The sequence below is a fragment of the Bacillus sp. DE0042 genome (genome assembly GCF_007680225.1).
Classification (GTDB): domain Bacteria; phylum Bacillota; class Bacilli; order Bacillales; family Bacillaceae_G; genus Bacillus_A; species Bacillus_A wiedmannii.
Genome location: NZ_VEJP01000001.1, coordinates 1149375 through 1380060, shown reverse-complemented (window position 1 = coordinate 1380060; position 230686 = coordinate 1149375). Strand labels below are relative to the sequence as shown.

238 protein-coding genes, 3 other RNA genes, 3 pseudogenes, 6 riboswitches and 2 other annotated features (1 of these 252 running past the window's edge) are annotated in these 230686 nt (G+C 35.2%); of the genes and pseudogenes, 195 read left to right on the top strand and 49 right to left on the bottom strand.

Annotated features, from left to right (window positions below):
- From lysA to FS802_RS06760, 11 genes are all read left to right on the top strand, one after another.
- A protein-coding gene (lysA, locus tag FS802_RS06815; protein WP_098707592.1) for a diaminopimelate decarboxylase crosses the window boundary here: on the top strand, positions 1-100 show its end. The gene continues 1217 nt to the left of window position 1, outside the view; the window shows 100 of its 1317 coding nt (coding positions 1218-1317); the start codon falls outside the window, past its left edge; the stop codon is at positions 98-100.
- Positions 101-216: 116 nt separating this feature from the next.
- A riboswitch (SAM riboswitch) is annotated at positions 217-325 on the top strand.
- Positions 326-397: 72 nt separating this feature from the next.
- Entirely contained in the window at positions 398-541 is a 144-nt protein-coding gene (locus tag FS802_RS06810; protein ID WP_000116163.1) for a YezD family protein, read from the top strand.
- A gap of 86 nt (positions 542-627) precedes the next feature.
- The gene (locus tag FS802_RS06805; protein ID WP_000959000.1) at positions 628-1332 is read left to right on the top strand and encodes a phosphoadenylyl-sulfate reductase; all 705 of its coding nucleotides are present in this window, start codon (positions 628-630) and stop codon (positions 1330-1332) included.
- 38 nt (positions 1333-1370) lie between these two features.
- Positions 1371-2507, top strand: coding sequence for a sulfate adenylyltransferase (gene sat, locus FS802_RS06800; RefSeq protein ID WP_144524937.1), 1137 nt, complete (start codon positions 1371-1373; stop codon positions 2505-2507).
- Between the two features lie 12 nt (positions 2508-2519).
- Complete coding sequence (gene cysC / locus FS802_RS06795) at positions 2520-3131, top strand: adenylyl-sulfate kinase (RefSeq protein WP_000380517.1); 612 nt, start codon at positions 2520-2522, stop codon at positions 3129-3131.
- A gap of 146 nt (positions 3132-3277) precedes the next feature.
- On the top strand, positions 3278-4900 hold the full coding sequence (locus FS802_RS06790) for a nitrite/sulfite reductase (RefSeq protein ID WP_098707590.1): 1623 nt from the start codon (positions 3278-3280) through the stop codon (positions 4898-4900).
- Positions 4901-4910: 10 nt separating this feature from the next.
- Positions 4911-5111, top strand: coding sequence for a DUF3906 family protein (locus FS802_RS06785; protein WP_000366917.1), 201 nt, complete (start codon positions 4911-4913; stop codon positions 5109-5111).
- A gap of 85 nt (positions 5112-5196) precedes the next feature.
- On the top strand, positions 5197-5973 hold the full coding sequence (gene cobA, locus FS802_RS06780; protein ID WP_000521275.1) for a uroporphyrinogen-III C-methyltransferase: 777 nt from the start codon (positions 5197-5199) through the stop codon (positions 5971-5973).
- A 1-nt stretch (position 5974) separates the two neighbouring features.
- Complete coding sequence (locus tag FS802_RS06775; RefSeq protein ID WP_144524935.1) at positions 5975-6730, top strand: sirohydrochlorin chelatase; 756 nt, start codon at positions 5975-5977, stop codon at positions 6728-6730.
- Positions 6705-7322, top strand: a complete 618-nt coding sequence (locus FS802_RS06770; RefSeq protein ID WP_000283334.1) for an NAD(P)-binding protein — start codon at positions 6705-6707, stop codon at positions 7320-7322. The genes FS802_RS06775 and FS802_RS06770 overlap by 26 nt, the downstream gene beginning before the upstream one ends.
- Before the next feature lie 61 nt (positions 7323-7383).
- Positions 7384-7631: a binding site (T-box leader), on the top strand.
- 111 nt (positions 7632-7742) lie between these two features.
- Positions 7743-9098, top strand: a complete 1356-nt coding sequence (locus FS802_RS06760; protein ID WP_141545920.1) for a sodium-dependent transporter — start codon at positions 7743-7745, stop codon at positions 9096-9098.
- A gap of 30 nt (positions 9099-9128) precedes the next feature.
- Here the strand turns inward: FS802_RS06760 and FS802_RS30970 are convergent, their stop codons facing one another.
- Together FS802_RS30970 and FS802_RS06755 are read right to left on the bottom strand one after the other, a co-directional pair.
- Complete coding sequence (locus FS802_RS30970; protein ID WP_001096003.1) at positions 9129-9290, bottom strand: hypothetical protein; 162 nt, start codon at positions 9288-9290, stop codon at positions 9129-9131.
- A gap of 102 nt (positions 9291-9392) precedes the next feature.
- Positions 9393-10664, bottom strand: a complete 1272-nt coding sequence (locus FS802_RS06755; RefSeq protein WP_000726100.1) for a murein hydrolase activator EnvC family protein — start codon at positions 10662-10664, stop codon at positions 9393-9395.
- 493 nt (positions 10665-11157) lie between these two features.
- Between FS802_RS06755 and gltP the strand changes: the two genes are divergently transcribed.
- The 9 genes from gltP (at position 11158) to FS802_RS06710 (ending at position 18873) form a co-directional block, all read left to right on the top strand.
- On the top strand, positions 11158-12429 hold the full coding sequence (gene gltP, locus FS802_RS06750) for a glutamate/aspartate:proton symporter GltP (RefSeq protein WP_000821129.1): 1272 nt from the start codon (positions 11158-11160) through the stop codon (positions 12427-12429).
- Between the two features lie 66 nt (positions 12430-12495).
- Positions 12496-13014 carry a ribonuclease FAU-1 family protein gene (locus tag FS802_RS06745; protein WP_098653882.1) on the top strand — a complete coding sequence of 173 codons (519 nt, stop codon included), beginning with the start codon at positions 12496-12498 and terminating at the stop codon, positions 13012-13014.
- Between the two features lie 120 nt (positions 13015-13134).
- A riboswitch (SAM riboswitch) is annotated at positions 13135-13240 on the top strand.
- Positions 13241-13334: 94 nt separating this feature from the next.
- Positions 13335-14651, top strand: coding sequence for a Na+/H+ antiporter NhaC family protein (locus tag FS802_RS06740; RefSeq protein ID WP_000665483.1), 1317 nt, complete (start codon positions 13335-13337; stop codon positions 14649-14651).
- Positions 14652-14880: 229 nt separating this feature from the next.
- Entirely contained in the window at positions 14881-15237 is a 357-nt protein-coding gene (locus tag FS802_RS06735) for a lmo0954 family membrane protein (protein WP_000808634.1), read from the top strand.
- A 46-nt stretch (positions 15238-15283) separates the two neighbouring features.
- A complete protein-coding gene (locus FS802_RS06730; protein ID WP_098707588.1) occupies positions 15284-15946 on the top strand; it encodes a PspA/IM30 family protein in 663 nt (220 codons plus the stop codon).
- A gap of 106 nt (positions 15947-16052) precedes the next feature.
- Positions 16053-16793: a cell wall-active antibiotics response protein LiaF gene (gene liaF / locus FS802_RS06725; RefSeq protein WP_075308724.1), complete on the top strand. Its 741-nt coding sequence runs from the start codon at positions 16053-16055 to the stop codon at positions 16791-16793.
- Positions 16793-17848: a sensor histidine kinase gene (locus FS802_RS06720; protein ID WP_000744324.1), complete on the top strand. Its 1056-nt coding sequence runs from the start codon at positions 16793-16795 to the stop codon at positions 17846-17848. The genes liaF and FS802_RS06720 overlap by 1 nt, the downstream gene beginning before the upstream one ends.
- Positions 17845-18477 (top strand): response regulator, encoded by a 633-nt coding sequence (locus FS802_RS06715; RefSeq protein WP_000598709.1) that lies wholly within the window; start codon positions 17845-17847, stop codon positions 18475-18477. Before FS802_RS06720 ends, FS802_RS06715 begins: the two co-directional genes overlap by 4 nt.
- Positions 18478-18576: 99 nt before the next feature.
- Positions 18577-18873: a DUF3922 domain-containing protein gene (locus FS802_RS06710; RefSeq protein WP_116329309.1), complete on the top strand. Its 297-nt coding sequence runs from the start codon at positions 18577-18579 to the stop codon at positions 18871-18873.
- A gap of 22 nt (positions 18874-18895) precedes the next feature.
- On the opposite strand, the gene brnQ3 is transcribed toward FS802_RS06710, so the two are convergent.
- Positions 18896-20251 (bottom strand): branched-chain amino acid transport system II carrier protein BrnQ3, encoded by a 1356-nt coding sequence (brnQ3, locus tag FS802_RS06705; protein WP_144524933.1) that lies wholly within the window; start codon positions 20249-20251, stop codon positions 18896-18898.
- Between the two features lie 56 nt (positions 20252-20307).
- Positions 20308-20566: a binding site (T-box leader), on the bottom strand.
- Positions 20567-20837: 271 nt separating this feature from the next.
- Between brnQ3 and FS802_RS06700 the strand changes: the two genes are divergently transcribed.
- Positions 20838-21047, top strand: a complete 210-nt coding sequence (locus FS802_RS06700) for a hypothetical protein (protein WP_098653878.1) — start codon at positions 20838-20840, stop codon at positions 21045-21047.
- 39 nt (positions 21048-21086) lie between these two features.
- Here FS802_RS06700 and FS802_RS06695 read toward each other — a convergent pair whose 3' ends face one another.
- Positions 21087-21863, bottom strand: a complete 777-nt coding sequence (locus FS802_RS06695) for a class I SAM-dependent methyltransferase (protein WP_144524931.1) — start codon at positions 21861-21863, stop codon at positions 21087-21089.
- Between the two features lie 108 nt (positions 21864-21971).
- Here FS802_RS06695 and FS802_RS06690 point away from each other — a divergent pair, with 108 nt between their 5' ends.
- A complete protein-coding gene (locus FS802_RS06690; RefSeq protein ID WP_098653877.1) occupies positions 21972-22823 on the top strand; it encodes a YhfM domain-containing protein in 852 nt (283 codons plus the stop codon).
- Positions 22824-22923: 100 nt separating this feature from the next.
- Here FS802_RS06690 and FS802_RS06685 read toward each other — a convergent pair whose 3' ends face one another.
- On the bottom strand, positions 22924-23121 hold the full coding sequence (locus tag FS802_RS06685) for a hypothetical protein (RefSeq protein WP_001053356.1): 198 nt from the start codon (positions 23119-23121) through the stop codon (positions 22924-22926).
- A gap of 150 nt (positions 23122-23271) precedes the next feature.
- Between FS802_RS06685 and FS802_RS06680 the strand changes: the two genes are divergently transcribed.
- The 4 genes from FS802_RS06680 to hmpA all read left to right on the top strand — a co-directional run bounded on the left by FS802_RS06680 (position 23272) and on the right by hmpA (position 28342).
- Complete coding sequence (locus FS802_RS06680) at positions 23272-24369, top strand: site-2 protease family protein (RefSeq protein WP_070168580.1); 1098 nt, start codon at positions 23272-23274, stop codon at positions 24367-24369.
- A 371-nt stretch (positions 24370-24740) separates the two neighbouring features.
- Positions 24741-26096, top strand: coding sequence for an RNA-guided endonuclease TnpB family protein (locus FS802_RS06670; RefSeq protein ID WP_098653876.1), 1356 nt, complete (start codon positions 24741-24743; stop codon positions 26094-26096).
- A 359-nt stretch (positions 26097-26455) separates the two neighbouring features.
- Positions 26456-26974 (top strand): hypothetical protein, encoded by a 519-nt coding sequence (locus FS802_RS06660; RefSeq protein ID WP_144524929.1) that lies wholly within the window; start codon positions 26456-26458, stop codon positions 26972-26974.
- Positions 26975-27133: 159 nt separating this feature from the next.
- Positions 27134-28342: an NO-inducible flavohemoprotein gene (gene hmpA, locus FS802_RS06655; protein ID WP_078183659.1), complete on the top strand. Its 1209-nt coding sequence runs from the start codon at positions 27134-27136 to the stop codon at positions 28340-28342.
- A 31-nt stretch (positions 28343-28373) separates the two neighbouring features.
- Here the strand turns inward: hmpA and FS802_RS06650 are convergent, their stop codons facing one another.
- Positions 28374-28886 (bottom strand): Crp/Fnr family transcriptional regulator, encoded by a 513-nt coding sequence (locus tag FS802_RS06650; protein ID WP_000600574.1) that lies wholly within the window; start codon positions 28884-28886, stop codon positions 28374-28376.
- A 170-nt stretch (positions 28887-29056) separates the two neighbouring features.
- Between FS802_RS06650 and FS802_RS06645 the strand changes: the two genes are divergently transcribed.
- Positions 29057-29284, top strand: coding sequence for a hypothetical protein (locus FS802_RS06645; protein WP_000882907.1), 228 nt, complete (start codon positions 29057-29059; stop codon positions 29282-29284).
- Positions 29285-29577: 293 nt separating this feature from the next.
- Here the strand turns inward: FS802_RS06645 and FS802_RS06640 are convergent, their stop codons facing one another.
- The 3 genes from FS802_RS06640 to FS802_RS06630 all read right to left on the bottom strand — a co-directional run bounded on the left by FS802_RS06640 (position 29578) and on the right by FS802_RS06630 (position 32126).
- Positions 29578-30378, bottom strand: coding sequence for a sulfite exporter TauE/SafE family protein (locus tag FS802_RS06640; protein WP_000455764.1), 801 nt, complete (start codon positions 30376-30378; stop codon positions 29578-29580).
- Positions 30379-30495: 117 nt separating this feature from the next.
- Positions 30496-31494: an inorganic phosphate transporter gene (locus tag FS802_RS06635; protein ID WP_000380274.1), complete on the bottom strand. Its 999-nt coding sequence runs from the start codon at positions 31492-31494 to the stop codon at positions 30496-30498.
- Positions 31495-31505: 11 nt separating this feature from the next.
- Positions 31506-32126 (bottom strand): DUF47 domain-containing protein, encoded by a 621-nt coding sequence (locus FS802_RS06630; RefSeq protein ID WP_000231452.1) that lies wholly within the window; start codon positions 32124-32126, stop codon positions 31506-31508.
- A gap of 312 nt (positions 32127-32438) precedes the next feature.
- Here FS802_RS06630 and FS802_RS06625 point away from each other — a divergent pair, with 312 nt between their 5' ends.
- Positions 32439-34481 carry a transglycosylase domain-containing protein gene (locus FS802_RS06625; RefSeq protein WP_000769285.1) on the top strand — a complete coding sequence of 681 codons (2043 nt, stop codon included), beginning with the start codon at positions 32439-32441 and terminating at the stop codon, positions 34479-34481.
- Positions 34482-34607: 126 nt separating this feature from the next.
- On the opposite strand, the gene FS802_RS06620 is transcribed toward FS802_RS06625, so the two are convergent.
- From FS802_RS06620 to FS802_RS06610, 3 genes are all read right to left on the bottom strand, one after another.
- A complete protein-coding gene (locus tag FS802_RS06620) occupies positions 34608-35036 on the bottom strand; it encodes a hypothetical protein (protein WP_144524927.1) in 429 nt (142 codons plus the stop codon).
- Between the two features lie 195 nt (positions 35037-35231).
- Positions 35232-36413: a Gly-Xaa-Xaa repeat protein gene (locus FS802_RS06615; RefSeq protein ID WP_144524925.1), complete on the bottom strand. Its 1182-nt coding sequence runs from the start codon at positions 36411-36413 to the stop codon at positions 35232-35234.
- 243 nt (positions 36414-36656) lie between these two features.
- Positions 36657-37928, bottom strand: coding sequence for an ATP-binding protein (locus FS802_RS06610; RefSeq protein WP_000937263.1), 1272 nt, complete (start codon positions 37926-37928; stop codon positions 36657-36659).
- A gap of 160 nt (positions 37929-38088) precedes the next feature.
- On the opposite strand from FS802_RS06610, the gene FS802_RS06605 reads away from it, so the two are divergent.
- Positions 38089-38934: a DUF72 domain-containing protein gene (locus tag FS802_RS06605; RefSeq protein ID WP_000897339.1), complete on the top strand. Its 846-nt coding sequence runs from the start codon at positions 38089-38091 to the stop codon at positions 38932-38934.
- A 297-nt stretch (positions 38935-39231) separates the two neighbouring features.
- Here FS802_RS06605 and FS802_RS06600 read toward each other — a convergent pair whose 3' ends face one another.
- The 4 genes from FS802_RS06600 to deoD form a co-directional block, all read right to left on the bottom strand.
- Positions 39232-39426 carry a DUF3924 domain-containing protein gene (locus FS802_RS06600; RefSeq protein WP_001094861.1) on the bottom strand — a complete coding sequence of 65 codons (195 nt, stop codon included), beginning with the start codon at positions 39424-39426 and terminating at the stop codon, positions 39232-39234.
- A gap of 119 nt (positions 39427-39545) precedes the next feature.
- The gene (locus tag FS802_RS06595; RefSeq protein ID WP_000806236.1) at positions 39546-40076 is read right to left on the bottom strand and encodes a tyrosine-type recombinase/integrase; all 531 of its coding nucleotides are present in this window, start codon (positions 40074-40076) and stop codon (positions 39546-39548) included.
- A gap of 107 nt (positions 40077-40183) precedes the next feature.
- Positions 40184-41995: a sensor histidine kinase gene (locus FS802_RS06590; protein ID WP_098653872.1), complete on the bottom strand. Its 1812-nt coding sequence runs from the start codon at positions 41993-41995 to the stop codon at positions 40184-40186.
- Positions 41996-42151: 156 nt separating this feature from the next.
- A complete protein-coding gene (gene deoD, locus FS802_RS06585; protein WP_000110707.1) occupies positions 42152-42859 on the bottom strand; it encodes a purine-nucleoside phosphorylase in 708 nt (235 codons plus the stop codon).
- A 175-nt stretch (positions 42860-43034) separates the two neighbouring features.
- Here deoD and FS802_RS06580 point away from each other — a divergent pair, with 175 nt between their 5' ends.
- A complete protein-coding gene (locus FS802_RS06580; protein ID WP_000232617.1) occupies positions 43035-43823 on the top strand; it encodes a hypothetical protein in 789 nt (262 codons plus the stop codon).
- A 4-nt stretch (positions 43824-43827) separates the two neighbouring features.
- On the opposite strand, the gene mprF is transcribed toward FS802_RS06580, so the two are convergent.
- Positions 43828-46416 carry a bifunctional lysylphosphatidylglycerol flippase/synthetase MprF gene (gene mprF, locus FS802_RS06575; protein ID WP_000010855.1) on the bottom strand — a complete coding sequence of 863 codons (2589 nt, stop codon included), beginning with the start codon at positions 46414-46416 and terminating at the stop codon, positions 43828-43830.
- 186 nt (positions 46417-46602) lie between these two features.
- Here mprF and FS802_RS06570 point away from each other — a divergent pair, with 186 nt between their 5' ends.
- From FS802_RS06570 to FS802_RS06505, 14 genes are all read left to right on the top strand, one after another.
- On the top strand, positions 46603-46992 hold the full coding sequence (locus FS802_RS06570; RefSeq protein WP_000583792.1) for a hypothetical protein: 390 nt from the start codon (positions 46603-46605) through the stop codon (positions 46990-46992).
- Positions 46993-47014: 22 nt separating this feature from the next.
- Positions 47015-47506 (top strand): YpuI family protein, encoded by a 492-nt coding sequence (locus FS802_RS06565; protein WP_000067573.1) that lies wholly within the window; start codon positions 47015-47017, stop codon positions 47504-47506.
- A 105-nt stretch (positions 47507-47611) separates the two neighbouring features.
- Positions 47612-48526, top strand: coding sequence for a superoxide dismutase (locus FS802_RS06560; protein ID WP_098720225.1), 915 nt, complete (start codon positions 47612-47614; stop codon positions 48524-48526).
- 111 nt (positions 48527-48637) lie between these two features.
- Positions 48638-49762: a D-alanyl-D-alanine carboxypeptidase DacB gene (gene dacB / locus FS802_RS06555; protein WP_141545919.1), complete on the top strand. Its 1125-nt coding sequence runs from the start codon at positions 48638-48640 to the stop codon at positions 49760-49762.
- Positions 49755-50351, top strand: coding sequence for a spore maturation protein SpmA (spmA, locus tag FS802_RS06550; RefSeq protein ID WP_000247806.1), 597 nt, complete (start codon positions 49755-49757; stop codon positions 50349-50351). Before dacB ends, spmA begins: the two co-directional genes overlap by 8 nt.
- Positions 50348-50878 carry a spore maturation protein SpmB gene (gene spmB / locus FS802_RS06545; RefSeq protein ID WP_000029511.1) on the top strand — a complete coding sequence of 177 codons (531 nt, stop codon included), beginning with the start codon at positions 50348-50350 and terminating at the stop codon, positions 50876-50878. Before spmA ends, spmB begins: the two co-directional genes overlap by 4 nt.
- 292 nt (positions 50879-51170) lie before the next feature.
- Positions 51171-51899 carry a 23S rRNA pseudouridine(2605) synthase RluB gene (gene rluB / locus FS802_RS06540; protein WP_000440552.1) on the top strand — a complete coding sequence of 243 codons (729 nt, stop codon included), beginning with the start codon at positions 51171-51173 and terminating at the stop codon, positions 51897-51899.
- Between the two features lie 94 nt (positions 51900-51993).
- Positions 51994-52515, top strand: a complete 522-nt coding sequence (resA, locus tag FS802_RS06535; protein ID WP_000742206.1) for a thiol-disulfide oxidoreductase ResA — start codon at positions 51994-51996, stop codon at positions 52513-52515.
- Positions 52516-52636: 121 nt separating this feature from the next.
- Complete coding sequence (resB, locus tag FS802_RS06530) at positions 52637-54262, top strand: cytochrome c biogenesis protein ResB (protein ID WP_144525007.1); 1626 nt, start codon at positions 52637-52639, stop codon at positions 54260-54262.
- Positions 54263-54276: 14 nt separating this feature from the next.
- Entirely contained in the window at positions 54277-55434 is a 1158-nt protein-coding gene (gene resC / locus FS802_RS06525) for a cytochrome c biogenesis protein ResC (RefSeq protein WP_000250072.1), read from the top strand.
- A gap of 302 nt (positions 55435-55736) precedes the next feature.
- Entirely contained in the window at positions 55737-56453 is a 717-nt protein-coding gene (gene resD / locus FS802_RS06520) for a DNA-binding response regulator ResD (RefSeq protein WP_000426862.1), read from the top strand.
- On the top strand, positions 56453-58228 hold the full coding sequence (gene resE, locus FS802_RS06515) for a sensor histidine kinase ResE (protein WP_000964664.1): 1776 nt from the start codon (positions 56453-56455) through the stop codon (positions 58226-58228). Before resD ends, resE begins: the two co-directional genes overlap by 1 nt.
- A gap of 137 nt (positions 58229-58365) precedes the next feature.
- On the top strand, positions 58366-58947 hold the full coding sequence (locus FS802_RS06510; RefSeq protein WP_098653870.1) for a cob(I)yrinic acid a,c-diamide adenosyltransferase: 582 nt from the start codon (positions 58366-58368) through the stop codon (positions 58945-58947).
- Between the two features lie 85 nt (positions 58948-59032).
- Complete coding sequence (locus FS802_RS06505) at positions 59033-59647, top strand: peptidoglycan DD-metalloendopeptidase family protein (protein WP_098653869.1); 615 nt, start codon at positions 59033-59035, stop codon at positions 59645-59647.
- A 31-nt stretch (positions 59648-59678) separates the two neighbouring features.
- Here FS802_RS06505 and FS802_RS06500 read toward each other — a convergent pair whose 3' ends face one another.
- Complete coding sequence (locus tag FS802_RS06500; RefSeq protein ID WP_000711800.1) at positions 59679-60365, bottom strand: hypothetical protein; 687 nt, start codon at positions 60363-60365, stop codon at positions 59679-59681.
- 245 nt (positions 60366-60610) lie between these two features.
- Positions 60611-60750: riboswitch (FMN riboswitch) on the top strand.
- A gap of 162 nt (positions 60751-60912) precedes the next feature.
- Here FS802_RS06500 and FS802_RS06495 point away from each other — a divergent pair.
- The gene (locus FS802_RS06495; protein ID WP_000810851.1) at positions 60913-61491 is read left to right on the top strand and encodes an ECF transporter S component; all 579 of its coding nucleotides are present in this window, start codon (positions 60913-60915) and stop codon (positions 61489-61491) included.
- A 123-nt stretch (positions 61492-61614) separates the two neighbouring features.
- Here the strand turns inward: FS802_RS06495 and FS802_RS06490 are convergent, their stop codons facing one another.
- Positions 61615-61863: a ferredoxin gene (locus tag FS802_RS06490; RefSeq protein WP_001151994.1), complete on the bottom strand. Its 249-nt coding sequence runs from the start codon at positions 61861-61863 to the stop codon at positions 61615-61617.
- Between the two features lie 298 nt (positions 61864-62161).
- Between FS802_RS06490 and FS802_RS06485 the strand changes: the two genes are divergently transcribed.
- The 12 genes from FS802_RS06485 (at position 62162) to FS802_RS06430 (ending at position 72154) form a co-directional block, all read left to right on the top strand.
- Positions 62162-63223, top strand: a complete 1062-nt coding sequence (locus tag FS802_RS06485; RefSeq protein ID WP_098653868.1) for a YpbB family protein — start codon at positions 62162-62164, stop codon at positions 63221-63223.
- Positions 63213-64742 carry a RecQ family ATP-dependent DNA helicase gene (locus FS802_RS06480; protein ID WP_000763006.1) on the top strand — a complete coding sequence of 510 codons (1530 nt, stop codon included), beginning with the start codon at positions 63213-63215 and terminating at the stop codon, positions 64740-64742. The genes FS802_RS06485 and FS802_RS06480 overlap by 11 nt, the downstream gene beginning before the upstream one ends.
- A complete protein-coding gene (locus FS802_RS06475; protein WP_001025763.1) occupies positions 64742-65305 on the top strand; it encodes a CPBP family intramembrane glutamic endopeptidase in 564 nt (187 codons plus the stop codon). The genes FS802_RS06480 and FS802_RS06475 overlap by 1 nt, the downstream gene beginning before the upstream one ends.
- A 22-nt stretch (positions 65306-65327) precedes the next feature.
- A complete protein-coding gene (locus FS802_RS06470; protein WP_001231546.1) occupies positions 65328-65807 on the top strand; it encodes a LysM peptidoglycan-binding domain-containing protein in 480 nt (159 codons plus the stop codon).
- Between the two features lie 58 nt (positions 65808-65865).
- A complete protein-coding gene (locus FS802_RS06465) occupies positions 65866-66642 on the top strand; it encodes a metallophosphoesterase (protein WP_000637807.1) in 777 nt (258 codons plus the stop codon).
- Positions 66642-67517 carry a MerR family transcriptional regulator gene (locus FS802_RS06460; RefSeq protein WP_001142645.1) on the top strand — a complete coding sequence of 292 codons (876 nt, stop codon included), beginning with the start codon at positions 66642-66644 and terminating at the stop codon, positions 67515-67517. The genes FS802_RS06465 and FS802_RS06460 overlap by 1 nt, the downstream gene beginning before the upstream one ends.
- Positions 67518-67594: 77 nt before the next feature.
- Positions 67595-68203 carry a genetic competence negative regulator gene (locus FS802_RS06455; RefSeq protein WP_001235391.1) on the top strand — a complete coding sequence of 203 codons (609 nt, stop codon included), beginning with the start codon at positions 67595-67597 and terminating at the stop codon, positions 68201-68203.
- Positions 68204-68554: 351 nt separating this feature from the next.
- On the top strand, positions 68555-69841 hold the full coding sequence (gene gudB / locus FS802_RS06450; RefSeq protein ID WP_000225171.1) for an NAD-specific glutamate dehydrogenase: 1287 nt from the start codon (positions 68555-68557) through the stop codon (positions 69839-69841).
- Between the two features lie 78 nt (positions 69842-69919).
- Positions 69920-70129, top strand: a complete 210-nt coding sequence (locus FS802_RS06445; protein WP_088057694.1) for a hypothetical protein — start codon at positions 69920-69922, stop codon at positions 70127-70129.
- A gap of 88 nt (positions 70130-70217) precedes the next feature.
- The gene (locus tag FS802_RS06440; RefSeq protein WP_001983018.1) at positions 70218-70454 is read left to right on the top strand and encodes a DUF3961 domain-containing protein; all 237 of its coding nucleotides are present in this window, start codon (positions 70218-70220) and stop codon (positions 70452-70454) included.
- Positions 70455-70533: 79 nt separating this feature from the next.
- A complete protein-coding gene (locus FS802_RS06435) occupies positions 70534-71064 on the top strand; it encodes a peptidoglycan recognition protein family protein (RefSeq protein ID WP_144524923.1) in 531 nt (176 codons plus the stop codon).
- A gap of 109 nt (positions 71065-71173) precedes the next feature.
- Entirely contained in the window at positions 71174-72154 is a 981-nt protein-coding gene (locus FS802_RS06430) for a YpdA family putative bacillithiol disulfide reductase (RefSeq protein ID WP_001168481.1), read from the top strand.
- Positions 72155-72190: 36 nt separating this feature from the next.
- Here the strand turns inward: FS802_RS06430 and ansA are convergent, their stop codons facing one another.
- Positions 72191-73165, bottom strand: coding sequence for an asparaginase (gene ansA, locus FS802_RS06425; RefSeq protein WP_081339349.1), 975 nt, complete (start codon positions 73163-73165; stop codon positions 72191-72193).
- 180 nt (positions 73166-73345) lie between these two features.
- Here ansA and FS802_RS30965 point away from each other — a divergent pair, with 180 nt between their 5' ends.
- The 4 genes from FS802_RS30965 (at position 73346) to FS802_RS06410 (ending at position 76869) form a co-directional block, all read left to right on the top strand.
- Positions 73346-73519 carry a YpfB family protein gene (locus tag FS802_RS30965; protein WP_000738044.1) on the top strand — a complete coding sequence of 58 codons (174 nt, stop codon included), beginning with the start codon at positions 73346-73348 and terminating at the stop codon, positions 73517-73519.
- A 128-nt stretch (positions 73520-73647) separates the two neighbouring features.
- The gene (gene cmk, locus FS802_RS06420; RefSeq protein ID WP_000361267.1) at positions 73648-74325 is read left to right on the top strand and encodes a (d)CMP kinase; all 678 of its coding nucleotides are present in this window, start codon (positions 73648-73650) and stop codon (positions 74323-74325) included.
- Positions 74326-74658: 333 nt separating this feature from the next.
- Positions 74659-75807, top strand: coding sequence for a 30S ribosomal protein S1 (gene rpsA / locus FS802_RS06415; protein ID WP_098653866.1), 1149 nt, complete (start codon positions 74659-74661; stop codon positions 75805-75807).
- 12 nt (positions 75808-75819) lie between these two features.
- A complete protein-coding gene (locus FS802_RS06410) occupies positions 75820-76869 on the top strand; it encodes a type 2 isopentenyl-diphosphate Delta-isomerase (protein WP_098653865.1) in 1050 nt (349 codons plus the stop codon).
- A 331-nt stretch (positions 76870-77200) separates the two neighbouring features.
- Here the strand turns inward: FS802_RS06410 and FS802_RS06405 are convergent, their stop codons facing one another.
- The gene (locus tag FS802_RS06405; protein ID WP_000513900.1) at positions 77201-77335 is read right to left on the bottom strand and encodes a YpzI family protein; all 135 of its coding nucleotides are present in this window, start codon (positions 77333-77335) and stop codon (positions 77201-77203) included.
- Positions 77336-77451: 116 nt separating this feature from the next.
- Here FS802_RS06405 and FS802_RS06400 point away from each other — a divergent pair, with 116 nt between their 5' ends.
- From FS802_RS06400 to FS802_RS06260, 29 genes are all read left to right on the top strand, one after another.
- A complete protein-coding gene (locus FS802_RS06400; RefSeq protein ID WP_000399216.1) occupies positions 77452-78063 on the top strand; it encodes a YphA family membrane protein in 612 nt (203 codons plus the stop codon).
- Complete coding sequence (locus FS802_RS06395; protein WP_098720223.1) at positions 78056-78949, top strand: YIEGIA family protein; 894 nt, start codon at positions 78056-78058, stop codon at positions 78947-78949. Before FS802_RS06400 ends, FS802_RS06395 begins: the two co-directional genes overlap by 8 nt.
- The gene (locus tag FS802_RS06390; RefSeq protein WP_000979052.1) at positions 78946-79131 is read left to right on the top strand and encodes a capping complex subunit for YIEGIA; all 186 of its coding nucleotides are present in this window, start codon (positions 78946-78948) and stop codon (positions 79129-79131) included. The genes FS802_RS06395 and FS802_RS06390 overlap by 4 nt, the downstream gene beginning before the upstream one ends.
- 124 nt (positions 79132-79255) lie before the next feature.
- Positions 79256-80566: a ribosome biogenesis GTPase Der gene (gene der / locus FS802_RS06385; protein ID WP_001125888.1), complete on the top strand. Its 1311-nt coding sequence runs from the start codon at positions 79256-79258 to the stop codon at positions 80564-80566.
- 18 nt (positions 80567-80584) lie between these two features.
- Positions 80585-81607 carry an NAD(P)H-dependent glycerol-3-phosphate dehydrogenase gene (locus FS802_RS06380; protein ID WP_098653863.1) on the top strand — a complete coding sequence of 341 codons (1023 nt, stop codon included), beginning with the start codon at positions 80585-80587 and terminating at the stop codon, positions 81605-81607.
- A 115-nt stretch (positions 81608-81722) separates the two neighbouring features.
- Positions 81723-81974, top strand: a complete 252-nt coding sequence (locus tag FS802_RS06375) for a stage VI sporulation protein F (protein ID WP_000369753.1) — start codon at positions 81723-81725, stop codon at positions 81972-81974.
- 267 nt (positions 81975-82241) lie between these two features.
- On the top strand, positions 82242-82445 hold the full coding sequence (locus FS802_RS06370) for a DUF2768 domain-containing protein (protein ID WP_001288995.1): 204 nt from the start codon (positions 82242-82244) through the stop codon (positions 82443-82445).
- A 64-nt stretch (positions 82446-82509) separates the two neighbouring features.
- Positions 82510-83223, top strand: a complete 714-nt coding sequence (locus FS802_RS06365; RefSeq protein WP_000755477.1) for a hypothetical protein — start codon at positions 82510-82512, stop codon at positions 83221-83223.
- Positions 83224-83465: 242 nt separating this feature from the next.
- A complete protein-coding gene (spoIVA, locus tag FS802_RS06360) occupies positions 83466-84944 on the top strand; it encodes a stage IV sporulation protein A (protein WP_000416519.1) in 1479 nt (492 codons plus the stop codon).
- 299 nt (positions 84945-85243) lie between these two features.
- Positions 85244-85516 carry an HU family DNA-binding protein gene (locus FS802_RS06355; protein ID WP_001043860.1) on the top strand — a complete coding sequence of 91 codons (273 nt, stop codon included), beginning with the start codon at positions 85244-85246 and terminating at the stop codon, positions 85514-85516.
- Positions 85517-85636: 120 nt separating this feature from the next.
- Positions 85637-86206 carry a GTP cyclohydrolase I FolE gene (gene folE / locus FS802_RS06350; RefSeq protein WP_001151478.1) on the top strand — a complete coding sequence of 190 codons (570 nt, stop codon included), beginning with the start codon at positions 85637-85639 and terminating at the stop codon, positions 86204-86206.
- 212 nt (positions 86207-86418) lie between these two features.
- Positions 86419-87168 carry a heptaprenyl diphosphate synthase component 1 gene (locus FS802_RS06345; RefSeq protein ID WP_002096763.1) on the top strand — a complete coding sequence of 250 codons (750 nt, stop codon included), beginning with the start codon at positions 86419-86421 and terminating at the stop codon, positions 87166-87168.
- A 29-nt stretch (positions 87169-87197) separates the two neighbouring features.
- On the top strand, positions 87198-87911 hold the full coding sequence (menG, locus tag FS802_RS06340; RefSeq protein ID WP_001187666.1) for a 2-heptaprenyl-1,4-naphthoquinone methyltransferase: 714 nt from the start codon (positions 87198-87200) through the stop codon (positions 87909-87911).
- Between the two features lie 39 nt (positions 87912-87950).
- Complete coding sequence (gene hepT / locus FS802_RS06335; RefSeq protein ID WP_048561342.1) at positions 87951-88913, top strand: heptaprenyl diphosphate synthase component II; 963 nt, start codon at positions 87951-87953, stop codon at positions 88911-88913.
- A gap of 124 nt (positions 88914-89037) precedes the next feature.
- Positions 89038-89484 (top strand): nucleoside-diphosphate kinase, encoded by a 447-nt coding sequence (gene ndk / locus FS802_RS06330; RefSeq protein WP_000415885.1) that lies wholly within the window; start codon positions 89038-89040, stop codon positions 89482-89484.
- Positions 89485-89757: 273 nt separating this feature from the next.
- Positions 89758-90930: a chorismate synthase gene (gene aroC, locus FS802_RS06325; protein ID WP_098707584.1), complete on the top strand. Its 1173-nt coding sequence runs from the start codon at positions 89758-89760 to the stop codon at positions 90928-90930.
- Positions 90930-92015 (top strand): 3-dehydroquinate synthase, encoded by a 1086-nt coding sequence (gene aroB / locus FS802_RS06320; protein WP_098720222.1) that lies wholly within the window; start codon positions 90930-90932, stop codon positions 92013-92015. Before aroC ends, aroB begins: the two co-directional genes overlap by 1 nt.
- A 115-nt stretch (positions 92016-92130) precedes the next feature.
- The gene (hisC, locus tag FS802_RS06315; protein WP_001264044.1) at positions 92131-93243 is read left to right on the top strand and encodes a histidinol-phosphate transaminase; all 1113 of its coding nucleotides are present in this window, start codon (positions 92131-92133) and stop codon (positions 93241-93243) included.
- 350 nt (positions 93244-93593) lie between these two features.
- On the top strand, positions 93594-94844 hold the full coding sequence (locus FS802_RS06310) for a tetratricopeptide repeat protein (RefSeq protein ID WP_098653862.1): 1251 nt from the start codon (positions 93594-93596) through the stop codon (positions 94842-94844).
- A gap of 85 nt (positions 94845-94929) precedes the next feature.
- A complete protein-coding gene (locus tag FS802_RS06305; RefSeq protein WP_001095922.1) occupies positions 94930-95466 on the top strand; it encodes a ReoY family proteolytic degradation factor in 537 nt (178 codons plus the stop codon).
- A 154-nt stretch (positions 95467-95620) separates the two neighbouring features.
- Positions 95621-96076: a YpiF family protein gene (locus tag FS802_RS06300; RefSeq protein ID WP_098720221.1), complete on the top strand. Its 456-nt coding sequence runs from the start codon at positions 95621-95623 to the stop codon at positions 96074-96076.
- A gap of 143 nt (positions 96077-96219) precedes the next feature.
- Complete coding sequence (qcrA, locus tag FS802_RS06295; RefSeq protein WP_001290419.1) at positions 96220-96732, top strand: menaquinol-cytochrome c reductase iron-sulfur subunit; 513 nt, start codon at positions 96220-96222, stop codon at positions 96730-96732.
- Positions 96733-97407 (top strand): menaquinol-cytochrome c reductase cytochrome b subunit, encoded by a 675-nt coding sequence (gene qcrB, locus FS802_RS06290; protein WP_000932700.1) that lies wholly within the window; start codon positions 96733-96735, stop codon positions 97405-97407. It begins immediately after the preceding gene.
- Between the two features lie 43 nt (positions 97408-97450).
- A complete protein-coding gene (gene qcrC, locus FS802_RS06285; RefSeq protein ID WP_000554600.1) occupies positions 97451-98218 on the top strand; it encodes a menaquinol-cytochrome c reductase cytochrome b/c subunit in 768 nt (255 codons plus the stop codon).
- Positions 98219-98338: 120 nt separating this feature from the next.
- Positions 98339-98929 (top strand): lipoprotein heptaprenylglyceryl N-acetyltransferase LhaT, encoded by a 591-nt coding sequence (gene lhaT, locus FS802_RS06280; RefSeq protein ID WP_000262812.1) that lies wholly within the window; start codon positions 98339-98341, stop codon positions 98927-98929.
- A gap of 25 nt (positions 98930-98954) precedes the next feature.
- On the top strand, positions 98955-99641 hold the full coding sequence (lit, locus tag FS802_RS06275) for a lipoprotein intramolecular transacylase Lit (protein ID WP_098707583.1): 687 nt from the start codon (positions 98955-98957) through the stop codon (positions 99639-99641).
- 107 nt (positions 99642-99748) lie between these two features.
- Positions 99749-100537 carry a sporulation protein YpjB gene (ypjB, locus tag FS802_RS06270; RefSeq protein ID WP_000831598.1) on the top strand — a complete coding sequence of 263 codons (789 nt, stop codon included), beginning with the start codon at positions 99749-99751 and terminating at the stop codon, positions 100535-100537.
- A gap of 112 nt (positions 100538-100649) precedes the next feature.
- Entirely contained in the window at positions 100650-101330 is a 681-nt protein-coding gene (locus FS802_RS06265; protein WP_002096760.1) for a zinc metallopeptidase, read from the top strand.
- 110 nt (positions 101331-101440) lie between these two features.
- Positions 101441-102082 (top strand): uracil-DNA glycosylase, encoded by a 642-nt coding sequence (locus FS802_RS06260; RefSeq protein WP_000876950.1) that lies wholly within the window; start codon positions 101441-101443, stop codon positions 102080-102082.
- Positions 102083-102110: 28 nt separating this feature from the next.
- Here FS802_RS06260 and FS802_RS06255 read toward each other — a convergent pair whose 3' ends face one another.
- Positions 102111-102992, bottom strand: coding sequence for a YitT family protein (locus tag FS802_RS06255; protein WP_098720220.1), 882 nt, complete (start codon positions 102990-102992; stop codon positions 102111-102113).
- A 270-nt stretch (positions 102993-103262) separates the two neighbouring features.
- On the opposite strand from FS802_RS06255, the gene FS802_RS06250 reads away from it, so the two are divergent.
- Genes FS802_RS06250 through FS802_RS06220 form a run of 7 tightly spaced genes read left to right on the top strand, consistent with a single transcriptional unit; the run spans position 103263 to position 108817 of the window.
- A complete protein-coding gene (locus FS802_RS06250; protein ID WP_001992677.1) occupies positions 103263-103604 on the top strand; it encodes a nucleotide pyrophosphohydrolase in 342 nt (113 codons plus the stop codon).
- Positions 103604-104404 carry a dihydrodipicolinate reductase gene (gene dapB, locus FS802_RS06245; RefSeq protein WP_000658814.1) on the top strand — a complete coding sequence of 267 codons (801 nt, stop codon included), beginning with the start codon at positions 103604-103606 and terminating at the stop codon, positions 104402-104404. The genes FS802_RS06250 and dapB overlap by 1 nt, the downstream gene beginning before the upstream one ends.
- 14 nt (positions 104405-104418) lie before the next feature.
- On the top strand, positions 104419-104814 hold the full coding sequence (gene mgsA / locus FS802_RS06240; protein WP_098653859.1) for a methylglyoxal synthase: 396 nt from the start codon (positions 104419-104421) through the stop codon (positions 104812-104814).
- An 11-nt stretch (positions 104815-104825) separates the two neighbouring features.
- Positions 104826-105530 carry a bacillithiol biosynthesis deacetylase BshB1 gene (bshB1, locus tag FS802_RS06235; RefSeq protein WP_098720219.1) on the top strand — a complete coding sequence of 235 codons (705 nt, stop codon included), beginning with the start codon at positions 104826-104828 and terminating at the stop codon, positions 105528-105530.
- Positions 105527-106672 (top strand): N-acetyl-alpha-D-glucosaminyl L-malate synthase BshA, encoded by a 1146-nt coding sequence (bshA, locus tag FS802_RS06230; protein WP_098653858.1) that lies wholly within the window; start codon positions 105527-105529, stop codon positions 106670-106672. Before bshB1 ends, bshA begins: the two co-directional genes overlap by 4 nt.
- On the top strand, positions 106659-107852 hold the full coding sequence (locus FS802_RS06225; protein WP_098720218.1) for a CCA tRNA nucleotidyltransferase: 1194 nt from the start codon (positions 106659-106661) through the stop codon (positions 107850-107852). Before bshA ends, FS802_RS06225 begins: the two co-directional genes overlap by 14 nt.
- Positions 107837-108817: a biotin--[acetyl-CoA-carboxylase] ligase gene (locus FS802_RS06220; protein ID WP_048561334.1), complete on the top strand. Its 981-nt coding sequence runs from the start codon at positions 107837-107839 to the stop codon at positions 108815-108817. The genes FS802_RS06225 and FS802_RS06220 overlap by 16 nt, the downstream gene beginning before the upstream one ends.
- Positions 108818-108843: 26 nt before the next feature.
- Here the strand turns inward: FS802_RS06220 and FS802_RS06215 are convergent, their stop codons facing one another.
- On the bottom strand, positions 108844-109233 hold the full coding sequence (locus FS802_RS06215; protein ID WP_078183454.1) for a cupredoxin domain-containing protein: 390 nt from the start codon (positions 109231-109233) through the stop codon (positions 108844-108846).
- Positions 109234-109638: 405 nt separating this feature from the next.
- On the opposite strand from FS802_RS06215, the gene panB reads away from it, so the two are divergent.
- The 10 genes from panB to FS802_RS06165 all read left to right on the top strand — a co-directional run bounded on the left by panB (position 109639) and on the right by FS802_RS06165 (position 118805).
- Positions 109639-110475 (top strand): 3-methyl-2-oxobutanoate hydroxymethyltransferase, encoded by an 837-nt coding sequence (gene panB, locus FS802_RS06210; protein WP_000853116.1) that lies wholly within the window; start codon positions 109639-109641, stop codon positions 110473-110475.
- Entirely contained in the window at positions 110475-111323 is an 849-nt protein-coding gene (panC, locus tag FS802_RS06205) for a pantoate--beta-alanine ligase (RefSeq protein WP_070168593.1), read from the top strand. Before panB ends, panC begins: the two co-directional genes overlap by 1 nt.
- 12 nt (positions 111324-111335) lie before the next feature.
- Positions 111336-111719 carry an aspartate 1-decarboxylase gene (panD, locus tag FS802_RS06200; protein ID WP_000490178.1) on the top strand — a complete coding sequence of 128 codons (384 nt, stop codon included), beginning with the start codon at positions 111336-111338 and terminating at the stop codon, positions 111717-111719.
- Positions 111720-111847: 128 nt separating this feature from the next.
- The gene (dinG, locus tag FS802_RS06195; protein WP_098653856.1) at positions 111848-114652 is read left to right on the top strand and encodes an ATP-dependent DNA helicase DinG; all 2805 of its coding nucleotides are present in this window, start codon (positions 111848-111850) and stop codon (positions 114650-114652) included.
- Between the two features lie 250 nt (positions 114653-114902).
- Complete coding sequence (locus tag FS802_RS06190; RefSeq protein ID WP_000358354.1) at positions 114903-115073, top strand: YpmA family protein; 171 nt, start codon at positions 114903-114905, stop codon at positions 115071-115073.
- A gap of 7 nt (positions 115074-115080) precedes the next feature.
- Positions 115081-115584 carry a cell wall elongation regulator TseB-like domain-containing protein gene (locus tag FS802_RS06185; protein ID WP_000758745.1) on the top strand — a complete coding sequence of 168 codons (504 nt, stop codon included), beginning with the start codon at positions 115081-115083 and terminating at the stop codon, positions 115582-115584.
- Positions 115585-115602: 18 nt separating this feature from the next.
- Positions 115603-116790, top strand: coding sequence for an aspartate transaminase AspB (gene aspB, locus FS802_RS06180; RefSeq protein WP_000761544.1), 1188 nt, complete (start codon positions 115603-115605; stop codon positions 116788-116790).
- 122 nt (positions 116791-116912) lie between these two features.
- Positions 116913-117620 (top strand): DNA replication protein DnaD, encoded by a 708-nt coding sequence (dnaD, locus tag FS802_RS06175; protein ID WP_000728534.1) that lies wholly within the window; start codon positions 116913-116915, stop codon positions 117618-117620.
- Between the two features lie 15 nt (positions 117621-117635).
- Positions 117636-118283 carry an endonuclease III gene (nth, locus tag FS802_RS06170; RefSeq protein ID WP_000933019.1) on the top strand — a complete coding sequence of 216 codons (648 nt, stop codon included), beginning with the start codon at positions 117636-117638 and terminating at the stop codon, positions 118281-118283.
- 3 nt (positions 118284-118286) lie between these two features.
- The gene (locus FS802_RS06165; protein WP_098653855.1) at positions 118287-118805 is read left to right on the top strand and encodes a YpoC family protein; all 519 of its coding nucleotides are present in this window, start codon (positions 118287-118289) and stop codon (positions 118803-118805) included.
- A gap of 22 nt (positions 118806-118827) precedes the next feature.
- On the opposite strand, the gene FS802_RS06160 is transcribed toward FS802_RS06165, so the two are convergent.
- Positions 118828-121506 carry a penicillin-binding protein 1A gene (locus tag FS802_RS06160; RefSeq protein ID WP_098653854.1) on the bottom strand — a complete coding sequence of 893 codons (2679 nt, stop codon included), beginning with the start codon at positions 121504-121506 and terminating at the stop codon, positions 118828-118830.
- A gap of 65 nt (positions 121507-121571) precedes the next feature.
- The gene (gene recU / locus FS802_RS06155; protein WP_000155591.1) at positions 121572-122174 is read right to left on the bottom strand and encodes a Holliday junction resolvase RecU; all 603 of its coding nucleotides are present in this window, start codon (positions 122172-122174) and stop codon (positions 121572-121574) included.
- Positions 122175-122277: 103 nt separating this feature from the next.
- Between recU and FS802_RS06150 the strand changes: the two genes are divergently transcribed.
- The gene (locus FS802_RS06150; RefSeq protein ID WP_002096758.1) at positions 122278-123303 is read left to right on the top strand and encodes a DUF2515 domain-containing protein; all 1026 of its coding nucleotides are present in this window, start codon (positions 122278-122280) and stop codon (positions 123301-123303) included.
- 308 nt (positions 123304-123611) lie between these two features.
- Here FS802_RS06150 and FS802_RS30960 read toward each other — a convergent pair whose 3' ends face one another.
- Positions 123612-123788 (bottom strand): hypothetical protein, encoded by a 177-nt coding sequence (locus FS802_RS30960; protein ID WP_001982922.1) that lies wholly within the window; start codon positions 123786-123788, stop codon positions 123612-123614.
- Positions 123789-123873: 85 nt separating this feature from the next.
- Here FS802_RS30960 and FS802_RS06145 point away from each other — a divergent pair, with 85 nt between their 5' ends.
- A complete protein-coding gene (locus FS802_RS06145) occupies positions 123874-124116 on the top strand; it encodes a hypothetical protein (RefSeq protein ID WP_001252042.1) in 243 nt (80 codons plus the stop codon).
- Between the two features lie 15 nt (positions 124117-124131).
- Complete coding sequence (locus FS802_RS06140; RefSeq protein ID WP_000872967.1) at positions 124132-124476, top strand: YppE family protein; 345 nt, start codon at positions 124132-124134, stop codon at positions 124474-124476.
- 25 nt (positions 124477-124501) lie between these two features.
- Here the strand turns inward: FS802_RS06140 and FS802_RS06135 are convergent, their stop codons facing one another.
- On the bottom strand, positions 124502-124693 hold the full coding sequence (locus FS802_RS06135; protein WP_000242661.1) for a YppF family protein: 192 nt from the start codon (positions 124691-124693) through the stop codon (positions 124502-124504).
- A gap of 177 nt (positions 124694-124870) precedes the next feature.
- Between FS802_RS06135 and FS802_RS06130 the strand changes: the two genes are divergently transcribed.
- From FS802_RS06130 to FS802_RS06065, 14 genes are all read left to right on the top strand, one after another.
- Positions 124871-125395 (top strand): YppG family protein, encoded by a 525-nt coding sequence (locus tag FS802_RS06130; protein WP_098707580.1) that lies wholly within the window; start codon positions 124871-124873, stop codon positions 125393-125395.
- A gap of 156 nt (positions 125396-125551) precedes the next feature.
- On the top strand, positions 125552-125968 hold the full coding sequence (locus FS802_RS06125; protein ID WP_098649924.1) for a CotD family spore coat protein: 417 nt from the start codon (positions 125552-125554) through the stop codon (positions 125966-125968).
- Positions 125969-126024: 56 nt separating this feature from the next.
- Positions 126025-126579: an SLOG family protein gene (locus tag FS802_RS06120; protein WP_000862919.1), complete on the top strand. Its 555-nt coding sequence runs from the start codon at positions 126025-126027 to the stop codon at positions 126577-126579.
- 97 nt (positions 126580-126676) lie between these two features.
- Entirely contained in the window at positions 126677-127015 is a 339-nt protein-coding gene (gene gpsB / locus FS802_RS06115; protein ID WP_000622425.1) for a cell division regulator GpsB, read from the top strand.
- 87 nt (positions 127016-127102) lie between these two features.
- Positions 127103-127493, top strand: an RNA gene (rnpB, locus tag FS802_RS06110) — RNase P RNA component class B.
- A gap of 180 nt (positions 127494-127673) precedes the next feature.
- Entirely contained in the window at positions 127674-128813 is a 1140-nt protein-coding gene (locus tag FS802_RS06105; RefSeq protein ID WP_098653850.1) for a THUMP domain-containing class I SAM-dependent RNA methyltransferase, read from the top strand.
- 61 nt (positions 128814-128874) lie between these two features.
- On the top strand, positions 128875-129057 hold the full coding sequence (locus tag FS802_RS06100; protein ID WP_000376887.1) for a DUF3921 domain-containing protein: 183 nt from the start codon (positions 128875-128877) through the stop codon (positions 129055-129057).
- A 138-nt stretch (positions 129058-129195) separates the two neighbouring features.
- On the top strand, positions 129196-131133 hold the full coding sequence (locus tag FS802_RS06095; protein ID WP_000493718.1) for an ATP-dependent DNA helicase: 1938 nt from the start codon (positions 129196-129198) through the stop codon (positions 131131-131133).
- Between the two features lie 101 nt (positions 131134-131234).
- Positions 131235-132752 carry a carboxypeptidase gene (ypwA, locus tag FS802_RS06090; protein ID WP_048543483.1) on the top strand — a complete coding sequence of 506 codons (1518 nt, stop codon included), beginning with the start codon at positions 131235-131237 and terminating at the stop codon, positions 132750-132752.
- Between the two features lie 46 nt (positions 132753-132798).
- On the top strand, positions 132799-133272 hold the full coding sequence (locus tag FS802_RS06085) for a GNAT family N-acetyltransferase (RefSeq protein WP_098707579.1): 474 nt from the start codon (positions 132799-132801) through the stop codon (positions 133270-133272).
- A gap of 154 nt (positions 133273-133426) precedes the next feature.
- A complete protein-coding gene (locus FS802_RS06080) occupies positions 133427-134173 on the top strand; it encodes a type I methionyl aminopeptidase (protein ID WP_000628435.1) in 747 nt (248 codons plus the stop codon).
- Between the two features lie 116 nt (positions 134174-134289).
- Positions 134290-134391: riboswitch (purine riboswitch) on the top strand.
- A 106-nt stretch (positions 134392-134497) separates the two neighbouring features.
- The gene (locus FS802_RS06075; protein ID WP_098653847.1) at positions 134498-135091 is read left to right on the top strand and encodes a xanthine phosphoribosyltransferase; all 594 of its coding nucleotides are present in this window, start codon (positions 134498-134500) and stop codon (positions 135089-135091) included.
- Positions 135092-135094: 3 nt separating this feature from the next.
- Positions 135095-136417 (top strand): xanthine permease PbuX, encoded by a 1323-nt coding sequence (gene pbuX / locus FS802_RS06070; RefSeq protein ID WP_000809222.1) that lies wholly within the window; start codon positions 135095-135097, stop codon positions 136415-136417.
- Positions 136418-136841: 424 nt separating this feature from the next.
- Entirely contained in the window at positions 136842-137540 is a 699-nt protein-coding gene (locus tag FS802_RS06065) for a DUF1963 domain-containing protein (protein WP_000401865.1), read from the top strand.
- 183 nt (positions 137541-137723) lie between these two features.
- Here the strand turns inward: FS802_RS06065 and FS802_RS06060 are convergent, their stop codons facing one another.
- A complete protein-coding gene (locus FS802_RS06060; RefSeq protein WP_098707577.1) occupies positions 137724-138887 on the bottom strand; it encodes a DUF418 domain-containing protein in 1164 nt (387 codons plus the stop codon).
- Between the two features lie 550 nt (positions 138888-139437).
- Here FS802_RS06060 and FS802_RS06055 point away from each other — a divergent pair.
- Positions 139438-143097, top strand: a complete 3660-nt coding sequence (locus FS802_RS06055; protein ID WP_098653844.1) for a dynamin family protein — start codon at positions 139438-139440, stop codon at positions 143095-143097.
- A 3-nt stretch (positions 143098-143100) separates the two neighbouring features.
- On the opposite strand, the gene FS802_RS06050 is transcribed toward FS802_RS06055, so the two are convergent.
- The gene (locus tag FS802_RS06050; RefSeq protein ID WP_098653843.1) at positions 143101-143355 is read right to left on the bottom strand and encodes a DUF3931 domain-containing protein; all 255 of its coding nucleotides are present in this window, start codon (positions 143353-143355) and stop codon (positions 143101-143103) included.
- A gap of 72 nt (positions 143356-143427) precedes the next feature.
- Between FS802_RS06050 and FS802_RS06045 the strand changes: the two genes are divergently transcribed.
- The 5 genes from FS802_RS06045 to ssrS (FS802_RS06025) all read left to right on the top strand — a co-directional run bounded on the left by FS802_RS06045 (position 143428) and on the right by ssrS (FS802_RS06025) (position 145529).
- Positions 143428-143895, top strand: a complete 468-nt coding sequence (locus FS802_RS06045; RefSeq protein ID WP_048561317.1) for a GNAT family N-acetyltransferase — start codon at positions 143428-143430, stop codon at positions 143893-143895.
- Positions 143896-143916: 21 nt separating this feature from the next.
- On the top strand, positions 143917-144189 hold the full coding sequence (locus FS802_RS06040; protein WP_000451806.1) for a YpbS family protein: 273 nt from the start codon (positions 143917-143919) through the stop codon (positions 144187-144189).
- A 2-nt stretch (positions 144190-144191) separates the two neighbouring features.
- Positions 144192-145025 carry a sulfurtransferase gene (locus FS802_RS06035; protein WP_098823024.1) on the top strand — a complete coding sequence of 278 codons (834 nt, stop codon included), beginning with the start codon at positions 144192-144194 and terminating at the stop codon, positions 145023-145025.
- Positions 145026-145141: 116 nt separating this feature from the next.
- Positions 145142-145324: non-coding RNA, 6S RNA (ssrS, locus tag FS802_RS06030), on the top strand.
- Positions 145325-145345: 21 nt separating this feature from the next.
- A non-coding RNA gene (gene ssrS / locus FS802_RS06025) (6S RNA) lies at positions 145346-145529 on the top strand.
- A gap of 54 nt (positions 145530-145583) precedes the next feature.
- On the opposite strand, the gene FS802_RS06020 is transcribed toward ssrS (FS802_RS06025), so the two are convergent.
- Complete coding sequence (locus FS802_RS06020) at positions 145584-146033, bottom strand: hypothetical protein (protein WP_001235541.1); 450 nt, start codon at positions 146031-146033, stop codon at positions 145584-145586.
- Positions 146034-146116: 83 nt separating this feature from the next.
- Between FS802_RS06020 and FS802_RS06015 the strand changes: the two genes are divergently transcribed.
- From FS802_RS06015 to FS802_RS05945, 15 genes are all read left to right on the top strand, one after another.
- Positions 146117-146428 (top strand): hypothetical protein, encoded by a 312-nt coding sequence (locus FS802_RS06015; protein ID WP_000169026.1) that lies wholly within the window; start codon positions 146117-146119, stop codon positions 146426-146428.
- 3 nt (positions 146429-146431) lie between these two features.
- Entirely contained in the window at positions 146432-147667 is a 1236-nt protein-coding gene (locus tag FS802_RS06010) for a glutathionylspermidine synthase family protein (protein ID WP_098823025.1), read from the top strand.
- Positions 147664-148050: a DUF350 domain-containing protein gene (locus tag FS802_RS06005; RefSeq protein WP_098273491.1), complete on the top strand. Its 387-nt coding sequence runs from the start codon at positions 147664-147666 to the stop codon at positions 148048-148050. The genes FS802_RS06010 and FS802_RS06005 overlap by 4 nt, the downstream gene beginning before the upstream one ends.
- A gap of 125 nt (positions 148051-148175) precedes the next feature.
- A riboswitch (M-box (ykoK) riboswitch) is annotated at positions 148176-148341 on the top strand.
- 342 nt (positions 148342-148683) lie between these two features.
- A complete protein-coding gene (locus tag FS802_RS06000) occupies positions 148684-149409 on the top strand; it encodes a P-type ATPase actuator domain-containing protein (RefSeq protein WP_098653841.1) in 726 nt (241 codons plus the stop codon).
- Between the two features lie 130 nt (positions 149410-149539).
- Positions 149540-150406: a 5'-3' exonuclease gene (locus FS802_RS05995; protein ID WP_064476586.1), complete on the top strand. Its 867-nt coding sequence runs from the start codon at positions 149540-149542 to the stop codon at positions 150404-150406.
- A 360-nt stretch (positions 150407-150766) separates the two neighbouring features.
- The gene (locus tag FS802_RS05990; protein WP_098089068.1) at positions 150767-150907 is read left to right on the top strand and encodes an FbpB family small basic protein; all 141 of its coding nucleotides are present in this window, start codon (positions 150767-150769) and stop codon (positions 150905-150907) included.
- Between the two features lie 329 nt (positions 150908-151236).
- The gene (locus FS802_RS05985) at positions 151237-152430 is read left to right on the top strand and encodes an acyltransferase family protein (RefSeq protein ID WP_098089069.1); all 1194 of its coding nucleotides are present in this window, start codon (positions 151237-151239) and stop codon (positions 152428-152430) included.
- Positions 152431-153174: a YveK family protein gene (locus FS802_RS05980; protein WP_098823026.1), complete on the top strand. Its 744-nt coding sequence runs from the start codon at positions 152431-152433 to the stop codon at positions 153172-153174. It begins immediately after the preceding gene.
- Positions 153161-153781 carry a CpsD/CapB family tyrosine-protein kinase gene (locus tag FS802_RS05975; protein ID WP_142346841.1) on the top strand — a complete coding sequence of 207 codons (621 nt, stop codon included), beginning with the start codon at positions 153161-153163 and terminating at the stop codon, positions 153779-153781. Before FS802_RS05980 ends, FS802_RS05975 begins: the two co-directional genes overlap by 14 nt.
- 18 nt (positions 153782-153799) lie before the next feature.
- Entirely contained in the window at positions 153800-154438 is a 639-nt protein-coding gene (locus FS802_RS05970; protein WP_098115419.1) for a sugar transferase, read from the top strand.
- A 37-nt stretch (positions 154439-154475) separates the two neighbouring features.
- A complete protein-coding gene (locus FS802_RS05965) occupies positions 154476-155912 on the top strand; it encodes an oligosaccharide flippase family protein (protein ID WP_142346842.1) in 1437 nt (478 codons plus the stop codon).
- A 3-nt stretch (positions 155913-155915) separates the two neighbouring features.
- Positions 155916-157130: an O-antigen ligase family protein gene (locus FS802_RS05960; protein WP_000429854.1), complete on the top strand. Its 1215-nt coding sequence runs from the start codon at positions 155916-155918 to the stop codon at positions 157128-157130.
- Positions 157105-157905 (top strand): glycosyltransferase family 2 protein, encoded by an 801-nt coding sequence (locus tag FS802_RS05955; RefSeq protein WP_000237689.1) that lies wholly within the window; start codon positions 157105-157107, stop codon positions 157903-157905. Before FS802_RS05960 ends, FS802_RS05955 begins: the two co-directional genes overlap by 26 nt.
- Positions 157902-158954, top strand: coding sequence for a glycosyltransferase family 4 protein (locus FS802_RS05950; protein WP_098653834.1), 1053 nt, complete (start codon positions 157902-157904; stop codon positions 158952-158954). The genes FS802_RS05955 and FS802_RS05950 overlap by 4 nt, the downstream gene beginning before the upstream one ends.
- A 92-nt stretch (positions 158955-159046) precedes the next feature.
- A complete protein-coding gene (locus tag FS802_RS05945) occupies positions 159047-160594 on the top strand; it encodes a glycoside hydrolase family protein (RefSeq protein ID WP_141545916.1) in 1548 nt (515 codons plus the stop codon).
- A 111-nt stretch (positions 160595-160705) separates the two neighbouring features.
- Here FS802_RS05945 and FS802_RS05940 read toward each other — a convergent pair whose 3' ends face one another.
- On the bottom strand, positions 160706-175738 hold the full coding sequence (locus FS802_RS05940; RefSeq protein WP_098823028.1) for a DUF11 domain-containing protein: 15033 nt from the start codon (positions 175736-175738) through the stop codon (positions 160706-160708).
- Positions 175739-175860: 122 nt separating this feature from the next.
- Here FS802_RS05940 and FS802_RS05935 point away from each other — a divergent pair, with 122 nt between their 5' ends.
- Positions 175861-176721 (top strand): GNAT family N-acetyltransferase, encoded by an 861-nt coding sequence (locus FS802_RS05935; protein ID WP_098823029.1) that lies wholly within the window; start codon positions 175861-175863, stop codon positions 176719-176721.
- Between the two features lie 34 nt (positions 176722-176755).
- Here FS802_RS05935 and FS802_RS05930 read toward each other — a convergent pair whose 3' ends face one another.
- A complete protein-coding gene (locus tag FS802_RS05930; RefSeq protein WP_098823030.1) occupies positions 176756-177316 on the bottom strand; it encodes a cysteine hydrolase family protein in 561 nt (186 codons plus the stop codon).
- A gap of 182 nt (positions 177317-177498) precedes the next feature.
- Between FS802_RS05930 and FS802_RS05925 the strand changes: the two genes are divergently transcribed.
- The gene (locus tag FS802_RS05925) at positions 177499-177759 is read left to right on the top strand and encodes a DUF6123 family protein (RefSeq protein ID WP_001195212.1); all 261 of its coding nucleotides are present in this window, start codon (positions 177499-177501) and stop codon (positions 177757-177759) included.
- A 2-nt stretch (positions 177760-177761) separates the two neighbouring features.
- Here FS802_RS05925 and FS802_RS05920 read toward each other — a convergent pair whose 3' ends face one another.
- The 3 genes from FS802_RS05920 to FS802_RS05910 all read right to left on the bottom strand — a co-directional run bounded on the left by FS802_RS05920 (position 177762) and on the right by FS802_RS05910 (position 180010).
- Positions 177762-178667 (bottom strand): DMT family transporter, encoded by a 906-nt coding sequence (locus FS802_RS05920; RefSeq protein ID WP_048561299.1) that lies wholly within the window; start codon positions 178665-178667, stop codon positions 177762-177764.
- 13 nt (positions 178668-178680) lie between these two features.
- Positions 178681-179067, bottom strand: coding sequence for a reverse transcriptase-like protein (locus FS802_RS05915; protein WP_048543450.1), 387 nt, complete (start codon positions 179065-179067; stop codon positions 178681-178683).
- A 70-nt stretch (positions 179068-179137) separates the two neighbouring features.
- Positions 179138-180010 carry an aldose 1-epimerase family protein gene (locus FS802_RS05910; RefSeq protein WP_098653831.1) on the bottom strand — a complete coding sequence of 291 codons (873 nt, stop codon included), beginning with the start codon at positions 180008-180010 and terminating at the stop codon, positions 179138-179140.
- 132 nt (positions 180011-180142) lie between these two features.
- Positions 180143-180187: riboswitch (PreQ1 riboswitch) on the top strand.
- 6 nt (positions 180188-180193) lie between these two features.
- Between FS802_RS05910 and FS802_RS05905 the strand changes: the two genes are divergently transcribed.
- The 3 genes from FS802_RS05905 to FS802_RS05895 all read left to right on the top strand — a co-directional run bounded on the left by FS802_RS05905 (position 180194) and on the right by FS802_RS05895 (position 181679).
- Positions 180194-180682, top strand: a complete 489-nt coding sequence (locus FS802_RS05905) for a QueT transporter family protein (protein ID WP_001026468.1) — start codon at positions 180194-180196, stop codon at positions 180680-180682.
- Positions 180683-180830: 148 nt separating this feature from the next.
- Complete coding sequence (locus FS802_RS05900; protein WP_000875563.1) at positions 180831-181490, top strand: ribonuclease H family protein; 660 nt, start codon at positions 180831-180833, stop codon at positions 181488-181490.
- 12 nt (positions 181491-181502) lie between these two features.
- Entirely contained in the window at positions 181503-181679 is a 177-nt protein-coding gene (locus FS802_RS05895) for a zinc-finger domain-containing protein (protein ID WP_000358801.1), read from the top strand.
- A 33-nt stretch (positions 181680-181712) separates the two neighbouring features.
- Here FS802_RS05895 and FS802_RS05890 read toward each other — a convergent pair whose 3' ends face one another.
- On the bottom strand, positions 181713-181961 hold the full coding sequence (locus FS802_RS05890; RefSeq protein WP_000534395.1) for a DUF2564 family protein: 249 nt from the start codon (positions 181959-181961) through the stop codon (positions 181713-181715).
- 119 nt (positions 181962-182080) lie between these two features.
- Complete coding sequence (gene cspB / locus FS802_RS05885; RefSeq protein WP_001161731.1) at positions 182081-182278, bottom strand: cold shock-like protein CspB; 198 nt, start codon at positions 182276-182278, stop codon at positions 182081-182083.
- 266 nt (positions 182279-182544) lie between these two features.
- Here cspB and FS802_RS05880 point away from each other — a divergent pair, with 266 nt between their 5' ends.
- The 8 genes from FS802_RS05880 (at position 182545) to FS802_RS05845 (ending at position 189100) form a co-directional block, all read left to right on the top strand.
- On the top strand, positions 182545-183273 hold the full coding sequence (locus FS802_RS05880; protein ID WP_098653830.1) for a YqcI/YcgG family protein: 729 nt from the start codon (positions 182545-182547) through the stop codon (positions 183271-183273).
- A gap of 138 nt (positions 183274-183411) precedes the next feature.
- A complete protein-coding gene (locus tag FS802_RS05875; RefSeq protein ID WP_098093034.1) occupies positions 183412-184044 on the top strand; it encodes a LysE family transporter in 633 nt (210 codons plus the stop codon).
- 19 nt (positions 184045-184063) lie between these two features.
- A complete protein-coding gene (locus FS802_RS05870) occupies positions 184064-184357 on the top strand; it encodes a hypothetical protein (protein ID WP_064476567.1) in 294 nt (97 codons plus the stop codon).
- Positions 184358-184439: 82 nt separating this feature from the next.
- The gene (locus tag FS802_RS05865; RefSeq protein ID WP_098093036.1) at positions 184440-185069 is read left to right on the top strand and encodes a sterol desaturase family protein; all 630 of its coding nucleotides are present in this window, start codon (positions 184440-184442) and stop codon (positions 185067-185069) included.
- Positions 185070-185316: 247 nt separating this feature from the next.
- Complete coding sequence (locus tag FS802_RS05860; RefSeq protein ID WP_098130868.1) at positions 185317-185658, top strand: DUF485 domain-containing protein; 342 nt, start codon at positions 185317-185319, stop codon at positions 185656-185658.
- A 2-nt stretch (positions 185659-185660) separates the two neighbouring features.
- Positions 185661-187211 (top strand): solute symporter family protein, encoded by a 1551-nt coding sequence (locus tag FS802_RS05855; protein WP_001027731.1) that lies wholly within the window; start codon positions 185661-185663, stop codon positions 187209-187211.
- A gap of 180 nt (positions 187212-187391) precedes the next feature.
- Entirely contained in the window at positions 187392-188741 is a 1350-nt protein-coding gene (locus FS802_RS05850) for an aspartate aminotransferase family protein (RefSeq protein WP_141521295.1), read from the top strand.
- A gap of 80 nt (positions 188742-188821) precedes the next feature.
- Complete coding sequence (locus tag FS802_RS05845; protein WP_141545914.1) at positions 188822-189100, top strand: DUF3986 family protein; 279 nt, start codon at positions 188822-188824, stop codon at positions 189098-189100.
- 63 nt (positions 189101-189163) lie between these two features.
- Here the strand turns inward: FS802_RS05845 and FS802_RS05840 are convergent, their stop codons facing one another.
- Positions 189164-190327, bottom strand: coding sequence for a cation:proton antiporter (locus FS802_RS05840; RefSeq protein WP_000344995.1), 1164 nt, complete (start codon positions 190325-190327; stop codon positions 189164-189166).
- Positions 190328-190595: 268 nt separating this feature from the next.
- Between FS802_RS05840 and FS802_RS05835 the strand changes: the two genes are divergently transcribed.
- Together FS802_RS05835 and FS802_RS05830 are read left to right on the top strand one after the other, a co-directional pair.
- Positions 190596-191426, top strand: coding sequence for a MerR family transcriptional regulator (locus FS802_RS05835; protein ID WP_000925912.1), 831 nt, complete (start codon positions 190596-190598; stop codon positions 191424-191426).
- A 144-nt stretch (positions 191427-191570) separates the two neighbouring features.
- A complete protein-coding gene (locus FS802_RS05830) occupies positions 191571-192926 on the top strand; it encodes an MATE family efflux transporter (RefSeq protein ID WP_098653965.1) in 1356 nt (451 codons plus the stop codon).
- Positions 192927-192962: 36 nt separating this feature from the next.
- Here FS802_RS05830 and FS802_RS05825 read toward each other — a convergent pair whose 3' ends face one another.
- Entirely contained in the window at positions 192963-193628 is a 666-nt protein-coding gene (locus FS802_RS05825) for a DUF421 domain-containing protein (RefSeq protein WP_000923940.1), read from the bottom strand.
- Positions 193629-193788: 160 nt separating this feature from the next.
- On the opposite strand from FS802_RS05825, the gene FS802_RS05820 reads away from it, so the two are divergent.
- From FS802_RS05820 to FS802_RS05805, 4 genes are all read left to right on the top strand, one after another.
- Positions 193789-194367, top strand: a complete 579-nt coding sequence (locus tag FS802_RS05820) for a YdcF family protein (protein ID WP_070168617.1) — start codon at positions 193789-193791, stop codon at positions 194365-194367.
- Positions 194368-194515: 148 nt separating this feature from the next.
- Positions 194516-194833, top strand: a complete 318-nt coding sequence (locus FS802_RS05815; protein ID WP_070168618.1) for a magnetosome magnetite crystal formation protein family — start codon at positions 194516-194518, stop codon at positions 194831-194833.
- Between the two features lie 212 nt (positions 194834-195045).
- Positions 195046-195780 (top strand): oxygen-insensitive NADPH nitroreductase, encoded by a 735-nt coding sequence (nfsA, locus tag FS802_RS05810; protein ID WP_098653828.1) that lies wholly within the window; start codon positions 195046-195048, stop codon positions 195778-195780.
- An 86-nt stretch (positions 195781-195866) separates the two neighbouring features.
- On the top strand, positions 195867-196451 hold the full coding sequence (locus tag FS802_RS05805; protein ID WP_098653827.1) for a DJ-1/PfpI family protein: 585 nt from the start codon (positions 195867-195869) through the stop codon (positions 196449-196451).
- A gap of 94 nt (positions 196452-196545) precedes the next feature.
- On the opposite strand, the gene FS802_RS05800 is transcribed toward FS802_RS05805, so the two are convergent.
- From FS802_RS05800 to FS802_RS05770, 7 genes and pseudogenes are all read right to left on the bottom strand, one after another.
- Positions 196546-197271, bottom strand: coding sequence for a sulfite exporter TauE/SafE family protein (locus FS802_RS05800; RefSeq protein ID WP_098653826.1), 726 nt, complete (start codon positions 197269-197271; stop codon positions 196546-196548).
- A 125-nt stretch (positions 197272-197396) separates the two neighbouring features.
- Positions 197397-198617, bottom strand: a complete 1221-nt coding sequence (locus FS802_RS05795) for an MFS transporter (RefSeq protein ID WP_098653825.1) — start codon at positions 198615-198617, stop codon at positions 197397-197399.
- 19 nt (positions 198618-198636) lie between these two features.
- Positions 198637-199086 carry an ArsR/SmtB family transcription factor gene (locus tag FS802_RS05790; RefSeq protein ID WP_098653824.1) on the bottom strand — a complete coding sequence of 150 codons (450 nt, stop codon included), beginning with the start codon at positions 199084-199086 and terminating at the stop codon, positions 198637-198639.
- A 128-nt stretch (positions 199087-199214) separates the two neighbouring features.
- Positions 199215-200270 (bottom strand): annotated as a pseudogene (locus tag FS802_RS05785) (MFS transporter); the annotation flags it as partial.
- Positions 200271-200421: 151 nt separating this feature from the next.
- Positions 200422-200580 (bottom strand): annotated as a pseudogene (locus FS802_RS05780) (MFS transporter); the annotation flags it as partial.
- Positions 200581-200585: 5 nt separating this feature from the next.
- Positions 200586-201053 (bottom strand): VOC family protein, encoded by a 468-nt coding sequence (locus FS802_RS05775; RefSeq protein ID WP_098653823.1) that lies wholly within the window; start codon positions 201051-201053, stop codon positions 200586-200588.
- Between the two features lie 165 nt (positions 201054-201218).
- Complete coding sequence (locus FS802_RS05770; RefSeq protein WP_000120179.1) at positions 201219-201338, bottom strand: YjcZ family sporulation protein; 120 nt, start codon at positions 201336-201338, stop codon at positions 201219-201221.
- Positions 201339-201577: 239 nt separating this feature from the next.
- On the opposite strand from FS802_RS05770, the gene FS802_RS05765 reads away from it, so the two are divergent.
- Positions 201578-201796, top strand: coding sequence for an aspartyl-phosphate phosphatase Spo0E family protein (locus tag FS802_RS05765; protein WP_033656016.1), 219 nt, complete (start codon positions 201578-201580; stop codon positions 201794-201796).
- Positions 201797-201846: 50 nt separating this feature from the next.
- Positions 201847-202035 (top strand): RNA chaperone Hfq, encoded by a 189-nt coding sequence (hfq, locus tag FS802_RS05760; RefSeq protein ID WP_098653822.1) that lies wholly within the window; start codon positions 201847-201849, stop codon positions 202033-202035.
- Between the two features lie 25 nt (positions 202036-202060).
- Here the strand turns inward: hfq and FS802_RS05755 are convergent, their stop codons facing one another.
- Complete coding sequence (locus FS802_RS05755; protein WP_000400773.1) at positions 202061-202663, bottom strand: HD domain-containing protein; 603 nt, start codon at positions 202661-202663, stop codon at positions 202061-202063.
- A 172-nt stretch (positions 202664-202835) separates the two neighbouring features.
- Between FS802_RS05755 and FS802_RS05750 the strand changes: the two genes are divergently transcribed.
- The 7 genes from FS802_RS05750 (at position 202836) to FS802_RS05720 (ending at position 210952) form a co-directional block, all read left to right on the top strand.
- Positions 202836-203669, top strand: coding sequence for a flagellar motor protein MotP (locus FS802_RS05750; RefSeq protein WP_098653821.1), 834 nt, complete (start codon positions 202836-202838; stop codon positions 203667-203669).
- A 22-nt stretch (positions 203670-203691) separates the two neighbouring features.
- Positions 203692-204369: an OmpA family protein gene (locus FS802_RS05745; protein WP_098653820.1), complete on the top strand. Its 678-nt coding sequence runs from the start codon at positions 203692-203694 to the stop codon at positions 204367-204369.
- Positions 204370-204519: 150 nt separating this feature from the next.
- Positions 204520-204888, top strand: coding sequence for a response regulator (locus FS802_RS05740; RefSeq protein ID WP_000940570.1), 369 nt, complete (start codon positions 204520-204522; stop codon positions 204886-204888).
- Positions 204889-205017: 129 nt separating this feature from the next.
- A complete protein-coding gene (locus FS802_RS05735) occupies positions 205018-207021 on the top strand; it encodes a chemotaxis protein CheA (protein ID WP_098653819.1) in 2004 nt (667 codons plus the stop codon).
- A gap of 173 nt (positions 207022-207194) precedes the next feature.
- On the top strand, positions 207195-208838 hold the full coding sequence (locus FS802_RS05730; RefSeq protein ID WP_098653818.1) for a flagellar motor switch protein: 1644 nt from the start codon (positions 207195-207197) through the stop codon (positions 208836-208838).
- 29 nt (positions 208839-208867) lie between these two features.
- Complete coding sequence (locus FS802_RS05725) at positions 208868-210208, top strand: transglycosylase (RefSeq protein ID WP_098653817.1); 1341 nt, start codon at positions 208868-208870, stop codon at positions 210206-210208.
- A 27-nt stretch (positions 210209-210235) separates the two neighbouring features.
- A complete protein-coding gene (locus FS802_RS05720) occupies positions 210236-210952 on the top strand; it encodes a hypothetical protein (protein WP_000403983.1) in 717 nt (238 codons plus the stop codon).
- Positions 210953-210985: 33 nt separating this feature from the next.
- On the opposite strand, the gene cheR is transcribed toward FS802_RS05720, so the two are convergent.
- Positions 210986-211768, bottom strand: coding sequence for a protein-glutamate O-methyltransferase CheR (gene cheR, locus FS802_RS05715; protein ID WP_070168628.1), 783 nt, complete (start codon positions 211766-211768; stop codon positions 210986-210988).
- Positions 211769-211807: 39 nt separating this feature from the next.
- Positions 211808-212305 carry a hypothetical protein gene (locus tag FS802_RS05710; protein WP_001020117.1) on the bottom strand — a complete coding sequence of 166 codons (498 nt, stop codon included), beginning with the start codon at positions 212303-212305 and terminating at the stop codon, positions 211808-211810.
- A gap of 143 nt (positions 212306-212448) precedes the next feature.
- Here FS802_RS05710 and FS802_RS05705 point away from each other — a divergent pair, with 143 nt between their 5' ends.
- From FS802_RS05705 to FS802_RS05600, 22 genes and pseudogenes are all read left to right on the top strand, one after another.
- A complete protein-coding gene (locus tag FS802_RS05705; RefSeq protein WP_000946323.1) occupies positions 212449-212913 on the top strand; it encodes a YaaR family protein in 465 nt (154 codons plus the stop codon).
- Between the two features lie 16 nt (positions 212914-212929).
- Positions 212930-213382 carry a hypothetical protein gene (locus tag FS802_RS05700; RefSeq protein ID WP_098653816.1) on the top strand — a complete coding sequence of 151 codons (453 nt, stop codon included), beginning with the start codon at positions 212930-212932 and terminating at the stop codon, positions 213380-213382.
- Between the two features lie 17 nt (positions 213383-213399).
- A complete protein-coding gene (flgK, locus tag FS802_RS05695) occupies positions 213400-214698 on the top strand; it encodes a flagellar hook-associated protein FlgK (RefSeq protein WP_098653815.1) in 1299 nt (432 codons plus the stop codon).
- Positions 214699-214739: 41 nt separating this feature from the next.
- Positions 214740-215603 carry a flagellar hook-associated protein 3 gene (locus tag FS802_RS05690; protein WP_098653814.1) on the top strand — a complete coding sequence of 288 codons (864 nt, stop codon included), beginning with the start codon at positions 214740-214742 and terminating at the stop codon, positions 215601-215603.
- A 19-nt stretch (positions 215604-215622) separates the two neighbouring features.
- Complete coding sequence (locus tag FS802_RS05685; RefSeq protein WP_098653813.1) at positions 215623-216999, top strand: flagellar hook-associated protein 2; 1377 nt, start codon at positions 215623-215625, stop codon at positions 216997-216999.
- 22 nt (positions 217000-217021) lie between these two features.
- A complete protein-coding gene (locus FS802_RS05680; protein WP_098653812.1) occupies positions 217022-217390 on the top strand; it encodes a flagellar export chaperone FliS in 369 nt (122 codons plus the stop codon).
- Positions 217380-217652 (top strand): hypothetical protein, encoded by a 273-nt coding sequence (locus FS802_RS05675; RefSeq protein ID WP_001058080.1) that lies wholly within the window; start codon positions 217380-217382, stop codon positions 217650-217652. The genes FS802_RS05680 and FS802_RS05675 overlap by 11 nt, the downstream gene beginning before the upstream one ends.
- Before the next feature lie 370 nt (positions 217653-218022).
- Complete coding sequence (gene flgB / locus FS802_RS05670; protein ID WP_098653964.1) at positions 218023-218430, top strand: flagellar basal body rod protein FlgB; 408 nt, start codon at positions 218023-218025, stop codon at positions 218428-218430.
- Between the two features lie 20 nt (positions 218431-218450).
- Positions 218451-218864 carry a flagellar basal body rod protein FlgC gene (gene flgC, locus FS802_RS05665; protein WP_000484673.1) on the top strand — a complete coding sequence of 138 codons (414 nt, stop codon included), beginning with the start codon at positions 218451-218453 and terminating at the stop codon, positions 218862-218864.
- Positions 218865-218880: 16 nt separating this feature from the next.
- A complete protein-coding gene (fliE, locus tag FS802_RS05660; RefSeq protein ID WP_000701682.1) occupies positions 218881-219180 on the top strand; it encodes a flagellar hook-basal body complex protein FliE in 300 nt (99 codons plus the stop codon).
- Between the two features lie 22 nt (positions 219181-219202).
- A complete protein-coding gene (locus FS802_RS05655; protein WP_098653811.1) occupies positions 219203-220777 on the top strand; it encodes a flagellar M-ring protein FliF C-terminal domain-containing protein in 1575 nt (524 codons plus the stop codon).
- Between the two features lie 13 nt (positions 220778-220790).
- Entirely contained in the window at positions 220791-221795 is a 1005-nt protein-coding gene (locus tag FS802_RS05650; protein WP_064449884.1) for a flagellar motor switch protein FliG, read from the top strand.
- The gene (locus FS802_RS05645; protein WP_098653810.1) at positions 221782-222471 is read left to right on the top strand and encodes a FliH/SctL family protein; all 690 of its coding nucleotides are present in this window, start codon (positions 221782-221784) and stop codon (positions 222469-222471) included. The genes FS802_RS05650 and FS802_RS05645 overlap by 14 nt, the downstream gene beginning before the upstream one ends.
- Complete coding sequence (gene fliI, locus FS802_RS05640; protein ID WP_098653809.1) at positions 222468-223772, top strand: flagellar protein export ATPase FliI; 1305 nt, start codon at positions 222468-222470, stop codon at positions 223770-223772. Before FS802_RS05645 ends, fliI begins: the two co-directional genes overlap by 4 nt.
- Positions 223773-223888: 116 nt before the next feature.
- On the top strand, positions 223889-224299 hold the full coding sequence (locus FS802_RS05635) for a hypothetical protein (RefSeq protein WP_029440761.1): 411 nt from the start codon (positions 223889-223891) through the stop codon (positions 224297-224299).
- Between the two features lie 10 nt (positions 224300-224309).
- Complete coding sequence (locus FS802_RS05630; protein ID WP_142346843.1) at positions 224310-225425, top strand: flagellar hook-length control protein FliK; 1116 nt, start codon at positions 224310-224312, stop codon at positions 225423-225425.
- Positions 225426-225428: 3 nt separating this feature from the next.
- On the top strand, positions 225429-226001 hold the full coding sequence (locus tag FS802_RS05625; RefSeq protein ID WP_098653807.1) for a flagellar hook assembly protein FlgD: 573 nt from the start codon (positions 225429-225431) through the stop codon (positions 225999-226001).
- Positions 226002-226022: 21 nt separating this feature from the next.
- The gene (flgE, locus tag FS802_RS05620) at positions 226023-227336 is read left to right on the top strand and encodes a flagellar hook protein FlgE (protein WP_098653806.1); all 1314 of its coding nucleotides are present in this window, start codon (positions 226023-226025) and stop codon (positions 227334-227336) included.
- Positions 227337-227385: 49 nt separating this feature from the next.
- Positions 227386-227724, top strand: coding sequence for a DUF3964 family protein (locus tag FS802_RS05615; protein ID WP_098653805.1), 339 nt, complete (start codon positions 227386-227388; stop codon positions 227722-227724).
- A gap of 235 nt (positions 227725-227959) precedes the next feature.
- Entirely contained in the window at positions 227960-228445 is a 486-nt protein-coding gene (locus tag FS802_RS05610) for a LysR family transcriptional regulator (RefSeq protein WP_098720213.1), read from the top strand.
- Positions 228446-228564: 119 nt separating this feature from the next.
- Entirely contained in the window at positions 228565-229473 is a 909-nt protein-coding gene (locus tag FS802_RS05605) for a chemotaxis protein (protein ID WP_064459934.1), read from the top strand.
- Positions 229474-229724: 251 nt separating this feature from the next.
- Positions 229725-230686 (top strand): annotated as a pseudogene (locus tag FS802_RS05600) (hypothetical protein); the annotation flags it as partial.

Genomic DNA, 230686 nt, shown 5'->3' with positions numbered 1-230686 from the left:
CGTCTTCGCGAAAGGCGGCACATCACAAATTGTTGTAGAACGCGAAACATATGAAAATATTATTGGGAACGATCGCATACGTATTAAAGAACTTGTTTAAATAGAGAAAAGGAGTTGTTCGGATGGGCAATTCCTTTTTTGTAAAATAAAATAATTAAAATATATCGGAAAACTAGGATTGAAAAAAATCAGAATTGTGATAAAATACAAATACAAAGCTTATCAAGAGAAGCGGAGGGAACTGGCCCGAAGAAGCTCGGCAACCTGCTTATAGAAAGCAAGGTGCTAAATCCAGCAAAATGGAATCCATTTTGAAAGATAAGGTAAAATATATTACCGAACAGTCTTTTCGAAATGGGAAAGATTTTTTTTATGAATAAAAAGGGGGGCTGTTCGCGTGAGTGTACGGGAACATTTTGAGGAAGTATCTGAGAAAATTCAAGCGATGCTTGCTGATATGAAATATGGTTCAATTACAATTGTTGTGCAAGATGGGAAAGTCATTCAATTAGAGAAAAGTGAAAAGGTACGTTTAAAGTAAAAAGCGCTGACTAGAAAAACTAGAGGCGGTTTTAACCTATTATATTAGGTTAAAACCGTCTTTTTGCTTTTACAGGGGGAAAAAACATGTTGACGTATGAAACGTGGGAAGAAAATAATGTTCCATTTTCAGAAGAAGATGAAACGAAAGGCGCGCTATCAGTATTAAGTTGGGCTTATAAAGAATATAAAAGTGAAATTGTATATGCATGTAGCTTCGGAGTGGAAGGGATGGTATTACTGCATCTTATAAACCAAGTAAATCCATCTGCTAAAGTTGTATTTTTAGATACAAATGTTCATTTTCGAGAAACGTATGAATTAATTCAAAAAGTGCGGGAACGATTTCCTTCATTAAATATTATAGAAAAACAGCCGGAACTTGCACTTGATGAACAAGCGAAGTTGCATGGTGAGAAATTATGGGAAAGTAATCCGAACCTTTGTTGTAAAATTAGAAAAATTTTACCGTTAGAAAAATCATTAGCAGCGGAAAAAGCGTGGATTTCGGGCTTAAGGAGGGAACAATCAGAAACACGTAAGCATACAAAGTTTATAAATCAAGATCATCGTTTTCAATCGATTAAAGTTTGTCCACTCATTCATTGGACGTGGAAAGAAGTGTGGCGATATGTATACAAACATAGCTTGCCGTATAACCCGCTGCATGATGTTGGATATCCAAGTATTGGTTGTGAGAAGTGTACGTTACCTGTAGGTGAGGGTGGAGATTCGAGAGATGGTAGGTGGTCTGGAAAAGTGAAAACAGAATGTGGTCTTCATTACCAATAAGATGAATTTGAAAATAAAGCTAAGAGAGGAAATAGAAAATGAGTACAAGAAACGAATTAATAAATCGTATAGACGAGACTTACGACGTATCACAAATCGAAAAAGAAATTGAACTAGACAACATTGCGTTAAGTGATTTAGAGCTATTAGCGACAGGGGGATATAGCCCACTTACTGGTTTTTTAGGAAAGAAAGATTATGATTCGGTCGTAGAAACACTTCGCTTAGCAAACGGGAGTGTATGGAGTATACCGATTACATTACCAGTAACAGAAGAAGTAGCAGAGAGTCTGAAAGCTGGAGAGGAAGTAAAACTTGTTAACGCTGAAAATGTATATGGTGTCATTCAAATAGAAGATATTTTTGTGCCTGACAAGGAAAAAGAAGCGTTACTTGTGTATAAAACGACGGATGAGGCTCATCCAGGAGTGAAAAAATTATATGAACGACCGAACTTTTATGTCGGGGGAGCTATTATTCTTACAAAACGCTTTGAAAATAATCCGTTTCCTTCTTATCATTTAGATCCAATTGAAACGAGAGAAGAATTTAAAAAGCGTGGTTGGAAAACAGTGGTTGGATTTCAAACGAGAAATCCGGTACATCGTGCCCATGAATACATTCAAAAATCTGCCCTGGAAATTGTAGATGGTCTCTTTTTAAATCCGCTCGTTGGGGAAACGAAGTCGGACGATATTCCTGCTGATGTAAGGATGGAAAGCTATGAAGTATTACTTCAAAACTATTATCCGAAAGATCGTGTCTTTTTAGGTGTATTTCCTGCAGCAATGCGTTACGCAGGACCGAGGGAAGCGATATTCCATGCATTAGTCAGAAAGAATTTTGGATGCACTCACTTTATCGTAGGGCGCGATCATGCAGGAGTAGGAGATTATTACGGGACTGATGAAGCACAAGAAATTTTTACAAACTTTACAGTGGAAGAGTTAGGGATTACACCGTTATTTTTTGAACATAGTTTTTACTGCACGAAATGTGAAGCGATGGCTTCGACGAAAACATGCCCACACGGAAAAGAGGATCATGTCATTTTATCAGGTACGAAAGTAAGAGAACTATTAAGAAACGGTGAGGTTCCGCCGAGTACATTTAGTCGTAAAGAAGTAGTGGAAGTGCTAATTAAAGGTTTGAAAAAAGAAGTAGTAACCGAATAGGGAGAGAATGACATGGATACGAATATTACTTGGCATACAGCATCTGTTTCAAAAGATGAGAGAAGAGTAAGAAATGGGCATCATAGTTTTGTAGTTTGGTTTACTGGTCTATCAGCTTCAGGTAAATCTACGGTGGCGAACGCGGTTGCTCGTAAACTATTTGAAAAGAATATTGGAAACTATGTACTAGATGGAGATAATGTACGCCACGGTTTAAATAAAGACTTAGGTTTTTCTGAAAGTGATCGTATGGAAAATATAAGACGGATTGGTGAAGTGGCGAAGCTATTTGTAGATCAAGGTACTGTTGTTCTTACAGCGTTTATTTCACCGTTTCGAGTAGACCGAAAACAAGTTAGAGATCTATTAGCGGCAGATGAGTTTATAGAAGTGTTTGTAAAATGTCCAATTGAAGAGTGTGAAAAACGTGATCCAAAAGGGTTATACAAAAAGGCAAGACAGGGTGATATTAAAGAGTTTACTGGTGTTGATTCACCGTATGAAGAGCCAGAGAAGGCAGAGTTAATTGTAGAAACGCACAAGTATTCTATTGAAGAATGTGCAGAACAAATCGTGAAGTACTTACAAGAGCGTGGTTTTACCCCGCTATTTGCCGGGCAGTAAAACTCCCATCTCGAAATTTGGCTAGGGCAAAGAAGTTAGGTGGGAGATGAACTGCCCGTAAATGCCCGATTGGTTCAACTAATAATCAGTGGGGGATGAACACTTCCCACTGATTAAAGTTTCACTTTATATAGGGGGATTAAAAAATGAGTTATGAAAAAGTATGGGCTAACAATGAAAAATTAAATCAGACTGAGAAAAATAAATTAAAAAAAGATGGATTGGAAATTTTTAATGATATTCCTTACTATGCGGAGAATGGATTCGAATCTATTCCGAAAGAAGAGTGGGACGCATTCAAATGGGCAGGGTTGTATTTACAACGTCCCAAAGAAGCTGGTTATTTTATGATGCGTGTAAATATTCCATCAGGGATTATTACGAACGCGCAGGCAGAAGTGCTTGCTTCTATCGCTGAAGATTATGGGCGTGACGTAATAGATATTACGACAAGACAGGCGATTCAGTTTCATTGGTTAGAAATTCATCAAATTCCAGATATTTTTAAAAGATTAGCAAGAGTTGGGTTATCTTCAGCTGGGGCTTGTGGTGATATAACGCGTAATATTACAGGGAATCCACTTGCTGGCATTGATGCAAATGAACTGTTTGATACAACTGGTATTGTGAAAGAGGTATATGACTATTTCCAACATAATGAAGAGTTTTCTAACTTACCACGTAAATTTAAAATGTCTATTAGTTCTAACATCTATAACTCAGCAAACGCAGAGATTAACTGTGTTGCATTTACACCTGCTACGAAAGAAATAGAAGGCGAGAAAAAAGTTGGTTTTCATATAAAAGTAGGTGGTGGATTATCAGCTCGTCCATATTTAGCTGATGAATTAGATGTATTCGTTTTACCAGAAGAAGTGAAGGGGGTAGCGATTGCAATTGCTACGATATTCCGTGATTTTGGATACCGCGAAAAACGTCATTTAGCTCGTTTGAAATTTCTAGTTGCAGACTGGGGAGCAGAGAAATTTAAAGAGAAACTAATAGAGTATATAGGACCATTGCAAAGTAAAGGAGAAAGTGCTCTCAAAGGATGGAATGCGGGATACTTTTATGGTGTTCAAGATCAAAAACAAGATGGACTAAAATATGTAGGTTTTAATGTGCCGGTAGGACGTCTACATGCAGAAGAAATGTTTGAGATTGCAAGAATTGCTAAGCAGTATGGAAATGGACAGATTCGTACATGTAATTCGCAAAACTTCATTATTCCGAATGTTCCGCCAAAAAATGTAACAGGTTTACTAAATGAGCCGTTGTTTGAAGCGATATCAGCAAGTCCGAAATCATTTATTGGTCATGCGGTTTCTTGTACCGGTATTGAATATTGCAATCTTGCTTTAGTAGAAACGAAAGAAAGATTACGCAAAATCGCAGAGTACTTAGATACACAAATTGCACTCGATGTTCCAGTTCGTATTCATATGGTAGGATGCCCGAATTCATGTGGACAACGTCAAATTGCTGACATTGGATTACAAGGGGTGAAAATGAAAACGAAGGAAAAAGGAATTGTTGAAGCATTTGAAATATACGTAGGTGGAACGTTGTTAGATGGCGGTGCTTACAATCAAAAGTTAAAAGGGAAAATAGATGGCGAGGATCTACCTGAAGTACTTGCATCATTTATAAGTTATTTCAAAGAGAATAAATTACCAGCTGAAACGTTTTATGATTTTGTCGGTCGTGTTGGTATAGAGACATTACAAATAGCGTTAAATACCGTGTTAGAAGAAGTAATAGCGTCTTAGGAGGGACAATATGGATTTATATCGATTTGAAGCTGTGTTAGTAAATAGTATTGTTCCGATTGTTGTCGTTGCTCAAAGTGAAGAACAGGCATTTAAGCTTGCGGAGATGGAGCTTGAAAAGCATTTTTTACCGTTACCAGAAGTAAAGGAGATTTCCCTATTTGAAAAAAAGAAGATTCGAAAAGGTGCGGCATTTGTTATTCATGAGTAGGGAAAAGGTAATACGAAATAATGAAAACTTCCATTCGTATATAAGGATGGAAGTTTCACTTTAATAGTAGAAATGAGGAGAGATGATGGGGAAGGTTTATATCGTTGGTGCAGGTCCTGGTGATCCAGATTTAATTACTGTGAAAGGGTTGAAATGTATTGAGAAGGCAGACGTTATTTTATACGACCGTCTCGTGAATAAAGAGTTACTTTCATACGCAAAGCCTGAAGCTGATTTAATTTATTGCGGAAAACTACCAAATTATCACACGATGAAGCAAGAGACGATTAACACGTTTCTTATTAAATATGCGAAAAAGGGAAAAGTTGTAACGAGGCTTAAGGGCGGCGATCCATTTGTATTTGGTAGAGGAGGAGAAGAAGCTGAAGCGTTAGCAAAGCAAGGTGTACCATTTGAAATCGTTCCTGGTATTTCAGCTGGAATAGCTGCTCCTGCTTATGCTGGCATTCCAGTGACACATCGTGATGCAAGTGCAAGTTTTGCTATTGTGACAGGGCATAGGAAAGAAGGTGTTGAAGAAGAAGTGAAGTGGGAACATTTAGCGAAAGGTGTAGAGACTTTAGCTGTATATATGGGGGTTAGCAATTTACCCTACATATGTGAACAACTGATGAAGCATGGAAAAGACAAAAGTACATCTGCGGCTATTATTGAGCGGGGAACGACATCAATGCAGCGCACAGTTGTTGGGACGTTAGGAACAATTGTAGATGTTGCGAAAAAAGAACAAATTCAAAATCCGAGCATGATTGTAATTGGAGAAGTGGTCCGTTTTAGAGAAAAAATCCATTGGTTTGAGAAACAGACAGAAAGTACGTATCAAGTAAGCGGAGTGTTATAAAATGAAAGCCATCTTATATATATGTCATGGAAGTCGTTTGAAAGCAGCTAAAGAAGAAGCGGTTGCATTTATTACGTCATGCATGAACCGTGTAGAGGCAAGTATTCAAGAAGTTTGTTTTTTAGATTTAGCGAGTCCAACGATTGATGAAGGGTTCCGTACATGTGTGAAGCGTGGTGCTACAGAGATTATTGTTATTCCAGTTTTTTTATTAGCGGCAGGTCATGTGAAAAAAGATATACCGTTTGAATTGGAAAAGTTAAATAATCAATTTTCGAATGTTAAAGTGACCTACGGTAACCCGTTTGGTGTATCAGAAACACTTGTTAAATCGGTGTATAGCGGAAGTGGCATTGAACAGGAAGATAAGGATGAAGTAACGCTACTTCTCGTTGCAAGAGGGAGTAGTGATCCTGACGTATTAAGAGATATAAACTGGATCGCTTCTTTATTTCAACATGAAGAGAAAATTAAAAAAGTAGAGGTTTGTTATTTAGCGGCTGCCGAGCCAAAATTTGAGGAGAAGTTAAAGGAAGTTGTTGAACGAAAAGAAAAGAATATCGTTGTATTGCCTTACTTATTATTTACAGGTTTACTTATGAAACATATTGAAAAAGAAGTGCGCCAATATGAGTCGGATGAGATAAAAATAAGTCCGTATTTAGGAAAAAATGAAGCGTTTCAATATATGTTAATTCAGAAAACGAAGAAATTATTGAAGGGAGATCAATATGTATCCACTTACAGTGCGAGTTGAGAAGAAACGTGTTGTTGTCATTGGTGGAGGAAAAGTCGCGGGATTTAAAATTATTCCTTTACTAAAACAAGGTGCGGATATAATTGTGATAAGTCCTGAATTGGATGCGAATTTAGTGAAACTAGTGGAAGAAAAGCAAATTCGTTGGTATCAAAGGGAGTATGAAAAAAGTGATATTCAAGGTGCTTTTTTAGTTGTTGCAGCGAGTAGTGATGCCGTATTAAATGAACAAATTGCTGAAGATAGCACAGAGAATCAATTAGTAAATGTTATTACGAACCCGGAAAGTGGCAATGTTCATTTTCCGGCGGCGATTCATCGTGGATTACTGAATGTGGCTGTTTCTACTGGAGGAGCAAGTCCGAAACTGGCAAAAAAAATCCGTGATGATATCGCAAATAAATATGATGAGGCGTATGAATCGTATCTTGATTTTTTATACGAAGTTAGAATAAAAGTGAAAGAATTACAAATAGAGAAAAGAGAGAGAAATACATTGTTGCAAGAAGTATTAAAGTCGATATATGTTCAAAATGAACAAAAAAGAAAATTGTTTTTACAAGAATTAGAGAGAAGAGTTCAAATAGGATAATGAATAAATTGTACTTTACAACTATAAAAATATAATTTATAATCACAAGTAACTTCAATAAATGAAATCGATGAGCAAGAAGAGTATGTATATTTGATACGTTCAGAGAGCTGGGGTAAGGTGGGAGCCCGGTACGATAAAATATACAGAATGGGCTTGCGAGAGGTATGTTGAACATTGTAGTAGGCAACCCGGGTTCCGCCGTTAAAAGGATAGAGTATCGGAGTTTTCCTGTACTTGAACAAGTGGGATTTATCAATCCAATTGAGGTGGTACCACGGTATTTACATTACATATATCGTCCTCTACATGCATATTTGCGTGTAGGGGACTTTTTTATTTTCTAAAGGAGGTGTGCGAGTATGAAATGAAAGTGTATAATAAGTAAAAGTTTAAATATTCAGAAAAGGAGAATTTATGATGAAAGAAACACAGCAATGGACGTCGAAAATAGGCTTTGTACTCGCAGCAGCCGGAGCCGCAGTAGGTCTTGGTGCCATATGGAAATTTCCATATGTTGCAGGTAATGGCGGGGGAGGCGCATTCTTCCTTGTATTTTTACTATTAACTTTATTTATAGGTATGCCTTTACTATTAGCGGAGTTTGTTATTGGACGTAGCACTCAAAAAGAGGCGGTTACAGCTTATAAAGTACTAGTACCAAATAGTAAAGTATATCCTTGGATTGGTCGTATGGGAGTTGTAACTTGTTTTAGTGTACTCTCTTTCTATAGTGTTGTAGGTGGATGGATTTTACTGTATTTATACTATAGTGTTACAGGAAGCTTCTGGAATGGTGTTGTTGATTATGGAAAATTATTTGGTGAAACGATTTCAAATCCAGTAAGTGCGATTGGAGCGCAATTTATCTTTATGCTTTGTACTATTTTTGTAGTAAGTAAAGGTGTAGAGAAGGGAATAGAAAAGGCAAGTAAGTATATGATGCCGCTATTATTTATTTTGTTTATTGCAATCATAGTTCGTGCTTTAACACTTGATGGTGCTTTTGCTGGGGTAGAGTTCTTCTTGAAACCAGATTTTTCAAAGCTGACAGCAGATACGATTTTATACGCGATGGGACAATCGTTCTTCTCACTAACAGTAGGTGCCTCAGTAATGGTCACATATAGTTCGTACTTGAAGAAAGAAGAACATTTAGCTAAATCAGCAACATCTATTGTAAGTTTAACGGTTTTTGTTACAGTACTTGCAGGATTAGCAATTTTCCCGGCGATTTTCGCATTAGGCGTTAAGCCGACTGAAGGACCAGGACTACTGTTTATCGTCCTTCCGGCAGTATTTGCGAAAATACCATTGGGACAATTTTTCTTCATTATGTTTTTAGTTTTATTCTTCTTTGCAACGTTAACATCTGCTATTTCCATGCTTGAAATTGTAGTAGCATCTGTTGCGAAAGATAATGAGAAAAAGCGTCCGTCAGCATCATTATTAATTGGTATTCTTATTTTTGCAGTTGGAATCCCGTCAGCATTATCGTTTGGAATTATGAGTGATGTGAAAATATTTGGTAAGACATTCTTTGATTTCGTCGATTTTTCGGTAAGTAATGTATTGCTGCCACTCGGAGTACTAGCCATTTCGCTATTCGTACCAAGTAAAATGAGTAAAGAGATGTTAATGAAAGAATTAGAAGTTACGGAAACGAAAGGGAAAACATTATTTAATATTTGGTTCTTCTTGCTTCGTTATGTTATTCCAGTAACTGTAATTATTGTATTTTTAAATGCGATAGGCGTATTTAAAATGTTTGCATAATAAAAAGACGGAGATTTCTCCGTCTTTTTATTATGTTGTAGGTGTATTTAATAAACGATTATATGCTTTATAGGCTGTGACGACTGCGATAAATGATCCGATTAAAAATAATGCTGAGCCGCCAAATGTAAATAGCCGGCCGATGTAAGTTTCTCTAGCCTCTTCTATTTTTTGTTGTAATTGTGTATTCATATGATTCACCCCGTAAAATATAGGCATTTAGTTGTAGTCTATGTGGAATGCCTATAGTGTGTGAAGGGTATAGAAAAAACTCGGTATGCACCGAGTTTTTTTCTATAATCCGATATAAGGAGATGGATCAACTGCATTTGTCTTGCCGACATTCCATTCTCCAAGGTGAAGTTCGAAGTGTAAATGTTGTCCGTATGATTGGCCAGTGTTCCCCATAAATCCAAGTTGAGTGCCTTGTTTTACGGTTTGTCCATTTGATACAGAACGGCTACTCATATGAGCATATACTGTCGTATATGTTTTTCCGTTTATACGGTGAGATAAATACACAACGTTTCCGTAACTAGATGATAATTCCGAGCGGATAACAACGCCATCAGCAGCGGCAATAATTGGAACGGTTCCTGAAGCTGCGATATCGATTCCTTTATGGTTATCTATAGAGCGCACGCCAAACCCAGAAGTTTTTGATCCAGCTGCTGGCTTAATAAACCCGCCAATATTTGTATCGTGTGGTGTTGGAGCTGCTTGAGCTGTTTGAGCAGATGTAGTAGCTTGTTTACGAGCTTCTTCTGCCTTGCGAGCTTCTTCTGCTTTACGAGCCTCTTCGGCACGTTTTTCTTCTTCAATTGCTTTTTGAACAGCTTGACGCTGATTTTCTAAAATGCCTTTAGATTCTTCTAATCCTTCAATCTCTGAATCTACTTTTGCTACTTTCGTATGTAGATCGCTAATAAAGGTTTGCTGCTGTTGCTGATTCGTTTGCAACTCTTGTTGTTTTTGAACTAATTTCTGTTCGGATTCTTTTAATTGTTGCTCTTTTTTCTCAACAGCCTCTTTTTCAGTTGCTACAGCATTTTGGTCAGTTGTTTGCTTTTTCACAATATCTGTATCATTGTTTAAAATTAAACTTACAGAGTACATATTATCAACAAGATCAGCAATATTTGTAGAATTTGTTAATACCTCTGTAATGATATTTGTACGAGGTTTTTCTTGCATAGATTGTAAACGTTGCTTAATAACTTCCTGACGCGTATCTATGTTTGTTTGTAATTGCTCTATATGTTTCTTTTTTTCAGCGATTACTTGTTGTGTTTTACTAATTTCTTTTTTTGTATCGTTTAATTCAGCTTCGTTTTTATTAATAGAAGTAGTTAGGTCGTCGATTTTCTTTTGTAATTCTTGAATTTCCTTTTCTATTTGTTCTTTCTCGGCTGATTTATTTTGTAAGTCATTTTGTTTTCCTTCTAATTCAGATTGAATATTAGATAATTTATCTTGATTCGTTTCAGCGTATACGGGTGAAAGTAGTGGAGAAACAAAAATCGTTCCTGCTGCTAAAACACTAAACGCTGCAAATTTCTTTTTCATGGTTGTCTGGCTCCTTTCCCTATGAATGTTATATATCATAAGAAGAAGAGTGTCTATCGTTGTAACCATAATGTAAAGAAAATTTTATAAAATTGCTAAGTTTTGTCGGAATTTATCATTTTTTTAATGATAATTGTCATGTTGGATGCGCTTTTTATTCGTTCAACAAGGATGTATTTTTTGGATTTTATTGTAAAATAAAGGAAAAATATATTTGTTTTATATAGTAAAATAGTAGATAGGAATCCAATAAAACACTGATAAGGAATCGTTCTCATGTGAGGTTTTCTGACATGGGTTTTGTTTTTGTCAAGAAAATTATTTGCATTCGGGCAAACTTATTTTGTTGTCAGATTTTAAATTTTGATTTATGATTTTTAACAGGGACAAAATGTAGTGAATTGTCGAATAATATGTAATACTCTTAATTTCAAGTTTTATAAATATAGAATGAGAGATAGAGTGACACATCGAAGAGGGGGTTACAACAAATATGAAAAGAATAGGACTTGCATGGCAAATATTAATAGGACTTGCGCTTGGTATTGCAGTTGGGGCGATTTTCTTTGATAATCCAGCGGTTGTGAAATATTTACAACCAATTGGTGATATTTTCATCCGATTAATTAAAATGATCGTTGTACCAATTGTTGTAGCAAGTATTGTTGTTGGGGTTGCTGGTGTTGGTGATGTAAAAAAACTGGGCCGACTAGGCGGAAAAACAATTCTTTATTTTGAAATTATTACAACAATTGCAATTATTGTCGGTCTATTAATTGCGAATATTTTCCAACCAGGAAAAGGCGTAAATATGGATCAGTTAACGAAGACAGATATTTCGAAATATACACATACGACAGAGCAAGTGCAAAGTCATTCATTTGCAGATACATTTGTAAATATTGTTCCAACAAACATTATGAAGTCATTAGCTGACGGAGATATGCTTGCTATTATCTTCTTCTCTGTATTATTTGGTTTAGGTGTAGCAGCAATTGGTGAAAGAGGAAGACCGGTTCTTCAATTTTTCCAAGGTGTAGCTGATGCAATGTTTTATGTAACAAACCAAGTTATGAAATTTGCACCATTTGGTGTGTTTGCACTAATTGGTGTTACAGTTTCTACATTCGGTCTAGCTTCATTAATTCCATTAGGGAAATTACTAATTGTCGTATATGGAGCAATGATCTTCTTCGTCGTAGTTGTCTTAGGACTTACAGCGAAAATATTTGGAATTAACATTTTCCAATTCTTTAAGATTTTAAAAGACGAGCTGATCTTAGCATATTCTACAGCGAGTTCAGAAACAGTTTTACCGAAAATCATGGAGAAAATGGAGAAGTTCGGTTGTCCGAAAGCAATTACATCTTTCGTTATTCCGACAGGTTATTCATTTAACTTAGATGGATCAACTTTATATCAAGCAATTGCGGCTATTTTCCTAGCACAAATGTACGGTATTGATTTATCTATTACACAACAAATTACATTATTACTTGTATTAATGGTTACATCAAAAGGTATCGCAGGTGTACCAGGCGTATCATTCGTTGTATTATTAGCGACACTTGGTACAGTAGGTATTCCACCTGAAGGTTTAGCATTCATCGCTGGTATTGACCGTATTTTAGATATGGCTCGTACAGCAGTTAACGTTGTAGGTAACTCTTTAGCAGCTGTAGTTATGTCTAAGTGGGAAGGTCAGTATGACGCTGAAAAAGGACAAGCTTATTTGAAAGAAATTTCTAATAAGCAAGCAGCTTAATTATAATTTGAACAAGCTCTCACATAATATGTGGGGGCTTTTCTATATAGAAGGGAAGCGGACGTAATGAAACGTAAATATGGTGACGGTTCTTCGTGGAAGCGACTAATAGAGAAGGATTATACGGTTAAGCAAGTAGAAGAAGGAATGCTAGGAATATTAGACATAAAAAAGGTAAGAGAACCTAGTTGTAAAGAATATGATGGTAAAAAACTTTTTATCGCAGAGAATCAATATACGTGGATTCAATATTTCATAGACGGGAAAAACTTTGCGATTACAGCTATGTTAGATGATCAGAAAAAATTAGTGCAATATTACATCGATGTGGCGAAAGAATATAAAATTGATGACCGTGGTTTACCGTATTTTGATGATTTATATTTAGATGTAGTGTTATTACCGAACGGTAAGATGTATGTACTAGATGAAGATGAGCTAGAGGATGCCTATAAAAGTGGCGATGTTACAAAAGAAGAGTACGAGTTAGCTTGGTACACTACGAAATGGATAATAGATGCAATAAAAAATAGTGAATTTTATTGGATTTCAATATTGGAAGAAGAAATCAAAAAGTTAAAATGATTGTTGTATTCAAATTTTTTCATAATTACCAAAAAAATCTATACAAAAAATAATTGACTTTTGTTTTGTAAGCGAGTAAAGTTAGGGAAGAAATTATTATTAAAAAATAAATATGAAACCTTCTTATAAAGAGAGGCGGAGGGACTGGCCCTACGATGCCTCGGCAGCGGACTCGATTTCAGAGTGCTGTGCCAAATCCAGCAAGCATGTGCTTGAAAGATGAGAAGAGTGTTTCTTATAGATGTATAAGACCTCTTCTCATTGGAAGAGGTCTTTTGTTATTCATTAGAAAAAGGTTGAAACTAGGGAGAGATGGTACTTTGAAAGAAACGAGAGGAAATGGTTTGGCTTTATTACCACTTGGGATATTTTTGGCGCTATTTATTGGTTCTGGAATTATTACAGGTGATTTCTATAAATTGCCGATACTTGTAGCAATTTCAATTGCTGTAGGAGTCGCTTTAGCAATGAATCGTAAAGAAAGCTTTAATGTAAAAGTAGAACGATTCGCTAAAGGTGCAGGGAACCCGGATATTATGATTATGGTTCTGATTTTTGTACTTGCAGGAGCGTTTTCTGAAACAGCAAAAGGGATGGGTGGCGTTGATTCTACAGTTAATTTAGCGTTATCCATTTTACCGCAAGGATTTATTGTAGCTGGAATTTTTGTTATAGGGGCATTTATTTCATTAGCGATGGGAACTTCAATGGGAACAATTGCTGCATTAGCACCAATTGCTGTAGGTATTAGTGGGCAAACTGACATCTCAATTGCACTTACGATGGCTACTGTTGTTGGCGGGGCGATGTTTGGTGATAATTTATCATTTATTTCAGATACAACAATCGCAGCTGTACGTTCACAAGGAACGGAAATGAAAGATAAGTTTAAAACGAACTTTTTAATTGTATTACCAGCAGCTATTATTACAATTGTACTATTAGTAATCGTTACTTTAGGAAGCGACACGCAGATTAAAGCGCATAGCTTTGACTGGATAAAGATTTTACCGTATGCAGGAGTACTTATTACAGCATTGCTTGGTTGGAATGTACTTATTGTGTTAACTGGTGGAACTGTACTATCTGGCGTTATCGGTCTTTTAGATGGGAGTTACACATTAGAGAGTTTCTTTAAAAGTGTAACGGCTGGAATGGGCGGTATGATGGAGTTAGTATTACTTGCTATTTTAATTGGCGGTATGGTCGAACTGATTCAATATAATGGTGGCATTCAATATTTAATGAATCTTTTAACGCGTAACATTCGTTCAAAAAAAGGAGCAGAGTTCGGTATTGCTGGCTTAGTGAGTATGACGAATATGTGTACAGCGAATAATACGATTTCTATTATCTTTACAGGTCCGCTTGCGAAAAATATTGCAGATCAATATGAAATTGACCCTCGTAAATCAGCGAGTGTATTAGATCTTTTCTCATGCTGTGTGCAAGGATTAATTCCGTATGGTGCGCAAATGTTAACGGCAGCAGGATTTGCGGCGTTATCTCCGATTGAATTGTTACCATATGCGTTTTATCCGATTTTAGTTGGAGTATGTGGAATTATTTCTATATTAATTGGTTTCCCGAAGTTTTCTAAAGTAGCGGGAAAGAAAGAGTATCACAAAACAGCATAATTTAAAATGAAGTTTATGAATAGTAACGAAAGCCGTACAGAGAATGTTCTCTGTACGGCTTTTTATTTGCGATAAAAGAGTGAATCATCCTATCCTACCGCATATTTTTACAAAAGGCTGAATGCAACTCAGTCTTAAGTCTGAGTCGAAAACGGTTCTTAAGCTCGTTATGGAAAAGTGAAAAAATAGTTAAGATAAGAGTATCAAATCGAAGGGAGGCAAGCACAAGATGAAACAATTTCTAGCGTTTATCGCGGCTGGTATTTTAGCTTTAATTGCTCTTGGCAGTCTTGCTGGTATTATAGGATTCGCAATTGGAGCAGGAGTTGTGTACTGGAGCTATAAATCATTTGTGCGAGCACAATCATTTTTTGGAAAGTTAGCTTGGGGTATTGTTGGTTTGATCGGCTTGTCCATCGCCCTTTCTCATTCCCCAGCATTAATCGGTATCGCAGCATTAGTAGTTTTATACTACGGATACCGTGAGTGGAAAAAAGAAAAAAATGTAGTTGTTGATTCTGCACCAGAAAGTTCTAAACCATATAGCAACTTTGAAGATGAGTGGAACAAGTTAATGAAAAACTAATAAAAAATTAAATCAAATTTATAAAGTAGAAGAGAGGAAGATTATAATGAAACAATCTTTATTCGGACGTGTACGCGATGCAATTTTAGCAGATTTTCATAATGTGTTAGATGAGAAAGAAAGAAAAAATCCAATGGCGATGTTAAACCAATATTTACGCGATAGTGAGCGTGAAATAACAAAAATTGAGAAGTTAATTGAGCGCCATAAAACATTAAAATCTAATTTCGCTCGTGAGCTTGAGCAAGCACGTTATTTCGTTAATAAAAGATCAAAGCAAGCGATCGTCGCTCAAGAAGCAGGCGAATTACAACTACATGAGCGTGCGTTAGAAGAAGTAGCGTATTATGAAGGGCAAGTAACTCGATTAGAAGAAATGTATGCAGGTGTTGTAGAGCAAATTGATGAGTTAGAGCGTCGTCTTACTGAGATGAAAAATAAATTAAAAGAAATGCACGCAAAACGTATGGAATTAATGGCACGTGAAAATATGGCACATGCAAATCGTCGTATGAATACAGCGATGCATAAAATGGATGAAAATAATCCGTTCTTACGCTTTGAAGAAATTGAAAATCATATTTGCGAATTAGAATCTCGTATAAATGAGGACCATGAACGTGACACATTTGATATGAAAATTGCAAAGCTTGAGCGTGAAATGAAAGAGAAGAATGATGTATCGTTAACGAAAGAGTTAACAAAATAATAGTAGTATATTATAAAACAGGCTTATGATATAGTGATAGGAGAAAAGGTGTTGGAAAGCAATGCCTTTTCTTCTATGTATATGTGACAAGAAGGGGGGAGCTGAAATGAAGAAACAATTTTCAAAAACACAATTAATGGGGATGCTCCTCATCATATTTGGATTCGGTCTTTTTCTTGATATGATACTTGGACATTTTGAACCAGGTGGTCTCATTTTTGCATTTATTATGCTTATGTTTGGAAGGCATTATCGTAAGAAGAATCGTTACGTACGGGGAAATGTATTTTTATTTGTTGGTGGTATAGTATTTTTATTCTTCTTATTTTCATCAGCAGCATTTGTTCTTGTCGTATTTGCTTGTTTAGCTTTAATTGGTTATCAACTGATTCAACAAGGACATCAGCAAAAAGCAATGAAGGTTGAAATTAAAGAAAAAGGGATTATAGACGAAGAGAAGCAAATATATCGTACAGAACCATATTTAAAAAATATGTTTGTAGGGAATATACGAATGATGGATCATATTTATGAACTTGAGGATATTAATGTTCAATATGGTGCTTGTGATGTGGAAATAGATTTAACAACTGCTATGATTCCAGAAGGAGAAACGGTAATTGTTATCCGAGGTGTAGTTGGTAATATTCGTTTATATGTGCCATATGATATTGAACTGTCTTTAAATCATTCTGTTATTGTCGGACGTGTGCTCCTGCCAGGACATGAAGAGACAGGATTTAATCGCAATGTTACATTTAGAACAGAGCAGTATAAAGAAGCTCCTCGTCGTATTAAAATTATTTCTTCGCTTGTCGTAGGCGATACGGAAGTGAGGAAAGTATAATGAAGAAACAAAAAAATATTTCGTGGATGTATATTCGTTATTCTATGTTGTCTTCTGTTAGTATTGCACTCATTTGTACAATTGTATATGTATGGAAAAGTGAGCAACAAGTGTACGATTTATTATGGAAGGAATCCATCGCTTCTGTTCCAATTGGCTTGTTTATTATGACTACAAGTTTACTTATCGGGGGAATTGTAGGATATGCAATCGGTTACTATATAGAGCAGCGTATACAAGGATTAAATACTTTTCTATTTGAAGTGGAGCGAGGGAATTTTCCGAGCGATGTTTCGTTTACTGCAGATGATGAATTTCATGAAGTAGAACGAAAAGTAATAGGCCTTGCTCGTCGATTAGAGGAGCAAGCTGGACTCTTTCAAAAAGTAACGAATGAACGAGCTCATTGGAATGAAGAGATGAGACAAGAAGCGATATCCCAAGAAAGGCATCGATTGGCGAGAGAGCTGCATGATTCTGTAAGTCAGCAGCTTTTTGCAATGTCGATGATGATGTCGGCTATAAATGAACAAGTGGCTGAAATTCCAGAAACGACGCAAAAGCAGTTGCAGCTCGTTGAAAATATGGTTGTAAATGCACAATCAGAAATGAGAGCATTGCTTCTTCATTTACGGCCTGTACAATTAGAAGGTAAGAAACTGACACAAGGTATAGAGGAATTATTAACGGAATTATCGCGAAAGCAACATATGAAAATTGAATGGCTAATCGAGCCAATAGAATTGAAAAAAGGTGTAGAAGACCATTTATTTCGTATTGTGCAAGAAGCTTTATCCAATACTTTACGACATGCGAAAGCGAAGAAAACGGAAGTGCGTCTTCGGAAAATTGATCAATATGCAATTCTAAAAATTATTGATGATGGCGTTGGATTTGAAGTCGGAGTGAATAAGGCTGGTTCATATGGTTTAAGATCAATGCAAGAGCGTGTTCATGAAATTGGTGGGACATTAAAAGTACTTAGTTTCCCGGCTAAAGGGACGCAAATAGAAGTAAAAGTACCGATTATGATTGAGAGAGGGGGAGAATCATGATAAAAGTGTTACTTGTTGATGATCATGAAATGGTTCGAATGGGTGTATCAGCATATTTATCAACGCAGCCAGATATCGAAGTAGTTGGAGAAGCTGAAAATGGAAGAAAAGGTTCAGAGTTAGCACTGCAATTAAGACCAGATATTATTTTGATGGATCTTGTCATGGACGAGATGGATGGGGTTGAAGCAACACGTGCTATTATTCAGGAATGGCCAGAAGCGAAAATTGTAGTTGTAACGAGCTTTTTAGATGATGAGAAATTGTATCCTGTTATTGAGGCTGGAGCGACAAGCTATTTATTAAAAACATCAAGAGCAAGTGATATAGCAGACGCTGTACGAGCTACTTATGATGGAGAAACGGTATTAGAGCCAAAAGTTACTGGTAAAATGATGTCTCGTATGCGTCAGAAGAAAGAACAACCTTTGCACGAGGAGTTAACAGAAAGAGAGTCTGAAATTTTGTTATTAATTGCAGAGGGGAAAAGTAATCAAGAGATTGCAGATGAATTGTTTATTGCCCTCAAAACAGTAAAGACACATGTGAGTAATATTTTAAATAAGCTAAATGTCAGTGACCGGACACAGGCGGTTATTTATGCGTTTAGACATCAATTGACGAAATGATAAAGTGAAACTTTAATCAGTGGGGGGGCTATCCCACTGATTATTAGTTTACGCCAAATCTTTTTATTGACGTTAATAAATGTAAGCGTTATCATTAAGTTGTTAACAGTACATACAAAGGGGAGAGAGTGTATGTTAGTTCAAACGATATTTGGCATGGATAAGTCTAAAAAATTAGGGGATTATGTGAACGCATTACAAGCGCTTTGTGAACAATATAATGTTGAAACAGATAAAATTGCAATTGTTGAGGCGACAGAAGAGTACTATTTATTTTTAGTAAAGCAAGAAGATTGCTACGATGTTGTCAAAGTAGAAACAGTGGATACAAATATCGAATATTATACGAAAGCGTATAAAATAAGCAGTTTTAATCATACTGCTTATCAAAAGTAAAAAACTCCCTTCCGGGAGTTTTTTAGGATGCTTTTACTTCGCGGGAATCGGTTATTAAGGGAACTTTTTTCGCACCGCTTAACTTAGCGATTGTAAGCCCGATAATAGCCCCGGCTAATGCTGGTATTAGCCAGCCAATTCCTTCATTATATAAAGGGATAAATTCAAAATATGTTGTGATAAATGAAACTGAAATGCCACCTTGTTTTAATCCGTCAAATACGCTTACGATTGCAGCTCCAATTAAAGCACCTACATAAACAGAGCGATATCCACCGAAATATTTATGAAGTAACGATAGTAGAACGAGTACAATTGCAACTGGATATACAACAAGTAGAATTGGAACAGAGATGGCAATAATTTTCGTTAAACCTAAGTTGGCAACTAATAATCCTAACGCACAAATGATAATCGCGAACATTTTGTATGAAAATTTAGTCAATAATGTTGAGAAATATTGACTACACGCAGATACAAGTCCAACACAAGTCGTTAGACAAGCGAGTGTAACGATTAGAGATAATAGAAGTAAACCGTATGGACCGAATAATTGCTGTACGATAACAGTAAGTAATTGTCCGCCATTTTGTGCATATCCGAGCGAGACGCTAGTTGCACCGAGCCAGCCAAGTGCGCCATATACAAGTACGAGACCAGTAGCGGCAATAAGTCCTGCTTTCGCTGTTGCGATAGGAATGGATTTACGATCACTCACACCTTTAGAGCGAATGGCATTTACAACGATAATTCCAAATGCAAGCGCAGAAATGGTATCCATCGTTAAGTATCCTTCCATAAAGCCTTTGAAGATTGGAGAAGTTTGATAATCTTGCATTGCTGGTCCTGATTGCCCGAGTGGTGTAAATACACTTTTAACAAATAGTAAGAAAATAGAGAGTAATAAAATAGGTGTTAAAATATTTCCGATGCGATCGACAAGTTTAGATGGATTTAAACTAAGCCAAAATACGATAGCGAAGAAGATGACCGTGTATAAAAATAGAGCTAGGTTACTAGAGCGAATTGTTTCCGGTAAGAAAGAACTAACACCCATTTCATAAGCGACATTTGCAACGCGTGGAATTCCCATAGAAGGACCGATTGCGATGTATACAACTACAGTAAAGAAAATTCCGAATAATGGGTGAACATGACTTGCGAGTTGTTGCATGCCGTTTCCTGATAAAGAAATTGCAATAACAGTTAATAATGGTAAACCGACTCCTGTTAGTAAAAATCCAATCATTGCCGGCCAAAAGTTTTCACCTGCATTTTGTCCAAGCATGGGAGGGAAAATTAAATTACCTGCCCCAAAAAATAAAGAAAATAGCATAAGACCCGTGAAAAAAATATGTTTTTTTGATACAGTGTTCATTGTTTTTCCTCCTTTTTTAAATTCATTTGTAAGAACACAAAAAACTCGTCCCTAAAGAAAGGGACGAGTTATATTTACCCGCGATACCACCCTAATTTATACATGTAGAAATTAGTCTATATGTATACGGCTTTACAACGTACAACATGATACGTGTTCCTTGTAACGGGGGACAGCCGGTAAGAACTTACTGTAACATTCGGTTCTACTTCTCGGAGATGATTTTCGGCTACGCACTGAACGTTGGCTTTCAGCAAATCGCCAACTCTCTGGGGGACAGTCCTATAACGTACTCGTTCTCGTCAATGAATTTTTATTCAAGTATTCTGACAGTATTGTCACATGTTTTTTTTTGAAAGTCAACATTTTTTTGAAAGGTATATTTATATATGGAAATATCGAATGTGATATTCGTTGTTGTAAAGGGAATGGTGAATTGTAAAACGGGAGTAAAAATTTGTAGAGAATTGTAAAACTTATAGAGAAAGTTGATATTTATAGGAGTAAAGAAGGTATTGTTTGAATTTACAGAGAATAATACAACAATCCACTTGCTGGAAAGAACAAACCAAAAGAGGTGACTGGAATGCTTGCGATGGGAGTATTATTTGGCATTATTGCTATAATTGGTTTTATGTGGTTATATTATTCGCGTTCGTTTAAACAAGCAGAAGTTTTACTCTTTCAAAAAGGTAGTTTGTTGACAAATCAGTCTAGATATTTAGTATGTCCGAAGTGTGGAAGTGCACAGGCCAAAAGTGGAGGATATCAAGAGTGTTGCAAAATTAGATTATGAAAGAAGGAAGCCTCACATTATGTTGTGAGGCTTCCTTCCTTACAATTTCATGGCGCTCCAAATTGTCCACCGATCTCTTTCGATAATAGGAGAGATGCTTTGTAATGCGGTCTGGACCTGTTGTAGAAGTTGAGAAAGTTCATGATCTGTTAATTCATATAGAATGGATCGACCTGTTCGAGGTGATAAATCTTGTAGCAATGCTTCTACAGAATCATGTATTTTTCGTACTTCCCATTGTGTTTGAGAGGGGAACACATGAAGAAAATGTTTTTGTAATTCTTGCTGTATCGTGGTGGTTTTTGGCCGCCTTTTTGATTCTATTTCAATGAGTTTTGGAAAGGTAGAGAAAAAATATCCACGAATGTGTTCGGTGCTTCCAGGAATTGTACAATCTTCAATAGTTCGGTCTTGTACAATAAGTACACCGTTTTTCTTTAATATACGAGAAGCTTCACGTAGAAATGTAGGAATGTCTTGTAAATGATGAATCACTGCGCGCGAAATAACAATGTCAAATGTATCATTAGGATATGGGACGCTATGTGCATCACCTTGAATGAATGAAATATTTGGAAATCCGTTACAATTTTCTTTTGCAGCTTGTAATATTTCTTTTGAAAAATCAAGTCCAATGACATTTTTGGCCCCCATAAGAGCAAGTTCTTTCGTATAAATCCCGCCACCACAGCCGATATCAATTATTTGCTTGTTTTGTATATTTGTAATACTTTTTATCATTTCTCCCCAAGAAATATGGGCGTTTCGCTGTGCGTATGTGTATTTATTATTTGCATCGTGAAAATTAATGGACATGAAAAAGACCTCCTTTCAATACTTAGTATAGCGTATTTGATAGTGTGTCACGTTTTTGTTTTTTATATGAAGAGTATAAGAATTTCTTATTGTAAAAGGAGGATTAAGTTGAAAAGGAAATATGTATTGTTGTTATTTGCTATGTTACTAGCATCTTGTGGTCAAGTAGAGCAAAAAAAAGAAACAAAAAAAGTGGAAGAGGCGGTGAATGAAGTGAAAGAAACAGTAGGGGTAACCGTTATACAAAAAAAACATAAAGAGAAAAAGTTACAGGAATCAGAAGCTACGTTAGTAATAGACATTATAGATAAAGCGGAAAAACAAGAAGTAACAGGTAGTTTTGGTGAACCGGAATATGAAATACAAATTAATAGGGATGGAAAAAAAGAAACATATTATGCATGGCTAAGAGGAGAAGACAGACGAGGATGGGTACAATATAAGAAAGCTATGTATATGCTGAATAAAAAAGATACGGAAAAGCTTTTGGCTATATTTCCAAATGTTTCAGAACAAAAAGAAGATGAGATGCAGGTAGGTCCTTTAACGGAAGTAACAAAAAAAGATTTGCAGATTACTGCGTTTCATATTAAAGCAGGCGATCAAAAAGTGAATTATATGGTGCGGTATACGATTTCACAATCATTATACAACAAGTTAGAGAAGGAACAAGAATATTATTTACAAGTCGTTTTCCCAGAAAAAGTTCAAAAATTAATTGGAGCAAAAGAAAGTGAAAAAATTTCAGGTGAAAAGGTAAAGGAAGGGTATAAACAGTATGAATTACAGGCTACTGTGCAGGTAAAAGATGCTTCAGAATCACAATTAAAGTCATTAGAGACATATTATGAAAATTATGATTTGAAAATATTAAATAGTAAAAAAGAAAAAATAGGTGTTTTTCAAAATATCATTCAAATTGTTAAAGAGTATGGTGAAAAAATGAATTTACAAAGATAAAGTGAAACTTTAATTAGTCCTTACGGATCGGGATGAATGTAAAGTCTATATGACCTTTCCTAGGAAATGATAATAGAGAGGGGGAAAATCCCCCTCTCTATTACTTTGCTTTTGCAGATGGCTCATTCATTGATTTTCGTGTAATAAGAAAAGAAATCATAAGAGCGGAAAGGATGACAAGGGCAATAAATACGTGATTGGGCAACAAATCTAATAATAATACGTAACTAACGGTATAAAAAATAAGAGTTGAAGCTAAAAACGATAGAGCACCTATTATGAGAGATTGTAAATTCATTTGCAAACACCTCCTTATATTTATATTTTTGGCTAAAAATGGATTAAATAAACATTATTTCTAACGACAGAAAAAAATATGTCATAATAGAGAAAAAAATAGTTTTGATGAATGAATAGGATTCATTAATGAGAGATAAAGGAGAGGAATATGAAAAATAATAAAAAAGGATTATGGGGAATTATTGTTGCAATAGGGCTATTTTTACTTTCTAAGTTAAAGTGGGTATTTGCAATTTTTAAACTAGCAAAGTTTTCAACGGTATTTAGTATGTTTCTATCACTTGGTGCATACGCGGTTATATATGGTTGGAAATTTGGGGTAGCGCTCATTTATTTATTGTTTATTCATGAAATGGGCCATTTATGGGCTGCGAAAAGAAAAGGTATACCAACATCGCCAGCAATATTTATTCCGTTTATGGGTGCTCTTATTGGGATGAAAGAGATGCCAAAAAATGCAAAAGATGAAGCTTATATCGCCTATATGGGACCTCTTTTCGGATTGTTGTCATTTTTACCTGCGATTCCACTTTATATAATGACGAAAGAGCCATTTTGGGCATTAATTATTTTACTTGGAAGTATGATTAACTTCTTTAACTTGATTCCGGTTTCTCCATTAGATGGTGGACGAATTATCTCAGTTGTAAGTACAAAGATTTGGGGAGCGGGCCTTATTGTATTGCTCGGTTATTCCATTTACTTTAAAAGTATTTTGGGAGGATTTATTTTTATTATCGGCTGTATGGAATTATATAGAGTAATAAAGAGAGATGAGCCAATTAAGGAATTAGGATATAGAATTGATGGAATGAAAGAATATGTTGCAAGGCTTGAAGAGGAGTTAAAAGAAACAGGTGCGGTGCATCGAAATATATATATGATGCAACATGAAATAAATATATTAAGGCAAAAAGAAAGAGAGAAAGAATTAAAAGTAGGAGAACTTCAAAAGATTGAAGTGTTAGAGCATCTTTTACCAAAGTTTGAGCCGCTTGATTACGTTCCATATGAAGATGAAAAAGAAACACATACAATTCATATAAGAGAAGCATTTGAAATGTCAGAAAGAAAATTACAGGAATGGGAGACAGAAAAGAGACAACAGGAAAACTATTATAAAGTTGATATGAAAACGAAATGGACAGTCTTTGCTTGTTATATCGGATTAATGGCTATACTCGGTTACACAGCTTATGAAGGATACATTGTTTTACAAGAACATTTACCAACGAGAAATGTATAGAAAAATATTGTCGAAATGATAGGAAGGGTTTATCCCTTTCGGCAAGAAGACTTCATCTGATTTGTGTTACGAGTGAAACCCAACAATACAGGTGGAGATGAATTGCCGTCAGAAGGTAGACCAAACACTTTTGTTTGGTTCATAACAATTTTCCCGGGGCGAATATTTGTTTCTTTTTGTCTTACAATATAATGTGCCCTTAGATAAGGAGGGAATATATCGTAAGACAACGAAATTGGATAATAATAATCATTTGGTTATTTGATTCAAAAGTAATTAACAATTACAAAAAATATTCCTTTCCTAAGATAAAACATGATCTTAGGAAAGGAATAATTTTAATGAACTCTCTAAGAAAGGTGGTGAAAACAGTGGCTAGAAAGAAAGCAGTGAAAGTATTGCGCAAACAAAAGAAAAGAGAAAACATGCAACGATTCACGCAGAAACAGAATATCGGACGAGCGTGCCTTACTGCAAAAGAATTTCGCTTACTGCAACGCATTTCACATAGTTCAAAAGCATTGCGAAATGTTGGATTGTACACGATGAAACAAAGTTACTTGAACAATAACAAAATGGCTACTGTAAAAGAAGTGGACACTGCCATGCAAGCCGATATGAACTACTCGGGCATGCAATCAAACTCTGTTCAAGCGATTCGTAGAGCCTTATTTACAGAAGTGAAGAGCTTTTTTAAAGCATGGGAACAGTGGAAGAAAAATCCTGAGAAGTTCACAGGTCGTCCTAAGTTTCCGAATTATTCTCGTTCAACTGACAAACGAAGCATTGAAATCTATCAAGTTCCAAAAGTGGATGATAACGGGTTTTGGATGATTCCGATGAATGTAGCATTCAGAAAAAAATTCGGTTCCATTAAAATACGTATGCCTAAAAACTTAAGAAATAAAAAAATTTCCTACATTGAGATTGTACCAAAGCAAAAAGGTCGGTTCCTTGAGGTGCATTACACATATGAAATGCACGTTTCTCAAATGAAGAAGCCATCCACGACTACTAGTAACGCTTTGAGTTGCGATTTAGGTGTAGACAGATTAGTAAGTTGTGTAACAAATACAGGTAATACATTCTTAATTGATGGAAAAAAATTAAAATCCATTAACCAGTACTTCAATAAAATGATACGTAATCTACAACAGAAAAATATGGACAATGGAATTTCAAAACGTATTGTAACAAATCAAATGGCGGCACTTTGGCATAAAAGAGAAAGACAAATAAATGGTTACATTTCACAAACTGTAGGCTTGTTGTTCAAAAAAGTGAAAGCATGTAACATAGATACGGTTGTCGTAGGGTATAACGCTGGTTGGAAACAAAAATCAGATATGGGAAAAAAGAATAATCAAACATTTGTTCAAATCCCATTTCATAAACTGATGGCAGCGATTGAGAATAAGTGTGTAAAAGAAGGTATACGATTTTTAAAACAAGAAGAAAGCTATACTTCAAAAGCTAGTTTTCTTGATAAAGATCCGGTTCCAGTTTGGTCTGAGGATGATAGGATTCATTATCGCTTTAGTGGCAAACGAATCACTCGTGGTCTGTATCAAAGTAAAGCAGGAACATGTATCCATGCTGATATTAATGGTGCGCTGAATACATTGCAAAAATCAAGAGTTGTACAATTGGATGACACTCTCAAAGTGAAAACGCCGATTCTATTAGAAGTGCAAAAACGTAAGGCTGTTGCTTCGCGCATAGCTTAGTGGGTGCGTCAACCATCCGTGTGTACTCGACTTGTCGGGGCTTGTAGCACACGCCGGATTCATCTGAGTGGTGGCTTCTTTCACAAGGAAGAACTGCTCTTTTTCGAAAGGGTGGTGCAAGTGGGAAAACAATAGTTCATTGCCAGTACCAACCAAAAACATACTTGGGGTGTTACCGTAGGGTGACATGAATGCTAGAGCGTCAAACTGTCTGAAAAGACCTAGATTTCTAACTCAAGCCCCCACTGAAACGTGTCAACTCAGTGGGGGTAGTTGACACAGGAATTATACTTCTACGAGAGAATGTTACAAGTATAGTCATACATTGTAATATCTTTAGTAGAGAAGGAGTTCTGTATATGAAGAAATTGTTAATTGTATTCGGGATTATTATCGTAATGATCATTGCGAGCTATAGTCTTATGAAATTGCTATTACATTATGCGAATAAGCCTGCTGAGGTAAGTACAATAGCTCAAATAGAAGATGTGCAAGAAGAGACAAAAGTGCTAGATTTTATTCGTATAACGCATGAAAGTTATAATAATTTCTTAAATTACGGTAAAGCAGAGAATTATACAGAAGGGGACTGGAACCAATTTAAACAATGGTTTCAACAACAAGAATCGTCTTTAAAAAATATACATACAGAAATAAAGAATGAAAAAATAAAACGTGATGTAAATAGAAGCTATGAAATTGTAAAAAAAGGTGTGGAACTTCAAAATATTGAGTATGTAGTTTATGCACATCGTATATACCATGACTTAGATATTATTGTAAATAAATATAGAGGTGAAACGAACATCTGGGGGTATACAGAGTTTGGAGATGGGAAAGATATAAGGGTAATTGAACAAGCTATACAGTCCAAATAATAAGTTAGCTAGAATTCTAGTTGGCTTATTTTCTTTTGTAAGTGCAATGTTCATATATTATTCACAAAAACACCGTGTTAATAGTGATTAAAATCACAATATGTACTATACAATTCAGTTAAACTAAAAACAGTTAAGGAAATAGAGGAGTGGGATACAATGTTAAGTGCAAAAACAATTGAAATCGTAAAGTCAACAGTACCATTATTACAAGAAAAAGGCGTTGAAATTACAACGAGATTTTATCAAATTTTATTTTCGGAACATCCGGAGTTATTGAATATTTTCAACCATACAAATCAGAAAAAGGGAAGACAACAACAAGCGCTAGCGAATGCTGTTTATGCAGCTGCAACGTATATTGATAATTTAGAAGCTATTATTCCAGTTGTAAAACAAATTGGTCATAAGCATAGAAGTTTAGGTATTAAAGCAGAGCATTACCCAATTGTAGGTACATGTTTACTACGTGCAATTAAAGAGGTCGCAGGTGCACCTGATGAAGTTTTAAATGCATGGGGAGAAGCTTATGGTGTCATTGCTGATGCATTCATTAGCATTGAAGCAGAGATGTATGAAGAAGCGGCACATAAAGAAGGTGGATGGAAAGATTTCCGTAACTTTGTGGTTGTTAAAAAAGTGAAGGAAAGCGACGTTATTACATCATTTTATTTAAAACCTGAGGATGGAGGGCAAGTTTCTTCATTCATCCCAGGACAATATGTAACGATTCAAATAAACATAGAAGGTGAAACGTATACACATAATCGTCAATATAGTTTATCAGATGCTCCTGGAAAAGAATATTATCGTATTAGTGTAAAGAAAGAAAAAGGTGTAGATACACCGGACGGTAAAGTATCTAACTACTTACACGATCATGTAGAAGAAGGGGATATGTTACCAGTAAGTGCACCAGCAGGAGATTTCGTATTAAATATGGATTCAACATTACCAGTTGTGCTAATTAGTGGTGGAGTAGGTATTACACCAATGATGAGTATGCTAAATACGTTAATTGAAAAAAACTCAAAACGTAATGTATGTTTTGTTCATGCAGCGATAAATAGTAATACACATGCAATGAAAGAACACGTTGAGGCAGTAGATAATGAATACGAACAAGTTAAAGCGTACACTTGCTATTCTGCACCAACTGAAAAAGACTTGGAAATGAAGAACTTTGATAAAGAAGGTTTCATTGAAGCTGAATGGTTACAAACTATCATTCCGACAACGGAAGCAGAATTTTATTTCTGTGGTCCAGTACCATTTATGAAACATATAAATGCTGCACTAACTGATTTAGGTGTGAAACAAGAGCATATTCATTATGAATTTTTCGGTCCAGCAGCAAGCTTACAATAGAATGGATTTGAATAAGCGAAAAAACGAGGTATTATTTTACCTCGTTTTTTATTTGTTCTCTTAACAGCCGATTTACTGTTTCACGGCGTATACCTATGAGTTGACCGATTTCAGTTTGTGTTAATATTTCATATATAGGAATGTCACCTAAATATAGTGTGAACCATTCTTGTAAACGATGTAGACGTTCTTTCGGAGAGACGGTTGTTAATTGATCGATACGCTGTTGCATCATTCTTAATTTTGATTGTAGTTGCATAGCGATATTTGCATATGATGCAGGATTTGCCTGAAGTTGATCGTACCATTCATTACTAATTATAGGTTCAACTTCTGTTTTCATTAAAGCGATTGCTGTACCGTGATATTCCTTCGGTGAAATTAAAGAATGGTGAGGTATCGTTTCACCTGGAACGATAATGTTGAATAGAAATGGTGTTCCATCTTCTTCTATCCGTACTACTTTTAATAAACCTGTTTTTATAAAATATAAAGGACCGTCCTCGCCTTGACGGAATAGTACATCTCCTTTGTGTAGAATCAATGTTAGCCCCCCATTTAAACATTTCTATTTCTTCTATTTTAGCGTATATGTATAAAGACAATATGCTATTTAAACAGCAATTTCATTGACGAAATATATGCTATTACAGTAGTATACTATTTAGTGTGTAATAGTACTAGCAATGAATACGCTGTAGGGGGTTTAGTATATTGTTAGATGCGATAAAAATGACGGATATGAGAATTCCGGCGAATGCTATCATTCATGTAGAAGAGATGAAAGGTGGAGTCGTGTTATCCGTTGAAGTAGACGGCCAAATTATTTATACGATGGCTTATGATGAAGAAACAGATAGTTATGCTGAATTATATGATCGAAACGATAAGAGGGCGTGCCAAGTACATGAGGATTTTATGGGATGGTCACTTCTTCACTAAAAAAGATGTCAATATGACATCTTTTTTTATTAAAACGATAGAATATACAAAGAAATGAAATATAAGGATAAAATTTGTAATAAATGATTTTGCATTGTTAGCACTTTGTAACTGCAAGTGAATTATTTTTTCGCTATCATAAAGATAACAGTCGCAGTTATAGGAGTGGTCAACTTGAAGAAAGTACATATTTCCAATTATATGTTATTATGTGTTTGTTTAATTTTATTTGTTCTCTTAGGAGGATTTTTATATTCATGTGTATAAGAAAAACGCATTCTAAAAAGAACGCGTTATAAAAAAGAAGTGATGATTAATCTAGTTCCGAGAATAATTAATGTGATACGTAATAAATTAATTACGGCATTACCACTTAATTTTGTATTAATATAAGCCCCGATTTTTCCGCCAATCCATGCACCAGGAATAAGAATTAATGCGTAAACCCAGCTGACATTTCCAAGGGAGATGTGAGTTGCAGAACTTACAATTGCTGATAAAAATACGATAAACATCGAAGTTGCTACAGCAATATGTGCTGGGAATGCAAAAAGTAGCATCATTGCTGGAACAAGTAAGGCACCGCCGCCAATTCCAAATAACCCAGATATAAAACCAACTATAAAGGCGATAAAGATAGCGAGAAGCGGTGGAAATTGATAGTGTACAGTGTTTCCTTCGTTATCTGTAAAAGAACGCTTAATTACCGTCATATTTGATAAAGAAAGGGGGTTTAATTTGTCTCGTAACATAAGAAGAATGGAGACAAAAATAAGGAAAATCCCAAAATATAAAGAAAATGTATCTTGGTTTAAAAATTTGTTTGCCCATGAGCCGATGATACCACCAGGGCCACTCCCGATAAATAAAATAAGTCCACTTTTGTAATCTACTCGTTTATGCTTCATATAAGTAAGGGTGGAAGATAGTCCTGTAAAAACGACTGTTACCATTGAAGTTCCTACTGCAAGTTGTGGTGATAGACTGTGTAATCCGATTAATAACGGAACAATAATAATTCCGCCACCAAGCCCGACTAGACTCCCGACTGTCCCGGCGATTAATCCGATGAAAAGTAACATGATGTATTCCAAAATTTCCAACTCCTCTATATAACTTATCCACCAATTATTATACACGCTTTTTAATAAGAAAAAGGTTTGTTCACAAAAAAGTCGTCTTCCTAGAAAAATAAGGAAGACGACTTTTAATTAAAAGATTAAGTGTAATAAAGCGTAAAATAATGCAGCTAACGAAGCTGAAATAGGAAGTGTAATAACCCATGTAATTAACATACGTTTTGCAGTTCCCCATTTTACACCTTTCACACGATGTGAAGCACCAACCCCTAAAATAGAAGAAGAGATAACGTGCGTTGTACTAACCGGTAAGTGAATGAATGTTGCGCCGAAAATAACAAGTGATGATGATAAATCAGCAGCTACCCCATTTACAGGACGAATTTTCATAATTTGTCCACCGACAGTTTTAATAATTTTCCATCCGCCGACTGAAGTACCAAGACCCATTGCGATTGCACAACATAATTGTACCCAGAACGGGATGTCGTCAGAAGTATGATAGTTATTGGCCATAAGAGCCATCGTAATGATTCCCATTGCTTTTTGTGCATCATTCGTACCATGTGTATAAGCTTGTAATGCTGCAGTGAAGATCTGGAATATACGGAAGTTTTTGTTCGTTTTCGTTAAATTAAAGTTTTTAAAGACCACTTTAAAAATACTGTATACGATATAACCAATAACAAAAGCGATAATCGGTGAAATGATTAAAGCTTCAAGAATTTTTATGAACCCTTTAAGATTTAATGAGCTAATACCGGCAGCAGCGATAGCTGCACCTGCGATTGAGCCGATAATTGCATGCGAAGAACTACTTGGAATACCGTAGTACCAAGTAATTAAATTCCAAGCTATTGCCGCAAGCAAAGCAGCTAAAATTACAAGAGAACCATTTTGCAAGGCAAATGGATCAACGATATCTTTTGTAATCGTTTTTGCTACACCTGTAAATGTCATCGCACCTAAAAAGTTCATAATAGCTGCCATAATAATTGCATGTCTAGGCTTTAGAGCTTTCGTTGAAACAGCCGTTGCAATAGCGTTTGCTGTATCGTGAAATCCATTGATAAAGTCAAAAGCTAAAGCGCAAATGACTACTAAAACGGTCAGTATCAAGAGTGTATCCATGATCAAACTCCTTACGCGTTCTTCATAATAATTGTTTCTAATACGTTTGCAACGCTTTGGCAGCTATCCGCTACTTCTTCAAGCTCTTCGTAAATCTCTTTGTATTGAATAATCTTAATCGGATCTTTCTCACGAGAGAATAAGTGCTTAATCGCATGACGGCGAATATCATCACATTGTGATTCGTAATCCTTAATCTTAATTGCGTTCGTACGAATGTCGACTAACTTCTTTTTAGACAGTAGTTCAACAGAATTTGCAATCTCAATCGCACATTGATTAATTGCTTCAACGAATTTAATCATGTATTCATCAGCTTCTGTAATAGAATACATTTCGAATAGACCAGCACTATGATCTAATCCGTCTAATACATCATCCATACTCATTGCAAGTTGTAGGATGTCCTCACGTTCAATTGGAGTAATAAACGCTTTGTTTAGCTCCATAATGATTTCGTGAATAAATGTGTCACCTTTTGACTCATACTCTTTCATGCGCATAGAAAACTCTTTTAAATCGCTAGCATTTTTAATTTTATACTCCACGAAAAACTGCGCGCCTTCTTTTAAATTTTCGGAAACATTCATTAACATTTCAGAAAATTTATCTTTTTTTGATTTAAATACCATTATTAGTTACCCCCACAAAAGTAATATATGTAAAATATATTGGCTAGTCAATTCTAACAAAAAACTGTCGTTTTTTAAAACATTTTATCGAAAAGTTTACAAAAACTTAACATAACTCTCATTGTTGTATTAATAATATTAATAATCAATAGTGAATATCTTACTTGTAGAATGTCCTTTTCTTGCAAAAAGTATGAATGTGAAAGAAAAGCTTTACACTATAGGAACGACTACGTTATTATAATAAATTTAAAAGGAGGTATATTCTTCCTTTTGAAAAGAAGAGTGTAAACAAATGAAGGAAGTGAACGAATGAAATTGAAGAACACTCACTTGAAAAAAATGCAGGAGTGGTTCAACAAGAGGAAGAAACTTCGTAATTCATTAATTGTATTAGGGAGTTTACTCGCTACTCTATTTATTGCTATAAATATAATAATTTCCATTCAAGACATATCTGAATTAAAACAAGCTGTTCCGCAACCGACCTTAATTTATGATGCAAATAATGAAGTTGCGACTAAATTAGCTTCTTCTAAAACAGAAGGTGTTAAAAGGAAAGATATTCCTGACATTATGGTTCAGGCAATTGTTGCAGTAGAAGATAAGGAGTTTTTTAACCATCACGGTATTTACTATAGTGGAATTATAAGTGCAGTTTTTAAAAATATTACAGCAGGAGAAGTTGTAGCAGGGGGAAGTACAATTACACAACAACTTGCGAAAAATGTATTTCTGACACAAGACCGCACATACTCTCGAAAAATAAAGGAATATTTTTTAACAAAAAAAATAGAGCGTACGTATACGAAAGATGAAATTATTGAAATGTATATGAACCAAATTTATTTTGGTGAAGGGGCTTGGGGTATAAAAAGGGCAGCTAAATCTTATTTTGATAAAGATGTAAAAGATTTAACGGTTTCAGAGGCTGCAACGATTGCTGGCTTGATTAAAGCACCGTCTGCGTATTCGCCCTATAAAAACTTTAATAAGTCAATCGAACGACGTAATGTTGTATTAAGTTTAATGAAAGAGCAAGGATATATTTCTGACGAACAGTATAATAAAGAAAAAGAGAGCGGTCTTGTGTTAAAACGTGGTGTGGATGATAAATACAAGGGGAAATACTCTCAATATGTAGATTATATTGTTAGGGAAGCTATGGACAAGTACGAATTAACACAAAATGAAATTTTAGCAGGTGGTTATCGTATTTATACAGAGCTTGATCCGAAAAGACAACAGGCTGTAGAAGACGTTGTGAATAATGAGAGTTATTTCAAAGATAATGGCTCAGACCAGCTTATGCAAACGGGTGTAGTTCTTATGAATCCAAAAACAGGTGGTGTACCAGCTTTAGTTGGGGGTAGAGGACCGTATCAGTTTTTACAGTTTAACCATGCAACCCAATTAAAAAGACAACCTGGATCAACGTTAAAGCCTCTGGCTGTATATGTACCAGCGTTAGAGCAAGGGTATGAAGTATATGATATATTAAAAGATGAACCATTTAATATTAAAGAATATAAACCGCAAAATAGTGATCATACTTTTCACGGTGATGTGACAATGTATGAAGCTGTGGCAAAGTCGTACAATGTTTCGGCTGTTTGGCTATTGGAACAAATTGGATTGGATAAAGGATTGAAATCTTTAGAGCGATTTGGTATTCCATTAGTGCCAGAAGATCGTACGTATCCAATTGCTTTAGGCGGGATGCATGTTGGGACCTCTCCATTTGTAATGGCTCAAGCATACAGTACATTTGCAAATGACGGTGTTCAAGTGGAAGCTCATGCGATTAGAGAGATACAAAATGCTGAAGGCGAAACAATTGGAAAGTGGTATAAGAAAGAGACACGAGTGACGAGCGAGAAAATTGCACAAAAGATGACATATTTATTAAAAGGTGTTGTCGAAAAGGGCACGGGCGAAAAGGCGAAAGTTAATAATGTTGATACGGCCGGTAAGACAGGAACTACTCAAATTGTAAATGGACCAAGCGCCGGTGCAAAGGATTCATGGTTTGTTGGATACACACCAGATTTAGTAGGTGCGATTTGGGTAGGATATGATAAAACAGATAGTGATCATTATGTTCCGGGGGGAAGTCAAATTACGACGACAATGTTCCGGGATATTATGAAAAAAGCGAATGCCAATCCAGCTCAAAAAGCATTCCAGTTATCGCTCATATCTGAGGCTGATTATAAAAAACAATTGAATACAATAGAAGAGGAAAAACGAAGAAAAGAAGAAGAGAAGAGAAGAAAAGAAGAGGAACAACAAAGAAAAAAAGAGCAACAAGAGTGGATTGATAAAGTGAAAGAATGGATTCCTTCATTTTGGTAAAAGAAAGAGGCGAATAACGAAATTCGCCTCTTTTTCGTATGAGAAATTAAGTGAACTTTTAATCGGTGGGAGGAGCTGTATCTATCTCTACGAGTTGTTAGCCCATATCAATTGGGATAAATAGTATTACTCGTTAAGTGTAACATTTGTACTGCCAAAGGATTGAGAATCGTATGTGACGATTATTTTTCCTTTACTAATAGGCTCGTAAAGTAATTCTTCTTCGTAATTACCATTATTTTCATTGTGGATAGAAAGTGTGATTTCATCGATTTTTTTATTTGTATACTGATCTTTAATCGTTTCAGCAATTTGAAGTAACGCTTCGGAACTAGAAGCTTTCGTAATAAGCATTCCTTTTATAACCTTTTTTTCATTCTTTGTGGTATTGGAATAAGGGATGTTGCTTTGTTTTGTATACAAAAGTTTGTATGGAACAGTTTTTCTCTCTGCTTTTGATATAGTGGAATATTTTAGAGTTAAAAAAAATCCTACACATAAAATAATGCATACCATAAGAGTAAACCAAATGCGTATTAGTGACATAACTCTCATTTTCATCCCTCTTTCATATCTTTGACTTCACTATTTATCATACAAAATGAGGATTAAGACAGAGTAAATTTGAGGTAAAGAAACGTAAAGAAGGAGCACTTATCCTCCCAAATAAGTGCTCCTTTCTATATAAAGAGAGATTTAATGCACGGTTAAACGATACATATTATTATAAATATACTTATTGATTGAAAATTAGTAAATTCGGAATACGGATAGTGTTGCAGTTGTATCACCTGTGTTAGGAATAGAAATAGTATTTGCTGTAGGCTGTACAGCAATCGTTGTACCAGCTTGTAAAGTAACGATTGTAGAGAAAGAAACAGCACTACCGATAACGTTAGTTGAGAAGTTACGATTAGGTGGTTGGCCATTGAATGAAATACCGAATCCAAATGGTGAAGATCCTGGGAAAGTTGTAGACGCTGAGAAACTAATATCATATACGCCTGTTTCTAAAATTGTTAAAGTATCTGAAGTATCGTTGAAAGAGATATTAGTTAATTCAAAAACTTGATTGAATTGGATGTTTGTTCCAGGGGATATAGTTTGTGGATTTGAGTTTCCGATAGCTGCGATAGTTACAGGAATTGGAGTACCCGCTGCACCTGTTGCGCCAGCCGGACCTTGAGCACCAGTAGCACCTTGAGCGCCAGCCGGACCTTGAGCACCAGTAGCACCTTGAGCGCCGGCTGGACCTTGAGCACCCGCTGGACCTTGAGCACCAGTAGCACCTTGAGCGCCAGCTGGACCTTGAGCACCAGTAGCACCTTGAGCACCCGCTGGTCCCTGAGCACCAGTAGCACCTTGAGCACCCGCTGGTCCTTGAATACCTTGAGCACCCTGAGGTCCAGTAGCACCTTGAACACCCGCCGGTCCTTGAGGTCCAGTAGCACCAGTAGCTCCTGTTGCTCCTCCTCCAAGGCAACCTGATCCGTACTGAACTAGGATAGTTTGGATCTCTGTTATGAGTTTAACTAGTTTGTCGATAGTGTAGCAATCTACTTGGAATAATTTAGCGATATACAATAAATAATTAAGCAGGCTTTGTAGCTCAACATATAATGCTCCGCATGAGAAAGGTTTTGTTTTTAAAATAGTTAATAGATTAGCGATAATAGAATTTCCAATTTGTTTTTGTGCTGGAGATAAATCTAAGCAATTGAGGAATTTTTGTAGGTTATTTAGGGCAGCAATCAAGTTATCGATATTATTTTGAGAAGGGTTTTGAAAGACAGCTTGAATAGCTTGGCCAAGAGCTTGAAGAAGTCTAACGAATTCTGTAAGTTCGGACTTAGAAATGTTAATATAACTACAGGCTCTGACTTCGCAACAATCATTACCATAAAATACTTTTCCTTTATTTTTATTGTTCATCTTTTCATTCCTTTCTTTCATAGAATCAATAGTCGTTACTATATATTAAAATGAAATTTATACTAAATTCGTGATGGACAAACTACCGTTTCTAAAAAAAATAAGACATTGGCCCTCTTAGCAAAAATAAGTAAGATAAAGAGAAGGTTTATATAATGTAAAGACGAAAAATTCAACATAAAAAACTGCATGCCAATTGTTGTAGGTATTTAACAATTGGCATGCAGTTTGTGGAGGAGTACCTCATTTGTAGTCATTTAATCTTTCAAGGGTTGTTTTAGGTAAAATTGGAATTGAAATAGTGAAAGTTGTACCATCTTGATTACTGGTCATTTTTAATGTACCGTTATGATTTTGAATAATTTTCTTCGTTACTGACAAGCCCAGTCCTGTGCCCGAATCTTTTGTTGAGAAGAATGGATCAAAGATATACTCTTGAATGGCTGTTGGAATACCAATTCCATTATCAGTGAAAGTAATACGAACAAAATTATCTAGGCGATAACTAGTAATTTGGATAGAAAGTTTTTTTTCACCTTGAGCATCGACAGCATTCTGAAATAGATTTAAAAAAACTTGCACAAGTTCATGGCGATCAATATGGACTAATACATCATCTAATTCGGTAGAAAAATTATAATCAATTGAAATGTTATGTAAAAAGACTTCACTAGCTAGTAACTGTTGAATATACTCACGTAAAAATGTATTAATAGGAAACGGTTCTCTTGTAAATTCGCGTGTTTTTGAAATAGCTAAAAATTTTGTAATAATACTATTTGCGCGGTCTAATTCAGGAATAAGTAAGTTTTTAAATAATTCTTTATTAGATGGAGAAACAGTTTCTTGTAAAAATTGTAAATAACCTCGTACGGTTGTAAGAGGATTACGTACTTCATGTGCAATCCCAGCTGCAATTCGCCCTGCTAAAGAAAATTTCTCTGCATCACGTTCTGTGTTTAAATAATGAAAGACACTAATAACTCTAAAAATCTCTCCGTTATAATCACGAATAATTCGGTTATTTAAAATGCCATAGTTTTTGTCTAATACTTCTTCATTATATATTTCTGTTCCCGTTCTTAATGTTTCGAGAGCTTTAATTTTTTCTTCTGGCAATTGTAGTAATTGTTGAATTGGCTTTCCGATTATATCATTTCGTACTACACCAAAATCATCTGCTGCAGCTTGATTACATAAAGTGATATTTCCTTTAGCATTAACAAAGGTTACATGATGTGAAAAAGCATCAAAAATATGAATAAAGTATGTTTCAAGTTGCTCAAATAAAAATAATGAATCGCAAGTAAGTTGAAAATCAGCCTCTTTATTCTCTTTTTTTATGTTTTGAATGGAATGAGTCGTTCTCGTTTTCTTTATTTGTAAACCAATATGTGGATTTTTGTATGTGAAATGATGTGGTAATTGATTCACAAGTTCTTCATAAAAACGTACTTTATTTTCTAATTCTTCTATTCGTTTTTCATGAGATACAATATCATCGTTTGGAAGCATAAATAAATAACCCCTCAATTTAAAAATTCTTCCATCTAGTATATCATATTTTTATACGGATACTCTGAAAGAAGGGGCTACTTAATAAAATTGATTAGCTGAAGTGTTCGGGAAGTGAGTAGAATGAATAGAAGGTGAAGTTAAAAAGGGAGGGATATATTTGCTTTTCATTGGAGTGACAGGGTGGGGAGATCATGATTCTTTATATATAGATCCCTATGAAAATAGAAATAAATTACGCACATATAGTGAGTATTTTCCTATAGTGGAAGTGGATAGTTCATTTTATGCGATGCAACCTGCACGAAACTATACAAAATGGGCAATGGAAACACCGAAAGATTTTGCTTTTATAGTAAAAGCATATCAAGGGATGACGGGACATATGAAAGGTGAAATCCCTTTTTCTACGTTCGACGAGATGTTTGATGTGTACAAACAATCTATTCTGCCTTTAATAGAAGCTGATAAATTAAAAATGATTTTATTTCAATATCCACCATGGTTTGATTGTAAAAAGAAAAATGTGGATTTCCTTCGATATACGAAAGAAAAAATGGGAGGTTTACCGTGTGCCATAGAATTTCGAAATCAAACATGGTTTTATCCCGAAATGAAAGATAAGACGATACAGTTTCTAAAACATGGGAAATGGATTCATACCATTTGTGATGAACCACAGGCTGGAATAGGTTCGGTACCACTCGTGTTAGAGGCTACGAATTCAGACATGGCACTTATACGTTTTCACGGTAGGAATGTTCATGGGTGGCTTGATAAAGGGGAAAATTGGAGAGCGGTTCGTTGCTTATATCGTTACAACAATAAAGAATTAGAAGAATGGGTAGAAAGATTAGAGCAATTAAAAAAGAAGACAAAGGACATATATGTACTATTTAACAATAATTCGGGCGGAGATGCAGCGGATAATGCGAAACAGCTTATGAAAATGATGAACATTACATATGGTGAGCCGAAGCCTGAGCAATTAAATTTGTTTGAATGATAATAAACAAGAAAGGCACTGTACAAACAGGGGGAATGTACAGTGCCTTTCTATATGAAAAAGAGGGGTAACAATGTTACTGAGCGTTTGGTTGATTCATCAATTGTTGGCTTCGTAATAAATGATAATGGTTATCATTATCATTGTCAATAGTTTTCCGAAAAATAAATAAAAAACTTTTTATGAGACAGTAACGGGTAGGAAGATTCCTGATAAAAGGTTTGGCTGAAGCAAAGAAGTTTTTCGGGGGAGAATGCTAGTAAACTCCTAATAAAGTATCAAAAAAAAGAACAGCAATTAATGCTGTTCTTTTCCAGTGACGAATTGTTGTAAATCAAAAGGAGTTATCGCTTGGATAAATTCTTTTGAGATAAGTGTTTGAACAAGAGTACTTTCAGAAATGGAAGCACCTGTTTTCTTTTCATAAGCTTGTTTTAATAAATCAAGTTTTTCAGCCGTTTCTTTCGGTAATTCAATTGTTAATGTGTTCATAATTTCTCCCCCTTACTATTAGAGTACCACTACAATATAGGAGAGACAAGAAAAGAGAATGTGAAACATAAAAAAGGTTACCATTTATAAATGGTAACCTTTTTTATGTATAAGAGTTATTAAGCAATACCGATATACTTTAAAGTTTTTGATGGAGTACTATGATCAAAGAAGTGTTGTAAAAATGCGATATCAACACCTGATTTGTATGCACAATATCCCCAAGTTTTTCGAAGTGTATGTGAGCTAATCCCTTCTAATCCAACTTCTTTTGCAGCTTTGTTTAAAATGTACCATGCATGTTGTCTCGTAATAGATTTCGTTCCTTTTTGAGACTTTAATAATGGTTCATTACGTTTCCAAGTTTTCCGTTCTTTCATGTAGTCTTCGATCGCGTGCTGTAGGTCTTCATTTACAGCAAACCATTTATGTTTCTTTACTTTTTCATTGTAAAATAAAATGGAATGGCGAACATTTTCATTTTCATCGATTACATCACTAACTTTTAATTGTAAGATTTCACTTACTTTTAAGCCAGAATTTACAGCTAATACGAATAATAAGCCATCACGTTTCGAAGATTGTAAAAGTATATTTTTGATAGTTTCTAATTGTTTTTCATTTTGAATAGGTTGTCCTGCTTGTTTCATTTCACGCACTCTCCTCTTTTATGTGTGTAAAGGAAAGGATTAACTTGTTTCTAACTATAAAGGGAGAGTGTGAATTTCATGTGAACTCCTAGTGAAATTAAGACAAATTATTTGACTTCTTTTACTTTTTGTAAATTAAAGTAGAATACAACACTATTAGTCGTATTGTATACACCGTACTCGGCATGGTGGAGGTCTAAAATGTTTTTTACAATAGATAACCCGAGACCGGTACCTCCAGTATGACGGCTACGAGATGCATCTAATCGGTAGAAACGATCCCAAATTTTTTCAAGACTTTCTTCAGGGATAGGGTTTCCTGTGTTTTCGATTTCGACCTTTACTGTATCTTCCATTGCTATAACGGAGACTTGTATTTTTTCTCCATCTGGCGTATAGCGAATTGCATTGCTAAGTAAGTTTACAACGACTTGCTCAATACGACTACGATTCGCTTTAACAAATATAGAAGAGTCTACATCTATGTTCACTTGTAAATGCTTTTCCTCCATGCTAAATAATAACTTTGTATAGACTTGTTGAATTAATTCACCGATTGAGAATGTCGTCATATCTAGTTTATACGTACCAGATTCTAGTTTTGCTAATTCTAACATTTCAACAATAAGTCTGTTCATGTTTTCGGTTTCTTCTAAAATAACATCTGTATAATACGTCGTATCTTTACTAACGCCATCTTTAATTCCTTCTGCGAAACTTCTAATTACACTGAGTGGTGTTTTTAATTCATGTGATACACCAGAAATGAATTCTTTTCGCGTTTTTTCCAATTGACGTTCACGTTCAATATCTTGTTGCAATTTTGTATTGGCAACATTTAATCGATCGATTCGGTCTTTTAAGTTTACAGATAACGTATTAATACTGCCGGAAAGCCCGCCAATTTCATCGTCTGCTGTCACAGGTAATTTCTCGCTAAAATCAAAATTGGCCATTTTCTTTGTAACACGATTCATTTTAATTAATGGTTTCACAATGATTTTTGAATAGTAGAAAGATAACAAAATAATTACGAGAAAAACGATGATTAAGGCATAGACATAATAATCCTTTAAAACGAGCATCGCTTCATTAACAGGTTGCAAAGACGCTATCGCAAAAGCGTATTCTGTAATTTTCCCATTTTCCACAATAGGTTTTACAAAGATACTATTTTTTATATTCTCTCCACCGTCTATTATATAAGTGTTTAATTGCTGCGAGTTAGCAGTGCCATTTCTAATAATCTCTGCAAAATATTGAACGGCTTGTAATGTTTCAAAATCATTTGCAAGACGAACATCCGCTTTGGATGGAAGCTGTAACTTAGATACGATACCAGTAAACTCAATTTGAGTCACAGTTTTGGATCGGTTTGTAAGTCTATTTTTAGCAGGGGTTCCATTAATGGATTGAAAATCTGAGTTGATATTTTCGTTTTGCCATCGATTATAGTTTGTTGTCAATTCTAGTGGTGTTATGGTGGAATCTTGTAAAAAACCGACGACGTTTATCACTCCATCTTTTTTCAATCCTAAGTTTTCGAATTTATTATATTCTTCGGGTGTTAAAACATTATTGAGTGGAATGGAATATGCTTTATTATTTTTAGGGTTAATTACATCAATGTAGAAATTATTGTCGCTTTTAATAATGCCGTTCGTATTTAAAAACTGCATTTCAGCATTTGTTTTATCATGAAATTCTTGTTTTAGTTTTCGAATTTCCTCATAAGTTTTACCACTTTTTTCGTAAGTATTTACGAACTTTTCAAAAGCAGTTTGAACTGTTTTTACTTTTTTATTAATATAAAATTTCTCTAAAAATAGAGATTGTCCTAAGAAAAAAAGGAGGAATATGATTGTAAATAATGTTGATGTTAATAAAAATAGTTTAAAGACGATACTTCTGTTTTTCACTGCGTCACCTCTTGTGAGAAATACTGTAAATGATTTCTTAATTATAACAAACGATACAAAAAAGTAGAGGAGAAAATCTGTCTCTTCCGAAAGTAGTTTTTAATAAAAAGTCACATAAAAAGAACTCGACAGACGTATGACGAGTTCTTTAATGTATTATTGTTGAATTGCTGCGTCTAAAGCAATTTCAATCATTTCGTTAAATGTAGTTTGACGCTCTTCAGATGTTGTTTCTTCACCAGTGAAGATGTGATCGCTTACTGTTAATACAGATAACGCATTTACACCGTATTTCGCTGCCAATGTGTAAAGAGCAGTTGTTTCCATTTCTACTGCTAGTACACCGTAATCTCCAAGTTTTTTAACCATGTCCATGCTTTCGCGGTAAAATACATCTGCTGTTAAAACGTTACCAACACGAACGTGTAAGCCTTTTTCAGTTCCAGCATCGTAAGCTTTCTTTAAAAGATCAAAGTTTGCAGCTGGTGCAAAATCAAAACCTGGGAATGTTAAACGGTTCATATTAGAATCCGTACAAGCTGTCATTGCAATAATAACGTCACGTACTTTTACGTCTTTTTGAATGGCACCGCAAGTTCCAACGCGAATTAAATTTTTAACTCCGTAGCTTTGGATTAATTCGTTTACATAAATAGAAATAGAAGGAACACCCATACCTGTACCTTGAACAGATACGCGTTTTCCTTTATAAGTTCCAGTGAAACCTAACATACCACGCACGTTATTATAGCAAGTAACGTCCTCTAGAAATGTTTCAGCGATATATTTTGCACGTAATGGATCACCAGGTAATAGAATAGATTCAGCAATTTCGCCTTGTTTTGCTTCAATATGTACACTCATGAAAAGTCCTCCTTATAATGTATTGATAGAAATCAATATCATTTGCATTATACACTATCAATCCTTTCAATTAAAATCTTTTAATTATTTGTAATATGTGCAAAGCAGGAGGATTTCATAAATCATAATCTAGAATATATATGTAAGAAGTTTTGTATGAACAGAGACAATAAAAATGGTAGGTGATGTTTTGAAAAATCTTGTCATTGGACTTGTTGCTTTGCTATTTATTGTAGTAGGCGGATTTTACATAAAAAAGTATCAGGAAACTACAGAGACTGTAGGTGATGTTCAGGAAGTAAAATGGGATGTGTCAAATGGAAAAGGAAATGAGAAAGTAGATATTTCGTTTCAATTACTAAATAATAAAAATAACGAAGTTCGTGGTGTGAATGATCAAATTCGGGCAGTTATTGTAGACGGACAATTAAAGCATGTAGAACAAATGAAACCTACATTTGCAGGAAATGGATCCTATAAGGTATCTTCCAAAATAGCGAAAGATGAAGGATATACAATATTTTTATATGAAGACAAAAACAAATCTGTGAAATCATTTGCGAAGAAAGATTTTGGGAGAGAAATAGAGGAGAAAAATAAGAAAAAAGTAAAATTTCCAATCGACAGTGTACTTACAAAAAAAATAGGGGAGTATGAAGTTTCTCTTTTATTTGGTGCATTGCATCCGAATGAACCAGCGACGTTAACATTTCAATTCCAAGCGAAAAAGGGTGACAAATTGAAATTACATTCAGAGAGAGGAGAAGTAGAGGCGCTCTATATCGTGGACGAAACGCGAGAAAACTTTTTATACGCAATACCTGTTGATACAGATGAGCAATTACAATATCGTATTACATTTCCTGTAGAAGGAACGTATAAAATATGGGGAGATTTCTATATAAATGGTAAGAAATATGAAAAAGAATTTATTGTACAAGTTCAAAAACGAAAAAACAGCTAAATGTTTAGCTGTTTTTTCGTTTTCCTATTAATTTTGTTACAGAGAGCATTGTAATTGGTAAAGAGTGATTCTTTCTAAATGCTAAATATTTACCGCTCCATGCTGGTTTATATTTTTCTTTAAAATGACGTAGCCCGCTGAAACTATACGTATAACGAACATTATTAAAGATGGCAGCAGCAACTCGTTCGGACCAGAAAGATTGTGTCGATAAACCTACATTTGAAAGTGGGGCCATACCAATATTAAAGGAGTGGTATTCATTTTCTTTTGCCCACTGGAATAGGTGGATGAAAATTGCATCCATAATGCCGCTAGGTGCATCTGGATAATAGCGCATTAAATCAACAGACAATGATCCGTCTTGATATACCGGCATAAAGGTTGTAAATGCGATGATTTTTCCATCCGCATCACATAATGTAGCGATAGGTGCTCGGCTAATATATTCACGATCAAAGTATCCGAGTGAAAAACCTTTCTCTTTTTTTCCGCCGAGCCACGCATCTGAAACTTTTCTTAACTCTTCAAATAATTCGTTTGAGAATGGTGGCTGATGAATAGAGAATGTATAGCCTTCTCGTTCGAAACGGTTGAAAGTCGCTCGCATACCGGCTCGTTTTTTTCCTGTTATTGTAAATGTGTTCAAATCAACGACAGCTTCTTCACCAAGTTTAAAGAAGTTGTAACCAAAATCATGATATAAACTCATCCATTTACTTTCTATTTGGTAGAATACACAAATGTATCCAAATCGATCAGCCTCAGCTAAAAACTCTTGTAACACAGTACGGTAGGAGGAAGGATCCCCAATTGGATCACCTAGCACAACGAGACGCTTTCCAGTTATAGAGAAGAGAAGGAGCGCTTTCCCATCACTACTGAAGAAAAATTGTTTATCTCCTAAAAATCCTAAATGACTAAGTACATTACCATCATGTTCATCTAAAAAGTTTTGCAACCTTTTATCATTAGCTGGTTGCCCGGGAAATTCATTTCGATAACGATTGGCAACGAGTGAGCCAATCAGTAAAAATGTAGGAACGAAAAAGGCAGCTGCTAATGCACTTCGTTTCACTTGCGTAATATTACGAACGACAAAATCAGGTTTAAAAGCTTCTTTTGCACCTGCAAATAAAATACCTAAGTTTTTATATAAATATAAAGTTATGAGTAAGAATATAAAAACTTTTACCATATCAGAAAGTGAGACTTCCATTTTCTCGCGTACAAATCTTTTACGAAGCATATATAATACAGCGAGTACGATTAATAAAATAAACGTCTCTTCAATATCAATCCCTTTTAGCGTATTAAAGATGGCTGCTCCGATTAAAGAAATAATCGTCATATAGTAAGAACGCTTTGTTCCATAATATATGCCTCGTGAAAGGATCAGGAGGAGAATACCAAATGTTAGTGATAAGCTAAAAGAAAATTGAATAAGATGTTTTGGAGCTAGAATATGTAAGGCGTGCGCTCTGTTTATACTTGTCGGTAGAATGGTCGATAAAATAACCATTAATCCAGCAAATACTGTTAAAGCAGCAGAGGCCCATGAACCTAGTTTTCCTAGAAAATCACGCTGCAAAGTCCATATAACACCAGTTGTTTCTAATGCAGGCGCAATAAAAGGTTTATCTTCAAACTTTTTAATGGCCACGCCTGTCATTTCAAAAGCTGCAAAAATAAGACCAAGGCAGAAAGGTAAAATATAATAGACGAGGCGATATAATAACATGGCAGGTAGTAATACGCCTGTATCAATGCCATACTGTCCGAGCCCAGTTAAAAAGACAAGATCAAATGAACCAAGTCCACCAGGAACAAGACTAACAACACCAGCTAAAGCAGCAATTACATACACACCTAAAAACTTTTGAAATTCGATATCGATACCAAATAATATTAGTATGACGTACATAACAATACCGGCAGATACCCACTCAACTAATGAAACTAATGAGTATAAAACAGTTGGGTTTTTCTCTTCTTCTCCTTCTTCTTCTTGCCCTTCGATTTGCTTTGGTTTTCTATTTTTTAGTTTAGAAAAGCCAATGTATATAGGGACGAAAAGGGCGAAGAAAATAAGAACAGGCCATAGCCACGGTTTTTCATGCAAAATAAAACTTGTGTCTAATATTCCAATAAGACCGAGGAAAGAAAGAATTGCGAGTCCGTTAATAAAAGCAGTTGTCATCCAGGCGATACTTTTAATAAGTTTGCCATTTTCTTTTATGTATGGACGATAAAGCATTGTGCGTACACCAGCTCCAACGAGACCACCAAACCCAATAAATCCATTTAAAGTATTAGCAATCCATGAGATACGAAAAATCTTTTGGACTGGTATATCAGCTTTTAAATAACGAAGCATAACATAGTCATAAAAGAACATTGTTGATACGGCAAATGCACCAAGTGTAATTGCTAAAAAGACTCCTCCGGTTGGAATGTTTTTAATTGTATTGATTGCTTCTAAAAAAGAAATGCCTGCTAATTCTTTTTTTGCTTGAAAGAATACAATTGTTAATACAACAAATGGGAAGATAATTTTCCCGATTTGTAAGAAACGTTTCCATGAAAACGACATAAATACAACTCTCCTTGTATAAGAAAACTGAGACAATAATATTATTATGACAAACTTCAAGAAAAATAAAAAGGTAAATTCCTGTATAGGGAAGCTATTTTTTATATGGGTTATATTTAAAAGAGTATTTCGTTTATCAGAAAATTAAGTTAAAATAAATTGAAAGAAGGAAGTGAGGGGAAGTAGATGATTATAATAGGTTATGCGGGATATGAGTTAGAGAAAGCAAAACCTAATACATCAGAAGATTTCTTTAATAGATCTGAAGTGACATATATATTAAATAATAAAGAGAGAACTTTTTCCGTTTTATACGTTCGATATTTTGAAGAGGTTTTACAAGAAATTACTCCTTTTGAAGGAAATCCAGTATGTAAAGTAGAAGAACAAGACATATATTTACGGGATATTGTAGCGATATGTTGTTTACTGAAAGAGAATGAGCATCGCATGCAAAAACGTTTATATTTAAATAATATAGAAGCATTCCAACAATATTTTGATGAGGGAACAGTGGTGAAAGTACAAGAAATATTAGCTGAATTACATAAAAATAAAAGAGTAGAAATAGCGTGAAATGGCAAAGGAGAGGGAAAAAATGTCTAATCTAATGGTTGAAAATCAAACAGAACAAGTCTCTATGTTTTTAGAAGATGTTATTACTTTGATAACCAATTATGTAAATTATCATACGTTGCCTTCTTTATTAGAAGAAACACCAGCAGGGAACGAGCAATATTATAAAGGGTTATTAGCATCAATAAGACGTCTTCTCGTTTTTTGTGAAGAAGGACATGATGCATGTTTTGTTTTGTTAAATAGCCAGCCATTTCGAAAAACAGCAGCTGAGAAAATTTTATATAAAATTTATCATCAAGTAATTGCAGAGTTTTTCTCACCAAAGAGTGATCATTGGTATGAAAATAGTCGGTCTGCCTATACAGGGAAAAACTCCATCGTTTTTCAACAAACGCCACCAACATCTATAGAGCAAGTGATGAAGAGTTTAGAAGGAAAATTCCAATTGATGCGTGAAGAACTAGAATATTATGAGACGGATTACCAAACAAAGATGTTACACAAATATTAATTGCGAAAAAGAAGCTAAGGGGACTTAGCTTCTTTTCCTTTTGTAAAGTTATATAAGGGATTTCCTTTGAATATATTTATGGGGATAGCATTAAGGAGGTGTAACATGAGTCAGCAAGGTGTATTTACAGATTACTTTCATGAAGTAGAAAGCTGGTGTGAAAGTGTTCTTCACGTATTAGATAGCCGTGCAATGGAAGTGTATGATGTCCATATGCTTGCTTATAAAATTCAAACGTTATTAGATCGTATGAAAGAGCATGAGTATGATACAGATGCAGAGTTTATGTATGAAATAAGTGATGATGTAGAACATATTCAGCATCATTTGCAGGAAGTATTCGTGCAGGGAGAAGAGGAATATGAACTATGTGAAAGAGGGGATAGTGAACGAGCTGTTCCAATTGGAGGGCATACACTTCCACCATTACCTTATCCGTATAATGCGTTAGAACCGTATATTTCTAGAGAAATTATGATGTTACACCATGATAAACATCATCGTAGTTACGTGGAAGGATTAAATAAGGCAGAGAAGATGATGGAAGAAGCGAGAAAAACAAATCAGTTTGATTTAATTAAGCATTGGGAAAGAGAAGCGGCTTTTCATGGATCAGGTCATTACTTACACACGATATTTTGGAATAACATGAAAAAAGATGGTGGCGGAAGTCCAAGAGGGGCTCTTTCACAACAGATTGAACAAGATTTTGGGAGTTTTTTACGTTTTCAAAAACATTTCACAGAAGCAGCTTCTAAAGTGGAAGGATCAGGCTGGGCGCTTCTCGTTTGGGTACCACGATCTGGAAGATTAGAAATTTTGCAGAGTACACTTCATCAATTATTTACACAATGGGATACGATACCGCTCCTCGTACTAGACGTGTGGGAACATGCGTATTATTTACAATACCAAAATCGAAAAGATGAATATATTAAAAACTGGTGGAATGTTGTAAATTGGCCTGATGTAGAAAAAAGATTTGAAAGTACGAAACAAATTGAATGGACACCGTATTAGACGCAGGTTCTCTGCGTTTTTTTTATTAGAAGGAGAAAGAGATTTCGTTCATATTTTAAAAGGCCAAGCATACACTTGTACAAAAAGTGCCAAAAGGACGTGGGGGGAAATATGAGACGAATTTGTGTAATAATCACGCTTCTTATTATGTACGCAAGCGTTATGCCAATTCCTACATATGCAAAGATGAACAGTAATGTCAGTGCTCGAAATGCTGTATTAATGGAGCAACAGTCCGGTCGTGTATTATACGGAAAAGCAGAACATGAGCCACAAAAAATTGCTAGTATAACAAAAATTATGACAGCCTTGTTAGCTGCTGAATCAGGAAAAATGAAAGAAATGGTATCGGTTAGTAATGAAGCGGTGAGAGTAGAAGGATCAGCAATTTATTTAAAGCCTGGACAGAAAGTGAAGTTAGAGGATTTAGTATACGGACTCATGCTTAGATCTGGTAATGATGCAGCACAAGTAATTGCTGAAAATGTAGGAGGAAGTATAGAAGGGTTCGTATATTTAATGAATGAAAAGGCGAAACAAATTGGAATGAAAGATACTCACTTTTCAAACCCACATGGTTTGGATGGTGATGGATCTCATTATTCATCAGCCTATGATATGGCACTTTTAACAAAGTATGCAATGGGGAACGAAACCTTTAAGAAGATTTTTGGGACAAAAAAGTATAAATCAGATTCGTGGGATTATCCGTGGAAAAACAAACATAAACTCGTGACGTCTTATTATGAATTTGCGACAGGAGGAAAAACAGGTTTTACGAAGAAAGCAGGGCGGACACTTGTTACAACAGCATCAAAAGATGGACTAGATCTAATTGTCGTAACTTTAAGCGCTTCTAGCGATTGGGATGATCATATGAATTTATTTGATAAAGGTTTTGAACGTTTTAAGCAAACAAACGTTGTAGGGCAAGGAGCTCTTGCTGAAATAACTGAAAAGAAATATGCCAATCATGTATATACGAAAAATAGTTTTGCGGTGCCATTAACTGAGCAGGAAAGAAAGAATGTCGTATTAAAAGTTGAACTCGATAAAAATGCAAAACTTAATGATGGCGTAAAAGTTGGAAAGACAGAAATTTATGTTGGCAACGAGAAAGTTGGAGAACGGAATTTATTTTATAGTAAACGAAAGTTAGTAGCGACAACGGGACTGTATTGGAATAATGTGAAAGAAATTTTTTCTCATATGATAGGTGTTGGGAGCGATGGTTAATCTTGTATGGGTAGCGATGGCAGTCATAGGGATTGTATATGCCATGATAAATGGAACGATGGAAGCGATAAATAAAGCCGTATTTGACGGGGCAAAAGATGCAGTAACAATTTGTATAGGACTTATTAGTGTATTAGTATTTTGGCTCGGTTTAATGAAAATTGCAGAGGAAGCAGGGTTGTTAAAAAAGTTAGTGTCACTTTTTATGCCGATAGTAAAAAGGTTGTTTCCAGAAATACCGAAAGATCATCCGTCAATGGGGTTTATTTTATCGAATATGATGGCGAACTTTTTTGGATTAGGGAATGCAGCGACCCCTCTTGGTATTAAAGCAATGGAACAATTGAAAGAGTTAAATGGAGGGAAGGATTCGGCGAGCCGTTCTATGGTAACGTTTCTCGCGTTAAATACATCAGCGATTACTTTAATTCCTACTACTGTCATTTCGATTCGAATGACGTATGAATCAGCGAATCCTACTGAAATTGTTGGGGTAACATTCATTGCACAAGTACTCTCTATGATCGGAGCGATTTGGATTGACCGCTATTTTTACCGAAGAAGGAGTAGGAAGGGGCGGAAAAAATGAGCATTGTAAATACAATTTCATTATGGGTAATCCCTTGTGTAATTGGTTTTATCCTTTTATATGGCACGATAAAGAAAGTGCCAACCTATGAATCGTTCGTTGAGGGAGGAAAAGAAGGAATTCAAATTGCAATCTCCATTTTACCGTTTATGGTTGGAATGCTCGTATCTATTTCTATATTTCGAGCTTCAGGTGCATTAGATGCAATGATATCAGTAATGAAGCCGATGTTAGATTTAATTCATGTCCCAGCAGAAATTGTTCCACTAGCACTTATACGCCCTATTTCAGGCTCTGCTGGTTTAAGTATTACGACCGATTTAATTGCCACATATGGGCCAGACTCGTTTATTGGAAGATTGGCTTCTACGATGCAAGGGAGTACAGATACGACTTTTTATATTTTAACAGTATACTTCGGAGCTGTTGGAATTAGAAAAATGGGAGATGCATTAAAAGTAGGACTTTTTGCCGATTTAATCGGGATTATTTGTTCAATTGTGTTTGTTTCTTTAATGTTTAAGTAAGGCGGCTATTCATTTTTTATGCTATTTCGCTTATAATACGTATACGACCACTATTAAGGTGTTGCTTAATAGTGGTTTTTTTATGCGGTATTTTTGACAAAATGATGAACTTTTATTGTGAGCAATATGAAGAATATGGACAATAATAAAAGGTAAAAACATGATTTGCCCTTTATATGTTTATTATCATCGCTATGTTGTTTAAGTAAGATGAAGCGAATAGCCGTCAAGCGTATGCGGTTGCCAAGTCTTTCTAATGTAAGGTAAGATAAATTCGAGGTGAAAAAAAGAAATGGAACGATTACAAAAAGTGATTGCGCAAGCAGGTATTGCATCGAGAAGAAAGGCTGAGGAATTAATTCAGCAAGGAAAAGTAAAAGTGAATGGAAAAATAGTGAAGGAGTTAGGAACGAAAGTAACTCCTCAAGATAAAGTAGAAGTAAATAACATCCCTCTTGAAAAAGAAGAACCTGTTTATTTTTTACTATATAAACCAACTGGCGTAATTTCAAGTGTATCAGATGATAAAGGAAGAAGTGTTGTAACAGACTTTTTCCCTGAAATTAGACAACGTTTATTCCCAATCGGACGCTTAGATTATGATACGTCTGGCGTATTATTGATGACAAATGATGGGGAATTTGCAAATGTATTAATGCATCCGAGATATAAAGTTGAAAAAACGTATGTTGCAAAAATTAAAGGGCCATTAACAGGTGAGAAAATTCGCATGTTAGAACGAGGTGTTGCATTAGAAGATGGGAAAACAGCACCAGCACAAGTGAAAATTATTTCTTGGGACAAGCGTAAAGAGACTGCGATTGTACAATTAACGATTCATGAAGGACGTAATCGTCAAGTACGCCGCATGTTTGAAGCGTTAGATTGTAAAGTAGTGAAACTAAAGCGTGAACGCTACGCCTTTTTAGAAGTGGGTAGCTTGCGACCTGGTGATGCGAGAGAATTGTCACCACATGAGGTGAAACAATTACGTGCATTGGCTTCTACAAAGCCGCGCTAATCGATAGTGTGAAACTTTCACCAGTGGAATGCTCCGCTGGTGATTTATTAAAAAATACATATATTTATCACTCGTCGAAGAGAGGGGAGACAATATGAAGAAAAATCGCTTATTATTTCGCGTTATTATTCTGCTCATTTTAAGCGGTGCTGTAGGATTTACACTTTATCAAGGGTTCTTTGCTGATAAGGAGAAAATGCAAATCGGAAAAGAAGCACCTAACTTTGTTGTGACAGATTTAGAAGGAAAGAAAATTGAACTAAAAGATTTAAAGGGAAAAGGTGTATTTTTAAACTTTTGGGGCACTTGGTGTAAACCGTGTGAAAAAGAAATGCCGTATATGAATGAATTATATCCAAAGTATAAAGAAAAAGGCGTTGAAATCATCGCGTTAGATGCAGATGAAACAGATATTGCTGTTAAGAACTTTGTGAACCAATATGGTTTGAAATTCCCGGTCGCCATTGACAAAGGACAAAAAATTATAGGGACATATGGAGTAGGACCATTACCGACAAGTTTTTTGATTGATAAAGATGGAAAAGTAGTGGAGCAAATTATAGGTGAACAAACGAAAGAACAGTTAGAAGGATATTTAAAGAAAATTACTCCGTAATAAAGAAAGCCTTTACATACGAGGTGCATTCATATAGCGCCTCTGGTTTAAAAATTCTGAGTATTGCGGTAACTTGAGGTTAGAATATACAATAGTACATATAGATACAGGGGCGGTGAGACTGTTGAAAGAAATTAAGTGTGAATGTGGACATGTTAATCCGATAGGAACTGTTTTTTGTGAAGCATGTGGGAAACCATTTGAAAGCAATGAAAATATAAAACTATTGGATATGCGCTATGAGGGGAGTGCTCGGAGATCTCTCACGCAAACAAAAACGATAGTCGATAAAATTTGGAGCTTTTTCTCTTCTGTAAAAGTGGGTGTATGGCTCATTGTAATCACTTTAGCTGCATCAGCGATAGGAACTATTTTTCCACAAGAAATGTACATAACTCCAGGAATTGCACCAGCTGAATATTATAAGCAAGAATACGGATTTTTAGGGCAATTATACTATCAATTAGGATTTAATAATTTATACGGTTCATGGTGGTATATGATTTTAATTGCTTCAATTGGTATTTCACTTGTGATATGTAGCTTAGACCGTGTCATACCACTTTATAAAGCTTTAAAGAAGCAAGGGGTGAAAAGACACCCTAGCTTTTTAAAGAGACAAAGATTATACGGGACTGGTACACCACAAGATGGTGACTTGGAAAGAGTGCAAAAGAATTTAAAGAAAGCAAACTATAATGTGAAAGTGGAAGACGGTAACATTTTAGCTGAAAAGGGACGGTTTTCACGCTGGGGTCCATATGTGAATCATATCGGTCTCATTATCTTTTTATTCGGTGCAATGCTCCGTTTTTTACCGAGTATGTACGTAGACGAAGCACTTTGGTTACGTGATGGTGAAACGAAAGAAATACCAGGAACGGATGGTCAATACTATTTAAAAAACGAGAAATTTATAAAGGAAGTTTATGATAAAAGTAAGGACAAGGAAGTTTTTGATGAAGCGATTGATCGTGTAGGTGATAAAATGATTGCGAAAAACTTCCAAACGAATGCTGTATTATATAAAGCGGTCGGCGAAAATATAGCTGGACAAAAACCGAAATTAGAAAAAGTAAAAGAAGCGGAAATTCGAGTGAATGAACCGCTGAAATTTGATCAATTTGCTGTATATCAAGTGGATTACAAAGAAAGTGAATTTAAAAGCATGTCATTCCATTTGCAAAACAAAGAAAATAATCAAAAGTGGGGACCGATTAAAGTAGATTTAACGAATCCTACAGAAAAATTTGATTTAGGAAGTGGTTATTCTTTAGAACTATTAAGCTATTTCCCTGATTTTTATTTTGATGAGAGTGGAAGACCAAATACAAAAACGAAATTACCAAACAACCCTGCATTTGTGTTTAAAATATTTACGCCTGAAACACCAGATGGTGAAGTGAGTTTTGTTGGTATTCAGCAAAATATAGAACCTGATGGAAATAATAAATATAAAATGTCGTTTGCAGGTGTGGAAATGCAAAATGCAACAGCACTTACTGTAAGGAAAGATTTAACGCTTTGGATACTCGGTATTGGAGGATTTATATTTATGGTTGGTGTCATTCAAGGAATGTATTGGAATCATCGCCGTATTTGGATACAACGCGTTAATGATGAATGGTGGATTGCAGGACATACGAATAAAAATTGGTTCGGTTTAAAGAAAGATATTGAAAGAGTGCTAGAAGGTACAGCAATTCCGCAACCAAGCGATAAAGTAGTCGATAAAAAAATTAGTTAAGGTGGGGAAACGAAATGGTGCAAATAAGTAGTAACTTTCTCTTTACCGCATTTATTTTATATTTAATTGCCACTCTATTTTTCGGGGGAGCAATTAAAGAAAAAGGTCATAAATGGGCAAATATAGGAATAACGATTACAATTTTAGGGTTTATTGCACAAACAGTATATTTTGTTACAAGATGGATTGCATCAGGACATGCACCAGTTAGTAACTTTTTTGAGTTCGGTACGTTTTTCGGCATGATGCTTGTCGGAGCATTTATTGTCATGTATTTTATGTATCGCGTAAGTATAATCGGACTCTTTGCATTACCAGTTGCGCTTTTATTAATTGCCTACGCGAGTATGTTTCCGCGGGAAATATCTCCGCTTATTCCATCTTTAAAAAGTAATTGGTTACATATTCACGTGACGACTGCAGCAGCAGGACAAGCAATTTTAGCAATTAGTTTTATTACGGGCGTTATGTATTTATTGAAAAATGTAGATCAATCAACGAGAAGTAAACGTACATTTTGGTTAGAAACGGTAGTGTTCACACTTGTTTGTACAGTTGGTTTTATTGGAGTGACAACGGTATTTTCTAGTATGAAATATGAAGCGAAGTTTCAATGGATTGATAAAAATGAACAACAACTGGAAATGAAGTACAATCTTCCGGCTTTAGTAGGACCGCACGAAGGAAAGTTATTGACAGAAAATAAATTAGAACCGACAGTTGAAGTTCCAGCGATTGTAAATGCGAAAAAATTAAATACTGTTATTTGGTCAGTGTTAGTTGGGACATTACTTTATATTGTATTAAGACTTGTTTTACGCAAACGAGTATCGGCAGCACTTCAGCCGTTAGTAAAGAATACAAATAGTGATTTACTGGATGAAATCGGATATCGTTCTATTGCAATTGGATTCCCAGTTTTCACATTAGGTGCATTAATTTTCGCCATGATTTGGGCTCAAATAGCGTGGACACGTTTTTGGGGTTGGGATCCAAAAGAGGTTTGGGCGCTTATTACTTGGCTCTTTTATGCGGCGGTATTACATTTACGCTTATCAAAAGGGTGGCACGGAGAGAAGTCAGCGTGGTTAGCGGTAATTGGTTTTGCAATCATTATGTTTAACTTTATTGTAGTAAACTTAATTATCGCGGGTTTACATTCATACGCATAGAGAAATAAAATAGGAGAGTGAATGTCACTTTCCTATTTTATTTTTGTCAATTTTTCTTCTTTTTTGAGAAAAACATGACAAAGTAGCGGTTGGTTTTGTAAAATGATGTCGAGGACATTATATACTGTTCAAAAAAAATACATAGTTTTGGAAAAAAATTGAACAAACTTTATTATTCTTGTGAAGCATAATATGGGAAGTGAAACATTTAGAAGATTGCTTAAATAAACGAGAATAGCGTAACATACTAGTGTAGAAGGGTAGGTGTAAACCGTTGTGGTAAAAGTACGCAACGGGTAGAAATGGAAAATGAATCAAGAATTTTAATTGTAGACGATGAGGATCGTATTCGTCGTTTGTTGAAAATGTATTTAGAAAGAGAACAATACACAATTGAAGAAGCGGACAATGGTGATACAGCTTTAGAAATGGCGTTACAAAATGATTACGATTTAATCCTATTAGATCTTATGATGCCAGGTAAAGATGGTATTGAAGTGTGTAAAGGGGTTCGTGAGAAGAAAGCGACGCCAATTATTATGTTGACAGCGAAGGGTGAAGAAGTAAACCGAGTACAAGGGTTTGAGGTAGGAACTGATGATTATATTGTGAAACCATTTAGCCCACGTGAAGTAGTGCTTCGTGTGAAAGCGGTCTTACGCCGTTCTGTACCAACAACGTTCTTTACACAAGATACAACGACAAAAGATGTTACTGTGTTCCCTCATTTAACAATTGATAATGATGCACACCGTGTTACAGCAGATGGTAATGAAGTAAACTTAACACCGAAAGAGTACGAATTACTATTATTCTTAGCGAAAGCGCCTGATAAGGTATTTGATCGTGAGCAATTGTTAAAAGAAGTATGGCAATATGAATTCTTCGGAGATTTACGTACAGTTGATACGCATGTAAAGCGTTTACGTGAGAAGTTAAGCAAAAAATCACCAGATGCTGCGAAGATGATTGTTACCGTTTGGGGCGTAGGTTACAAGTTTGAGGTTGTGAACGACTGATGCTTTGGAGAAGTGTAGTAGGGAAGTTATGGATGACCATATTACTTCTCGTTTCGTTTGTGCTTGGATTTGTTGCGATTTTACTTTCACAGTTTTTTAGAACATATTATGTTGATATGAGTGAAGCTAGGCTTCAAAAAGTTGCAACAAGTGTTTCAGAGTTAATTGAAGAAGGTGCCGATGTAAAAACGATTGAGAATATCGCGTACAAATTCTCTGATCCACTTTCAAGGATCATTATTGTAGAAGATGGTAAAGAAATATCTTCTTCGCCGAAACAAGAAGGGTTAGTCACTCTTACAATGGATGATTTGAAAGAAGATAAAGAATTAGCGGCTGTTTTTACAGACAAAAAAGAAATTAAGAATAACATTAGAAAAGCCTCTAATAGTAGAAAGAATAAAAACACTGAAAATGATATTATGATTGTCGGAAAACCAGTGCATTCAAAAAATCAAAGTGCAGTGTTCGTATACGAATCTTTACAAGTACCGATACAAGGTATGGAGAGAACGACTGATTTTATATTCTTATCAGCAGGGATTGCGATTATATTAACAACGTTCTTTGCATTCTTCTTATCTACTCGAATTACAGCACCACTCCGTAAAATGCGTGAGGTTGCTTTTGAGGTGGCGCGTGGGAAGTTTGATGCGAAAGCTCCTATGGTATCTCAGGACGAGATTGGTGAGCTTGCAACGGCCTTAAATCAAATGGGGAAACAGTTGAAGTTTAATATGAATGCCCTGCAACAAGAAAAAGAACAGTTAGCAAGTATTTTAAGTAGTATGGCAGATGGGGTTATTACGTTAAATCAAGAAGGGGAAGTCGTTGTAATTAATCCGCCGGCTGAACATTTCTTACAAGTTTGGCAAGAGGAAAAAGAAGTAGAGCTAAGTAAAAAACTACCTTCTGAACTTGTTGAACTATTCCATCTCGTTGTAGAAAGTGAACAACAACAAGTGGTTGAAATTAATTTACAAAAAGGGAACTATGTAGTTCTTATGACGCCGCTTTACAACCAAACGAAAATTCGTGGTGCTGTAGCTGTATTACGTGATATGACGGAAGAACGCCGTCTTGAAAAGATGCGTCAAGACTTTATCGCGAACGTATCACATGAACTTCGTACACCGATGGTAATGCTTCAAGGTTATAGTGAAGCGATTTTAGATGATATTGTGCAAACGAAAGAAGAAATTAATGAGTTTGTTCAAATCATTTATGATGAATCTGTTCGTTTAGGTAAACTTGTAAATGAACTATTAGATTTAGCGCGTATGGAAAGTGGTAATGTAGAGTTACATATAGGTGAAGTTGATATTCATCCTTTCGTTGAAAAAATAGGTCGTAAATTCCAAGGGATTGCAAAGGATAAAGAAGTCGCATTAACGGTTGATTTCCAGAATCCAATTGAACAATACCCGTTTGATGCAGATCGCATGGAACAAGTATTGACGAATTTAATTGATAACGCAATTCGTCATACGAATGCAGGCGGACATGTAACGCTTGTAATTGATACGAAAAATAATGGTCTTACTTTTGAAGTACAAGATTCGGGCGCTGGTATTCCAGAAGAAGATATTCCATTTTTATTTGATCGTTTCTACAAAGCTGATAAAGCAAGAACACGTGGAAAAAAAGGTGGAACAGGGCTCGGGCTTGCGATTGCAAAAAATATTGTGCAAGGCCATGATGGTAAAATTGCTGTTTCAAGTGTTGTTGGAGAGGGAACTACATTCTCTGTATATTTACCAAATCGTATAATTTAGATATACGTTTTTAAAGTTGATAATGAATAAAGTTCTACTGTTTTTTATTTTTTTGTAAAATCAATTAAATAAATAACAGTAGAACTTTTTTTCTATCTTAGTCGAATGAAGAATAGCAAGAGGGGTGTCGTGAAGCGATGAAATTATACACGAAAACAGGAGATAAAGGGACAACAAGTGTAATAGGCGGCAGAGTGGATAAAGATAATATCCGAGTTGAAGCATATGGCACGATAGATGAGGCGAATTCTCATATTGGATATGCAATGACTAAGCTACAAGACGGATCTTTTGGAGATATTTACAATGAACTTGAAAATATTCAACATGAACTATTTGATTGCGGGGGAGACTTGGCGATAGTAGAGGGGAAAATTCCTTATAAAGTAACGGTTGAAATGGTTGAAAGCTTAGAAAGAAGGATTGATTCGTATATAGAAGAAGCACCGCCGTTAGAGCGTTTTATTTTACCAGGTGGAAGCGAAGCGGCAGCTGCTATTCATATTGCACGTACAGTTGTAAGGCGAGCAGAACGATGTGTAGTGTCCTTGCAAAAAGAAGGGGAAATAAATGAAGTTGTTCTAAAGTATGTAAATAGATTATCTGATTATTTGTTTGCAGTGGCTAGAGTAATAAACGCTCGATTACAAGTAAAAGATGTGGAGTATAATCGCAGTGCAATCGTTTTTCGTGATAAAAACGAGAAGGAAGTGGAGTGATTCACTTTCTTTTTTTGTATACTTTTTTCTGTAATATACCAAAATAAGAGAAGGTATGGTGTTAATTAGAAAACGGAGGATGTATATGAAAGTGTTAAAATGTGGCGTCATGTTATTGACGGTATTGTTTTTATCTCAATTACATGTGTACGCAGAGGGAAATCAATGGACATGGCCTGTTGAAGGGCAGATAAGTGATTATTTTGGGACAAGGCATGGAAAACACTACGGTATAGATATAGCGGCACCGATTGGCACGCCTGTGGTAGCTATTCAAGAAGGTAAGGTAACAAAGGCTTATTATTCAAGTAGTTATGGAAACGTTGTATTTATTAAACATGGAGAATATGAGGCCGTGTATGCGCATTTAAATAAGAGATATGTAGTTCAAGGGGATTATATTTCAAAAGGAGAAATAATTGGAGAAGTAGGAAATACAGGAGAATCGAGAGGTGCACACTTACATTTAGAAGTTCATCAAGGAAGATGGACGATGGCGAAAAAGAATGCGATGAATCCATTGCTTGTTCTAAATGAACAGAGAAATGAAGTTGTTTCCTCATCCTTATATGTCGTCCAAAAAGGGGACACTTTAGTTAGTATTGCACGGAAATTTAGTATGTCAGTTAAGGAAGTTAAAGATAAAAATGGACTGCAGCAAGATTGGATTTATCCAAATCAACAATTATACGTAAAGTAAAAAAAAGAGCTAGTTAAACTAGCTCTTTTTTTTACCAAAAAATAAAGACACATATAAATCCAGAAATAGCTAAGTAGCTATATAAGTAAAATACTTTCGTTCTTGTTTTTTCGTTCGTTCGAAATAGTACAATAGTCGGTTCAATTAAACCGATTGTCAAACAAAGTAAACCAAGAAGCATACAACCGATTGAAATGGAGTACAGGGCGATTTGTGGTGCTTGAAATGGAATCATCCATTTTAATAAAAATGCAATAAGTGCAGTGTAGCAAATGCTGCCGATGTATTTATTCAACGGTGCATTAGAACGGAACCCTGGAAGTTTTTTTAAGAAAGAGCGGGAAACAACTTCAGTTTGTAAAGATGTGTGCTCTTCAATTATTTTTTGAGCTTCTTTTCCTTTTTGGAAAAGGGATAATATCCAGTTTCGCTCACCTTGAAAAATAAATTGAGAAGTTGTCAAATAATGATCCACCTTCACTTTATTCCAACTCTTCCATGGGTGACGCTCACACAGTTTTAATTTACTCTCTGTTTTTTTATCATACTGATAAATACTGATGCCATCTTCATCGAAAGCAGCATAGTATGTCTCGCTTGAGAATGTGCCTAAATCAATTGGACAGTAGAAAAGTAATTCTTTTTTTAAGTAAAAGTATTCTTTTCTTAAGTTTTTTTTCATTGCTTCTCGAATAGAGTGTCTCTTTTCTTTTTTCATGACATTTCCTCCATAATCCAGAAAATGTTCTTATCTTAACAATTCAACATCTTATCACTTTTCATTATATATGACTAGGGGATTCGTAGGGAAAATGCCGAATACTAAAAAATCTGGGGTGTATTGTAAAATATAGTGATTGGTTTTAATTATATAAAATTAATAACTTATTTTTAATAAGTTACACTTTTTTTGTTCACAATACGATTATGTTGTTGTATAATAAAGTGGAAAATAGAATATCGGTCTATCTTCGGGGCAGGGTGAAAATCCCGACCGGCGGTGATGAACTATATGTGATTTTGTTCTAAGCCCGCGAGCCGTTAAGGCAGGATTTGGTGTGATTCCAAAGCCGACAGTATAGTCTGGATGGGAGAAGATGGAGGTTCAAGCGTTCAAAAAAGATATGGATTTGAACGTCTGTTTGATGTGCCTTAAATTCTCCCTTTGTGTAAAACACAAAGGGTTTTTTCGTTCTATGAAAAAGTAGGCATAGCAGAACCTTTCCACTTTCCATGAGAAGATCGATGGAAAAGGAGAGAGAAAGATGAAACAAAAAAACAGTGTAGTGCAGATGGTGAGTGTAGCGATGCTAAGTAGTATTGCATATTTACTGATGATGTTGGATTTCCCGTTTCCAGGGCTTCCGCCATTTTTAAAAATTGATTTTAGTGATGTACCAGCTCTAATTGCAGCAATTATTTTCGGGCCAGTTGCAGGGATAATTGTAGAGGCGATAAAGAATATTTTACATTACGGAATTCAAGGGAGTTTAACGGGAGTGCCAGTTGGAGAAATTGCTAACTTTATTGCAGGATGTTTATTTATTGGACCGGCAGCTTTCTTATTTAGAAAGTATCGTACTGTTAAGAGTTTAACGACAGGATTAATGCTAGGGACAATTACAATGGCGCTCATTATGAGTGTATTAAATTACATCATTATATTCCCAGCTTACACTTGGTTTTTAAATTCACCAGCTATGTCTAGCGAGGCTATAAGAACAACGGTTGTAACGGCAATCTTACCATTTAATTTGATTAAAGGAATTGTTGTGACAATTGTATTTGTAGCGTTATTCTCACGCCTGAAAGTATGGGTGTTTGCAAAAATGAAAAATGCATAAAATATAAAATAAAACCATTAGTAGTATGGAACTACTAGTGGTTTTTTATTAAGTAGAATGAAAATAGAAAACAAAAAATATCCCTCATATTAATGAGGGATATTTTTTGAAGTTAATAAAAGACTATTCGAATTTTAAAGAGTCGCCATCAAATGATTCATCAGCAACTTTAATTGAGTCAGTTGGACAACCTTCGAATGCATCCATCATATCTTCAATTAATACATCTGGAATTTCAACGATACCTTGGTTATCGTCTAACGTTACAAATGCAATACCTTCATCATCATAATCATAAATGTCTGGTGCAGCAGCGCCGCAAGCACCACATGCGATACAAGTATCTTTATCAACGATTGTATATTTTGCCATCTTTTTTCCCTCCTGATAATATGTATGTGAAAAGCTCGCCATAAAAATTATAACCTTATTGTAAAACGGTTTTTAAAACTTTTCAACATAAAATTATAATGATAATCCTTATCAATTAGAGTGTCAACTAATTTTTGCATTATGTCATAAGATTTTCAAAATACGTAAATGTTATTTCGTTTGGTACAATATACTATATACAAGTACATAGTGCCGATATGATAAGTTTAATGAGTAACATAGAATGGTGCAATCATACTAAAAAGTAATTAAGCTAGATTGAAAGGTGGAAGCGGTAATGCAACTACAATATACTTTATTGTATTGTTTAAAACAATTGAATGGTGAAAGGACCGTTTCTTCTATTTATTATTTATTAAAAGGAAAACGATCTTCGCAAACGTTACAAGATGGAAATATGTTCCGAATTTCATTTTTGTTTGGAATATATAAATCGTTAAATAGAACAGATTATGATCGTGAAGTTGCAAAGTTGTTGCAAGCAGATTTGATTCGAGAAATACATGAAAATACATATTTGTTAACATCTAAAGGTAAAATGCAGTTACATACATGGGAGGAAATGTATGCTTTTCCCACGCATTTACATGGTTTACACTATGGTGAATTAGGTGAAACATTTTGGAAACGATTATCATTAATTATTCAAACTATATCTAATTTACAACAGAATAATACGAAGTTTATTCCCATTCAACAAGATACAGAAATAATGATGTGGGTAAAACGTTTTTTAACAGGTATACCATATAGGCGAAGTGAATTGGCTAAAATATTATGGAAAGAAATACATAATCTTTTAGGAAAAGGTGATGTGGTAGAAGCAACGATTGTAACATATAGATTAACAGGATATGAACGTATCGGTTGTACATTGCAGCAATTAGCGGAAATTACGAAACAAGATATATTCCGGGTGTATTTTTTATTTTGGGGTACAATTCACTTCTTTATACAAGAAGTTCACGATAAAGAAAATGAATTTCCGCTATTAGCTGAGATTATCTCTTATCCAAATGAGAGAGCTGAATTATTTAGTTTATCAACGAAAAAAACATATAATTTTTGGAGACAAGGACGCTCTTTAGATGAAATAGCGACAATTAGAAATTTAAAAGTTGCAACGATAGAAGATCATTTTGTTGAAATTGCTTTGCGGGAAAAAGAGTTTTCAATCGAGATGTTTATGGAAAAAGACAAAATAGATAAAGTAACAAAAGTAATTGAGGCATTACAAACACGTAAGTTGCGTGAGTTGAAACAAGCGGTTGGAGAGGGTATCTCTTATTTTGAAGTTCGTCTTGTATTGGCGCGGATGGAGGGTATAAATGAAGCTTGAGGAATATTTATATAGATGGTTTGGATATTCTGAATTTCGTACAGGGCAAAAAGGGGTAATTACAGATTTATTAGAAGGAAAAGATGTTATAGCAATGCTCCCGACTGGAAGAGGGAAGTCTATGTGCTATCAACTTACAGGGCTAATGCAAGAAGGGACCGTGCTTGTTGTATCACCATTATTATCTTTGATGGAAGATCAAGTTACACAATTAAAGTATGTTGTGAAAAACCGAGTAATAGCATTTAATAGTTTTCGGACATTACATGAAAAAAGAGAAGCGATGAAAAAATTAGCTTCATATAAATTTATTTTTGTTTCACCAGAGATGTTGCAGTCGGAAGTGTTAATAAGAGAATTGAAGAAAGTTCATATTTCATTATTTGTTGTAGATGAGGCTCATTGTATTTCACAATGGGGTTATGATTTTAGGCCAGACTATAAAAAACTAAATGTAGTCATTGAAAATATCGGGTCTCCTACGGTGCTAGCATTAACGGCAACAGCGACAAAAGATGTACTCCGAGATATAGCAGAGAGTTTAGATTTGAAGAAAGTGACGCAGCATGTATACTCTATTGATCGTCCAAATATTGCGATGGAAGTACAATTTGTGGAGACGATAGAAGAGAAGAAAGAAGCGCTTTTGGACCAGGTGATGTATTTACAAGGGCCAGGGATTGTATATTGTTCAAGCAGAGCGTGGACAGAACGTTTAACGGAGTATTTAAGAGGAAAAGGCGTGACTGGTGTCGCTTTTTATCATGGTGGTATGGAACATGAAGAGCGTATGTTAATTCAACAGCAGTTTATGAATGACCAGTTGCAGCTTGTAATATGTACAAGTGCTTTTGGTATGGGAGTAAATAAGTCGAATACGAGCTATATTATTCATTTTCATTATCCGACTAATATAGCTTCCTATTTACAAGAAATCGGAAGAGCTGGAAGAGATGGTGAACCGAGTATAGCTATCTTACTATGTAGTCCGTTAGATCACGATTTGCCAATTTCAATAATTGAAGATGAATTGCCAAGTCAGTCGCAAATACAATTTTTATTCTCTTTACTACAAGAAAGAATGTTTCAAACGAAAGAATTACCAATAGAAGAGGTAGAAGAAATTTGTTATAATGCAGCAAGATTTAATGAACAATATTGGCGTTTCATCCGCTATCATCTTGAACAGCTTGGAATCATACAACAGCGAAAATTAAAATTAGAGAGCTTGTCAGATGAAATTATGAACAGATTAATAGCTGAAGTAGAAATAAGGCTACGTAATAAATATAGTGAGCTAGAAAACATGAAATCGTGGATACAAGGGAAAGAATGTAGGCGTGAATATTTGTTACAACAGTTCGGTTATAGAAAAGAGAACGAGTTGAAAAATTGCTGTGACTATTGTGGTATTACAAAAACAGATTATAAAAAAAGACAAGCGCAACAATCGGATTTCGACTATAATTGGGAAACAGAGTTACAAAAGCTTTTCGGTCTAGAAAAGATGGGGGAATGATGAACATTCAAAGGCATAATATTGAAGATATGAGTCCGAAAGAAATAAGGCTGAATCTGTATATCACACAGTTCATTATTATCGGTATCGGTTGTTTACTAGCATATATATTATTCCGAGATATAAAATCGGTGTATAGTCTGTGGAAGTGGGAACCGGTGTCTATACTTATAATAGGTGGCTTGTTGGCGATTGGTATTGTGTTATTAGATTATGTTGCAATGCGAGTATTTCCAGAGTCTTGGTTTGATGATGGTGGTATTAACGATAAGATGTTTCAAGGAATGTCAGTTATGCACCTACTCGTTATTACGTTCATTATCGGCTTTGCAGAAGAATTTTTATTTAGAGGTGTAGTGCAGACGCACTTTGGAATTGTAATAGCGAGTTTAGTATTTGCAGTGTTACATATTCGGTATATAACAAAGCCATTTTTGTTTTGTTTCGTCTGTTTCATTAGTTTTGTCTTTGGTTATGTATTTGAATGGACAGGAAATTTGTTTATAACAATCTTTGCACACTTTCTTGTTGATTTTATAATGGGACTCCAATTAAGAAAATAAATGGAAGGTGGTGGTGAACAACATGAGAAAACGAATTCCTGATTTCGAAGAGGAATTAGAAGTTGAGCGAGTGGAAGAAAAAGAAAGTTTGCCGCCGCGTAGTGAAATTCATAGAAATAAAGAGAAAAAAGAAAAGTTTAAAATGAATCATATTTTCGTCCGAGTTTTAACATTTCTATTCATATTACTACCAATTAGTATCTTATGGTATACAGATAAATATATTCAGGTGAAAAGTGATGGTAATAACGCTGGGAAAAGTGCGTTTGAGGTCATTTTCTTTGATTCAGCTAAATCTGAGTCTGAGGCAACATCTGAGAAAGTAGTAACGCATACGGTAAAAGAAGGAGAAACTTTAGAAAGTATAGCGAAGCAATATTTTTCAGATGAAACTGGGATTGAAGTGATTAAAAAGTATAATGATTTACAAGAAGATGAAGTGAATGTAGGTCAAGAAATAAAAATTCCGATAAAAGATAAGTCCGCAAAGCAGGATAGCTAGTAACATACCTACTATAAAAACGGAGGATTATCTTTATGAGGAAGGGAGTAAAAAATATATGATATGGATTATCTTATTAAGTGCTCTCATATGTATTGGTATTATATTTCTTCTTGTAATGTATACAGAAGCGATGCGTAATACTGTGTTAGAACATACTTTACTTTTTGAAGAATTTCCGAAAAGTTTTCAAAAAGTAAAGGTGTTTTTTATTTCTGATATTCATAGAAGGGTCATTTCAAGTTCATTAATTGAACAAGTAAAAGGAAAAGTAGACCTTGTAATTATTGGCGGTGATTTAGCGGAAAGAGGCGTCCCTTTATCGAAAATTTCTGCAAATATACAAAAGTTAAGAGCGATAGCTCCTGTATATTTTGTGTGGGGAAATAATGATTATGAGATTGAATATCATGAATTAGATGCTTTTTTATTAGAAAATAATGTGAAAGTTTTAGATAATACAAGAGTTGTATTTGAGTCTGAACTAGGAGAAAAAATTTGTTTACTCGGTGTAGATGATGTTGGTTTGAAGCGTGATCGTTTAGATTTAGCGTTGGCTGATTGCAAAGAAGATGGTTTTCGCATATTAATTAGCCATAACCCTGATATAATAAATAAAATGTCTGGAAAAGAACAAATTTCACTTGTGTTAAGTGGACATACACATGGAGGACAGATTCGATTATTCCCATCTAAAAAATATTTAAAAGGTGGCGTATATAAGCATTCAAATATGACTCTTTTTGTTAGTAATGGATATGGAACAACGTTGATTCCACTTCGCTTCCGAGCACCTGCTCAAACACATATTATTACGTTGTGCGGAGGGAAATGATGCCAACTCTAAACGGGAAATATAACATAAAAGCTGTTTCGAATATAATTGGAATTCAGCCGAGTACGCTTCGTGCATGGGAAAGACGATATCAAATTATTGCCCCAAAGCGGAATCATGCGGGGCATCGATTATATACAGAAGAGCATATTCAAATTTTGAAATGGTTAATGGACAAGGTTTCTTCCGGCATGATGATTGGACAAGCAGTTCAATTATTAGAAGGGAATCGTTTGCAGAGTAATGTTCAAAAAGAAATACATTACGATAGAGAAGTTGTTTTAGTGGACGATTTACTGCAAGCTTTGTTAAAATTTGATGAAATTACAACTTCTGCATTGTTAAACGAGGCTTTCAGTATTTATGCAACAGAAAAAGTCATAGCAAGTATTGTTCTTCAAGTGTCAAATAAATTGTTAACGTTAAAAAATAATAATGAAGTTACAATGGTGCAATTCCAATATGTCGTATCATTTTTACAAACTCGTCTAGGAATGGTGTATCATAATGCATCATCATTTTCTTCTATACACAAAGTTGTCGTGTTAGAAAATAATATGTTGAAAGGGTTTGTTTTCTCAACGTATTTACGCTTAAAAGGATATGAGGTGATATATATTAGGTCAAGCTTAGCGGAAGATGGTATTTTGTTAGCTGTTGAGCAAATACAACCTACATATGTAGTAGTCTCTTTTGATGAGGAACGAGAACTTAAGAACGCGATGAAAGACATGAGTTTGTTGCAAGAAAAAAGTGAGAAACTTTCTGTTGGATTTATAGGAGAAATAGGTGCTCGAGATCAGTTGAACATTCAAACATGCCTAATTGGTGATACGAAAGAAGAATGGGATGATTGGTTAAAAATGTTAGAATAGTTGTTCGAAAAGAACCATCTATTTTCTATTTCATATAATAAAAATTATATTCATTGGTTACGTAGGGAGGGTATGAGATGAGGCTGGAACGATTAAATTACAATAAGATAAAAATTTTCTTAACATTTGATGATTTATCTGAACGAGGGTTAACGAAAGAAGATTTGTGGAGAAATGCACCGAAAGTACAGCAATTATTTCGTGATATGATGCAAGAAGCAAATAAGGAACTAGGGTTTGAAGCGGATGGCCCGATTGCAGTTGAAGTATTTTCTCTACAAGCGCAAGGAATGGTCGTAATTGTAACGAAAGAACATCAAGATGTGGATACAGATGATGAGTTCCGTGACGAGTTTATTGAAATGCAAGTGACTCTAGATGAAAGCGAGCATATACTTTATGAGTTTGCTACACTAGATGACGTAATTAACCTGTCGAATCGTTTATATAACCTTGATGTAACTGGCGGAAAACTATATACGTGGGATGGGCGTTTCTATCTTTGGATGGAAGAAGAGGAGCAAGTTCAATTACTGAAGGCAGATTTTATAGCTATTTTAGCGGAATATGGTAATCCGTCTACAGCAACTATTTATCGTCTAATGGAGTATGGTAAAGAATTAATGGCTTCTCAAGCAATTGAACAAATACACAATTACTTTGTGAAAAAACAAAACCTTAGCTAATATAATAAAGCTAAGGTTTTGTTTTTTATTTGGAGAAACCTAAAATGTTGGTCTGAAAATATCAAAACGATTAATGGTATAGCGGGAATCATAAATATTTGGGCGCTCTTTACTATACTTAAAAATATCTTCTTAAGTTGTTATATATAAGTAAAATAAAAAATATTTAAATATTTAAGTATTTTACTTTTCTAAAAGCAATAAAAGGACTATAATGATAGTGAAAACGCTTGCAACGGGAAAAAGTTTGTATATATTTGTTAGCGTTTTCTATTGCATTCCAAATTTAACGGTGTATACTAGGCAATGAAGGTTTACTAAACAAGTGAAATTACAGGGGGTTTACTTACTATGGTAGCCGAAAAGGGAACTCAAACAAAAACACAACAACAAAGGGAACAACATTTTGAACTATTGAATTCGACACAAATTGTTATTAGTGAAGCATTAGAAAAATTGGGTTATCCAAACGAAGTATATGAATTATTAAAAGAACCAATTCGTATGATGACAGTGAAAATACCAGTTCGTATGGATGACGGGACTGTTAAAATATTTACAGGATATCGTGCACAACATAATGATGCTGTTGGTCCAACGAAAGGTGGAATTCGCTTCCATCCGAATGTAACAGAAAATGAAGTGAAAGCACTTTCAATCTGGATGAGTTTAAAATGTGGTATTGTTGATTTACCATACGGTGGAGGTAAAGGTGGAATTATCTGTGACCCACGTGAAATGTCATTCCGTGAGTTAGAAAGATTAAGCCGCGGTTATGTACGAGCAATTAGCCAAATCGTAGGACCGACGAAAGATATTCCAGCTCCAGATGTATTCACAAACTCTCAAATCATGGCATGGATGATGGATGAATATAGCCGTATTGATGAATTTAATTCACCAGGATTTATTACAGGTAAGCCACTTGTATTAGGTGGATCACATGGACGTGAAACAGCAACGGCGAAAGGTGTAACAATTTGTATTCGCGAAGCTGCAAAAAAACGCGACATTGATATTAAAGGTGCACGCGTTGTTGTTCAAGGATTCGGTAATGCTGGTAGCTTCTTAGCTAAATTTATGCATGATGCAGGCGCGAAAGTTATTGCGATCTCGGATGCTTACGGTGCATTGCATGATCCAAACGGATTAGATATTGATTATTTATTAGACCGTCGTGATAGCTTCGGTACAGTAACAAAACTATTTAATAATACAATTTCAAACAAAGAATTGTTAGAACTTGATTGCGACATTTTAGTTCCAGCTGCAATTGAGAACCAAATTACAGAAGAAAATGCTAATAATATTAAAGCGAAAATCGTTGTTGAAGCTGCAAATGGTCCAACAACATTAGAAGCAACTAAAATTTTAACAGATCGCGGAATTTTACTTGTTCCAGACGTATTAGCAAGTGCTGGAGGTGTGACAGTATCTTACTTTGAGTGGGTACAAAATAACCAAGGTTACTACTGGACTGAAGAAGAAGTAGAACAACGTTTAGAAAAAGTAATGGTAAGATCATTTGATTCTATTTATGAAACAGCACAAGTTCGTAAAGTGAACATGCGCTTAGCTGCGTATATGGTCGGTGTTCGTAAAATGGCTGAAGCAAGTCGCTTCAGAGGTTGGGTATAATATTATATCGTGAAAAAACGTGATTCCTTTCGAGGGAATCACGTTTTTTTGTTGAAGTATTAGTGTGAGGTGTTGTATATGGAAAATGAAATGATGGAACGAGTAGAACAATTAGAAGAAAAGGTTAAGAGGTTAGAGGGAGAACTCTCAAGAACGATGGAAGCCCGAAAAACAAGTAACGTTCGGATGTTCGGAGAAGGACTACTGTTTTTAATATTTGGCGCAGTTGTAGTAGGGCCGATTATCGCTTTTGTAATCTCAATTCTTACTTGGATTGTTGAAAAATAAAAACAAAAAAGAACGCTTGTTCTGCACGAACAAACGTGCTATACTTTCCTTAGATAAACAAAACGGAAATGATTTTAAGGAGAGATAAATGATGAAAATGACAGTAGACCAAAGATTTATGATGCCAGCAGATGTTGTAGAACGAGTGGAAGTATTAAGAAACAAACAAAGTAAGCGCGGCACATTATTACAATCTGTAAATAAATTTTTCGGTTTAGATACGAAAGAAGATTGTGTTTGGTTTTACGGTTTTTATGGAGTTGCTGTAAGTATTTTATTATTTATGGTATTCACATCAAATATTTTCGATTTTCTCTTCGCGTAAGAAATATGCGATAAGGACATTGCTACCGAATACATATATAAAGAAGTAAGGTAATCTTCTGAAGTGGGAGTTGGTAGTAATGGCGATGTTTCCTATAGAGCGTAACTATATTGGGTATGGAAGTTCACGACCGGGAATTCCTCTTTCTAAAGTAAGGTTTATTGTAAGTCATGATACGGGGAACCCTGGTAGCAATGCGATAGGGAATCGGGATTATTTTAATGAAATACAACCGAAAGCTTCGGCACATACATTTATAGATGATAAAACAATATTGGAAATAGTTCCTATAAATGAAGTTGCCTATCACGTTCGATATGGTGTGCCGACAGATAATGACTTATATGGTTATGATGCTAATAAGGCTGCCATTGGAGTGGAACTTTGTTATGGCGGTGATATTAACTTTTGGGAAGCATATACCCGTTTTACGTGGTATCATGCGTATTTATGTCAAAACTTCGGCTTGAATCCGAAGAAAGATATCGTATCACATAAAACACTTGACCCAGCTAGAAAGATTGATCCTGAAAATGTATTAGGGAAACAAGGTATTAAATTTCAGCAGTTTTTAGCAGATGTCTATCGGATGTACGTTTCGTTTAGATGACAAATATATGAAAAATGAATACAATAAAGATAGGTGCCTACTGCTGTAAGTAGGTTTTTTCTTGTTTTTATAAATAGCGTATTGGTAAAAGACTAGGAGTGAGCTGAGTATGCAGAAAGAAACAGCTATCATAATTGGAGGCGGTCCGTGCGGATTAGCAGCAGCAATTTCGTTGCAAAAGGTAGGGATAAATCCGTTAGTAATTGAAAAAGGAAACATTGTAAATGCGATTTATAATTATCCAACTCATCAAACATTTTTCTCTTCTAGTGAAAAATTAGAAATTGGTGATGTAGCTTTTATTACAGAAAATCGTAAGCCAGTTCGAAATCAAGCGCTTGCGTATTATCGGGAAGTAGTAAAACGTAAATCTGTACGTGTAAATGCTTTTGAGCGAGTGGAGAAAGTACAAAAAGATGGAGAAGTTTTTCATGTTGAGACAACAAAGGGTGACGGAAGTACAGAAATATATATAGCGAAATATGTTGTTGTAGCAACTGGATATTATGACAATCCAAATTATATGAATGTTCCCGGCGAGGAACTGAAGAAAGTAGCTCACTATTTTAAAGAGGGACATCCTTATTTTGATCGAGATGTAGTAGTTATAGGTGGGAAAAACTCGAGTATAGATGCTGCGTTAGAACTTGTTAAAACCGGTGCACGTGTAACGGTTTTATATCGCGGAAGTGAGTATTCACCAAGCATTAAGCCGTGGATTTTGCCGGAGTTTGAGGCGTTAGTACGAAGTGGCACAATTCAAATGCATTTCAGGGCTCACGTGAAAGAAATTACTGAACATACATTAACGTTTACAGTCGATGATGAGGCATATACAATCCAAAATGATTTTGTATTTGCGATGACTGGTTACCATCCTGATCATAGTTTCTTAACGAAGATGGGTGTTCGGATTGATGAAGAAACAGGACGTCCGATTTATGCAGAGGATACAATGGAAACGAACGCTGAACATATTTTCATTGCAGGCGTAATTGCTGCTGGAAATAATGCGAATGAAATATTTATTGAGAACGGTCGATTTCATGGGGATGCGATTGCGCAAACCATTGCGTCAAGGGAAATATAAAAAGAAGCTGTCGAAATAAACTTCGACAGCTTCTTTTTAATTGTGCATAAACATATTTTGGATTGTTTCATGAGAATTTGTATTCTCTAATGCAACTAATAATTTAATACGTGCTTTTTGAGCGTTTAAACCGTATGTGAAGACAATACCCATATCTTTTAATTGTTTGCCGCCACCTTCATATGAATATACATCTTGCACGATGCCGTTGAAACAGCGAGAAACTAATACGACAGGAATTCCTTTGTTGATTAATCGTTCTAGACTAGGAAGTGTTCTTGGAGGTAAATTACCTTGTCCAAGTGCTTCAATAACAATCCCGTCTACTGGAAGGTTTTCAATTGCTGCTAACAATGTATCGTCCATACCAGCGTATGCTTTTAGAACGACTACGTTTTTAGAAACCTTATTTACTGAATATGTTTCATGATGTACTAAAGCGTGATGGAATACAACGCCCCGCTTTGTTACCATACCAATTGGTCCATACTGTGGACTCTGGAATGTTGCCACGTTACTTGTATGTGTTTTCGTTACATTTGTAGCGCAATGAATTTCGTCGTTTAATACGACTAGAACACCTTTTTCAGCAGCTTCACTACAGCTAGCTACTTTTACAGCCGATAAGAAGTTATATAGACCATCAGCACCTAATTCATTACTAGAACGCATTGCACCTGTTACAACGATTGGAATAGTTGCGTGCACTGTTAAATCTAAGAAATAGGCTGTTTCTTCTAATGTATCCGTACCATGCGTAATGACTACGCCATGAATGTTGTCTTGTTTTACTCTTTCATCAATGATGACTTGTAATTGTAACATTTCGCTCGGTGTCATATGAGGAGATGGTAGATGGAACACATCTTCAACGATTAAATCAACATCGCCTTCTAAATCAGGAATAAATTTTAAAAGAGGATTTTTTTCACCTGGTTGTACGACCCCAGTTTCTTTATCTTCCTCCATTGCAATTGTTCCACCTGTGTGTAAAACTAGGATTCTTTTCAATGTTTATACCCCTTTCAAGTTGAAAAATACATTTAGAACATAACATGTTTTGAGTAAATTCGACAATGGAAATGTATAAAAGTATGCCTCGAAAATGACAATAAAGTTAGCTGCTATATATACGATGTATAAAATCACGAAACGAAATGTGTAAATATAGGATAGGAGGGAGCAATTACATTGAAAAAGATGGAGAAAATTTTTATTCGTATATTAATAATACAATTCATTTGTCTTTCTGTTGTGCAATTGTTATTTATACATAAGTCATCAGTGAAATATTTATCTAAAATTGTTTATTATGAAGGTGTCATGGTAAAAAACAAAGCAGAAATCTTACAGGTGAATAGGTAGTTTTCATTTTCTTCTATGAAGGATTATGCTACAATAATTGAGGATTTAATGACGTGAAGCAAATGAGAAGAAGCAGGAGAATACCTGCTTTTCGTTTTGTTTTATAAGTGAAAAAATGAGGTGTTACAATGGATAAACGAATTTCAATTGCTATAGATGGTCCAGCAGCTGCTGGAAAAAGTACGGTTGCAAAAGTTGTGGCGAAGAAACTTTCTTACGTTTATATTGATACAGGCGCAATGTACCGCACGATTACATATGCAGCCCTTGAACGAAAAGTGGACATTGAAAATGAAGAGAAGTTAATGGAAGTTGTAAAGAATGTAAATATTGAGTTTCAGCAAGGAGAAAATACACAACTTGTATTTTTAAATGGACAAGATGTTTCTGAAGTAATTCGTACACCTGAGGTGACGAATCGAGTATCTATTGTGGCGAAACATCGCCTTGTTCGTGAAGAAATGGTACGTCGTCAACAAGAGTTAGCGGAAAAAGGCGGCGTTGTAATGGATGGCCGTGATATTGGTACACATGTGTTACCAGATGCTGAAGTGAAGATCTTTATGCTTGCTTCTGTTGAAGAAAGAGCAGAAAGAAGACATTTAGAAAATATAAATAAAGGTTTCGATTCTAATTTAGAGCAGTTAAAAAAAGAAATTGCTCAGCGTGATAAATTAGATTCAGAACGCGAAGTTTCTCCTCTAAAGAAAGCTGATGATGCATTGGAATTAGATACAACTTCTTTATCAATTGAAGAAGTTGTCCAAAAAATTATGAGTATTGTTTCAGGAGTGTTTGCGAAATAAAGAAAGGGGATAACCTCTTTCTTTTTTTGTTTATATAGAAATGTAAAGGATGCGTGAATTGTGAGTCTCTTTCCTTGACAAATGATCGAATTTGTAAGAAGTTAGTAAAAGAAGGATAAAACTTTCAGAATATATTCGCTATTATATTTCAAAACATACTTTCTTCAAGATGATTTTGCTGTATACTATTTATATAGGTTTAATATATTTTCTAGTGAAATGTATGAAAACTGAGTATGTGATGATAAATTCTTAAACATGCAAATGAAAACATATGTTTTCATTTCGTATATACATAAAAATGCTTTGTCAATTCTGTAGGGAGGTATTTCCATGGTAGAGAAAATGAATGAAGAAGTTATGGATTCAAAAGAATTACAAGTTGGTGACGTTGTTACAGGTTCTGTAACGAAAGTTGAAGAGAAACAAGTGCTTGTAAATGTTGGATACAAAACAGATGGCGTAATTCCAATTAGTGAATTAGCTAACGTTCATATTGAAAAAGCAAGCGATGTTGTAGAATTAGATCAAATACTAGAATTGAAAATTATTAAATTAGAAGAAGATGATCTTGTCTTATCTAAACGTGCTGTTGATGCAGAAAAAGCATGGGTAGAATTACAAGAGAAATTTACTTCTGGTCATGTGTTTGATGTTACTGTAAAAGATATCGTGAATGGTGGATTAGTTGTGGACCTTGGTGTTCGTGGTTTTATCCCAGCTTCACTTGTAGAAGTACATTATGTAGAAGATTTTATTGACTATAAAGGCAAAACATTAGCCGTGAAAATTGTTGAATTAGACCGCGAAAAAAATCGTGTAATCCTTTCGCATAAAGCAGTAGTAGAATTAGAACTAGATTCTAAGAAAAAAGAAGCGATTTCTTCATTAAAAGAAGGAGACGTTGTTGAAGGAACAGTGCAACGATTAACGGATTTTGGTGCTTTCGTTAACGTTGGTGGTGTGGACGGTTTAGTTCATATTTCACAAATTTCACACGAACGTGTAGAGCAACCTTCTGAAGTATTAGAGCAAGGTCAAAAGGTAAAGGTAAAGGTATTATCTGTTGATGCTGATACACAACGTATTTCTTTATCAATTAAAGCAGCTCAGCCAGGACCTTGGGAGAATGTTGCTGGCGAAATAAAAGCTGGAGATATTCGTGAGGGAGTAGTAAAACGTCTTGTTACATTCGGTGCATTCGTTGAAATTTTACCTGGCGTTGAAGGTCTTGTGCATGTATCTCAAATTGCAAATCGTCACGTGAAAAATCCAAATGAAGTATTGGAAATGGGACAAGAAGTAAAAGTGAAAGTGCTTGAAGTCCATGTTGCAGAGAAACGTATTTCTTTAAGTATAAAAGAAACGCTTGAGGAAAATAATGTAATTGAGGATTACAGTCAGTATGAACCAAATGCTGATTCTGCTACTTTCCAATTAAGTGATATTATTGGTGAACAACTGAAAAAATTAAAGAAATAAAGAGGGGTACAAGTGGTAAGGGCAAAACGTAAATTAGATCATATTGAATACGCTCTTTCTACTGGTCAGTCTCGTACGCATGGCTTTCATGATATTGATTTTGTGCATCAAGGATTGCCAAATTCAAGTTATGACACAATAACATGTGAAACAAAAATCGGCGAACTTTCACTAAGTTCGCCGATTTTTATCAATGCGATGACTGGTGGTGGGGGAGAGAGAACGTTACATATTAATGAGCAATTAGCATATGTAGCGAAACATCATAATCTTGCTATGGCTGTAGGGTCGCAAATGGCGGCGTTAAAAGATGAAAGTGAGGCTGCTTCTTATAAGATTATCAGAAAGGTAAACCCGAATGGTGTTTTCTTTGCTAATTTAGGTAGTGAGGCAACTATCGAACAAGCAGAGCGTGCCGTTGATATGATTGAAGCGAATGCATTGCAAATTCATTTAAACGTCATACAAGAGTTAACGATGCCAGAAGGAGACCGTGACTTTACTGGTGTACTTCAGCGCATTGAGAAAATTGTATTAAATAGTAAAGTTCCTGTCATTGTGAAAGAAGTTGGATTTGGGATGAGTAAGGAAACCGTACAACAGTTAGCGAGCATAGGTGTAACGGCAATTGATATTGGTGGACAAGGTGGTACAAATTTTGCTGCTGTTGAAAATGAAAGAAGACAGCGAATGCTTTCTTATTTTAATAACTGGGGCATACAAACAGCAACCTCGATTATTGAAGCAACCTCTACAAATAATAACCTCTCTTTTATTGCATCTGGGGGTATACAAACAGCGCTTGATGTAGCGAAAGCAATCGCATTAGGGGCGAATACAACTGCGTTTGCTGGATATTTTTTACGTATTTTAATGCAAGATGGTATCGAGAAGTTAGTGGATGAAATTGATCTTTTACATACAGATTTGAAATTTATTATGACAGCTCTTGGTGCAAAGACGATAGAAGAGTTACAGGCTGTACCTCTTGTTGTAAAGGGCGAAACGTATCATTGGTTAACGCAGCGTGGTATTGATACGACGCATTATAGTAGAAGATAAAAAATCAACCGTTTGGTTGATTTTTTTGTTTTTTGTTCGTTTTAGTAATATAAGGTGAGGAATGGAATTAATATTCTATCAAAATAAAATTATTCCTATATAAACACTATCTTGTGCAAGTTGCGACTGAAAAAGAGGCTGGAAAATGTAGATAGTTTGCTACTGAATTATTAGGGAGGGTTTAATTTCGCAAAGGAAAAAATAGGTGGAGATAAAAATAAACCATAGAAAAATTCGGATGTTAAATGTTATTTTGATATAAGTAAAAATCATTAAAATAATTATGTAAAAGACGGTTTCGTACAATATCGAAACCGTCTTTTTGTGTTCATTAGTGCTGATTTTGTTTTCGGGCTTGCTCTGGTGTATCCAGTCCAGTTGCACCCGGATATTGTAGTGATTGGTCACGATCAGATTCAACGCGTCGTGATTCTCTTAGTTTTCGTTCTTGACGATCTTTACCCATAATGAATAGCACCTCCTTATTAAAAGTGTTGCTGTTATATGAAAAAACTATGCGCGAAGAAAGTGGATTAACTTTCATAAAAAGTTCCCATAATGGAAAACATAGGAGGTGAAATGATGGAAGGGAGTACTTTTTATTTTTTAGCTTGGATAGGGTGGATCGTTGTAACTTTTTTTATGAAAAAGGACTCTATGCGCTGGAAGATAAGCGTTTGTATATTGATTTTTATTATTTGCTCTCCGTTACATGTAACGATTGCTTCATTCACGGTATCAGTAAATGCACTTTTGCTTTGTATTGTTGCTTTTATAGGAATCGCACTATATTCTATTTGGAAAAAATTATATAGCTTACTTTCGGCACTTATTATTGCAATGTTATATACAAGTTTTCATTTGTTAGAAGTATATGATCCGATTTGGATTGTGGTGGACAGGTTGTTTTTGTTAAGTGGTGCTCTTGTGTATGCATCGGTTTTATTGCATGAGGATCGCATATTGCGATTATGTTCTCTTTATATAGGAATGTTACAGGGGGAATTGTTAGTGACACTTATTTTTCGAAAACTACATTTCCCTTATGATTACGGAAGTTTAGCGTTTTTTGATATCGTCGCCGTTGCTACATTTTTCATGGCAATTTTGTTTTGGATTGCAAAAGCATCAGTATACATGGAACAGTTCAAGAGGAAAGCACGTAAAAGAAAGGCGAGGGTAATACATGATTGAATATACACCGGCCATTTTATGCGGAGTAATAGCGGGGACAGTAACGAGAGTGCTAATGCTCCGGACAGATACGCGTCAATATCCGACGAGGCTCCACGGAAAAATTATTCACGTTGCGATGGGGTTAATTGCAGCGGCTTTAGGAGCGATTGCGATTCCGTCAATTTTGAAAAAAGATTTTTCTGCTATTACATTTCTTACATTAGCAGCAACACAGTTTCGTGATGTGCGTAATATGGAAAGAAATACCCTTCAACAATTAGATGGATATGAGCTCGTACCGCGTGGAAATACATATATTGAAGGGATTGCGTTAGTTTTTGAAAGTCGAAACTATTTGGCGATGTTAACGTCGTTTGCAACGACGTTTGCGTATATAGGATTCCATTCGTGGATTGCTGGAGTAATTATGGCTATAATCGCATTTATTATCGCGAAAAAATTAATGTCTGGCAGAAGGTTACATGATCTTGTTGATATCGAGCATGCTCCACTTCGTTTTGAAGGAGCGGGGCTGTATATTGATAACATTTACATTATGAATATTGGATTGCCAGCAAGGCAAGAGGAAATTATGAAATATGGAATGGGCTTTATTTTAAGGCCGAAAACAATTGATGCGATGGTGACAATCTCAAACTTAGGACAACGACAAGCTATTTTACATGATGTTTCTGTTGCTTTAGGGATTTATAGAGATTCTGGTACGCCAGCGCTTGTGCCGTTGGCAAAGCGTGATTTAGAAGATGGTAGGGTTGGGATTTTTGTCTTGCCACAAGATCAAGATGCAGAGAAAGCGATAGGTGTCATAGGGAATGTGCCGACGTTAGAAAGTGCTGTTCATATGTCATCGGAAGCCCCGAAAGGAAGGGGAGATAAAAGATGATGTTAGAAAGTGTGATTCTCGCGGTTATTACAACAACGCCGGAGAAATTTGCTGGTGGTGCCCCTTTGTTTACTTGTGAATCGACAGATGAGTTAGAATTTGTTGCAAATAATTTAGAGGCAATTTTAGATGGTATTGCGCATCGCTTACAAGAGAATGTATATATTATTGTGAAACATTAGTAACGTGTGGTATAATGTGAGGTGTTTTGATACGCTGAGAAATATTCTGGAATGCAAATCCCTTCTTGCACAAAGAAGGGTTTTTTACATAATAAACAGAAGCAAGTTGAAAGGATGAAAGTATATGCCGAAACCAGTAATAGCAATAGTAGGCCGCCCGAACGTAGGAAAATCTACTATTTTCAATAGAATTGTTGGAGAAAGAGTTTCAATCGTAGAAGATATACCAGGTATAACACGAGACCGTATTTATAGTGCGGGAGAATGGTTAAATCATGAATTTAACATTATTGATACAGGTGGAATTGATATTGGAGACGAGCCGTTCTTGACACAAATTCGTCAACAAGCGGAAGTAGCAATTGATGAAGCAGATGTTATCATTTTTATGACGAATGGTCGCGATGGTGTAACTGCAGCAGATGAAGAAGTTGCTAAAATTTTATATCGTTCTAAAAAACCAATTGTACTTGCGGTAAATAAGGTTGATAATCCAGAAATGCGTAGTGATATTTATGATTTTTATGCATTAGGATTTGGCGAGCCATTCCCGATTTCAGGTACACACGGTTTAGGACTTGGTGATTTGTTAGATGAAGCTGCAAATCATTTTCCAAAGATTGAAGAAGAAGCGTATGATGATGAAACAATCCGTTTCTCTTTAATTGGACGTCCAAATGTAGGGAAATCATCACTTGTAAATGCACTTCTTGGTCAAGAACGTGTAATTGTAAGTAATATAGCGGGAACGACACGTGATGCTGTTGATACACCATATAGTAAAGATGGTCAAGATTATGTAATCATCGATACAGCTGGTATGCGTAAAAAAGGGAAAGTATACGAAAGCACAGAAAAGTATAGTGTACTTCGTGCGCTTAGAGCGATTGAACGTTCTGACGTTGTTTTAGTCGTTTTAGACGGAGAAGAAGGAATTATTGAACAGGATAAAAAAATTGCTGGATATGCTCATGATTCAGGACGTGCTGTTATTATCGTCGTAAACAAATGGGATGCAGTGAAAAAAGATGAAAAAACAATGAAAGCATTTGAAGAAAACATCCGTGCTCATTTCCAATTTTTAGAGTACGCACCGATTGTATTCTTATCTGCGAAAACGAAAAAACGTACACAAACATTATTACCAGTTATTAATGAAGTAAATGAAAGCCATAGTATCCGTATTCAAACGAACGTATTAAATGATGTAATTATGGATGCGGTAGCGATGAATCCAACACCAACTCATAATGGTAGCCGTCTGAAAATCTTCTATGCGACACAGGTTGCGGTAAAACCACCAACATTTGTTATATTTGTAAACGATACAGAATTAATGCACTTTTCATATGAGCGCTTCTTAAAGAATCGTTTACGTGAAGCGTTCGGTTTTGTAGGAACGCCGATTCACATTATCGCTAGAGCAAGAGACTAATGGAGAGGATGTGATTTTATGACAAAAATCACAGTAGTTGGAGCAGGTAGCTGGGGAACAGCGTTAGCGATGGTATTAGCTGACAATGGACATGATGTACGTATTTGGGGAAATCGTTCTGAACTTATGGATGAGATTAATGCAAAACATGAGAATAGTCGATACCTTCCAGGAATTACATTGCCAAGCACAATCGCAGCCTACTCTTCTTTAGAAGAAGCATTAGTAGATGTAAATGTAGTACTTCTTGTAGTACCAACGAAAGCGTATAGAGAGGTATTACAAGATATGAAGAAATATGTAGCAGGTCCGACTACTTGGATTCATGCAAGTAAAGGGATTGAACCTGGTACGTCAAAACGTATTTCGGAAGTGATTGAGGAAGAAATTCCAGAGGGCTTGATTAAAGACGTTGTTGTACTGTCTGGACCGAGTCATGCTGAAGAAGTCGGTTTACGTCAAGAGACGACGGTTACGTCTGCAGCAAAGCGTATGGAAGCTGCTGAGGAAGTACAAGATTTGTTTATGAATAGTTACTTCCGTGTATACACAAATCCGGATATTGTTGGGGTTGAGCTTGGTGGTGCGTTAAAAAATATTATCGCATTAGCTGCTGGGATAACTGATGGTCTTGGATTAGGTGATAATGCAAAGGCGGCATTGATGACACGTGGTTTAACGGAGATTGCTCGTTTAGGAAGAAAAATGGGCGGAAATCCGTTAACGTTTGCTGGTCTAACTGGTATGGGCGACTTAATTGTAACTTGTACAAGCGTCCATAGCCGAAATTGGCGAGCTGGAAATATGCTTGGAAAAGGGCACTCTTTAGAAGAAGTGTTAGAAAGTATGGGTATGGTTGTAGAAGGTGTAAGAACAACGAAAGCTGCTCACGAATTAGCAGAGAAAATGGAAGTTGAAATGCCGATTACAGCTGCTTTATATGACGTGCTATTCAATGGGAATAATGTGAAAGATGCAGTAGGCTCATTAATGGGACGTGTTCGAAAACATGAAGTGGAAGCTATACCTGACTTACTTTAAAGAAAAGCGACAGAAGTACATTTGTACTTCTGTCGCTTTTTATTTTTATGGGTCTTTTCACCATTTTTTTAATTTTGCATAGGATGAAGAGTAACTTGAGGAGAGGGTGAAAAGAATGGATAATAACATTTTTAATAACATTGAAAAAGAAGCGAAAGTGAATAAAGAAGATATTTTTAAATTAGCATCATCTGTACAGAATGCGAATTTACGTGATGAGACTGTGCTTCGTCAATTGATTCATCAAGTGGCTCTTATGGCAGGACGTGAAGTGCCGAAAGAGCAAGAGGATCAAATTGTAAAAGCGATCATTAACAATAATATGCCCGCTGATTTTGGTTCGTTAAGCAAAATGTTTAAAAAATAAAATATAAGAAACAAAGAGTTTGTAGATTGCATATGATAGCCATGAAAGTATGGGAATAGAGCTGTTTTGGGCATATTTGGTCAACCGAAGCGAGAGATACACTCGCTTCGGTTTTATTTTTATTTAGATTAGTGGAAGATGCGAAAAAAACCTGTTGATTAAAGTTATATATTCGTAATTTGTAGTAAAATGTTCTTTTTGTATTTGTTTAAAGATTTTAATTTGTTAAAATAGTATAAAAATAGATTAATAAAAAGGGGTGTGTATATGTCAGAAGGGCTCATAAAAATGTGGTTTGCTTTAGGAGCAATTGGATTTATGTTTTTTGCAGTAAGTTTTATTTTACTAAGTAGATACAAAATAAAGAATAAATTTTTGAAAGGGATTACAGCGTTAGTAGCGTACACCCTTATGATTGTGTCAGGAATTGTTATTTTTCTTGTTGTATTTAGTGGACCTGTACAGCAGTAAATGGAATGGTCTCGAAAATGCTACATACGGAGCAAGTTATATTAGTATGAAAAGGTGATTGCTAGTGAAAAAAGTCCATATTATTTTAATATTTTGTTGTATGAGCCTTTTAACAGGATGTCTGTATCCGAAAGAAAATATGAAACAAAATGCCGTTCCTTATGAAGATCAGATACAGGTTGTTCAAAAAGCTGTAGTGACATTTAAGGAGCAAAATGAGGGGATATTGCCAATTAAGACGCGGGATATGAGTACGCCTATTTATCAAAAGTATCCAATTGATTTTCAAAAGATTGCTCCGCGCTACATACAAGAAGCGCCAGGAAATGCGTATGAAAGCGGAGGAGTATACCAATACGTATTAATAGACGTTGAAACAAACCCGACAGTAAAGTTAATTGATGTTAGGATGGCTGAACAAATTCAGGAATTATCATTAAAGCTTAGGATGTATCGAGATGAACATCAATATCCACCTTTTAAAAAGGTAATTTCAGATGGTGTGTATGAATTAGATTTCAAAAAACTAGGATATAAAGATGTACCGCAAGTGACAAGTCCGTATTCTGGTAAAGGGCTTCCTTTTGTAATCAATGAAAAGGGAGAAATTTATGTTGATTATCGAATCGACTTATATGAAGCGTTGAAAAAAAATGAAGGGCAATTTAAGGAGGGGGAAGATATTCGGAATATACTTTCGAAAGATTCTCCATTTGTACCTGCGTATTCTTTACCGTATACGGTAAAGAATGGAGAACCAATTTTTTTAAAATCATAAGTCATGAACCTTTCTTTTAGTGAATAAGTTCTAGAAGAAAGGTTTTTTATGTTACACAACTTGCGATGCAAACAAAAGGTATTTTTTAATAGTCATATGAAATTGGACAAAATTATATGATATATTGTCCGAACTTCTAGAATACCATTATATTATATCAGATATTATAGGCAACGTTAGAGAAGGTATTAGTTGACTATAAATGTGGAATTATTCCCAAAAATATTGAGGGAGGGAATCACTTGGAAAAGGTAGATATTTTTAAAGATATTGCGGAACGCACAGGCGGTGATATTTATTTTGGAGTTGTAGGAGCTGTTCGAACAGGGAAATCAACATTCATTAAAAAATTTATGGAACTTGTAGTTATTCCTAATATTGAGAATGAGTCTGACCGTCAAAGGGCGCAGGATGAACTGCCTCAAAGTGCTGCTGGTCGTACAATCATGACGACGGAACCGAAGTTTGTTCCAAACCAAGCGGTTTCTATCGAAGTAGATGAAGGTCTTGAAGTGAATATTCGATTGGTAGATTGCGTTGGATATACGGTTCCAGGAGCAAAAGGCTATGAAGATGAGAATGGCCCACGCATGATTAATACTCCTTGGTATGAAGAACCTATTCCATTCCATGAAGCTGCAGAAATCGGAACACGTAAAGTAATTCAAGAACATTCCACAATTGGTGTTGTAATTACAACAGATGGAACGATTGGTGAAATTCCAAGAAGAGATTATATAGAAGCAGAAGAACGCGTAGTAAATGAGTTAAAAGAAGTCGGAAAACCTTTCATTATGATCATCAACACTGTACAGCCGTATCATCCAGATACAGAGCAATTGCGCCAAAGTTTATCTGAAGAATATGATATCCCAGTCATTGCGATGAGTGTAGAAAGTTTAAGGGAAACAGATGTGTACAATGTGCTTCGAGAGGCTTTATTTGAGTTCCCGGTTTTAGAAGTGAATGTTAACCTTCCGAGCTGGGTGATGGTGTTAAATGAAGGGCATTGGTTACGCCAAAGTTATCAAGAAGCTGTTCAAGAGACTGTGAAGGATATAAAACGTCTTCGTGATGTGGACCGTGTCGTTTGGCAGTTTAGTCAGTATGAATTTATTGATCGAGCGAGCCTAGCTGGCATTGATATGGGGCAAGGTGTAGCAGAGATTGATTTATATGCACCAGATGAATTATATGATCAAATTTTAAAAGAAGTAGTAGGAGTAGAAATTCGAGGGAAAGATCATTTATTAAAGCTTATGCTCGATTTATCTCATGCGAAAATAGAATACGATCAAGTGGCGGATGCCCTGCGTATGGTAAAGCAAACAGGATATGGTGTAGCAGCGCCTGCGTTAGCTGACATGAGCTTAGATGAGCCAGAAATTATTCGTCACGGTTCAAGGTTTGGTGTGAAATTAAAAGCTGTAGCTCCGTCTATTCATATGATTAAAGTAGATGTGGAGTCAACGTTTGAGCCAATCATTGGTACTGAAAAGCAAAGTGAAGAATTAGTTCGTTATTTAATGCAGGATTTTGAAGATGACCCATTATCAATTTGGAATTCTGATATATTCGGACGTTCACTTAGCTCTATTGTTCGAGAAGGCATTCAAGCGAAACTATCTTTAATGCCAGAAAATGCGAGATATAAATTAAAAGAAACGCTAGAAAGAATTATTAATGAAGGATCTGGCGGATTAATTGCGATTATATTATAAGAAAAAAATCCCTCTCATCGTAGAGGGATTTTTTTGATTTTCGCGTATAGAATAGCAAAATAAACAGTCATTATCTAATATATTGTTGTAAATTGTCAAGTTTCATCAGATTTTCACATTTTAAGAGTAACAATTTCCTTAAAAATATTGAATTATAAAGGAGAATCGTATAATATAGGCGTTGATAATGATTTATCTACATCTTTGTAGTATAGAATTTGTAAAAATTGCCTACAAATGAAAGTAAGACTCATTTTATGATCATTATACAGTCTTATCTTTGGGAGGAGGTGAATGGCATGAACAAGACAGATTTAATCAATGCTGTTGCAGAAGCAAGTTCCCTTTCTAAAAAGGACGCAACAAAAGCAGTAGACGCTGTTTTTGATTCTATCTTAGAAGCTTTAAAACAAGGTGATAAAGTACAACTGATCGGATTCGGTAACTTCGAAGTTCGTGAGCGTGCGGCTCGTAAAGGTCGTAACCCACAAACAGGTGAGGAGATTGAAATCGCTGCAAGTAAAGTACCTGCATTCAAACCTGGTAAAGCGTTAAAAGATGCGGTTAAATAATCCTTACATATTAACAGGGAAGAAGAGTTTCCTTTTTGGGAACTCTTCTTTTTGCTTTTAAAAACATAAATATGCTAGAATGTGTTCGTATCACTTTTAGGTTTTCGGGAGGGCTAGCGGATGGCAAAAGTTAATTTAGAACAAATTGAACATGCAGTACGCCTTATTTTAGAGGCAATCGGAGATGACCCAAATCGTGAGGGAGTACTTGATACACCAAAGCGTGTGGCAAAAATGTACGCAGAAGTGTTCGCGGGTATGCATGAAGATCCGAAAGAACATTTGCATAAAGTGTTCGGAGAAGATCACGAGGAGCTTGTACTAGTAAAAGATATACCGTTTTATTCGATGTGTGAGCATCATTTAGTTCCATTCTATGGAGTTGCTCACGTTGCATATATTCCGCAAGGCGGAAAAGTGACAGGGTTAAGTAAATTAGCTCGAACTGTAGATACAATTGCACGTCGTCCACAACTGCAAGAACGTATTACATCAACAGTAGCGAACTCTATTATGGAAGTACTAGAGCCGCATGGTGTAATGGTAGTAGTAGAAGCGGAACATATGTGCATGACGATGCGTGGTGTGAAAAAGCCGGGCGCGAAAACTGTAACAACAGCAGTACGTGGTGTGTTAGAAAATGATGCAGCGGCACGTAGTGAAATTTTATCTTTTATTAAAACAAAGTAAAGAAAAGTAGGAAACTGCTTTTCTTTTTTTTTTATGTAAATAAATGATATAGTTTTAGCAAGGCAGAGTGAGAATAGAAAGACTACTAAAAAGAATGGAAGATGTTATTTAGTTCGGTGGAAGTTTGGAAAGAGTAGCCAAGTTTTGGTTATAGAAAATAGAATGTATGTGTTATAATAAGTTTTATGAATTAGAAAACAAGGGTGATTTTTGTGTGTGACATCTACGGAGGGTATGCGGGTATAAGAGAGAAATTGATGGAGAAATTACGCCATCCTTATTTTATAAACTATATTGAAGAACCATTTATTGATGAAGAAAAAATAGCATTGTTATATGGTGCTTTAAAAAGTGAAAATTTACATATAGAACAAATTGAGCATTATGTAGTAACGATTATGCTTGTGCAAATTGCGCTTGATACACATGAAAGAGTATCAAATAAAGCAGGGGAAGAAGCGGTTGAATCGCATAAACGTCGCCAGTTAACAGTACTTGCTGGTGATTACTATAGTGGGTTATATTATTACTTATTGTCTATGAATCGTGATATTGTTTTAATTCGCGCGCTTGCTGAAGGAATTAAAGAAATTAATGAACACAAAATAATGTTATATCAAAAAGCGCATGAAACGATGGATGACATAATGGAAAGTGTAGTAACGATTGAGTCTGCACTCTTGCAAAAAACATGTGATCATTTTCATGTATCGCATTGGAAGCCATTTATAACGTATGTACTAGGAAAAAACCGTCTTCAAAAAGAATGTGAACTGCACGCTGATAAACAACATTCACCTGTTTTTCAAGCAGTTCAAGGGATTATGAAGGATAAAGCGGAGGTAGAAACAGTTATTCATGGATGGATGATGGAACTCAGAAAGAAAGAAAATCAATATTTGGAAAACCACACAGATATAAGCGAAATAAACTCTGTGTTAAGAGATAAATCGAAGACATAAGCAATTTTACATTGGAAGAAGGTACGAGCATGCAACAATCAAAAGAAGAAAGAGTACATGATGTATTTGAGAAAATCTCTGATAAATACGATGTGATGAATTCTGTCATTAGTTTTCAAAGACATAAAGCGTGGCGTAAAGAGACGATGCGCATTATGGATGTAAAACCAGGTAGCAAAGCTCTTGATGTATGCTGCGGGACAGCGGACTGGACAATTGCGCTAGCTGGAGCGGTAGGTGAACAGGGCAAGGTTGTTGGTTTAGACTTCAGTGAAAATATGTTATCTGTCGGTAAGCAAAAGGTAGAGGCGTTACAATTAAAACAAGTAGAACTTTTACACGGGAATGCAATGGAACTTCCATTTGAAGATAACACATTTGATTATGTAACGATTGGATTTGGTTTACGTAACGTACCGGATTATATGCACGTATTAAAAGAAATGACGCGTGTAGTAAAACCAGGTGGAAAAGTAATTTGTTTAGAAACATCTCAACCAACAATGATTGGTTTTCGACAAGGGTATATTTTATACTTTAAATATATCATGCCGTTATTTGGAAAGTTATTTGCGAAAAGTTTTAAAGAATATTCATGGCTGCAAGAATCTGCTAGTACATTCCCGGGTATGAAAGAATTGGCTCATATGTTTGAAAAAGCTGGACTTGAACATGTACAAGTGAAGCCGTTTACTTTTGGGGTAGCAGCGATGCATTTAGGTATGAAACCAGAATCAAAATAGAAAAAAAGAAAAAAGAAGTTTTAGGTTAAGGTGAACAATATGAAGTTACAACTTATGTACTCTTTTTTACGATCGGATATTAATGTGATAGAAAAAGAATTAAAAAAGACAGTTGCTTCTGAACAGCCATTGGTAGAAGAGGCAGCATTACAACTTATTGAAGCTGGTGGGAAGCGAATTCGTCCTGTATTTGTGTTGCTTGCGGGAAAATTTGGAGATTATAAGTTAGATGCAATTAAACATGTAGCTGTTGCGTTAGAACTTATTCATATGGCTTCTCTTGTTCACGATGATGTTATTGATGCTGCATTTTTACGACGTGGTAGTGCAACTGTGAATGCGAAATGGGGAGATCGTATTGCAATGTATACAGGGGATTATTTGTTCGCTAAGTCTCTTGAATGTATAACAAATATCGAAATTCCAGAGGCGCATCAGGCGCTATCGCATACCATTTTAGAAGTCTGTAAAGGTGAAATTGAACAAATTAAAGATAAGTACAATTATGACCAAAATTTACGAACGTATTTAAGAAGAATAAAGCGAAAAACAGCATTATTAATTGCTGCGAGTTGTCAACTAGGAGCAATTGCTGCTGGCGCTAATCGTGATACGGTAAATCGACTATTTTGGTATGGGTATTTTGTAGGAATGTCGTATCAAATTATTGATGATATTTTAGACTTCGTTTCCACAGAAGAGAAGCTTGGAAAACCTGCTGGTGGAGATTTACTACAAGGGAATATTACGCTTCCTGCCCTATACGCTATGGAAGATCCGATCCTTCGTAAGAAAATCATATCTGTACATGAAAATACAACAGCGGACGAAATGAAAGAAATTATTGAGGCTGTAAAAAATAGTGACGCTATTGATCAAGCATTTGCGTTTAGTGAACGTTATTTACATAAAGCATTAGAAATCATAAAACCACTTCCGCGTGGACAAGCGAAGTATGCATTACAAAATGTAGCAAAGTATATTGGGAAACGAAAATTTTAGTGTTTTTTCTAAAAAATAAAATAATCTCTCTATTTCAAAACTATTGCGCAATTGTGATAAGGGTGTTAATATGTGTGTGGGGATATACAATTACATACATAATTCAGAAGTGGAGAGATTTTTTATGGAAAAAACATTTCTAATGGTAAAACCAGACGGTGTACAACGTGCCTTCATTGGGGAAATCGTAGCTCGTTTTGAGAAAAAAGGCTTTCAATTAGTTGGTGCAAAATTAATGCAAGTCACTCCGGAAATTGCTGGACAACACTATGCTGAGCACACAGAGAAACCTTTCTTTGGTGAATTAGTAGACTTTATTACATCTGGCCCTGTATTCGCAATGGTATGGCAAGGTGAAGGTGTAGTAGATACAGCTCGTAACATGATGGGTAAAACAAGACCACATGAAGCAGCTCCTGGAACAATTCGTGGAGATTTCGGTGTAACTGTTGCGAAAAACATTATCCATGGTTCTGATTCGTTAGAAAGTGCAGAGCGCGAGATTGCTATTTTCTTTAAGGAAGAAGAATTAGTTGACTACTCAAAATTAATGAATGAATGGATTTACTAATTATTTTGAAATAATTTGTAAACGCTTTAATCACTGTGATAATAGTAGAAAGTGCAAGGAGAATAGGGGTATTCTTCTTGCACTTTTTTTATTTCAATTAGTTACGAAGTTAGAGCTGTTATGATATATTGATATGTAAAGTAAAAGGCCTATCGGAGAATAAGCGAATGGCTGATCAAATATATAATTTCTTTCATATTTTTAGAGCAAGGAAAGATAATATCATTGCTTAATATAGCGAGATAAATACATATACGAAAAGAGGAATAACGTATGCGATATATTACAGCTGGTGAATCTCATGGTCCACAACTTACAACGATTATAGAAGGTGTTCCAGCAGGACTGCCTTTAGTAGCGGATGATATAAATGAAGAGTTAGCTAGAAGGCAAAAGGGGCATGGGCGTGGTAGACGCATGCAAATTGAAACAGATCAAGTGCAAATTGTAAGTGGTGTTAGACATGGAGAGACATTAGGTTCTCCAATTGCACTTGTTGTTGAAAATCGTGATTTTGCACATTGGACAAAAATTATGGGCGCAGAGCCTTTAACGGAACAAGAAGAAAAAGAAATGAAAAGGAAAGTAACAAAACCAAGACCTGGACATGCTGATTTAAATGGTGCGATTAAATATGGTCATAGAGATATGAGAAATGTACTGGAGCGTTCTTCAGCACGCGAAACGACAGTGCGTGTTGCTGCTGGTGCGGTTGCTAAAAAAGTGTTAGCAGAACTTGGTATTACAGTGGCGGGCCATGTAATTGAAATTGGCGGTGTTGAGGCTCAGGAAATTACGTATATTTCAATTGAAGAATTAAAAAGTATTACAGAAGCATCACCTGTACGTTGCTTAGATGAAGAAGCAGGTAACCAAATGATGAAAGCAATTGATGATGCGAAAGCAAATGGAGATTCAATCGGTGGAATCGTTGAAGTGATTGTGGAAGGAATGCCAATTGGGGTCGGTAGCTATGTGCATTATGATCGAAAACTGGATGCGAAATTAGCAGCCGCAATTATGAGCATTAATGCTTTTAAAGGCGTCGAGATTGGAATTGGTTTTGAAGCAGCGCATAGACCGGGAAGTGAAGTTCATGATGAAATTCTGTGGAATGAGGAACATGGATATACACGAAGAACAAATAATGCAGGTGGATTAGAAGGCGGTATGACGACTGGAATGCCAATTGTTGTGCGCGGTGTGATGAAACCGATCCCTACACTATATAAACCTCTTCAAAGTGTAGATATTGAAACGAAAGAGCCTTTTACAGCGAGCATTGAACGTTCAGATAGTTGTGCTGTGCCAGCAGCTAGTGTCGTTGCAGAAGCGGTTGTGGCTTGGGAATTAGCGACAGCTTTAATAGAACAATTCGGATTAGATCGTATGGACCTTATTCGTGAAAATATTGAGAAACATAATGAATATGCGAGGGGATTTTAATGGGAAACATACATATTCAAACGAAATCAAAAGAATATGATGTACATGTAGGAAAAGAATCGTTGTCACATTTGACAACAATCATTCAAAACATGCAGCCATCTGTATCAAACATCATGATCATTTCAGATGAAGCTGTTGCAACTTTACATTTACAGACAGTTGTAGACGCGTTGCAAATAGAGCAAACAGTATTTTTATTCGTTGTACCGAGTGGAGAAAAAGAGAAGTCTTTTGAAAATTTCTATGCGGCTCATACGTCAGCTCTTGAAAATAAATTAGATAGAAATTCTTTAATTATTGCACTTGGAGGCGGGATGATTGGAGATTTAGCTGGTTTTGTTGCTGCGTCGTTTATGCGTGGAATTCGCTTCGTTCAAGTTCCAACGACTTTATTAGCTCACGATAGCGCAGTAGGTGGGAAAGTAGCGATCAATCATCCGTTAGGTAAAAATATGATCGGTGCATTCCATCAACCGGAAGTAGTTGTATATCATACGCCGTTTTTACAGTCACTTCCTGAAAAAGAGTGGCGTTCAGGTTATGCAGAAGTGATAAAACATGCTCTTATTGGTGATGTAAAGCTGTATCATTGGTTAAAAGAAGAAGTGCAAACATTAGCGGATCTTCGTGATGAGAAGTTAATCCATATATTAACGAAGGCAATTCCTGTAAAGGCAAATATTGTATCACAAGATGAAACAGAAAAAGGTGTACGTGCCCATTTGAACTTTGGACATACGTTAGGCCATGCTCTTGAAAAAGAACTAGGATATGGAAATATTACTCACGGTGACGGAGTAGCGGTTGGAATGTTATTTGCCTTGTTTTTAAGTGAGCAAGTGTACAAGGTTGATCTTTCCTATGAAGAGATGAAGCAGTGGTTCTTAAAGTACGGCTATCCAAAAATGCCAAGTGATTTGAATGTAGAGCGCCTCGTTCAATTGATGAAACAGGATAAGAAAGCAAATGCTGGAGCGATTCATATGGTGCTTATGCAGGAATATGGGGTAGTGAATGTCGTATCTATTCCAGATGAGACTGTTCATATTGCGTTAGAGGCATTTCAAAAGGATATGGTTTAAAAGGTGCGAAGTGCTTGTTTAGAGGTATTCTCGTAATAGTGACGGTAATGATAAACGATTATAGTAAGGGATTATAACCGTATTGTAATTGAATAAAATGACTGGGGGAAGAAAAATGAGAGTGAAAGAGCAATTGTTAACTTTGAGAGCATATGTACCTGGGAAAAATACTGAAGAAGTAAAAAGGGAATATGGATTATCAAAAATTGTGAAATTAGCATCGAACGAAAATCCATTCGGTTGCTCAGCACGCGTAACAGAAGCATTAACTTCTTTAGCGAGTCAATACGCTCTTTATCCAGATGGATATGCATTTGAACTTCGGACAAAAGTAGCAGAGCAGTTAGGTGTTAAAGCAGAACAACTGTTATTTGGTAGTGGATTAGATGAAGTCATTCAAATGATTAGCCGTGCATTACTACATGAAGGAACAAATGTTGTAATGGCGAATCCAACATTCTCGCAATACCATCACCATGCTGTTATTGAAGGAGCAGAAGTTCGTGAAGTATCACTTAAAGATGGCATTCACGATTTAGATGCGATGTTACAGCAAGTAGATGATAAAACGAAGATTGTATGGATTTGTAACCCGAATAATCCGACAGGTACATATGTAGAGAAACAAAAATTACTTTCATTTTTAGAATCAGTTCCTAAGTCAGCGCTCATTATTATGGACGAAGCATATTATGAATATGCGGGGGCAGAAGACTATCCGCAAACATTACCACTTCTTGAAAAGTATGAAAATCTTATGGTTTTACGCACGTTTTCAAAAGCATATGGTTTAGCTGCTTTCCGTATCGGATATGCGGTTGGTAATGCGAATTTAATCGGGCAGCTAGAAGTAGCAAGGTTACCATTTAATACATCGACTGTAGCGCAGGCTGTAGCACTCGCTGCATTAGAAGATCAAGTGTTTTTACAAGAATGTGTGAAAAAGAATGAAGAAGGATTAAATCAATATTACGCATTTTGTAAGGAATATAACGTATTCTATTATCCATCTCAAACAAATTTCATTTTCTTAAAACTCGGTATTCCTGGTAATGAGGCTTTCGAACGATTAATGAAGAAAGGATATATTATTCGTTCTGGTGCTGCATTTGGTATACAGGATGGTATTCGTATTACTGTCGGTTTGAAAGAAGAAAATGATGAAATTATAGAATTATTAAAAGAGCTTGTAAACGAGCAAGTAAAGAAAGAAGAAACATACTCTTAAGAGTTTGTGAAGGCTCCTAATATAGGAGTCTTTTTTATTTAAATGAAGGCCTGTAAAGCTTGATCCGTGCGTGTTAATAATTAATAAGGGAAGTTATTTGCACGGTAATGAAAGAAAACGGTACAATAGAAAGTAGTAATGCGGTATCGGTGTCATATTCGAATCGTTATCAGTGAAAGTACAAGAAGAAGTATGCTCATTCTAAAGGTTGCGTTCGTACACCTAGTTGCTTATGATAAAGTGAAACTTTAATCAGTGAGGGGATGCTCATCCCCTCACTGATTATTAGCCCGCACCAATCGGGGTAAATGAACAGAAAATAATATTTGTTAGAATTAAAGGAGACGTTTATGCAAAAGTTTGAACAAGCTGTTTCATATATTGAAAATGGTGAAGCGGAAAAAGGATTACAATTATTAAAAGAACAATTAAAAATTGCGAATGATGAAGAGAAGTATGATATCGCTCGCTATTATCATACACTTGGATTTACGGATGAAGCGTTAGCTATTACAGAAGACTTGCGTTTATTGTATCCGGAAGAAAGTGAATTCACTGTATTTTTAGCAGAATTATATATTGATCTAGACAAAGAAGATGAAGCGATTGAAGTGCTTCATGATATTCCAGAAAATGATGACTTATATGTTCAATCGTTATTACTTGTTGCAGATTTATTCCAAATGCAAGGTTTCGATGATGTAGCAGAACAAAAACTATTAAAGGCGAAAGAAATGATGCCTGACGAACCTGTTATTACGTTTGGATTAGCAGAGTTATATAGTAGTAAAGGTGAAGAACAAAAGGCAATCACTCATTATGAGTCGCTATTAGCAGAACATAAAGTCATGGGTGGTGTTGTCATTGCACTTCGCCTCGCAGAAACGTTAAGTGCGATTGGAAATTGGGAAGAAGCGATCTCTTACTATGAAGCAGGTTTAGAGGAACAAAAAGATATCCACTCAATATTTGGATATGCCTTCACATTATACCAAGGTGAAGAATACCAAAGAGCAATTGGTGCTTGGCAAGAACTAAAAGAATTAGATCCGGAGTATGCATCGCTGTACATGTATTTGGCGAAAAGCTATGAAAAAGAGGGAATGCTTCAAGAAAGCTATGAAACACTTCAAGAAGGAATTAAAGTAGATGAGCTTTCTGTACCATTTTATGTAGAATTAGCGAACATTGCGGCGAAATTAGGAAAAATAGCGGAAGCAGAGGAAGTGCTTCAAAAAGCGCTTGAGTTAGATCCAGGACATTTAGGTGCGATATTAAAATATGCGTATATCTTAAAAGAACAAGAAAAATATGAAGAGTTAATTGCAGTTGTAGAGCGTGCGATTGATAGCGGAGAACCAGATACACAACTACTTTGGGATCTTGCGTTTGCAAAAAAACAATTAGAAATGTATTCGGATGCATTAAAACACTATGAAAGTGCATATACTTCTTTTAAGAATCATCCAGACTTCTTGGAAGAGTACGGTTATTTCTTATTGGAAGAAGGTATGCGAAAAGAGGCGAAAGAAGTATTTACTCAGTTAATACAACTAGACCCGACACAAATTCATATTGAAGAATTGTTATATAATTTATAGGATTTTTCATAAGTTGGAAGGAAACTGAATACCGCTTCTTGAATCTAAAAAGAAAAGAGAAAGACAGAGGAGGGACTTAATTGCTATGAATACCCCTGTTTCTGTAAACGAGAAGAAGGATTTTGTAAAATGGTTTTTAAATAATTACCAACTGAAACAGCGTGAATGCGTATGGATTTTGAATTATTTAATGAGTCATGACCAATTGATGCATAAAGTCCACTTCGTAGAGCATGCAAAATATTGTCCGCGTGGTTTAGTGATGTCCGCGAATTGTGTGAAAGACACACCGTTTCACTTTTTTAAACAAAATGTTATGACAACAGATGCTGAAAAATCGTTTCATGATATTCGTTTAAATCGAGATGAAGATATTTATATTCAACTCAATTTTAAATCATCGTTTCAAAATGCCAATTATGTAGCTGTACTAGAAGAAAACCCGTATTTACCAAAGCATATTGAAGTAAATGAAAAAGATCGTTTACTTGCAGAAAGATTTTTAGAAGAAAGTGTATTTTCTTTTAGAAGAGAACGTCTTTTGAAACAAATTGATGAAGCGCTGGATAAGCAAGATAAGGAAGCGTTTCATAAGTTAACAGCTGAGTTAAAGATGTTATAGAATTCATTTGGATTCATAAAATTTTACAAATTTCAGACTTTTTAAGAAAAACTACCTTAATATAGGTAGTTTTTCTTTTTTTACCTCTTTTAGTATGGTTTAATATATATAAAGTGAAAGTTCTGTCATTTGCAAATGAAGGGAGGGAAGACATTTGAAATGGAGAGTAAAAGATGTGGAGCAGTTTGAGCAAGCAAGAGAGTATGTAGATACTGGTGTTATACCACTTTTATCAATTTCGGCAGCAAAAGAAATGAAAATGGTAGTAGAACAAGGTGAATTTATCAAATTGTTGAGTATGGAGTTGGAAAGAGAATATAAAGGAAGAGTACTTTTACTACCGGCATTTACGTATTTAGTAGAAAGTCAAAAAAATGAAAAAGGTCGTTTGCAAGAATGGACAAATCATTTGCAAAAGCAAGGTTTTAAGCATATTGCTTATGTTACAAGTGATTTTTCATGGAAAGAAGATATGCAAGAGTTACAAGGAGATTTATTTTGGTTTCCTTCATTAGCGTTAGAACAATTTAGTGATCAAGCGAAAAGAGAAGTTATTCATGCACATATAAAAAATATAATGGTGATGTTAGAAGAAAAATGGGGAAAGTAATAATAAACAGAAAGTTCTTATTATTATGAGTAGTATGATATTGACCTGTACCTAAGCGTATTATATCATGATAGTGTCCTAGTTTTTATTTTTTATATAATTTATCACGAGGGGACAATTTCTGATAGAGGGGGGAAATTTTCGTGAGCGAGAAAGAACATCGTGTATCAAGAAGACAGTTTTTAAATTACACCCTTACAGGGGTAGGAGGCTTTATGGCAGCGGGTATTTTAATGCCGATGACGCGATTTGCGCTTGATCCGGTGTTAAGAAAAGAAGCGGGAACGGATATGGTTGCTGTTGCACAAGTAAAGGATATTACAACAGAGCCGAAACGTTTCGACTTTAAGGTGAAGCAGGTTGATGGTTGGTACAAGTCCGAAGAGCCAAAATCAGCTTGGGTTCATAAAGATGAAAGCGGAGACATTGTTGCGTTCTCTCCAGTATGTAAACATTTAGGATGTACAGTTAACTGGAATTCGGACAAAGCACATCCGAATCAATTCTTTTGTCCATGTCACGGGGGCCGTTACACAAAAGACGGGATGAACATTAAAGGCACGCCGCCCCTTGCTCCGCTTGATGTATACGAGTCCAAAGTAAAAGATGGAACGCTGTATTTAGGCAAAGCGAAGCCAAAAGGGGGTGCAAAGTAGATGCTAAATAAAATTTATGATTGGGTAGATGAAAGGTTAGATATTACACCAATATGGCGTGATATCGCTGATCATGAAGTACCTGAACATGTAAACCCGGCACATCACTTTTCTGCATTCGTTTATTGCTTTGGAGGACTTACCTTTTTCGTTACTGTAATTCAAATTTTATCAGGAATGTTTTTGACGATGTATTATGTGCCTGATATTAAAAATGCTTGGGAATCGGTTTATTATTTACAAAATGAAGTTGCATATGGACAAATTGTTCGTGGTATGCACCACTGGGGCGCTAGTCTCGTCATTGTAATGATGTTTTTACATACACTTAGAGTTTTCTTCCAGGGTGCGTATAAAAAGCCTCGTGAGTTAAACTGGATTGTTGGTGTTCTTATTTTCTTTGTTATGTTAGGTCTTGGTTTTACCGGATATTTATTACCGTGGGATATGAAAGCATTATTTGCTACGAAAGTAGGGATTCAAATTGCAGAGCAAACGCCGCTCATTGGTCCTTATATTAAAACATTACTCGCTGGTCATTCCGAAATTGTTGGCGCTCAAACATTAACTCGCTTCTTTGCTATTCACGTCTTCTTCTTACCAGCAGCACTTCTAGGTTTAATGGCCTTCCACTTCATCATGATTCGCAAACAAGGTATTTCCGGTCCGCTATAAGAGATTGCTAAATTAAAGGGGAAAGAACTAAAGGAGGGAGATTATGCATCGCGGCAAAGGGATGAAGTTTGTAGGAGATTCTCGGGTACCAGTAGCTCGGAAACCAAATATTCCAAAAGACTATTCTGAATACCCAGGAAAAACAGAAGCGTTTTGGCCGAACTTCTTGTTAAAAGAATGGATGGTTGGTGCAGTTTTTTTAATCGGTTATTTATGTTTAACAGTGGCGCATCCGTCACCACTTGAGAGAATGGCGGATCCAACTGATGCCGGATATATACCACTTCCAGATTGGTATTTCTTATTCTTGTATCAGTTATTAAAGTATTCTTATGCTTCTGGTTCATTTACTGTAATTGGAGCGTTTATTATGCCAGGGATTGCGTTTGGCGCATTACTGTTAGCTCCATTTCTTGATCGAGGACCAGAAAGACGCCCATTGAAGCGTCCTGTAGCAACTGGATTTATGCTTTTAGCAATTGCATCGATTATCTTTTTAACTTGGGAATCTGTAGCACACCACGACTGGGAAGCTGCAAAAAAACAAGGAGCAATTGTAAAAACAGCACCAGTTGATAAAAATGATGACGGCTATAAATTAATGCAAAAAAATACTTGTTTAACATGTCACGGTGACAATTTACAGGGCGGGGCAGCAGCACCGGCACTGCAAAATTTAACTTTAAAGCCAGAAGAAATTGCTAAAATTGCGAAAGATGGAAAAGGTTCAATGCCTAAAGGCGTATTTAAAGGTACGGATGAGGAATTGAAGAAGCTTTCGGAATTCATTGCTAAGTATAATAAAAAATAATAAAAAGCTGACTACAAAATTTGTAGTCAGCTTTTTATTTTGATGAAAGAAAGTTTACTATATAATAGAGTAGAGTTTGAGGAAAGAATGACTTTGTTTGAAAGGTGTTGGACATACAGCTTGGTTTATTTGTATGCAATGTTAAGACAACGCTCTATATTATTATTTTTATTAGTTGTTAACATATTAGGTACAATATACGGATTTATATGGTATGGAAATCAATTAAAAGAAACCTCACCTATATTTTGGCCGTTTGTACCCGATAGCCCGATGGCGAGTCTCTTTTTTGTCTTTGTTTTAATTGCTTTTTTAAGAAAGAGAAATTGGGGATTAATAGAGGCGCTAGCGATTGTTACTTTAATGAAATATGGTATATGGGCTGTTGTTGTAAATGCAATTATGATCTATGTAAAAGGTCCTATTGGTCTTATGGGGTATATGTTAATGCTTTCGCACTTTGCGATGGCAGTACAAGGATTGTTATATGCACCGTTTTACCGTATAAAAAAATGGCATTTTGCGGTAGCGGCTATATGGACATTACATAATGATGCAATTGATTATTTATTTTGGCAAATGCCGAGATATGGAATTATGCATTTGTTTGTAGAAGAAATTGGTTACTTTACGTTTTGGCTAAGCATCATCACACTATGTCTTACATATTATTATTGCTTGCGTGAGAACCGAAAACAGTTTTCTTTATGATAGTTAGAACATTTAGGGGGAGAAAATGAAGAAAAATAAGAGTGGTATAAAAATATTGGATCGATTGATTACTATAGTTGTTTCATATAGCATCGCATTTTCTATATTTGCACTCGCAACAACGGCGGTTGTATACGGAAAATGGCTATATTATTTTGAAATTGATTTTTTAAACATTCCAGATTTAGCGGATATGACGAAGGATGATATTAAAAGAAATTATGATGTGCTTATTACATATTTATCGCCGTTTTATGATGGAGCATTGCAGTTGCCAACATTAGATATGTCTACAAATGGCCGTATTCATTTTGTAGATGTTAAAAATATTTTAGTAAAGATTCAATATGTAATGTATGCGACAATTATGATTGCAATAATAGGCGGGATTTATTTATTAAAAAAGAAAAATGAAAAGTTTTTACTGCACGGATCAATTTTAACAATTATGTTACCGATCGCGCTCATGTTACCGATCGCTATTAATTTTGAAAAGAGTTTTGTATTATTCCATAAGCTTTTATTCAGTAATGATTATTGGATGTTTGATATTGAAACGGATCCAATTATATTAATGTTACCAGAAGAATTCTTTATGCATGCTGCGTGTGCAATTTTATTATTTATTTTATGCGGCAGCATACTTTGTTACAGCTTGTATAGATATTTCGTAAAAAAGAAAAGGATTTCAAAGGAAAAATTCTCTGTTTAAAGAGAATTTTTTTGTTTGTAAAACGATAATATATTTTTCAGTCCAGTACTGTTCTATTCTTGTCCAAATTAACATATTTTGTACTAGTAGTTATAGGGGGGACCGTGATGAAGAGAACATTAATTGGATTAATAGCATTTCTAATTATAATGTTTCCGTTACGTATATATGCTGAAGAGTGGAGTGAACTAACAGGGTTGTTAGACGACTCATTACAATTAGTGAAGCGTAATGAAGATGAAAAAGCAGTACAAGTATTACAACATTTCTCCGAGCAGTTTGTTATAAAGGGGAATGAAAAGAAGCAAGAAGTAACGCCAGATCAAGTTAGAGTTATTTCTTTAGCTTACGACAAGGCGAAACAATCTCTCTCGGAAACAGATTTAGGTAAACAAGTTAAAATTGATAATGTGTTAGCCCTGCAGCTCGCTGTTGATGCGCAAGTGTCGAAATATCAACCACTTTGGATGGAAAGAGAAAGAAAAGTAATGGGTGCCTTTTCTCAAATGGAAAAAGCGATGAAAAAAGAAGATACGGGACAGTTTCAGCAAACGTTAAACACATTTTTACATGAATTTAATATTATTTATCCAAGTTTAATGATTGCTCTGCCAGAAAACGAAGTGCAGCGTGTAAATGCCCATTTATCTTATTTGGATGAATTTCGTAACGTTATGTTAAATACGAAAGGTGGGCAAATGCAAGTAGGAATCATTAAAGGGGATTTGCAAAAAATATTTCACACAGTAAAAAAAGATGAAATTGCACCCTCTCTCATTTGGTTTATGACAATTACTGGAGGTCTTATTTTATTCACATTAACTTATGTTGGATGGAGAAAGTATAAAGGAGAGAGAGAAAAAAGAAAAAGTAATGTACACTCTAAGAATAGATAATGCAATAAATAAAGATATGGATTGTAAGGTTTATTCATTGACAATGATGTCAGAAGAAAATAGAATGAGAAGTACTATAATTAAAACTTCAACGGAGGTTCAGAGGTTCATGATGTTTTATTTAATTTACTTCGCGATCATAATGATCATACCGTTGTATGCACAGTCAAAAGTACGTAGTGCCTATAGCAAGTATTCACAAGTTTATTCAACTTCAGGTATGACAGGAGCGGAAGTGGCTCGAAAAATTTTAGATGAGAATGGATTATACAACGTAGCTGTAGAAGAAACACCAGGTCATTTATCAGACCATTATGATCCAACTGCCAAAACAGTTCGATTATCAACAGATAACTATTACGGTCATTCAGTTGCTGGTACAGCAGTTGCAGCACACGAAGTAGGACACGCAATTCAAGACGCAAAAGATTATAACTTTATGCGTATTCGTCATTCGTTAGTGCCAGTTGCAAACTTTGGATCAAATATTTCTTGGGTATTTATTATGATTGGTGCCTTTGCATCTATGTCTAATTTGTTGTTATTAGGTATCATTTTAATGGCAGCAGGTGTTGTGTTCCAACTTGTTACATTACCTGTTGAATTTGATGCATCAAAGCGTGCAATGCAACAAATTGAAGCTTTAGGTATCGTATCAACAGATGAATATGGCCAAGCTCGTAAAGTATTAAATGCGGCAGCATTAACATATGTAGCGGCTGCAGCTGTAGCGGTATTTGAATTATTACGTCTCGTATTAATGTATACTGGTATGCAGCGTAGCGACGACTAAAGACTATCAATTTTGATAGTCTTTTTTTATATTGTGGATTGAATTATATAATGTATTGCAAATAGAAATAATAGAAGGAATAGAAGTAATGCGGAAAGGCGGTGGGGGAAGTGAAATATCCAAGTCATATAGTAAAACAAGTGAAAGAACAAAGCGCTTCTTATCAGTTAGAAGGCTTTTTAAGTGGACAAGGTCCTGAAAATCCAAAATTTATGTTGTTAGGAGAAGCGCCTGGTGAAACAGAAATTCATAATGGGATTCCGTTTAGCGGGAGAGCGGGAAAACAATTAATGGGTTTTTTAGAACGGATTCATGTTACAAGGGAAGAAGTATATATTACGAGCGCTGTTCGGAGTAGACCTTATAAGTGGCGAGAGAAAAAAGAACGAAATGGTGAAATCATACAGAAAAAGTATAATAGAACGCCAAATCAAGGAGAAATACTTGCCCATGCCCCTTTGTTAGATTATGAATTAGAGAAAATAAATCCGAATCTTATCGTCACACTTGGAAATATCGGCCTTCAACGTTTAACAGGAAAAAATAAAAAAATAACTGATGTGCACGGACAATTATTAAAACAGCCTATTCAAAAAGTAAAGGATATGCAAAGTGCAGCGTTTACATGGTCAGAGAAAGAATATCATATTTTCCCGACTTTTCATCCTGCTTCCATTTTTTATAATCGGAGTTTATTGGAGCTTATTTATGAGGATTTAGAGAAACTTAAAAAACATGTAATAAAAAACTAGAAAAGCTAGAGAGCTTTTCTAGTTGAGTTTATGTATGTAACGGATTTTTATTTTCATCTAATGTAAAACCTTCACCAACTACATCATGTACATCACTTACTGCAACAAAGGCATGAGGATCTACAGAAGTAATAATATTTTTTAATTTCACGATTTCATTTTTAGCAACAACGCAATATAATACGTTCCGTTCCACTTTTGTATACGATCCAACAGCTTTTAAAAAAGTAGCTCCGCGTTCCATCTCAGATAAAATTTTGGCAGCAATTTCATCGTTTTTATCTGAGATAATAGTTGCTCCTTTCGCCGCATAGGCTCCTTCTTGCATAAAATCAATGACCTTAGCACCGATAAAAACAGCAACTAACGTATACATGCCCTCGCGGTATGATAAATATGTAATAATCGAGACGATAATGACGATAGCATCAAACATAAACATCGTTTTCCCCATACTCCAGCCAACATATTTATGAGCGAGTCTCGCGATAATATCTACACCGCCAGTAGTCCCGCCATATTTAAATATTATTCCAAGACCGATACCAATAAATGCCCCGGCGAATAAAGCCGCGAGTGTCATATCATTTTGTAAATTTAAATGTAAGTTCAGAACATCGTAACGCTGAAAAATCCATAGAAATAAAGATACGCTAAAGGTGCCGATTAGTGTATATAAAAATGTCGTTCTTCCAAGTAACTTCCAACCAATAATAAATATAGGGATATTTAAAATTAAGTTTGAGTAAGAAGGGTCAAACTTAAATAGAAAATACAATAATAGTGTAATACCGGTAAATCCACCTTCCGCAAGGTGATTTTCAATATTGATATTCACAATACCGAAAGAAAAAATAGCGGAACCGATTAAAATGAAAATGATATTTCGAATCTTCAAATTTGATGTCATATAGAAATCCCCCTAATTATGTAGATTGCATTGCTCCGCTGAAACGGTAAAACATAATGATAAGTAATTTCTAGTTGTTAGTAAAAATAGTGAAGGCTACAAAAATCCGATTGGTTCAACTAATCTTTTGCGAAAAGCATGCAAAAGAAGTTTCACTTTATTATAGTCTATCCAAAAAAGGGTCGCAAATAGGTGTTTGGCGGGGAATAATATTTGTCAAATCGCGATGAATTGGCTAACATGAAAGAGGAAGGATTAGAGGTGAATTGTATGGAAGCAAAAACGATGAAGGATATGCAGAAAGAAGTAGATGCATATATTGGTCAGTTTAAAGAAGGTTATTTCAGTCCACTTGCAATGATGGCTCGTTTAACGGAAGAAATGGGGGAGCTTGCAAGAGAGGTTAATCATTATTATGGTGAGAAACCGAAGAAAACAACTGAAACAGAACGTAGTATTGAAGAAGAGCTTGGAGATGTATTATTTGTTATGATTTGTATGGCAAATAGTTTAAATATTGATTTAGAAACAGCACATAACATTGTAATGAATAAATTTAATACTCGCGATAAAGATCGCTGGACACGTATTGATGAGGGAGAGAAAGAATAATGAAAGAAATTAAAGTAATTATCGCTGGACCAAGAGGACGTATGGGACATGAAGCAGTCCTTCTTATGGAAAGAACGGAACATTTTAATTTAGTAGCAGCAGTGGATTATAAGCATGGTGGAGAGAAAATCTCTGATTTACCGGGCATGCCAGCGTTACAAGCGCCAATTTACGCAGATTTACATACTTGTTTAGAGGAAGTAGAAGCAGATGTGTTGTTAGATTTAACAACGCCAGAAGTTGGGAAACAACACGTTACACTAGCAGTTGAGCGTGGACTTCGTTCTGTGATCGGTACAACTGGATTTACAGAAGAAGAACTAAAGCAATTAACAGAGAATGCGAAAGAAAAAGCAGTAGGAACAATTATCGCTCCAAACTTTGCAATTGGTGCAGTTCTTATGATGAAATTCTCACAAATGGCAGCGAAGTACTTCCAAGATGTTGAAGTAATTGAATTGCATCATGATCAAAAATTAGATGCACCATCTGGTACAGCTGTAAAAACAGTTGAATTAATTCGTCAAAACCGTGAATCAAAGCAGCAAGGTCACCCAAATGAAGTAGAGCAACTAGAAGGTGCTCGTGGTGCAAATGTAGACGGCATTCACATTCATAGTGTACGTTTACCAGGACTTATTGCACACCAAGAAGTAATGTTTGGTGGAGATGGACAAATGTTAACGGTTCGCCATGATTCATTCAATCGTGCATCCTTTATGTCGGGTGTAAAACTATCAATTGATACAGTAATGAATTTAGATCATCTTGTGTACGGATTAGAAAACATTATCGACTAAAGGGGAGACAACGGATGAAAATTGCCTTAATCGCACATGACAAAAAGAAAAATGACATAGTTTCGTTTGCATACGCATATAAACCAATTTTTGAACAACATGAATTGTTTGCAACAGGGACGACAGGACTTCGTATTATGGAGGCAACTGGTTTAGTTGTAACAAGATATCAATCGGGTCCTCTTGGTGGTGATCAAGAAATTGGTGCCATGATTGCGAAAAATGATATGGATATGGTGATTTTTTTTCGGGATCCACTAACTGCTCAGCCGCATGAACCAGATGTAAATGCATTGCTTCGTCTATGTGATGTATATGCGATTCCACTTGCAACGAATATGGCAAGTGCTGAAATGTTAATGCACGCATTAGAGCGAGGAGATTTAGATTACCGTAAGTTTAGAAAATGAGGGGAACAATTATGAGTGGATTACATATAGTAGCGTTTGGTGCTCATGCCGATGATGTTGAAATCGGCATGGCTGGTACCATTGCTAAATATACGAAGCAAGGGTATGAAGTAGGTATTTGTGATTTAACAGAAGCTGATCTTTCTTCTAATGGAACAATAGAATTGAGAAAAGAAGAAGCAAAGGCGGCAGCTCGTATAATGGGAGTAAAAACGAGACTGAATTTAGCGATGCCAGACCGTGGTTTGTATATGAAAGAAGAGTATATACGTGAAATTGTAAAGGTGATTCGTACATATAAACCAAAACTAGTTTTTGCGCCGTATTATGAAGATCGTCATCCAGATCATGCGAATTGTGCAAAACTTGTGGAAGAAGCTATTTTTTCAGCGGGAATTCGTAAATATATGCCAGAGCTTCCACCACATCGTGTGGAGTCTTTTTATTATTATATGATTAATGGTTTTCATAAACCGAAATTTTGTATAGATATAAGTGAGTACCTTTCTATAAAAGTGGAAGCATTAGAAGCATATGAAAGTCAGTTTTCAACAAGTAGTGATGGTGTGAAAACGCCGTTAACAGAAGGTTATGTTGAAACTGTGGTCGCTCGAGAGAAAATGTTTGGAAAAGAAGTTGGAGTCTTATATGCCGAGGGATTTATGAGTAAGAAACCGGTTTTATTACATGCTGATTTAATAGGGGGATGTAAATGAAATTAAAAATAGGTATTACATGTTATCCTTCTGTAGGTGGTTCTGGAGTTGTTGGAACAGAATTAGGAAAGCAATTAGCGGAACGCGGGCATGAAATTCATTTTATTACATCGGGTTTACCATTCCGGTTAAATAAAGTGTATCCAAACATTTATTTTCATGAAGTGACGGTAAATCAATACTCTGTATTTCAATATCCACCATACGATTTAGCGTTAGCGAGTAAAATGGCAGAAGTTGCACAAAGAGAAAACCTAGATATTTTACATGTGCATTACGCAATACCACATGCAATTTGTGCTTATTTAGCAAAACAAATGATTGGAGAGCGTATTAAAATTGTTACAACCTTGCATGGAACAGATATTACTGTGTTAGGTTCCGACCCTTCGCTAAATAATTTAATTCGTTTTGGTATTGAGCAATCTGATGTTGTGACGGCTGTCTCGCATTCATTAATTAACGAAACGCATGAGCTTGTAAAGCCAAATAAAAACATTCAAACGGTATATAACTTTATAGACGAACGTGTATATTTCAAGCGTGATATGTCTCAATTAAAGAAAGAATACGGTATAAGTGAGAGTGAAAAGATACTAATTCACATTTCAAATTTCCGTAAAGTGAAACGTGTTCAAGATGTTGTTCAGGCATTTGCTAAAATTGTTACAGAAGTAGATGCGAAGTTGCTTCTTGTTGGAGATGGACCAGAATTTTGCACGATTTTACAGATAGTGAAAAATCTACATATTGAAGATCGCGTCTTATTCTTAGGGAAGCAAGATAATGTTGCAGAGCTACTTGCGATGAGTGATTTAATGTTGCTTCTTTCAGAGAAGGAGAGTTTTGGTCTTGTTTTATTAGAAGCGATGGCGTGTGGTGTACCTTGTATCGGCACAAGGGTTGGAGGTATTCCAGAAGTCATTCAACATGGTGAAACAGGATATTTATGTGAAGTTGGAAATCCAACGGGAGTGGCAAATCAAGCCATTCAGTTATTAAAGGATGAAGAACTTCACCGTAATATGGGAGAGCGAGCAAGAGCAAGTGTTTACGAGCAGTTCCGCTCTGAAAAAATCGTTTCACAATATGAAACGATTTACTATGATGTATTAAGGGATGACAAAAATGGAAAGATTTAAAAAAGCTAGTTCTATTATTGAGACTTTAAAGCAACAAGGACATGAGGCCTACTTTGTCGGTGGAAGCGTACGAGATCTTATTATCGATAGGCCAATTGGTGATATTGATATTGCGACATCTGCTTTACCAGAAGAAGTGATGGCTATATTTCCAAGACATGTTCCTGTTGGTCTTGAGCATGGAACTGTAATTGTGGTAGAAAATGGTGAACCTTATGAGGTAACCACTTTTCGAACAGAGAGCGAATATGAAGATTTTCGAAGACCTAGTAGTGTTCAATTCGTTCGTTCATTAGAAGAGGATTTAAAACGTCGTGATTTCACAATGAATGCAATTGCGATGACAGAAGAAGGCAAAATGGTTGATTTATTTGCTGGACAGCAAGCGATTCAAAAGAGAGAAATTGTGACAGTTGGCAATGCTGCGGATCGTTTTCAAGAAGACGCCCTGCGAATGATGCGTGGTATTCGTTTCGTAAGTACGTTAGGTTTTTCTTTAGAAATGAAAACGAAACAAGCAATTGAAACATATGGACATTTGCTAGAACATATTGCAATTGAGCGAATTACAGTGGAGTTTGAGAAACTGTTAACTGGTACATATTGTGTGAAGGGCTTGCAAGAATTAGTAGAAACGAAGCTATTTTCTCATCTGCCATATTTACAAATGTCAGAAGAGAGATTATTAAAAGCTACGCAGTATAACTGGGATTCTTTTGAAACGGACATTGAGGCATGGGCATTCTTCTTATATTGTATTGGGGAAGAGCATCCATCTGTCTTTTTACGTCAATGGAAGTTTTCGAATAAAAAAATAAAAGATATCGTCGCAGTTTTATTAACACTCCGTACGAGAAAGGAGAAGGATTGGGATACAGTCCTTCTTTATAAAACGGGAATTCATATCGCTGAAATGGCAGAAAGAGTATATGAAGCGATAATTGAAAGCTATGATCATACATCTGTTAAACGGGTACAAACGTTGTTTGAAGAATTGCCAATAAAGAGTCGCCAAGAAATGAATGTGACTGGGAATGATTTATTAAACTGGGCAAATAAAAAGCCTGGTCCGTGGGTTGCTGAAATGATTCAAAAAATTGAAGAAGCAATCGTACAAGGAAACGTAGGTAATGAGAAAGAGTGTATAAGGGAGTGGCTGCAAGAATGCAATCTACTATAAGAAAGCAGTTATTGCAAGTTTTTTCAGAAGCGGATGGCGCGTTTGTATCTGGCCAAACGATTAGTGATAAACTTGGTTGTTCAAGAACCGCTGTGTGGAAACATATGGAGGACCTTCGGAATGAGGGATATGAACTTGAAGCTGTGCGTCGATTAGGTTATCGCATTGCGGGTAAGCCAGACAAAGTAACTGCTAATGAAATTCAGTTAGGGTTACAAACGAAACATATTGGTAGAACGGTATATTTTGAAGAAACTGTTGAATCCACGCAGCATATTGCAGCAAAACTTGCTTATGAAGGCGCAGAAGAAGGAACGATTGTTGTGGCAGAAGAACAAACGTCGGGTAGAGGTCGTTTAAGCAGGAAATGGTATTCACCAAAAGGAACAGGCATTTGGATGAGTATTATTTTACGTCCATCAATCCCGGTTCATCATGCACCACAACTTACTTTATTAGCGGCTGTTAGCGTTGCACAAGCAATTGAAAAGTGCACGGGTGTAAACGTAGGAATAAAATGGCCGAATGATATTTTAATTCAAGGTAAAAAGGCTGTAGGTATATTAACAGAAATGCAGGCAGATCCTGATAAAATTAATGCTGTCATTATGGGCATTGGTATTAATGCGAATCAAAAGCAAGAACATTTTGATGAGGAAATTCAACACATTGCTACTTCTTTAGCGATTGAATCCGGTGAGCCAATTGTTCGTGCAGAGCTTATGCAACAAATCTTTTTACAACTAGAAAAATTATATGAAGAGTATTTACAAAATGGTTTCTCTGTCATTAAAATTCTTTGGGAAAGTTACGCTGTGAGCATTGGGAAAGAAATTACCGCTCGAACGATGAGAGAGACAATTACAGGGGTAGCAAAAGGAATTACAGAGGATGGTGTATTGCTTCTGGAGGACCATGAAGGGAAAGTACATCACATTCATTCTGCGGATATCGAAATTAAGTAAAAGAAGTTCCTTTTTGGAACTTCTTTTTATTTGACTATTACTTTGCCTTCCATTCCTTTAAGAAGATGGTACCGGCATATTAATTCATATGTACCAGTATTTTTAGGTTTCACGGTAATGTTTTTTTCTTTTCCTGACTCGACTACGACATCAATGCCGAGTTTTTTTACTGTAAAGGTGTGTTCATTCTTACCTTTGTTTTTTAATAACAATGTTGTTGACTCTTCAATTGGAATGGTGATGACGTTTGGATGAAAGTAATCATCATTCAGTTCGACCTCAATTACTTTCGTTGAATCGATAGGTTGTGTTACGACGTTAACTGAGGCAAATGCATGGAAGGAGCTAAAAGTTATCATCCCTACAATCATCAGAAGCAAACCGGTGAATGGAAATAACCATTTGTTCATAAACATTCGCAATTCTCCTTTTGTAAGTACTTTTCTCAATTAACCTGCATCATTAGTTTAAGAGTTATACGAGGCATTTTAAACAATTATCTTTCTATGATTGAGTTATTTATAAAAAATTTCACATACCGTAATGGAAATAAAAAATTATTTTTTCAAAAAAATGTAGTAATTCCTTTTTGGAGTTTGCTATAATTAGTTCGAATGTGGGCAGTATCAGAGCGAACTGCACCATGATTCGAAGCAATACGAAAAATAATAACTTGGATTCTGCCTTGATCCAATAACGGACTGGGACAGAGGGATGAATAATGCCGACTAACACACAACCCTTCTGCCCTTTTATGGCCAGAGGGGTTTTTTATATGATTTCGGCCATCTCCTCTCTCCTGTATAAAGGAGGAGTAGTTTTTGAAAACAAAAACAGATTTTTTGAAGATGAAAGAGCAAGGTGAGCCGATTACGATGCTAACGGCGTATGATTATCCATCTGCTAAGTTAGCAGAAGAAGCTGAAGTTGATATGATTCTAGTTGGAGATTCCCTTGGGATGGTTGTGCTCGGCTACGATTCAACAGTACCTGTAACAGTAGAGGATATGATTCATCATACGAAAGCTGTACGCCGAGGAGCGAAAGAGACGTTTATTGTAACTGATATGCCATTTATGTCGTATCATGTGTCGCCTCAAGATACGATGGTGAATGCACGCCGCATTGTTCAAGAGAGTGGTGCTCATGCACTGAAGGTAGAAGGTGCAGGGGAAGTGGTCTCAACTATTCATTACTTGACGAATGCGGGAATTCCTGTCGTGGCACACTTAGGCTTAACTCCTCAATCTGTAGGAGTACTAGGTGGGTATAAAGTACAAGGAAAAGATGCTGAAAGTGCAAAAAAATTAATAGAAGATGCGAAGAGATGTGAGGAAGCTGGTGCGATAGCGCTTGTGTTAGAATGTGTGCCAATGCAGTTAGCGGAATTAATTTCGAAGCAACTAACAATTCCGACGATTGGAATTGGAGCAGGGAAAAAAGTAGATGGGCAAGTACTTGTCTATCATGATCTTATCTCATACGGCGTAAATCGTGTTCCGAAATTTGTGAAGCAATATACGTCTGTTCAAGAGGAGATTGTGCGAGGGATTTCACAATACGTTACTGAAGTAAAGACAGGACAATTTCCAGAAGAAAAACATTCGTTCACAATGAAAGAGGAAGAATGCTTAGCGTTATACGGAGGAAAACAATAATGAAAATCGTAACTACAGTGCAAGAGATGCAGCAAATTACAAACGAACTTCGTATAAGTGGAAAAAGTATTGGTTTTGTTCCAACGATGGGTTATTTACATGAAGGTCATGCGACTTTATTACGTAAGGCAAGAGCAGAAAATGAAATTGTAGTTTTAAGCGTGTTTGTCAATCCACTACAGTTTGGGCCGAATGAAGATTTAGATCGATACCCTCGTGATATTGATAGAGATGAAAATGTAGCAAAAGAAAACGGTGTAGATTATTTATTTTATCCGAGCGTAGAAGAAATGTATCCAGCAGAACAAACGACAACAGTAGCAGTTGTGAAACGTACTGATGTATTATGTGGCAAACAAAGACCTGGTCATTTCGCTGGAGTTGCGACTGTACTAATGAAACTATTTAATATTACATTGCCAACGCGTGCTTATTTTGGTATGAAAGATGCACAGCAAGTTGCTGTCATTGAAGGATTTGTCGCTGATTTTAATATTCCGGTTACGATCGTACCAGTGGATATTGTAAGGGAAGTAGATGGATTAGCGAAAAGTTCTCGTAACGTGTATTTATCACAAGAAGAGCGTGAAGAGGCTCCTCATTTATACCGCAGTCTATGTAAAGCGAAAGAAAGAATTGAAGCAGGCGAACGTAATGCAGAAATCATTACAACTCTTGTGAAAGAGTATATTGAGACGTATACGAAAGGCACTGTAGATTATGCTGATTTATATGCCTATCCTTCACTACAAGTAATAGATAAAATTGAAGGACGAATGATTTTAGCAATTGCAGTTAAATTTGAGAATGTACGATTAATTGACAATATAACATTAACGGTTAAATAAGGGGGAGCATCTATGTTTCGCACAATGATGAGAGCGAAGTTACATCGCGCTACGGTAACAGAAGCAAATTTAAATTATGTAGGTAGTATTACAATTGATGAAGATTTAATGGATGCAGTAAATATTGTAGAAAATGAAAAAGTACAAATTGTAAATAACAATAATGGTGCGCGCTTAGAGACATATGTTATTAAAGGAGAACGCGGTAGCGGTGTTGTTTGTTTAAATGGTGCAGCTGCAAGGCTTGTACAGCCAGGGGATAAAGTTATTATTATTTGCTACGGTTTAGTGGCAGAAGAAAATATTCATAACCAAGAGCCGAAAATTGCAGTATTAGACGATGATAATCAAATTATCCAAATGTTAGGCGCTGAAAAAGCGGGTACGATATTATAAGTAAGAAGGCTATCTCTATTACGGAGATAGCTTTTTTGTGCATCTTTTCATTAAGATGAGATAAAACGTGGTATAGTAACATTATATAATTTTGTGTTTGATAGGTAAGAAATTGAGGTGTTACATATATGAGTAAACGTTATGTCGTTGTGGATTTAGAGACGACAGGGAACTCCTGGAAGGACGGGAAGGATAAAATTACCCAAATCGCAGCTGTTGTAGTGGAAGATGGAGAGATACTAGAGATTTTTTCATCTTTTATTAATCCGAAGAGAGAGATTCCGCCATTTATTACAGAATTAACAGGGATTGATGAGAGTATGGTTAAGCAAGCCCCGTTATTTCAAGATGTAGCCCCGATGGTTGTTGAGCTATTGCAAGGTGCAGTTTTCGTTGCACATAACGTTCACTTTGATTGGAATTTTTTAACAGAAGAATTGAGGCGTGCTGGATATACAGAAGTACATTGTCCGAAAGTTGATACAGTTGAGTTGGCGCAAATTCTTTTGCCGACGGCTGATAGTTATAAATTACGTGATTTAGCTAAACAACATGAATTAGAGCACGATCAACCGCATCGTGCGGATAGTGATGCTCTTGCAACAGCGGAATTATTTTTACAATTTTTAAATGAAATTGAAAATTTGCCACTTGTCACCTTGCAATCGCTTTATGAATTGAGCGATGTTTTTCAAAGTGATATAGCGGATGTACTTTCTGAAAATATTTTAAAGAAAATGATGCATGGTAGAAAAGCGGCAGAGGGGTATGAAGTATATCGCAATATTGCGCTTCGAAAACGAAATTATGCTTTAAATCTCAGTGAAACATGTTCATCTAAATTTGATGCTTTCTTGCATAAGGCAATCGATAAACTTGAATTGAATATGCCAAAGTTTGAAAAAAGAGAAAGCCAACAGATTATGATGAAGGAAATATATACAGCACTAAGAGATTCTAGGTTTTCACTAATTGAAGCAGGAACAGGAACAGGGAAGACTCTTGCATATTTACTTCCAAGTATTTATTTTGCAACGAAAAAAGAAGAACCTGTCATCATAAGTACCCAAACAGTACAACTGCAACAACAAATATTAGAAAAAGAAATTCCAATATTACAGAAAATAATGCCATTTTCATTTGAAGTAGCTCTTTTGAAAGGAAGAAAGCATTATCTTTGTCTACATAAATTTGAATATGCTTTGCAAGAGGAAGAGAAAAATTATGATATGGCGCTCACAAAGGCAAAAATTTTAGTGTGGTTATTGCAAACAGAAACTGGCGATCGTGATGAATTAAATATTCCTGAGGGCGGAAAGTTACTTTGGAACCGTATTTGTAGTGATGTACATAGTCCAGGCGGGATGCAAAGCAACTGGTATAGCCGTTGTTTTTATCAACGAGCAAAGAATAAAGCATTATTTGCAGATATCGTTATTACAAATCATGCTTTATTATTTCAAGATTTTTCAAGTGAAGAACCACTATTTGCTTCATGTGAACATATTATTTTTGATGAAGCTCATCATATCGAGGAAGCGGCGAGTAGAACATTAGGTGAACAGTTCTCCTGTATGTATTTTCAATTAGTTTTATCTCGTCTTGGTACGCTAGAAACAGATGATGTACTTTCTAAAGTATATAAAATGATGAAAAAATCAGAGCAAGCCTCTCGTTCGACTTTCCGTATGGTGAGTCATAGTTTGAAGGAATTGAAATTTGATGCGGATGAGCTATTCCAAATGTTACGTGCTTTCATCTTTAAACAAACAAAGCAGGAACAAGGGATAAGCAATATGCCACTCATTTATCGATATAACACGGAAGTAGAGAAAGGTAAGTTATGGGATAGCATTACCGAGTTAACAAATCGTTTTGTATACGATGTAAGAAAATTATTAACTACACTTGAGAAGCAAGTTGATATATTGCAAAGTAAATTAGAATGGGAGATGCATGTTGTTACAGGTGAATTTATGCATTTAATTGAGTTGTTGAGAAAGATGGAACAATCTTTACAATTACTCATTTTAGAAAAAAATTCATACGTGACATGGATGGAGACTGAAACGAAGGGGACAATTCATTCAACCGTTTTATATGCACAGCCTGTTCATATTGGTGAAAGGCTTGCGGATGAATTTTTAACACAGAAAAAGAGTGTTATTTTCACATCAGCAACGTTAACAGTAAACGATTCATTTGACTATATAAAAGAAGAGCTAGGTTTACATGATTTTGCTCCCAATACATTACAGGTTCCGTCACCATTCCGTTTTGAAGAACAGATGAAATTAATGGTTTCAACAGATGTGCCTTTTATTAAGCAAGCAAGTAATGAAGAATATATTGAATCTGTGTCGGCACATATTGCAAAAATAGCGAAAGCTACAAAAGGTAGAATGCTTGTTTTATTCACTTCTTATGAGATGTTGAAAGAAGCGTATACGAATTTGAAAAATGATGAGGAATTAGAGGGGTATTTATTATTAACGCAAAGTGTGAATAATAAGAGCCGAAGTCGTCTCATTCGTAAATTTCAAGAGTTCGACAAATCGATTTTGTTAGGAACAAGTAGTTTTTGGGAAGGGATAGATATACCTGGAGATGCCCTTAGTTGTCTTGTTATTGTACGACTTCCCTTTACACCTCCTCATCAACCGATGATGGAAGCAAAAGGAGAGTGGTTACAAAATCAAGGAGAGGACGTATTCGCTAAGTTAGCACTCCCGCAAGCAATCTTGCGTTTCAAACAAGGATTTGGTCGTCTAATTAGAACAAGTACAGATACCGGAACAGTATTTGTATTAGACCGTCGTTTGACAAGCGCTTCTTATGGAAAACGTTTTTTACAATCAATCCCAACTGTTCCGCTTTATGAAGGCCCTTTAGAAGAATTATTAGAACAATTAAAGGAACGGCCAAATAAATAAAATTGGAAGAAAAATACGCCTGAAGTACATTTAAGCTTCAGGCGTAAAAAATGTGGGTAGGAGGAATTTTATTTTTCTTACTTCTTGTATACAAAATGTATTGGTTTTCGACTTGAAACCTTTTTTTGCAGTACATGTCCTGCTATAATAGATGGGTGATGAAGCAGGGGTTGTAAAGAATGTACTCTTATTGTAACCGTATTGCGTTCTTCTATAATTAGAAATTTTTGTGTAACGGAGGAGTTTTTTCATGGATAAGAAAATCGAAGTCCTATCAACGACGCGTCTTAAATATTCGTCTGACTTGTATAAAATCGTTGATAGTTTGAATCGTACGTTAAAAGAGCAGGACCTCATGTTCGGATTAGCATTAGACGAAAAAGATAAAGAAACAGCTGTATTTACGATTTACAGAACGTAGTGATACAATGAAAAAGTGGATCTTTGCAATCGTTATCGTAATCGTTGCTAGCGGAATATATGGGGCGTATGTTTATAATAAAGCAATGGAAAAGAAAATCCATAAAGAGGAAAAATCTGTAGAAATTGCAAAAGAAAAGGCAAAGCTTACAAAAGTAAAATCTGTAGATTATTATAACGGAAATTCTTCATATACAGTCGTACAAGGTGTAGACGAAAAAGGAGAACAAATTATTGTTTGGGTGCCTAATAAAAAAGGGAATGTCCTTGTGAAGAAAAAGAGTGAAGGTATTCCTGAAAAAGAAGCTTTGCAAAAGTTGGCTGAACAAGCTACAGGAAAAGGCGATGAGCCGAAGCCAAAGCCAAAAGAAATTATAAAAGTAAAATTAGGTGCTCAAAACGATATTCCGTTGTGGGAAATTACATATATTGATCAGGAAGATCGTTATACGTATTATTATTTAGAGTTTCAAAATGGGGCTTATGCTGGTCACTACAGCATTGAAAAATAGATGTAGGGGGAACTACAAATGAAATTAGCAAAGCGAGTAGCTGCTTTAACACCATCTGCAACTTTAGAAATTACAGCAAAGGCACAAGCATTAAAAGCAGAAGGTCATGATGTAATTGGATTAGGGGCAGGAGAACCTGACTTTAATACGCCAGAACATATTATGGATGCTGCACATAAAGCGATGTTAGAAGGACATACGAAGTATACACCAACAGGTGGATTACAAGCGTTAAAACAAGAAATTGTGAAGAAGTTTACACGTGATCAAGGAATTGCGTATGATCCATCTGAAATTATTGTATGTAACGGTGCAAAGCATGCATTATATACATTATTCCAAGTGTTGCTTGATGAAGGAGATGAAGTTATCATCCCAACTCCTTATTGGGTAAGTTATCCTGAGCAAGTAAAGCTTGCTGGAGGTAAGCCAGTTTACGTAGAAGGCCTGGAAGACAATGAGTACAAAATTACAGCGAAGCAGCTGCGTGAGGCAATTACAGAGAAAACGAAAGCAGTTATTATTAATTCACCGAGCAATCCAACAGGAATGATTTATAGCAAAGAGGAATTACAACAGCTTGGAGAAATATGTTTAGAACACGATATTTTAATCGTTTCAGATGAAATTTATGAAAAGTTAATTTATGGTGGAGCAGAATATACTTCGATTGCCCAGCTTTCTAATGCATTAAAAGAACAAACACTTATTATTAATGGTGTATCTAAATCTCATTCTATGACAGGATGGCGTATTGGATATGCAGCAGGAAATAAGCAGCTTATTAAAGCGATGACGAACTTAGCGAGTCATAGTACGTCAAACCCTACGTCAATCGCTCAATACGGTGCAATTGCAGCATATGCAGGCTCACAACAACCTGTAGAAACAATGCGTCAAGCATTTGAAGAAAGATTAAACATTATTTATGATAAATTAATTCAAATCCCTGGCTTTACTTGCATTAAACCACAAGGTGCATTTTACTTATTCCCTAATGTAAAAGAAGCTGTAGCTTTATCAGGATACGAAACTGTGGATGATTGGGCAAAAGCTCTATTAGAAGAGGAAAAAGTGGCTCTTGTACCAGGTACAGGATTTGGTGCTCCAAATAACGTTCGTTTATCATATGCGACATCTCTTGAACAAGTAGAGAAAGCATTAGAACGCATTCATACGTTTATGAAAAGTAAAGTGCAAGCTTAATTGTATATTTTATTAACGCAATACAAAAAACCTTCCTACATAATAGGAAGGTTTTTTTTGACGAATTGTGGCAAAAAGAAATAACGAAAGGTGTGTTATACTAGAGAGCGAGGTGTTTGGTGATGAAAAAGAAAATGATGTTACAGTGGTTTGAGCAGGGAAGCATTGCAATTCCAAAATTACTTATGATGCATTATAAAAAATTAGGGTTAAATGAAATGGAATTTATGGTTGTACTTCATGTACACACATTTTTAGAATCGGGCAATTCGTTTCCGACTCCGTCAGAGATTTCAGAACGGATGACGATTACTGAAATGAAATGTATGGAAGTAATTCAGACATTGATTCAAAAAGGTTTTTTATCACTAGAAGGTGGACAAAAATCAGAAGCGATGATGTGTGAAAGTTATTCTTTACAACCGCTATGGGAAAAAATATTGCATTTCTTAATGAACGAATCAATAGAGGAAGAACAAAAAGAAATAAAACAACTGCAAGTAAATTTATATACAGTATTTGAAAAAGAATTTGGAAGACCACTTTCTCCGTTTGAATGTGAAACGTTGGGTATGTGGGAAGATCAAGATCAACATCATCCCAATTTAATTCAAGCGGCCCTCAGGGAAGCTGTAATGAGTGGTAAGCTTAATTTTCGATATATTGATCGTATTTTATTTGAGTGGAAAAAGAATGGTATTAAAACAGTAGATCAAGCCCAAAACCAAGGACGGAAATTTAGAGCAAATCAACAAAGAACGCAGCAAACGACAAAACAAGAGACGAAATTTACTGGGAAAGTGCCTTTTTATAATTGGTTGGAGCAGTAATGTAGGAGGAAGTATATGTTAAATAAAACGCAAATTCGCTATTGTTTAGACACAATGGCGGATATGTATCCAGAAGCACATTGTGAATTAATTCATGATAATCCGTTTGAATTAGTAATCGCGGTGGCGTTATCTGCACAATGTACAGATGCACTTGTAAATAAAGTGACGAAAAATTTATTTCAAAAATATAAAACACCAGAAGATTATTTAAGCGTGTCTTTAGAAGAATTACAACAAGATATACGTTCCATTGGATTGTTTAGAAATAAGGCGAAAAACATTCAAAAATTGTGCCAGATGTTGCTGGATGATTATAACGGAAAAGTTCCAGAAGATCGTGACGAGCTGACGAAATTACCAGGAGTAGGGAGAAAAACAGCAAATGTAGTTGTTTCGGTAGCATATGGAATTCCGGCAATTGCTGTTGATACGCATGTAGAGAGAGTGAGTAAACGGTTAGCGATTTGTAGATGGAAAGATTCGGTGTTAGAAGTAGAAAAGACATTAATGAAGAAAATTCCGATGGATGAATGGAGTGTTACACATCACCGTATGATTTTCTTTGGACGTTATCACTGTAAAGCACAACGACCACAATGTGAAGAGTGTCGTTTACTAGAAGTATGTCGTGAAGGAAAGAAGCGAATGAAGGGGAAATAAAGGATGGAGCGAGTTATAGAAATACCGAAAGAATTTCGGTGCTTACCATTTTTTAAAGAAAGTATAAATTCGATTGCGTATTATACAGAACAGTCTTTTGAAGAAATCATACAAAATACTTACTTTATATATGATATGGAAAGACAATATGAGCCGTGGAATGAAATTGAAAATAGTATTCCAGCACTATTGAATGTATGGAAAAGTGAGCATGAAGACATTGCTACACTATTTCGAAACAGAAATAAGCAAGAAGCTGAAGGCCCAATGATTCTTTTGGCAGCGCATTTGTTATCAATTGTATATTGGCTAAATGAGCAACCTGTTCATAGTTTGAACGAAATGGAAGATTACACGAGTAAATTGGAAGTACAACCAGTTAATTTTATGGAGCGATATACGTTCATTATAAAGAAACCGAATAATTATCATTCATATATTCAGTTAGCACAGTTGTATATTGAAATAGAAAAGCTATATGTAAAGAAAATGATAATAAAAAAGAAGTCCTTTCCTCGTTAAGAGAAAGGACTTCTTTTTTGTATTAAGACTCTGTTGTAACAACATTTCCGTCTGCGTGAGGTGTATCTTCACCTGTATTTTGTTGTTGCTGCTCTTGTTGTTTCTTAGCCTCTTCTTCAGCTTTTTTTCTAGCAGCCTCTTCTTCAGCTTTTTTCTTAGCTTCTTCTTCGGCTTTTTTCTTAGCTTCTTCTTCAGCTTTCTTTTGAGCCTCTTCTTGTTGTTTACGTTGTTGTTCTTGTTGTTGCTCTTGTTGTTTACGCTGTTCTTCAGCAGCCTTTTTCTGAGCTTCTTCTTGTTTTAGTTTATCTTCATTAGTTTTTTTCTGTACTTCCTCATCAGCTTTTTTCTTAGCTTCTTCTTCGGCTTTCTTTTTGGCAGCCTCTTCTTCAGCTTTCTTCGGGTCTGGAGTTCCGCCAGGTGCAGTGAAGGATGCACTAATTGCAGGGCTTGTTCCAGTACCTTTTTTCGCTACTACAGAGAAGCTGTAAGTAACGCCTGGTTTAATACCACCAAGAGTAGCTTTCGTACCACTTATTGATAGGCTACCACTTGAACCGTCAGTCGCTTTATAGCTTGCTGCATACGCATCAACTTCTGCTGGTCCAGACCAGTTTAGTGTAACTGTGCTAGCGCCATCAAAAGTGACATTAAGACCACTAGGTGCATCTACTTTAATTTGTTTAATTGCATCTTTCTTAGCACCTTTTACGTACAATTCACCATTTAATTCTTGTACAGAAGAAGGGCGTTCGAAACGAGTTTTATCTGTAGCGAATTTACTCATCATTACTTGGAACATTTGTTGTGCAATTCTAGTAGAACGATCGCCAATGTAATTTTCTGGACCATCTTTTTCGTAACCAGTCCAAACAGTCATGGTATATTGCGGTGTATATCCAGCGAACCAGCTATCTCTGTTTGCATCAGCTGGAATACCATATTTTTTAATAACGTCTTCATCAAAGTTTTGTGTTCCTGTTTTACCGGCAACATCAATACCTGAAACGTATGCTGTTGGACCTGTACCACCAGAACCAGGTTTTACGACGTCACGAAGAACGTCAGTCACCATGTAAGCTGTGTAGTCTTGCATTGCACGTTGTTCTTTCGGTTTAAAACTTTTCTTTTTCCCATCTGGGAAGATAACTTCTTTTACGAAGTGCGGTTTATTGTAGTTTCCACCATTACCAAAGGCTGCATATGCCCCCGCTAATTGTAATGGAGAACTATCGTTACTACCAATTGCTGTTGATTCATATGCTTTGCCGTCTTTAAATGTCATACCCAATCCTTCAGCAAACGCTTGAGACTTAGGAATACCAACCGCTTGGGCTGTTTTTAAAGCTGGGATGTTTAATGACTTTTTCAAAGCTTCACGTAGTGAAACGTCACCTTTGTAACTATTTGTTGCATTTCGTATTTTTTTACCATTAGAATACGTATACTCAGAGTCATTTAATTGATGGTATGTAGACCATTGTAAATTCTCAATTGCTGGGCCGTAGTCGAAAATTGGTTTCATTGTTGAACCAACTTGGCGTTTTAAATCAGTGGCCATATTATGACCTTTGAAAGTAGACTTACTTCCTTTACGCCCAGCTCCAATTGCTCGAACTTCTCCAGATTGTGTATCCATAAATACGAATGATCCTTGGAATTGATCGTTCGGATACTTAATAAGATTGCCATCCATAATTTTATCAGCATAATCTTGAGCATCTTGATCAAGTGTTGTATGAATCGTTAAACCATCTGAACCGATATTTACATCCGGATATTCTTTTTCAACTTCTTTTACAACAGCATCTAAAAATGCTTGATACTTCATCTCTGTTACTTCTGAAGATGGTTGAAGACCCTCAGTTACAGGGATTTTAATTGCGTTATTCATTTCATCTTTTGTTATATAACCATGTCGATTCATTAATGATAATACGACGTTACGACGTTGTGTAGCTCGTTCAACGTTATCTGGTTTTGTTGGATCATAAATATTAGGACCTTGGGGTAAACCTGCAAGCATTGCAGCTTCATGTAACTGTAAGTCTTTTAAATCTTTGTCATAATATTTTTTTGCTGCTGTTGCAATACCGTACGAACGGTTACCTAAGTTAATCTTATTTAAGTACATTTCTAAAATTTCATGTTTAGAGTATTGTTGCTCTAATTTGTAAGATAGGTACCATTCTTGCACTTTTCTCTTTGCAGTTTTGTCCATCGTTAGAAAATAGTTTTTGACTACTTGTTGTGTAATCGTACTACCACCTTGAGATCCGAATCCTCCAGTGACATTTTCCATAACTGCTTTTGTAGTTCGTTTAAAATCAATTCCATTATGATCATAGAAACGCGAATCCTCAGTTGCAAGGAATGCATTTTCAACTACTTTTGGAATTTGATCATACGTAACGTGGGTTCGTTTTTCAGCACCGTATTCATAGAAAAAATTCCCATTCTTATCAAGAAACTTTGTTGATAAAGGATTGACAAGTTTTGATTTGTCTAATTTTGGAGCGTCCTTCACCATAACAAAGAAAGCGGAAACGCTAGCTATAAGACCAACGATACCAAGAAGTAGACAACCTATAAGGAATTTTTTAAAAAAGGAGCCTTTTTTCTTTGGTTTTTTTTCTTTATTTGTTTCTTGCTTTTGATTTTTTACATGATTTCGTTCTGTACGAGAACGATAATTATCTGACATTATACTTTCTCCTACCTTTCATTCTCTCCCCAAAAGTCGAAAAAAGAGCCTTAGTGATGACTCTATCACGAAAAATAAACCGTGTCTAGTACACGGATATAATCAATCCGAGGGTGATAACCGCATGATAATAAAGATCCATGCTCTTCTATTTCTTCTTTCGTAATCGATTTCCGTCCACCAGTATTTTGACGATTCCAAAATGCAATAATATGTTTTGCATCTAGTAAATAAAGTTCATCAAAAAGTGTAAATTTAATAATAACAAATGCAATTCCATCATGGGCAATTACTTGCTTCATATGTTCAATTTGATGAAGGTGGAAGTTTTGAAGTGGAAAGCTGGTTTTATTTTTTGTTTCTTTCGCTTCAAAATCGATGTATTTCCCTTTGTATACACCGTTGTAATCTGTTGTAGAAGGTTGTTTAAAATACGCTTCTTTTACCACTGCAGCACTTCGAGCGGGGTAATCTACTTTTACAATTTGAAGAGGTGTAGGTTTTTTATGTACACATGCAATATTATGGGTTAAGTAATATTCATTTGTTTCATTCAATTCCTCTTCAAGGGACATACCTCTATTACTATAAGTATGTTTTTTAATTGGTGTTTTATGAGGTTGTGAAGCTTGATTGTACCGTTTTCCGTTTGGGTAACGAATGGTCATAGTGTGTCCACTCCCAACTTGCTAAGAATTACTTACAAAGGTGATTATAACAAAAAATGAAAAAAGATGTGACCTTTTTGAAGAAAGGTATGATGACTTATTCATGTTTACATGGAATGATTATGAAAAAATTAAACAATATCGTAAAAATATGGTTTGTACAGACGAAGAAAAAACAATCGTTTATAACATTAAGAGGGAAATAGAAATGGCTAATATGGACAACATTTCTCGAACGCAGTCTTATCAAGAATATTATGTAAGGAACAGTGAAATTAGGTGGGCCTTTTTAGCAAGTATGGTCTCGAGAAATGCGGGATGGAATATGACTGATTTAAAAGGGAGGTATTATGCTACTGTTTTACCTCAAACAGTAAAAAAACATTTGTTTCTGACTTATGAAGAAGCGAATTGGATTATTTTTTTAGATGCATTTCCCCAGCTATTGTTATATGAAGAAAGTAAGAGGAGACAGGTACCACTATTCTACTTGTTACAATATTTTAACGTATCAATTTTCATGGAAAAAGAATGGATTTATTTTTGGGAAAAAAAAGATATAAATAGGCTCATGACAGCGCTTATTATAAATGAGCAAAATAAAATTCAAAAACCAGTTATTGAGAATACATATTTTAAAAAACATGTATTCCATACTGCACTTTTTAAATTGCAAGAAATGCTGCATATTAGTGCTGTTATTTTTCCGACTGTCGACGGGAGGATGTACGGTTTTTCAGTTTATCAATTTGAAACGTTACAAAAGCGTATAGAATTAGGGCAGAAATTAGCGGAGTTACTTTTTCATCCGAATTATAAAAGTTTATTCCATAGGTTTGCATTGCAAACTATACACACAGGATCAAGAGCAGATTATGAATATTATGTAAGAGAAGCTAGAAAATCTTGTACGCCAGCCCTTAGAGAGGTTTATCCTGTCGTTGCACATAAGGAAATAAGTATGAGAGATTGGTTTTGTAGAGATACGGAAATAAATGAGTTGTTTTTACTGAAAGAGTATAAGGGTGAAGTTGATATAACAGAATGGTATAAAAGAAAGAGGGAGCAAATCTATGTTGCTTCTATCGTAAATCGTTTTGTTAAAAGGATGGATGAGTTCGTGATATAATAAAAAAGAAGTCCCATCTTCATAAATGAAGACGGGACTTCTTAATGTGAAGTAATCCTGCCGTGTATGCTAAAAATTTAATCTCAAAACGTAATGAATATAAGAGATTAAGGATGCTTCAGAAATTAGCTTTTTGTAAAAGCGCTAAAGTCTCACTTTATCCCGCTACTTGCCGGGCAGTAAGACCCACGTCTCAAAATTCAGTGAAAGCAAAGAATTTAGGTGTGGATCAACTGCCCGTAAAAGCCCGATTGAGAAGGCTAACATCAGTGGGGATGAACAAAACCCCCGCTGATTAAAGTTTCACTTTATGTAGCAGGGAAGTTTGGACCATCTAACTTAGGGTTGCCAGTCTCGGGTTTATTTTGTTTGTTTTGTTTTTTCTTTTTTTCGTTTTTGTTCTTTGCCATTTTCATACACCTCCTTTTTGTATTGTTACCATTTCTATAAATGACATACAAAATGATTTCTTTGACGAATAACAACTAGTTTTGTCATGTGAGCAGGAGTGAGGAGTCATTCGGCGAAATTACATGACAAAGGAAAAGCAAAGAAGGGGGCGTTTTGTATATGGCGATGGTTCAGAAGGAAGATGTAATGAAAACAATGGATCAAATGTTAAGTTCTCTCGATTTGCTGGAAATGAATATAGGGATTAGAATGAATCATGCATTGAAGGATACGAGTGAAAAAATATGCAATAAAATAGAAATAACAGAAATGCATATTGAGCATATGGAAAATAAATTAGTGCATCACGAAGAAAAAGGGAATTGGGTGAAGGCATTTCAAAACGTCGTAGTGAGTGCATAATAAGGTGGGAATAAAATGAAGTATGAAGCATTAATACAATCTTCAGAAAAACTCATGCAGTATAATAATGAAGCGAATGTGAAAAAAAGAGAAATGATTGAGTACGATTTTTATAAGGATATGAAACCATTTGTAGATATGGTAGACGAGGAATTAAAAGTGTGGAAAGAATTAGCTTATAAATGGATTAAGGAAGAAAAACCGAAGTATATACATGTACAGCAAATTGATCAAGTGTACGATAATTTACAGACAAATGTGTTGCAATGTTTTGTAAATAAAGGTAAAGGTAAGCGATTCTTTGAAACACATCAAGCCATTTCGTATACTTTGCAAAATATAATTGAGCAATGTAAGTAACAAGAGGGGAAACCCTCTTGTTTTTTTATGCTTCTGTCATTGTTGTAGGTTTTGTTGCACCGTTTATTTCTAATTCTTTTATTAATGTTCGGTAATCTGAAATGCATATTTTTCCTTCGAGATACCAATGTCTCGCAAAGTCTAACAATTCATTTACATTCTCTGTGTAATACCCCTTTTTTTGAGAAAACGCTTGTTTTAAATCCCCTAATACCATGTTGATTCCTCCCCCATGAGAATCTTCTTCTTCATTATCATAGCATGGAAGGGTTTTCTTTTTTAATTTTTTAAAAATTTAAACTTCCGACAAAAATAGACAGATACTCCGTTACACATATTATTTTACTGGTACATATTATATATGTAGAAACTTATGTGAAGGAGGAGAGAATGCATGTTTCAACAACCAAACGTATATCAGCAATCTAATCCATATACACAGCAAAATATGTACCAATATAATACGGATACATATTTACGGTATAATATGTATCCTTTCGAGCCTCATTATGGAAATCAAAATTATTACCAGCCATTTGAAGTGTCGTTTATGAATCAACAACAGCAACAGCAGCCCTATATGAATCAGCAACAGCAACCTTATATGGATCAACAACAGCAGCCCTATATGGATCAACAACAGCAATCTTATATGAATTCACAATACTATATGCCACCACCATCTCCCTATGGAAATCAACAAGCGATGTTTTATCCACCAAAACAACCGTACCCGACGCAGAATAAACAAAAACAACAACAGCAACCGAGTCAATTTTCTAGTTTTGTTTCCCAATTTAAAAACTCAGATGGTAACTATGATGTAAATAAAATGATGAATACAGCTGGACAAATGATGAATGCGATGAACCAAGTGACAGGTATTGTAAAGCAAGTTGGAGGTTTTTTTGGTAAGTAATCTTGGGGGGCTGTCTATAAAAAGCATTACGTATAAAGCAGAAGGCTAGACAAATTTCCTTGTAATAAATGGGTATATATAACAAACGGCTTTCCCTCTTTTCTCATATTGTAAAGTGTAGTCAGATTTTTTTAACGAGAGAGGAGAGAAAAAACTATGCATCATTGTCATCCTTGTTTTGGAGGGCATAAGCCTGTAGGACCTATCTGTACAACTGCTCCTGTCATTCATCCGACGAAACAGTGTGTAACACATTCTTTTTCAACAACGGTGGTGCCACACATTTTCCCAACGCATACAACACATGTTCATCATCAACAAATTAAAAACCAAAACTTCTTCCCACAAACAAACTCGAATGTAAATGTTGTAGACCCAATCGATCCAGGATTCGGCGGGGGATGTGGACCATGTGGTCATGGACATCATGGACATCACGGACATCACGTATCACCATTTGGTCCAGGACCAAATGTATCTCCGTTTGGACCAAACGTATCACCATTCGGACCAAATGTATCACCAGTAGGTCCGAATATTGGACCAAACGTTGGTGGAATATTTAAAAAGTAAATGATATGTTAGAACTAGCGAAATGCTAGTTCTTTTTTTGTAATTGGAGTGTTGATATGAAAGTTATTGCTGTAACGGGATATAAGCCATTTGAACTTGGTATATTTAAAAATGATCATCCAGGGGTGGAATGTATAAAAAAAGCATTGCACCGAAAATTAACTACTTTTGTAGAAGAAGGTTTGGAATGGGTGATAATAAGTGGGCAGTTAGGAGTCGAATTATGGGCTGCTGAAGTTGTTTTTGAAATTCAAGTAGAATATCCAGATCTAAAATTAGCTGTATTTACTCCGTTTTTAGAACAAGAAGAAAGCTGGAAGGAAGATAACCGTGAATATTACGAATGTATTCTCTCTCAAGCAGACCATATTGATAGTATTACGAAACGGAAGTACGAGAGCCCGGAACAATTTAAATTAAAAAATCAATTTTTTATTGAAAAAAGTGATGCACTTTTAGCTGTATATGATGAAGAAAAACCAGGGAGTCCCAAATATATTGTAGAAGCAGCAAAGAAAAAAGGAGAAATAGAAAATTATCACAGTTATTTCATTCTTTTTTCTGATTTACAAGATATAATAGAAGAGGAACAGTGGAATAATGCTGAGTAATATGTAATATAGTACTCGTATATATGATTGACAAAAGGCATTGTTTCTGAAAAAATTTAGGTAATGAAAGTTTTGGCAAAAATTTGAGGTGAAGAAAATGATTTCGGATAAAATTAAATTAACGGCGAAAGATATTTTAGAAAAAGAATTTAAAACAGGCATGAGAGGCTATCAACAAGAAGAAGTAGACAAGTTTCTTGATATGATCATTAAAGACTATGAAGCTTTCCACAAGGAGTTTGATCAATTAAAGCAACAAAATGCTCGTTTAAAGCGTGAATTAGAGGAACAAAAATTAGTAGCAACGCAAGTGCCACAACAACCAGTTGTACAAACACCAGTTGCACAACCTGTATATAACAACACGAATACGGACATTTTAAAACGTCTATCTAATTTAGAAAAAGCTGTATTTGGAAGTAAGTTATACGAATAATTTCTAGTGGTAAAAAGGTTAAAGCATTTTACATAGAAAAAAACATTGCAAAATCTTTTTGTTTCCACTATACTAATGGATGTCATAACGTTTGGGTAATCGCTGCAACGCCAACGTTGTAGAGGAAAGTCCATGCTCGCACGGCCTGAGATGGCTGTAGTGTTCGTGCCTAGCCAATTCATAAGCTAGGGTATTCTGGCTGTAAGGCTGGTTTAACGGCAGGGAAAAAACCTAAGTCCTTTCGGATATGGTTTGACTACCTTTAAAGTGCCACAGTGACGAAGTCCTTGAAGAAATGATAGGAGTGGAACGAGGTAAACCCCACGAGCGAGAAACCCAAATAATGGTAGGGGAATCTTTTCCAAGGAAATGAACGATGGGAAAGGACAGGTTGTATAACCTGTAGATAGATGATTGCCACCGGAGTACGAGGCGTGGGCCGTTTGCAGTACAAAGGAACAGAACATGGCTTACAGAACGTTATGAACCAACTATGAAATAACTCAGCTCTCCTTTGTTAGAGGAGGGCTTTTTATTTGTATGAAGTTATAAATTATGAGTTAAAATGGTTAATGAGAAAATTCTTCGTAAAATGTAATGATTAATAGGACAAATTGCTATTAATTATTGTTTAACTATACATAAGAGGTGAATGCAAATGGGAAAAGTTACTTTAATTGCAACAGCGGCAATGGGTATTGAATCGTTAGTTGCCCGAGAAGTTCGTGATCTTGGTTATGAATGCCAAGTGGAAAACAGCAAAGTAACATTTGAAGCAGATGAAAATGCGATTTGTCGCACGAACTTATGGTTACGTACTGCGGACCGTGTGAAAATTAAAGTTGGCGAATTCAAAGCGACAACATTTGATGAGCTGTTTGAAAAAACGAAAGCATTAAACTGGGGAGATTATATTCCAGAGAACGGAGAGTTCCCTGTAATTGGTAAATCGTTAAAATCTGAGTTGTTCAGTGTTTCAGATTGCCAACGTATCGTTAAAAAAGCTGTCGTTGAAAAATTAAAAACAACATATAAACGTACAACTTGGTTTGAAGAAGATGGTCCGTTATTCCGTATTGAGATCGCAATGCTTAAGGATATTGCAACATTAACAATTGATGCAAGTGGTGTTGGACTTCATAAACGTGGATACCGTATGGATCAAGGGGAAGCCCCATTAAAAGAAACATTGGCTGCGTCTTTAATTAAGTTAACAAACTGGAAGCCGGATCGTCCTTTCGTGGATCCTTTCTGTGGATCAGGTACAATTCCGATTGAAGCAGCATTAATTGGACAAAATATTGCACCAGGATTTAACCGTGGTTTCGCATCAGATGAGTGGGGCTGGGTTGGTAAACAAAACTGGCGTGAAGCTCGTCAAGAAGCTGAAGATTTAGCGAATTATAATCAACCACTACAAATCATTGGATCAGATATCGATCATCGTATGATCCGAGTTGCTCAAGACAACGCTGAAGAAGTAGGTTTAGGTGATTTAATCACATTTAAACAAATGCAAGTAAAAGATTTCACGACAAAAGAGGATTATGGCTATGTTGTAACGAATCCTCCATACGGAGAACGTTTAAGTGAAAAAGCACTCGTTGAACAATTGTACAAAGAAATGGGACAAGTATTCCGCCCATTAGACACATGGTCAGCGTATGTATTAACAAGCTACGAAGCATTTGAAAAGTGTTATGGAAAAGATGCATCGAAGAAACGTAAACTATTTAATGGATTTATCCGTACAGATTACTACCAATACTTCGGAAAACGTCCACCGCGTAATTCATAGTATAAAACTCCTCCAGCGCGCATATACTGGCTATTATGTAATGCGTAAAGGAGGACGTGATATGGATAGTTTCCAATTATCGATGATTCAAAAAGCTATTCATCGTACGTATGATGAGATCGGGAAAGAAGTGGATAGCCAAGGTGCGATTGTAGATGAAATACAAAAAGCACAAGAAGAATATTTGTCAGCTCTTTCACACGAAACAGCGATTGATAAACGGTATTTAAAGTCATTAATATAGAAAAAAATTTTCCTTTTTCGAAAGGAAAATTTTTTTTCGTGTATTTCTATGTATGGCAACAGGGGAAAGTGGCTGCACACATATGAGTAGCAGTGGCTATATCTTTTTATAGAAAAACTTTTTGGTTGGAGGCTAAGGATGTTTACTGAGAAGAGATTACCATTTGAAGTAGGGAAACAAGATAATTTTTATGATAAGTTGAATGAATGGATTGGAGATGTGTTTTACGATATCCTTCCGGAAAAAGGCTTTGAAGAGCGTGATGAACAAATTTTTATGGCGTTTCAATTAGAGCGTGCTTTCCAAGAAAAGAAAGTAATGTTCGCAGAAGCGGGTGTAGGAACAGGGAAAACAATTGTATATCTTCTATATGCAATTTGCTATGCGCGTTATACTGGAAAACCAGCTATTATCGCTTGTGCTGATGAAACGTTAATTGAGCAGCTTGTGAAAGAAGAAGGGGACATTGCTAAGTTATCTGAAGCATTAGGACTATCTGTTGATGTTAGACTTGCGAAATCAATGGATAATTATTTATGTTTACGTAAACTTGAAGATGTAATGAGTGGACGAGCTCCAGAAGTAATTGAAGATGTATACTACGAATTACCACAGTTTGTATTCGATCATGGTACGATGCAAAACTTTACCCACTACGGTGACAGAAAAGAATTTCCACTTTTAAATGATGAGGAATGGTCAAAAGTAAATTGGGATTACTTCCAAGATTGCTTCACTTGTGATTCTCGTCATCGTTGTGGTCAAACTCTTTCTCGTGAACATTATCGTAAAGCGGCAGATTTAATTATTTGTTCTCAAGATTTCTACATGGATCATATTTGGACGTACGATGCTCGTAAGCGTGAAGGACAAATTCCGTTATTACCTGAAAGTAGCTGCGTTGTATTCGATGAAGGACATCTTGTAGAATATGCAGCTCAAAAAGCTTTAACATATCGTTTAAAGCAAACGATGATGGAGCAACTTTTAACAAGATTGTTGCAAAACGATATTCGTGAAGAGTTTGCGCATTTAGTAGAAGAAACAATTTGGCAAACAGAGCGATTCTTTGATGTGTTACAAGAAAATAAAAAGGAAATCGCCGGTTCTGATCGTTTAGAAATTACTGTGACAGAAAAAGTAACAGCTGAAGCGAATAGACTTTATGCGAAAATTGGTGAAGTCGGTGATGCATTAGTATTTGAAAGTGAAATGCATACAGTAAACACGTATGATTTAAATATCGTTGATGAACATTTAGATGTATTAGAACATTCACTTCGTCTGTTCATGCACGAGAAAAATGTAATTACATGGGGTGAAGAAGGTGATGGAGCCTTCACGTTAGTGATTATGCCACGTGCAGTTGAAGAAGTATTACAAGAGAAAGTATTCTCGAAGAAAATCCCGTATATTTTCTCTTCTGCTACATTATCTAACAACGATTCATTCGCATTTACAGCGAATAGCCTAGGGGTAAAAGATTACTTATCATTCTCAGTTGCCTCACCGTTTGATTATGAGGAGCAAATGGCAGTAAACTTACTATCGCATACGAAAGAAAATGAATGGGAAAGAAAGTGTCAATATACACTTGAAAATATACAGAAAACAAATGGACGTACACTTGTATTATTCCGTACAACGCAAGAACTTGCAGCGTTTAAAGAATATGTAAGTAAAGAACAAATGTCCGTTCCGTTCCTATATGAAGGGGATCAAGAAATTAGTCAGCTCGTTTCTCGTTTCCAAAATGAAGAAGAGACTGTACTTTGTGCTGTTCATTTATGGGAAGGTTTAGATATTCCTGGTTCATCATTATCGCATGTTATTATTTGGTCATTACCATTCCCTCCAAACGATCCTGTGTTTGAAGCGAAGCGTAAACATGTAAATGATCCATTCTGGGATGTAGATGTACCGTATATGATTTTACGTCTTCGTCAAGGGATTGGACGTTTAATTCGTACGAGCGACGATAAAGGTGCTATATCAATCTTCTTATCTGATACAGAAGATGAGAAAGTTATAGAAGCGGTGAAAAACGTACTACCAGTAGAAGGTAAAGAATTATAAGGAGAAAGCTTGGCGCTTGCCAAGCTTTTTTTTCTATTATAAAAGGAATTTAGATTTCCATGTCGAATTAAGTTTGAGGTAGAAAAGGGAGGTTTTATACGATGACAGTAGCTACATATGAAGTAGAAAAACAATTTTTAACATATGTGAAGAAGATACAGAATTACGAGGAAGCATTAAGCTTAATGTTTTGGGACTTAAGAACCGGTGCGCCTAAAAAAGGTGTAGACCAGCGTTCAGAAGTAATTGGTATGCTTTCATCAGAAGTGTTTGTCATGTCGACTTCAGATGAGATGGGAAATTATTTAACAGAGCTTGAAGCTTTAATAAGTGAAGATAAACTTTCTGAAACGACGAAGAAAATGGTTGAAGAGTGTCGTAAAGAATATGATAGAAATAAGAAAATTCCACAAGCGGAATACGAGGCGTATGTGAAATTAGAAGCGAAAGCGGAAAGTGTGTGGGAAGAAGCTCGGGAAAAATCTGATTTCGAAATGTTCCGTCCGTATTTAGAACAAATAGTTGAATTTAAAAAGAAATTCATTACATATTGGGGTTACGAAACATATAAATATAATACATTATTAGATATGTATGAGCCAGGTATTACAGTAGAAGTGTTAGATCACGTATTTGGTCAACTTCGTGAGCGTATCGTTCCGCTCGTAAAAGAAATATCGGAGTCACAAAAGAGATTAAAGACAAGTGCTTTATCGGAACATTTTTCAAAAGAAAAACAAAAGAACTTTACATTAGAGTTATTAAAGCAATTGAATTATGACTTTGAAGCAGGTCGTCTTGATGAAACGGTACATCCATTTGAGATTACATTAAATAGAGGGGACGTTCGTATTACAACACGCTATGATGAAAAAGATTTCCGTATGGCAGTGTTTGGAACAATTCATGAATGTGGCCATGCTGTATATGAACAAAATATTGCAGAGAAATTCGAAGGTACACCGCTATGTAGTGGAACTTCTATGGGTATTCATGAGTCACAATCATTATTCTTTGAGAACTTTATCGGTCGTAATAAATCATTCTGGAAGAAAAATTATGATTTATTAAAAGAGTATAGCGATGGTCAATTCAATGATATATCAGTAGATGAATTTTATGATGCGATTAACGAATCGAAGCCATCGTTCATTCGTATAGAAGCAGATGAGCTTACATATCCGCTTCACGTCATGGTTCGTTATGAACTTGAGAAAGAATTATTTGATGGTACATTACAAGTGAAGGATTTGCCAGCGGCTTGGAATGATAAGATGGAAGCATATTTAGGAATTCGTCCGGAAAGCGATGCGCAAGGTGTATTGCAAGATGTTCACTGGGCTGGTGGTTCATTTGGATACTTCCCATCTTATGCGCTTGGTTATATGTATGCAGCGCAATTTAAGCAAAGAATGTTAAAAGACATTCCGAACTTTGATGCATTATTAGAAGAAGGAAATGTAACACCAATTCGTGAATGGTTAACAGAAAATATTCACCAATACGGTAAAACGAAAAAGCCACTTGAAATTTTAGAAGATGTGACAGGTGAAGGATTAAATGCAAACTACTTAGCAGATTATTTAGAAGCGAAGTATAAAGAAATCTATGAGTTATAAAAAAGAGCTGCTTAATTGCAGCTCTTTTTTTAAAGGGGATAGAAGAATGATTTATACATATACAGTAATGACGCAAGAAGAAGCAGAAGAAATTGCATATAACTGGCATTATGAAGGGGAATATTCTTTTTATGATATAGAGGCAGATGAAGAAGATTTAGCTGAGTTTTTACATGATGAGAGTAGAGGAGATCATACATTTTCTGTGAAGGAAAACGGCACTCTCATTGGTTTTTTTACTGTTTGTAAAATAAATGATGGAACGGTTGATGTAGGTCTTGGAATGAGACCTGATATAATTGGAAATGGATGTGGTTTACAGTTCGTAAACGCTGGACTAGCTTTTAGTAAAGAAAAATACGGATGCAATTATATAACGTTATCAGTAGCGACATTTAATGAGAGAGCAATTAAAGTGTATAAAAGAGCAGGATTCGAAGCAGTTGGAACGTTTATCCAGAAGACGAACGGTAGTTGTTTTGAATTTTTGAAAATGAATTATATATGTAAAAATGATTAAGAAACAGAGGGGATCTTCTGTTTTTTTATTTTGATTTAGAAGTATAGGATACATATTTTTGTACTTGTTGTAATTGGGAGTTTTGAAATGTTGACAGAGGATGTGTATGATTGAACTTTAGTAGCAAATAGCAGGTTTAGCAAGGAGAGGTAGAATGATTACAATTAAAACGAAAAATGAAATAGATTTGATGCATGAATCTGGGAAATTACTTGCTTCATGTCATAGGGAAATTGCCAAAATGATGAAACCAGGTATTACGACAAAAGAAATTGATACGTTTGTTGAAGCATATTTAGAAAAGCATGGTGCAACATCTGAACAGAAAGGTTACAACGGGTATCCATATGCGATATGCGCATCTGTAAATGATGAAATGTGTCATGGGTTTCCTGCGGATGTTCCTTTAACTGAGGGTGATATTGTAACAATTGATATGGTAGTAAACTTAAATGGTGGTCTTTCAGATTCTGCTTGGACGTATAGAGTTGGAAATGTTTCTGAAGAAGCAGAAATGTTATTGGTAGTAGCTGAGAATGCATTGTATAAAGGAATTGATCAGGCGATAATCGGTAATCATGTAGGAGATATTGGCTATGCGATTGAAAGTTATGTAGCAAATGAAGGTTTTTCTGTCGCAAGAGACTTTACGGGACATGGAATAGGTAAAGAGATTCATGAAGAACCAGCAATTTTTCATTTTGGGAAACAAGGACAAGGGCCTGAACTACAAGAAGGAATGGTAATTACAATTGAGCCTATTGTCAATGTAGGTATGCGATATTCGAAAGTAGATTTAAATGGATGGGCTGCAAGAACGATGGACGGGAAATTATCAGCGCAATATGAGCATACAATTGCGATTACAAAAGATGGGCCAATCATTTTAACGACACTTTGAAATAATATGTAAGAGTTTACAAAACTCGAACGAAAATGATGTTTTTATAAAATTTGTACGTGTTTTATTAAGAAATGCTTTTCAAAGTATAAAAAGTGCGTTATAATCCATCTATAAAATAAATAGTTAGCTACACTCATATAATCGCGGGGATATGGCCTGCAAGTTTCTACCGAAGTACCGTAAATACTTTGACTATGAGTGAGGACGAATATATTTGCTTGTTTAGCATTCTTTTTTGCGAAACTCCAAAAGCGCGTCTCTCACTTGTAACGAGTGGTGGCGGCTTTTGGAGTTTTTTATTGCATAAGAGGGGGAACAAACATGAAAGTATTACAAGAAAAGATTTTGAACGAAGGAAAGGTTTTAACTGGTGACGTATTAAAGGTAGATGCATTTTTAAATCATCAAATTGACCCAGTACTTATGCAAGAGATCGGAAAAGAATTTGCTAAACGTTTTAAAGAAGAGAACATTACAAAAATCGTGACGATTGAATCTTCAGGCATTGCACCAGCAGTTATGGCAGCATTAGAGCTTGGTGTAAAAGTAATCTTTGCAAGAAAACGTAAATCGTTAACGTTACAAGATAATATGTACGTTGCAAACGTATATTCATTTACGAAACAAGAAACGAATGAAATTTCATTATCTCGAAATCATATCGATGAAAATGATCGTGTTTTAATTATCGATGACTTTTTAGCAAATGGTCAGGCTGCTTTAGGTTTAATGAGTTTAGTAGAGCAAGCAGGAGCAAGTATTGCAGGAATTGGTATTGTTATCGAAAAAGCATTTCAAGATGGAGGAAAGAAGCTTCGTGAACAAGGAGTTCGTGTTGAGTCACTAGCAGAAATTGCATCACTTGATAACGGCACAGTTACATTTGTACAGCAAGAAACTGCGGAGGTGAAATAAACGATGAAGCAACATCCATTTAAAATCGCATCGCTTGGTATGCAGCATATGCTGGCGATGTATGCTGGCGCAATTATCGTTCCGCTTATTGTGGGCGGCGGACTTGGTTTAAATCAAAAAGAGTTAACATATTTAGTCTCGATTGATTTATTAATGTGCGGCGTTGCGACGATTTTACAAGCATTATCAAATCGCTTTTTCGGTATTGGACTTCCCGTTGTACTTGGTTGCACATTTACAGCGGTTGGGCCGATGATTGCAATCGGGAAACAATACGGCGTGTCTTCTATTTATGGAGCGATTATTGCTGCCGGGTTATTCGTTGTTATTTTTGCGAAATTATTTGGAAAGCTCGTAAAACTGTTTCCACCTGTTGTAACAGGATCTGTCGTTACCGTAATTGGAGTTACACTTGTTCCAGCAGCAATTAATGATATGGCTGGAGGAGTAGGAAGTAAAGATTTCGGTAGTCTTGAAAATTTAGCGTTAGCATTTGGTGTATTATTATTTATCATCATTATGTATCGTTTCTTTGACGGATTTATTCGTTCAATCTCTATTTTACTAGGTCTATTGTTCGGTACAATCGTTGCAGCATTTATGGGGAAAGTAAGTTTGCAAGCGGTTGGAGAAGCGGATTGGTTCCACGGTATTCAGCCATTTTACTTCGGTACACCAACATTTGAATTAACGCCAATTATTACGATGATTTTAGTTGCTTGCGTAGGGATTGTAGAAGCAACAGGTGTATATTTCGCATTATCTGATATTTGCAATAAAAAGATCGGTGAAAAAGAATTAACAAAAGGCTATCGCGCAGAAGGATTAGCGATGGTGTTAGGTGGTATTTTCAACGCGTTCCCATATACAACATACTCTCAAAACGTAGGACTTGTTCAATTAACTGGAGTAAGAAATCGCGTTATTATTTATACTTGTGGTGGTATGTTAATTGTTCTTGGATTCATTCCTAAAATCGCAGCTATTACAACTATTATCCCGAAATCAGTACTTGGCGGTGCAATGTTAGCGATGTTCGGTATGGTAATGGCATATGGTATTAAAATGTTAAGTAGCGTTGATTTTGGTAAACAAGAAAACTTATTAATCGTTGCATGTTCTGTAGGAATTGGGCTTGGGGTTACAGTTGTTCCTACATTATTCTCACAACTTCCTGAAAACATTCGTATTTTAACAGATAACGGAATTGTACTTGGAAGTGCGTCAGCAGTACTTTTAAATATCGTATTTAATATGGTGCCGCAGCGTAAAGTGAAAGTAAAAGAAGAGCCAGTGTCTATGCAAAGTGCAGTAAGGGAAGCATAAAAAGTAAGTAGACACAATACGAATTGTATGTAATTAAGCCTATCTCATTTGAGATAGGTTTTTAATTTGTAGTGATGTTTAAAACACCAGTCGAATTGAACCCATCGTTTTTATTACTGAGCTAGTTTAATAAGTTTATAATGTCTCAATTTCCAGATCTACTTTTAATTCTAAAGCTTCATTACTATAGGAGTTTTACCTGATGATGCAAAACGGTGCAACTTTATTCAAAAAGGTATGTTTTTCATAAACAGTACAAATTTGTTTTAAATCGACAGTAAAACTAGAAAAAGACCCTTGAAATTGCTGCTTAACAACAGCTTTCAAAAGGGGCGTTATAACAAAAAATGTACATTATTGTTAGAATATAATTATCAGTTAAAATAAGGAGAAACCAAAATATATATTTAGGAGGAGAAATGTTTTGGAAATAGATCAAATAAAGAATATCTTAAGGAAAAGAGCAACTATCTTTCAAACAGGCGGAAAAAGACCTGATTTATCTATAAATGAAAGTTGGATTGGAAAGATTCCCTATTCATTACCAAATGAAACTTGCCCAATCGACCGTTATCAAGACAAAATGTATGCGATTATGATGCTTAATTTAACACAAATACCTTTTATTCCAGAAGCAGTAAAAGATATGAAAGTCATTGCAGTATTTCTTTCTCCAAACTTTGCTAAAGATTTGTCCAATTTATCAGGAAATTTTTGTGTTAGAGAATATGATTCTTTAGAGGAACTAGTACCGAATGAAATGTCACTTACGTTTCCAAATCTAAAACCTTTTCCCTTAATACCAAGATTAGTAGCTGATGAGTTTCCACAATGGGATACGGAAGATTTCCCTAACAACGTGCAAGATAGAATTATTGAACTTGAAAACACAATTGAGATTGACTACTACGAGGACATTTTTGAAGAAAATCATTACATACACAAATTAGGAGGCTATGCTTGCTTTGCCCAATCAGGTATCCAATGGCCCGCGGATTATGAATTTATTTTTCAAATAACAGACGATCCCAAAGCCCATTTAAAGATTATTCATGGCGGTGGAATTTATTTTGCTAAAAATAGTAAAACAAATGATTGGATCGCACTTTGTGATTTCTTATAGGAATATAATATAAAGTGACGTTCTCTCATGTTATTTTTTCTCTAGTCCCTTTTAATATTTCTCCAGTTACATTGTGCCCCCTTACATCAATTAAAACGGTTTATTTAGTGCTACTTCAAATGTTGCAACTAGAACAACCGATGCAAAGTGCGGTAAGAGAAGTGTAAAAAAAGCAAGGTCTCGTTACGAGACCTTGCTTTTCTTTTTAAGTGGCATCATTTTCCCGTAAGTACCAAGACGCCAAATGTACTCAAGTGGACCGTATTGATAACGTGACAGCCACCAGCGGCTAATAAAGATTTGTAACGTATAGAAACTAATGCAAAATAGAGGACCTACCCATAATGGAGCAAGATAATCATTTTTGAACAATAGTCCGAATACAAGTAACGTAACAATTGTATGCGAGATGTAATTTGTTAACGCCATTCGACCAACATATTGGAATGGTCGTAATAATGTTTGCCATTTTTCTTTCTGTAATAAACGCATAAGCGTGAAAATGTAGAAGATGAATAATGTTTTTCCGCTAAACATTGCAAGTCCTTGCATATAAAGTGGTTCATATGAAGAGGTTGATAAGAAATAACGAACCATAAAGAACCAAAACGGTAATGTTAAAACGAACATAATGATTTGCCATTTTTTAAGTTTCGGATCTAACTCTTTCGTACGACGGAAAATGTCTTTTTTACCAGCGTATAAACCGAGTAAAAATAATCCGAGTGTTTCTGGGAGCATTGAAATATTTAGCCCTATTCCATTAGCATAAAATGCATGGAAACGATTTTGTATTTGTGATACCCAGTCTTCAAGTGGCATGATTGGTAAGGATAATCCAAGTTCATCCTTTGGCATGAAGGCAATACCAATACTAGCAATTAGCATAAGAAATTGAAAAATACTTAATAAAACGATTGCCCATATTAAAATGGTACGAGGTTCTCTCTTGTAAAATAAAAATAAGAAAAATCCAGCGATTGCATAACTATGTAAAATGTCCCCGTCCCATAAAAGAACGTAATGTAAGAAACCAAATAATAATAAAATAAGTAAGCGACGAACAAATAAAGTTTTTGGGCGATCTGTTTTCGCTTCAGCACGAGTCATAAAAATGTAAAAGCCTAGGCCGAATAAAAACGAAAAGATTGTATAAAATTTTGTTTGAATAAACATATCGTAAAATAGACGGATATAGCTATCTAGCCCCTCATAAACTCCTGAAAGATCACGTGAGTCAATCCCAGCGATAATAGGCCAGTTAACAAGAAAAATACCTAGTACAGCTATCCCTCTAATAATATCAATGGAATGTATCCTCTCGCCTTGTGAAATATTTTGTGTCATTATTTTCCTCCTTGTTAAGTAATTCCCTTTTATTATACAAAATGTAAAGAGGAGGGTATATAGGTAATTTCCAATTTTTAAAACTGTTAAGATATGTATTATGAGATATAATAAGAGTGCACAACAAGTTTTAACCTTCTTCAAAACAGGCAGTAAAGCTCCTTTCTATAAGGGGCTTTCTTTATGAAAAGTATTGATAATGATTCTCTTTAATGATAAAATGTATTTAAAAGTGATAATCATTATCAAAAAAAGGTTGGTGCATGAGTATGGTATATGCATTAGTAGCAGGTACAGTCGCTGTATATGCAGTTATTGCAAAGTATGTTTTAAATGGAGTAGGAACAGCAAAATGAGTGATATGACATAAAATCCCTTTCATTTGTAAAAAGAATGAAAGGGATTTTTTATTTTTAATGAGAATATGCTGAAAATTTAGTATGATAGTAAAGTGAAACTGTAATCGATGAGGGGATGTATTTCCTGATGATTATGAGCTCGCAAATGGCGGGAAAAAGTATATACATCTTGGATAAAGGGGAACAAGGGGATGACAAACATAGTACAGACAAACGGTATGAAAAAACTTGTTTGTTTTTATGAAGAGTGGCAAAAACACGGCGATGCAGAGAATAGTGTAAAGTTGTTTGAGGTGATTCAAAAATATAAACAAGAGCAGCTTATGATAGCGTTCTGCGGTCACTTCTCTGCAGGGAAATCAACGATGATGAATCATCTATATAAAGCACAGTTGTTACCAACAAGTCCAATTCCGACAAGCGCTAACGTTGTCAAAATTGAAAAAGGAATGGATCGTGTTGTTGTAACAGTTAAATCTGGAGAACAGTACGAATATGATGGTGCATATTCAGCTGAAGAATTAAAACAAATTTGTAAAGACGGTGATGAGGTAATTGGTGTTCATATTTATCGGAATGATGCGCCAATTCCTGAGGGTGTTATGTTAGTTGATACACCAGGGATTGATTCAACAGATGATGCCCATCAATTAGCGACAGAATCAACGCTGCATCTAGCAGACGTAATTTTTTATATGATGGATTATAATCACGTCCAATCGGAAGTGAATTTGCAATTTGTTAAAGAATTGAAACAACGTAATAAAACGGTTTATCTAGTTGTAAATCAAATAGATAAACATAAAGAAAATGAATTATCGTTTGAGGATTATAAAGATAGTGTAAAACAATCGTTCTCTAACTGGGATATTGAAGTAGATGGAGTGTATTATACTTCATTACGAATGATGAACCATACACATAATGAAATTGGGAGCTTAGAAACATTAATTACTTCTATTATGAAAGAAAAAGTGCAGTATGTAAGAGATGGAATGGAGCGAGAAACAGAATATTTAATGGGGGAACATTTTTCGTTTATTCTTTCGGAAAATGAAAAAGCTCTTTTGAAATATGAGGAAGAGTTAGCATCGCCGCTTTCTATTTCAGAGATAGTTGAAAAGAAAGAAGAGCAAACGGAAACTAAACAACGCGAGGCTAGTAAAGAATCTCATGTGAGAAACGAATTTATAAAAGGCTTACAAGCTATATTAGATAACGCGTATTTAATGCCATTTGAAATGAGAGAATTGGCAAATGCGTATTTAGAAACGAAATTAACTAAATTTAAGGTCGGTTTGCTATTTGCGAAAGGAAAGACGGAGCAAGAAAAACTGAGACGTTTAGATGCTTTTTATTCTGCTTTGCAAAAGACTGTTGAAACGCAACTTGATTTTCATGTGAAAGAATTTATTGTTGCCTTCTTAAAAGAAGAAGGATTGTTCACAGAGGAAATTGGGAAAGACATATATGCTTTAGAAATTGCTTTTGGACCAGAAATGTTAGCTGAAGTCATTAAACAAGGTGCAGGTTTCACAGGTGATTACTTACTTCTTTATACAGCGGATGTAGCGAATGAACTGAAGAAACGTTATTTTACAAAAGCGCAGCAAATTTTTGATAAAAGTGCAGTCGTTTTAAAGCAAAAGGTGAAGGAAGCAGTTGCACGCATTGAAGAAGAGATTGAAAAATATATGATGTTGCAAACGGCAAAAGAAACGCAATTGCAATACAGTAACAATTTAGAGACATATGAAAGTTATTTGCAAAATGTTTGGCACGAGCGTGTTGCTACACCAGAAGGATTGCAAATAGAGGAAATATTGCAAAGTAAAACACAAATTGTTAGTGAGAAATTCACACTACAAGAGCAGGAAAGCGTAAACGATAACGTAATGGTTCGTGAGGAAGAGATAAAAGGAACGGCAGCTTTAAATATTCAGCGTATATTAGAGAAAGTGAAGAAAGCTGAAACGATATTAGAGCCATTGCCAGCGCTGAAACATGTACAACAAGAGGTAATAGAAAAAAGGCGTCGTGTGGAAACGAAACAATTTACAGTAGCGTTATTCGGAGCTTTTAGTGCTGGAAAATCATCATTTGCCAATGCATTGCTTGGTGGGAAGGTACTTCCTGTATCACCAAATCCGACGACGGCAACGATTAATCAAATTTTGCCGGTTACAGAGGAAAAACCACACGGAACAGTAATGGTTCAATTCAAATCAAAGCAAGCTTTATTAGAAGATATGAAAGCTGTTTATAAGTTGTTTCATTATGAGATTACTACGTTAGATGAAGCGTTAGCACAAATTGATAAAGTTATGAAATATCCTTCACCAACTGGGAAGCAAAAAACAACATTTAGCTTTTTACGAGCGGTACAAAAAGGGTATGATACGGTTTCTGCTCATTTAGGGGAGCAAGTACAAGTTACACTAGAAGAGTTTTCTGATTATGTAGCGAATGAAGAAAAATCATGTTTTGTTGAGTATATGGAGCTTTATTATGATTGTGCTTTAACAAGGCAAGGAGTAGCGCTTGTAGACACACCTGGAGCGGATTCTATTAACGCCCGCCATACGGACGTTGCGTTCCAGTATATTAAAAACGCAGATGCTATTTTATTTGTAACGTATTATAATCATGTGTTCTCTCGTGCTGACCGTGAATTCTTAATCCAGCTTGGTCGTGTAAAGGATACTTTTGCACTTGATAAAATGTTCTTCTTAATTAATGCGGCCGATTTAGCAGAGTCTGAAGAAGAACTTGAAATGGTAAAAGGTTATATCGCAGACCAGCTACTGCAATACGGTATTAGAAATCCGCGTTTATTTGCAATTTCAAGTTTATGTGCACTTGAAGAGAAGCAAGGAAAGAATATTGAAAAAGAGAAGTACGGTATTTTACAAAACTCTGGGATTGCTAAGTTCGAGGAATCATTTACATCCTTTATGATGAGAGATTTAATGCTCGTATCTGTTCATGCTTTATATGGTACATTGCAAGGAGCAGATCAGCTTTTAGTAAATATGATAAACGGTGCAAAGCAGGGGAATGAAGAGAAAGAGAAGCAAACGAAAAAATATGAAGCAGAGCGTAATCAGCTACTTCATATTATTTCATCATATAGTGTGCTTGCTGAAGAGCAGGCGATGCAAAATGAAGTGAAAGAATTGCTTTATTACGTGCAACAGCGTCTATTCCTACGCTATAACGATGTGTTTACTGAATTTATTAATCCAGCGTCGCTGCGAACGGATGGGAATGTGAAAGTACAGTTGCAACAGTGCGTTATGGAATTAGTAGCATTTATTCAGCATGATTTATTACAAGAAATGCGTGCGACATCATTACGCCTTGAGAAATGGATAGATGAAGCGATGAAGCGTGCAAAGAATGAAATTGTGGTGAACTGTAAAGTAGAAAATGAATCAATTTCTATGAGTGGAACAGTGGACTATGAATATAAAGATATTGCACATAAAGAACCGTTCCCTTCAGTTGAAATAAAAGATTTCAAAAAAGCACTGGCGCATTTTAAAAATGAAAAAAGCTTTTTTGAAAAAAATGATAAAGCTTTCATGCAAGAAGAGGCTAAAGTTGTATTAGAGCCTTTCGTATCAAACTATGTAGCTGATGAAAAAGATTTATTTGTTCATCATTATAAGCAAGAGTGGGATTTGAAATGGAACTTATTCCAAAAAGTGATGCAGCAAGATGTGATGAATTATTATGAAAGTGTATTATTTGCATTGGCTGAAACAATTGATGTATCACTATATGAACAAAGTAAAGAACAATTGCAAAAGCAGTTAGTAGAGATTGAAAAAGAAATTTATGTGATATAGTCGTTATGAGAAAAAGATTCGTTCAATTTTCTTTTGCAATACTGTATCTAAAGATTTGACAAACCCAGCAAATTCATCGGTAGAAATCATATGAGTAAGAACGAGGCGTCTGCCGTCTGGTGTTTCACCGCATAAGACGAATGAAGAAAATTCATATGTTTTGTTTTCTACTACTAATTTTGGATAGGAATACGTGTCGCTTTTCTTCTTCTTTCCATCAATAGAGATGACGTTGCACTTTTTCTCACTGTTGTCCATGGTGAATCCCTCCTTTCTATTATTTATGGTAGACAAGGAGGGTTTAGAACAATAGAGAAAGGGGAGTTTTTTATGTGTGTAGTAATAGAGTATATTTCGAAAGAAGCTATACCGAAACCTTTATTATTGCTTGCTGATCCAAGTGAGCAGCAAATTGATGCATATGTACAAAGAGGGTTAACATATGTAGCTAAGCAAGAGGAGAGAGTTGTCGGTGTATATGTTCTTTTGGAAACAAGGCCGAAGACGATGGAAATTATGAATATTGCGGTTGTAGAGCATTTGCAAGGAAAAGGGATTGGAAAGCAGCTATTAAGTCATGCTGTAGAAACTGCTAAAGGATATGGTATGTCAAAACTTGAAGTTGGTACGGGCAATTCTAGTGTTTCACAACTTGCTTTATATCAAAAATGTGGATTTCGTATTTTTTCTATTGATTTTGATTACTTTTCAAAGCATTATGAAGAAGAGATTATTGAAAATGGGATTGTATGTCGTGATATGATTCGGCTTGCAATGGAATTGAATAAGAACGTATAACTTATTTAGGGGGAAGAGAAGATGGAAGTACATAAAGCAATTACAGCACATTCTCGTAAACAAAATGAAAGTGTAAAAGCATGTTTACAATTAGATGCGCAGCGTGAAGCAGCTATTGAAGCAGCCGTATCTCTTGCGTCAAAGGGGAAAGAATTTTCGGTTGATATCATTAATGTTGTAACAAAGCAAATTAATGATCTTGCAAAAAATGGTGTTACACTGCAGCGTAAATTTGTTACAGAAGAAATGGTTATGGAGTATGTAAGTCGTTTGCAAGAGAAAGAAGGTCGTTAAAGATGATAGTTACAGTCGAATGGTTACGTGAGCATATAGAAGATGAGAATGTCCGTATAATCGATTGTCGTTTTGATATAGCGAATCCTAATTGGGGTAGAGAAAAGTATGAGGAAGAACATATTCTTCATGCATTATATTTTGATTTGAATTTAGATTTATCAAGTCCTGTAACAGAACATGGTGGTCGCCATCCATTGCCGAATATTGAGGAGTTTGCAGACAAGCTTTCACAAGCTGGTATTGGTGAACATACGACAGTAATTGCATATGACAGTCAAGCGGGGGCAAATGCTTCTCGTCTCTGGTGGTTATTAAACTATGTAGGACATGAGAAAGTATATATATTAGATGGTGGATTTCCAGCTTGGAAAGAGAATGGACTACCGATAACAACGGAAATTCCTGTTGCTATACGAAAAACATTCAAAGCAAATGTACAAGATCATATGCTTGTAACGATGGAAACGGTGAGAGAGAATATTCATGCAGGTGCAGATGTTACGTTAATTGATTCTAGAGAGCCAAAACGTTATGCTGGTGTAGAGGAACTAGTTGATTCAAAAGCAGGGCATATTCCGACAGCAGTAAACTATTTTTGGAAGGATGGAATTGCCCAATCAGGACAATTTAAGAATGAAGCTGGGCAACAAGAACGATTCCAAGATCTTTCGAAAGATAAGGAAACAATTGTATATTGTGGTTCTGGTGTTACAGCATGTCCAAATATCCTTGCATTGAAATTAGCTGGATTCCAAAATGTTAAATTGTATGCAGGTAGCTGGAGTGATTGGATTTCTTATCCAGAAAATCAAATTGCAAAAGAAGAAGATTAATCACTTGCATGCAAAAATAATTTGTATTAAAATAAGGTCACAAGCAAGAAATTGCTTGAAAAACTTTGTATTTTACACATTGGAAACAATGTGATAATATAACGACAAGTAAATAATACATCCTGCGGTGTACGTAACTTATTTATGTCTAAAACCGATGTTAGTTATACGGAAGCTCAATATTTAGCGACCATCATCAAGCCTTCCTTGTGGGGGAAGATGTACGGTAACTGTGAGGGCATCCACCTGCGAGTAGCGGGTTTTTGGACATTTACGAGGAGCGGCACGTGCGGGGGTCTTATTTCAACTAACATTATATAAAATTCCTACGGTGTACGTAGCTTATGCATGTCTTAAACCAATAAGTTTAATATGGAAGTTCAATATTTAAATGTAGCTAACAAGCCGTCTTTTTAAGAAGGAAGTTACAAACATTTGTGAGAGCATCCACCTGTGAGAGCAGGTTTATGGACATCTAGAGAGAACGGCATATGTGGGGCTATATAAAAACCTTACGTTTTATACGTAAGGTTTTTTTGTTGCATAAATATATCTATTTTATCTGGATTCACCTGTGAAGTTTCCATAATAAATATAGCACTTTCTATCTTCATCAATCTCTCTTGAATCTAAAGCGAACTCCATATGCATGCCGTCGCGCTGAATATATATAAGGTCTGAATGAAGAGATGGCAAAATTTCTTCATAGTTCCATACATCTTTCCGATCTATTATGCTTGAACTCGTTTCACTTAGTTCTCTAACCTCAAAACCGATGTGAGAGTATGTAGGATCTGAAGGGTCATTTGCAAACTCTTCTTTTTGAATATATATAACTGCTGTTCCGTCTGGATCTACTGAAGTTGCAGTAACAACATATGTCTTGTTATCTTTTATAAAATATTCACACGTCATGCGTGCGATGATTTCAGAATTAGAAATATTTGCGTAGTTCCATAAAGCAGGATACCTTTTCGTTTCATCATTAAGTCGATATTCTAAGCGCATTTTATCCCTCTTCTTCCTTTTTCTTCTACTTTATCATGCTATCTTATATAATAGGAATAGAATTTAAAAAGGGGAGTGCGAAGGTGACGAAAACGAAATGGCTAGTAGGTGGTGTCGTAACGTCTTTAATGACTGGCACCTTATTTGGTTGCGCACAAGATCTTCCCCCAAAACCGAATGATAATAGTTGTTCAGATTGGGATTGGGATGATGAACTTGGGGTATGGCAGTGTGATGATAGTAGGTCAGGTTATCGTGGGCATTATTTTTATGGTGGGAGTTACTATCAAAATAAATCCACTTTTAAAAATTCATCGGCGTTTAAATCGTATCAATCGTCTGCGGAATTTAAAGGTGGAATTGGAAGCGGTTCAAAGGGAGGATTTGGGGGCTAACATATGTCGCAATACATAAGGGATCGTAAAGAGTTTTATTCGAAATATCCGAATTTTTGGTCGGATTTATATGAATGTGAGTATAGTTTGTTTCATGTTTTCTCTATAACAAATCAGACTATGAAACAATTGCAATTAGCAACTGAACGAATGGGGAAAATATTTTTTAAGACTGCTAAACTTTTGCGGAATTTAAGTGACGAACAGCTTCTTGAAATTGGGTATCCTCCTGCAAGCTTATCGTTCATTAGAATGGAAGGATTATATCCTGAATCTGTTATTTCACGATTTGATTTCGTTTTAACAAGTGATAACCAAATTAAAATGCTTGAGTTTAATAGTGATACACCAACTTTTATTATGGAATGCTTTCAAATGAATGGAAAAGTTTGTGGAAAACTAGGCTATGATGATCCAAACTTGGGTCAAGAACGATTACTATCTTCTGGTGTTACAAAGGCCGTAATGGAAGCGACAAAGGGAATAGATAACCCAAATGTTGTTTTTACAGCACATCATGAACATATTGAGGATTGGAATACGACTATGTATTTGAGTCAGTTATGCCATGTTGAAAATAAAGTAGTGCCAATGTCAGAACTTAGAATTACAAAAGATGCTTTAGTGGATAGGGATGGAGTACAGATTGATATTTTATATCGCCAAACATATCCGATAGAAGATTTAATTGAGGATCAAGATCCTGAAACAGGAGACTTGGTAGGTGTGGAACTGTTGCAACTTGTAAAAGCCGGAAAGCTTTTTATAATAAATCCTTTGTCAGCATTTTTGCTTCAGCCAAAATCAATTCAGTGTCTGATTTGGGGGTTAGCAGAAGAAAAGGCCTTTTATACAAATGAGGAACAACAGTGGATTAAAGAATATATGTTACCTACATATTTAGAACCAGATTTATTTTTAGGAAAAGGCTCTTTCGTTCAAAAACCTTCATTTGGTAGAGAAGGAGACACAATTACCGTTCGCGATAAGGACGAAAATATTATGATTCAAAATGTACACCAAACGTATAAAGCGTCACTGCCGATATTTCAAAAGTATACAGAACTTCCAGTCGTATCTTTGGAAACAGAGAAAGGGATGGAGAAACTGTCGTATGTGTTTGGTTCGTTTTTAATTGCTGGAAAAGCGAGTAGTATCGGTATTCGCGCTGGGGAAAAAATTACGGGGAATGAATCGTACTATTTACCGGTAGGTATAAAAAAGGAGGAAAGTATATGATTAATTTTTTATTATATTTAGCAGTAACACTGGGCCTTTTATGTATTGGTCTGATCCTCATGGAAGTGACAACGAAAGTAAAAGAATTTAAGTTAATGGCCCAAGGAAATAAGGCGGTAAGCTATGTACTTGGAGGACGCTTACTTGGGTTAGCTATTGTTTTATATTCGACAGCAGCTAATTCCATTTCACTTCTTGATATGGTTTCGTGGGGAGCCGTTGGGATTTTGGCCCAAATTATCGTCTTTTATTTAGCTGAGTGGCTTACACCACGCTTTAATATAAACAAAAGTCTTGAAGAAGATAATCAAGCAGTCGGTCTTTTTCTTATGTTTTTATCGCTTTCCATTGGGATTGTAATTGCTGGTTGTATAACTTATTAAAACCTTTACGTTTAGACGTAAAGGTTTTTATTTTATATACGTTAGTTCGCCATACCTTTCGAAAAAATTGTAGGCTACTGTTGACATCTATTTTAAATAAGAGTAACATTTTCTATGTAATAAAAATAAGTCTCTGTTAGGTGAGGCTCCTGTATAGAGAAATGCTACTGCCCAAAAATGTCGAGAGACGCCAATGGGTCAACAGGAATGATCGAATTAAGGTTTTTCTTAACGTAGCTGGTAATGTACCTATGCTATACAGTGCTAAAACTCGGCGAGGGAGAGGTCCGTAGATTTCTAATTGTTTAGGAATCGTTTATTTGTGTATGCCATGACCTTTACTCTTTTCGGAGTAAGGGTCTTTTTGTTACAAATCTATGAGTAACGTCATAGTATAAACTATAAAATTAAACGAGGAGGTGAGGAGCATGTCGAATTCTGACTCGGTTCCGTTACCCATATACTTCAAATCAAAAATATATGATGTAGGCAGGAAACGACTTGTTCCTCCCTCTATATTTATCATAATGTAGCGTTTATACGCATGTTTAAGCGCTAGACACTGTTACGGTAAAGTGGATAAATTGAGAAACAAAGCGTTTCTTCCTATGTTGTACAGGAGGAGACGATAATATGTTATATGCAAACAAAACTGTGGGTAACACGTCATATAAATTAAGTAAAAAATCAATGAAAGAACAAACAATGCTTCAAAAAAATAAAGATTTATTAATTGAAATCGCAACGAGAGATGTAAAATCTGTATTTGCGTATTTTAAAACAACAAGAGACGGATTATCTATGAAAGAGGCACAAAAACGTATTCAAGTATACGGCCGAAACGAATTAATTTCAAAAAGAGCGCGTATTGCGGAAGTAATGATGAAGCTAAGTGGAATGATTCCAGGTTTTTCAAAACAACATGTGCGTGATGGATTACAATGTGAGAAAATTACTGTGTCTCGAGTAGAATGTTCTAGTGTAACAGGTTTAAACGGTGAATTAAAAATGATGAATTTGCCAGTACAAGAGCTTGTTCCTGGGGATATGATTTTTCTTTCAGAAGGTGATACAGTACCAGCAGATGTACGTATCATTTACGCGAATGATTTATTAGTAAATGAATCCGTGCTAACAGGAAAAGATGCAAGTATTGAGAAATTTGAAAGTTGCTATCACCTTGAGCGTAAACGATTTATTCCTTTAAAACGAATGAAAGACTATAATCCACTTGAACTTGAAAACGTATGTTTCAAAGGGACTCATATTGTTGGCGGAAATGCAAAGGCTGTAGTTGTTTCGACTGGGAAAAATACGTATACAGGAATTCTTCATACTTGTTGTAGTAGAACGTCTTAATGTGTAAATGATGCTAAATATACAAAAACAATGTATAATAGACAAAGTTGAAAAAACGTAGAATGGTAATCTATTTATATAACCTTACGTGATGACGTGGGGTTATTATTTTTTTGGTAGGAGAGGGATTATGAAAAAAGTATTATTAGTTGATGGTATGGCACTATTATTTCGTGCTTTTTACGCAACAAGTGTCTACGGACAATTTATGAAACGACAAGATGGTACCCCTACAAACGGGATTCATGGTTATATGAAACATTTATTAACAGCTATGCAAGCAATTGAACCGACACATATCGTAACATGCTGGGATATGGGTAGTACGACATTTAGGACAGAATCGTTCTCGAATTATAAAGCGAATCGTGTAGCGCCTCCTGAAGAATTAATTCCGCAATTTGATTTAGTTCAAGAAATGACTGCGAAATTGTCTATTCCAGTTATCGGTATGAAAGGGTATGAAGCGGATGATTGTATTGGTACGCTTGCAAAACAATACTGTAATGAAGCGGAAGTTTATATTTTAACAGGCGATACGGATTTACTTCAGCTTGTTGATAAGAACGTTACAGTTATGCTCTTGCGCAAAGGAATTGGAAATTACGAATATTACACACCAGAGAAAATCATGGAAGAAAAAGGCGTAGAGCCGTGGCAAATCGTGCATGCGAAAGCGTTTATGGGAGATACGAGTGATAACTATCCAGGTGTAAAAGGTATCGGCGAAAAGACAGCGTATAAACTTATTCAAGAGCATGGAACAGTAGCAACCGTACTAGAAAATGTAGCAACATTAACGAAAGCGCAGCGCACAAAGATTGAAAGCGATTTAGAGAACTTAAATATTTCATTACAATTGGCACAAATTCATTGTGAAGTTCCAATTTCATGTTCACTAGAAGAAGGATTACACACAATGGATGAAGAAAAACTTAGATTCGTTTGTGAAGAAATGAATTGGGGAAGACCTGAAATATTAATCAATATGCTATAAATAGTTTTGAAAGAGGGATGTTATATAAGTCAAACTTTGACTTATATAACATCCCTCTTTTTATTTTTACGAACAGTATCGTAGTAAATAAAATTATATCGAACTCAATTTTAAATATATAAATGTTTCGACAAAATATATTGATAGAAGTTGATGACAATAGCAACTTTTATAATGAAATGAAGTAATTTCAAAATGTTTTTAGGATGATCGCATTTTTGCATGTTCACAAAGTTGTCAGAAAATAAACGGAATTTTCATATGAAGTTCAAATAGAATTCACAACAATCAATTATTATAAGAACAACCAGATAATTCTTTATCTTTTATATAAACCATCCCCCAAGGAGGAAAATGAAAATGCGAAAAAAAGTGCGAAAATCTTTTAAACAATTATTAATTGAAAATAAACAATCACTATTAAATAATAAAGAAAATATGAAAGAAATTGAAGAGAGAATTGAGCAACGACATGTAGCATATAGTTGTGCCAATAATTAAATAAAATAAAAAAGATAGCCTTTAAAGGCTATCTTTTTTATTTTATATTGAAAAAAACTCTATTCCTCTCTTTAATTTTGTAACTATGCAAGATATTTTTATAGTGTTTTTCTGTCAATATTATTCATTTTTCGAGGTTGTAATTGGTATATATCAATTTTGAATATTTACTATTCAAAATATTGGAAAAAATGTTACAATACATTCAAAATTACGCTATAAAATCATTTTAATATGAAAAATTGGAATGAAAAGAAAGGAGAGGAATATGAATAATGGTGTCGCTTTGAAATGATTATTATCATTTCAGTAGGAGTTGATGTAAAACGATGGATAGGTATGAAGAACTGGATTCTATACGAGGAATTTCTTCATTGATAGTAATGATTGGCCATCATTTAATGATTTTTTCAGTATTTCAAAATTACAGTTATGAAGATAATAAACCATTTTTTATTTATCTATTAAAAGAAACACCTGCTCGTCTAATTTTTAGTAGTGGTAACGAATCTGTTATTATCTTTTTTGTTTTGAGTGGATTTGTTTTGTATAGATCCATTCAAAAAAACTACGATAGCTATGGATCATTCCTTTTAAAGCGTATAGCTAGAATCTATATTCCATATATCGTAGCAATAAGTATAGCTATTTTATGCCAGAATACAATGAGTAAATATGGTATTTCTAATTTAAGTGAATGGTTTAATCGCTCATGGACGATTGAAAGTTCTTTAAGCTTAATAGCGCAACATATTTTATTGATTGGGAAATATAATACAGATGCATATAACGGCGTAATTTGGTCACTTGTTCATGAAATGCGAATATCGATAATTTTTCCGTTAGTTTTGATGGTTTGTTTACGAAAAACGTTGAGGTATTCATTATTGTCATTGTTTAGTTTTAGTATATGTTCTGTCGTGATTTTATTTTTATTTCACTCAAGTTTAACATTAACTAGTTATGCATTAACTCTGCATTACACAGTGCTATTTTTACTAGGAGCACTAGTTGCGAAATATAAAAATAATTTAATAGTTTTTTATAGTAATCGTACTAAAAATGAGAAAATTGCATGGTTTTTATTTGCGGTTTTACTTTATATGTATGAAGGGCTTGTTGGAGAAATTAATTTGCTTAATAATTTTATATTTCGAGACTACGTAGTAGCGATAAGTGCATGTTTATTTGTCATATTAAGCTTGTCAGTATCAACTTTGTCATCCTTGCTACGTAATAAATACTTGTTATATTTGGGGAAGATTTCTTACAGTCTTTATTTATACCACATCATATCTTTATTTTCCCTAGTGTATATGCTTCATGAAATATTTCCGTTACCTATTGTTTTAATGTTATCGCTCATTCTTTCGTTTATACTAGCAATAATTTCTTATTTGTTTGTAGAAAAATTTGCATTCAGGATCGGAAAGTATATAACAAAGCAATCGAATTTAGAAAAGAAAAGACTATCTGTAGAAAGTGAGTTGCAGGATGTCATTCAAACAAAGGCGGTGAAATAATTGAAGCAAGAAATTAGTATGAAGGATTTTCAGCAGCTATTGAAAAGAAGAGTAGTAACAATTATTTTGACGATGTGCTGTGTAACAGTTTCTTTAATTCTTATTTCTATGTATGTATTAAAGCCTTCGTATCAATATTCAACGCAAATTCTCGTTGGGAATTTAGATGGGTTTAATAAGGAAAATGCAGTGAATAAAACACAGGAAAATAAGCAACTTGTAACGTCGTATGTTGATATATTAAAAAGTCCACTCATTATTTCAACGGTTAAAAAAAATTTAAAATTAGAGCAATCAACTTATGAATTAGCACAAAAAATTTCAGTGGTGAATATGGACAACTCACAAATCGTTACTGTCACAGTAAAAGATTCGGATCCTACAATCGTCAAAGAAATTGTAAAGTCATTGGCAGAACAATCTCAAAAAAGCTTTCAACAGTATACGAATGTACAGGGGATAAAAATATTAACTGACCCTGAGTTACAGGAAAAAGCTGAAAAGTTGTTTCCAAAATTTCAACTTATCATTCCTATCTCTTTAATTGTTAGTTTTTTTGTTGGGATAGGTTTAGCTGTATTTCGAGATTATTTTGATGAGCGTATATACGTGGAACAAGATTTAGAGAAAATAACAACAGTATCTGTTATTGGTCACATAAATATGAAACCGAAAAGAAAAAAGAAATCTACAGAAGTTGATGCGCAATCATCTATATATCGAGGTGAACATGCCGATGTTTAAGACAAAGAAAAAGCTGCCATTTAATCCGCATGATGCTCTAATGAAAGAGCAGTTTTATACGGTGTATCACGAGTTGAAAAAATCGGGGAAACAAGTGTTCACAGTTACTTCAACGAAGGATAGAGGTGTTATCGCGTCGCTTATAGTAAATCTAGGGCTAGTGTTTGCAGAGATGAAAAAAAAGGTGTTACTTATCGATGTGAATTTTTCTGATCCTAAACTACATCTACTATTACAAAGCAATTATACGAAAACAGTGAACGATATAATAAACGATTCCCCTTGTAGTTATGAATCTTTTTCTAGTAATTTATCTAAATACTTATATTGTATTCCTGCCCAAAAAACAGTACACACCGGAACACCTTTAGTTGCTACGGATGAATTTGATCATGTAATTGCGAAGTGGAAAGAAGATTTTGATTACATTTTCTTGTATTCCTCTGAAGTATTTGAGCTTCCTGCTACGCACATGATTGCAGGGAAATGCGATGGAGTGGTCTTAGCAGTCAAAAAGAGAAAAGATTCCCTACGTACGGTGCAAAAAGTGATAGCAAATATAAAGAGGAAAGAATGTGAATTAATAGGTATAGTTTTATATTCTTGAATGTGGGGGTAACGATCTATGATTCGTGAAACAAACCAAGCCAAGTTGTATACGATTCCGGCTCAAGAAAAGACCAGTATTTTGAATCGAAGTATAAAGCGCTTGTTTGATATTATATTTTCACTCATATTGTTACTATTAACGCTACCAATTATGTTGTTCTTTTGTATTATGATTGCTTTCGAAACAGCAGGAGCTCCAATTTATTTTCAAGAACGTTTAGGGATTAATGGAAGGAAATTTAATGTATTTAAATTAAGGTCGATGGTAAAAGATGCTGAAATAAATGGACCACAATGGGCAAATGAAAATGATCCAAGAATTACTAAAGTTGGATCGTTTATAAGGAAAACGAGAATTGATGAGTTACCGCAACTTTTAAATATTTTAAAAGGTGATATGTCTTTTGTCGGGCCAAGACCAGAGAGAGAGTATTTTTATAAACAATTTGATACGTATATTCCAGAATTCAAGGATCGTTTAATAGTGAAGCCAGGGTTAACAGGATGGGCACAAATTAATGGAGGATATAATCTTAATCCGAAAGAAAAGTTGAAATTGGATATGGAGTATATTGAAATGAAAACGATTAAGATGGACATTCGGATTTTATGTAAAACCGTTTTAATAGTATTGAACGGTAATGGTGCAAGATAAATATATGTAAGTAGGTTGCTTGCAAAGGAGAGCCGGTATGGGTAGATCTATTTTAAATAATATTATCCATCTATTTTATAGCACAATTTTAGCTAATCTTCTTCAAGCTGTGAGTTTAATTGCTTTAGCAAATTTTTTAAATGCACAAAATTATGGGATGTTTAGTGTTGCTATAGCAGTGACGTTTGTTATGTTATTTTTTACAGATTTAGGACTTACAAATACGTTTCTTCGAGAAGGCGCAAAAGATGGAGTAGACTTAGAGACGATTTTATCGTCGTATATAAAAGTAAGGATGATTCTACTTATTTTTATTTCTATAATCGGCTATATTGCTATTCATTATATGTATGCGGATAGAAATTTGATTTATATGATGATAAACGTAATGTTTTTCATGTTAATAGGATTAACTTGGCAAAATATAGGGATTGCCTACTTTCAGCTGACGGAGCGTATGAAGTATATAGCGCTTATTAAAGTTGTATCAGCGGCAGTTGTCATTATCATTACATGTTTTTGTATTTTCGGAGAGTTACCAGTTTATATAACTGCTCGTTTATATGGATTTGGTTATATGATCGGTGGCGTATTCAGCATATATGTAATGAAAAGAAAGACGAGTATGAATATGAAAGTCGTAATTCATAAAGCGTTATTTTGGCAATTGACACCTTTTATTATTAGTGGTTTTTTAATAATGAGTACGCCACAATTAGCACCGATCTTACTTAACTATACATTGCCATTAAGTATGGTAGGTGTTTTCGCAGTGGCGTATCGGATGCCAGCAGCTTTATATCAAGTGCCAGGGGTGATTGCAGGTGCATTTTATCCAGTGCTCTTTAAGCATTATAATCAGAATAATTTAGAAGAGCATACGAAATTAAACTTACTTCAAATAAAATCAATGGCGATTGTGGGAATATGTATGACGATAGGTTTATATCATTTAGCGCCATACTTTATTTCTATATTTTTTCAGGAAGAATGGAGAAATGCAGTAGAGCCACTCCAAATATTATCATTTCTCATTGTGCTGCAAAGTTTAAATATTGCTATAGCTGACGGCTTAACAACGAGTGGACGTCAAAATAAAAGAACGGTTGTGCAATGTATAGCGTTAGTGATAGGTGGGGTTATGCTTTATAGCTTTAGTAGTATTGGTGGAGTGATAGGAGCGGCTTATGCTATGGTTTTATTTGAAATTGTGGCTTTAGTTGGGTATATAGCGGTAAGTGTAGTGAAGAAAAAAATTGTATTCCAAATTGTAATACCGTATACAATTTATTTTGGCGTAACTTTTATTGGAGTGCAATATATATTGCACACATATCATTTCATTGCGCTCGTTCTGAATACGTTAATCGTAGTAGTTGGTATATTCCTATATGATTATGAGCTGAAAAAACTTCTTCTTTCGTTTATAAGAAAAACACGCAAAAAGGATTATATTACGAAACAGGGGATATAGCCTATGGAAAATAATATGAAAATATCGATGAAATGGATTATGCTCTTAATATTATTTGTCATGTTAAGTAAATACAACATATATATTGGATTTTCGCTGAAGATATATATGATTTTTTTAGTCATATATTTTTGTTTAACAGTTAAAAACTTTCATATGCAAAAGCTATATTTTCATGAAGTTGTATTTTTGCTATTTTATTTCATCTATTGTTTCAGTGGAATTCTATCTATATATTTAAATGCTAGTATTCGTATGATTTTTGGTGTGCTACTTGTTTTAGGTTGTTATTTTATAATGAGAAATTTATTAGGAAATGTTGAAATAGCAACACTTGAATCATCTATTGTCTATGTAGGATTCATATTTAATATTGTAAGCCTAATACTGTATATAGTCGGTTTACAGCACTTTGGATTGTACGGTGGAGAAGAAAGAGAAATTTTTGCTGGACTATTAGTTGATAGAGGGTATCCAAGATTAATTGGTTTGCTAGATGATCCTAACATTTTTATTTTTTATAATACAATATTTTTTATGTATTATATGACAAACCTACATAATATGACGAACATTTTAGGATTGATTTTATGTGTTACGACAAGTTTATTAACTTTTTCAAGGGGAGGAATATTAGCACTTGTGCTTGTCGTTTTTGTATATGTATGTACATCTAGTTTTGCAAAAAAAATAAAAATAATAATGAGTTTACTAATGTTTGGTGTAGTGATTTTTTGTTTATCGAATAGTGTAATGGGTGGCCAATTGGATGACATATTGAATAAACGAATTTCTGATTTTTCGCATGATAATGGAAGTGGAAGATTTACATTATGGGAAGCTGCTTTTAAATATTATTTATCCAATCCATATATCGGAATCGGTGCGTTTAATTTTTCGAATTATTATGAGTTTCAATTTAACGAAAAATTATATGTGCACAATACATTTTTAGAAATTTTGTCTGAATCGGGTACAATTGGTTTTCTTTTATATAGCGCTTTTTTATGCATATTAATGTTCAAGTTAACGCAGTATACTTTGTTTCGTGAAAAACCGTATCTTTTATTAACTATGATTGCATTTTTATTTCAGATGATGTCATTGTCACTCATTATTAACGAAGCGTTCTTTTTATTTTTAGCAATGGTTGTAAAGTACATTTCAATATATGAAGGAAGGGGAAAGGTAGATGGTAAAATGTCTATCAGCACATAATAAGGCGCCTCATGTTTCTGTAATAACACCTTCTTATAATAGTATACGATTTATAGGTGAGACGATTTTATCTGTACAGAATCAATCATATGAAAATTGGGAAATGATTATCGTTGATGACGCTTCAACGGACCAATCTCTTGCAAAAATTAAAGAGATAATAGAAGGGGACTCGCGTATTAGACTATTATCATTAAAAGAAAATGTTGGTGCTGCTAAAGCTCGGAATTTAGCGTTTGAAGAGGCGAGAGGAAGATATATTGCTTTTTTAGATAGCGATGATATATGGTTGCCGCATAAATTGCAGACGCAATTGTTATTTATGGAAGAAATGAATGTGGCCTTTTCATATGCATCGTATAGTTTAATCGATGAAAACGGTAATGAATTAAATCGAGAAGTGAATGTACCGAAATCTGTTGACTATCATCGTTTGGCAGGAAATACAATTATCGGTTGTTTAACAGTAATGATTGATCGTGAAAAAATTCCGCATATTGAAATGCCTAGTGTCCAGCCGGAAGATACAGCGCTATGGCTAAACTTATTAGATGAAGGACATGAAGCGAAAGGAATACAGCAAGTGTTAGCGAAGTATAGAATTGTAGCAAATTCTGTTTCGAGAAATAAAATTAGAGCGGCTTTTCGGTATTGGAAATTATTAAGGGAACAAAAACGACTGAATGCATTGCAAATCTTTTACTATTTTAGTAAGTATGCTTTTCATGCCTATAGAAAAAATAAAATCAATGTAGTTGGGAAGACGCAATTATGAATATACTGTTGATGACAGATAAATTGATAACTGGGGGAGCCGAGAGTTATTTTTGTAAATTGGAAAGCAATTTGCGTGATGAGAAATTTACGGTTTATACAGCTGCAGGTGAGGGAGAACTATATGAATCTCTTACTAGAAAAGAAAATTTCATGTTACTTAGTCGATGGAATCATTTGAGAAATATTCATTACTTACGAAAAGAAATTTGTAAACGAAAGATAGAACTTATTCATGCAAATAGTTTGCGAATGGTATTATATGCCTTTTTAATTCAAAAGTTCATGAAAAAAAAGATAAAAGTCGTGTATACGAAACATAATGTAACGATATTAGAAAAGAAAATGCCAACTCTTTTTCGTTATCTTATAAATAAATATGTGAATAATATTATTACAGTAAGTGAGTTTGAAAAAAAAAATTTAATTTCAATGCATGTAGCAGAAGAGAAAATAAAGACAATTTATAACGGTGTGGATATTGAAAGATTTTTATTCCAGCAGAAAAAGACAGAATCTATTTATAAAATAGGGATATTAGCAAGACTATCCAAGGAGAAAAACCATCAATTATTTGTAAAAATTGCAAATGTGTTGAAAAAAAGAGATGACTTTTTGTTTTATATTGCTGGTGATGGACCAGAGAAAGAATCTATTATGAAAGAAATAGAAAAGTATGGATTGCAGCAAAGTGTAAAGATGTTAGGGAATATTTCAGAGCCGCATAGGTTTATAGGAAATATGGATGCCCTACTTTTATTATCTTTTCGTGAAGTGTTTCCAATGGTAGTAATTGAAGCAATGGCTACAGGAACACCGATTGTTTCAATAGATGTTGGCGGAATAAATGAAGCGGTAATAGATGGAGAATCAGGCGTTTTGTTATCTGAATATTGCGAATCTGAATTCGCAAGTGCGCTTGAGGAACTACAAGGAAATGAGGAAAAGGTGAATGGTATTAGACTGAAAGCACGAGAGAAAGCAGAGAGATATTTCTCATTAACTAAAATGATAGAAGAAACGAAAAGTATATATGAATTAAACAAATGACCGTGCAAGTCGTTTGTTTTTTTTATTATAGAAACTTTTAAGAGAAAACTCACATATTATATGAAAAAGGTAATATGAGGAGTGAATTTATTTTGTCAGAATATACTTCTTCCCAAGAAGATTGTGCACCAGAAAATAGCGTTCATATTAATTGTTTTGGAGCAGTTCCGAACTCAGGGAATGATAGCTCATTAGCAATTCAGCAAGCTATAAATTATTGTGTAGCGAACCGAATTTCGACGGTTAGAATTACAGGGGTAAATACGTACAAAATTGTAAAGCCGATTGTTATTAAATCAAATGTAAGGTTAGAGCTAGATCCTACTGTTACGTTGCAAATTGATGGAGATTTTAATGCGTTTGAACTGCAACAAAATGCGTCTATTACAGGTGGTACAGTTCAAGTTATAAATCCAGTGTTTCAATCTGCTGTCATTTATGTTTCCGGCTCACAACAAATAGAAGTTCCTAATTACTCTCTTATATCAAATATAAATATAATAAATGCAACGTCGTCATATAAAGGTAAGGCTATACACTTTTATTGTCAAAAAGCATGGGATTATATTAGTTTCTTTCAAGTTAACTTTATTCAAATTAAAAACTTTCAAACTGCAATACATTTGAAGACAGAATATATAGATGATATAAATACACCTTGCTGGATTAACGCAAATGTATTTCAATCTATATTTATTGATGGATGTCAGTATGGGATAGAAGTTGATGGAAACAGTGATTTACCAAATGAAAGTTCAGGAAATACGTTTCATGATATTCAAGTACAATGTAGACAGCAAACGAAAAAAGTCATTCGTTGTACGGGTGCCTATAATACATTTGATTGTATGATTTGGGATACGTACCGGATGAGTAGTGAACAGATTGTCATTGAATTTTCTGCTAATTCGCATCGTAACTACCTTTTTTCGAATTTACTTTCCACAACTATTGTAGATAAAGGACAATACAATGTTTGTAAGTCTACCTATGAAGAATCTCTTCGGATTCAGTTACCGATTACGTTAAATAAACCACATTTAATAGGGAACCAAGATGATATATTAGTAAATGCTTCGCAGAAGTATACTGTTAAGCAAGTAAGTGGGAAATTACCTTACGGGGGCAATCTCGCAAATTGCTTTAATTTAATAGATGAACAAAGTGTAAACTATATCGATGTTCCAGATAGTAATCCAGTTGTGATTGAGCTAGATTTTACGAAAAATCCAATCAAAATGTTGAATTGTTTTGGTATGTATTTTGGATGGGGAGAGAGTCCAAAGAAAATTAAAATTGAATATGCATTAAGTGCAACTGGAAATTGGGTTGTTGCATCGGATGTTCCATTAAATGTAGGCGATACAATTATATCGAATATGAAGGCGAGTCAACTATATAAAGTAAGAATTACATTGAGTGGTTATTCTCAAGACCATAAGCGTTTTCGGATTAATCGTATGTTTGCAAGATCGTCGATGGAAAATGGGAATGCTTGGTTAGCGACAACTGGCGGAAGAATGTTTGGAGATATTGAAATAGAAGCAAGTAAAGGTATCATTATGAAGACTGCTAGTGGAGCGAAATGGAAAGTAACGATTAATGAGGCTGGCCAGCTTATTACGACTAAAATAACTTGAGATGATGATTGGTTGTAAATGCTTGGACGAGTTATTAGGTAGTACGATAAAGGGAATAAAAAAGAGATTGTAATTTGGTTTCAACCAAACTACAATCTCTTTTTGTTTAAATTAACGCCACCAAATCCAAGTCCAAAAGTAATTTCGTATATTTCGAGGGGTAATGCGTATAAAACGTTCGCCGTCAAAGAAACAATTGAAATTTGGAAGTGTTTCATCAGGATTTTTTGGAATAAAGGTGACGATATTTTCGTTGCTTGTAACGGTTACTGTAATTGGTGGATCGGTAGGCGAGACTTGAAGTTGTAATGAAATATTGGCCGTATTTTTAAATTCATTATTAACAGGCGGACTTATCACTTGTACTGTGAATAAGACGATAATTGTTTCATTTGGTTCCAAATTAGTAGCGACTAGGAAACCGATATTTGGATTCGCTAGTGGAGAGCGTTCCCCATTAATAAAGACCGTTCCGTTCATAAATTGTAAACCTGCTGGAATGGTATCTTGTAACGAAACATTTGAAAGTGAAATATCAGAAGTATTCGTAATACGCACCGTATAATCAAAATACTGTTTTAAATAAGCCGAGCTGACGGAAGCGTTTTTCGTGACTGTTGTAGTTATAAATTGAACTGGTATACGAACGGTATTTGAATTAACAATAAAAGTAATAATTGGGTCTTGTGGTGTCAATTGGAAAGCTGCTGTAACTGTTGCGGAATTGACAATTGTATTGTTTGAAGGAATAGAAGTGACGAGAACTTTAAATGTTATCGTTGATACTCCACCTGCAGGTAAAGCGCCGATATTAATACCAGTGTCTGGACGAACATTTGGAACCGGAGTACCGTTAATTGTTACGCTGTTTTCTATAAATGTTGTACCAACTGGAATGATATCTAGGATAGAAGTACTGATTGTAGGAATTGGTGAATGATTTATTACTTCTAATGTGAAAGTTATGGTCTCTCCTGTTGTTACGATAGATTTATCAGCTGTCTTTTCAATGCGAACCATCGGATCAACTACTGTTGTTGTAACGGTATTTGTTTGTTTTGTAATTGTAATAGGCGGTTCATTCGGATCAATGGTAACAGTATAGGAAACAGAAGCATCGTTATTGATTGCAGATTGAAGAGTTGAAGAAGATATTGTTACTTGGAAAGTAATGATAGCAGATTCATTAGTAACAAGGTTTCCTAATGAAATACCAATTTCAGGATTTGCATTAGGCTGATTGATTCCGTTAATTGTAACGCTGCCCGTAACGAAGGCTGTATCTACTGGTACGGTGTCTATGACAAGAAGATCTTCAATCGTTACATTACCGCTATTCGTAATTGTGATTGTATACGTTACAGTTTGACCAGGTAAGGCATTCGTTACATCAACAGACTTAATAGCAAAGACATTATCATTTTGGACAGTTGTTGTGACGGTATTGGTTGTAGTGGTATTCGTAACGGGTACGTTATTTGGATAGACTATATAGTTAAAGGTAGTAATTGCTTTGTTGTTGAGTTCATTTGGTGTTGGGATAGAAGTCACAGATACTTGGAATGAAGCACTAGCATCTCCGCCAACAGTTATAGTACCAATTGGTATGCCGTTTACTGGATTAACTCCCGGAAGAGCTTCTCCGTTTACAATAACGCTATTTTCTATAAACGTAGTACCTTGAGGAATAATATCTTGAATGATTACATCATTTGCTGCAACATTACCAGTTTGATTGAGTGTAATTGTATACGTTAATGTGTCACCGACTGTTGCAAATGCACGGTCAACTGCTTTATTACTATTCAAATTCGCATGATTAATTGTTGTTACGGCAGCTGATGAAATAATAGTTTCTGTAATAGGTGGTCGATTCGGTAACGTGTATTGGTATTTAATTGTACTCGTGTTAGAGATTGGATTGGTTTGCGGAATCGAAGTAACCCGTATTTGAAATAGAATAGTTGCTGTCGTACTAGGCGGAATGTTATCAAGTTGTATCCCGTTAAGTGGATTGTCATTTGGACGAGCGGTGCCATTCACAATAACACTGTTCTCTATAAAGCTCGTATTTGCTGGGATGATATCAGTAACGTGAATGTTTTCTACTTGTATATTTCCATTGTTTGTGATGGAAATTGTGTAAGGGATGATAGTTTGTAGGTCAGCGTATTGGATAGGCGTTGTTTTTGTTGCAATTACATTAGCAGAAATAACTTCAGTGAAGGTAATATTACTAGTCGATACTTGTTCTTCCCCATTAATTGTATAACGAGAAGTGGATTGATTTTGAATACGACCGCTAGCTGGAAGAGCTAACACAGTAACGGAAAACGTGACTGGGATAGAAATGTTAGGAGCAATCGTTCCTACAAGTATACCAATACTTGGATTCGCGTTAAGCTGAGGAATATTATTTACTAAAACGCTACCGTCTATAAAGGTTGTTCCAACAGGAATATTGTCTGTAAATACAACAGCAGTAGCATCTGTATTTCCTATATTCGTTAAAGTTGTTGTATAAGTTAAAATGTCGCCAATCGTTACAGAAGTCGAATTAACAGTTTTCAGTGACACGATATCAGCATCATTAATTTGGACGAAAGTAGTATTGGAAGTAGTAGATTTTTGAATTGGTGCAAAGTCAGGATTGAAAATAAAGTCGTAGACGATGTTTGCAGTATTAGGCGTTGGATTTAAAGCTGGTAAATTCGTAACGGAAACTTGGAACGTTATTGTAGTCGCTTGCCCTGACGCAATATTAGGAATGAAAAAGCCGATATTCGGATCTGCTGCAGGAAGTACAGTGTTGTTAACTGTTACACTTCCCGGAATAAATACTGTTCCATCTTCTATAGTATCTGTAAAAAAGATGGAGTTAGTTGTAGTAGATCCGTTATTTTGAATGAATACTGTATATTCAATGGTGTCATCAATATTAGCTAATACTTTATTAACGGATTTTGTAGCGATAAGAATCACATCAATAAATTGTATATTTGTAGTATTGGAAGAGGTCGTTTCTGAAATTGGTGGTGCGCTTTGTTCCGGTTGATATTCATAGTGTATAACAGCGATATTATTAATAGTATTTTGTGTAGGTATAGAGACTACGTTTACTTGGAACGTAACAATAATCGTATTATTTGGAAGGATAATACCAAGATTGATACCGGTAATTGGATTTTCGTTAGGTCTTGGTATGCCATCTATAAGGATGCTATTTGGAACGAATGTGGTGCCAGCGGCAATTGCGTCAATTAGGAGAGTATTTGTAATAGGTACTGTACCAGCGTTTGTAACTGCGACTGTATAGGTGATGATTTGACCGATACGTGTAATAGATCTGTTAGCAGATTTAATTGCACTAACATTTGCCGTCCGCACTTCAGTATTTACTGCATTTGATAATGATCTACGCTGAATAATCGGAGAACTAGGGTCAATTTGGTATTCATACGAAGTGTCTGAAATGTTAATGACTGTGTTGCCCTCTGGTATATTTGTAAGTTGTACTTGGAATGAAATAGTGATTGTTTCATCTGGTTGTATCGTACCAAGAGTTACTCCATTTTGAGGATTTGCACCAGGCTGAATCACATTATTTATTGATAAGCTATCTTCAATGAATATAGTACCTTCTGGAATGTTGTCAATGAACACCGTATTGTTCGCTGGAACAGTTCCTATATTTTGTAGTGTATTTGTGTAGGTAATAGTTTGCCCAATGGCTACGAAAGTAACATCCGCCTGTTTAACAGAAATAATATTTGCATTTTGAAGTGATGCTGTAACGATATTAGAATTTGCAGAGCGATTCACTGGTGGTGCTGTAGGAATACTTACATATTGGTAATTTACAGATGATTGATTTACAATTTCGGTTGCAGTTGGTGGATTATTTGTTTGTACTTGAAATAGTATTGTTTTGGAACTGTTTGGTGGAATCGTTCCAATTGGAATTCCGTTTTCTGGATTTACACCTGGTTGAAGTACACCGTTAATTGTGACACTGTCGGGAACGAATGTAGTCCCAGCTGGAATAGAATCTGTAAAAATAATATTTATTGCGTCAACGTTGCCGATATTTTTCACTTCAGAAATATAAAGTATAGTTCCGCCAATATCTACAGTTATTGGATTGGACGTTTTTGTAACTGTCAATTGTGCTTGCACGAAATTTGTAATGACAATATTACTTGTAGATGTTTCAGTAATAGGCGGTTGTCCTGGGTCTGGTTGAATTGTATATGTTGTAATAGATTGATTTGTAATCGATTGTTGCGAGAATGAATCGTTAATAAGAATTTGGAACGAAATAAGGTGAGTAGCGTTTGCTACTAGGTTAGGCAAAGTAACACCTGCATTTGGATTTGCACCAAGTATAGCTGTTCCGTTAAGTGTAAAACTATTTTCTACGAATGTAGTCCCTTCTGGAAGCATATCTGAAAATATGAGATTAGTAGCTGGAATATTTCCGGTATTTTCTAGCGTTATCGTATAGGTCAAAATGTCACCGGTTGTTGCTTGTTGTGCATTGACAGCTTTTAAAGAAAGAACATTCGCATCCGAAATTTGTGTGAAAGCTGGATTAGATGTAATTGTTCGAGAGATGATAGGAGCAGTTGGATCGGCGATAAAAGTATAGTCAATACGGGCTATATTAGAAATTGGATTCACGCTTGGAATGGATTGAACGATAACTTGGAATGTGACGGTGACGATTTCTGAAGGTGCAATGGCGTTTAAGGAGATTCCTACGTTTGGATCAGCACCCGGAGCTGAAACGCCATTTATGGTTACGCTATTCGGAATAAATGCAGTTCCTTCTGGGACCAAATCTGTTAAAGTAACTGTATTTGCAGTTGTATTTCCGTTATTTTGAACGACTACCGTGTAAGTGATTGTACCGTCAGTAGATTGTACGAGAGAATCTGTATTTTTAATTACAGATAGCGATGCATCAACGACAGCTGTATTTACCGTATTAGATGAAGATGTTGCTGTAACTGGAGGTTGACTTGGGTCGACAATATAAGTGTAACTTGTAAGTGCTTGATTTATAATTGCTCCTTGCGGTGGAATAGAACTTGCAAGAAATTGGAACGTAATAGTAGCAGAATCACCTGGTGCGATAATACCAACTGGAATACCGAGAGTTGGACTTGCATCTGGAAGTGAAATCCCGTTAAGCGTGACACTATTTGGAACAAATAATGCCCCTTCAGGAACTCCGTTAATGAGTAATACAGAATTTGCAGGGAAGTTTCCAGTATTCGTTAATGTTGCTGTATACGTAATGATATCTCCGATAGATACGATTGTACGATTTGCTTCTAAAACAGTTGTAACAGTCGCGTTATTAATTTGTGTGGAAGCACTATTAGAAGTTATTGTGCCTGTAACAGGAGGAGAGGCTGGATTAACTATAAATTCGTATTGAATAGATGCAACGTTTGTAATTGGATTCGAAGGTGGAGTAGATGTAACTATGACTTGGAAAGTAACAGTTAAGGAACTACCCGCGTTAACGGTTCCGATAGTAACTCCGTTATTTGGATTTGCACCTGGAATGGTACTTCCATTTACAGTAAAACTATTTTCAACAAAAGTTGTTCCTGCTGGAATCGGATCTGAGAAATTTACATTCGTAGCGTTTGTATTGCCACTATTTTGAATTAAAACTGTATAAGTGATCATGTCGCCGATGTTTGCAAAGGCAGTATTAGCAGTTTTTACAGCTGAAAGTATTGCTGAATTAATAGAAGTAACGAAGACGTTCGTTTCCACATTGCCAGGCTGAGCCTGTAATGCATTTCCTACGTTATATTGGAAGTTCACAAATCCTAAGTTTTGGAGTTCAGGTGTGAACGTTGTTGGGTTGCTTACGATTTGAACTTGGAATATGATTGTTACAGTTTGATTTGGAATGATCGTATTTATGCCAATACCGTCAATGATAGAAGCAGATGCTAATGGAGTGCCATCAACAATAACTGATCCTGCAACAAATTGTGTCCACGATGGTATCGGGTCTGAGAAAATAACGTTATTAGCAGGAATATTTCCTGTATTCGTAATCGTAGTTGTATACGTAATCGTATCACCAATCGTTGCGAAAGCTTTATCTCCGATTTTAGTGGTAGTTAAAATAGCACTTTCAATTGTTGTTGTAACACTATTTGAAGTAATGTTTTTTGAAACAGGAGGATTAGCTGGATTGACGATATGTTGGAAACTAACACTAGCTTCATTGGTAATTGGATTTATAGGCGGAATTTCATCGGCACTAATATGAAATGTTACGATGACAGACTGGTTTGGCGCGATATCACCAATTGGAACGCCTGTAATTAGGTCTGCATTTGGGATGGTAGTTTCGTTAAGTGTAAAACTATTCGGTTCAAAGGAAGTTCCGTCTGGAATTAGGTCGGTAAAAATAACATTCGTCGCACTAACATTTCCACTATTTGTAATCGTAACTGAGTAGACAATATCTTGCCCAATATCTACTGTTTCCACATTTGAATTTTTTTGTGCAGTAAGGATAGCGCTATTAACTTGTGTTGTCGTTGTATTAGATTGATTAGAAGTTGAAATGAACGGCTGATCTGGATCAACAATATAACGGTAAGTGGTAAGAGCCGAATTAGAAATAGGATTGTTGATTGGGAGGGTTGAAACGATGGCTTGGAATGTGACAATCGATGTGTTTCCACCATTAATTGAACCGATATTTACACCAGTAGATAAATCAGCGTTTGGAATGGTTTGCCCATTAACTGTGAAACTGTTTGGAACGAAACTTAAATTGCTATCAAGTATATCGATAACGGTAACATCAGTTGCAGCCACATTCCCGGTATTAGGGAGGTTAAGTGTAAATGTTATTGTATTACCAACATCCGCAAAAGTAAGGTTTGCTATTTTTGTACTAATAATAGTTGCATTGTTTATTTGAAGAAGCGTAGTGTTAGAACTAGCTGTACTTGAAGCGGGAGGATTAACAGGATCAACAGTAAACTCATACGTCGTTGATACTGTATTTGGTGCAGGATTAATAGGTGGGATGCTGTTAACTGTAACTTGAAATACGATACTATATATTTCATTTGGTGGAAGTGTTGCAAGTAATACACCGGTATTTGGATTCGCGCCAGGTTGTAAAACACCATCAACAGTTAATGTGTTAGGAACAAAGGTGAGTCCGCTCGGTAATACATCTGTGAATACAATGTTGGCTGCATCTGTATTTCCTATATTCGAAATAGAAGTAGTGTAAAAAGCAGTTTGCCCGACGTCTATAAAGGATACACTTTCGTTTTTCGTCATGGATAATATAGCTTCCTTAATTTGCGTTGAAACAGGATTGCTAATTGAAGTTTCTGCATCAGGCGGTGAGACTAATTGATACGATGTTGATGAGAAATTTACAACTGGGTTTTCGGCTGGTAATGACGTTACAGTAACTTGGAATGAAACTGTTACTGTAGTCCCAGCTGTTATAGTCCCAATATTTACACCGTTCGATGGATCCGCACCGCTTTGGGGAATGCCATTAATAGAAAAAGAGTTTGTAATAAATGTAGTTCCGCTTGGAATTGTATCAGTGAATATAACATTTTGTGCGGCGGAATTTCCGTTGTTTGATAGAGTGACGGTATAGGTGAGTGTGTCTCCAATACGACTAAAGGATTTATCGACTTGTTTTAATGAAAGAATGGTAGCTGTGTTAATTGTAGTGAACACTGTGTTTGAAGTAACATTCCTTGAAACAATAGGGGCATTAGGGTCAGCGATAAATGTGTAAGAAGCACTAGCCGAATTGGCAATAGGATTTTGAACAGGAGTAGAAGTAGCGGTAACTTGAAATGCTATTGCTATTGAGCTGTTAGGAGCAATTGATCCAATTGTAATACCTGTATTAGGATTAAGACCAAGTTGTGTGATGCCATTTATTGTGACACTATCCGAAACGAACGTTGTACCGTCTGGAATAAGGTCAGTGAACGTAATATTCGTAGCATTTGTATTTCCACTATTCGTTAAAAGTGTCGTATAGGTAATAGTATCACCTAGTGTTACAAGTGTTTGATCAACTGATTTAATCATCGTTATCATAGCATCTAATACAGGGTTTGTAACAATATTCGTTGAAGTAGAAGTTGTAGTAGGAGTTCCGCTTGGATCAACAGTATAAGAATATAAAATTGTATCGTTACCCATAATCGAGCTTGAAGGGGGCACAGAAATAACATTTACTTGGAAAGTAACGGTTACTGTTGCGCCAGAAGCGATATTTGGTATAGTTACTCCAAGTGCTGGTTGTGTACCAAGCTGTTGGATGCCATTTACTGTGACCGAATCTGGTACGAAAGTAGTGCTAGGAGGAATGGCACTTGTAAAAGTTATATTTGTAGCAGGTGTATTTCCTGTATTCGTAATCGTAGTTGTATACGTAAGTGTATCACCGACGGAAATAATAGATTTATCAACAGTTTTTGTCGTAATTAATATTGCACTATTAATTGTTGTTGAAACTGCATTAGATACATTCGTTTGTGATACGGCAGGTTGGCTAGGATCGACCACATGTTCAAATTGCACAGAACTAAAATTCGAAATTGGATTTATACTCGGAATGTTTGTAACAAGTACGTTTATCGTAATAGCAACCGTACTACCAGGGTTTATATTTCCAATCTGAATCCCACTAGCTGGATTCCAAATTTGTTGAGTGCCTAATTCGTTTATAAGAGTTCCAGAAATAAATGTTGTTCCGTCAGGTAACATATCAGTAAATATCACATTTTGTGATGTTACATTTCCAGGATTGCTTAATGAAATTGTATAAGAAATTGTATCTCCAATTGTTGCAAAAGTTTTATCTACAGATTTAATTGCCACAATTTCCCCAGAATTTATTTGTGTCGAAACAGGATTGGATGTCGTACTTCTTGAAACGAGTGGTAAATTAGGTCCTGTAATAAATTGGTAATTAATAGAAGCACCGTTTACAACTGGTGAATTTGGCCCTCCAGGTCCGATTGTAAAAATAGGATTTGGAATACTCACTACTTGCACACGGAAGGTGACGTTTATAAAATCTCCTGCAATAATATCCCCAATTGGTATCCCATTCGCTGGATTTACCCCAGGTAATAAAACCCCGCCTACTCGAACGCTATCTTCTATAAATATTGTATTATTCGGAATTGAATCTGTAAAAATGATATTAGTAGCAGTCGTGTTCCCTATATTATCTAATAAAACAGTATACGTTAAAAATGAATTTCCAGGTGCGACGTCAGAAAAGATACGGTCCACACTTTTCGTTGCTTGAATAATTGCTTCGTTAATTTGCACTAAAGTTGGATTACTTGTAGCTGTTTCTGTCACCGGTGGCTGGGTAGGGTCAACAATGATAGAATATGTCGTACTGGATTGATTCAACGTAGGATTTGTAGCTGGTATTGAGCCAACGATAGCTTGAAAACTAATTGTTGTCGTTCCTCCAACTGGAATTGAATCTAAAGAAATTCCGCTATCTGGTCTAAATCCGAGTTGTGGGATGGTATTAATTTGTACGCTATCAGGAACGAATGAAAGTTCAGGTGGTAATATATCGATAAAAACAGGTGTGTTTGCGGTAGTATTTCCGCTATTAGTGAGGGTAGTTGTATACGTAATTGTATCTCCAACAGCAGCAAATGCACTGCTTGCAGTTTTTGTTGCGATTACGGAGGCTGTATTTACTTGCGTAAAAGTTTTATTGGATTGAACTGTTCGTGAAACAGGCGGTTCATTTATATCAACAATAAAGCTATATTGAAGCGATGATTTGTTAGGAATTGGATTAGGGTTTGGAAGAGTTGTAATATTTACTTGAAAACTAAGTGTAACCGATGCATTTGAATTCAAGTTACCAATAGTAATACCGTTTTGTGGATTTGCATTTGGGATGGTTACACCATTTATTTTAAAGCTATTTGGGACAAAAGCGGTACCGTTTGGAATTGTATCTGTAAATACAACGTTATTAGCAGTAGTATTTCCGGTGTTTGTAACAACTGAAGTGAATGTAATTGTATCTCCAATTGTAGCAAAAGTTGTACTAGCATTTTTATTTATTACTAAAGTAGCATCAACAATCGGTGTAACTGTCGTGTTTGTTACGGTACTACCAACAGCTGGTGTTTCGGTTGGATTCACTGCATATTCGTAGTTTACAAGAGCATTATTCGTTAAAGTTCCACTAGGTGGAATAGCGAGGATTTTCACTTGGAATGTAATGAAAGTAGTGCCTCCTGGTGAAATATCGTCTAAATGAATACCTAATGACGGGTCTAATCCAGGTTGGGAAACGTTATTTATCGTAACGGAATTTGGGATGAAGGATGCGCCTGGTCCAAGTCCATCTGTTAAAACTGTAGCACTAGCAGGGATATTTCCTGTGTTCGTAACTGCAATCGTATAAGTAACGATATCTCCAATTGCAGCAGTCGGTGTGTTCACTGATTTTGTAGCGATAATCGTAGCGTTATTAATTTGAGTTGTTATTACGTTACTTAACGCATTGGAGGATGTTGGAGGTAAGTTAGGATTTACGACATATTGGTACGTTGTGTTACTTTGGTTCGGGATAGGGTTCGGATTCGGAATGGAATTTACTTGCACTTGGAAAGAAATTATCGTATTTACATTCGGATTTATTGGATCAATTGCTATGCCATTTGCTGGATTTGCATTAGAGAGCGTAGTACCATTTACTGTTACGCTATTTGGAATAAAAGATGTCCCGCTTGGAATGGTATCTGTAAATACTATATTTGATGCAAGTGTGTTCCCATTATTCGTTAAAGTAGTCGTATACGTAATAATATCATTTACGTTCGCAAACTGTTTATCAGCAGATTTTGCAGAGGTAATCGTAGCGTTATTAATAGCTGTTTGTACAGTGTTAGAAGCAACCATCTGCATGATGGCTGGTTTGGATGGATCGTACGTGTATTGGAATGTAGTGCCTGATTGATTCGTAATTGGATTTACAGCAGGAATAGTTGGTACAAAAACTTGGAATGAAACGGTACGTGATGAATTTGCCCCAATCGTACCGATCAAAATGCCGTTAGCAGGATTTGCATTTGCTATAGGGACACCGTTAATCGTTACAGTATTAGGAAGGAAGATGGTACCATCTGGAATGATATCTGTAAACGTTACATTAGTGGCAGGGAGATTGCCGTTATTCGTTAAAATTGTTGCATAAGTTATGACATCGCCAACATCAGCGAAATTTGTACTTGTTAGTTTCGTAGCAACAAGATTTGCGGTGTTAATTTGTGTCGTTACGATATTGCTAGTGGCATTTCTAACAACAGCAGGTAAATTTGGATCTGCGATAAAGCTATATTGTAGTGCAGCACTATTTTGAACTGGATTTGGTGAAGGTAAACTATTTGCACTAATTTGAAAAACAATGGTTGTAATTCCACCTGCGGGAATTGTCCCAACTTGAAGACCAACACTTGGATCAGCACCTAGTTGTAAAGCGCCGCCTATAAAAATACTATTTGGTACAAGAGTCGTACCAGGAGGGAGTATGTCGGTAACGACTACATTATTCGCTGGAGTATTCCCAGGGTTAGCTAAAGCAATTGTATATGTGATTGGTTGCCCAACATCAGCAATAGTTAAATCTACCTGTTTGACAATAACTACATTTGCTAAATTAATTTGTGTGCTTACAGTGTTACTTAAAGAGGTTTCTATAGTTGGTGGATCGCCTGGATTTAGAATAAAGCTATACTGTGTACTAGATGAATTTATTGTTGGATTTTGTGTAGGTAAAGCAGTGACGGTTACTTGATAAGAAACAGTAATTTCACCGTTAGCAGGAATGGAAGGTAACGGAACACCGACGTTTGGATCAGCGTTATTTTGGAGTACACCATTAATAAGGAAAGTGTTTGGAATAAAGGTAGTACCGTCTGGATTCGTATCAACGAAAGTAGGGCTATCAGCAGTAACACTTCCTGCATTCGTTAAAAGAATAGTATAAGTTAATACATCCCCAACAGTAGCAAACGCTCGATCCACTGTTTTTGCTGAAATGACATTTGCATCGTTTACTTGAGTAAATGTAGTGGTTGAAGTAGTGTTCTTACTTACAGGTGAAGCGTTTGGATCCACGATAAAGTTATAGGAAATAGAAGCGCTATTTGAAATAGGATTAGGATTTGGAATGCTAGTTATTAATACTTGGAATGAAGCTGTAATTGTAGTATTTGCATTGATGCTACCAATATTGATGCTAGCTGGTGTAGCACCTGGCTGAGCAACATTGTTAATTGTAACACTGTTTGGTACAAAGGCAGTACCATTCGCAATTGAATCGGATAGTACTACATTGTTCGCCGCAACATTTCCATCGTTTGTAAGAGCAAAGGTATAAGTTAATACATCTCCAACTTCCGCAAATGTTTTATCTACAGACTTCGTAGCTTGAAGGTTTGCTAGTCTAATTGTTGATGTAACAGAATTAGAATTTGCTGTTTTTGAAGTTGGTGGCAGACTTGGATTTACACTATATAAATAAGAAACGAAAGCATTATTAATGATAGGATTTTGGGCGGTAATATTGATGACTGTTACTTGGAAAGAAAGTGTAAAAGTAGCTCCGCCAGGAATTGTGCCGATAGGTAAAGCAACGAGAGAATCTACATTTTGCAAAACTCCATTTAATGTTACAGTACCAGGAGTCAATATCGTTCCATTTGGAAGTGGATCTGTTAGTTGCACGTTAGTTGCAGCTGTATTTCCACTGTTTGTAATAAGAATTGTATAACTGATTGTTTCGCCAATTGTGGCAAATTGTTTGTTTGTTGATTTTGTTAATGTTAAATTCGCGTTGTTAATTTGAGTGAAAACAAGATTAGAAGAGATGTTTTTTGTAATTGGTGATTGGCTAGGATTGACGGTATATTGATAAGAAGCGCTTGATCCATTAGATACGACATTTGACGCGGGTATTGTGTTTACTACTACTTGAAAGGAAACATTTTTTGTTGTGCCAGTTGGGATAGATCCAATGTTCACACCGTTAGCAGGATTTGCTCCAACTTGTGTCGTTCCATCTATTGTTAAACTGTTGAGAACAAAAGTTGTTCCAGTAGGAATGACATCTGTAAAAATAACATTGTTCGCATTCGTATTACCTGTACCTGTAAAGGAAACAGTGTACGTTAGCGTATCACCAATATCTGCAAAATTTTTATCTACTGCCTTTGCCATAGTTACAGTAGCGTTATTCACTTGAGTAGATACAATATTCGTCGTATCAGTCCCGCTTACTGCCGGTTGATTTGGCACAGGAATGTATTGATATGTTGTTGAGCCACTATTTAATATTGGATTTGTTTGGGGGATAGAAGGAACGAATACTTGAAATGAAACAGTAGTCGTAGAATTAGCAGCAATGGTTCCAATGGATATACCATTAGCGGGATTCGCTCCAGCTTGAATAACTCCGTTAACAGTTACACTTCCCGGAATGAAAGTAGTCCCGCTAGGAATCGGATCCGTATATATAACGTTCGTTGCAGCGATATTTCCTACATTAGCTAAGGCAATACTGTAAGTTAACGTTTCGCCAATATCGGTAAATATTTTGTTAACTGATTTTGTGCCATTAATATCTGCGAGGTTAATTTGTGTTCCTGCAGAGTTGCTTGTGGCAAGACCATTAAAAGTCGTTCCTCCGGCGATCGGTGTATATTGAAATGTAATATTAGCAGTGTTAGAGATAGGGTTTTGGCTTGGAAGAGAAACGACAGTAGCTTGAAAAGTTACTGTACGAGAAGCGTTATTATTAATGGTTCCAAGAGATATACCAGCAGCCGGATTTGCGTTTGTTTGCGGGACATTATCTATCGTTACAGTCCCAGGTATAAAGGAAGTACCGTTAGGGAGAATGTCTGTAAAAATAACGTTATTGGCAGGAAGAAGTCCAGTGTTAGGGATAGTAACTGTATAAGTGAGAACGTCTCCAATTGCAGCGACGCTTTTATTCACGCTTTTCGTTGCTTGTATATTAGGAGAATTTATGTTGATTTGTAAACCGACTGTATTCAACATATACGCGTCTCCGTTAGTTGTTAAACGGATTGCGGCGGACACTTGAGAATTTGTTAAATAAGGAGAAATATCAATAGAAGTAATGTCCCAGCCCTGTCTCCCAGCAGAGATGTTTGTGCTTGTAGAAGCACTTTGATTTCGTGTTCCAAATGTCCCAGTTGTATCTAAATTTCCGGCAGCATTATTAACTTGAGAACCGAAGAAATTATTTACAGCATTATTTGGCCCAGATAATGCATTTAATGAACTGAAATTTGGTCCAAATAATGCTTGATCCCCAGTTAAATCAGCATCCCCTTCAGTAGAACTTATAAATAATCTCCCGCTTACAGGTCCTCCGGCAGGTGTTAAAAACCCTGAGACAGATACATCTGCACTACCAGTTTCTACAGAAACGCGGTTACCAGCTACGTAAATTGTTAAATTTCTTGCGGGTAAGGAACCGTTTTGATAAGCGACAATGAGCGTCCATCCAGAAGAATTGATAGCTCCGTTAGAAGCATCCAAAGGATCAACAAGTCCAGGGACAGAGCCGGTTGTATAAGAGCCAGATCCTCCAGCTTGAACGAGGGATGTTACATCTGCGGAACGTGTATAGAATCCAAATGTGACAGATCCAGAAACGAATGTTTGATTAGAAGCTGTAACGGTTGAAGGGGTAATTGAGTATGTTGACACAGGTGTTGTAAAAGAAACGGGGTTTCCTAATACACTCGTAATGTTTTGATCACGAGATAAGTAGTTGCCACCCCAAATAAGTTCTGCATAAAGAATAGTACTACCAGCAGGGATATTTAAAAGAGCGGTAGAACTATTTTGTGTATAGTTTAATGTTGTACCAGCAGGAAAAGTCGTTACTTGTAAAGCAGTATTCGTAGTTACGAATGCACCAATTGCCCCGATTGTACCAGCACGGTTTTGATTACTAATTTTACTTAACCCGAGTGTATTACCTGTAATTGCGAGTGCGCCGTTAGTGGTGGTAGAAAATCGATTCGTAATGGGCATGTTGTCACCTCATTTACAATATAGTCTTGGTCAAAATAGGATATGTGTGTGACAGATAAAGTGAAACATGTACAAGTTGATTTGATAATAAGGATTTAAATGTCTAGATAAGGGGATGAAGTATGCTTGAATTGGAAATTAAGGTGGAGCGTCTTAGGGAAGAACAAATAGGCGATATTGTAGCATTATCTTCTTATATTGGGTGGGATTATAATAAAGAAGAAATTGAGACTATTTTTGATTCAGGTATTATATACGGTGTGTGGAATAAGAGAAAGGAACTTATTGCTAGCGCGGCAATTATATTATATGGGGAGAAATTAGCGTCTATCGGAATGGTCATTGTACATCCGAATTATAAGAGAAGTGGGATTGGAAAGGTGATAACGAATGCATGTATTAAGAGCGTATCGGCTCAAACCTCAATTATGCTTATTGCTACGGATGAAGGAAAGCCGTTATATGAAAAACTAGGATTTAGGGCAGTAAGCTATGTTTCTAAATACATATGTAACTCGTACAATGTGAATGATTATTGTGTAGGAAATGAAGATTATATGATGAAGTATGAAGAGTGTGATTTAGAAGAAATAATAAAATTAGATGAAAATGCGTTTGGAACAAATAGAAAAGCATTTTTAACGAAAAGAATTATACAAAGTGAACAGTGCATCGTTGTAAAGGATAACAAACAAAATGTATTAGGTTACGGTTTAAGTATACAAACATCAGAAAATAAAATAATAGGACCAGTCGTCGCGAAAAATGATGCGATGGCAATGAGGATTGTACATGATTTAGCAAGGCAGCATCATGGTAAATTAAGAATTGATGTACCAGAAGGAAAGAGAGGTTTCATGAAAGAATTAGAGATTACTGGTTTTCAAAAGGTTAATACACCACCAATTATGATGAAAAATAGCGATGAATTATTAAAAACGAGTAATGATCTGTATAGTATTGCAGCGCAAATTTTTGGATAAAAAAGAATCCTTCTGAATGAAGGATTCTTTTTTATTAGTCACGATATTGGTCGTGAGTTGGTTGAAAAAGGTCTGCCTCGACATCTCTAACCATTGAAAAATGATCAACGTTATAATGTCCATGTAGAGTTTTATTATGATGACCAATAATTTGCTCTGCAGATAATACGTTAGAATCAGTTGTGGAATGACCGTTTTTAATTAATGTAACATCAAATCCTTGTACAGTAGCTGTTCTAACTGCGGTGTCGATGCAATGTTCTGTTTTACATCCACCGATAACGATATGATTAATTTTTTCTTCTTTTAAAAGTTCAAGTAGAGAAGTGCCATAGAATGAGTTTGTTGCTGCTTTATTAATAAGGATTGCAGACTGAGGTACTTTAATTTCATTATGTACTTCAAATCCTTCTCCACTACCAGAAGCAACATCGATATCTCTTACGAAAACAATAAGGGCATTTGCATCTATCGCTTTCTGTACGGCTGTATTTAGTGTAGATAATAACTCGGTTTTATGAAAAACTTCCTTTTCTTGTTCATTTCCATCCATTAATTCTTGCTGCGCATCGATAATTAATAGTGCTTGTTTCATCGTGTCTCCCCTTTAATATGAAATAAGTTCCACTATACATATTCATTCATATTACAAGGAAATCCTCTATTGTCTATGCAGTAGACGATAGATTTACAAAGTTGTCAAAGAAATTTCATTCTCATAGCGTGTAAAAACATGTATGATAGGAGATGGAGAATTTTTGAGTAGGTGGGAATAACATGCAAACAGTAGAAGATTATCTTTCATTCTTACATACGAAAGGATTTAAATTATCAGAGGAAGCACAAGGATTTATTATGTTCGGACAAGGATATACTGGTGCATCTGATGGAATTGTGAACGCAGCAATAGAAGCGACAATTAAACATCAATTACAGTTTGATGGAAGTTATTTTGTTGCGTTATTAGAACGATTGAAAGAAGAAGAAATTACAGATAAAAAAAGCGCTAAGGCTTTTATGCGGAAGTTACAAGCGTAACTTCATGCAGCCTGCGCTTCTTTTTTTGTTTTGGAAGGTAATTCAACAAAAACCATGCCTAGGAAAATACATAGGCATCCGATAATAGCGGAAACAGAAAGTTGTTCGTTTGCAACGAGAACGCCTGTTAAGGCAGCAAAAACGGGCTCCATTGCGAAAATGATTGCTACTCTCGTTGGAGACGTATGTTTTTGTGCTGATGTTTGAATAAAAAAAGCAATGGATGTCGCAAATAGGGAAGTTAGAAATAGAGCGAATAAAAAGGAAGAATTCGTCCATAGTTCCACTGAAAATAATTTTTCCCAATCTTCAAACAAAAAAGCGCAAATAGAAGAAAACATACCGACAGCTAATACTTGCGACGTGCTTAACAATAAAGGTGATATTTTCTTAGAGAAGAAGCCGTTAACAAGAATATGGGCAGCGAAAGCAACTGCACAACCGAGAACGAGTATATCTCCAATGTTTAATTGAAAAGAATCACCAGCAGTTAATAAGTATAAACCTGCTGTTGCTACAGCAATGCCCATTACGATAAAAATGGTAGCTTTTTGTTTTAAAAAGATAAAAGACAAAATTGGTACCATAACGATACTAAGACCTGTTAAGAAACCAGCTTTTGAAGAAGTTGTATAAAGTAAGCCGAATGTTTGTAATACATAGCCAACGCATAAAAAGAATCCAACGATTAATCCAGCGAGACTACTCTGTTTTATATCTTGTTTTGAAGCTTTTTTTGAGAAAATCATTTGAACGAATAATAAAATAATTCCAGCGAATAAAAAGCGAATACCATTAAAAGTAAATGGACCAACGAAAGACATTGCATTTTGAACGACAACAAACGTAGCTCCCCAAATAAAAGAGACAAATAATAACGCAAGAGGAGCAATCCAATCTTTTTTCACACTCATACCCCCGTTAATTTTGTAAGATAGCTTTTCTAGCTAATTCATCAGCAACTTTATTTTGACTACTTGGAATCCACTTAATAAAAAAGAGATCGAAACTTTTTATGTACTGTAATGCTTCCTCTAATAGTGGTGCAAACATTTTGTTTTTTGCGTATTCTTTTTCGACAGCTCGCTCGACAAGTTGCGAATCTGTACGAAAAGAGACAATGTTATAATTATGCTCCGTGCAATATTTTAATGCTACAAGTAAAGCGTGGTATTCTGCTTCATGATTGGACATTGTCCCAAGGGGTAATGATAATTGTACAGCTGGTTGCACCCCTTTAATAAACACTCCTGCACCAGAAGGACCAGGATTTCCTTTTGATGCACCGTCAATATATACTTCAATCAAAATGAGAAACCTCCAAATTATAAGATGATCCCCTACTTATATGTTTCTTTGAAGTAGGGGAAAGAGTAACTTAGCCGATTGTAATACTATAGCGACATGTAAATGTTTCATTCGCTTGTAAAGATTGAATTCCTTTTTTTGCCTTGAAATCTTTTGCTGGATTTACTTCATCAGCAATCCCGTACCAAGGTTCAATACATAAGAAAGGTGCGTTCTCGCCTGGTGTCCATACGCCAACAAATGGGAACCCGTCAAATTCTACTTTTACAAATTTATTATGTTTATGAGAACGAATAGAGATTTCATCCGTATTCATATTTTCAAAAATAAGCGCATCATTTTTGAATAAATCGTATGTAAGTGGTAATTCATTCGTATTTTCAGCGATTAATTGCTTTTTACTTGAAAGGTAAGGTCCTTCTAATACGCTTGTTTCTAAGCGTTCAGAACCATTAAATGATAAATGATAATCTGTAAATGATTCGCCCTCTAATAATGGGAAGTTGAAACCAGGATGTGCTCCGATTGAGAAGAACATCTCTTTTGAAGTAGGGTTATTTACTTCATATGTTACATGAACGATTTGTTCGTCTAGCTCATAAGAAACGAGTAATTCGAATTCGTATGGGTATTTTTTTAATGTTTCTTCATTACTAGTTACAACATAAGTGATTTTCGTTTCACTTTGTTCTTTTACAGAGAATGTAAGATCACGAGCAAAGCCGTGCTGTGTTAAAGAATATGGTTTACCATCTACGTAGTATGTATTATCTACTAATCGGCCGACAATTGGAAATAAAATTGGTGAGCGACGCCCCCAATAAGTAGAATCGCCTTGCCATAAGTATTCAGTGTTATCTTCTTTTAAGCGAACGCTTTGTAATTCTGCACCTTTGTCAGAAATGGAAACGATTACTTTTTCATTTTGAATTGTTGCTGTCATGAAGTGAAACCTCCTAAATCTTTCATATGTTTTATTATACGTTGTCCAAAAGAAAAAAGGTAGTTAATGATAGGAATCTATTGACGAAAGAGTGTGTATTGCGTAGAATATAATCTTGTTGCTTAAAAAACGAATAACGTGGTTCGAAACCATCCCACGTAAAAAAACTAAGGAGATTTTGTCATGAATATTAGAACATTAGTCGGTAATGGTATTTTAGCGGCATTATATATTGCTGTTTCTATGCTTATTCAGCCATTTGGCTTTACGAATGTACAGTTTCGTATTTCAGAGATGTTTAATCATCTTGTTGTATTTAATAAGAAAGCAATTTACGGAATTGTATTAGGTGTATTTTTAACAAATCTCTTTTTCTCACCAATGATCGCTTACGATTTAGTATTTGGAGTGGGGCAATCTATTCTTGCATTAGTTGCAACGATTATTTCTATGCGATTTATTAAAGGTGTTTGGGCTCGTATGATTTTTAATACAGTTATTTTTACAATTACAATGTTTATGATTGCAATTGAGCTTCATCTTGCATTTGATTTACCATTTATGTTGACTTGGTTAACATGTGCAATCGGTGAATTTGTTGTCATGGCAATTGGTATGCCTGTAATGTACTGGATTAATAAACGAGTACAATTTGAAAGATTTATGCAATAGATGAAAGAGCTATTCCTATAGGGATAGCTCTTTTTGTATGTAATCATATTGAATATAATGCTGTGACTCTTGATACAATATAATAAAATAAAGTGAGGCTTTCATTAGCTGACTACATATAAGAAGTCTTATATAAGGGGAATCTAGTATGAAATATAAAATTCATTGGTTGTATAAAACAAAGACCGGATTGCAGACGGAATTAACGACAGATTATATGAACATAGAAGATGTATTGCAATTTGCAGAGGATTTCGAGAAAACAGGAAGAGTGAAAGAACTATCATTTTATGATGAAATGGATGCAGAATGGTCATTAAAGGAAATGAAAAAGTTGAGTAAACAAGTGGAGGAAGAGCCCCAAGAAATACTCGTTTATTTTGATGGCGGTTATGATGTACAGACGAAAGAAGCTGGAGTAGGTATATGTGTATACTATAAAAAAGGAAATACAAAATACCGAATTCGCCGTAATGCATATATAGAAGGTATATATGATAATAATGAAGCGGAATATGCATCATTACTACATGGCATGAATATACTCGAGGAATTCGGAATTAAGTATGAAGCAGTTACACTTCGCGGCGATTCTCAAGTTGTACTGCAGCAATTGGCTGGAGAATGGCCTTGTTATGATGAGCATTTAAATCATTACTTAGATCAAATTGAACAAAAAGCGAAGCAAATGAAATTAAAACTTGTATGTGAGCCGATATCTAGAAAACAAAATAAAGAAGCGCATCAATTAGCTACGCAAGCATTAGAAGGAACAGTCATTGATAGTCATAAAGAAATAACCGAATAGAGAGGTGCAAAGGTGGATAAAAAGCAACTCATTACAGAGGTAAATGACTTATTAGAAACGTATTGTGAAGGGTGTTTCTTGCGAGAACATAATCGAAAGACAAATAGTAAGTATTACGCTCATTCATTTTGTATACGACAATGTACAGTTGGAGAAACATTGAAAAAGTATGGAGAACAGTTATCATGAAAAAACATCCAGAGAAAATTCTCTGGATGTTTTTTAGTGTCTTGCTTCGTTTAGTTGATGCTCGCATTTACTTAATTTCTTTTCCTCATTCATTAAAAATGGCTCATCTAAATCTGTCGCAACAGATTTCATAATTTCAAGCTGAGAGCGAGCGGCTTCTACAGCAGTAGTCGCATGCTCTAATGTATCTGGATCCATTGAAATTGTCGCTGATCCTACCATTTTTTGTGCTGTTTCTACACGGAATTTCACTTCTTCAAAATCATTTACTTCTGATCCCATTATTACTTCCTCCTTTGTATATTGCGCATTTCACATAGTTTTTGCTCTGTAAAACGGAAATATACAAAGGAATAACAAAGGAGGTTACCAAGTAAGGTAACCTCCTGTTATATGTTGGATTAAAGTTTTACTACGTTAGCAGCTTGAGGTCCGCGGTTTCCTTCAGTGATATCGAAAGATACTTCTTGACCTTCTTCTAAAGCTTTGTAGCCGTCACCTTGAATAGCAGAGAAATGTACGAATACATCGTCAGCGCCTTCCATTTCGATAAATCCAAAACCTTTTTCGTTGTTAAACCATTTTACTTTTCCTTGCATGTTACAATTCCTCCTAAAAACATTTGCTTTTTTCATTTAGTGAAATTCATTTGAAAGATAATATAAACTAAAAATGCTATAATCTTGAATATTCTGCTAAATGATTAATTTAAATATACACGAATTGGTAGAAATTAGTCAAGTAAGCGATTTTATTTTTTTGTATTTTTAAATAATTTTCCAGCCGAATTTTTAAATAGGTATAGGACAGGCCGAGTATGTAATATTCTTAATTGAATGCTATACATAATGAGGTGAAAGAAAGAATGAATGAGTCTTATTTATTAGATAATGAAGGAATGAGAACGAGAACTGACATACCGGATTGGGTTACAAAAGAATTTCAAAATTTTTCGAGTGTCGTGCTAGAACCAACTTTCCCGTGTTATTTCGGCTTAACAGCTTTGAAAAAGAATGAACTTCGTTATTCATTTCTCTCTCATAATGATTGGAGCCATTTGCCACATACAATGTTATCTTTTTTAGAGTTAATGAAAGAGCGCCCAATTGTAAGAAGAGGATTCTTTCTTTTTGTGGAACCGGAATGTGAGGAACAATCACTGGAATATTATCGTGATTACTTTTGGAAAGTACTACAATATTTACATGAAAACGATGACCAAACATGGCCGAAGCAAATTCCTGAAGACCCAGACCATTACTTATGGGAATTTTCATTTGGTGGTGAACCGATATTCGCATTTGGAAATGCGCCAGCTTATAAACAACGAAAAACTAGGCATTTAGGAAATTCTCTCGTTATTGGATTTCAACCACGCACCATCTTTGATGGATTAGAAGGGAATCGTCCTAAAGGAGCATATTCAAGACAAACGGTCCGAGATCGAGTTGAAAAGTGGGATCAGCTGCCGAAACACCCTAACATTAGTCATTATGGTGATCCAGATCATCGTGAATGGAAACAATACTTCATAGGAGACGATGTAGAGCCGATAAAAGGAAAATGTCCTTTTCTTCATAAGTTAGAAAAGTAAGAGCCATCATCCAGATGGCTCTTTTGCATATTTTGGATAAAAAAGGGTATTTTAGTAGTAAATATTTTGATGTAAGCTAGTCTATTTTTAATCATTACATCATTACTTAATAGTAAAGGAAGTAGAAAGGATAGAGCGATGTTTGGAGCGATTATACAACAAATTGTATTAGGTATTTCATTAGCTGCGCCAGTAGGTCCGATCAACATTGAAATGTTAAAACGAGGAATTGAAAGAGGTTTTTGGCATGCGTGGGTTGTTGGAATTGGTGGAATGACTGCAGATATTTTGTTTATGCTTCTCATTTATTTCGGTTTATCCTCTGTGTTTATGTATACATATGTACAAGCTTTTATGTATTGCGCAGGATTTTTCTTATTATTTTATTTAGGATTTCAAAGTGTAAAACAAGGAATTTCCCACACGAATATGGAATATAAAAAGGAAGAGGTAGGTGGTCTTAAACAATCGTTTATGGCAGGTTTTTTAATTGCGATATCCAATCCATTAAATCTTGTTTTTTGGTTTGGTATATACGGAAGTACACTTAGCTCATTGCTTACGAAGGTAACGAAACAAGAAGCCTTTTTGTACAGTCTTTGTATTATCGTTGGTATTATTTTATGGAATTTAAATATTGCTTTTTCTGTCCATTTTGGCAGAACTTTATTAAAGCAAAAAGCACTTGGCTATATAACAGCCGGAGCCGGTATTATTTTAGTAGGATATTCTATCCATTTTGCATACAAAGCTTTACAGTTGTTCACATAAGATTGAAGGGGAGATTTTTATGTATCGAACCACTATTGACGGAAAAGAAATTATTATTACGTTAGCACCAAAAATCCGAAAAGAAATTACTGATAGGAATCCACTATATGAAGCGGTATTTCATACTGCAGCAAGATTACTACAAACAAAGCAACCGACGTTTGCGGTAAATCATGAAATATTTGGGCTCATTATTGGAGAGGTACAAAGAGGAGAAGTAACAGTGTTTGCGGTGGAACATATTATTCCAAAGCAAAATATATTTGGATCGAACAATTTTTTCTCGACAATAGAGCAACAGGCAAATTTGTAAAGTGAATAGAATAAAATAAAAAATAAAAGAAATAGTCGTAACGATATGTTGCGGCTGTTTTTTTGGAAAAGGGAGAAGGAAGATGAAGAGAGTGGGGAAAGAGTTCTTTTTACAACATGATATCGTTATTATGTATAGTATTTTATTTATTTTCATCATTATTTTAAAAATGCAATTTTTCACATGGATCGGTATGTTCGCGTGTTTGTTTGGGATTGTTTTTTATACGCTTAACGAATATATGACACATCGGTTTTTATTTCATTTAAAACCACCTAAAAACGTATTTTTATTAAAAATGTTAAGAAGATTACATTATGATCATCACGTATATCCAGATGATTTAAAACTATTGTTTTTGCCTGTATGGTTTAGTATACCTAGCTTTACTATATATTTACTTATAGCATATGGTATAACAAAAAGTGTTACTATTACACTTTCATTCGGAATTGGAATGATTATCATGCTTCTCGTTTATGAATGGAAACATTATATTGCACATAAGCCGATTCGTCCGTTCACTAAGTTTGGAAGATGGCTAAAAAAACAGCACATATTACACCATTATAAAAATGAAAAGTTTTGGTTTGGTGTTTCAAATCCAGTATTCGATTTCATATTTGGAACGCTTAAAGATGGGAAAGACGTTGAATTAAGCGAAACAGCTCGTAATTTAGAAAAAGAGAAAAAGACAGAAGTAGTGCGATAAGCACTACTTTTTTATTCTGTTTTAATGGGCATCAAATCTTAACTGGTATGAGATTGAAGTACGTAAATTTTATGTTGAAAAAGTATATTAAAAACTTAGGGGAAAATGCCGAAAAATGTCTATCGAAAAATCTTTGCAGGAATGTATGGATTGTCTAAAATGGAAATAAGTTTCTGAATATTTATAAAATTTAGTCTTTAGGTATACAAGGGGGAATTGTATTTCTAGTAAGAGAGGGGATCGGAGAATGAAACGAGATGATACGTCAGCACGTAAGTTACAAAATGAAGTGAATTATACAGAGGTTGTTCAGTCAGAAGAATTTCAATTGCTATTAAATAAGAAAAAGAAGTTTATCGTTCCGATGAGTATTTTCTTTTTAAGCTTTTTTATTGCATTACCTATTTTAACATCGTATTCAAAGGTGCTCAATACACCAGCATTTGGGGATGTTACGTGGGCATGGGTGTTTGCATTTGCGCAATTTATAATGACGTGGTCATTATGTATGATTTATAGCAAAAAAGCAGAATCCTTTGATGAAATCTCGCAAAAAATTCTACAAGATATGCAAAAAGGGAGGGGCTGACTTTGAATATAACCGCTTTTGCATTATTTTTAATCATCGTTCTTGGTACACTCGTCATAACTTATTTTGCGTCGAAGAAAACGAAAAATGCGAGTGAGTTTTATACAGCTGGAGGGGGATTAACTGGTTGGCAAAATGGTCTGGCCATTGCGGGAGATTACATGTCTGCTGCATCATTTCTTGGTATAGCAGGAGCGATCGCATTAACTGGGTTTGATGGATTCTTTTATAGTATCGGCTTTTTAGTTGCTTATTTAGTTGTTCTATACCTTGTTGCAGAACCGCTTAGAAATTTAGGGAAGTACACGTTAGCGGATATGATTGCGGCACGTTTTGATGCGAAAAAAGTTCGCGGCGTTGCAGCGCTTAATACGATGACGATTTCGATTTTTTATATGATTGCACAATTAGTTGGGGCTGGTGCACTTATTAAATTATTATTAGGGATCGAATATACGACATCCGTTTTAATCGTTGGTACATTAATGACAGTGTACGTTATTTTTGGCGGCATGACTGCGACGAGCTGGGTACAAATTGTTAAGGCCGTATTACTTATGGCTGGTACATTTATTATTTCTGTTATTGTTTTCTCCAAATTTAATTTTAGTGTGACTGAAATGTTCGCGCAAATGAAAACTGCTACTCCGTTAAAAGATTCGTTTTTAAATCCAGGAGTAAAGTATAAGGATGGTCTTGATACACTGTCTTTAAATTTAGGACTAGTTCTTGGTACAGCTGGATTGCCACATATTCTTGTTCGTTTTTTTACAGTACGTGATGCAAAAACAGCACGTCAATCTGTTGTATACGCTACGTGGTTAATTGGCGCATTTTATATTATGACGATTTTCTTAGGGTTTGGAGCAGCGGCGTTTGTAGGAAATGAGGCAATTATGAAAGCAAACCCTGCTGGTAATATGGCAGCACCTTTATTAGCTAAAGCGTTAGGTGGAGATTTCTTATTTGCTTTCGTATCAGCAATTGCCTTTGCAACTATTTTAGCGGTAGTGGCAGGACTTGTATTAACAGCAGCATCAGCATTCGCACATGATTTTTATAATGAAATTATTCGCAAGGGGAAATCAACGGAAAAAGAGCAAGTGTCAATGGCTCGCTATGCGTCTATTGGAGTAGCGGTATTATCCATTATACTAGCGTTATTTGCTCAAACATTGAACGTAGCATTTTTAGTTTCATTAGCATTTGCAGTTGCAGCGAGTGCAAATCTACCAGTTATATTATTCACAATATATTGGAAGCGCTTCAATACAACAGGTGCCATTTCGGGTATGGTTGTTGGTCTTGTATCAGCAATTGTTCTTGTAGCGTTAAGTCCAAATGTTTGGAACCCTGTAGCTGGAAAAGCTATATTTGTTGGGGAATCGATATTCCCATATACGACACCTGGAATTATTTCAATTCCGCTTGGATTCCTTGCAGCATATTTAGGAACCGTGTTATCTAGTAAGAAAGAAGATGCTGCGAAATTTGATGAGATTCTTGTGAAATCTAATACAGGTCATGGTGTTAGTGATGCATCGTCACATTAAAAAGAGAAGGGCTTTTCGATATATAAGAAAAGCTCTTTTTTTCTTGTAAATATTACTGTATTGTAAGTAGGATTTTGTCTTAATTTTGTGGAATGAAAATAAGCAGGGAGAAAATTAAATCATCATGGCACCAGCGCAGCTTTTGTGAAAAATAAGTTGTTATGGAAGGTGGAAGAAATGATGAAAACGAAACAGACTGATGAATTATTAGCAAAAGATGAGCAATATGTTTGGCACGGAATGCGTCCCTTTAGTCCAAATAGTACAATGGTAGGGGCAAAAGCAGAAGGGTGCTGGGTTGAAGATATAGAAGGGAAAAGATATTTAGATGGTATGAGTGGTCTTTGGTGTGTGAATAGTGGATATGGCAGAAAAGAGCTCGCAGAGGCGGCATATAAGCAATTACAAACATTATCATACTTTCCGATGTCACAATCGCATGAACCAGCTATAAAGCTTGCAGAAAAATTAAATGAGTGGCTTGGAGGAGAGTATGTTATTTTCTTCTCTAATAGTGGCTCAGAAGCGAACGAAACGGCTTTTAAAATAGCAAGGCAATACTATGCTCAAAAAGGTGAACCGCATCGTTATAAATTTATGTCACGTTACCGCGGGTATCATGGAAATACAATGGCAACGATGGCAGCGACGGGACAAGCACAGCGTAGATATCAATATGAGCCATTTGCTTCAGGATTTTTACATGTAACGCCGCCAGATTGTTATCGTATGCCTGAAATAGAAAGAGAGAACATTTATGATGTAGAATGTGTAAAAGAAGTAGATCGCGTTATGACATGGGAATTAAGTGAAACGATTGCAGCTTTTATTATGGAACCAATTATTACGGGCGGAGGCATTTTAATGCCGCCACAAGACTATATGAAAGCTGTTCATGAAACGTGTCAAAAACACGGTGCCTTGCTCATTAGCGATGAAGTGATTTGTGGTTTCGGACGTACAGGAAAAGCATTTGGATTTATGAATTATGACGTTCAGCCGGATATTATTACGATGGCAAAAGGGATTACGAGTGCATATTTACCGTTATCAGCGACAGCTGTAAAAAAAGAAATATATGAAGCATTTAAAGGGAAGGGAGAATATGAATTCTTCCGTCATATTAATACATTTGGTGGAAATCCTGCGGCTTGTGCATTAGCGCTTAAAAACTTGGAGATTATGGAAAATGAAAATTTAATTGAGCGATCTGCACAAATGGGCTCGCTTTTATTAGAGCAATTAAAAGAAGAAATTGGAGAGCATCCACTTGTTGGGAATATTAGAGGGAAAGGTCTACTAGTTGGAATCGAACTAGTAAATGATAAAGAGACGAAAGAGCCAATTGATAACGACAAAATTGCAAGTGTTGTAAATGCTTGTAAAGAAAAAGGGTTAATTATAGGACGAAACGGCATGACAACAGCAGGATATAATAACGTCTTAACGTTAGCACCACCGCTTGTTATCTCAGGTGAAGAAATTGCCTTTGTTGTTGGAACGTTGAAGACAGCGATGGAACGCATTTAATGAACGAAGCGAGCCGTATTACGGCTCGCTTTTGTTTATTATGTGAAATATGATAAATTTTCAAAGGGAGGGGAATTATTATGAAGAAATATGATCCTAGTCAACATTATCACATCGGATATTATGAAGATGGACATGATTTAGAGGTGACGGCGTACAAAAGAATAAAAGAGCCAGTTTGGGATGCTTATATTCCGCACTATGAGGTAGACGATTTTTACAAGAAAGTGGAGAAAATGAAGCTAGGTGAATATATAGATGATTACGGCATTATGGTGTATTCATTTAGTAATGATATTGATGATGAAGAAGCGCGAATTATTTTTGAAAAATGGTTAAAAAAGAACGAGATTGTTTAAAGATACAATGAAAAAGGAGATTACTATCTTATAAGATAGTAATCTCCTTTTATTATATGAAACTTATTTACTTGCTTTCATTGCTTTATCTTTTGCACCAAAAGTGTATTTTAACATTGGTGGTGTAATCATTGTAGTTAAAATAACGACAATAACGATAGCTGTAAAGTAATCTTGTGCTAATAGACCTGAAGAAAGTCCTGTTCCTGCGATGATAAGTGCAACTTCACCACGAGAAACCATTCCAGCACCGATAATGGCAGAAGACTTAGCGTCAAATCCAGTCATACGTGCACCGAATCCACAACCGATTAATTTCGTTAATACAGCGATTACTGTTAATGCTAGGATGAACCAAATTTGATTACCAATACCGTCAAATGTAATATTCATACCAATACTTACGAAGAACACTGGAACGAACATAGCGTAAGCGATTGGTTCTACTTTCTTTTCTACCTCATGCTTGTAGTTCGTTTGAGAAATAGCGATACCAGCTGCGAAAGCACCGATAATACCAGCAATTCCTAATAATTCGCCGAAATATGCGAATGAGAAACAGATGATAAGAGCCGCGCTCACGATAGACTCAGAAACGCGCAGTGGTGATAACCAGCGCATGATTGCAGGAACACCTTTCCATCCGATTAAAATAATAGAAGCGAAGAATACAACTTTCTTCAAGATAACCATTGTTAAGTTAACATCGTCTGTACCTAAGAAGCTCATTGCAAATGCTAATAAAATAACAACAAGAATGTCATCAAATACAGCTGCGCCAAGCATAGTTGTACTTTCACGTGTTTTCATCTTTCCTAAATCACGAAGTGTTTGTACGGAAATACTAACACTTGTCGCACATAGAAGTAATCCTAAAAATACAGCATTTCCTTGTTCCATTCCCATAACAAGACCAGAAATGTAACCACCTACGAATGGTAGAATGATACCTCCAAGTGCAACTGCTAAAGAAGAATTACGATTTGCGTTTAATTCCTCTAAGTCTGTTTCAAGTCCTGCCATAAACATTAAAAGAATAACACCGACATTACTTAATTGTGTTAGAAGCTCTGAATTTTCAATCCAACCTAATATAGCTGGACCGATAACGATACCGACAATTAATTTACCTAGTACAGAAGGTTGACCTAGTCTAACACTAAGATCACCAGCAAGCTTTGTACTTAATAAAATAAGTGCAATTTGAAAGAAAAATTCGAAATCCATCGGTTCCTCTCCTCATCATTTTTATTTTTATCATACGATTTCTCGGAATTTGCCTAATGAAAATATGTAAAACCCATTAAACAAAGGGTCTGATTACGAGTTCTTTTGAACTCGTAATTTGAACCTGTAATTAATATATAATAAAATGTATGAAAAATCAATGAAAAAATAGCAGATTTTCATGATAGGATTCGATTTAGGTATGGAGGGAATCACTATATAATAAGAAGAAATAAGGCTACATTTTTTATGAATTGGAGAAGGGTATATGTTATTAAATAAACGTTTTACAATTGGAGAAATGGCAAAAATGCATAATATAGCGGAATCTACTTTACGCTATTATGATGAAAAGGGGATTTTTCATCCGTCCATTGTGGACCCGCAAACAAATTATCGCTATTATACAATCGATCAATTTTCACTATTAGATACGATTAAATTTTTACGCCAATTAAATATTCCATTAAAGGAAATTAAGAAATATATTGATGAAAGAAATCCAGCATACGCACTCAATTTACTGGAAAAACAACAAGAAATGATGTTGAAAAAACAAAGAGAAATTGAGTATGCTTTGGCGAAAATGGAACATAGAATTCATTTAATTAAGGAAGCAACAAAAGCAAAAGCTGAACAAATGGTAATTAAAGAGATTCCGCAGCGAAAAATTACAGCAATTGCGGTTGCCCCGAATACGACGGATGATATGTTTGAGTACTATATTCATTCATTGCAAAAAAATATGAGGCAAATGGATGATAGCTTATTTTCTGGAGATATCGGTGTAACGGTGGCAAAAAAAGGATTAATGCAAAATGAGTTTCAAGCATATAGCAGTGTTTTTATTCTTTTGGATTACATGCCTTTTCAAATACATAGTTCAGATGAAATTAAAGAAGGCATGTTCGCCTGTGTATATCATCATGGACCATATGAAGAAACGGATGAAACATATAGGAAGTTAATGAAATATATTGATCAAGAAGGGTACGAAGTAAGTGGAGATGCGATTGAGATTGCATTAATTGATTGGTCTGTAACAGACAACCCAGAGGAACAAGTAACAGAAATTCAAATTCCTATAATGAAAAAATAAAGCAATAAGTTGTAGGACTCGTATCATTACAAATTGGCATGAAACACGATAATTCAGTTACCTATTTTTTAATTCTCTATTGACCTTCAAGTAACTTGAAGGTTTAAACTATGAACAGAGCATTGAAAAAGGAGCATTTATATGATGGAGACAACAGAAAAGTTAAGAGAAAAACCGATAAAAAGTTTATTTATTTCATATTTAATACCAGCTGTTCTTGGAATGGTATTAATGTCAGTTAATATTGTGATTGATGCGGTTATGATTAGTCGGGGAGTTGGAGCGAACGGCTTAGCAGGAGTAAACGTGGCTATTCCAGCGTTTTCAATTTTCTTCTCTATTTCATTATGGATTGGAATGGGCGGGGCAACGTTATATTCCATTGCACTAGGTGAAAATAAATTAGATAGAGCAAGGTCTATTTTTACTCAATCCATGACGGTAGCAGTAATTATCGTAGGTGTTTTAGCAGCGATTTGCTTATGGAGAATAGAAGATTTAGCATACTTATTCGGTGCAAATGAAGTGATTTTACCGTATGCGTTAGACTATTTACACGTGTTATTAACATTTGGAATGATATACGTTTTAGAAAATATTTTAAGTACATTTATACGAAATGATGGAAATCCTAATTTAGCAATGGCAGGTCTAGTTGTAACGGCTATATTAAATATAGTGTTTGACTATATCTTTATTTTCATCTTTGGATGGGGCGTAACAGGTGCTGCTTCAGCGACTATTCTTTCAGCAGCGATGGGCTTCCTTGTATTATTAACGCACTTCTTTAGAAAAAGTAGTATTTTAAAGTGGACGAAATTCCATTTTGAATGGGATACAGTTAAACAAATTATGGTAATTGGTTTCCCGAGCTTTACAGCAGAAAGTACAGTAGCGATAGTAACGATTGGTTTTAATATCGCGTTCGTTCAATATGCAGGAGAAGTAGGAGTCGCTTCTTATGCGATGGTGAATAGTATTCATGCGATGACATTATTACTATTCTTCGGTGTGGGTGCTGCATTGCAACCAATCGCTAGTTTTCACTATGGTGCAAATTTATCAGAGAGATTACGTGAAGGATTAAAGTTCGCTGTAAAAATTGCGGTAGTACTCGGTGGCATTGCAATAATTGTCGGATTATTCTTCGGGAAATATATTATTGGTCTATTTGATGTCCAATCTCCAGAGTTATTGGAGTTAACATTAACGGGTATTAGCTTGTTCTTTATCCAATATGTATTTTTAGGCTATAACATTGTGTATGGAGAGTACTTCCAATCAGTGCGACAAACGACAAAATCAGTACTTATTATAATGAGCCGAGGGTTATTATTTATTATTCCATTATTATGGATTATGCCAAAATTATTTGGGATAAATGGAATTTGGCTCGTTATGCCAGTAGCTGAAGTATTGACAGCGATTATCGTATTTACGATGAATCGTATGAAACATCCTGTTCCATTAAATAGGGCGGGAGAGAAAGAAGCGATATAATGAAGAAAATCCCCTTGAGCAAGTAAGGGGATTTTTTTATGCTTTTAAACTAATCGCAAAAGATCCATCTGTTTCTTGAACAGACGCGAAAGCAACGCTTTTAATATTAGTGATGCCCTTTTCTTTTAATTCTTTATATAACCATTTTTCGTCCTTATGAATTAACTTTAAGTTATCGTATTGAATTTGCGAATCAACGATAAGGGCAATTGGTAATCCGGCATACGTAACATCTATGTTCAAATCTTTTGGAGTTAATGGTACAAGTTCACGCTTTGGTAAAATGCTAATGGCTCCATTCGCTTCTAAAATAGCATATTCAATTTCGTGAACACTTGGATATCCTGCGACGCGAAGGTTAGATAGAAGTTCAGCGATTGGATATCTACTTTTTTGTAAGTTCTCAAAAATAATGTCACCATGTTTAATTAAAATGATAGGATGCCCGAGAATAAAACGATTTAGTTTGTTTAGTAAGCTTAATTTTGTAAGAAGCAAATGTAAACATGTAATAACGACCATACCGAGAAAAGCTTGCAAAGCACCAGAGACTGGTATGGCCTGAAAAGCTAAATAAGATAAAAAGATAATAGCACCAAAATCATGAGGAGTTAGTTGTGCTAAAGCAGATTTACCGAGCATTTTAAGTGATAGTAAAAATAAGATGAAAAAGAACGATACGTTACATAAAAAGAGAAGCAATAGAGACACTCCTTCGTGCAAAGTTGTACTTACTGTTCCCGAAAGAAATATAAATATTACTTTCCAGAGGATAAATTAGGGTGAATTGGAATTTGTCTGTATACAAACAAATAAATGGATATTATCATGAAAGAAGCAAAGAACTTAGGAGTATATGGATATGAAAAAGAAGAAAATAATTAAGTATATGATAGGAATTATAATGGTTTGCGCCGTTTATGTGGGATTTTTACAATATAACATATATAAGCATGGGCAAATGAATGCTACCTACGATGCAGATTATATAATTGTATTAGGATCGAAAGTGAACGGAACGAAACCGTCGTACTCATTGCAATATCGTATTGATAAAGCAGCTGAGTATTTACAATCACATGAGAAAACAATTGCTATAGTATCTGGAGGGAAAGGAAAAGGAGAAGATATTTCAGAAGCATTAGCAATGAAAAATGGATTAATGAAACTAAAAATTGCAGAAGACCGCATTATAATGGAAGATAAGTCAACGAGTACAGATGAGAATATTAAATTCTCAAAACCGTTAATTCCAGACAATATGAAAAAAGGAATGATCGTAACAAACGATTTCCATATGTTTAGAGCGAAAAAAATAGCAGCAAAACAAGGTTTACAATTAGAAGGTCTTCCGGCCGAAACACCGAAGCGAATTGTCATTCCATCGAATATACGAGAGTATTTAGCTATTACGCAATATTGGTTTATGAATCGAATATAGAAAAAGTAATCCCATCTGGAAGTCCAGTCGGGATTATTTTTGATGAAAATCTTACAAATATGTCATGTTCATGAAAGGTAAAGCGATAGTTTCTAGAACCGATTCCTGACATAATGAAGATAACAAAAACTATTTAGAGGTGAATCGGATGAAAGGAAATAATATATTATCTTCACTATGTTACTTTAGTATCTTTTTTGCACCATTTTTACTGCCAATTATCGTGTACTTCGTTGCGGAGGATGAAGTGAAATACCACGCGAAAAAAGCATTTTGGTCACATATTTTCCCGTATGCGATTTTATTTGGTGGATTAGCAGTATCCGGCATATATGGTTTAAGCTTCAATCAATCCGATGGTGCTGGAATTGGAATGATGATCACATATGCGGTGTTCATTCTTGTAGGGATTTATTACTTCATTTGGAATATCGTAAAAGGTGTTAAAGTTTTGAAAACAGCGTAATAAGACAAGAAATAATTTGATGTAAACCTGTCGGTATTTGTTGGTAAGTCGATATATTCGGAAAATCATCTATATAATTTCATTTACCGTACTAATAGACGTTTTAAAAAAGAGCAATTCAAAAAGAATTGCTCTTTTTGTGCTTATAAGTTGTGAATATTAAAAAAGATATGTTAATTTTTCAATATGAAGAGAAAAAAGGAGTGTTTTTCATGAATGAGATCATACATAAAATGGAGCAACACGTTTCAGTTCGTAAATATAAAGAAGAATCAATTCCGAAAGATGTAGTAGAAAGAATGGTGCAAGCTGCGCAGCATGCCGCTTCTTCACATTTTGTACAGGCGTATTCTGTTATATATGTAACAGATCAAGACCTAAAGGCTAAACTAGCAGAGTTATCTGGAAATCGTCACGTGAAAGACTGTGCAGCATTCTTTGTTTGTTGTGCAGATTTAAAACGACTTGAAATGGCATGTGAACAGCATGGTACAGAGATTAAGCATGAAGGAGTAGAAGACTTTATCGTTGCGACGGTAGATACTTCACTTTTTGCACAAAACTTAGCGTTAGCAGCAGAATCGTTAGGATACGGTATTTGTTATATTGGTGGTATTCGTAATAACCCGAGAGAAGTGAGTGAATTGCTTCATTTACCAGATAAAGTATATCCTATATTCGGAATGACAGTTGGTGTACCAGATGAAAATCATGGAGTGAAACCACGTTTACCAGTAGCAGCAATTCTTCATGAAAATGGGTATGATGAAAAGAAATATGATGAATTGTTAAACGAATACGATGAAACGATGAGCTCGTATTACAAAGAAAGATCAGCAAACAAGAAAAATGTAACATGGACGGAATCAATGAGTTCGTTTATGTCTAAAGAAAAAAGAATGCATATGAAAGAGTTTTTACATGAAAAAGGATTTAATAAGAAATGAGTAAAAAGGCAGACCTGAATGCAGGTTTGCCTTTTTTGGAGGAGAAAGGTCATTGTCTTCGAATAAGTATAGAGGGAGGGGATAATATGAAAAAAGCTTTAATCTTTTTATTTGATGGATTTGCAGAATTTGAAGTGAATATAGCGAGTTTATTTTTGATCAGTAAGGAATTCGAAATAATAACGGCAACAGTAGACGGAAAAACAGTTACAGGAGAAGGTGGTTTTTTGTGTCAACCACATGTCTCTATCGAGCATATTGAAGTAGCGGATTATGAAGTGTTTATCGTACCAGGAGGGCATATTTTTGATCATTTAGAAAATGAACAATTGTTATCTATCGTGAACGAATTACATAAGCAAAATAAATGGATAGCAGGTATTTGTGCAGGAACATCTTTACTACATGCGGCAGGAGTGCTTAATAAGAAGAAATTCTCAACATCATTAACATCAGGTGAAAAATACTTAACGCATTTACATGAATGGGAATATAAACAAAATAAAGATGTAACTGTGGATGGGAAAATCATAACAGCGGTAGGATCTGCGTACGTGGAATTTGCTGCTGAAATAATGAAGCAGCTCAATTTATTTAACGAAGCTGAAGTGAAGGAGAACTTGCAATACTTTAAAAATGTAACAGAGGTTTGTGATGAAACGTTAGTTTAAGTGAAGATAAAAAGCGGCATAATAGCCGCTTTTTATCGTTTAAGTCTATATGTTTTTGTACAATCTAAAGCATATATTATTTTGGAAAACTTACTTATAACAAATGTAAACTTTCAATAAGAAGATACATACCCGTACAACTTAAAAGGATGTACGTAAATATTTTAAAAATCCGTTGATTAAGCCATTTGAAAATAATTTGACCTATATACAAACCTAAAAATACGATTGGAATAGCATACAAACTTGATTCCCAAATTGTTTTGTTTGTGCCAGTAAAGAGTATTTGAGTTAGTAGACTAATGAAATATATAAATAGATAAAAAGCTAAAGTAGTTGCTCTCAACTTTTCTTTTTTCGTATCAGTTCCTGTAAAGTACAGTAACAGGGGAGGTCCGGGCATACCGATACTTGTCGTTAAAAGACCGGATAATCCACCCACTAAGAAATCTCGAGATTTTGTTGATTTAATTTTAAAGTTGCATATTAGCATCAACGTTAATAGTAAGAGCAGGATGCTAATTGCTAATTTAAATGTGTTGATGTTAATGGAAGTGAAAATTAAAATACCAAAAGGAACACCAACTATACTTCCGAAAATTAATCTTTTCAGTAGAATAAAATCAATGTCCATTCTTATTTTCCAGATGAGTGATATGGAAATAATTAATGATAAAATGATATTTATTTGTATAGCTTCTTGTGGTAGAAATAACATGAGTAAGAAAGGTGTTGCCATAATAGAAAAGCCAAAACCTGTACTTGTTTGTAAAATAGAAGCTACTAATATAATACATATGAAAATGAATATAATCTCCAAAATAGCCCTCCTACATAATCAGATCCAATACATATTTTAACATAAAGTGAAACTTTAATCAGTGGGGGCTTACTGACCTTTAATACGGGAAAAAAGCGGCTAAATAGCCGCTTTTTATGCTGCGGTTAATATTCCAATGATGACCCTGTAGCTTTAAAATATTTTTCTCGTGAAGGCGTCATTACACGGATTGCTAATAAACAGGAAAGGAAAAGAATGAGTAATGAGCTGCTTATTACAGTGATTTGAACGGAAAGAAATTGTGCGGATGCCCCAATTGCTAAAATGAAAAAGATTTGGATAAAATTTTTTATGGAATCAAATACGCTATCAATACGTCCCATCATATGTACAGGGATGTTATTTTGATAAAATGTGATAAAGCCAGTACCAGCAAATGATGAAGAAATGCCAAGTAAAATGAAACCACTCGCTGCAACTATAAATGAATTTGAAAAGGCGAAAATTACATAGCCTATTGCTGTGAAAATCATACCTAATCCGATACAATGTTGAATTGGTAATCGTTTAGCAAAGAGAGAAACAAGAAATGAACCGAAAACGTAAGCAGCACCAGTTATACTAACAAGCATGCTATATTCTATATTGGATAAAAACAGTACTTGTTTTGTGAAAACAACCTCTTGTGAATCGAGTGCCATAGAGACAAGCATAGTAGCTTGAAATAAAACGAATATGAGAATAATGTAACTTTCAGTTCGAGCGAATGAAAAAACTTGTTTCCAATCACTTCGTAATGTTTGTACGAAAGTATTTGCAACTTCTTCGTTTTGTTTTGTTTGTAGTGTAATGTTTGGCAAGAAGTAAATGAGAATGGTAGAAAGTAGAAAGGAAAGTGAGTTGCAGTAAATCACAAAGGATGCTGAGTACGTGGTGAGAAGTATTCCAGCAAGAGCTGGACCGATAATAAAAGCCCCGTTTGTAAATAAGCTATTCCAAGCGTTAAATTGAGCGCGTTCTTCAGCTCGTATGAGCATCGTTTTATAAGTGAATGAAGCTGGATCGAAAAATGATGTAGCGATGCGAGTTAAAAAGATAAAAATATAAATGGCCCAAATAGAATCAAATAGTGGAATACAGCCAATAAGAGCTGCCCGAATTATATCTGTGATGAGCATAATGGACCGTTTGTTTAATCGATCTACTATACTACCAGACCATATTTTTGTAACAACGGTGGCAATTGGACCTACAATCCATAATCCTGCTACAGCAGCAGGGGAGTTTGTGCTATTTAACACCATTAAGTTTAGGGCGATGAGATACATAAAATCACCTAAACGAGAAATTCCTGTTCCCGACAATAATAATAATTTATTTTTCATGAGCAGTTGGACCTTTCTTTCATTGTTTTTTAATCCTGCAGGAAATAGAGTATTCCTCTTCGGAGTTTGATTGACGAGCGGTTTTGTTTTCCCAGCGTAATAAAACTTGTGTAACTTCCCAAGTAAGCTGTTGTAATTCCTCTGGAGTTAAAAATAAATGAGATACAATATGACTGCCTGTATTCGTTCCTTCTGTGCCGCTTTCTTCAATATAGAAATGAGCAGATTTTGCCTTGTAATATTTTTCAATAATTCCTCGTTTTTCTTTCGTTTCTACTAATTCCAGTAATCCTCCATCATATAAAATTTGAACGTGATAATGAACGCTACCAGCAGATTTATTTAGTTTAGTAGCTACTTGCTTTGCAGTGAGTGCCTCGTCTTTTAAAAGGTGAAGAATTTGAATGCGAGTTGCATTAGAAATGAGCTTCTGCTGCTCAGCTGAAATAGTAAGTCTATCGTCAAACATTATGATATCTCCTTTCTTATGATCTAAATTTATTGTACATTCTAAAAAATTAGAACGTAAGGAAAATAAATCGCCTTTTTCCTTTATATTTCGACATAAATAAAAATAGCATGTCCATAAACATGCTATTAAGTGATAGTGGATTCTTTACTCAGTTTCCCGCGATAAAACAGGTAAAGCCATATAAAACTAACAAAAATACAGCAGATAGCTAAAAGGCTACCAATAACTTGCGGAGAAAGGACTTCTAAAAGCGCTCCAGTAAAAAACATAGATAGCTGAATAAGAGATCCGTAAATGGAATAATGGAATGAAAAAACTTTACCCATCATATTTTCCTTCGTATAAGTTTGAAGTAATGTCGTATCAAGTGGAACGATGATTCCTCCTGCTATGCGCATACAGAGCAATGTAATGATACCGATAATAAGTTGATTGGACAAAATGAATCCGAGAAAGAAAATTCCTTGTAGGAAATAGGCCCAACCGAATACTTTTTTCATTTTTTCTTCATTTTTAGATATATAAAGGTTAACGAGGAGGCTTCCAATCATAAGCCCAGCCCCTTGAACCGTATATAAAATTCCAATGTTGGTGTGGAAAATTTTTTCGGCATAGATCGTTAGAAGTAGCTGATAAGCGCCTCCAATCATGCCCCATGAAATGCCGACAAGAATTAACGTTAAAATAATTTTTGTTTGTAATATGTATGTGTAACCATCTTTTATATCAGTGAAAAATGTTTTTTTCTTGTTACAAGTATCATGAGAAGGGACACTCATAGTATAGATAAAATAGGCTGAAATAAAGTATGACAGGCTATTTACTAAAAAAGCGAACTCAATATGTAAAGATTGTGCAAGGATTCCGCCTAAAGAAGCACCCATAATAGACATAAAACTATTAATTGTACTAGAAAGAGAGTTAGCAGTTACGAAATGATTTTGGTGTACGACATTTTTTAAGGTTGCTTGTTTAGCCGGCTCAAATAAACAAGAAAGTACGGATAAACATATATTAGAAATGAAAATAATCTCAATTTTATATAGTGCAAATAAATAAGTGAGGACGATTATGCCTCGTAAAATATCGGTAAAAATAAGAATCTTCTTTTTAGGAAAACGATCTACAACTCCACCTATGAAAGGGCTAAGAAGAAGTTGAGGTAATCCTTTACTTATAAAGTGAAACTTTAATCATTGGGGGTTTTGTTCATCCCTCAATGATTATTAGTTGAACCAATCGGGCTTTACGGGCAGTTGATCCCACATGTAACTTCTTGGCTTTCGTTGAATTTTGAGGTGGGGGTCTTACTGCCCGTTAATGCGGGGTAAAGGTGAGTGCAATCATAAATGGAGATTCCGTCATGCTATAGACGAATGTTAATAAAGCTACAGTATGAAACCAATCTCCAAGTACACTTAACGTTTGCCCGTAAAATAATTTATTGAAGTTTTTATTTGTTTTTAGAAGTGTGGAATAAGAAACTGACATAAAATTTAATCTTTATGTAATGATGATGCTTGAACTTGTTTTTTCCACTTGCTTAAGTACACTTTCTCTGCTGTAGGAAGTCCAGTAGGTAATTGTGCAATTAATTCTAAACTATTTCCGTCAGGATCGTTAAAGTATACGGCGGCATGTGCTAATTCTGGAAAAACAATCGGTTCAATTGGTTCCATTCCAAGATCTTTTCGTGCTGAAATTCCTTTTTGATTTAGCCAATGAATCGCATTTTCTAAATCATGTAAGCTTACTTGAAAGGCGATGTGTCGTAAAGAGGGATGATAATTAACTTTGTATTCTGTGCCTTGCCAAAGACCGAGCCAACTTTCGTTTTCTTTAATCCAAAAGAAAGCAATATCATCTCCTCTTTTATATAATTTCAGTCCAAGTGATTCATAAAAAGATATTGATATCTCTAAGTTCCGGACAGGTAAATGTGCTTCGTAAAGACCTTTAATCATTGTAATCCTCCTTAGTAAAATATTTCTTATTTCATAGTAAACGTTTTTTTATTAGTTGAAATCACAAAAAAGAGGGATATCACTTCATACGAAAGTATGAAAAAACAGCTCAAATATGAGCTGTTTTCGTATAGTTTTTCGTTCATTTGTTAAGGATAGGATATATTAGTATCCGTATCCGCCGCCACCCCAGCAGCTACATCCGATGATGATTAGAAGGATGAATAGTACGATAAGCAAAGCAAATCCACCGCCGAAACCAGCGCAACTTCCACCATAGCTCATATGTTTTCCTCCTTTTGAGTAAGTTAATCTATATAATTCATGGACTACTATATACAGTATGTTTTTTGTATGGAAAAGGAGCCAGTCTCTTTTGTAATTAGACAAACGCCTGTATGGTCATTTTGATTGTATATTGAGCTAGGGATATGTGAAGAAATCGTTATATATTTTGCGATTTGTTCATAAAAAAGTATAAAAATTGTAAAAAAAACCATTTTTATATTTTTTTATGAGAGGATTTGTACTATAATTTTACAAGTAATATTATGGGAAAAGGGAGTTTTAGTAAAGAGATGGAGATGGGAAAATTACACAATAAAATAGAAAACAAAAAAAAAGAGCTAATTCAACTTGTTGCTAGACATGGATTGGAACATGATAAAGTTTTGTTATTTAGCCGAGATTTAGATATACTTATTAATAAGTTTATGAATGTAAAAGATAAAGTACATAAATAATTTGTAGTTTTTTATATTAAGATACTTTGTGAAAAAGGAGAGAAAAGTATTTGGAACATTTACAAGAAGAGCTATATAAACAAATAAAAGAAGAAAAAGGTATTGTTACAATTTTTTTAAAGAGTGGCGTTAGAATAGTAGGAGAAGTTGCTGCAATAGACAAATTTACCGTTTTAATGTTAGTTGATGGAAAACAACAACTGATTTACAAGCAGGCTGTATCAACGATAATGAAATAAGACACTCAAATTGAGTGTCTTTTCATTATCGTTTGCAAGCTTCCACGTCAATGCCGGCAGCTAGTAATTTCTTTTCTCCATCTTGCTCGATGATTTTTTGTAATTTAGATAGGAAAGAATCAAAGTTTGTATGCTTTGCCACTTGGAATGTCATTTTATGCTCGATTGGTAGCCACGTATCAATATCAGCTTCGTTATGCTGAATTTTCACCTCAAGTTTATCAAGTGCGTTAGCTACTTTTGCTTCGTACGTTTCTTTCGCTTCAAACTCCATCCATAAATCATATAATTCCTCACCGAGAGAACCTTTTAATGTTCGTTTAATATTTAAAATGGCTTCTTGCTCATTTTTTTGTTTTTGTAATTGTAATTCATGACTATTCATTGTATCAAAAGCAGGAATATCACCAGCTTCTGCCTCGACTAGGTCGTGAATGATAACCATTTTAAGTAATTTTTCAATATTTACTTTTTGATCTAAATAAGGCTCGACTAAAATGGCCATTAGAGACATGCGCCACGTATGTTCAGCAACGCTTTCTTGACGTCCGTTAGAAAGCCAGCTATGTCGCATTTCATATTTTAGTTTTTCTGCTAGTGCAATGACTTGTAAAATGTTATGTTCCATCGTGATCCTCCTCATATTTCCATACTATAATTCTAATATAGAAATGAAATGTGTCAATTCTATGAGTATATTGCGATAAATAGATGATGAGCGTATAATACTTATTATATGTGAAAACGCATTATTAAAATAAAAAAATGTTTTATAAAAATGAAAAGGGAAGGGCCGGAATATGGGAGACGAAAATCAAGTGTTTGCTAGACCAGAAAGAAAAAAAAGGAAGTTTGATATTTCTAGCCCAGTGGGCATAATAGTAGGTTTTGCTATAGTGATAGCGGCAATTATGATTGGCGGCGGCGGAGTAAAAGCTTTTAAAAACTTTTTAGATGTTTCATCTATTTTAATTGTAATAGGGGGAACAACTGCGACAATTGTTGTGGCATATCGATTTGGAGAAATAAAAAAATATACGAAAAGTATTTTTACTGTTTTACATAGAAAAGAAGAAGATTTAGAACAGTTAACGGATTTGTTTGTCAATTTTTCGAAAAAGTCTAAAAAACACGGTTTGCTTTCTTTAGAAGTTGATGGAGAGCAAGTAGACAATCCTTTTATTCAAAAAGGAATTCGATTAATGTTAAGTGGTTACGATGAAGATGAATTAAAAGAAGTGTTAATGAAAGATGTTGAAACGGAAGTGTATGAGTTAAGAAAAGGGGCAGCATTACTAGATAAAATTGGCGATTTCGCTCCAGCTTGGGGCATGATAGGGACTTTAATCGGTCTTATCATTATGCTTCAAAACTTGCAAGACACATCGCAAATTGGTACAGGGATGGCAGTTGCGATGTTAACGACATTGTATGGGTCAGTACTTGCAAATATGATTGCAATCCCTCTTGCTGAAAAAGTGTATCGTGGTATTGAAGATTTATATACAGAGAAGAAGTTTGTTATTGAAGCGATTTCAGAATTATATCGCGGTCAAATTCCTTCTAAATTAAAGTTGAAACTCGATACATATGTATACGAAACAAAGATAAAAAAAGTAAAACGAGCAGCCTAATATTTCAAGGAGTGGTATGGTTATGATGCAACGACCGCAAAAGGGATCGCCTCGTTGGATGACGACTTTTACAGATTTAACGATGTTATTATTAACTTTCTTTGTATTACTAGTTGCTACATCAAAGCAGGATGCAGTAAAATTGTCACAGATGCTTGAAAAGTTTAGTGACGTGGAGCAAGTAGATGCAAAAGTAATGGAAAATACAATACCAGATATTTCACATGAAAAAAATGATGAAAAAATGGTCTCTAAAAAGAGAATGGACGAATTATATAAAAAGTTAAAAGCATATGTAGATAATAACGGTATTAGTCAAGTGAATGTATATCGAGAGGATACGGGAGTAAGCGTCGTTATAGTAGATAATTTAATATTTGATACGGGTGACGCGAACGTTAAACCAGAAGCGAAAGAGATAATAAGTCAATTAGTTGGTTTTTTCCAATCAGTACCAAATTCGATTGTTGTTGAAGGGCATACAGATAGTAGACCTATTCATAATAACAAATTCCCTTCTAACTGGGAGCTGTCTTCAGCAAGAGCAGCAAATATGATTCACCACTTAATCGAAGTGTATAATGTGGATGATAAAAGGCTAGCTGCGGTAGGATATGCAGACACAAAGCCAGTTGTACCAAATGATTCACCGCAAAATTGGGAGAAAAACCGTCGCGTTGTCATTTACATAAAAGAATAGTATATTATCATTTTAATAATAAAATAATGAAAATACGAAAATTCTTTTAAAAAAATATTAAATTTTATCATTTTATTTTGTATAATGAGTGAGAATGATAAGGTGAAATATTAAGATATATTTATACATAGAAGGAGAGAATTAAAAAGAATGGCACATAAAATTTTAGTTGTAGACGATGCGATGTTCATGCGAACGATGATTAAAAACTTATTAAAAAGTAATTCTGAATTTGAAATTATTGGTGAAGCAGAGAATGGAGTAGAAGCAATTCAGAAGTTTAAAGAACTTCAACCGGATATTGTAACATTAGATATTACTATGCCAGAAATGGACGGACTTGAAGCATTAAAAGAAATTATTAAAATTGATTCAAGTGCAAAAGTTGTTATTTGTTCCGCAATGGGGCAACAAGGTATGGTATTAGATGCAATTAAGGGTGGGGCAAAAGACTTTATTGTAAAGCCATTCCAAGCAGATCGCGTAATTGAAGCTTTAACAAAAGTAGCAAACAGCTAATATAGAAGGGGTGCCACAAGGAATCTAAACATTGATAGCGGATATGCGTGTGGCCCCCTTTTTTCTTGCTTTAAAACACTAAATTGTTATACATAAATGAAATGTTTGTTAGACAGGTAGGGGATGAAAATGCAAACAGATCTATTAAATATATTTTTTGAGGAATCAGAAGAACATTTACAATCGCTAAATGAAAATGTGCTAACTTTAGAACAAAATCCCACTGATATGGATGTTGTGGGAGAAATATTCCGCTCAGCCCATACATTTAAAGGTATGTCAGCGAGTATGGAATTTACGGAAATGGCGGATTTAACGCATAAAATGGAAAACGTTTTAGATGAAATTCGTCATGGGAATATAGTTGTAAATGCAGAGATTATTGATGTGATTTTTGAGTGCATTGATAATTTAGAGAAGATGGTTGCAGATGTGCAACAAGGCGGAATGGGCAATATTGATGTAATTACAACTAAGCAGAAATTAGAAGCATTATTGAATGGCAATGTAGAAACTCCTGCGGAATATATTGAGCAAGAACCTATAAATAATGATGATGCAGTTTCGCATGAAGTGCATATAACTGTTGAGCAACATGCTATTTTAAAAGCAGTACGTGCAATTATGTGTATTGAAGCACTGCAAAATGTAGGTAATGTACAAAAAACAGTTCCAAGTATTGAAGAAATTGAAGCAGATGCTTTCGGGTTTGAGTTCACAGTATTTATGGATACTGATCAAAGTGAAGAAGAATTAAAACAAGTAGTGCTTCATGTTTCTGAAATTGAGAAAGTAGAAGTAAAGCAAGGACATACATTAAAAGAAGTAGTCTCGAAAGAATTGGGCACACAAGAAGCTATGCAGGAAGATTTACAAGCGGCTACGCATGTGGAATCAACTAAAGAAGTATCGAAGCAATCTGCTAATGCTACACCTGCTAAAAGCACTGCAAAAACGAAAAATGGTAAAGTGGAAAATCGTTCCATACGTGTTCAATTAGAAAAAATTGAAAGATTAATGAACATGTTTGAAGAAAGTGTAATTGAGCGTGGTCGTATAGATGAATTGGCACAAGCAATTCAAAACAAGGAATTAATTGAGCATTTAAATCGATTAGGCGATATTTCAAAAGATATTCAAAATGTACTACTAAACATGCGTATGGTACCGATAGAAACTGTTTTCAATCGTTTCCCGCGTATGGTACGTATGTTAGCGAAAGATTTAGGGAAGAAAATCGATTTACAAATTACAGGTGAAGACACCGAAGTTGATAAAATTGTTATTGATGAAATCGGTGATCCACTCGTCCATTTAATTCGTAATGCAATTGATCACGGTGTTGAAACTGTTGAACAACGTCGTGATGCAGGGAAAAATGAGACAGGTACGATTAAATTAGAAGCGTTTCATAGTGGAAATCATGTCGTTATTCAAATTACGGATGATGGAAATGGAATTCATAAAGGGAAAGTATTAGAAAAAGCGATTAAAAATGGTGTTGTAACAGAATCTGAGGCAAATAAATTAACGGACCGTGAAGTATTTGATTTGATTTTCCAACCAGGATTTAGTACAGCTGAAGTTGTATCAGACCTTTCTGGGCGTGGCGTTGGATTAGATGTAGTGAAACATACGATCCATAGTTTAGGTGGACATTTAATTATTGATTCTGAAGAAGGAAAAGGTAGTACATTTAGAATTGAACTGCCATTAACGTTGTCCATTATTCAATCTATGCTTGTTCAAACGAATGATAAACGTTATGCTTTCCCTCTTGGTAATATTGTTGAAGCAATTCGGATTAAGAGAGAAGACATCCAATCCTTACAAGGAAGAGATGTGTTAAATTACCGTAATCAAATTATTGAAGTGAAGCATTTAAGTACTGTATTTGGTGAGAAAACAGTAGATGAGGCGTTTGCGTCATATGATGGTCAAATGGTTCCTGTGTTAATTGTTCGTAATACACATCGCAGCTATGGACTTATTGTAAACACAATTATCGGTCAAAGAGAAATCGTCTTAAAGTCATTAGGTGACTTCTTTGCGGAGAGTTCTAATTATTTCTCTGGTGCGACAATTCTCGGTGATGGACGAGTGGTCCTCATTTTAAACCCAGAAGGTTTATAATAGGAATGAAGGAAAGCTCCCCACTTGTATACAATTGGGGAGCTTTTTGGTTAATCGTTACTAATCTAAAAATGGGAATAAATACATATTAACGTTTTATATAATAAGTTTGTTAAAATAAAATGAGAGTTTATATCATTTGATAGAAAAACAGAAATGAGGAGGCAGAGAAAATGCCTGAGCAACACACAAAAGGGGATACGAGCACAATTGTGCTAGAAAAAGAAAATGAGCATTTAACGCCTCAAGAATGCGATATTCTTGGCGAAATTGCAAATATATCATTTGGTTCAGCTTCGACTGTATTATCAACAATCTTAAATAGGCAAGTAAGCATTACTGCTCCTCGCATAGAATTGGTAGATTTATATGATTCAAGCGACGTCGAAGTTCCACACGTTGTATTAAACATTCATTTTACAAAAGGATTAGATATGGAAAACCTTCTTGTCCTTAAGCAAGATGTTGCATTATCCATTGCTGATTTAATGATGATGGGAACAGGTGAAGTGGAAGACGGAAAAGAACTTGGTGAATTAGAGCTAAGTGCTGTACAAGAAGCGATGAATCAAATGATGGGGTTCGCAGCTACATCTATGTCTGAATTCTTCCAAGATACAGTAGATATGTCTCCGCCGACAATTAAAGTTGTAAAGTTATCAGAAGAAATGGAGAAAATCTCTGAAATCGATGGGAATCATACGATTGTTAAAGTATCGTTTGATTTAAAGATAGATAATCTTGTAAACTCTAAACTTGTGCAAATTGTTTCAGTTGAACATGCGAAACGAATGGTAAATAAATTAATGCAATTATCTGGTGGAGTAGAAGAAAAAGATGAGCCAGCAGAAGTAGTGGAAACTGAGATTGTAGAAGAACAAGTTGAAAAAGAGCATTTAACACAAGAAGAGAAAGATGTCCTTGGTGAAATTGCAAATATTTCAATTGGTTCCGCTTCAACAGTATTGTCAACACTATTAAATCAGCCAGTTACAATTAGTACGCCCAATGTAGAATCAATCAATGTCCGTCATTATGACGGAGTACCAGTCCCGTTTGTTATTTTAAATGTTGATTTTGTTGAAGGGCTAAAGAATGAGAATGTATTCGTATTTACGAAAGATGTCGCTTTAACAATGGTAGATTTAATGATGATGGGAACAGGGGAAGTTGATCCAGAGAAGGAGCTTAGTGAATTAGAACTGAGCGGTATTAAAGAAATCATGAACCAAATGATGGGGCATGCTGCGACGGCGATGTCAGAAATGTTTCAAGAAAAAATGGACATGACACCACCAAATGTTAAATTCGTAACGTTAAAAGAAGAAATGGAATATTTGGGAGAGTCAATGAAAGTGGACGAACTCGTCCAAATTACGTTCAACCTTGAAATTGGCGATCTGCTTCAATCGAAAATGTATCAAATTTTACCGATTTCAGAAGCGAAAGAAATGGTAAGAAGACTTCTATATCCAATGGTGGAAGAGGAAGAAGAGATTGTTACGGAAGAAATTGAAGAAGAAAAAATTGTAGAACCTGTTGTGCAACCTATTGAATTTAAAGAAGTAAAACAAATGGAACCAGTATACATGGACACATCCATCTTACAAAATGTAGAAATGAATGTGAAATTTGTATTTGGAAGCACAGTGAAAACAATTCAAGATATTTTAAGTTTACAAGAGAATGAAGCGGTTGTACTAGATGAGGATATTGACGAACCAATTCGTATTTATGTAAATGATGTATTGGTGGCGTATGGTGAACTTGTAAATGTAGATGGATTCTTCGGAGTAAAAGTGACGAAATCGCTATAAGTCGTTGAAATAGGAGTTTGAGCTAGTAGATGAAAAACGTAAAGTTTTTTCTAATGAGCTGGTTATTCATAAATGTGTGTTTGTTCTTCCCACTGCAAAGTCAGGCGGAAGAACAAATTGAGCCAGATCAAAAATTAAATGAAATGAATGTACAAGAAGAAAACAAAGAAGTTCAAGAGCAGCCAGAGCAAGTGGAAGTGAATCAAGGTAAAGAGGAACAACAAGAAGTAGCAAATGAACAAGAGGTCGAAAAAAAGATAGAGACAGATCAAGGGGTTATTACAGTAAATAAGTCGGAATTAAAAGTTGGCGAAGAAGTGCGGGTTATTGTAGAGCCGAAAGAGCAAAATGTTCAAAGTATAAAAGGTATTTTGCGCTTGCCAAAAAACGGCGATCGGTATGAACAAGAAAGAATGCTATCGTTTAAGTATGATGAGGAAACGAAGCGATGGATTGCTAACTACAAGGTCGAAACTTTTGATTTGCAAGGTGATTGGAATCTTCAGCTCGTTCAAAGTTACAAAGAAAATGAGAAAGAAGAGCTTGTAGAAAATGAAGTGAAAGTCCCGCTCATTCGTATAAATAATGAAATGCCAACTTTAGATAAAGAGTTGCCGAAGTTGCATAAAGTTACGATTGATGAGACGAAGGGAAACGTAATTGAACGAAAACAAGGCAATTCTATACGTGTGCGAGTGAAGGCGACAGACGTAGAATCAATTGTGAAAGAAGTCCGCGTGATATTAAAGGGGAAAGAAAATAAAGAGATTACCTTTTTATTAGACTACAATAAGCGCGACATGGATTGGCAAAAAGTATTTGAAATAACGGATGCGTTGCCAATCGGGACATACGAAATACTTGTAGAGATAGTGGATGCGGCCGGCAATAAACTGGTTGAGGAAAGTGAGTATATCGTTTCTATTTTGGAGCAAAAACCAGAAGAGGATAAAAAGATAGAAGAACGAGAGAATGAAGATAAAGTAGAAGATAAGAAAGAAACTGAGAAGCAGGAAGACTCGAAAGTAGAAATCCCGCTTCCAGAAGAAAAACCGCCAGTTGTTCAAATTCCAAAAAAAGAAGAGAAAGTAAACGATCTTATAAAAGAACCATTGAAAGAGAAAGAAAAAATTACTTATGTTATAAAAGAGCCTCTCACAGACAACAAGGAAGTAAATAAAGCGAAGGCTCAAAAAGATAAAGATAATAACAATCAAGTCATTTCGAAAAAGAAAGAGAAAAAAGAAGAGCCAGAAGATAAGAAAGAAGCAAAAAGTGAACAGGGAATACAAGCTTCTAATGTATTTGCTATTATGTCTGGTTTATTCGTACTGTTCTTAGTTTTAAAAAGTAATAAAGAATGGGGCTAATTATTTCATAGTAGTGGAGGCGCTTAGATGGAGATTAAACGTACGACAATTGAAAATAAGACGCTACAACCATTAAAACAGCCTGCAGCTATTTCGGAACATGAAATCCAGAAAGAACGAAAGCATAGTAATCTAGTGTTTACTGGACAGTCTAAAATTATTTCGAAAAATAATGAAATAGGCATTTTACTCGCGAGTTTAGGTGATGGAAAGGTTATGAAGGAAATGCTTTCTAAAGAGATGGATACAGTGTTACAACTCTTTAAAAAGTTGCATACGTTATCTGGAGAAGGGAAGCAAACAGAAAAAGTATTTGAACAAGTAATGAGAAGTTTACAAGGGCTTGTTAAGCAGGCGCATATAAAAGAACTTCCTTTGTTAGATGGAACGTATGATTTCGCAGAAGTACAACTATCATTTGGTAGAAAGGTACATATTCCGTTATTAGATGTAAGTGCACTCATTTCTAGAGTGGAAAGTGATTCTTCAGAAGGAAATATAAATTTAATGGTAACGGTTATTACTGCTTACATAACGAAATTGTCTAACGAAACTATTTTAATTAGCGTTACAGATCGCACTGCTAAAGAGCGGGATGTAAGTGTATGGAGAGCGCTCGCAGAAATGAATATGACACAATTATCACAGGCCCTGAAACAAACGATGCAAGAACATAAATGGTCTATGACATTTCTTTTTCTCTTTGTATGGATTGTTGCTATTATTTTAATTCGAGTTATATAAAAAGGTCGTCACTTTACATTGTGACGACCTCTTTTATATTTTTTCGTAGAAGAATGTATCAAATCTCTGAAGATTATAACGTTCAGGTGTTAAAATTTGTTCGGTACTACCAACAAATAATACGCCACCTTTGCGTAAAGCACGACTAAATTTTTCATAAAGTTTTACTCTTGCTTCTTCTGTAAAGTAAATCATTACATTACGACAAATGATTAAGTCGTAATTTGTATCGAATGACTGCATTAAAAGGTCGTGCTGTTTGAACGTGACGTTTTGCTTAATGTTTTGATGTAATGAATATATATCATTCTCTTTTGTAAAATGACGCTCTTTCAAATCGATAGGTAATTCTTTTAAAGAACGTTCTGTATATTGACCGCGTTTTGCAGTTTCTAAAATGTGAAAATCAAGATCTGTTGCTTGTATATCAAAACGATATGGAGCTAGATGCTTCGATAAAATCAAAGAGAGTGTATATGGCTCTTCGCCGGCAGCACAAGCGGCACTCCATACTTTTAATTTTCCGTTATTTTGTTCGAGTAATTTTGGTAGTGCTTTCGTCTCTAACGTTTGCCAACGTTCTTTATTTCTAAAAAACTCTGAAACGTTAATTGTAATATAGTCAATAAAACTTAAAAATAAATTTTGATCGGTACGTAAATTGCTTAAAAAACTAGTGTAGTTCTCAAAGCCCTTTCTCGAAATAAAAGCATCGATTCTACGACGCATTCTATCTTGTTTATATGAAGCGATATCCATATTGAATTGTTGTTTAAAACTCGCGATAAAATGATCATAATCTTGTTCAATTATCATATTTATAATAGGCACAATAACGATATTGTGCCTCCCCCTTTACATCATACGGATTTTTTGTTCAAAGTTTTTTTTCATCTGTTTTTCATGTAAACCTGGTAAATCATAAATAACAGCATCAATTCCTGCTTCTTTTGCAACGTCAACGGGAATGACAGAAGTATGCTTGTCCCCATTATAAAAACAGAGAACTAAATCGGTATCTTCGATTATTTGTTTTACAAAAAACATATAATCTGATCGGTAAATGGAGTCAGAAGGATGATCAAAAGCGACATACTCGGCTCCGTGTTTTTTTAAGTAATCAACGACCTCTTGAAATTCATCTGTTAATGCTTGTAACGGCTGTAGCGTGTAAAGGCATAAATTTTGAGCGAGTCTTTCGTTTTCGATGAAAAAGCGAAGAATCTCATTTTCGATAGTTTTATAACATAATATGTAAATTTTATGTTTGTGAGCATAGTCAGTTAAAAATTTTTTTATTTCTTCTTGATCTAATGCTGTTAATTGATTTGAACCACAAAGAAAAATATTCATAGATTTGTGCCACCTCATGCTAAATTGTAACATATCTTTTATAAAAAATAACTGCAAAATATTAGTGTTCAGAGTATAATTATAAATAACTGGATTTTACGATTAAGTTTAGGAAGAAATAAAAAAATAAATAGGTGATATATATGCTGCGTTCGATCTCACATAATCCGATTTTATCGCATATACCGCCTGCTACTCAAATGCCGAAAGAAGCAAATGTCAGGACAGGACTTGCATTTTCGGATAATTTGCATGCAGATCCGAAAAAGGATAAATTGTTAGAACAAATGGAAGCATTTGTCGATAACATTGGAGAAATTAAAGAGAAAATTGAAATGGAATTAACGCTTGATAATGTAATGGAATACAAAAATACAGTAAAATCATTTTTGAATTTTTACGTAGATAATGTATTGCAATATAAAGATGTCATGTCTCGTCATCCGCGTTACGGATATTCACAGAAAATGACGATTGTGAAACAAGCGGAAATGGGATTAAATGAGTTAGAAGATGTTATGAATTTAATTAATACGAAAACGGGACATTTAGAAATGTTAAATCAGATTGGAGAAATCCACGGTTTAATTGTAAATTTAGTCTTGTAAAAGGGAAGGAAGCTATATGTACATACAATTATATGAAAAGCTCGTTATTATTCAAAAAGCATATGAAAACATTCAAGCGCTTGGGGAACAAATATATGAGAATTTAAAACATAAAAATGTAAATGCAGTTCAAAAGTTACAAGTAGAGCAATTGCAGTACATTGATGGTTTAAAAAAGTTATCAAGTTCATTTGAAGAAATAGTTGTTCAGTTTTGTAAAGAACAGGGCGTGGAATCATTTCGCGTAAGTGCGTTATTTTCGTATTTTTCTCATGAAGAAATTAAAAAAATGGAAGAATTACAAAAAAATGTAGTTGAATTAGAAGAGAATGTAAAAATGATTCTTTTGAAAAATCAATATTACTTAAACGTACTATTAAAAACTACAGAAAGTATTGTGGATTCCGTTTCTGAATATAATTTAGAGCGAAACAATAATTCACAAATCTTTATGAACGAACTATTGTAAAGGGGAAGTGAAACATTATGAGACTATCTGATTATAATACGCCGTTATCGGGTTTGTTAGCGGCACAAATGGGATTACAAACGACGAAACAAAATTTATCTAACATTCATACGCCTGGTTATGTGCGTCAAATGGTGAATTACGGATCGGCTGGAGCAAGTCAGGGCTATTCACCAGAACAAAAAATAGGTTACGGTGTACAAACGTTAGGCGTTGACCGTATTACAGATGAAGTAAAGACGAAACAGTTTAACGATCAATTATCTCAACTCTCTTACTATAACTACATGAATTCGACTTTATCACGTGTAGAATCTATGGTTGGAACGACAGGAAAGAATTCATTATCTAGTTTAATGGATGGCTTCTTTAATGCCTTTCGTGAAGTCGCAAAAAATCCAGAACAACCAAATTACTACGATACATTAATTTCTGAAACTGGTAAGTTTACAAGTCAAGTAAATCGTCTAGCGAAAGGCTTAGATACAGCAGAAGCACAAACGACAGAAGATATTGAAGCGCATGTCAATGAATTTAATCGTCTTGCTGGCAGCTTAGCGGAAGCGAATAAAAAAATTGGACAAGCAGGTACACAAGTGCCAAATCAACTTTTGGATGAACGTGATCGTATCATTACAGAAATGTCTAAGTATGCAAATATAGAAGTGTCTTATGAATCTATGAATCCTAATATCGCGAGTGTTAGAATGAATGGTGTTTTAACAGTAAATGGACAAGATACATATCCACTTCAATTAAATAAAGAAAAAGAACCAATGACTGCTGAAATTTACGGTTCGGAAATTCCTTTAACTAGTGGAGCAATTCAATCAGCGATCGATACGAAAGCGAAGATTGCTAGTTATAAGAAAAACCTTGAAGAACTAATGAGTTCTGTAAAGAATGAAGTGAACACAGTAATGGGGAAAGAGTTCTTCGTTGGAGATCAAGCGAAAGATATGAAATTAAACCCTGAATTTGCAAAAGATGTTTCGAAAATGAAAATATCAGCTGAAACAGCAAATAAACTAGCAGCAATTACGAATGATGATTATAAAGAAGGACTTACATATAAACAAGCATTAGACCAATTTATAGTTGGTGTAGCATCTGATAAAAGTGCAGTGAATGCTTATCAAAAAATTCATGGGGATTTATTAGAGGGGATTCAGCAAGAAAAGATGGGTGTTGAAGGCGTTAATATGGAAGAGGAAATGGTTAATTTAATGGCCTTCCAAAAATATTTCGTTGCAAACTCTAAAGCTATTACTACGATGAATGAAGTGTTTGATAGTCTATTTTCGATTATTCGATAAGTGATAGTAATTGATTGGAAATATATAAGGAGGAGATAGAAATGAGAGTATCTACATTTCAAAATGCAAGCTGGGCAAAGAATCAGTTAATGGATTTGAATGTGCAACAACAATACCATCGAAATCAAGTAACTTCAGGGAAGAAAAACCTTTTTATGAGTGAAGATCCACTTGCAGCAAGTAAATCATTTGCGATTCAACATTCATTGGCGAATATGGAGCAAATGCAAAAAGATATAACGGATTCTAAAAATGTATTAACACAAACTGAAAATACTTTACAAAGTGTGTTGAAGTCTTTAACAAGAGCAGACCAATTAACAGTACAAGCATTAAATGGGACAAATAGTGAAAAAGAATTGCAGGCTATGGGTGTAGAGATTGATCAAATTTTAAAACAAGTCGTATATTTAGCGAATACGCAAGAACAAGGTCGTTATATTTTCGGTGGTGATAGTGCAGAGAATCCACCGTTTACAGAAGATGGTACGTATCAAGGTGGAAAAAATGATGTGAACTGGCAACTAAATGACGGTTATGAATTCAAAGCGTTCCGGAACGGAGATGCATTATTATCCCCGGTTATAAAAACGTTAAAACAGATGAGTGAAGCGATGCAAAACGGTGACCCAAAAGCGTTACAACCGTTATTAGAAGAAAATAAGCAAAACTTAGATGGCATCATTAACCGCACAACTGAAGTCGGTTCAACAATGAACACAATGGAGACGTTTAAAACAATTTTAAGCGAGCAAAATTTAGCACTTCAAGAAAACCGTAAAGAAATTGAGGATGTTGATTTAGCGGTAGCAATTTCTGATTTAGCTTATATAAACGCAACGTATGAAGCAACACTTAAGGCAGTTAGTACGATGAGTAAAACGAGTATTTTAGATTATATGTAAACAATAAGGAGTGAAAAATATGGCAGGAACAATATCTGATTATGGTGGCAGACAACAAATATGGAATTTAGGAAATAACATAATAGATACAAAGAAGTTAGTCGATTTAGAGTTACAAGCATTGGAAATGAAAAAATCACCCTATACTACACAAAAACAAACGTTAACAAATGAAAAAAATGTGTATGCAAGCATGAAAAAAGAATTTGCAAATCTTGTACAAGTGTTCAAAGATTTATACGCATTTAAAGGTGATGAAAAGAAAACAACTCTATCCAAAGATGGTTTTATGAAAGCACAAGCTGACGCTGCCGCAATTCCTGGAACATACACAATTACAGTAGAGCGAGTAGCTGAAAGACATCAAATAACTACAGCTCCACTTACTCCTTCAAAAACTCCTGAAGGTATGGAGCAACAATTTAGTTTAGATTTAAAACTTGGAGTAGATGATGTATTTCAGATAAATGGAAAAGAAGTTAAAATCTCAAAAGATATGACGTATAAAGATCTTGTCAATAAGATAAATAATGGGAATTATGGTACATCGGTATATACTTTAGGGGATCAACTATTTTTCACATCGACTACTGCAGGAGAAGCTGGAGAGCTCAAATTAACTGATGGCGTCAATGGTTTTTTACAAAATATAGGGCTAGTTACTTCTGCGAAAAATACGGATGGAACGAATGTTGTTGCACATCAAGTGACAGGAGCAATAAATGCTGAGTATACAATAAATGGAATAAAAGGAACTAGTAAAACAAATAAGATAGATACAATTCCAGGATTAACTATTAATTTGGAAAAGGAAACTACAGAGCCAATAAAATTAACTATTGAAGATTCTGATATAAAAAATTCGATAGACTTAATAAAAAAAATGAAAGACGAGTATAATAAGGCTGTTAAAAGTTTGGATTTATTTGCTGGGGAAAATGGAGTAATGCAAGGGAATAATGTGTCATTTGCTATCAATAATGCAATGACAGGTATTTTTAACTTTTCCCAAGATGATAAGTATTTATTTTCTTTTGGAATTCAAATTGATAAAAAAGGTAATATGACTCTTGATGAAGAAAAATTGAAAACAGCTTTTAAAGAGAATCCGGAATCTACGAAACAATTTTTCTTTGGCTTGAATGGCTTAGGTCATAATACAGAGAAAAAGTTAGACGGGATATTTGGAGATGAAGGAATTATTGGGAAACGTTCTAAAAGTATTGAAAAGCAAGTAACTGATTTAGAGAGAAAAATTCAAGATATTGATACAGTTAATAAGGAAAAACAAAAAACAATTATTGATAAATATGCAAAATTAGAAAGTCAGTTAGCATTACTTGATAGTCAGTTGAAGACAATTCAAGCAATGACAAAAACAAAAAGTGATGACTAATGAAAGCTGAGGAAGTGATTGTATGCAAGCATGGCAACGTTATATGCAAAATGATATTATGACGAGTAATCCAATTAAAAATACAATATTTATTTATGAGAGATGTATCATCGAGTTTTGTAAATTGGAAGAACTTTTAAATACATTCAAAATTCAAGAAGGTGATGAACTTCTTGAAAAGTTAGAACGTATATTTGAAGAGTTGAAGCTCCAGTTAAATCCTGAAATTACGAAAGATTTATATGATAGCTTATTTGGTTTATACGATTGGATTAGCATTCAAATTCAAACGATGAAAGTAACGCGTGAAGCAAAAGACATGGATGCGATTGTGAAAGTGTTACAAGATTTAATAGATGGTTACCGCGGAGCACTTGAAAATGAACAATGATATTTATCGGACGTTTGTCGGCTGTTTTAATGAAATCGGTGAATTGCAAGTTTCAGATGGAGAGTTTGCTGAGAAGAGTGAAATGTTAAATCGCTGGATGATGACATTGGATGAAGAAACGCGTGCACAAGTTGCAGCAGAAGTAAGCCCATTCATTATTAAAGCGGCACAGCATATTCGAGATAAGCAAAAGATTTTGGAAGAAATGATTATGACAAATGATGGGCGCATGAAAGCTAATTCATTTTACGGTAAATTTTAGTGATAGAGTTTAGAAACGGATTCCCCTTTTAAGAGGGGATCCATTCCTTTGTTTAAATAAAGACTTCCGCTGGTTGAGGTTTCATTTTATGACTGTAATGAAAAAATAGTAGTAATCTAAATAATGTGAAAATGAACTTTAGTTTGTAGATCATATATTGAAATGTTTCATAGATTATTGCGTGTATACAGTTTTTTTGTATTCTTTTTTTATATTTTTGTATTTTTCTAAAGACAACAATGAAAAAATGGAATAAAATATGTAAGGGTACATGATTGTTAATATTTTAATAAACGCATATAAGGAAATAAATAATGAAGTGAAACTTCCATTAGTGGATCATGAAATTAGAAAAGAAAGGGTGTGGAATATGCCGGATTTAGTGAGTGATGTAGGCCATTATATGAATTATTTAGTGACGAAACGAAATACTGTTTCTAGTAATATTGCAAATGCGAATACACCTGGTTATAAAGCACAAGATGTAGCATTTGCTGAGCAAATGAATAAAAGTAGTGCATTATATAAAAACAATGCTGCGGACTTAAAGAGTAATCCAAATTTATATCAAACGAATGAAATGCACTTACCGACAGTGAATACGAAAAATACATATGCAAAGATGCAAACAAAATCAATGCAAACGAATAAAGATGGAAATAGTGTGGATGTAACGACAGAAATGCTAGATTTAATGAAAGCAAATCAGTTATACGGTATTTCAATTAACGCGATTAATACACAATATGCAATTAACCAAGCAGCACGCGGACGTTAATAGTAGAAGGAGAGACAACGATGTTTCAGGCAATTAATGCAAGTGGCTCAGGGCTAACGACAGCGAGAAAGTGGATGGAAGTTACTTCTAACAATATTGTAAATGCAAATACAACGGCTGCTCCGGGGGCGGATTTATATGAGCGTCGTAGTGTAGTGCTAGAATCAAACAATAGTTTTGCAAATATGTTAGATGGGTCTCCTACAAATGGAGTAAAAATAAAAAGTATTGAAGCAGATAAAACTGAAAACTTAGTGTATGATCCAACACATCCGCATGCAAATGAAGAAGGATATGTACGCTATCCAAATATTGATGTGACTGCTGAAATGACGAATGTAATGGTTGCCCAAAAAATGTACGAAGCGAATACAAGTGTATTAAATGCGAATAAAAAAATGCTTGATAAAGATTTAGAAATTGGCAGAGGATAAGGGGGAATATAGTAATATGAAAATCCAACCAATGTTAAATACGCAACCATTTGGAGCAATTCAGTCAATTGGTGCACCGAAAACGTCTCAAACATCTGTAGTTGAGGGGAAAAAGTTTATTGATTTATTGGAAGATATGAATCAAACGCAAAACAATGCGCAAACAGCAGTATACGATTTACTAACTAAAGGGGTAGGGGAAACGCATGACGTTTTAATTCAGCAGAAGAAGGCAGAGTCCCAAATGAAAACGGCTGCTCTCGTACGTGATAATCTTATCGAAAATTATAAGTCACTAATTAATATGCAAATTTAGGAAAGTGGACGGGTGTGTTTAAATGGAAAAGATAAAAAATGTTATCCAATCATTAAAAACGTGGCATAAGTTAGTAATCGGTGCTGCGCTTTTAGCGATTGTAACAGGAGCACTTTTATACTTCACCTTGCCAGATAAATATGTTGTTGTATATCAAAATTTAAATGATACAGATAAGCAAGAGATTACAGCAGAATTATCGAAGTTAGGTGTCGATTATCAATTAGCAGCCGATGGTTCGATTCGTGTGCAAAAAAATGATGCTCCATGGGTTCGAAAAGAAATGAATGGGATGGGCTTACCGTTTAATTCTAAAAGCGGTGAGGAAATTTTATTAGAAAGCTCGCTCGGTTCAAGTGAGCAAGATAAAAAAATGAAGCAAATTGTCGGTACGAAAAAGCAATTGGAGCAAGATATCGTAAGAAACTTTGCGACAGTTGAAACGGCGAATGTTCAAATTACATTACCTGAAAAAGAGACAATTTTTGATGAAGAAAAAGCAAAAGGAACAGCGGCAATTACTGTAGGTGTGAAACGTGGCCAATTATTAACTGCAGATCAAGTTGCAGGTATACAGCAAATGATTAGTGCAGCAGTTCCAGGTGTAAAAGCAGAAGAAGTAAGTGTGATTGATAGCAAAAAAGGTATTATCTCAAAAGGAGCAGATGAAGCGCATTCTACTAGTTCCTCTTCTTATGAAAAAGAAGTAGAGATGCAGCAACAAATTGAAGGTAAATTAAAGCAAGATATTGATGCAACGTTAATGACGATGTTTAAACCGAATGAATATAAAGTGAATACGAAAGTGTCTGTAAACTATGATGAAGTTACACGCCAGTCAGAAAAATATGGTGATAAAGGTGTACTTCGTAGTAAACAAGAGCAAGAAGAAAGCTCTACTGCACAAGAAGGAGCAGAGACGAAACAAGGCGCTGGTATTACAGCGAACGGTGAAGTACCAAATTACGGTACGAACAATAATCAAAATGGTAAAATCGTCTATGATAATAAAAATGGTAACAAAATTGAAAACTATGAAATAGATAAAACAGTTGAAACAATTAAGAAACACCCAGAATTAACGAAAACAAATGTTGTAGTATGGGTAGACAACGATACGTTAGTAAAACGAAAAATAGATATGACTACTTTCAAAGAAGCAATCGGCACAGCTGCTGGGCTTCAAGCTGATCCGAATGGAAACTTTACAAACGGTCAAGTTAACGTTGTAACTGTTCAGTTTGATCAGCCGAAAGAAGAGAAGAAGAAAGAACCAGAAGAAAGCGGTATAAACTGGTGGTTATTCGGTGGAATTCCAGCTGGTTTATTAGCGATTGGTGGTCTAGTATGGTTCTTGTTAGCAAGACGTAAGAGAAAGAAAGAAGAAGAGGAATATGAAGAATACTTAGCAGAAGAGGAAATTGCTGCAAGTAGTGAAAGTATCATGGAAATTCCTGAAGAAAAAATAGTACCAGAGCCAAAACCAGAACCAGAAGAACCGAAAGAACCAACGTTAGATGAACAAGTGCATGATGCTACGAAAGAGCATGTAGAAGGAACTGCAAAAGTAATTAAAAAATGGTTAAATGGACAGTAAGGGAGGAACAACGATGTTAGATGAAATCTCCTCCAAAGAAAAAGCTGCCATCCTTATTCGTACATTAGAAGAAGGGGTGGCAGCAAAAGTCATTGAATATATGACGGCTGAGGAAAAAGAAGTATTACTTCGTGAAATCGCGAAATTTCGTGTATATAAACCAGAAACGTTAGAGAATGTACTAGGAGAGTTCTTGTATGAATTAAATGTAAAAGAATTGAACCTAGTGACTCCAGATAAAGAATATATTCGTCGCATATTTAAAAATATGCCAGAAGACGAACTGGAAAAATTATTGGAAGATCTTTGGTATAACAAAGATAATCCGTTTGAATTCTTAAATTCACTTACAGATTTAGAACCACTTCTTACTGTACTTAATGATGAATCGCCACAAACGATTGCGATTATCGCTTCTTATATTAAACCGCAGCTCGCTTCTCAATTAATTGAGAGACTACCAGATCATAAGCGAGTAGAAACGGTAATGGGTATTGCGAAACTAGAACAAGTAGATGGTGAATTAATAAATCAAATTGGTGATTTATTAAAATCAAAATTAAATAATATGGCGTTTAATGCAATTAATAAAACAGATGGCTTGAAAACAATAGTAAACATTTTAAATAATGTTTCACGGGGTGTTGAAAAAACAGTCTTTCAAAAGCTGGATGAAATGGATTATGAGCTATCTGAGAAAATTAAAGAAAACATGTTTGTATTTGAAGACTTACTCGGACTTGAAGCTCTTGCACTTCGTCGTGTATTAGAAGAAATTACAGATAACGGTGTTATTGCGAAAGCACTTAAAATTGCAAAAGAAGAGATTAAAGAGAAATTATTTACATGTATGTCTTCAAACCGTAAAGAGATGATTCTAGAAGAATTAGATGGCTTAGGACCGCTTAAGATGACGGATGCTGAAAAGGCACAGCAAACGATTACAGGCACAGTGAAAAAGCTAGAGAAGGAAGGAAGAATTATCGTTCAAAGAGGTGAAGATGATGTCCTTATTTAAAAACAGAATTCCGAAGAATTCTGTTTCTTTTTCTGAAGAAACGTATGAATTACAATTTCCAAAGCCAGCCGCAGTTCATATAGAAGAGGAAGAATTACAAGTTAATCATGCAGAACTTCGCGCGCAACAAGAATCGTTACATATGGAAATGAATCAACTAAGGCAAGAACAGCAAACGCTAGAAAGAGAGCGTCAACAGCTATTGCAAGATAAAGAACAATTTCAAATGCATATTCATGAACAAATGGAGCAGATGGAAGCAGCACGTATGCAGTTTCAAAAAGAACAACAAGAAACAGCATATGAATGGACAGAGTTATTATGGAATCAATCTTTTCATCTAGCAGAAAAAATCGTGAATCAAGCAGTAGATTCACGATTGCTTGATGTGTTACCTATTTTAACTGGTATCGTTCAAACGTTGCCTACTTCGTTTGAAAAATTAATCATTACAGTACATCCAGAAACATTTGAACGTATTCAAGAAGAGAAGGAAAATACGAAAGAGTATTGGTTACTACAATTAGTAGAATGGAAATATGATTTCTCCTTACAGTTCGGTGAATTTGTTCTAGAAGAAGAGAAAGAGTTCTTTGAATTTAAATTTGCACCTATATTTGCGAAACTTCGCCAGAAATGGGAAGAAGAGAAGTTATTTGAGGAGCAAAATGTATGAATCGACTATTAATGAATGAAAAACAAAAATGGAATACATTTATTGAAACGCCGTTTTATACGAAGGTCGGTAAAGTTCATAGTGTGCAAGAGCAGCTTTTCGTAGCGAAAGGGCCAAAAGCGAAAATTGGAGATGTTTGTTTCGTTGGGGAACATAATGTTTTATGTGAAGTGATTGCGATTGAAAAAGAAAACAATATGCTACTTCCATTTGAACAGACAGAAAAAGTATGTTACGGAGATTCCGTTACATTAATTGCGGAAGATGTTGTCATACCTCGTGGGAATCATTTACTTGGAAAAGTGTTAAGTGCAAATGGCGAAGTACTAAATGAGGATGCAGAGAATATTCCATTACAAAAAATAAAACTAGATGCCCCGCCTATTCATGCATTTGAACGTGAAGAAATTACCGATGTATTTGAAACGGGAATCAAATCAATTGACTCTATGCTAACAATTGGCATCGGTCAAAAGATTGGTATTTTCGCTGGGTCTGGTGTTGGTAAATCTACTTTACTCGGAATGATTGCGAAAAATGCAAAAGCTGATATTAATGTTATTAGTTTAGTAGGAGAACGTGGCCGAGAAGTAAAAGACTTTATTCGAAAAGAATTAGGTGAAGAAGGAATGCGAAAAAGCGTCGTTGTTGTAGCGACGTCAGATGAAAGTCACCTTATGCAACTTCGTGCAGCGAAACTCGCAACGTCTATAGCTGAATATTTCCGTGATCAAGGTAATAACGTACTACTTATGATGGACTCTGTTACTCGTTTTGCTGACGCGCGTAGAAGTGTTGATATTGCCGTTAAAGAGTTGCCGATCGGTGGTAAAACACTCTTAATGGAAAGTTATATGAAGAAGCTATTAGAGCGCTCTGGGAAAACACAAAAGGGATCCATAACAGGTATATATACCGTACTCGTTGATGGAGACGATTTAAACGGCCCTGTACCAGATTTAGCGCGTGGTATTTTAGATGGACATATTGTATTAAAACGTGAGCTTGCAACACTTAGTCATTACCCTGCTATTTCAGTGCTAGACTCAGTGAGTAGGATTATGGAAGAAATCGTTTCGCCAACTCATTGGCAACTTGCAAATGAAATGAGAAAAATCTTATCTATTTATAAAGAAAATGAATTGTATTTTAAATTAGGGACGATTCAAGAAAATGCAGAAAATGCTTATATTTTTGAATGTAAAAACAAAGTAGAAGGTATAAATACGTTTTTAAAACAAGGTCGATCTGATAGTTTCCAATTTGATGATATTGTTGAAGCGATGCACCATACAGTATAAGACCTCTGCCCAAGAGGTCTTATTTTTTTGTTTTTTAATATTTCACAGATTTTTTTGGAAAAAAACTATATAATAGAAAAAGAGAACGTTATAATAGGAAGGGGCTATGAAAACAGGTGGATAAGCAGCAGTACGACACGATAAAATTGCAAATAAATCAAGAAAAAGAACAGATTTTGAAAGAAGTGTATGAATTAACAGCTGAAAAAAGAAAAATAGAACAAAAAAAAGAATATGATTTATATGTTGTGAAATCGCGTAGTAAAGTCGTACAAACTGGGCAGCGTATAATGGCTGGCATGCTTTCGTCACATACGTTTTCACCTGAAAGAATAGAAGAATGGAATCGGAAAATTAAAAAAACGGAAGATTTTATTCGAAAAAATGAAAGCCTTTTAGAACAGGTAAAAGAAAAAGAACGTGTCATTGATGAGATGTATCAAGAAGGTTGTAGAAAGCTTGCTAAAGTACGAGAAAAGCAGGAAGAAAAAATGCTTCTTGATTTGAAAATGTGTATGAATGGATGAGGTGAATATAGTGATACAGTCTGTATTACCGGTGCAACAAAGTTTACCTCCGCAAAAAGAAAAAGGGCTAGAAGTACAATCAAAAAGTGAAGATTCTTCATTCGATCGTACGATGAGAATGGAAAATAAAAAGCAGCCGAAAACGGAGAAAATGAAACGAGAAGAAGCACCAAAAGAAGAAAAAAAAGAATATATTCTTTCTAAACAATCAGTAACGAAAGAAGAGCCAATTGTAACGAAAGAAGAAAAAAAAGAGACAGAACAGTTGTTATTAGCTGTATCTGAGCAAATGGTTGCAATTGAGCAATTACGTGTGCAACCGGAATTGTTATATCAATACATACAAAAAATACAAGAGCTATATAAAGAATATGGGAATATAAAACTTAACGCATTACCCGTCAATGAATTACAACAGTTGCAAGAGCTTCTTTCAAATATGAATATCAAAAATGCTATATGTTTAGAAGATACAATGCAAATGGCATTAGATAAAGTGACGATGCCAGAGCAAACGATGCAAGTATTGAAAGTTGTAGAAACAGAAACTTGTAATATCGCAAAAAAACAAGAAGATTCCAAAGACTTAGATGTAGATCTACCAAAAGCTGAGGGCGATGATGTAAAGATAGAGTTGCCGGAAGGTGATGTGTTAAATGATTCGAGTTCAACGGGTGCGGAGTTACTAAATAAAGCAACGGGTACGGATCAAATAGGAAAATCAAATAGTGGCGCTGAGAAAGTTACGTTACCTGACTTAGGAAAGAAAATGGAAGCACAAGTAGAAGCGTTGCAAAAATTTGTAGTGAAACAAGAGCGTGTTTTATTTCAGTTAAATCCAGAAAAACTTGGTACATTAACAGTGTTTATGAAAAAACATGGAGATCAAATTGATGTTCACGTAGAAATGGAAAAACACGATGCGAAAAAACGTGTTGAAATCATTTTTGATGAATTGAGATTGAAGTTAAAAGAAAAAGAAATCAATATTCAAATTAGCTATTCAGATAAAGATGAAAATCGAAAAGAACAGCGAGAACAAGAGCAAAGACAAAAACAAAAATTAGCAAGTACGAAACATGAAAAACAACATTCAAAAGAATTTGCGGGATTATTGGAGGAATAAAGTGTGCCAACAGTTGGATTAAATACAACGAGTACAAATCATATTCCGTTACAAGCAGGAGCACAAACAAAAAACGCATCTGTTACTGGTGCACAGTCGACAGCTCAACAAGCAAACGGAGTATCAGCAAGTAATCAAAAAACACCCGGTATTATGGATAAAGATGATTTCCTGAAACTTTTCTTAGCAAGCTTTCAACATCAAGACCCGTTTAATGCGATGGATATGAACCAAATGATGAACCAAACAGCACAGCTATCTCTTATGGAGCAAGTACAGAATATGACGAAAGCAGTAGATAAACTGCAATCAACGATGTATTCGACGGCTCTTGATGGAGGGATGAAGTTTTTAGGAAAGTACGTTAGAGGTGTAAGCAATAATGGAAAGCAAGTGACTGGTCAAGTGGAAACAGTTCGACTTGCTGAAAATAACGATGTGCAACTTATTGTTGATAATCAAGTTGTCTCACTTCGTTTCATAGAAAGGGTTTCTGATAAACCGATAACAGAAACTAATCCGGAAGATGAGAAGAAAGATGATATAGAAAAAAATGAAGAGGTTAAACAAGATTAATAAAAGGAGTGTACAAAGGTTATGATTAAAGCGTTATATACAAGTATTACAGGGATGAATGCAGCACAAAATGCATTAAGTGTTACTTCAAATAATATTGCAAATGCACAAACAGTTGGATATAAAAAGCAAAAGGCTATTTTTGATGATTTGCTATATAATAATACGGTTGGTTCACGTGGTGATGGTGCCTATGCTGGTACGAATCCAAAGAGTATTGGTAACGGTGTAAAGTTCAGTGGGACATCTACAGATTTTAGTGATGGTTCTATTACTTTAACTAGTGATAAGATGGAGACAGCGATAGAAGGAAACGGTTTGTTTTTAGTTGGTGATCGTAACGGTGGAAATGTAGAGTATACGAGAAAAGGGTCTTTTGGTGTATCGAAAGATAGCTATGTTACAAATACAGGTGGACAGTATGTACTAGGTTATGGTGTAAAAACAGGAACACAAGAAGTAGATTTTTCTTCACGACCAAGCCCAATTCATATTCCAATGGGATCAGCTGTTGGTGGGATTCAAACAGATAAAGCGACAATAGGCGGAAACCTTCCTAGAAACCAAAATGCATTATCTCACGAATTCACAGTTTTTGATGCGGAAGGGAACTCGTTAACGTTACGTGTAAATATTAAGCAAAAGACTGAATCAGAGATGGTAGATGGTAAAGAAGTTCAAAAACCGAAGGCAGGTGAATATACATATTCAGTTTCTGTAAGAAATGATTCTAAAAACGAAAAAGAATTTAAGCCTATTGAAGGCATGCCGGACGACAAACCCCTTATATTTGATACATTAGGAAATTTAAAGCAAACAGATGAACCTGTACAAAAGGATCCAGTAACTGGTGAAATTACTAATGGTGGAACGATTGATATTCCTTTTGGAAAGGGATTGAAACTGGATTTAAGTGGTTTAACAAATTATCCGACAGGGAAAACTATTTCTACAACAGAAGTAACGGGGCGTCCAGCTGCAATTGCAAATGACTATTCTATTTCTGACGGTGGTTTCGTTATGATGAAATATTCGGATGGTAGTATGAAAGTTGTAGGACAACTAGCTGTAGCTACATTCCCGAATTCAGGTGGATTAATGAAAACAGGGAATGGAAATTACGTTGCGACACCATCAGCGGGTATTCCAGGAATAGGTGTTGCTGGTGAGAATGGTGCAGGGAATGTACGAGGGTCAGCAAAAGAAAGTTCAAACGTAGATTTATCTGTAGAATTTGTTGATTTAATGCTTTATCAACGTGGATTCCAAGGAAATGCAAAAGTAATTAAAGTTTCAGATGAAGTATTAAATGAAGTTGTAAACTTAATTCGATAATATATCATAAAGTAAAATTGTAATGTAGTAGAAAGGGTTTTTTATTCGTATGACGACAAGACAAGAGCGAATTTTACAATTGCCTTTTTTCGAAAATAAACGTGAACTTGCTGAGCAAGTGTTAAAAATGGAACGAGAAGAGCATATATATTTACCGGATCACTTTGAAATTAAGCAAGTACCTCCATATTCATTTGGTGAAAAGCAATCAATCATTGGCCGTATTCATGAGTTTTATTTCGTAAGTGTTGGTAGCGAAGGAGAATGGAAGTATCAGCTGTTTAAGGATGAGATGAAGTGCCGTGAGTTTTTTATTACACTATCAGGGATAACGGATCAGCAGATTGCATTTTGGTTCAATAACATCGAGTTGTTGAAAAGCTCTTAAAAAGCTTTTAAAAGCCCTTTTTCAGGTTTTGAGAGAGGACCTGGCGGTGTGTGGTGGCGGTTAGTGCTTATGTGGGTGCTCGACCGTTGTTTAAGACCAGAGATAGGGAGAGTTACTAGGTTAGTTTAAGAAGATTTAAGTGAAGTGTAGTATGAATAATATGGTCTTAGCGTGTTAGATGGACTAATAAGTTTATTTGTGACGATAGATTTCTATAAAAGGAGAGGTGAGGAGGATGGCGCAGAATAAGTATCGCGTTACATTCATTTCGCCGAGTGAGGTTGAGCAGCGGACTGTAATGGCGGCGAGTAGTTTGCCAGATTTAATTCGTAAAGTAGAGAGTATTATTGCAGATCCGAACGGTTATTTTGTAAATGATAAAAAAAATAATTGCTATTTTAAAGTGATTAAAGAAAATGTTACGTTTATTCAATATGAGTTACTGTTTTCGGATAAGGAAATTCATATTGAAAAATTAAAACATATAGCACCAGCTATATTGAAACAATTATTTGAAAAAATAAATGATCCAGAATTATATGCGCTTGCGCTACTTGATGTTGATATAGCGACGAAAGAATACGTGCTAGAAGAAATGGATTCGGAGCTAAGAATAAGAGTAGAAACGGAGCTTTCAAAAAAGTGGGAAGCAATGCCGACAGAAATTGTAGGAGCACAAGAAGTGTTATTAGAGACACTTGCTTCGTTTATACAAGATTAAGCGTTTTTTAAATAAATCGTTCGACTATCTATATTTTTTATATAGGTAGTTGACTTTTTCGTTTTAATAAAGCTTAATAATTAGATATACGGAATTAATGGAAGGGGAGCGACACCTTTATGTCACAAGCACAAAGTATTTTATTAGAAAGTGGAACAAATGAATTAGAGATTGTCACATATACTGTTGGTGAAAACCTATTTAGTATTAATGTAATGAAAGTACGTGAAATCATTAATCCATTCCCTGTTACAACTGTTCCAGAATCTCATCATGCAGTTGAAGGTGTTGTTCAAGTACGTGGTGAAATTTTACCTGTTATTAATTTAGCAACGGCTCTTAATTTAAAATCGACAAAGCCACTTGATCAAACGAAATTTATTATTTCAGAATTAAATCAAATGAAAGTTATTTTCCGTGTTGATGAAGTGCATCGTATTCAACGTATTTCTTGGGAACAAATTGATGAACCAGCTTCATTGTCTATGGGACTAGAAGAAACGACATCTGGTATTGTAAAGCTAGATGGAAAAATCATTTTGCTATTAGATTATGAAAAAATTGTATGCGAAATTAGCGGTACGGGTTATGACAATAAATCACTTGCAGGGTTAGAACAGAAAACAGATCGAGCTGAAAAAGTGATTTATATTGCAGAAGATTCAGCAATGCTTCGCCAAATATTAGAAGAAACATTATCATCAGCTGGATATACGAAAATGAACTTCTTCAGCAATGGTGCAGAGGCATTAGCACAAATTGAAAAATTAGCGAAAGAGCAAGGCGAAAAAATGTTTGAACATATTCACTTGCTAATTACTGATATTGAAATGCCGAAAATGGATGGACATCATTTAACGAAAGTGGTTAAGGATAGTGAAGTAATGAATCGTTTACCTGTCATTATTTTCTCTTCATTAATTACGAATGAGTTATTCCATAAAGGTGAGGCTGTTGGTGCGAACGCCCAAGTAAGTAAGCCGGATATTCAAGAGTTAATTGGTCTTGTCGATAAGTTAGTTTTATAAAAAAAGATATGTAATTATTTGGTATTCCTATTAATGTAAGGTAGTCAATTCATATATATGATTGATTACCTTATTTGTTTGGTTTATATATTTTAAATTAAGTATAACTGCTTTTAAATATATATTTTTATGATGAAAAAGTACTTGAAAATAAAAAAATCTACTAGCATATTTTTAAAAAAAGTAAGATAATATAATCTGTTAATATTAAAATATTTAATTATCGTTCTATTAGAACAGGAGGAATTATAATGAAAAAAAATAAAAATTCTAAAATTTTAACGGGTATTTGTGTGAGTTCAGCTTTGATGTTTTCTGCTACAGCCCCATCTATCACAGCTTTAGCGGCAGGTAATCCATCGATAGCTCCAGCGACTTCAGCTATTAAGGTTGAAAATAAAAAAACGGGTGATACAGATACGATTTCAGTTGGTAATTTAGAAGCTGGAGATATTGTGAAAATATACAATGCGATTAAAGAAGAGAAGGCATTGGCTACAACAACAGTTGGAGAGAATGGTAAAGAAGGAACAATTGAGAAAACAGATTTATTAACAGCAACAGGTGGAACAGTGTACGTAACAGTGACAAAAGCGAATAAAGAAGAAAGTGCACGTGTGGCAGTAAAGTATGCATCTGAAACAGTAACAAAAGCGCCAGTGGCCGGAGCAATCACAGTAGTGAATAATAAAGCGGGCGTGAAAGATGTAGTGACAGTGACAGGAGTTAAAACAGGCGACGTAGTGAAAGTATATGACGCAGCCACAAAAGGAAAAGAACTAGGAACAGCAACAGTGGCAGAAAATGCAGTAGAAGCAAAAGTAGAAATTGATCAAATCGCAAAAGACGCAAAAACAAAAGGCAATGTATACGTAAGTGTACAAAGTAAAGGTGAGTTAGAAAGTACGCGTACAGTGAAAGCATATGATGCAGAAATCACAGTAACGCCAGCGGCGTCAGCAATTAAAACAGCGAACAACGCAACAGGAGAAGAAGACACAATCACAGTAAGCAAGTTAGAAGCGGGTGATGTAGTCAAAGTATATGACGCAGCCAAAGAAGGAAAAGAACTAGGAACAGCAACAGTGAAAGAGAAGGAAGCAGAAGTTGTAATTACGAAAAAAGATTTATTCGTAGCAACAGGTGGAACAGTGTACGTAACAGTGACAAAAGCGAATAAAGAAGAAAGTGCACGTGTGGCAGTAAAGTATGC

What these genes read in the sequence shown, in the direction of transcription:
- qcrB (WP_000932700.1), top strand. Translation starts at nt 96,733, where the DNA reads ATGCTAAATAAAATTTATGATTGGGTAGATGAAAGGTTAGATATTACA.
- FS802_RS05965 (WP_142346842.1), top strand. Translation starts at nt 154,476, where the DNA reads ATGGGTAGATCTATTTTAAATAATATTATCCATCTATTTTATAGCACA.
- FS802_RS05700 (WP_098653816.1), top strand. Translation starts at nt 212,930, where the DNA reads ATGTACATACAATTATATGAAAAGCTCGTTATTATTCAAAAAGCATAT.
- FS802_RS05610 (WP_098720213.1), top strand. Translation starts at nt 227,960, where the DNA reads ATGGCGCAGAATAAGTATCGCGTTACATTCATTTCGCCGAGTGAGGTT.
- FS802_RS06730 (WP_098707588.1), top strand. Translation starts at nt 15,284, where the DNA reads ATGAAACAATCTTTATTCGGACGTGTACGCGATGCAATTTTAGCAGAT.
- FS802_RS06000 (WP_098653841.1), top strand. Translation starts at nt 148,684, where the DNA reads ATGTTATATGCAAACAAAACTGTGGGTAACACGTCATATAAATTAAGT.
- FS802_RS06095 (WP_000493718.1), top strand. Translation starts at nt 129,196, where the DNA reads ATGTTTACTGAGAAGAGATTACCATTTGAAGTAGGGAAACAAGATAAT.
- FS802_RS05710 (WP_001020117.1), bottom strand. Translation starts at nt 212,305, where the DNA reads ATGAATATTTTTCTTTGTGGTTCAAATCAATTAACAGCATTAGATCAA.
- FS802_RS05845 (WP_141545914.1), top strand. Translation starts at nt 188,822, where the DNA reads ATGAAGAAATATGATCCTAGTCAACATTATCACATCGGATATTATGAA.
- FS802_RS06165 (WP_098653855.1), top strand. Translation starts at nt 118,287, where the DNA reads ATGGAGCGAGTTATAGAAATACCGAAAGAATTTCGGTGCTTACCATTT.
- FS802_RS06620 (WP_144524927.1), bottom strand. Translation starts at nt 35,036, where the DNA reads ATGAGAGTTATGTCACTAATACGCATTTGGTTTACTCTTATGGTATGC.
- FS802_RS05770 (WP_000120179.1), bottom strand. Translation starts at nt 201,338, where the DNA reads ATGAGCTATGGTGGAAGTTGCGCTGGTTTCGGCGGTGGATTTGCTTTG.
- FS802_RS06785 (WP_000366917.1), top strand. Translation starts at nt 4,911, where the DNA reads ATGGATTTATATCGATTTGAAGCTGTGTTAGTAAATAGTATTGTTCCG.
- FS802_RS06370 (WP_001288995.1), top strand. Translation starts at nt 82,242, where the DNA reads ATGTCAGAAGGGCTCATAAAAATGTGGTTTGCTTTAGGAGCAATTGGA.
- FS802_RS06700 (WP_098653878.1), top strand. Translation starts at nt 20,838, where the DNA reads ATGCTTGCGATGGGAGTATTATTTGGCATTATTGCTATAATTGGTTTT.
- FS802_RS05615 (WP_098653805.1), top strand. Translation starts at nt 227,386, where the DNA reads ATGACGACAAGACAAGAGCGAATTTTACAATTGCCTTTTTTCGAAAAT.
- FS802_RS05990 (WP_098089068.1), top strand. Translation starts at nt 150,767, where the DNA reads ATGCGAAAAAAAGTGCGAAAATCTTTTAAACAATTATTAATTGAAAAT.
- lit (WP_098707583.1), top strand. Translation starts at nt 98,955, where the DNA reads ATGAAGAAAAATAAGAGTGGTATAAAAATATTGGATCGATTGATTACT.
- FS802_RS06470 (WP_001231546.1), top strand. Translation starts at nt 65,328, where the DNA reads ATGAGAAAACGAATTCCTGATTTCGAAGAGGAATTAGAAGTTGAGCGA.
- FS802_RS05950 (WP_098653834.1), top strand. Translation starts at nt 157,902, where the DNA reads ATGAATATACTGTTGATGACAGATAAATTGATAACTGGGGGAGCCGAG.
- FS802_RS06250 (WP_001992677.1), top strand. Translation starts at nt 103,263, where the DNA reads ATGGAAGCAAAAACGATGAAGGATATGCAGAAAGAAGTAGATGCATAT.
- FS802_RS06770 (WP_000283334.1), top strand. Translation starts at nt 6,705, where the DNA reads ATGTATCCACTTACAGTGCGAGTTGAGAAGAAACGTGTTGTTGTCATT.
- qcrC (WP_000554600.1), top strand. Translation starts at nt 97,451, where the DNA reads ATGCATCGCGGCAAAGGGATGAAGTTTGTAGGAGATTCTCGGGTACCA.
- FS802_RS05875 (WP_098093034.1), top strand. Translation starts at nt 183,412, where the DNA reads ATGTTTGGAGCGATTATACAACAAATTGTATTAGGTATTTCATTAGCT.
- FS802_RS06565 (WP_000067573.1), top strand. Translation starts at nt 47,015, where the DNA reads ATGTCTAATCTAATGGTTGAAAATCAAACAGAACAAGTCTCTATGTTT.
- resD (WP_000426862.1), top strand. Translation starts at nt 55,737, where the DNA reads ATGGAAAATGAATCAAGAATTTTAATTGTAGACGATGAGGATCGTATT.
- FS802_RS06495 (WP_000810851.1), top strand. Translation starts at nt 60,913, where the DNA reads ATGAAACAAAAAAACAGTGTAGTGCAGATGGTGAGTGTAGCGATGCTA.
- mgsA (WP_098653859.1), top strand. Translation starts at nt 104,419, where the DNA reads ATGAAAATTGCCTTAATCGCACATGACAAAAAGAAAAATGACATAGTT.
- FS802_RS06440 (WP_001983018.1), top strand. Translation starts at nt 70,218, where the DNA reads ATGATGAAAATGACAGTAGACCAAAGATTTATGATGCCAGCAGATGTT.
- FS802_RS05940 (WP_098823028.1), bottom strand. Translation starts at nt 175,738, where the DNA reads ATGCCCATTACGAATCGATTTTCTACCACCACTAACGGCGCACTCGCA.
- FS802_RS05680 (WP_098653812.1), top strand. Translation starts at nt 217,022, where the DNA reads ATGCAAGCATGGCAACGTTATATGCAAAATGATATTATGACGAGTAAT.
- recU (WP_000155591.1), bottom strand. Translation starts at nt 122,174, where the DNA reads ATGACCATTCGTTACCCAAACGGAAAACGGTACAATCAAGCTTCACAA.
- FS802_RS06460 (WP_001142645.1), top strand. Translation starts at nt 66,642, where the DNA reads ATGCCAACTCTAAACGGGAAATATAACATAAAAGCTGTTTCGAATATA.
- FS802_RS05755 (WP_000400773.1), bottom strand. Translation starts at nt 202,663, where the DNA reads ATGGAACATAACATTTTACAAGTCATTGCACTAGCAGAAAAACTAAAA.
- FS802_RS06380 (WP_098653863.1), top strand. Translation starts at nt 80,585, where the DNA reads ATGACAAAAATCACAGTAGTTGGAGCAGGTAGCTGGGGAACAGCGTTA.
- FS802_RS06475 (WP_001025763.1), top strand. Translation starts at nt 64,742, where the DNA reads ATGAACATTCAAAGGCATAATATTGAAGATATGAGTCCGAAAGAAATA.
- FS802_RS05750 (WP_098653821.1), top strand. Translation starts at nt 202,836, where the DNA reads ATGGGAGACGAAAATCAAGTGTTTGCTAGACCAGAAAGAAAAAAAAGG.
- FS802_RS06265 (WP_002096760.1), top strand. Translation starts at nt 100,650, where the DNA reads ATGTTTTATTTAATTTACTTCGCGATCATAATGATCATACCGTTGTAT.
- FS802_RS05690 (WP_098653814.1), top strand. Translation starts at nt 214,740, where the DNA reads ATGAGAGTATCTACATTTCAAAATGCAAGCTGGGCAAAGAATCAGTTA.
- FS802_RS06595 (WP_000806236.1), bottom strand. Translation starts at nt 40,076, where the DNA reads ATGAAACAAGCAGGACAACCTATTCAAAATGAAAAACAATTAGAAACT.
- FS802_RS06190 (WP_000358354.1), top strand. Translation starts at nt 114,903, where the DNA reads ATGGATAAGAAAATCGAAGTCCTATCAACGACGCGTCTTAAATATTCG.
- FS802_RS30970 (WP_001096003.1), bottom strand. Translation starts at nt 9,290, where the DNA reads ATGAATACACAATTACAACAAAAAATAGAAGAGGCTAGAGAAACTTAC.
- FS802_RS05905 (WP_001026468.1), top strand. Translation starts at nt 180,194, where the DNA reads ATGAATATTAGAACATTAGTCGGTAATGGTATTTTAGCGGCATTATAT.
- FS802_RS06505 (WP_098653869.1), top strand. Translation starts at nt 59,033, where the DNA reads ATGAAAGTGTTAAAATGTGGCGTCATGTTATTGACGGTATTGTTTTTA.
- FS802_RS06390 (WP_000979052.1), top strand. Translation starts at nt 78,946, where the DNA reads ATGATGTTAGAAAGTGTGATTCTCGCGGTTATTACAACAACGCCGGAG.
- FS802_RS06045 (WP_048561317.1), top strand. Translation starts at nt 143,428, where the DNA reads ATGTGTGTAGTAATAGAGTATATTTCGAAAGAAGCTATACCGAAACCT.
- FS802_RS06715 (WP_000598709.1), top strand. Translation starts at nt 17,845, where the DNA reads ATGATAAAAGTGTTACTTGTTGATGATCATGAAATGGTTCGAATGGGT.
- FS802_RS05960 (WP_000429854.1), top strand. Translation starts at nt 155,916, where the DNA reads ATGGAAAATAATATGAAAATATCGATGAAATGGATTATGCTCTTAATA.
- mprF (WP_000010855.1), bottom strand. Translation starts at nt 46,416, where the DNA reads ATGTCGTTTTCATGGAAACGTTTCTTACAAATCGGGAAAATTATCTTC.
- FS802_RS06685 (WP_001053356.1), bottom strand. Translation starts at nt 23,121, where the DNA reads ATGAATTTACAATCTCTCATAATAGGTGCTCTATCGTTTTTAGCTTCA.
- FS802_RS06105 (WP_098653850.1), top strand. Translation starts at nt 127,674, where the DNA reads ATGGGAAAAGTTACTTTAATTGCAACAGCGGCAATGGGTATTGAATCG.
- FS802_RS06615 (WP_144524925.1), bottom strand. Translation starts at nt 36,413, where the DNA reads ATGAACAATAAAAATAAAGGAAAAGTATTTTATGGTAATGATTGTTGC.
- hepT (WP_048561342.1), top strand. Translation starts at nt 87,951, where the DNA reads ATGAAGTTACAACTTATGTACTCTTTTTTACGATCGGATATTAATGTG.
- FS802_RS05870 (WP_064476567.1), top strand. Translation starts at nt 184,064, where the DNA reads ATGTATCGAACCACTATTGACGGAAAAGAAATTATTATTACGTTAGCA.
- cysC (WP_000380517.1), top strand. Translation starts at nt 2,520, where the DNA reads ATGGATACGAATATTACTTGGCATACAGCATCTGTTTCAAAAGATGAG.
- FS802_RS06075 (WP_098653847.1), top strand. Translation starts at nt 134,498, where the DNA reads ATGAAAGTATTACAAGAAAAGATTTTGAACGAAGGAAAGGTTTTAACT.
- FS802_RS06140 (WP_000872967.1), top strand. Translation starts at nt 124,132, where the DNA reads ATGAAGTATGAAGCATTAATACAATCTTCAGAAAAACTCATGCAGTAT.
- sat (WP_144524937.1), top strand. Translation starts at nt 1,371, where the DNA reads ATGAGTACAAGAAACGAATTAATAAATCGTATAGACGAGACTTACGAC.
- FS802_RS05740 (WP_000940570.1), top strand. Translation starts at nt 204,520, where the DNA reads ATGGCACATAAAATTTTAGTTGTAGACGATGCGATGTTCATGCGAACG.
- nth (WP_000933019.1), top strand. Translation starts at nt 117,636, where the DNA reads ATGTTAAATAAAACGCAAATTCGCTATTGTTTAGACACAATGGCGGAT.
- resC (WP_000250072.1), top strand. Translation starts at nt 54,277, where the DNA reads ATGGTGCAAATAAGTAGTAACTTTCTCTTTACCGCATTTATTTTATAT.
- FS802_RS05850 (WP_141521295.1), top strand. Translation starts at nt 187,392, where the DNA reads ATGAAAACGAAACAGACTGATGAATTATTAGCAAAAGATGAGCAATAT.
- FS802_RS05775 (WP_098653823.1), bottom strand. Translation starts at nt 201,053, where the DNA reads ATGATTAAAGGTCTTTACGAAGCACATTTACCTGTCCGGAACTTAGAG.
- FS802_RS05805 (WP_098653827.1), top strand. Translation starts at nt 195,867, where the DNA reads ATGAAAAAAGCTTTAATCTTTTTATTTGATGGATTTGCAGAATTTGAA.
- panC (WP_070168593.1), top strand. Translation starts at nt 110,475, where the DNA reads ATGAAAATCGTAACTACAGTGCAAGAGATGCAGCAAATTACAAACGAA.
- FS802_RS05830 (WP_098653965.1), top strand. Translation starts at nt 191,571, where the DNA reads ATGGAGACAACAGAAAAGTTAAGAGAAAAACCGATAAAAAGTTTATTT.
- FS802_RS06760 (WP_141545920.1), top strand. Translation starts at nt 7,743, where the DNA reads ATGAAAGAAACACAGCAATGGACGTCGAAAATAGGCTTTGTACTCGCA.
- nfsA (WP_098653828.1), top strand. Translation starts at nt 195,046, where the DNA reads ATGAATGAGATCATACATAAAATGGAGCAACACGTTTCAGTTCGTAAA.
- hisC (WP_001264044.1), top strand. Translation starts at nt 92,131, where the DNA reads ATGAGAGTGAAAGAGCAATTGTTAACTTTGAGAGCATATGTACCTGGG.
- FS802_RS06005 (WP_098273491.1), top strand. Translation starts at nt 147,664, where the DNA reads ATGATTAATTTTTTATTATATTTAGCAGTAACACTGGGCCTTTTATGT.
- cmk (WP_000361267.1), top strand. Translation starts at nt 73,648, where the DNA reads ATGGATAAACGAATTTCAATTGCTATAGATGGTCCAGCAGCTGCTGGA.
- deoD (WP_000110707.1), bottom strand. Translation starts at nt 42,859, where the DNA reads ATGAGTGTACATATTGAAGCAAAACAAGGCGAAATTGCTGAATCTATT.
- FS802_RS05735 (WP_098653819.1), top strand. Translation starts at nt 205,018, where the DNA reads ATGCAAACAGATCTATTAAATATATTTTTTGAGGAATCAGAAGAACAT.
- dacB (WP_141545919.1), top strand. Translation starts at nt 48,638, where the DNA reads ATGAGACGAATTTGTGTAATAATCACGCTTCTTATTATGTACGCAAGC.
- FS802_RS06455 (WP_001235391.1), top strand. Translation starts at nt 67,595, where the DNA reads ATGAGGCTGGAACGATTAAATTACAATAAGATAAAAATTTTCTTAACA.
- dinG (WP_098653856.1), top strand. Translation starts at nt 111,848, where the DNA reads ATGAGTAAACGTTATGTCGTTGTGGATTTAGAGACGACAGGGAACTCC.
- dnaD (WP_000728534.1), top strand. Translation starts at nt 116,913, where the DNA reads ATGAAAAAGAAAATGATGTTACAGTGGTTTGAGCAGGGAAGCATTGCA.
- FS802_RS05930 (WP_098823030.1), bottom strand. Translation starts at nt 177,316, where the DNA reads ATGAAACAAGCACTATTAATTATCGATGCGCAGCAAGAATTAATGGAT.
- ypwA (WP_048543483.1), top strand. Translation starts at nt 131,235, where the DNA reads ATGACAGTAGCTACATATGAAGTAGAAAAACAATTTTTAACATATGTG.
- spmA (WP_000247806.1), top strand. Translation starts at nt 49,755, where the DNA reads ATGGTTAATCTTGTATGGGTAGCGATGGCAGTCATAGGGATTGTATAT.
- FS802_RS06775 (WP_144524935.1), top strand. Translation starts at nt 5,975, where the DNA reads ATGAAAGCCATCTTATATATATGTCATGGAAGTCGTTTGAAAGCAGCT.
- FS802_RS05790 (WP_098653824.1), bottom strand. Translation starts at nt 199,086, where the DNA reads ATGTTTGACGATAGACTTACTATTTCAGCTGAGCAGCAGAAGCTCATT.
- FS802_RS06310 (WP_098653862.1), top strand. Translation starts at nt 93,594, where the DNA reads ATGCAAAAGTTTGAACAAGCTGTTTCATATATTGAAAATGGTGAAGCG.
- FS802_RS06635 (WP_000380274.1), bottom strand. Translation starts at nt 31,494, where the DNA reads ATGGATACACTCTTGATACTGACCGTTTTAGTAGTCATTTGCGCTTTA.
- FS802_RS05645 (WP_098653810.1), top strand. Translation starts at nt 221,782, where the DNA reads ATGTCCTTATTTAAAAACAGAATTCCGAAGAATTCTGTTTCTTTTTCT.
- FS802_RS06805 (WP_000959000.1), top strand. Translation starts at nt 628, where the DNA reads ATGTTGACGTATGAAACGTGGGAAGAAAATAATGTTCCATTTTCAGAA.
- FS802_RS05605 (WP_064459934.1), top strand. Translation starts at nt 228,565, where the DNA reads ATGTCACAAGCACAAAGTATTTTATTAGAAAGTGGAACAAATGAATTA.
- FS802_RS06305 (WP_001095922.1), top strand. Translation starts at nt 94,930, where the DNA reads ATGAATACCCCTGTTTCTGTAAACGAGAAGAAGGATTTTGTAAAATGG.
- FS802_RS05675 (WP_001058080.1), top strand. Translation starts at nt 217,380, where the DNA reads ATGAACAATGATATTTATCGGACGTTTGTCGGCTGTTTTAATGAAATC.
- der (WP_001125888.1), top strand. Translation starts at nt 79,256, where the DNA reads ATGCCGAAACCAGTAATAGCAATAGTAGGCCGCCCGAACGTAGGAAAA.
- spmB (WP_000029511.1), top strand. Translation starts at nt 50,348, where the DNA reads ATGAGCATTGTAAATACAATTTCATTATGGGTAATCCCTTGTGTAATT.
- panD (WP_000490178.1), top strand. Translation starts at nt 111,336, where the DNA reads ATGTTTCGCACAATGATGAGAGCGAAGTTACATCGCGCTACGGTAACA.
- cspB (WP_001161731.1), bottom strand. Translation starts at nt 182,278, where the DNA reads ATGCAAGGAAAAGTAAAATGGTTTAACAACGAAAAAGGTTTTGGATTT.
- flgC (WP_000484673.1), top strand. Translation starts at nt 218,451, where the DNA reads ATGTTTCAGGCAATTAATGCAAGTGGCTCAGGGCTAACGACAGCGAGA.
- FS802_RS05655 (WP_098653811.1), top strand. Translation starts at nt 219,203, where the DNA reads ATGGAAAAGATAAAAAATGTTATCCAATCATTAAAAACGTGGCATAAG.
- resE (WP_000964664.1), top strand. Translation starts at nt 56,453, where the DNA reads ATGCTTTGGAGAAGTGTAGTAGGGAAGTTATGGATGACCATATTACTT.
- FS802_RS06430 (WP_001168481.1), top strand. Translation starts at nt 71,174, where the DNA reads ATGCAGAAAGAAACAGCTATCATAATTGGAGGCGGTCCGTGCGGATTA.
- ypjB (WP_000831598.1), top strand. Translation starts at nt 99,749, where the DNA reads ATGAAGAGAACATTAATTGGATTAATAGCATTTCTAATTATAATGTTT.
- FS802_RS06135 (WP_000242661.1), bottom strand. Translation starts at nt 124,693, where the DNA reads ATGGTATTAGGGGATTTAAAACAAGCGTTTTCTCAAAAAAAGGGGTAT.
- FS802_RS06485 (WP_098653868.1), top strand. Translation starts at nt 62,162, where the DNA reads ATGCAACTACAATATACTTTATTGTATTGTTTAAAACAATTGAATGGT.
- FS802_RS06035 (WP_098823024.1), top strand. Translation starts at nt 144,192, where the DNA reads ATGATAGTTACAGTCGAATGGTTACGTGAGCATATAGAAGATGAGAAT.
- fliI (WP_098653809.1), top strand. Translation starts at nt 222,468, where the DNA reads ATGAATCGACTATTAATGAATGAAAAACAAAAATGGAATACATTTATT.
- FS802_RS06100 (WP_000376887.1), top strand. Translation starts at nt 128,875, where the DNA reads ATGGATAGTTTCCAATTATCGATGATTCAAAAAGCTATTCATCGTACG.
- bshA (WP_098653858.1), top strand. Translation starts at nt 105,527, where the DNA reads ATGAAATTAAAAATAGGTATTACATGTTATCCTTCTGTAGGTGGTTCT.
- FS802_RS06625 (WP_000769285.1), top strand. Translation starts at nt 32,439, where the DNA reads ATGAAATTGAAGAACACTCACTTGAAAAAAATGCAGGAGTGGTTCAAC.
- FS802_RS05795 (WP_098653825.1), bottom strand. Translation starts at nt 198,617, where the DNA reads ATGAAAAATAAATTATTATTATTGTCGGGAACAGGAATTTCTCGTTTA.
- FS802_RS05745 (WP_098653820.1), top strand. Translation starts at nt 203,692, where the DNA reads ATGATGCAACGACCGCAAAAGGGATCGCCTCGTTGGATGACGACTTTT.
- FS802_RS06735 (WP_000808634.1), top strand. Translation starts at nt 14,881, where the DNA reads ATGAAACAATTTCTAGCGTTTATCGCGGCTGGTATTTTAGCTTTAATT.
- FS802_RS05865 (WP_098093036.1), top strand. Translation starts at nt 184,440, where the DNA reads ATGAAGAGAGTGGGGAAAGAGTTCTTTTTACAACATGATATCGTTATT.
- FS802_RS06630 (WP_000231452.1), bottom strand. Translation starts at nt 32,126, where the DNA reads ATGGTATTTAAATCAAAAAAAGATAAATTTTCTGAAATGTTAATGAAT.
- FS802_RS06680 (WP_070168580.1), top strand. Translation starts at nt 23,272, where the DNA reads ATGAAAAATAATAAAAAAGGATTATGGGGAATTATTGTTGCAATAGGG.
- rpsA (WP_098653866.1), top strand. Translation starts at nt 74,659, where the DNA reads ATGGTAGAGAAAATGAATGAAGAAGTTATGGATTCAAAAGAATTACAA.
- FS802_RS06500 (WP_000711800.1), bottom strand. Translation starts at nt 60,365, where the DNA reads ATGAAAAAAGAAAAGAGACACTCTATTCGAGAAGCAATGAAAAAAAAC.
- FS802_RS05975 (WP_142346841.1), top strand. Translation starts at nt 153,161, where the DNA reads ATGCCGATGTTTAAGACAAAGAAAAAGCTGCCATTTAATCCGCATGAT.
- menG (WP_001187666.1), top strand. Translation starts at nt 87,198, where the DNA reads ATGCAACAATCAAAAGAAGAAAGAGTACATGATGTATTTGAGAAAATC.
- flgE (WP_098653806.1), top strand. Translation starts at nt 226,023, where the DNA reads ATGATTAAAGCGTTATATACAAGTATTACAGGGATGAATGCAGCACAA.
- FS802_RS06185 (WP_000758745.1), top strand. Translation starts at nt 115,081, where the DNA reads ATGAAAAAGTGGATCTTTGCAATCGTTATCGTAATCGTTGCTAGCGGA.
- FS802_RS06790 (WP_098707590.1), top strand. Translation starts at nt 3,278, where the DNA reads ATGAGTTATGAAAAAGTATGGGCTAACAATGAAAAATTAAATCAGACT.
- FS802_RS05880 (WP_098653830.1), top strand. Translation starts at nt 182,545, where the DNA reads ATGAATGAGTCTTATTTATTAGATAATGAAGGAATGAGAACGAGAACT.
- FS802_RS06010 (WP_098823025.1), top strand. Translation starts at nt 146,432, where the DNA reads ATGTCGCAATACATAAGGGATCGTAAAGAGTTTTATTCGAAATATCCG.
- FS802_RS06120 (WP_000862919.1), top strand. Translation starts at nt 126,025, where the DNA reads ATGAAAGTTATTGCTGTAACGGGATATAAGCCATTTGAACTTGGTATA.
- FS802_RS06395 (WP_098720223.1), top strand. Translation starts at nt 78,056, where the DNA reads ATGATTGAATATACACCGGCCATTTTATGCGGAGTAATAGCGGGGACA.
- FS802_RS05815 (WP_070168618.1), top strand. Translation starts at nt 194,516, where the DNA reads ATGAAAGGAAATAATATATTATCTTCACTATGTTACTTTAGTATCTTT.
- FS802_RS06375 (WP_000369753.1), top strand. Translation starts at nt 81,723, where the DNA reads ATGGATAATAACATTTTTAATAACATTGAAAAAGAAGCGAAAGTGAAT.
- FS802_RS05835 (WP_000925912.1), top strand. Translation starts at nt 190,596, where the DNA reads ATGTTATTAAATAAACGTTTTACAATTGGAGAAATGGCAAAAATGCAT.
- gpsB (WP_000622425.1), top strand. Translation starts at nt 126,677, where the DNA reads ATGATTTCGGATAAAATTAAATTAACGGCGAAAGATATTTTAGAAAAA.
- gltP (WP_000821129.1), top strand. Translation starts at nt 11,158, where the DNA reads ATGAAAAGAATAGGACTTGCATGGCAAATATTAATAGGACTTGCGCTT.
- FS802_RS05955 (WP_000237689.1), top strand. Translation starts at nt 157,105, where the DNA reads ATGGTAAAATGTCTATCAGCACATAATAAGGCGCCTCATGTTTCTGTA.
- FS802_RS06080 (WP_000628435.1), top strand. Translation starts at nt 133,427, where the DNA reads ATGATTACAATTAAAACGAAAAATGAAATAGATTTGATGCATGAATCT.
- FS802_RS06050 (WP_098653843.1), bottom strand. Translation starts at nt 143,355, where the DNA reads ATGGACAACAGTGAGAAAAAGTGCAACGTCATCTCTATTGATGGAAAG.
- FS802_RS05935 (WP_098823029.1), top strand. Translation starts at nt 175,861, where the DNA reads ATGCTTGAATTGGAAATTAAGGTGGAGCGTCTTAGGGAAGAACAAATA.
- dapB (WP_000658814.1), top strand. Translation starts at nt 103,604, where the DNA reads ATGAAAGAAATTAAAGTAATTATCGCTGGACCAAGAGGACGTATGGGA.
- FS802_RS05970 (WP_098115419.1), top strand. Translation starts at nt 153,800, where the DNA reads ATGATTCGTGAAACAAACCAAGCCAAGTTGTATACGATTCCGGCTCAA.
- cobA (WP_000521275.1), top strand. Translation starts at nt 5,197, where the DNA reads ATGGGGAAGGTTTATATCGTTGGTGCAGGTCCTGGTGATCCAGATTTA.
- FS802_RS06490 (WP_001151994.1), bottom strand. Translation starts at nt 61,863, where the DNA reads ATGGCAAAATATACAATCGTTGATAAAGATACTTGTATCGCATGTGGT.
- FS802_RS05725 (WP_098653817.1), top strand. Translation starts at nt 208,868, where the DNA reads ATGAAAAACGTAAAGTTTTTTCTAATGAGCTGGTTATTCATAAATGTG.
- fliE (WP_000701682.1), top strand. Translation starts at nt 218,881, where the DNA reads ATGAAAATCCAACCAATGTTAAATACGCAACCATTTGGAGCAATTCAG.
- aroB (WP_098720222.1), top strand. Translation starts at nt 90,930, where the DNA reads ATGGGAAACATACATATTCAAACGAAATCAAAAGAATATGATGTACAT.
- FS802_RS06445 (WP_088057694.1), top strand. Translation starts at nt 69,920, where the DNA reads ATGGAAAATGAAATGATGGAACGAGTAGAACAATTAGAAGAAAAGGTT.
- FS802_RS06660 (WP_144524929.1), top strand. Translation starts at nt 26,456, where the DNA reads ATGAAGAAATTGTTAATTGTATTCGGGATTATTATCGTAATGATCATT.
- FS802_RS05840 (WP_000344995.1), bottom strand. Translation starts at nt 190,327, where the DNA reads ATGGATTTCGAATTTTTCTTTCAAATTGCACTTATTTTATTAAGTACA.
- FS802_RS06085 (WP_098707579.1), top strand. Translation starts at nt 132,799, where the DNA reads ATGATTTATACATATACAGTAATGACGCAAGAAGAAGCAGAAGAAATT.
- FS802_RS06570 (WP_000583792.1), top strand. Translation starts at nt 46,603, where the DNA reads ATGATTATAATAGGTTATGCGGGATATGAGTTAGAGAAAGCAAAACCT.
- FS802_RS06560 (WP_098720225.1), top strand. Translation starts at nt 47,612, where the DNA reads ATGAGTCAGCAAGGTGTATTTACAGATTACTTTCATGAAGTAGAAAGC.
- aspB (WP_000761544.1), top strand. Translation starts at nt 115,603, where the DNA reads ATGAAATTAGCAAAGCGAGTAGCTGCTTTAACACCATCTGCAACTTTA.
- FS802_RS05995 (WP_064476586.1), top strand. Translation starts at nt 149,540, where the DNA reads ATGAAAAAAGTATTATTAGTTGATGGTATGGCACTATTATTTCGTGCT.
- FS802_RS06745 (WP_098653882.1), top strand. Translation starts at nt 12,496, where the DNA reads ATGAAACGTAAATATGGTGACGGTTCTTCGTGGAAGCGACTAATAGAG.
- FS802_RS06160 (WP_098653854.1), bottom strand. Translation starts at nt 121,506, where the DNA reads ATGTCAGATAATTATCGTTCTCGTACAGAACGAAATCATGTAAAAAAT.
- gudB (WP_000225171.1), top strand. Translation starts at nt 68,555, where the DNA reads ATGGTAGCCGAAAAGGGAACTCAAACAAAAACACAACAACAAAGGGAA.
- resA (WP_000742206.1), top strand. Translation starts at nt 51,994, where the DNA reads ATGAAGAAAAATCGCTTATTATTTCGCGTTATTATTCTGCTCATTTTA.
- FS802_RS06150 (WP_002096758.1), top strand. Translation starts at nt 122,278, where the DNA reads ATGTTTACATGGAATGATTATGAAAAAATTAAACAATATCGTAAAAAT.
- FS802_RS06040 (WP_000451806.1), top strand. Translation starts at nt 143,917, where the DNA reads ATGGAAGTACATAAAGCAATTACAGCACATTCTCGTAAACAAAATGAA.
- FS802_RS06400 (WP_000399216.1), top strand. Translation starts at nt 77,452, where the DNA reads ATGGAAGGGAGTACTTTTTATTTTTTAGCTTGGATAGGGTGGATCGTT.
- FS802_RS05985 (WP_098089069.1), top strand. Translation starts at nt 151,237, where the DNA reads ATGGATAGGTATGAAGAACTGGATTCTATACGAGGAATTTCTTCATTG.
- FS802_RS06465 (WP_000637807.1), top strand. Translation starts at nt 65,866, where the DNA reads ATGATATGGATTATCTTATTAAGTGCTCTCATATGTATTGGTATTATA.
- rluB (WP_000440552.1), top strand. Translation starts at nt 51,171, where the DNA reads ATGGAACGATTACAAAAAGTGATTGCGCAAGCAGGTATTGCATCGAGA.
- FS802_RS06255 (WP_098720220.1), bottom strand. Translation starts at nt 102,992, where the DNA reads ATGACATCAAATTTGAAGATTCGAAATATCATTTTCATTTTAATCGGT.
- FS802_RS05820 (WP_070168617.1), top strand. Translation starts at nt 193,789, where the DNA reads ATGAAAAAGAAGAAAATAATTAAGTATATGATAGGAATTATAATGGTT.
- FS802_RS06220 (WP_048561334.1), top strand. Translation starts at nt 107,837, where the DNA reads ATGCAATCTACTATAAGAAAGCAGTTATTGCAAGTTTTTTCAGAAGCG.
- FS802_RS06055 (WP_098653844.1), top strand. Translation starts at nt 139,438, where the DNA reads ATGACAAACATAGTACAGACAAACGGTATGAAAAAACTTGTTTGTTTT.
- FS802_RS06580 (WP_000232617.1), top strand. Translation starts at nt 43,035, where the DNA reads ATGGTAGGTGATGTTTTGAAAAATCTTGTCATTGGACTTGTTGCTTTG.
- aroC (WP_098707584.1), top strand. Translation starts at nt 89,758, where the DNA reads ATGCGATATATTACAGCTGGTGAATCTCATGGTCCACAACTTACAACG.
- FS802_RS06695 (WP_144524931.1), bottom strand. Translation starts at nt 21,863, where the DNA reads ATGTCCATTAATTTTCACGATGCAAATAATAAATACACATACGCACAG.
- folE (WP_001151478.1), top strand. Translation starts at nt 85,637, where the DNA reads ATGGCAAAAGTTAATTTAGAACAAATTGAACATGCAGTACGCCTTATT.
- FS802_RS06435 (WP_144524923.1), top strand. Translation starts at nt 70,534, where the DNA reads ATGGCGATGTTTCCTATAGAGCGTAACTATATTGGGTATGGAAGTTCA.
- FS802_RS06060 (WP_098707577.1), bottom strand. Translation starts at nt 138,887, where the DNA reads ATGACACAAAATATTTCACAAGGCGAGAGGATACATTCCATTGATATT.
- hmpA (WP_078183659.1), top strand. Translation starts at nt 27,134, where the DNA reads ATGTTAAGTGCAAAAACAATTGAAATCGTAAAGTCAACAGTACCATTA.
- FS802_RS06125 (WP_098649924.1), top strand. Translation starts at nt 125,552, where the DNA reads ATGCATCATTGTCATCCTTGTTTTGGAGGGCATAAGCCTGTAGGACCT.
- FS802_RS05860 (WP_098130868.1), top strand. Translation starts at nt 185,317, where the DNA reads ATGAAACGAGATGATACGTCAGCACGTAAGTTACAAAATGAAGTGAAT.
- FS802_RS05900 (WP_000875563.1), top strand. Translation starts at nt 180,831, where the DNA reads ATGAAATATAAAATTCATTGGTTGTATAAAACAAAGACCGGATTGCAG.
- cheR (WP_070168628.1), bottom strand. Translation starts at nt 211,768, where the DNA reads ATGATAATTGAACAAGATTATGATCATTTTATCGCGAGTTTTAAACAA.
- FS802_RS06480 (WP_000763006.1), top strand. Translation starts at nt 63,213, where the DNA reads ATGAAGCTTGAGGAATATTTATATAGATGGTTTGGATATTCTGAATTT.
- brnQ3 (WP_144524933.1), bottom strand. Translation starts at nt 20,251, where the DNA reads ATGAACACTGTATCAAAAAAACATATTTTTTTCACGGGTCTTATGCTA.
- FS802_RS06355 (WP_001043860.1), top strand. Translation starts at nt 85,244, where the DNA reads ATGAACAAGACAGATTTAATCAATGCTGTTGCAGAAGCAAGTTCCCTT.
- FS802_RS05910 (WP_098653831.1), bottom strand. Translation starts at nt 180,010, where the DNA reads ATGACAGCAACAATTCAAAATGAAAAAGTAATCGTTTCCATTTCTGAC.
- pbuX (WP_000809222.1), top strand. Translation starts at nt 135,095, where the DNA reads ATGAAGCAACATCCATTTAAAATCGCATCGCTTGGTATGCAGCATATG.
- FS802_RS06720 (WP_000744324.1), top strand. Translation starts at nt 16,793, where the DNA reads ATGAAGAAACAAAAAAATATTTCGTGGATGTATATTCGTTATTCTATG.
- FS802_RS05705 (WP_000946323.1), top strand. Translation starts at nt 212,449, where the DNA reads ATGCTGCGTTCGATCTCACATAATCCGATTTTATCGCATATACCGCCT.
- FS802_RS06130 (WP_098707580.1), top strand. Translation starts at nt 124,871, where the DNA reads ATGTTTCAACAACCAAACGTATATCAGCAATCTAATCCATATACACAG.
- FS802_RS05720 (WP_000403983.1), top strand. Translation starts at nt 210,236, where the DNA reads ATGGAGATTAAACGTACGACAATTGAAAATAAGACGCTACAACCATTA.
- FS802_RS06020 (WP_001235541.1), bottom strand. Translation starts at nt 146,033, where the DNA reads ATGCGCTTAGAATATCGACTTAATGATGAAACGAAAAGGTATCCTGCT.
- FS802_RS05685 (WP_098653813.1), top strand. Translation starts at nt 215,623, where the DNA reads ATGGCAGGAACAATATCTGATTATGGTGGCAGACAACAAATATGGAAT.
- FS802_RS05730 (WP_098653818.1), top strand. Translation starts at nt 207,195, where the DNA reads ATGCCTGAGCAACACACAAAAGGGGATACGAGCACAATTGTGCTAGAA.
- FS802_RS06145 (WP_001252042.1), top strand. Translation starts at nt 123,874, where the DNA reads ATGGCGATGGTTCAGAAGGAAGATGTAATGAAAACAATGGATCAAATG.
- FS802_RS06610 (WP_000937263.1), bottom strand. Translation starts at nt 37,928, where the DNA reads ATGCTTCCAAACGATGATATTGTATCTCATGAAAAACGAATAGAAGAA.
- FS802_RS06405 (WP_000513900.1), bottom strand. Translation starts at nt 77,335, where the DNA reads ATGGGTAAAGATCGTCAAGAACGAAAACTAAGAGAATCACGACGCGTT.
- flgB (WP_098653964.1), top strand. Translation starts at nt 218,023, where the DNA reads ATGCCGGATTTAGTGAGTGATGTAGGCCATTATATGAATTATTTAGTG.
- FS802_RS05925 (WP_001195212.1), top strand. Translation starts at nt 177,499, where the DNA reads ATGCAAACAGTAGAAGATTATCTTTCATTCTTACATACGAAAGGATTT.
- FS802_RS06215 (WP_078183454.1), bottom strand. Translation starts at nt 109,233, where the DNA reads ATGTTTATGAACAAATGGTTATTTCCATTCACCGGTTTGCTTCTGATG.
- ndk (WP_000415885.1), top strand. Translation starts at nt 89,038, where the DNA reads ATGGAAAAAACATTTCTAATGGTAAAACCAGACGGTGTACAACGTGCC.
- FS802_RS06755 (WP_000726100.1), bottom strand. Translation starts at nt 10,664, where the DNA reads ATGAAAAAGAAATTTGCAGCGTTTAGTGTTTTAGCAGCAGGAACGATT.
- flgK (WP_098653815.1), top strand. Translation starts at nt 213,400, where the DNA reads ATGAGACTATCTGATTATAATACGCCGTTATCGGGTTTGTTAGCGGCA.
- liaF (WP_075308724.1), top strand. Translation starts at nt 16,053, where the DNA reads ATGAAGAAACAATTTTCAAAAACACAATTAATGGGGATGCTCCTCATC.
- FS802_RS06225 (WP_098720218.1), top strand. Translation starts at nt 106,659, where the DNA reads ATGGAAAGATTTAAAAAAGCTAGTTCTATTATTGAGACTTTAAAGCAA.
- FS802_RS05890 (WP_000534395.1), bottom strand. Translation starts at nt 181,961, where the DNA reads ATGGGATCAGAAGTAAATGATTTTGAAGAAGTGAAATTCCGTGTAGAA.
- FS802_RS06510 (WP_098653870.1), top strand. Translation starts at nt 58,366, where the DNA reads ATGAAATTATACACGAAAACAGGAGATAAAGGGACAACAAGTGTAATA.
- FS802_RS05650 (WP_064449884.1), top strand. Translation starts at nt 220,791, where the DNA reads ATGTTAGATGAAATCTCCTCCAAAGAAAAAGCTGCCATCCTTATTCGT.
- FS802_RS06600 (WP_001094861.1), bottom strand. Translation starts at nt 39,426, where the DNA reads ATGAACACATTAACAATTGAATTACCGAAAGAAACGGCTGAAAAACTT.
- bshB1 (WP_098720219.1), top strand. Translation starts at nt 104,826, where the DNA reads ATGAGTGGATTACATATAGTAGCGTTTGGTGCTCATGCCGATGATGTT.